The 229,973-nt window shown below is 62.4% G+C and carries 207 protein-coding genes and 1 pseudogene (2 of these 208 cut by a window edge); 134 read left to right on the top strand and 74 right to left on the bottom strand.

The window, feature by feature from the left end; all coding sequences use genetic code 11:
- Nucleotides 1–46, bottom strand: the 5' portion of a protein-coding gene (locus DWV00_RS01275; RefSeq protein ID WP_181885311.1) for a TorF family putative porin. Its footprint begins 638 nt before the window's first position; the window shows 46 of its 684 coding nt (coding positions 1–46); the start codon lies at nt 44–46; its stop codon lies beyond the left edge, outside the window.
- Nucleotides 47–616: 570 nt separating this feature from the next.
- Here DWV00_RS01275 and DWV00_RS01270 point away from each other — a divergent pair.
- Nucleotides 617–1,435: a hypothetical protein gene (locus tag DWV00_RS01270; RefSeq protein ID WP_115531721.1), complete on the top strand. Its 819-nt coding sequence runs from the start codon at nt 617–619 to the stop codon at nt 1,433–1,435.
- A 239-nt stretch (nt 1,436–1,674) separates the two neighbouring features.
- Complete coding sequence (locus tag DWV00_RS01265) at nt 1,675–3,147, top strand: S8 family peptidase (protein ID WP_115531720.1); 1,473 nt, start codon at nt 1,675–1,677, stop codon at nt 3,145–3,147.
- 16 nt (nt 3,148–3,163) lie between these two features.
- Here DWV00_RS01265 and DWV00_RS01260 read toward each other — a convergent pair whose 3' ends face one another.
- The gene (locus tag DWV00_RS01260) at nt 3,164–7,507 is read right to left on the bottom strand and encodes an ankyrin repeat domain-containing protein (RefSeq protein WP_181885310.1); all 4,344 of its coding nucleotides are present in this window, start codon (nt 7,505–7,507) and stop codon (nt 3,164–3,166) included.
- Nucleotides 7,508–8,134: 627 nt separating this feature from the next.
- Between DWV00_RS01260 and DWV00_RS01255 the strand changes: the two genes are divergently transcribed.
- On the top strand, nt 8,135–9,154 hold the full coding sequence (locus DWV00_RS01255) for a hypothetical protein (RefSeq protein ID WP_115531718.1): 1,020 nt from the start codon (nt 8,135–8,137) through the stop codon (nt 9,152–9,154).
- Nucleotides 9,155–9,491: 337 nt separating this feature from the next.
- Here DWV00_RS01255 and DWV00_RS33560 read toward each other — a convergent pair whose 3' ends face one another.
- The 12 genes from DWV00_RS33560 to sctU all read right to left on the bottom strand — a co-directional run bounded on the left by DWV00_RS33560 (nt 9,492) and on the right by sctU (nt 19,036).
- Nucleotides 9,492–9,698 carry a hypothetical protein gene (locus tag DWV00_RS33560; RefSeq protein WP_147297809.1) on the bottom strand — a complete coding sequence of 69 codons (207 nt, stop codon included), beginning with the start codon at nt 9,696–9,698 and terminating at the stop codon, nt 9,492–9,494.
- A gap of 335 nt (nt 9,699–10,033) precedes the next feature.
- Nucleotides 10,034–10,489 (bottom strand): CesT family type III secretion system chaperone, encoded by a 456-nt coding sequence (locus DWV00_RS01250; protein WP_115531717.1) that lies wholly within the window; start codon nt 10,487–10,489, stop codon nt 10,034–10,036.
- A 109-nt stretch (nt 10,490–10,598) separates the two neighbouring features.
- On the bottom strand, nt 10,599–10,805 hold the full coding sequence (locus tag DWV00_RS33555; protein WP_147297809.1) for a hypothetical protein: 207 nt from the start codon (nt 10,803–10,805) through the stop codon (nt 10,599–10,601).
- 178 nt (nt 10,806–10,983) lie between these two features.
- Nucleotides 10,984–11,226, bottom strand: a complete 243-nt coding sequence (locus tag DWV00_RS01245) for a hypothetical protein (protein WP_115531716.1) — start codon at nt 11,224–11,226, stop codon at nt 10,984–10,986.
- Nucleotides 11,227–11,234: 8 nt separating this feature from the next.
- Nucleotides 11,235–12,260 (bottom strand): HrpD5 family protein, encoded by a 1,026-nt coding sequence (gene hrpD5 / locus DWV00_RS01240; protein WP_115531715.1) that lies wholly within the window; start codon nt 12,258–12,260, stop codon nt 11,235–11,237.
- Between the two features lie 43 nt (nt 12,261–12,303).
- A complete protein-coding gene (locus DWV00_RS01235; RefSeq protein WP_115531714.1) occupies nt 12,304–13,071 on the bottom strand; it encodes a hypothetical protein in 768 nt (255 codons plus the stop codon).
- Complete coding sequence (gene sctS, locus DWV00_RS01230; RefSeq protein ID WP_115531713.1) at nt 13,068–13,328, bottom strand: type III secretion system export apparatus subunit SctS; 261 nt, start codon at nt 13,326–13,328, stop codon at nt 13,068–13,070. Before sctS ends, DWV00_RS01235 begins: the two co-directional genes overlap by 4 nt.
- A 27-nt stretch (nt 13,329–13,355) precedes the next feature.
- Nucleotides 13,356–14,003 carry a type III secretion system export apparatus subunit SctR gene (gene sctR, locus DWV00_RS01225; RefSeq protein ID WP_115531712.1) on the bottom strand — a complete coding sequence of 216 codons (648 nt, stop codon included), beginning with the start codon at nt 14,001–14,003 and terminating at the stop codon, nt 13,356–13,358.
- Nucleotides 13,987–15,054 carry a FliM/FliN family flagellar motor switch protein gene (locus DWV00_RS01220; protein WP_115531711.1) on the bottom strand — a complete coding sequence of 356 codons (1,068 nt, stop codon included), beginning with the start codon at nt 15,052–15,054 and terminating at the stop codon, nt 13,987–13,989. Before DWV00_RS01220 ends, sctR begins: the two co-directional genes overlap by 17 nt.
- Before the next feature lie 57 nt (nt 15,055–15,111).
- The gene (gene sctP / locus DWV00_RS01215) at nt 15,112–15,846 is read right to left on the bottom strand and encodes a type III secretion system protein SctP (RefSeq protein ID WP_115531710.1); all 735 of its coding nucleotides are present in this window, start codon (nt 15,844–15,846) and stop codon (nt 15,112–15,114) included.
- A gap of 17 nt (nt 15,847–15,863) precedes the next feature.
- A complete protein-coding gene (sctV, locus tag DWV00_RS01210) occupies nt 15,864–17,924 on the bottom strand; it encodes a type III secretion system export apparatus subunit SctV (protein WP_220274642.1) in 2,061 nt (686 codons plus the stop codon).
- Nucleotides 17,921–19,036, bottom strand: a complete 1,116-nt coding sequence (gene sctU / locus DWV00_RS01205; RefSeq protein ID WP_115531709.1) for a type III secretion system export apparatus subunit SctU — start codon at nt 19,034–19,036, stop codon at nt 17,921–17,923. Before sctU ends, sctV begins: the two co-directional genes overlap by 4 nt.
- A 377-nt stretch (nt 19,037–19,413) precedes the next feature.
- On the opposite strand from sctU, the gene DWV00_RS01200 reads away from it, so the two are divergent.
- The 13 genes from DWV00_RS01200 to DWV00_RS01140 all read left to right on the top strand — a co-directional run bounded on the left by DWV00_RS01200 (nt 19,414) and on the right by DWV00_RS01140 (nt 32,023).
- Entirely contained in the window at nt 19,414–19,893 is a 480-nt protein-coding gene (locus DWV00_RS01200; RefSeq protein WP_115531708.1) for an HrpB1 family type III secretion system apparatus protein, read from the top strand.
- 10 nt (nt 19,894–19,903) lie between these two features.
- On the top strand, nt 19,904–20,329 hold the full coding sequence (locus DWV00_RS01195; RefSeq protein WP_181885309.1) for a hypothetical protein: 426 nt from the start codon (nt 19,904–19,906) through the stop codon (nt 20,327–20,329).
- A gap of 12 nt (nt 20,330–20,341) precedes the next feature.
- Complete coding sequence (sctJ, locus tag DWV00_RS01190) at nt 20,342–21,139, top strand: type III secretion system inner membrane ring lipoprotein SctJ (RefSeq protein WP_115531706.1); 798 nt, start codon at nt 20,342–20,344, stop codon at nt 21,137–21,139.
- A complete protein-coding gene (locus DWV00_RS01185) occupies nt 21,136–21,858 on the top strand; it encodes a type III secretion protein HrpB4 (RefSeq protein ID WP_115531705.1) in 723 nt (240 codons plus the stop codon). Before sctJ ends, DWV00_RS01185 begins: the two co-directional genes overlap by 4 nt.
- A complete protein-coding gene (sctL, locus tag DWV00_RS01180) occupies nt 21,843–22,586 on the top strand; it encodes a type III secretion system stator protein SctL (protein WP_115531704.1) in 744 nt (247 codons plus the stop codon). The genes DWV00_RS01185 and sctL overlap by 16 nt, the downstream gene beginning before the upstream one ends.
- Nucleotide 22,587: 1 nt before the next feature.
- The gene (locus DWV00_RS01175) at nt 22,588–23,922 is read left to right on the top strand and encodes a FliI/YscN family ATPase (RefSeq protein ID WP_115531703.1); all 1,335 of its coding nucleotides are present in this window, start codon (nt 22,588–22,590) and stop codon (nt 23,920–23,922) included.
- A gap of 26 nt (nt 23,923–23,948) precedes the next feature.
- Nucleotides 23,949–24,452 carry a hypothetical protein gene (locus DWV00_RS01170; RefSeq protein WP_115531702.1) on the top strand — a complete coding sequence of 168 codons (504 nt, stop codon included), beginning with the start codon at nt 23,949–23,951 and terminating at the stop codon, nt 24,450–24,452.
- Complete coding sequence (sctT, locus tag DWV00_RS01165) at nt 24,445–25,266, top strand: type III secretion system export apparatus subunit SctT (RefSeq protein WP_115531701.1); 822 nt, start codon at nt 24,445–24,447, stop codon at nt 25,264–25,266. The genes DWV00_RS01170 and sctT overlap by 8 nt, the downstream gene beginning before the upstream one ends.
- A gap of 200 nt (nt 25,267–25,466) precedes the next feature.
- Nucleotides 25,467–26,915 carry a helix-turn-helix transcriptional regulator gene (locus DWV00_RS34430; RefSeq protein WP_115531700.1) on the top strand — a complete coding sequence of 483 codons (1,449 nt, stop codon included), beginning with the start codon at nt 25,467–25,469 and terminating at the stop codon, nt 26,913–26,915.
- A 64-nt stretch (nt 26,916–26,979) separates the two neighbouring features.
- Nucleotides 26,980–28,902 carry a type III secretion system outer membrane ring subunit SctC gene (gene sctC / locus DWV00_RS01155; RefSeq protein WP_245964668.1) on the top strand — a complete coding sequence of 641 codons (1,923 nt, stop codon included), beginning with the start codon at nt 26,980–26,982 and terminating at the stop codon, nt 28,900–28,902.
- A gap of 191 nt (nt 28,903–29,093) precedes the next feature.
- The gene (locus DWV00_RS01150) at nt 29,094–29,918 is read left to right on the top strand and encodes a MipA/OmpV family protein (protein ID WP_245964667.1); all 825 of its coding nucleotides are present in this window, start codon (nt 29,094–29,096) and stop codon (nt 29,916–29,918) included.
- Between the two features lie 9 nt (nt 29,919–29,927).
- On the top strand, nt 29,928–30,602 hold the full coding sequence (locus DWV00_RS01145; protein ID WP_115532203.1) for a response regulator transcription factor: 675 nt from the start codon (nt 29,928–29,930) through the stop codon (nt 30,600–30,602).
- A gap of 56 nt (nt 30,603–30,658) precedes the next feature.
- On the top strand, nt 30,659–32,023 hold the full coding sequence (locus tag DWV00_RS01140) for a sensor histidine kinase (RefSeq protein ID WP_115532202.1): 1,365 nt from the start codon (nt 30,659–30,661) through the stop codon (nt 32,021–32,023).
- A gap of 79 nt (nt 32,024–32,102) precedes the next feature.
- Here the strand turns inward: DWV00_RS01140 and DWV00_RS01135 are convergent, their stop codons facing one another.
- The 3 genes from DWV00_RS01135 to DWV00_RS01110 form a co-directional block, all read right to left on the bottom strand.
- On the bottom strand, nt 32,103–33,602 hold the full coding sequence (locus tag DWV00_RS01135) for a hypothetical protein (protein ID WP_115531698.1): 1,500 nt from the start codon (nt 33,600–33,602) through the stop codon (nt 32,103–32,105).
- A gap of 72 nt (nt 33,603–33,674) precedes the next feature.
- A complete protein-coding gene (locus tag DWV00_RS33860; RefSeq protein ID WP_181885308.1) occupies nt 33,675–34,532 on the bottom strand; it encodes a hypothetical protein in 858 nt (285 codons plus the stop codon).
- A gap of 238 nt (nt 34,533–34,770) precedes the next feature.
- Complete coding sequence (locus DWV00_RS01110; protein WP_147297808.1) at nt 34,771–35,577, bottom strand: response regulator transcription factor; 807 nt, start codon at nt 35,575–35,577, stop codon at nt 34,771–34,773.
- A gap of 311 nt (nt 35,578–35,888) precedes the next feature.
- On the opposite strand from DWV00_RS01110, the gene DWV00_RS01105 reads away from it, so the two are divergent.
- Genes DWV00_RS01105 through DWV00_RS01085 form a run of 5 tightly spaced genes read left to right on the top strand, consistent with a single transcriptional unit; the run spans nt 35,889 to nt 40,671 of the window.
- On the top strand, nt 35,889–36,524 hold the full coding sequence (locus DWV00_RS01105) for an RNA polymerase sigma factor (RefSeq protein WP_245964666.1): 636 nt from the start codon (nt 35,889–35,891) through the stop codon (nt 36,522–36,524).
- Complete coding sequence (locus tag DWV00_RS01100; protein ID WP_115531692.1) at nt 36,521–37,186, top strand: zf-HC2 domain-containing protein; 666 nt, start codon at nt 36,521–36,523, stop codon at nt 37,184–37,186. The genes DWV00_RS01105 and DWV00_RS01100 overlap by 4 nt, the downstream gene beginning before the upstream one ends.
- Nucleotides 37,183–38,079 carry an ABC transporter substrate-binding protein gene (locus DWV00_RS01095; protein ID WP_115531691.1) on the top strand — a complete coding sequence of 299 codons (897 nt, stop codon included), beginning with the start codon at nt 37,183–37,185 and terminating at the stop codon, nt 38,077–38,079. Before DWV00_RS01100 ends, DWV00_RS01095 begins: the two co-directional genes overlap by 4 nt.
- Entirely contained in the window at nt 38,076–40,064 is a 1,989-nt protein-coding gene (locus DWV00_RS01090; protein WP_245964665.1) for a histidine kinase, read from the top strand. Before DWV00_RS01095 ends, DWV00_RS01090 begins: the two co-directional genes overlap by 4 nt.
- On the top strand, nt 40,039–40,671 hold the full coding sequence (locus DWV00_RS01085; RefSeq protein ID WP_115531690.1) for a response regulator: 633 nt from the start codon (nt 40,039–40,041) through the stop codon (nt 40,669–40,671). Before DWV00_RS01090 ends, DWV00_RS01085 begins: the two co-directional genes overlap by 26 nt.
- 57 nt (nt 40,672–40,728) lie before the next feature.
- On the opposite strand, the gene DWV00_RS01080 is transcribed toward DWV00_RS01085, so the two are convergent.
- The 5 genes from DWV00_RS01080 to DWV00_RS34855 form a co-directional block, all read right to left on the bottom strand.
- Entirely contained in the window at nt 40,729–40,953 is a 225-nt protein-coding gene (locus DWV00_RS01080; protein ID WP_245964664.1) for a hypothetical protein, read from the bottom strand.
- 378 nt (nt 40,954–41,331) lie between these two features.
- Nucleotides 41,332–42,069 (bottom strand): metal-dependent hydrolase, encoded by a 738-nt coding sequence (locus DWV00_RS01075; protein ID WP_115531688.1) that lies wholly within the window; start codon nt 42,067–42,069, stop codon nt 41,332–41,334.
- Entirely contained in the window at nt 42,066–42,983 is a 918-nt protein-coding gene (locus DWV00_RS01070) for a fatty acid desaturase family protein (RefSeq protein WP_115531687.1), read from the bottom strand. The genes DWV00_RS01075 and DWV00_RS01070 overlap by 4 nt, the downstream gene beginning before the upstream one ends.
- Nucleotides 42,984–42,994: 11 nt before the next feature.
- Complete coding sequence (locus DWV00_RS01065; protein ID WP_245964663.1) at nt 42,995–43,651, bottom strand: hypothetical protein; 657 nt, start codon at nt 43,649–43,651, stop codon at nt 42,995–42,997.
- A gap of 762 nt (nt 43,652–44,413) precedes the next feature.
- On the bottom strand, nt 44,414–45,946 hold the full coding sequence (locus DWV00_RS34855) for a methyl-accepting chemotaxis protein (protein ID WP_115531685.1): 1,533 nt from the start codon (nt 45,944–45,946) through the stop codon (nt 44,414–44,416).
- A gap of 492 nt (nt 45,947–46,438) precedes the next feature.
- Between DWV00_RS34855 and DWV00_RS01050 the strand changes: the two genes are divergently transcribed.
- The 10 genes from DWV00_RS01050 to DWV00_RS01005 all read left to right on the top strand — a co-directional run bounded on the left by DWV00_RS01050 (nt 46,439) and on the right by DWV00_RS01005 (nt 58,061).
- Entirely contained in the window at nt 46,439–47,410 is a 972-nt protein-coding gene (locus DWV00_RS01050; RefSeq protein ID WP_115532199.1) for an ABC transporter substrate-binding protein, read from the top strand.
- Between the two features lie 19 nt (nt 47,411–47,429).
- Nucleotides 47,430–48,455 (top strand): amidohydrolase family protein, encoded by a 1,026-nt coding sequence (locus tag DWV00_RS01045; RefSeq protein ID WP_115531684.1) that lies wholly within the window; start codon nt 47,430–47,432, stop codon nt 48,453–48,455.
- A gap of 52 nt (nt 48,456–48,507) precedes the next feature.
- Nucleotides 48,508–49,356 (top strand): amidohydrolase family protein, encoded by an 849-nt coding sequence (locus tag DWV00_RS01040; protein ID WP_115532198.1) that lies wholly within the window; start codon nt 48,508–48,510, stop codon nt 49,354–49,356.
- A 14-nt stretch (nt 49,357–49,370) separates the two neighbouring features.
- Nucleotides 49,371–50,228: an HpcH/HpaI aldolase family protein gene (locus tag DWV00_RS01035; protein ID WP_115531683.1), complete on the top strand. Its 858-nt coding sequence runs from the start codon at nt 49,371–49,373 to the stop codon at nt 50,226–50,228.
- Nucleotides 50,229–50,244: 16 nt separating this feature from the next.
- Nucleotides 50,245–51,813 carry an acetolactate synthase large subunit gene (locus tag DWV00_RS01030; RefSeq protein WP_115531682.1) on the top strand — a complete coding sequence of 523 codons (1,569 nt, stop codon included), beginning with the start codon at nt 50,245–50,247 and terminating at the stop codon, nt 51,811–51,813.
- A gap of 70 nt (nt 51,814–51,883) precedes the next feature.
- Entirely contained in the window at nt 51,884–52,777 is an 894-nt protein-coding gene (locus tag DWV00_RS01025) for a substrate-binding domain-containing protein (protein WP_115531681.1), read from the top strand.
- A 159-nt stretch (nt 52,778–52,936) separates the two neighbouring features.
- On the top strand, nt 52,937–54,298 hold the full coding sequence (locus DWV00_RS01020; protein ID WP_245964662.1) for an MFS transporter: 1,362 nt from the start codon (nt 52,937–52,939) through the stop codon (nt 54,296–54,298).
- An 11-nt stretch (nt 54,299–54,309) separates the two neighbouring features.
- Nucleotides 54,310–55,551 carry an MFS transporter gene (locus tag DWV00_RS01015; RefSeq protein ID WP_115531680.1) on the top strand — a complete coding sequence of 414 codons (1,242 nt, stop codon included), beginning with the start codon at nt 54,310–54,312 and terminating at the stop codon, nt 55,549–55,551.
- 153 nt (nt 55,552–55,704) lie between these two features.
- Entirely contained in the window at nt 55,705–56,661 is a 957-nt protein-coding gene (locus DWV00_RS01010; RefSeq protein WP_115532196.1) for a LysR substrate-binding domain-containing protein, read from the top strand.
- Between the two features lie 260 nt (nt 56,662–56,921).
- On the top strand, nt 56,922–58,061 hold the full coding sequence (locus DWV00_RS01005) for a porin (protein ID WP_115532195.1): 1,140 nt from the start codon (nt 56,922–56,924) through the stop codon (nt 58,059–58,061).
- Between the two features lie 203 nt (nt 58,062–58,264).
- On the opposite strand, the gene DWV00_RS01000 is transcribed toward DWV00_RS01005, so the two are convergent.
- On the bottom strand, nt 58,265–59,290 hold the full coding sequence (locus DWV00_RS01000) for an ABC transporter substrate-binding protein (RefSeq protein ID WP_115531679.1): 1,026 nt from the start codon (nt 59,288–59,290) through the stop codon (nt 58,265–58,267).
- A 217-nt stretch (nt 59,291–59,507) separates the two neighbouring features.
- Between DWV00_RS01000 and DWV00_RS00995 the strand changes: the two genes are divergently transcribed.
- The 5 genes from DWV00_RS00995 (at nt 59,508) to DWV00_RS00975 (ending at nt 65,282) form a co-directional block, all read left to right on the top strand.
- Complete coding sequence (locus DWV00_RS00995; RefSeq protein ID WP_115532194.1) at nt 59,508–60,494, top strand: LysR substrate-binding domain-containing protein; 987 nt, start codon at nt 59,508–59,510, stop codon at nt 60,492–60,494.
- Between the two features lie 240 nt (nt 60,495–60,734).
- Nucleotides 60,735–61,775: a Bug family tripartite tricarboxylate transporter substrate binding protein gene (locus tag DWV00_RS00990; RefSeq protein ID WP_115531678.1), complete on the top strand. Its 1,041-nt coding sequence runs from the start codon at nt 60,735–60,737 to the stop codon at nt 61,773–61,775.
- A 40-nt stretch (nt 61,776–61,815) separates the two neighbouring features.
- Nucleotides 61,816–62,667: an amidohydrolase family protein gene (locus DWV00_RS00985; protein ID WP_115531677.1), complete on the top strand. Its 852-nt coding sequence runs from the start codon at nt 61,816–61,818 to the stop codon at nt 62,665–62,667.
- Nucleotides 62,668–62,723: 56 nt separating this feature from the next.
- Nucleotides 62,724–64,730, top strand: a complete 2,007-nt coding sequence (locus tag DWV00_RS00980; RefSeq protein ID WP_115531676.1) for a tripartite tricarboxylate transporter permease — start codon at nt 62,724–62,726, stop codon at nt 64,728–64,730.
- Nucleotides 64,731–64,751: 21 nt separating this feature from the next.
- Nucleotides 64,752–65,282, top strand: coding sequence for a carboxymuconolactone decarboxylase family protein (locus tag DWV00_RS00975; protein ID WP_115531675.1), 531 nt, complete (start codon nt 64,752–64,754; stop codon nt 65,280–65,282).
- 50 nt (nt 65,283–65,332) lie between these two features.
- Here the strand turns inward: DWV00_RS00975 and DWV00_RS00970 are convergent, their stop codons facing one another.
- Entirely contained in the window at nt 65,333–65,875 is a 543-nt protein-coding gene (locus DWV00_RS00970; protein WP_115531674.1) for a response regulator, read from the bottom strand.
- Between the two features lie 737 nt (nt 65,876–66,612).
- On the opposite strand from DWV00_RS00970, the gene DWV00_RS00960 reads away from it, so the two are divergent.
- Nucleotides 66,613–67,938 carry a chloride channel protein gene (locus DWV00_RS00960; RefSeq protein ID WP_115531672.1) on the top strand — a complete coding sequence of 442 codons (1,326 nt, stop codon included), beginning with the start codon at nt 66,613–66,615 and terminating at the stop codon, nt 67,936–67,938.
- 37 nt (nt 67,939–67,975) lie between these two features.
- Here DWV00_RS00960 and DWV00_RS00955 read toward each other — a convergent pair whose 3' ends face one another.
- Nucleotides 67,976–68,887, bottom strand: a complete 912-nt coding sequence (locus DWV00_RS00955) for a LysR substrate-binding domain-containing protein (protein ID WP_115531671.1) — start codon at nt 68,885–68,887, stop codon at nt 67,976–67,978.
- A gap of 122 nt (nt 68,888–69,009) precedes the next feature.
- Between DWV00_RS00955 and DWV00_RS00950 the strand changes: the two genes are divergently transcribed.
- The 13 genes from DWV00_RS00950 to DWV00_RS00890 all read left to right on the top strand — a co-directional run bounded on the left by DWV00_RS00950 (nt 69,010) and on the right by DWV00_RS00890 (nt 82,275).
- The gene (locus DWV00_RS00950; RefSeq protein ID WP_115531670.1) at nt 69,010–70,197 is read left to right on the top strand and encodes an acyl-CoA dehydrogenase; all 1,188 of its coding nucleotides are present in this window, start codon (nt 69,010–69,012) and stop codon (nt 70,195–70,197) included.
- A 20-nt stretch (nt 70,198–70,217) separates the two neighbouring features.
- The gene (locus DWV00_RS00945) at nt 70,218–71,456 is read left to right on the top strand and encodes a CaiB/BaiF CoA transferase family protein (protein WP_115531669.1); all 1,239 of its coding nucleotides are present in this window, start codon (nt 70,218–70,220) and stop codon (nt 71,454–71,456) included.
- Nucleotides 71,457–71,524: 68 nt separating this feature from the next.
- Complete coding sequence (locus DWV00_RS00940; RefSeq protein WP_181885306.1) at nt 71,525–71,818, top strand: hypothetical protein; 294 nt, start codon at nt 71,525–71,527, stop codon at nt 71,816–71,818.
- Between the two features lie 251 nt (nt 71,819–72,069).
- Entirely contained in the window at nt 72,070–72,264 is a 195-nt protein-coding gene (locus DWV00_RS00935) for a hypothetical protein (protein ID WP_115531668.1), read from the top strand.
- Nucleotides 72,265–72,447: 183 nt separating this feature from the next.
- Complete coding sequence (locus DWV00_RS00930) at nt 72,448–73,887, top strand: purine-cytosine permease family protein (RefSeq protein WP_115531667.1); 1,440 nt, start codon at nt 72,448–72,450, stop codon at nt 73,885–73,887.
- A gap of 42 nt (nt 73,888–73,929) precedes the next feature.
- On the top strand, nt 73,930–74,490 hold the full coding sequence (locus DWV00_RS00925) for a VOC family protein (protein ID WP_115531666.1): 561 nt from the start codon (nt 73,930–73,932) through the stop codon (nt 74,488–74,490).
- An 8-nt stretch (nt 74,491–74,498) separates the two neighbouring features.
- Nucleotides 74,499–76,079 (top strand): phytoene desaturase family protein, encoded by a 1,581-nt coding sequence (locus tag DWV00_RS00920; protein WP_115532193.1) that lies wholly within the window; start codon nt 74,499–74,501, stop codon nt 76,077–76,079.
- A 102-nt stretch (nt 76,080–76,181) separates the two neighbouring features.
- On the top strand, nt 76,182–77,204 hold the full coding sequence (locus DWV00_RS00915) for an AraC family transcriptional regulator (RefSeq protein ID WP_115531665.1): 1,023 nt from the start codon (nt 76,182–76,184) through the stop codon (nt 77,202–77,204).
- A gap of 272 nt (nt 77,205–77,476) precedes the next feature.
- Complete coding sequence (locus DWV00_RS00910) at nt 77,477–78,580, top strand: porin (RefSeq protein ID WP_245964661.1); 1,104 nt, start codon at nt 77,477–77,479, stop codon at nt 78,578–78,580.
- 219 nt (nt 78,581–78,799) lie between these two features.
- The gene (locus DWV00_RS00905; protein ID WP_115531664.1) at nt 78,800–79,588 is read left to right on the top strand and encodes an SDR family oxidoreductase; all 789 of its coding nucleotides are present in this window, start codon (nt 78,800–78,802) and stop codon (nt 79,586–79,588) included.
- A gap of 46 nt (nt 79,589–79,634) precedes the next feature.
- Nucleotides 79,635–80,885 carry a styrene monooxygenase/indole monooxygenase family protein gene (locus DWV00_RS00900; protein WP_115531663.1) on the top strand — a complete coding sequence of 417 codons (1,251 nt, stop codon included), beginning with the start codon at nt 79,635–79,637 and terminating at the stop codon, nt 80,883–80,885.
- Nucleotides 80,886–80,896: 11 nt separating this feature from the next.
- On the top strand, nt 80,897–81,442 hold the full coding sequence (locus DWV00_RS00895) for a flavin reductase family protein (protein WP_115531662.1): 546 nt from the start codon (nt 80,897–80,899) through the stop codon (nt 81,440–81,442).
- Between the two features lie 38 nt (nt 81,443–81,480).
- Nucleotides 81,481–82,275 carry a cyclase family protein gene (locus DWV00_RS00890; RefSeq protein WP_115531661.1) on the top strand — a complete coding sequence of 265 codons (795 nt, stop codon included), beginning with the start codon at nt 81,481–81,483 and terminating at the stop codon, nt 82,273–82,275.
- A gap of 45 nt (nt 82,276–82,320) precedes the next feature.
- Here the strand turns inward: DWV00_RS00890 and DWV00_RS00885 are convergent, their stop codons facing one another.
- Nucleotides 82,321–83,337 (bottom strand): AraC family transcriptional regulator, encoded by a 1,017-nt coding sequence (locus DWV00_RS00885; RefSeq protein WP_115531660.1) that lies wholly within the window; start codon nt 83,335–83,337, stop codon nt 82,321–82,323.
- 364 nt (nt 83,338–83,701) lie between these two features.
- Between DWV00_RS00885 and DWV00_RS00880 the strand changes: the two genes are divergently transcribed.
- The 9 genes from DWV00_RS00880 (at nt 83,702) to DWV00_RS00840 (ending at nt 94,953) form a co-directional block, all read left to right on the top strand.
- A complete protein-coding gene (locus DWV00_RS00880; protein WP_115531659.1) occupies nt 83,702–85,984 on the top strand; it encodes a thiamine pyrophosphate-dependent enzyme in 2,283 nt (760 codons plus the stop codon).
- An 89-nt stretch (nt 85,985–86,073) separates the two neighbouring features.
- Complete coding sequence (locus DWV00_RS00875; protein WP_115531658.1) at nt 86,074–87,630, top strand: indolepyruvate oxidoreductase subunit beta family protein; 1,557 nt, start codon at nt 86,074–86,076, stop codon at nt 87,628–87,630.
- On the top strand, nt 87,627–88,052 hold the full coding sequence (locus DWV00_RS00870) for an acyl-CoA thioesterase (RefSeq protein ID WP_115531657.1): 426 nt from the start codon (nt 87,627–87,629) through the stop codon (nt 88,050–88,052). The genes DWV00_RS00875 and DWV00_RS00870 overlap by 4 nt, the downstream gene beginning before the upstream one ends.
- Nucleotides 88,053–88,063: 11 nt before the next feature.
- On the top strand, nt 88,064–90,391 hold the full coding sequence (locus DWV00_RS00865; protein WP_115531656.1) for a bifunctional salicylyl-CoA 5-hydroxylase/oxidoreductase: 2,328 nt from the start codon (nt 88,064–88,066) through the stop codon (nt 90,389–90,391).
- A 52-nt stretch (nt 90,392–90,443) separates the two neighbouring features.
- Nucleotides 90,444–91,568: a cupin domain-containing protein gene (locus DWV00_RS00860; protein ID WP_115531655.1), complete on the top strand. Its 1,125-nt coding sequence runs from the start codon at nt 90,444–90,446 to the stop codon at nt 91,566–91,568.
- 72 nt (nt 91,569–91,640) lie between these two features.
- On the top strand, nt 91,641–92,579 hold the full coding sequence (locus DWV00_RS00855; protein ID WP_115531654.1) for a fumarylacetoacetate hydrolase family protein: 939 nt from the start codon (nt 91,641–91,643) through the stop codon (nt 92,577–92,579).
- A 51-nt stretch (nt 92,580–92,630) separates the two neighbouring features.
- On the top strand, nt 92,631–93,662 hold the full coding sequence (locus tag DWV00_RS00850) for a carbon-nitrogen hydrolase family protein (protein ID WP_115531653.1): 1,032 nt from the start codon (nt 92,631–92,633) through the stop codon (nt 93,660–93,662).
- Nucleotides 93,663–93,715: 53 nt separating this feature from the next.
- A complete protein-coding gene (locus tag DWV00_RS00845; RefSeq protein WP_181885346.1) occupies nt 93,716–94,417 on the top strand; it encodes a maleate cis-trans isomerase family protein in 702 nt (233 codons plus the stop codon).
- Nucleotides 94,418–94,509: 92 nt separating this feature from the next.
- Entirely contained in the window at nt 94,510–94,953 is a 444-nt protein-coding gene (locus tag DWV00_RS00840) for a MarR family winged helix-turn-helix transcriptional regulator (protein WP_115532191.1), read from the top strand.
- Nucleotides 94,954–94,982: 29 nt separating this feature from the next.
- Here the strand turns inward: DWV00_RS00840 and DWV00_RS00835 are convergent, their stop codons facing one another.
- The 3 genes from DWV00_RS00835 to DWV00_RS34850 form a co-directional block, all read right to left on the bottom strand.
- Entirely contained in the window at nt 94,983–96,389 is a 1,407-nt protein-coding gene (locus tag DWV00_RS00835; protein ID WP_147297807.1) for a methyl-accepting chemotaxis protein, read from the bottom strand.
- A gap of 224 nt (nt 96,390–96,613) precedes the next feature.
- On the bottom strand, nt 96,614–98,152 hold the full coding sequence (argH, locus tag DWV00_RS00830; RefSeq protein WP_115531650.1) for an argininosuccinate lyase: 1,539 nt from the start codon (nt 98,150–98,152) through the stop codon (nt 96,614–96,616).
- 77 nt (nt 98,153–98,229) lie between these two features.
- Entirely contained in the window at nt 98,230–98,361 is a 132-nt protein-coding gene (locus DWV00_RS34850; RefSeq protein WP_281272605.1) for a hypothetical protein, read from the bottom strand.
- On the opposite strand from DWV00_RS34850, the gene DWV00_RS00825 reads away from it, so the two are divergent.
- Together DWV00_RS00825 and DWV00_RS00820 are read left to right on the top strand one after the other, a co-directional pair.
- The gene (locus DWV00_RS00825; protein ID WP_245964711.1) at nt 98,306–99,160 is read left to right on the top strand and encodes a LysR substrate-binding domain-containing protein; all 855 of its coding nucleotides are present in this window, start codon (nt 98,306–98,308) and stop codon (nt 99,158–99,160) included. The genes DWV00_RS34850 and DWV00_RS00825 overlap by 56 nt on opposite strands.
- A gap of 138 nt (nt 99,161–99,298) precedes the next feature.
- Nucleotides 99,299–99,967, top strand: coding sequence for an RraA family protein (locus tag DWV00_RS00820; protein WP_115531648.1), 669 nt, complete (start codon nt 99,299–99,301; stop codon nt 99,965–99,967).
- A gap of 143 nt (nt 99,968–100,110) precedes the next feature.
- Here DWV00_RS00820 and DWV00_RS00815 read toward each other — a convergent pair whose 3' ends face one another.
- From DWV00_RS00815 to DWV00_RS00790, 6 genes are all read right to left on the bottom strand, one after another.
- The gene (locus tag DWV00_RS00815; protein ID WP_115531647.1) at nt 100,111–101,145 is read right to left on the bottom strand and encodes an L-idonate 5-dehydrogenase; all 1,035 of its coding nucleotides are present in this window, start codon (nt 101,143–101,145) and stop codon (nt 100,111–100,113) included.
- 151 nt (nt 101,146–101,296) lie between these two features.
- Nucleotides 101,297–102,736, bottom strand: coding sequence for an NAD(P)(+) transhydrogenase (Re/Si-specific) subunit beta (locus DWV00_RS00810; RefSeq protein ID WP_115531646.1), 1,440 nt, complete (start codon nt 102,734–102,736; stop codon nt 101,297–101,299).
- Complete coding sequence (locus DWV00_RS00805) at nt 102,733–103,065, bottom strand: NAD(P) transhydrogenase subunit alpha part 2 (RefSeq protein ID WP_115531645.1); 333 nt, start codon at nt 103,063–103,065, stop codon at nt 102,733–102,735. Before DWV00_RS00805 ends, DWV00_RS00810 begins: the two co-directional genes overlap by 4 nt.
- Nucleotides 103,066–103,088: 23 nt before the next feature.
- Nucleotides 103,089–104,231, bottom strand: coding sequence for a Re/Si-specific NAD(P)(+) transhydrogenase subunit alpha (locus DWV00_RS00800; RefSeq protein ID WP_115531644.1), 1,143 nt, complete (start codon nt 104,229–104,231; stop codon nt 103,089–103,091).
- 188 nt (nt 104,232–104,419) lie between these two features.
- Complete coding sequence (locus tag DWV00_RS00795) at nt 104,420–105,490, bottom strand: porin (RefSeq protein ID WP_115531643.1); 1,071 nt, start codon at nt 105,488–105,490, stop codon at nt 104,420–104,422.
- Nucleotides 105,491–105,651: 161 nt separating this feature from the next.
- Nucleotides 105,652–106,860 (bottom strand): aspartate transaminase, encoded by a 1,209-nt coding sequence (locus DWV00_RS00790; protein ID WP_115531642.1) that lies wholly within the window; start codon nt 106,858–106,860, stop codon nt 105,652–105,654.
- Between the two features lie 313 nt (nt 106,861–107,173).
- On the opposite strand from DWV00_RS00790, the gene nac reads away from it, so the two are divergent.
- From nac to DWV00_RS00720, 14 genes are all read left to right on the top strand, one after another.
- The gene (nac, locus tag DWV00_RS00785; protein WP_115531641.1) at nt 107,174–108,100 is read left to right on the top strand and encodes a nitrogen assimilation transcriptional regulator NAC; all 927 of its coding nucleotides are present in this window, start codon (nt 107,174–107,176) and stop codon (nt 108,098–108,100) included.
- Between the two features lie 88 nt (nt 108,101–108,188).
- The gene (gene accB / locus DWV00_RS00780; RefSeq protein ID WP_115531640.1) at nt 108,189–108,674 is read left to right on the top strand and encodes an acetyl-CoA carboxylase biotin carboxyl carrier protein; all 486 of its coding nucleotides are present in this window, start codon (nt 108,189–108,191) and stop codon (nt 108,672–108,674) included.
- A gap of 6 nt (nt 108,675–108,680) precedes the next feature.
- A complete protein-coding gene (gene accC / locus DWV00_RS00775) occupies nt 108,681–110,033 on the top strand; it encodes an acetyl-CoA carboxylase biotin carboxylase subunit (protein ID WP_115531639.1) in 1,353 nt (450 codons plus the stop codon).
- Between the two features lie 83 nt (nt 110,034–110,116).
- The gene (pxpB, locus tag DWV00_RS00770; protein ID WP_115531638.1) at nt 110,117–110,788 is read left to right on the top strand and encodes a 5-oxoprolinase subunit PxpB; all 672 of its coding nucleotides are present in this window, start codon (nt 110,117–110,119) and stop codon (nt 110,786–110,788) included.
- The gene (locus DWV00_RS00765) at nt 110,785–111,792 is read left to right on the top strand and encodes a 5-oxoprolinase subunit C family protein (protein ID WP_115531637.1); all 1,008 of its coding nucleotides are present in this window, start codon (nt 110,785–110,787) and stop codon (nt 111,790–111,792) included. Before pxpB ends, DWV00_RS00765 begins: the two co-directional genes overlap by 4 nt.
- A gap of 1 nt (nt 111,793) precedes the next feature.
- Nucleotides 111,794–112,270, top strand: a complete 477-nt coding sequence (locus DWV00_RS00760) for an acetyl-CoA carboxylase biotin carboxyl carrier protein (protein ID WP_181885305.1) — start codon at nt 111,794–111,796, stop codon at nt 112,268–112,270.
- A 47-nt stretch (nt 112,271–112,317) separates the two neighbouring features.
- Nucleotides 112,318–113,085 (top strand): LamB/YcsF family protein, encoded by a 768-nt coding sequence (locus DWV00_RS00755; RefSeq protein WP_115531635.1) that lies wholly within the window; start codon nt 112,318–112,320, stop codon nt 113,083–113,085.
- A gap of 167 nt (nt 113,086–113,252) precedes the next feature.
- On the top strand, nt 113,253–113,993 hold the full coding sequence (locus DWV00_RS00750; RefSeq protein WP_115531634.1) for an SDR family oxidoreductase: 741 nt from the start codon (nt 113,253–113,255) through the stop codon (nt 113,991–113,993).
- A 19-nt stretch (nt 113,994–114,012) separates the two neighbouring features.
- Nucleotides 114,013–115,023, top strand: a complete 1,011-nt coding sequence (locus tag DWV00_RS00745; protein WP_115531633.1) for a 2-hydroxyacid dehydrogenase — start codon at nt 114,013–114,015, stop codon at nt 115,021–115,023.
- A 109-nt stretch (nt 115,024–115,132) separates the two neighbouring features.
- The gene (locus DWV00_RS00740; protein ID WP_115531632.1) at nt 115,133–115,837 is read left to right on the top strand and encodes an amino acid ABC transporter permease; all 705 of its coding nucleotides are present in this window, start codon (nt 115,133–115,135) and stop codon (nt 115,835–115,837) included.
- A gap of 2 nt (nt 115,838–115,839) precedes the next feature.
- Nucleotides 115,840–116,589 carry an amino acid ABC transporter permease gene (locus DWV00_RS00735; RefSeq protein ID WP_115531631.1) on the top strand — a complete coding sequence of 250 codons (750 nt, stop codon included), beginning with the start codon at nt 115,840–115,842 and terminating at the stop codon, nt 116,587–116,589.
- A gap of 27 nt (nt 116,590–116,616) precedes the next feature.
- Nucleotides 116,617–117,345: an amino acid ABC transporter ATP-binding protein gene (locus DWV00_RS00730; RefSeq protein ID WP_115531630.1), complete on the top strand. Its 729-nt coding sequence runs from the start codon at nt 116,617–116,619 to the stop codon at nt 117,343–117,345.
- A gap of 95 nt (nt 117,346–117,440) precedes the next feature.
- Entirely contained in the window at nt 117,441–118,289 is an 849-nt protein-coding gene (locus tag DWV00_RS00725; RefSeq protein ID WP_115531629.1) for a transporter substrate-binding domain-containing protein, read from the top strand.
- A 120-nt stretch (nt 118,290–118,409) separates the two neighbouring features.
- A complete protein-coding gene (locus tag DWV00_RS00720; RefSeq protein ID WP_425452689.1) occupies nt 118,410–119,219 on the top strand; it encodes a glucose 1-dehydrogenase in 810 nt (269 codons plus the stop codon).
- A gap of 18 nt (nt 119,220–119,237) precedes the next feature.
- On the opposite strand, the gene DWV00_RS00715 is transcribed toward DWV00_RS00720, so the two are convergent.
- From DWV00_RS00715 to DWV00_RS00705, 3 genes are all read right to left on the bottom strand, one after another.
- A complete protein-coding gene (locus tag DWV00_RS00715) occupies nt 119,238–119,870 on the bottom strand; it encodes an outer membrane lipoprotein (protein ID WP_115531628.1) in 633 nt (210 codons plus the stop codon).
- A gap of 210 nt (nt 119,871–120,080) precedes the next feature.
- Nucleotides 120,081–121,214 (bottom strand): porin, encoded by a 1,134-nt coding sequence (locus tag DWV00_RS00710; protein WP_115531627.1) that lies wholly within the window; start codon nt 121,212–121,214, stop codon nt 120,081–120,083.
- A gap of 173 nt (nt 121,215–121,387) precedes the next feature.
- Nucleotides 121,388–122,290: a LysR family transcriptional regulator gene (locus DWV00_RS00705; protein ID WP_115531626.1), complete on the bottom strand. Its 903-nt coding sequence runs from the start codon at nt 122,288–122,290 to the stop codon at nt 121,388–121,390.
- Nucleotides 122,291–122,425: 135 nt separating this feature from the next.
- Between DWV00_RS00705 and DWV00_RS00700 the strand changes: the two genes are divergently transcribed.
- The 7 genes from DWV00_RS00700 to maiA all read left to right on the top strand — a co-directional run bounded on the left by DWV00_RS00700 (nt 122,426) and on the right by maiA (nt 128,047).
- On the top strand, nt 122,426–123,412 hold the full coding sequence (locus DWV00_RS00700) for a 2Fe-2S iron-sulfur cluster-binding protein (protein WP_115531625.1): 987 nt from the start codon (nt 122,426–122,428) through the stop codon (nt 123,410–123,412).
- A gap of 49 nt (nt 123,413–123,461) precedes the next feature.
- The gene (locus DWV00_RS00695; RefSeq protein ID WP_115531624.1) at nt 123,462–124,718 is read left to right on the top strand and encodes an aromatic ring-hydroxylating dioxygenase subunit alpha; all 1,257 of its coding nucleotides are present in this window, start codon (nt 123,462–123,464) and stop codon (nt 124,716–124,718) included.
- Between the two features lies 1 nt (nt 124,719).
- On the top strand, nt 124,720–125,193 hold the full coding sequence (locus DWV00_RS00690; protein ID WP_115531623.1) for an aromatic-ring-hydroxylating dioxygenase subunit beta: 474 nt from the start codon (nt 124,720–124,722) through the stop codon (nt 125,191–125,193).
- A gap of 8 nt (nt 125,194–125,201) precedes the next feature.
- A complete protein-coding gene (locus tag DWV00_RS00685) occupies nt 125,202–125,513 on the top strand; it encodes a non-heme iron oxygenase ferredoxin subunit (RefSeq protein ID WP_115531622.1) in 312 nt (103 codons plus the stop codon).
- Between the two features lie 10 nt (nt 125,514–125,523).
- Nucleotides 125,524–126,576: a gentisate 1,2-dioxygenase gene (gene gtdA, locus DWV00_RS00680; RefSeq protein ID WP_115531621.1), complete on the top strand. Its 1,053-nt coding sequence runs from the start codon at nt 125,524–125,526 to the stop codon at nt 126,574–126,576.
- 112 nt (nt 126,577–126,688) lie between these two features.
- Entirely contained in the window at nt 126,689–127,387 is a 699-nt protein-coding gene (locus DWV00_RS00675) for a fumarylacetoacetate hydrolase family protein (protein ID WP_115531620.1), read from the top strand.
- A 15-nt stretch (nt 127,388–127,402) separates the two neighbouring features.
- The gene (maiA, locus tag DWV00_RS00670) at nt 127,403–128,047 is read left to right on the top strand and encodes a maleylacetoacetate isomerase (RefSeq protein ID WP_115531619.1); all 645 of its coding nucleotides are present in this window, start codon (nt 127,403–127,405) and stop codon (nt 128,045–128,047) included.
- Nucleotides 128,048–128,148: 101 nt separating this feature from the next.
- Here maiA and DWV00_RS00665 read toward each other — a convergent pair whose 3' ends face one another.
- Nucleotides 128,149–129,228, bottom strand: a complete 1,080-nt coding sequence (locus DWV00_RS00665; protein ID WP_425452705.1) for a porin — start codon at nt 129,226–129,228, stop codon at nt 128,149–128,151.
- Between the two features lie 94 nt (nt 129,229–129,322).
- Complete coding sequence (locus DWV00_RS00660) at nt 129,323–130,564, bottom strand: MFS transporter (RefSeq protein WP_115531617.1); 1,242 nt, start codon at nt 130,562–130,564, stop codon at nt 129,323–129,325.
- 467 nt (nt 130,565–131,031) lie between these two features.
- Between DWV00_RS00660 and DWV00_RS00655 the strand changes: the two genes are divergently transcribed.
- The 3 genes from DWV00_RS00655 to DWV00_RS00645 all read left to right on the top strand — a co-directional run bounded on the left by DWV00_RS00655 (nt 131,032) and on the right by DWV00_RS00645 (nt 135,271).
- Nucleotides 131,032–132,015: a helix-turn-helix domain-containing protein gene (locus tag DWV00_RS00655; protein ID WP_115531616.1), complete on the top strand. Its 984-nt coding sequence runs from the start codon at nt 131,032–131,034 to the stop codon at nt 132,013–132,015.
- Between the two features lie 140 nt (nt 132,016–132,155).
- The gene (locus DWV00_RS00650) at nt 132,156–133,739 is read left to right on the top strand and encodes a GMC family oxidoreductase (protein ID WP_115531615.1); all 1,584 of its coding nucleotides are present in this window, start codon (nt 132,156–132,158) and stop codon (nt 133,737–133,739) included.
- 32 nt (nt 133,740–133,771) lie between these two features.
- Nucleotides 133,772–135,271, top strand: coding sequence for an aldehyde dehydrogenase family protein (locus DWV00_RS00645; protein WP_115531614.1), 1,500 nt, complete (start codon nt 133,772–133,774; stop codon nt 135,269–135,271).
- A 19-nt stretch (nt 135,272–135,290) separates the two neighbouring features.
- Here DWV00_RS00645 and DWV00_RS00640 read toward each other — a convergent pair.
- From DWV00_RS00640 to DWV00_RS00625, 4 genes and pseudogenes are all read right to left on the bottom strand, one after another.
- A pseudogene (locus DWV00_RS00640) lies at nt 135,291–135,651 on the bottom strand (ferredoxin reductase); the annotation flags it as partial.
- A gap of 17 nt (nt 135,652–135,668) precedes the next feature.
- On the bottom strand, nt 135,669–136,751 hold the full coding sequence (locus tag DWV00_RS00635; RefSeq protein ID WP_115531613.1) for a porin: 1,083 nt from the start codon (nt 136,749–136,751) through the stop codon (nt 135,669–135,671).
- Entirely contained in the window at nt 136,748–137,770 is a 1,023-nt protein-coding gene (locus DWV00_RS00630; protein WP_245964710.1) for an aromatic ring-hydroxylating oxygenase subunit alpha, read from the bottom strand. Before DWV00_RS00630 ends, DWV00_RS00635 begins: the two co-directional genes overlap by 4 nt.
- 55 nt (nt 137,771–137,825) lie before the next feature.
- A complete protein-coding gene (locus DWV00_RS00625; protein WP_115531611.1) occupies nt 137,826–138,359 on the bottom strand; it encodes a 2,4'-dihydroxyacetophenone dioxygenase family protein in 534 nt (177 codons plus the stop codon).
- Nucleotides 138,360–138,531: 172 nt separating this feature from the next.
- Here DWV00_RS00625 and DWV00_RS00620 point away from each other — a divergent pair, with 172 nt between their 5' ends.
- From DWV00_RS00620 to DWV00_RS00575, 10 genes are all read left to right on the top strand, one after another.
- Nucleotides 138,532–139,545, top strand: coding sequence for an AraC family transcriptional regulator (locus DWV00_RS00620; protein WP_115531610.1), 1,014 nt, complete (start codon nt 138,532–138,534; stop codon nt 139,543–139,545).
- Nucleotides 139,546–139,679: 134 nt separating this feature from the next.
- Nucleotides 139,680–140,540, top strand: coding sequence for a sugar phosphate isomerase/epimerase family protein (locus tag DWV00_RS00615; RefSeq protein ID WP_115531609.1), 861 nt, complete (start codon nt 139,680–139,682; stop codon nt 140,538–140,540).
- 49 nt (nt 140,541–140,589) lie between these two features.
- On the top strand, nt 140,590–141,645 hold the full coding sequence (locus tag DWV00_RS00610) for a LacI family DNA-binding transcriptional regulator (protein WP_245964660.1): 1,056 nt from the start codon (nt 140,590–140,592) through the stop codon (nt 141,643–141,645).
- A 396-nt stretch (nt 141,646–142,041) separates the two neighbouring features.
- Entirely contained in the window at nt 142,042–142,977 is a 936-nt protein-coding gene (locus DWV00_RS00605) for a sugar ABC transporter substrate-binding protein (RefSeq protein ID WP_115532188.1), read from the top strand.
- A 174-nt stretch (nt 142,978–143,151) separates the two neighbouring features.
- Nucleotides 143,152–144,066 carry a sterol desaturase family protein gene (locus DWV00_RS00600; protein ID WP_245964659.1) on the top strand — a complete coding sequence of 305 codons (915 nt, stop codon included), beginning with the start codon at nt 143,152–143,154 and terminating at the stop codon, nt 144,064–144,066.
- 99 nt (nt 144,067–144,165) lie between these two features.
- Nucleotides 144,166–144,477, top strand: coding sequence for a MocE family 2Fe-2S type ferredoxin (locus DWV00_RS00595; protein ID WP_115532187.1), 312 nt, complete (start codon nt 144,166–144,168; stop codon nt 144,475–144,477).
- Between the two features lie 10 nt (nt 144,478–144,487).
- Complete coding sequence (locus tag DWV00_RS00590) at nt 144,488–145,684, top strand: NAD(P)/FAD-dependent oxidoreductase (protein ID WP_245964709.1); 1,197 nt, start codon at nt 144,488–144,490, stop codon at nt 145,682–145,684.
- A gap of 42 nt (nt 145,685–145,726) precedes the next feature.
- Nucleotides 145,727–147,307 (top strand): sugar ABC transporter ATP-binding protein, encoded by a 1,581-nt coding sequence (locus tag DWV00_RS00585; protein ID WP_115531606.1) that lies wholly within the window; start codon nt 145,727–145,729, stop codon nt 147,305–147,307.
- Nucleotides 147,308–147,371: 64 nt separating this feature from the next.
- A complete protein-coding gene (locus DWV00_RS00580) occupies nt 147,372–148,397 on the top strand; it encodes an ABC transporter permease (protein ID WP_115531605.1) in 1,026 nt (341 codons plus the stop codon).
- A gap of 189 nt (nt 148,398–148,586) precedes the next feature.
- The gene (locus DWV00_RS00575; protein WP_115531604.1) at nt 148,587–149,471 is read left to right on the top strand and encodes a LysR family transcriptional regulator; all 885 of its coding nucleotides are present in this window, start codon (nt 148,587–148,589) and stop codon (nt 149,469–149,471) included.
- A 69-nt stretch (nt 149,472–149,540) separates the two neighbouring features.
- Here the strand turns inward: DWV00_RS00575 and DWV00_RS00570 are convergent, their stop codons facing one another.
- On the bottom strand, nt 149,541–150,428 hold the full coding sequence (locus DWV00_RS00570) for a LysR family transcriptional regulator (RefSeq protein WP_115531603.1): 888 nt from the start codon (nt 150,426–150,428) through the stop codon (nt 149,541–149,543).
- A 110-nt stretch (nt 150,429–150,538) separates the two neighbouring features.
- On the opposite strand from DWV00_RS00570, the gene DWV00_RS00565 reads away from it, so the two are divergent.
- The 3 genes from DWV00_RS00565 to DWV00_RS00555 all read left to right on the top strand — a co-directional run bounded on the left by DWV00_RS00565 (nt 150,539) and on the right by DWV00_RS00555 (nt 154,425).
- Nucleotides 150,539–151,894 carry an FAD-dependent oxidoreductase gene (locus tag DWV00_RS00565; protein WP_115531602.1) on the top strand — a complete coding sequence of 452 codons (1,356 nt, stop codon included), beginning with the start codon at nt 150,539–150,541 and terminating at the stop codon, nt 151,892–151,894.
- 113 nt (nt 151,895–152,007) lie between these two features.
- On the top strand, nt 152,008–153,237 hold the full coding sequence (locus tag DWV00_RS00560; RefSeq protein ID WP_115531601.1) for an MFS transporter: 1,230 nt from the start codon (nt 152,008–152,010) through the stop codon (nt 153,235–153,237).
- Between the two features lie 36 nt (nt 153,238–153,273).
- Nucleotides 153,274–154,425, top strand: coding sequence for a porin (locus DWV00_RS00555; RefSeq protein ID WP_147297806.1), 1,152 nt, complete (start codon nt 153,274–153,276; stop codon nt 154,423–154,425).
- 63 nt (nt 154,426–154,488) lie between these two features.
- Here DWV00_RS00555 and DWV00_RS00550 read toward each other — a convergent pair whose 3' ends face one another.
- From DWV00_RS00550 to DWV00_RS00530, 5 genes are all read right to left on the bottom strand, one after another.
- Nucleotides 154,489–156,486, bottom strand: a complete 1,998-nt coding sequence (locus tag DWV00_RS00550; protein ID WP_115531599.1) for a beta-galactosidase — start codon at nt 156,484–156,486, stop codon at nt 154,489–154,491.
- 94 nt (nt 156,487–156,580) lie between these two features.
- Nucleotides 156,581–157,432 (bottom strand): carbohydrate ABC transporter permease, encoded by an 852-nt coding sequence (locus DWV00_RS00545; RefSeq protein ID WP_115531598.1) that lies wholly within the window; start codon nt 157,430–157,432, stop codon nt 156,581–156,583.
- Between the two features lie 16 nt (nt 157,433–157,448).
- The gene (locus tag DWV00_RS00540; protein WP_115532186.1) at nt 157,449–158,345 is read right to left on the bottom strand and encodes a carbohydrate ABC transporter permease; all 897 of its coding nucleotides are present in this window, start codon (nt 158,343–158,345) and stop codon (nt 157,449–157,451) included.
- Between the two features lie 68 nt (nt 158,346–158,413).
- Nucleotides 158,414–159,649, bottom strand: a complete 1,236-nt coding sequence (locus DWV00_RS00535) for an ABC transporter substrate-binding protein (protein ID WP_115531597.1) — start codon at nt 159,647–159,649, stop codon at nt 158,414–158,416.
- Nucleotides 159,650–159,672: 23 nt separating this feature from the next.
- Nucleotides 159,673–160,827 (bottom strand): ABC transporter ATP-binding protein, encoded by a 1,155-nt coding sequence (locus DWV00_RS00530; protein ID WP_115531596.1) that lies wholly within the window; start codon nt 160,825–160,827, stop codon nt 159,673–159,675.
- 219 nt (nt 160,828–161,046) lie between these two features.
- Here DWV00_RS00530 and DWV00_RS00525 point away from each other — a divergent pair, with 219 nt between their 5' ends.
- Nucleotides 161,047–162,093, top strand: coding sequence for a LacI family DNA-binding transcriptional regulator (locus DWV00_RS00525; RefSeq protein ID WP_115531595.1), 1,047 nt, complete (start codon nt 161,047–161,049; stop codon nt 162,091–162,093).
- A gap of 154 nt (nt 162,094–162,247) precedes the next feature.
- Here DWV00_RS00525 and DWV00_RS00520 read toward each other — a convergent pair whose 3' ends face one another.
- Complete coding sequence (locus DWV00_RS00520) at nt 162,248–162,916, bottom strand: thiamine pyrophosphate-dependent enzyme (RefSeq protein ID WP_245964657.1); 669 nt, start codon at nt 162,914–162,916, stop codon at nt 162,248–162,250.
- Between the two features lie 135 nt (nt 162,917–163,051).
- The gene (gntR, locus tag DWV00_RS00515) at nt 163,052–164,080 is read right to left on the bottom strand and encodes an HTH-type transcriptional regulator GntR (RefSeq protein WP_115531593.1); all 1,029 of its coding nucleotides are present in this window, start codon (nt 164,078–164,080) and stop codon (nt 163,052–163,054) included.
- A gap of 161 nt (nt 164,081–164,241) precedes the next feature.
- On the opposite strand from gntR, the gene DWV00_RS00510 reads away from it, so the two are divergent.
- From DWV00_RS00510 to DWV00_RS00495, 4 genes are all read left to right on the top strand, one after another.
- Nucleotides 164,242–164,856 (top strand): gluconokinase, encoded by a 615-nt coding sequence (locus DWV00_RS00510; RefSeq protein ID WP_115531592.1) that lies wholly within the window; start codon nt 164,242–164,244, stop codon nt 164,854–164,856.
- A 10-nt stretch (nt 164,857–164,866) separates the two neighbouring features.
- Nucleotides 164,867–166,189: an MFS transporter gene (locus DWV00_RS00505; protein ID WP_115531591.1), complete on the top strand. Its 1,323-nt coding sequence runs from the start codon at nt 164,867–164,869 to the stop codon at nt 166,187–166,189.
- Between the two features lie 72 nt (nt 166,190–166,261).
- The gene (locus DWV00_RS00500; RefSeq protein WP_115531590.1) at nt 166,262–166,564 is read left to right on the top strand and encodes a type II toxin-antitoxin system HigB family toxin; all 303 of its coding nucleotides are present in this window, start codon (nt 166,262–166,264) and stop codon (nt 166,562–166,564) included.
- 4 nt (nt 166,565–166,568) lie between these two features.
- On the top strand, nt 166,569–166,931 hold the full coding sequence (locus tag DWV00_RS00495; RefSeq protein ID WP_115531589.1) for a helix-turn-helix domain-containing protein: 363 nt from the start codon (nt 166,569–166,571) through the stop codon (nt 166,929–166,931).
- Between the two features lie 92 nt (nt 166,932–167,023).
- Here DWV00_RS00495 and DWV00_RS00490 read toward each other — a convergent pair whose 3' ends face one another.
- The 4 genes from DWV00_RS00490 to DWV00_RS00475 form a co-directional block, all read right to left on the bottom strand.
- Nucleotides 167,024–168,325 (bottom strand): type II toxin-antitoxin system HipA family toxin, encoded by a 1,302-nt coding sequence (locus DWV00_RS00490; protein WP_115531588.1) that lies wholly within the window; start codon nt 168,323–168,325, stop codon nt 167,024–167,026.
- The gene (locus tag DWV00_RS00485; protein WP_115531587.1) at nt 168,322–168,612 is read right to left on the bottom strand and encodes a helix-turn-helix domain-containing protein; all 291 of its coding nucleotides are present in this window, start codon (nt 168,610–168,612) and stop codon (nt 168,322–168,324) included. Before DWV00_RS00485 ends, DWV00_RS00490 begins: the two co-directional genes overlap by 4 nt.
- Before the next feature lie 203 nt (nt 168,613–168,815).
- Complete coding sequence (locus tag DWV00_RS00480; protein WP_115531586.1) at nt 168,816–169,889, bottom strand: DMT family transporter; 1,074 nt, start codon at nt 169,887–169,889, stop codon at nt 168,816–168,818.
- A gap of 133 nt (nt 169,890–170,022) precedes the next feature.
- Nucleotides 170,023–170,640 carry a LysE family translocator gene (locus DWV00_RS00475; RefSeq protein WP_115531585.1) on the bottom strand — a complete coding sequence of 206 codons (618 nt, stop codon included), beginning with the start codon at nt 170,638–170,640 and terminating at the stop codon, nt 170,023–170,025.
- Between the two features lie 293 nt (nt 170,641–170,933).
- On the opposite strand from DWV00_RS00475, the gene DWV00_RS00470 reads away from it, so the two are divergent.
- Both DWV00_RS00470 and treF read left to right on the top strand, forming a co-directional pair.
- On the top strand, nt 170,934–171,701 hold the full coding sequence (locus DWV00_RS00470; RefSeq protein ID WP_115531584.1) for an SDR family NAD(P)-dependent oxidoreductase: 768 nt from the start codon (nt 170,934–170,936) through the stop codon (nt 171,699–171,701).
- Entirely contained in the window at nt 171,698–173,320 is a 1,623-nt protein-coding gene (gene treF / locus DWV00_RS00465; protein WP_220274641.1) for an alpha,alpha-trehalase TreF, read from the top strand. Before DWV00_RS00470 ends, treF begins: the two co-directional genes overlap by 4 nt.
- Nucleotides 173,321–173,366: 46 nt before the next feature.
- Here treF and DWV00_RS00460 read toward each other — a convergent pair whose 3' ends face one another.
- The 3 genes from DWV00_RS00460 to DWV00_RS00450 all read right to left on the bottom strand — a co-directional run bounded on the left by DWV00_RS00460 (nt 173,367) and on the right by DWV00_RS00450 (nt 177,926).
- Nucleotides 173,367–173,678 (bottom strand): DUF4148 domain-containing protein, encoded by a 312-nt coding sequence (locus tag DWV00_RS00460; RefSeq protein WP_115531583.1) that lies wholly within the window; start codon nt 173,676–173,678, stop codon nt 173,367–173,369.
- 111 nt (nt 173,679–173,789) lie between these two features.
- Nucleotides 173,790–176,852: an efflux RND transporter permease subunit gene (locus tag DWV00_RS00455; protein ID WP_115531582.1), complete on the bottom strand. Its 3,063-nt coding sequence runs from the start codon at nt 176,850–176,852 to the stop codon at nt 173,790–173,792.
- Between the two features lie 3 nt (nt 176,853–176,855).
- Entirely contained in the window at nt 176,856–177,926 is a 1,071-nt protein-coding gene (locus DWV00_RS00450) for an efflux RND transporter periplasmic adaptor subunit (RefSeq protein WP_181885302.1), read from the bottom strand.
- Between the two features lie 336 nt (nt 177,927–178,262).
- Between DWV00_RS00450 and DWV00_RS00445 the strand changes: the two genes are divergently transcribed.
- Entirely contained in the window at nt 178,263–179,288 is a 1,026-nt protein-coding gene (locus DWV00_RS00445; RefSeq protein ID WP_115531580.1) for a sugar-transfer associated ATP-grasp domain-containing protein, read from the top strand.
- A 122-nt stretch (nt 179,289–179,410) separates the two neighbouring features.
- Here the strand turns inward: DWV00_RS00445 and DWV00_RS00440 are convergent, their stop codons facing one another.
- Nucleotides 179,411–180,970 (bottom strand): methyl-accepting chemotaxis protein, encoded by a 1,560-nt coding sequence (locus DWV00_RS00440; RefSeq protein ID WP_115532184.1) that lies wholly within the window; start codon nt 180,968–180,970, stop codon nt 179,411–179,413.
- Nucleotides 180,971–181,249: 279 nt separating this feature from the next.
- Here DWV00_RS00440 and DWV00_RS33855 point away from each other — a divergent pair, with 279 nt between their 5' ends.
- Nucleotides 181,250–181,426: a hypothetical protein gene (locus tag DWV00_RS33855; protein WP_181885301.1), complete on the top strand. Its 177-nt coding sequence runs from the start codon at nt 181,250–181,252 to the stop codon at nt 181,424–181,426.
- Between the two features lie 22 nt (nt 181,427–181,448).
- On the opposite strand, the gene aptA is transcribed toward DWV00_RS33855, so the two are convergent.
- On the bottom strand, nt 181,449–182,813 hold the full coding sequence (aptA, locus tag DWV00_RS00435; protein WP_115531579.1) for an omega-aminotransferase AptA: 1,365 nt from the start codon (nt 182,811–182,813) through the stop codon (nt 181,449–181,451).
- 103 nt (nt 182,814–182,916) lie between these two features.
- Between aptA and DWV00_RS00430 the strand changes: the two genes are divergently transcribed.
- Complete coding sequence (locus DWV00_RS00430; RefSeq protein ID WP_115531578.1) at nt 182,917–183,864, top strand: LysR family transcriptional regulator; 948 nt, start codon at nt 182,917–182,919, stop codon at nt 183,862–183,864.
- A gap of 141 nt (nt 183,865–184,005) precedes the next feature.
- Here DWV00_RS00430 and DWV00_RS00425 read toward each other — a convergent pair whose 3' ends face one another.
- The 5 genes from DWV00_RS00425 to DWV00_RS00405 form a co-directional block, all read right to left on the bottom strand.
- Nucleotides 184,006–185,493 carry an FAD-dependent oxidoreductase gene (locus tag DWV00_RS00425; protein WP_115531577.1) on the bottom strand — a complete coding sequence of 496 codons (1,488 nt, stop codon included), beginning with the start codon at nt 185,491–185,493 and terminating at the stop codon, nt 184,006–184,008.
- Nucleotides 185,494–185,589: 96 nt separating this feature from the next.
- Nucleotides 185,590–186,360 carry an NAD(P)-binding domain-containing protein gene (locus DWV00_RS00420; protein ID WP_115531576.1) on the bottom strand — a complete coding sequence of 257 codons (771 nt, stop codon included), beginning with the start codon at nt 186,358–186,360 and terminating at the stop codon, nt 185,590–185,592.
- A gap of 94 nt (nt 186,361–186,454) precedes the next feature.
- The gene (locus tag DWV00_RS00415; protein WP_115531575.1) at nt 186,455–187,510 is read right to left on the bottom strand and encodes an ABC transporter substrate-binding protein; all 1,056 of its coding nucleotides are present in this window, start codon (nt 187,508–187,510) and stop codon (nt 186,455–186,457) included.
- Nucleotides 187,511–187,796: 286 nt separating this feature from the next.
- Nucleotides 187,797–188,321: a MarR family winged helix-turn-helix transcriptional regulator gene (locus DWV00_RS00410; RefSeq protein WP_115531574.1), complete on the bottom strand. Its 525-nt coding sequence runs from the start codon at nt 188,319–188,321 to the stop codon at nt 187,797–187,799.
- Nucleotides 188,322–188,670: 349 nt separating this feature from the next.
- Nucleotides 188,671–189,279, bottom strand: a complete 609-nt coding sequence (locus tag DWV00_RS00405) for a TetR/AcrR family transcriptional regulator (protein WP_115531573.1) — start codon at nt 189,277–189,279, stop codon at nt 188,671–188,673.
- Between the two features lie 244 nt (nt 189,280–189,523).
- Here DWV00_RS00405 and DWV00_RS00400 point away from each other — a divergent pair, with 244 nt between their 5' ends.
- From DWV00_RS00400 to DWV00_RS00390, 3 genes are read left to right on the top strand one after another with little or no spacing between them, the layout of a single operon-like run.
- Complete coding sequence (locus DWV00_RS00400) at nt 189,524–190,186, top strand: DUF3313 domain-containing protein (RefSeq protein ID WP_115532183.1); 663 nt, start codon at nt 189,524–189,526, stop codon at nt 190,184–190,186.
- A gap of 4 nt (nt 190,187–190,190) precedes the next feature.
- Complete coding sequence (locus DWV00_RS00395) at nt 190,191–191,864, top strand: PqiB family protein (protein WP_115531572.1); 1,674 nt, start codon at nt 190,191–190,193, stop codon at nt 191,862–191,864.
- Nucleotides 191,861–192,574 (top strand): PqiC family protein, encoded by a 714-nt coding sequence (locus DWV00_RS00390; protein ID WP_115531571.1) that lies wholly within the window; start codon nt 191,861–191,863, stop codon nt 192,572–192,574. The genes DWV00_RS00395 and DWV00_RS00390 overlap by 4 nt, the downstream gene beginning before the upstream one ends.
- On the opposite strand, the gene DWV00_RS00385 is transcribed toward DWV00_RS00390, so the two are convergent.
- Nucleotides 192,492–194,921, bottom strand: coding sequence for a putative bifunctional diguanylate cyclase/phosphodiesterase (locus tag DWV00_RS00385; RefSeq protein WP_115531570.1), 2,430 nt, complete (start codon nt 194,919–194,921; stop codon nt 192,492–192,494). The genes DWV00_RS00390 and DWV00_RS00385 overlap by 83 nt on opposite strands.
- Before the next feature lie 704 nt (nt 194,922–195,625).
- Nucleotides 195,626–195,817: a hypothetical protein gene (locus tag DWV00_RS00380; protein WP_115531569.1), complete on the bottom strand. Its 192-nt coding sequence runs from the start codon at nt 195,815–195,817 to the stop codon at nt 195,626–195,628.
- A gap of 306 nt (nt 195,818–196,123) precedes the next feature.
- On the opposite strand from DWV00_RS00380, the gene DWV00_RS00375 reads away from it, so the two are divergent.
- The gene (locus DWV00_RS00375; protein WP_115531568.1) at nt 196,124–196,495 is read left to right on the top strand and encodes a response regulator transcription factor; all 372 of its coding nucleotides are present in this window, start codon (nt 196,124–196,126) and stop codon (nt 196,493–196,495) included.
- On the opposite strand, the gene DWV00_RS00370 is transcribed toward DWV00_RS00375, so the two are convergent.
- Nucleotides 196,470–197,168 carry a response regulator transcription factor gene (locus tag DWV00_RS00370; protein ID WP_115531567.1) on the bottom strand — a complete coding sequence of 233 codons (699 nt, stop codon included), beginning with the start codon at nt 197,166–197,168 and terminating at the stop codon, nt 196,470–196,472. The genes DWV00_RS00375 and DWV00_RS00370 overlap by 26 nt on opposite strands.
- Before the next feature lie 270 nt (nt 197,169–197,438).
- Between DWV00_RS00370 and DWV00_RS00365 the strand changes: the two genes are divergently transcribed.
- The gene (locus tag DWV00_RS00365; RefSeq protein ID WP_425452704.1) at nt 197,439–198,524 is read left to right on the top strand and encodes a substrate-binding domain-containing protein; all 1,086 of its coding nucleotides are present in this window, start codon (nt 197,439–197,441) and stop codon (nt 198,522–198,524) included.
- The gene (locus tag DWV00_RS00360) at nt 198,521–200,605 is read left to right on the top strand and encodes a sensor histidine kinase (protein WP_115531565.1); all 2,085 of its coding nucleotides are present in this window, start codon (nt 198,521–198,523) and stop codon (nt 200,603–200,605) included. The genes DWV00_RS00365 and DWV00_RS00360 overlap by 4 nt, the downstream gene beginning before the upstream one ends.
- Before the next feature lie 26 nt (nt 200,606–200,631).
- Here DWV00_RS00360 and DWV00_RS00355 read toward each other — a convergent pair whose 3' ends face one another.
- From DWV00_RS00355 to DWV00_RS00345, 3 genes are read right to left on the bottom strand one after another with little or no spacing between them, the layout of a single operon-like run.
- Entirely contained in the window at nt 200,632–201,627 is a 996-nt protein-coding gene (locus DWV00_RS00355) for an acyltransferase domain-containing protein (protein ID WP_181885299.1), read from the bottom strand.
- Nucleotides 201,624–202,496 carry a 4'-phosphopantetheinyl transferase family protein gene (locus tag DWV00_RS00350; RefSeq protein WP_181885298.1) on the bottom strand — a complete coding sequence of 291 codons (873 nt, stop codon included), beginning with the start codon at nt 202,494–202,496 and terminating at the stop codon, nt 201,624–201,626. The genes DWV00_RS00355 and DWV00_RS00350 overlap by 4 nt, the downstream gene beginning before the upstream one ends.
- A gap of 33 nt (nt 202,497–202,529) precedes the next feature.
- Nucleotides 202,530–203,975, bottom strand: a complete 1,446-nt coding sequence (locus tag DWV00_RS00345; protein WP_115531562.1) for a class I SAM-dependent methyltransferase — start codon at nt 203,973–203,975, stop codon at nt 202,530–202,532.
- A gap of 508 nt (nt 203,976–204,483) precedes the next feature.
- Between DWV00_RS00345 and DWV00_RS00340 the strand changes: the two genes are divergently transcribed.
- The 14 genes from DWV00_RS00340 to DWV00_RS00275 all read left to right on the top strand — a co-directional run bounded on the left by DWV00_RS00340 (nt 204,484) and on the right by DWV00_RS00275 (nt 221,942).
- Nucleotides 204,484–205,773, top strand: a complete 1,290-nt coding sequence (locus DWV00_RS00340; RefSeq protein WP_115531561.1) for a quaternary amine ABC transporter ATP-binding protein — start codon at nt 204,484–204,486, stop codon at nt 205,771–205,773.
- The gene (locus DWV00_RS00335) at nt 205,770–206,663 is read left to right on the top strand and encodes an ABC transporter permease (RefSeq protein ID WP_115531560.1); all 894 of its coding nucleotides are present in this window, start codon (nt 205,770–205,772) and stop codon (nt 206,661–206,663) included. The genes DWV00_RS00340 and DWV00_RS00335 overlap by 4 nt, the downstream gene beginning before the upstream one ends.
- 180 nt (nt 206,664–206,843) lie before the next feature.
- Nucleotides 206,844–207,725, top strand: coding sequence for a glycine betaine ABC transporter substrate-binding protein (locus DWV00_RS00330; RefSeq protein WP_115531559.1), 882 nt, complete (start codon nt 206,844–206,846; stop codon nt 207,723–207,725).
- 168 nt (nt 207,726–207,893) lie between these two features.
- Nucleotides 207,894–209,189, top strand: coding sequence for a serine hydroxymethyltransferase (glyA, locus tag DWV00_RS00325; RefSeq protein ID WP_115531558.1), 1,296 nt, complete (start codon nt 207,894–207,896; stop codon nt 209,187–209,189).
- Nucleotides 209,190–209,281: 92 nt separating this feature from the next.
- Nucleotides 209,282–210,169: a dihydrodipicolinate synthase family protein gene (locus DWV00_RS00320; RefSeq protein WP_115531557.1), complete on the top strand. Its 888-nt coding sequence runs from the start codon at nt 209,282–209,284 to the stop codon at nt 210,167–210,169.
- An 8-nt stretch (nt 210,170–210,177) separates the two neighbouring features.
- The gene (locus DWV00_RS00315) at nt 210,178–211,509 is read left to right on the top strand and encodes an NAD(P)/FAD-dependent oxidoreductase (protein ID WP_115531556.1); all 1,332 of its coding nucleotides are present in this window, start codon (nt 210,178–210,180) and stop codon (nt 211,507–211,509) included.
- Between the two features lie 17 nt (nt 211,510–211,526).
- On the top strand, nt 211,527–213,020 hold the full coding sequence (locus DWV00_RS00310) for an aldehyde dehydrogenase (RefSeq protein ID WP_115531555.1): 1,494 nt from the start codon (nt 211,527–211,529) through the stop codon (nt 213,018–213,020).
- A gap of 290 nt (nt 213,021–213,310) precedes the next feature.
- A complete protein-coding gene (locus tag DWV00_RS00305) occupies nt 213,311–214,312 on the top strand; it encodes a LysR substrate-binding domain-containing protein (RefSeq protein WP_115531554.1) in 1,002 nt (333 codons plus the stop codon).
- 69 nt (nt 214,313–214,381) lie between these two features.
- Nucleotides 214,382–215,434, top strand: a complete 1,053-nt coding sequence (locus tag DWV00_RS00300; protein ID WP_115531553.1) for a GlxA family transcriptional regulator — start codon at nt 214,382–214,384, stop codon at nt 215,432–215,434.
- Between the two features lie 592 nt (nt 215,435–216,026).
- A complete protein-coding gene (locus DWV00_RS00295; protein WP_115531552.1) occupies nt 216,027–217,178 on the top strand; it encodes a porin in 1,152 nt (383 codons plus the stop codon).
- Between the two features lie 132 nt (nt 217,179–217,310).
- Entirely contained in the window at nt 217,311–218,909 is a 1,599-nt protein-coding gene (locus DWV00_RS00290) for a methyl-accepting chemotaxis protein (protein WP_147297804.1), read from the top strand.
- A 775-nt stretch (nt 218,910–219,684) separates the two neighbouring features.
- Nucleotides 219,685–220,896 carry an RNA-guided endonuclease InsQ/TnpB family protein gene (locus tag DWV00_RS00285; protein WP_115531551.1) on the top strand — a complete coding sequence of 404 codons (1,212 nt, stop codon included), beginning with the start codon at nt 219,685–219,687 and terminating at the stop codon, nt 220,894–220,896.
- Nucleotides 220,897–221,166: 270 nt separating this feature from the next.
- Nucleotides 221,167–221,619 (top strand): helix-turn-helix domain-containing protein, encoded by a 453-nt coding sequence (locus DWV00_RS00280; protein ID WP_181885297.1) that lies wholly within the window; start codon nt 221,167–221,169, stop codon nt 221,617–221,619.
- Nucleotides 221,604–221,942 (top strand): hypothetical protein, encoded by a 339-nt coding sequence (locus tag DWV00_RS00275; RefSeq protein ID WP_115531549.1) that lies wholly within the window; start codon nt 221,604–221,606, stop codon nt 221,940–221,942. The genes DWV00_RS00280 and DWV00_RS00275 overlap by 16 nt, the downstream gene beginning before the upstream one ends.
- Before the next feature lie 94 nt (nt 221,943–222,036).
- On the opposite strand, the gene DWV00_RS00270 is transcribed toward DWV00_RS00275, so the two are convergent.
- A complete protein-coding gene (locus DWV00_RS00270; RefSeq protein ID WP_115531548.1) occupies nt 222,037–222,582 on the bottom strand; it encodes an Mpo1 family 2-hydroxy fatty acid dioxygenase in 546 nt (181 codons plus the stop codon).
- A gap of 233 nt (nt 222,583–222,815) precedes the next feature.
- Between DWV00_RS00270 and DWV00_RS00265 the strand changes: the two genes are divergently transcribed.
- From DWV00_RS00265 to DWV00_RS00250, 4 genes are all read left to right on the top strand, one after another.
- On the top strand, nt 222,816–223,505 hold the full coding sequence (locus DWV00_RS00265) for a Crp/Fnr family transcriptional regulator (protein ID WP_115532181.1): 690 nt from the start codon (nt 222,816–222,818) through the stop codon (nt 223,503–223,505).
- A gap of 233 nt (nt 223,506–223,738) precedes the next feature.
- Complete coding sequence (locus tag DWV00_RS00260; protein ID WP_115532180.1) at nt 223,739–224,371, top strand: LysE family translocator; 633 nt, start codon at nt 223,739–223,741, stop codon at nt 224,369–224,371.
- A gap of 158 nt (nt 224,372–224,529) precedes the next feature.
- Nucleotides 224,530–226,320 (top strand): acyl-CoA dehydrogenase family protein, encoded by a 1,791-nt coding sequence (locus tag DWV00_RS00255; protein WP_115531547.1) that lies wholly within the window; start codon nt 224,530–224,532, stop codon nt 226,318–226,320.
- A gap of 95 nt (nt 226,321–226,415) precedes the next feature.
- The gene (locus DWV00_RS00250; RefSeq protein WP_115532179.1) at nt 226,416–226,907 is read left to right on the top strand and encodes a MarR family winged helix-turn-helix transcriptional regulator; all 492 of its coding nucleotides are present in this window, start codon (nt 226,416–226,418) and stop codon (nt 226,905–226,907) included.
- Nucleotides 226,908–227,014: 107 nt separating this feature from the next.
- On the opposite strand, the gene DWV00_RS00245 is transcribed toward DWV00_RS00250, so the two are convergent.
- Nucleotides 227,015–227,965: an alpha/beta hydrolase gene (locus tag DWV00_RS00245; protein ID WP_115531546.1), complete on the bottom strand. Its 951-nt coding sequence runs from the start codon at nt 227,963–227,965 to the stop codon at nt 227,015–227,017.
- A gap of 190 nt (nt 227,966–228,155) precedes the next feature.
- Here DWV00_RS00245 and DWV00_RS00240 point away from each other — a divergent pair, with 190 nt between their 5' ends.
- Nucleotides 228,156–228,938 (top strand): DeoR/GlpR family DNA-binding transcription regulator, encoded by a 783-nt coding sequence (locus tag DWV00_RS00240; RefSeq protein WP_115531545.1) that lies wholly within the window; start codon nt 228,156–228,158, stop codon nt 228,936–228,938.
- Nucleotides 228,939–228,970: 32 nt separating this feature from the next.
- A protein-coding gene (locus DWV00_RS00235) for an MFS transporter (RefSeq protein WP_115532178.1) crosses the window boundary here: on the top strand, nt 228,971–229,973 show its 5' portion. 134 nt of this gene lie beyond the right edge of the window; the window shows 1,003 of its 1,137 coding nt (coding positions 1–1,003); it begins with the start codon at nt 228,971–228,973; its stop codon lies beyond the right edge, outside the window.

The raw sequence follows: 229,973 nt of genomic DNA, 5'->3' as shown, positions 1-229,973 counted from the left end.
CAGCCCATGCGGACGGCACGATGATCGCGGCTGCCAAGAGTGCCAAGAGTGGAGCCGCGCATCGCAACGCACGCGTCATGCGCGGCCGGACGGCCGAATACGAACGCCATCGCCATCGCGATCTCGTTCCCATCCGAAGCAACGCATCCTTCCAACCCATACTCGTGCCGGTTTCCTATCGATGAAGCCGGGCGCCGAAGTGTGAATCGGCCGTCAATCAGCCAATCGCAACGACCTTCACGGCGGAAGTACCCGAGCGTGAGGATGCTACCCCGGAATTATGGTCAAACGAATTATGGGTAAGCCCGATTGAGGATGTCGCGGTATTCATGCGCGACGTTCGGCGAAAAACCGCCGATCGCAGCGAGGGGTTTTGCGTTACCGACTCACATCTCCGCTTAGGAACCGGTGCCATCACCGGTTATTCGTCGATGGCATTCGGTTTTCGCCGTGAACGCGTAAGCCGCATCACCGTGGCGTTTATCTTCACGCGCAGAGCGACGCTTCTCCCTTGTTCCAGACACATCGGGATATCGGCCTTTTGCGCCGCTCGCGCGGCGGGGCCCTTCGCGCATGGTGTGCAGGGGTCGTCCCACTATTTGAGGAGATCAATACCATGAGCGTGAACGTTTCTACCAACGGCAATGCACAGAGTGCGTCACTCGATCTGAGCGCACCCGACTCGTTTTCTTCGCCCGATAAGGCCGTGGCGAACTACGACGCGATTTACGACTCGGCGCTGAAGTCGATTCAGCAGATGCTGCAGCAGCTTTTCGCGCAGGAAGGCCCGATCGATGCGGGCGGTGCCGATAGCAGCGATCAATCCGGCTCGGGGATGACGGCGCAAAGCGCGTCCGGCGCGCTGGCGTCCTATATGCACGAGAACGGCATCAACACGCTCGATCCGAATCAGCTCTATCAGATGGCGTACAACCCGAAGTCCGGTACGCCGTCGGCCGTCTCCGATGCGGCGAAGTTCATGCTCGAGAATCCCGACACGTTCAACCAGATCGAAACGCACGACGTGGCGGGGGCCGACGGCATCGCGGGCGTCAACGATTTCGACTGGGCGGCGCAGGGCGGATTGAGCAGCGCATCGAACGAGGACGACACGCAGTCCATGGACGATCCGATGGACCTCGACCCAACGGACGATTCGGGGGCGCCGATGGACGCGCAAAGTGCTTCGGGCGCGATGTCGGCATGCATGCGCGATCAGGGCAATTGGACGGTCGATCCGAACAAACTCTATCAAATGGCTTACAACCCCTCGGCAGGCACGACGCCTGAGGATTCGGCCGCCGCGAAGTTCATGCTCTCGCATCCCGACACCTACAATCAGATCGAAACGCACGACGTGGCGGGCGCCGACGGCATCGCCGGCGTCAACGACTTCGATTGGGCGGCGCAAGGCGGCTTGGATCAAAACGCCTGATTGATCTGACGGGTTTGATCGAATACCGGCACGGGCACGTTCGCAGCGTTGTCCCGCGCGCGGCCGGTCGCATTTGATATATTTCGTGCGCTCGGGTAGCAACGTTTTCGGCCGTTGTTGGTACTCACGGGTTGTCTAGCTTTGCTTATCCATCAGTCACCCGGAGACACGAATCCAATGACCCACCCTTTGCCCGGCACACCCTGTGTCGGCCGCGCATCCTCGAACGGGAGGCGGCCATGAGCATCGTCACCCGAGCGCGCTTCGCCGCGTTATCGAACTTATCGGAGCAGGTGAAAACCGCTGCCCGCCGCATCGCATCGGTGCGCGTTGCCGCGCTCGCCGCGGCCGTCCTGCCGCTCGCCGTCGCATGCAGCGACGTGCCGCTCGTTCCGCCGTCCAATGTCGAGATCGACCCGAGCGTGATGCGGCAGATCTACGACGACGGCGAGCGGATGATCGTCGTAGCCGTCGACAATCCGAGCGAGTCCGTGCCCATGCTGGCCGGCACGACGATCGGCGCCTACGATGGAGGACCGGGCTATGCGGCGTCCGACGGCGCACGCGCGACGATCGCCGCCATTGCCAGCGACTACAAACTCGAACAAGTGATGGCTTGGCCGATCGTGCCGCTGCAAGTGCACTGCGCGGTATTCGAGGTGCGCGACAGCCGAACGCGCGCGCAAGTGATCGAGCAGCTTTCGCACGACAAGCGCGTGAAGCTCGTGCAGCCCCTGCAGTCCTTTCGCACGGTCGGATCCGTGAGCAAACCAGGCGGCGAAGCCGGTGCCGGTGCCGCTTCCGCTATGGCCGCCGTCGCGCCCGACCCGAAAGACGCCGCGGCGCACGCTTACGACGCCAACTACGTCGATCTGGAACGCGGGTTGCGCGAGATCGACGCGCTCTCCGCGCAGCGGTACTCGCAAGGCGAGGGGGTGCGCGTGGCCATCATCGACACGGGGATCGATACGTCTCACCCGGGTCTAGCCGGATCGATCGCGATGCGGCGCGACTTCGTCGAGCAAGGCTGGCCGGCCTTCGATCGCGACGTGCACGGCACCGCCGTGGCCGGCGTGATCGCGGCCAATCCGAACGGCGGCCGCGGCATGGTGGGCGTCGCGCCGCGTGCGCGCATCCTAGCGTTCAAAGCCTGCTGGCAAGAGCCGTCGAGCGGCGGCCATGCGAACGGCGGGGCATCGACGTGCAATTCGCTGACGCTCGCGCAGGCATTGGCGGCCGCGATCGAATCGCATGCGAGCATCATCAACTTGAGCTTGAGCGGGCCGCCCGATCCGCTGTTGACGCAGCTCGTCCAATATTCGCTGAAGCACGGGATTGTCGTGGTCGGCGCCGTGCCGCCGAGCGGCGACATGCGTGCATTTCCCGTCGGTATCCCGCACGTCATCGCGGCCGATTACGCGGGCGCGAAGACGACGGCGCCCGTCGTCCGGGCGCCCGGACGAGACGTGCTGAGCTTGACGCCGGGCGGTCACTACGATTTCTTCACCGGTACGTCGTTCTCGACGGCATTCGTCTCGGGCGTGGCCGCGCTGATGCTTGCGGTCGATCCGAAACTCGACGCCGACCAAATCTATACCGCGCTCAAGAACAGCGCTCATGGCGATGCCGCGCGGCAAACCGTCGACGCTTGCAGCGCGCTCTCGGCGGTGTCCGGTGTGGTTTGCGGCGCAGTGGCAAGCCGCTCGCAATGAGCGGCGGTATCTTCGATCAATTCCCTTTGCGTTTGACCACGCGTTCCGCCTGTTTCAGCGCCGTTCGAGTCAAGGCGTAATCGCTCGCTCCACGTGCCGCTTTCGATCGATCGAGCAAATCGCGCACTGTCTCGCCGCGTTGGGGCTTCGCCAACGGGTTGAGGCTCGCGAGAAGCGCACGCTGTTTCCTGCGCCGGACCTCCAAGAGGGGATTGGCGCCCGCCGCGAGCAGCGCGCGAACCGAATCCGTCTTGCCGTCGCGGGCCGCGAGATGGGCTGCGGTTTCACTCGTGCCCGAATGCCGCGCGTCGACATCCGCGCCGTGCCGCACGAGCAATTCGATCATTCGCCGATCGCCGCTTCGGGCCGCCCAGTGAAGCGGCCGAGAGCCTGCCCGGTCCACCATATTGGCGTTGACGCCTGCGCTGAGCAGTTCAGCCGCCGCGGCTGTGTTTCCGTTCTCGCAGGCGAGATGAAGCGGCGTCGACCAGGCGTCGTCGTCGACGTTCGCCGCCACGCCGTGCATGCGCAGCGAACGGATCAGATCGGCATCTCCGGCCGCCGCTGCCACGTGCATCAGGTTCCAGCCGTGAAGCGGGTGCCGCCAGCCGGCATCCAGTGCATCGTGCTCGATGGCCTCGCGCAGTGTCTCGAGAAGCGGTGCCGCCTGTGCGGCGGAGCGCATTGCGCCGACGCCGTCGAGTTGTTTCACGAGTTGCTCTCGTAGCTTGCCGGCCTTGACGTCGACGCTCGGCGACGCAGCCTGCGTCTCGATGCTGGACGTCCCGCCGGTTCGTGGCAGTGAATAGTTCTTCTGCAGATCGATCGAGAAGAGGCTGTCGTCGCCGCTCGAGGAGAACGAAGCGCTAGGCTGCACGGCGCGCAGCGCTTCGAAATGATTCCCGAACTGAACGATGGCGATGGGGTGGGCGTCGGCGTGCTGCTGCTCGCTGCTGTCTCGCGGCGGCACCCGGAATAGCCCGACGTGACGGCCCGTGTCGTCGGGGCCGTCGACGATCTCCGGCATGACGAGGTTCAACGCTAGGCGCTTGCCATGGTCGCGTTGGATCCACTCCAGCAGCCGGACGACTGCGGGTTCGTCGGCGTGGAGCATCTCGGGTGCGCCGTCGTCGCGCATGATCTCGCCGTGTCCGTGCGCGACCAACGCGTCGCGGTAACGGCGCGCCTCGTCGGCCAATGCGCCTTCGTCCTCACGGCCGTAGCGGCCCGTCGCGTGCTGAAGCAGCGAGATGATGAGGCAGTTCAGTCCGTTGCCGCTGTTGTGGACGGCTTCGATGCCGTTTTCCGCGAGCCACGCCCGTGCGGCTCTTTCGCCGCCGCCCTCGCCCAGCGCGCTCAGGTAGGCGTCTGCCGTGGCGCGGCTATCGCGGCGGGGAGGAACGGCTTCGTCGAGAGGCGACAGGCTGTGCGCCTGCTCGCCGAACATGGGGATGCGCCTTACCGCGTCCGCCGCGGCTTGCAATGATGCTTCCCCGCGGTCGGTTTGGGCATCGGAAATGCGCGCAGGTATAGGCACGGGCACGGGCGCGGGCGTAGCCGTAGGCGCTTTCGCTACCAGTGGAGAGGCCGTTCGCGTTTCGTTGGATGCATCCCGATCGATCTCGATTTTGGCGCTACGCTCATTCGCGAGTGCAGTGAGCTTTTCGCGAACCTCGACGCTTTTCTTGTCGCCGAGCCGCGCTGCCTTGCGCGTGCGCGCGAGCGGGATTTGCGCGGCTGCCTGCACGAAGGGCGAAGCGACGGAGATGCCCGCGGCCTTGGCGACCATGCCCGCCTGCCGGCCCGCGAGTGCGGCTTTGGTGCGCAGCGGCGCTTGCTCCTGGCGCCACTTGTAGTACTCGGTGGTGCAGTCGAGCTTGCCCGATGCGATCTTGGCGCCGCCGATCGAGAACGTGATTTCGTCGGCGATGTCGGCTCGCGTTTCGAGTTCTCCAACCAGTCCGTCCAGCGCCTCGTCGAGTTCCTTGAAGTTCAGATTCGGAGTCTCGGCGGAGAACGCTTCGGCATGCGGCACGTCCAGCGCGAGCTTGACCGGATCGCCCTCGCGCGCGAGGACTTTGCGCAGGCCGTTCATTTCGGTTTTCTGGAAGCGGGCGCGCTCACCGGCCGAGTAATGGGCCGTAAACGGCGCGCTGCCTTGCGAGAGGGTCTGGCCGTCCTTTTGATCGCCGAAGTGCTGAGGCGGCAAATGGATGCCGTGGCTTTGCTCCACCACCTTGTCGATATTCAAGCCGAGTCCGGCCAAGGTGCCGGACGTATTGACGAGCGTGGCGAATGCCGTCGCGCCTCCCATCGTCATCGTGTAGCGCTCTTCCTCGCCGACGGTCATCGATTTCGCGAGTTTCGTCGCTTCCACCTGCTGGCGCCCGTCGCCCGAAAACAGCGCCTGCGCGTCGGGATTGCGGATCGCGGCGAGTGCACGCGCGGCCGAGCCGAGCTTGTTTTGCAGCTGCGGATCGTCGTCTTCGAGCTTGGCCGTCTCTTTCAGGCGTGCTTGCGCGGTTTCGAAGTTGATCCAGTCGCGTAGGCACGCCTTCAATTCCTGGCGTCTCCCGGCGACATGCAGCGTGCGTATCGAGGCCTGTCGTCCCAATTCGACCGGGGTGGCCTGCAGCTTCAGCAGCGAGCGCACCGAGGCGCTGACCTTCCCCAGCAACAGGCGGCCCATACTGTCGAAGCGCATTCGGTAGGGTGTCTTCCAGCCGTCGATGACGGTACCGGTATTGAAGAGGGCACCGTGGGCCTGCGTGAATTCGGCGTCTTGCGTTTCCTTACTCGCTTGCAATTGTTGTTGAAGTGCCGCCTCGAGCGCGCCGAGGCTCCGCTGGCTCTGCTCGTCGGCAGGCGCAGCGTCGAGCCGTTGCTGATGATCGTTCTTGATTTGCTCGGCAGATTGGGCCGTGCGCTTTCGATGATCGGCGTACGCCTCCCAGTTCCGCAGCGGCTGGAGATCGTCCTTCGTCGTATCCCCTTGTGCGATCGTCTCTAGCTGTTCCAGGAGCTTGCCGCGCGCTTGCGCACGCGTTTCGGGATCGCGCGAACGGCGTGCGCCGAGATAGGCGCGATAGGCATCGGCCCGCGCCTTTTGTTGCTTGGCGGCATTCCCGCCCAGCATGTCCATCGACTTGGATAGCGCCACGATGGCCCGCTTTGCCTTGGCCTCGCCGTCCTTGCTCGGGCCGCTGCTCAGCTGGTAGCCGGCGTAGACGAGGGCGCCCAGCCCGGCCGCCGCGGCCGTTGCGCCGAGCGTGACGACTGAACTCGGCGCGAAGATGGCGAGCAACGTCGCGGCCAGGGTTGCCGTGCCGTTGGCGTAACTCCCGTACAGCGAGATCTCGTTGCCGCGAAACTCGATCTTGGCGCTCTCCGAGGCCGCTTTATAGGTCGACTTCAACTCGCTGCGCAAGCAGAAGGCGGCGAAGGCAATACTCATGTCTTCGCAGGCGGTGCGAAGCTGCTTGTCGGCCTGCTGCTGCTCGGCGGACCCCTCCGGCGCTTGCGGCCGGTCCTCGGTCGCTTTCTCGAGCGCCGCGAGCGCGGATTCCATTGCGCTCACGTCGTCCTTGATTTTGCCGAGTTGGGTCACCAGCTTCGCCGATGCGCTGATGACGCTCGGCCCCGCCTTCGCGCTGGGCGCCGCATCGGCCCGGCCGAGAGGCATCAGTTCCTCGGTCCCCGAGTTGCGAAACCTCAGCTTCGCCGACGTGAACGCGAGCCGGCTATTGATGGTCGTCAGCAACAGCTGAGCACCATAGAGCGCGAGCTTCGCGTAGGGGTGCGCCGCGACCGCATACTGCAGCGTGCTCGCCGTGCCGTTGATCGTCGAAGCGACGACTGCCCGCTGGCGATGCAACCCGCCGAGTCCCGTTTTCTTGAAGCTTTCGAGTATGTCGCGCAGCTCGTCATCGGAGGCGCCGATCGACCTCAGGAACGACTCGACCATGGCCTCGTAATAGGCGTCCTTTTTCGAGCCCTCCGGCAGCAATCGCTCGGCCTTTCGATCGGCGGGGATGGCCTCGGGATGCGTGCGCTCGAAGTTCAGCGCAAGCAAGCGTGAAAGCTGCGGGATCGATACGTCGCGGACGAGATTCTTGCGCCAGCCTTCGCAAATCTCGAGCGCGGTGCGATCGCTCCAGCCGTCAACCTTGAGTGCCGGCGTCTGAGGAATCTTGCGCATGTTGACCATTTGCTCGAAGCGCTCCTTGACCGTGCCGCGAGCCGGGCGCGCCGAGGCAGGAGGGGCCTGAGTTCGGGCCGTGTTCGAGACGGGGCTGTGCGCTTGCGCGCTCGTGGATTCGTCGACATACGGCAACGGCGCGGTCCGATCGAGGCGCGGCATGGTTCTCTCCGAGGGGGCAGCGGGTGCTTGCTTCAGCGCGTTCGCTCGAGCCATTCGACTCGGTCTTCGCGCATCGAGGCTAGATACAGGTGGCGATGCAGTGCTCCGGATCGTATGGGAGCGGTTCCGCGTGGATGGCCTGACCCAGCGAAATTCGGATGCCCGGCGCGAAGGACGCGCATGACCGTCGCGCATGTCATGTCGCTTCCGGCCGGTGCTCCGAGTGGACCGTAATTGCCCGGCGCAATGCGGGCGAAAGCGTTCGTGCGGTGCCTCGGGTATTCGCCGAAGGCGTCGGTCTCAACGCGAGACGGCTGCATGATTCAAGCGCGGGGAGCCAGAGGCAAATTCATTCGATAGCCGATTCCCTGCCACGCGTGGTCACCGTCGGCTGTTTGAGGGCCGGCGACGCGGCCGGACTTAGGAGAAATCGATGAAAACCCATACTTTCCGCCCCAGGCGTCTATTGCGGGTACTGCTGCTTGCGATCGCATGCCTATTCGTGTTCTTCTCGCACCCGATTCGGTCGGATCGGATAGACCCGCTTGCGCGATGGCGCTACGCCGATCCGTCTACGTCGCACGCAGCCGGATTTGATTGGCATCGACGGGACCAAAGGGAACTGCCATGAACAACAAGATCACTAAGACGTTTGCATCCATCGCTGCCGGATTGACGCGAGGTTTCGGCAAGCCGCCCCCGGGATCGGAAAAGGCCGGCACGTTGCGGCCGACGGCAAATGCGGCATTGCAAGCACTTGGAACGCGCAAGGCCTCTACGGGTGCCGGAGCCGCTTCGCTCGCGAACGGCGCTGCTCGCGTGCGTGTATCGGCTCGCGATTTGCCGCACGCCGCCGCCTCGCCCCGAGCCCGCGCGCAGGCTGCGGCGACGGCGCGCGAGGTGGCGCGCATCAAAGCGTTGCCGAGTCCGGCGCTGCCGCTCGACGTTCAAATGCGATTCGACGCGCTGAAGGCTGGCATGCCCAAGCCCGGCACGGGAGGGAGCGCACTCAAACGTGAGCCGGATGCCGACTCGCCGGAGGGCCTTCAAATGCGATTCGACGCGCTGAAGGCAAGCATGCCCAAGCCTGCAGGCGGTGGCGGCTCGCTCAAGCGCGCATCGACAGCGATCGACGTCGCGAAGCACGACTCGGGTGTGCCGTCGGTATCGGTCAATATCAACGTGTCGATGCCGGTGCATGTCAGTGCGGATTCGGCGACGGACGCCAAAGCTGCGTCCGATACCGAATCGGCGAAACCGCTCGACGGTCCGGTGCCGAACGAGGAGCCGTCCGGTCATGAAGCCGAAGGTGCGAAGGCCGAGGGTGCCAAGGCGGACGGGGCAAAGGCCGACGACGCGAAGACCGAGGATGCCACAGCCGGCGATACGAAGACAGACGGTGGCAAGACCGAGGACGTGAGGACTGAGCCTCAAGAACCGCACGAAGAACTGGCCGGCCTCGCGGGAAAGGTTCAGGACCACGTCGACGGCATGCACCACGCGGTTTCGGCCCATCCGTCGGAGCAAGATCAATTGATGATGCAAGAGATCGCAGCGCTGAACGAGTTGGCGATGTTGATCTCGCAGATTCTGGCGCGCCTCGTGCAGCGCTCAGGCGAAGCGATGCTCGCGATAACGCGAGCATAAGCGAAGGCTGCGCTGAAGGAAGGCGAAAGAAGGGCGGATATTGCATTCCGCGAGGCGGTGTAGGCTCCGACCAAAGTCGGCCTCGCCGCTTTTTTTGCGCCGGTGAAAGCAACGTTTGGACGCGGATTGGCACCCATCGGTGGGGAAATCGTTTTGTGTACTGCGGAAAGTGAATCGAAGGAGGGCGATCTGTGCGATCGATCGTTGCCGCAGCGCGTGGACGCTGACGGAAAGGTGGAGGGTGGAGGGTGCTCGGCGTAGCCGTCTTGCCGTATGTGCGATAAAACGATGAAAGTGGGTGCGTCCCGCGCGGCGCGAAGACGCACCCGAATAACGCTTAGCCTTGCGTCAGGCTCTTGGCGTTCTTCGGACCGGCTTCTTCGAGCTGATCCTTGGCCGCGTCGTTGTTCAACTCGTTTTCCATTTGCGTCGCGGCGTCTTGCAGCGCGATCGAGCTGGCCGTGCTGGCCGACATTTCAGCGATCGTTGCGGTGTTGGAGCCAACGGTTGCGCCGCTCGATGCAGCAGAGGTCTTCGATGCCATTTTCAGTACTCCTAATCATCAAGGTGAAACCCGTTGCCGGGCGGATGGTTTGCCGTGGCCAAGACGGACACGGGTACGACGGAACAGCCGGTGATGCTTACCTACGTGAACCGCTTTACGCTTGCCGTCATCGCTTGCCTTGCGTGTCTTCGTTGACGTCTGCGTTGGACTCTACTTTCCTACATCTGCCGTTTTTCAACCCGCTGCGAAGCGAATTTTCTGGGGCGACGGCGAATCATGTGAATTTGGGTGCGTGACTGATACAATTTCGTCCGCGCGGCGCATGGCCTTGGTTAATCAGACTCCCCGTGCTCAATGCTGAGTTGCTACAACGGCTACGCACGAATCCAAACGTAATTGCCGTCCGCCAGATGGCGAAACATCTCGTCGTCGGCCAGCAGAATGTTTTCGCGCCAATAGCGGCCGTGCTCGACGTAATGCTCGATCATTTCGATGAGCCATTTCCCGTCCGAATTGGCTTCGAGCACGCCGCGCACGATCAATACGACACCGCCTGTCTCGGCCTCGATGCCGAGCTGCGCTTGATCCTGCGCATACACGGATAGGTTCGCTTCGAGCAGCAGCCGGAACACGCGCAGCGTGCGGCCTCCCGAAACGATGCCGAATTGGAAATTGACGTAGATGGCGGCGGAATCTTCTTCGTAGAAATCGACGGCGATGTCGAAATCGTCGATGCTGACGACACCGCGCTCGATGACACCGTCGGCATCGCCGAGGCCGCGCAGATCGCACAGTTCCCGGATCAACTGATTGCGTCGTTCGAGGCTCATAGGAAGGGAGAGTTAGGTGCGCCTCGAGGGACGTGCCCTGGAGGGATGCCTCGAAGCAAATACGATATGGGTGCGTCCCGCGCGGCGCGAGGACGCACCCGAACAACGCTTAGCCTTGCGTCAGGCTCTTGGCGTTCTTCGGACCGGCTTCTTCGAGCTGATCCTTGGCTGCGTCGTTGTTCAACTCGTTTTCCATTTGCGTGGCGGCGTCTTGCAGCGCGATCGAGCTGGCCGTGCTGGCCGACATTTCAGCGATCGTTGCGGTGTTGGAGCCAACCGTTGCGCCGCTCGATGCAGCAGAGGTCTTCGATGCCATTTTAAATACTCCTAATCATCAAGGTGAAACCCGTTGCCGGGCGGATGGTTTGCCGTGGCCTGACGGACACGGGTACGGCGAATTCGTACTTTCGTACGGGTAAGACTTGCTGTTGCTGCCTGATGCCGTCCGGAAAGGCGTTGCCCTTCGAGACGTCAAAACGGTTTGCTGCCGCGCGTTATGCGTCGATCGTCGAGCGGCACAGCTGCGCGGCCGCGGTCAAGCCGTCGGCTACGGTCGTCGCCGACTGCCGGAGCATCGGGTCGGCGAGCTTGACGGCTTGCGACGCGATGTCGGTGGCGAGGCGCTCGAGCCCGAGTGCCGCTTCGCCGAGCTTGCGGCGCTGGTCGGTGGGCTGGTCTGCCAGCGTCTTTACGCTGTCGATCGCATCGATCATTTCAGCGGTCACGGCGTCGTACATGATCGTCCTCAGTTCAGTTGTTGCGCGGCTGCGCGTGAATCGATGAATTGTTTCGTGCCGTCGCCCGCCTCGACGTACTGCAGATCGTCGACGGCAAGCAGTGACTCCACCGCGCTCGGCATTGCCATGCGGTCGTCCGGCGTGACCTGCTGTGCAACGCGCGTGACCATCGGCTCCAGGTCGGCGCTCATTTGCTGCAGCGTCGCTTGCACGGCATTCGTATCCTTTGCTATCCCGGATACGCCGAATTCGCGATGACCGAGGTAATGCACCTTTAGGGCCGGGTCGTGCAGGGATTCCTGCAAGTCCCGAGTAATCTGATCGACGCAGCCAATCCGCCAAACGATCCGGTCAGGCGCGATCGTTTCTAGCGCCGTGCGCACGAGCATTTCGCTCGCACTGTCGGGCACCACGCCGACGACGTCGAAGCGCATACCCTCCGGCGCGACGGTCACGTCGGCTTGATGTAGCCGATCCAGTGCCCGCTGTAACTGATCGACCGTCGGCTGCGGGGCCGCGCCGTGCGGCGAGATCCCCACGCGCGGATGCAGCACCGCGGGCAGCGCGATACCGGCACCGCCGATCGCGAGCAAGGCGACCGCGGCGACACCGACTACGCGTGCGCCGCGGCGATGCCTCGGCGCAGCCGAGGGGGGCGTCGCAGCGGGCGACGCTTCGTCGGCGGCAACGAGACCCGGCACCGGCTCGGGTTGCGGCATCGCGGCGGGCACCAGCAGCGCTTCGAGCAGCTCGATATCGGTCGGCCATTGCGCATCGCTATCGCCGGCGCACAGCACGACGTTGCCGAATCGATGCGGCTTGAAGCTTTCAAGCGCGATTGACTCGCCGTGATGGGCGGCATCCGCGATCGTCAGGCTTCCGTCATCGTGCAGGCTCAGTTGCATCGTGGGCTGATCCCAATCGCTGATCTGGATCTCCGCTTCGTCATCGTTGCCGATGCGCGTCAGCGTTGGATTCAACTTTATGCGAGCGCCTGCGTGGCGCCCCGTCAGCAGACGAATTTCCTTGGTCATGAGCGAACTCCTAGTCATTGCGTTGCGCGTCTCGCGCACGCGTTCAAACGTACGACCGGCGGCGGTCGAGCAGCGAATTGAGCTTGGCGACCGCGAGCGCGCGCTCGGTATCGGTGCGGGCGCGTTCGAGATTGAGCAGCATCAACGGCAGCAGCAAATTGATCGACTGCTGCTGAACAGGCGCGCGTTTCGCCGGCGTGCCGACGGCCTCGATAAGCCGCTGCCGTACCGCCGCGAGCGTGCCGGACGCATGGGCGGCAGCGCTCGGCAACGCGAGGAAGTCGCGCATGGCGGCCAATACCGCATAGGTCGAACTCATCTGCGGATGCGCCTGCGCTTGCGCCTCGCGCGCGTGCAGCAATGCGGATTCCGCGGCTTCGTGCGCCTGCTCGGCGTCATACGCTCCGTCCATGCCGCGCTGGAAGCGTTTGCCGGCCGAAAGGCGCTTCGCCGGGCGCCAGATCGCGCCGTCGTCGTTGTCTCTGCCGTCGCGTCCGTCGCCGCCCGATCCCCCGCGGTCGCCGGGATGGCGCTCGGCAACACGCATGACGAACTCGCTCTGCTTCTGCAGATGCTCGTTGAGCATCATCTGCAGTTCTTCGCTGGCGGCCGATTCGTCCACGCCGTCCGGCGAATCCGCGCCGCGCCGGCGTTTCGAGCGCGAGCGGGCACCGCTCTTTCCGCCTTGATGAACGTGGTGGTGAGGGTGATGATGACCCTGCGGGCCGAACGGCCCTTGCGTGTTCTGCGACGATGCGCTGTCGTCGACAGGCACCGAGCTTAAGCCGATGCCGCGCAGATGCACGCTCACGGGAACACGCTGCGCATGACCGATTGCGCGAAATTCAACACGGCCGACGCGCCCCACGGGGCGGCAACGATGATCACGACCGTGACGATCAGGAATTTGAAGCCGTGCGAGATCGTCGAGTCTTGCAGCGACGTGACCGCTTGCAGGAACGCGATCGCGAGGCCGGCGATCGCCGCCACGCCGACGGCCGGCAGCGACACGAGCAGACACAGCGTCAGCGCGTCCGTCGTCAAGCGAGTGATTGCATCGGCATCCATTGGTTGCTCCTTCGCTCGTTCATTCGTTCACTTGTAGGTCGAAATGAGCCCGTGGATCAGTGTCGACCATCCATCCATCGATACGAACAGCAGCAGCTTGAAGGGGATCGCCACGTTGGTCGGCGTGACCTGCGACAGACCGAGCGCCATCAGAATGTTGGCCACGATCAGATCGATGACGACGAACGCCAAATAGATCAGGAAACCGATCTTGAACGCGGAGGTCAGCTCGGTCAGCGTGAAGGCCGGTGCTAGCACCACGAGATCGTCCGGCTTCAGGCTCGCGGCTTTGTCGGCCGGCCAGATCTGCTGAGCCGAGCGGATGAAGAACGCCTTCTCGCGCTCGTCCGTGTGCTTGATCAGAAATTGGCGAAAGGGCTCGCGCGCGGCGTCGAAGATCGGCATCACCTGACTCGTCGCCGTCTGCTCGCTCGAAAGTTGCGCGCGATGGACCGCTTCCATGCCGACGGGCGCCATGATGAAGCAGCTCACGATCATCGCGATGCCGTTGAGCACGGTGCTCGGCGGCACCTGCTGCACGCCGAGCGCATTGCGCAGCAAGCCCAGCACTACGACGATCTTGGTGTAGGACGTGACGACCATCGCCGCGAACGGCAGCAGGCCGAACGCGAACAGCGCGACGAGCAGCGAGGCGACGTCAAGATTGCCGTTCATCGCCGGCCGCCATGCGGTGAATTTGAACGCCGAGGTTTTCGCCGACGGCGACGAGCGTGCCGAACGCGAGCGTCTGGCCATACGAGACGAGGCGCACTGCGGAGTCGGCCAGCGGCAGCGGGAGATCGAGCACGTAGCCCGGCTGCAGCGAGGCGATCTGAGCGACGCTCAGGTTCACGCTGAGCAACTCGACGTGGACCGGCAGATCGATGGAGGACACGGGAACGAGCGGTTCGGTAGCCGGGTCGCTCGATCCGCCGGCGAGCGGATCGAAGTCGCCGGGCTGGGCGGCGGTGGCGAGAGTCACGGGAGTCTCCAAGGTTACGGTGTGCGTGCCCACGCGCACCCCGGCGCGCAATTGGCGTCCGCGCGGGGCGCCGAGGCGCAATGAAGCGTGTTCGATGGTGTCGCCTTCGACGAATGGCAGACCGGGCTGCCAGCCGAGCAGTACGTCATGGCGGCGCAGCGAAGCGAGCGTCGCCGGCGAGCACAGGCGGCTGCGCAGGCGGATCGCGCCCGGCACGACGATGTCGTTCACGGTGTCGAGCGGCACGTGTACCGGCGGACGCGCCCACGCGCGCTCGTAATCGGCGGCGAGCGCAGCGGGCAGTTCGCCGACGGCGAGCTTCGTCGTCATGCCGCCGGCATCGAGCGCGAGGTGCAGTCCTCGGACGTCGGCCGCATGGGCACCGAGCGAAATCGATTGGACGGACGGCGCGCCGCCTTCGCCCGTATCGAAGCGAGCCAGACAATCGGCGAGCCACATGCCGGCGAGTGCGCTCGCACGTTTCGGTTCGCTGTCGAGCGCAATGCTCAGGAGTGCTGAATGTTCGGCCGCGTCGAGGACGATGAGGACGTCGCCATGAGCGCTGTCGAACGTCAACGTCAGCGGCCGCTCGAAGGCGCGCGGTTCGATGCCGCGCAGTCCCAGCCCATGCGCCGCCGCCGGATACGTCGAATGACGCAAGGCCAGGGCGCGCGTGAGCCGCGCTAGCGCCTCGCTATAGCGTGGCAGCTTGCCTTCGAGCGAAATCGGCGAGGCGTCGGTCATGGTTGGGTTGAACTCCTCATGCAAGGTGGCAAAGGGTGAACGGCGAACGGCGGCCGATCACGCGGCGACGTCGACATCGATCCGGCGGCCTAGCGCGTCGGCGAGGCGTGTACGCAAGGCGTCGGTGTTGTCTGAGATTAATTGCGTCGAGCGCGGATGGGATGTTTCGAAGCGAATACCGATGGACGACGGCGAAAGTTGTAGATGAAGCAGCGTATCCGGCAGCACTGCGGGGTTCATCGGCAGCGTGACAGCCCACGATGCGTCGCCCGACGTGCCCGAGGTCGAGCAGAACCGGGCAATGCGGTCGGCCAGTTCGCGCGTGAACAGTTCGCCGTGCGCGGCCGCCGCGCAGGCTTGGACGATTTGCTTGCCGAGCGCGGCATCTTGCTCGTGCGGCTCGGGTGTTGGCGTTTGTCTGCGTGCTAAAGCGTGTGCGCCTGCAATCGCCGCCCGGGGCGACCCGTCGCGCTGTGCTTCGCCGTGCGACAACGCGGCCGTGGGGCGCTGAGGTTGCGGCTGTTCGCCTGCCGGCGGCGGCGCCGGTATCGCCGTGCCGGATCCCGAGCCCGTCATGTCCCGTGCGTGCGTGTCGGTCTGGCCGGCCGGCTGCTCGCCGAAATCGTCGACCGGCGCAGCCGTCGGCCCGGCTTCCGCCTGGCTGGTGAGCAGCCGAAAAATCTGCACGGCCGTGGCGTTCGACGACGCGCGCGGCGCGGGCGCCGACGAGGAAGCAGGCGCCGCACCCGGCACGATGCGGACGTCGCGGGGATGGCGGACGCGATCGGTCATAGCGGTTTCCGCGCCGGTTAGAACGTGAGACGGCCGACGGGCGTGAGATGCGCGTCCGATCCGAGTTCTTGGAATGAATAGACGGGCAGCCAAGGCAGGCGCTGCTCGACCATGCGCCGCACGTAGCGGCGAATGTCCATCGCAGCAATCACAGCCAGATGCTTGACCGGTTCCGCGCCGCAGATGGCTTCGAGGTTGCCGAGCAGCGTATCGACCGTGGCCGGCTCGAGCGCGAGGAAGTTGCCGGCGGGCGTCGGCTTGATCGCCTGGCGGATCGTCTGCTCGACTTCGGGATCGAGCACGATTGCCGGCAATTCGCCGCTGCCGCCCGTCGCTCGGTGCGCGATGAAGCGGCCGAGGTCGCCGCGCACATACTCGGTCACCATCAGCAGGTCTTTTTCTTTTGGGCCCCAAATCACGAGGCTTTCGAGAATCGCGCGCATGTTGCGGATCGGCACGTGCTCTTCGAGCATTCGCCGCAGCACTTCCGCGATCCGTTGGGCCGGCAGCGCCTTCTGCACTTCGGCCACGAGCCCGGGATACTCGGTGCCCGCGCGCTCGAGCAGCCACTGCGTTTCCTGAAGGCCGATGAAGAGCTTCGCCTCGGAACCCAACTGCGCGATCGCATGCCCGGCGATCAACGCTTCGCGAGTGACGATGTCCTTGCTCGATTCGCTCGGCACGCTCGCCGCGTCGATCCAATAGCTATGAGCGAGCCCAGCGACATCGCGCCGCTCCTCGCATTGCGCGCGCAAGCTATCGGGCACGTCGCGCAGCACGGCCACGCTCGGCGGAAGATCGACCGGCGCCGCCGGCACGTCCTGTACGAGCAGTTGATAGGCGTGGTCTTTCAATTCGTCGGCCACCCACAGCGCGGTGCGCGGAAAGGGCAGGCCGAGGTCGGCTGTGAGCGCCCGGCGTCCCTGTTCGAACGCTTCGTCGAGTTTTTCCGCGTCGATCAGCGCCGCCAGCGCGGGCGATAGGCGAATCGCGAGCGGAACGGCGAACGCGGGCGCCTTCGTCGAAATCGTCGGCGCCCGTTCCTTCGAGCCTTCGCGCGTCAGCGCCGGAAGTTCGGGGCCGGCGGGCTCGTTCGCCTTGCGCTGCTTGCGGTTCAGCATGAAGGCGCCGAAAGTCAGTCCCGCCGCCAAAGCGAGGAAGAGCAGCCACGGAAACCCGGGCACGAGCGCGAAGCCGCACAGCAGCGCGGCGGCGCTGAACAGCGCGCGCGTATTGCCCGAGAGCTGCTCGAGAATTTCGGTGCCGAGCGAACGCGGCTTGCTGTCCTCGTCGGCCACGCGCGTAATCAGCACGCCGGCCGCAACGGAAATGAGCAATGATGGGATCTGCGACACCATCGCATCGCCGATCGACAACACGGAAAAGCGATTCGCCGCTTCGCCGGCCGACATGCCGTGATAGGTCACACCGATGACGATGCCGGCCAGGATGTTGACCATCGTAATGACGAGGCCGGCGATCGCATCGCCCTTCACGAACTTCATCGCGCCGTCCATCCCGCCGTGGAGCTGGCTTTCGATCGCAAGCAGGGCGCGGCGCTTTTGCGCTTGCTCGGCCGTCAGGTTGCCGGCGCGCACGTCGGCGTCAATGCTCATCTGCTTGCCGGGCATGCCGTCGAGCGTGAAGCGCGCGCCGACTTCGGCCACGCGCTCGGATCCCTTTGCAATGACGATGAACTGAACCGTCGTGATGATGAGAAAGACGACGAGGCCGACCACGAGATTGCCGCCGACGACGAGTTCGCCGAAGCTGTCGATGATGTGCCCGGCCTCGGCGTGCAGCAGGATCGACTTCGTCGAAGCGATGTTCAGCGAGAGCCGGAACAGCGTCGTGAACAGCAGCAGCGATGGAAAGGCCGAGAGCGAGGTGGCCTTCGGGATGTACATCGTGACCATCAGCAGCACGACGCTCGTCGTGATGTTCACGCCGAGCAGCATGTCGATCAGGAAGGTGGGCAGTGGCAGAATCATCAGCGCGACGACGGCGACGATGACGCCGGCGATCGCGATTTCTCCGCTGTATTGCGACGCGCTCGACATGGTGGCGCTTTTGGTCATGACGGTAAGCCTCGATGGGGTTGAACGGGCGCGTTCGAGGCCGGATGGATTCGGCCGGGTTCCTCGCCGCGGCGCGCGGCCGCCATGTCCTCGACCCAGGCGAGCACGGCGGCCACGGCTTTGAAACAGGCTTCGGGGATGGCGTCGTCGACCGGCACGAGATAGAGCGCGCGCGCGAGCGGCGGATTGCCGACGATCGGCACGCCGTGGCGTTCGGCCATGCGCCGGATCTCGAGCGCGTCGGCATCGACGCCTTTTGCAACGATGCGCGGGAGGTCGTATTCCTCGGGCATGTAGCGCACGGCGACGGCATAGTGAGTCGGATTCACGATCACGGCCTGCGCACCGGACACGGCCTTTTCCGGGTTGCCTTCGACGATCTCCTTCGCCACTTGCTTGCGCTTTCCCTTCAGATGCGGATCGCCTTCGGCGTCCTTGTGTTCCCGCTTGACGTCTTCCTTGCTCATGCGGTGGTCGCGGATGAAGAGCCACTTCTGAATGCCGTAGTCGGCAACGCCGAGCACGAGATAGAGCACGCCGCTCACGGCGAAGAGGCGGCACAGCGCGGACCACGAAAGCTCGATCAGATCGGGCACGGGCTCGTAGGCGACGCCGACGATCAGGGGGACCAGCGCGATCAGCGTTTTGTAGAGCGCCGCCGCGAGCACGGCCGCTTTGACGAGCATCTTCGCGAGGTCGATGAACGAGCGCAGCGAAAACATCCGCTTCAGGCCCGAGGCCGGGTTGATGGCGTTGAACTTCGGCTCGAGCGGCTTGAACGAAATCGCGACCCCGACTTGCGATGCGACCGCCGCGATGGCGGCGACGACCGCGACGAGCACCGGTATCGACAGCAGCAGCGCCTGCATGCCGATGCGCCCCATGGCGCGGCGCAGGTCGGCGTCCGTCTCGCCCGCGGCATGGACGTCGAGCGCGATGTTCATGAGCGCGCGAAGATGCTCACCCATCGCCGGTCCCGCGAGCGATAGACCCAGTGACGCGGCGATCAGCAGCAACGAAAACGACAGATCGGGGCTCTTGACCGTTTCGCCGTCGCGGCGGGCGTCGCGCAGCTTCTTGTCTGTCGGCTCTTCAGTCTTCTCGTCGGACATCGGCGGCCGCTCCGTCTAAACGCATCGATGGGATCGATCCGGGGTTGATCGGGGGATCTAGGGATCTGGGATTCGCCGCGAGTCTCGCGCGAGCCGGCCGTATGCGGCTCCCCGAGCGACGAAACGGCGCGTCGGCCGGCGAAATCGAGCGGAGCGAAGCTGGGGCGGCGGCCGAGGCGGCCAGAGCGGTTCGCTGGCGGGCGACGGAATTCGCCGCTGGCGGGGAAGCGTCACGGCGCCGCCGGATACGTTATGGCCATCGGCGAGATCGCCCCGGAACGGGGTGTTCCCGAATAGCGGCGGTGCGGCCGACGCCGCTCCCGATCCTGATCTTGGTCCTGATTGATTGACGAATTCGAACTTCGCGAGGCGTAACGATGAATCTCACGACATGCAGCAACCGCTTGGTGTCGGCTCTGGTCGAGCTGTTGACTTGGGCCGCGCGCAAAGGCCACTTGGACGAAGCGGATCGCCTGCTCGCGGCACTGCACGTGATGCGCCCCAATTTCGTCGAACTCAATGCCTACGACGCGTGGCTCCTGATCCGCCGCAATCGCATGGCCGATGCGGCGCAACTGCTGCGGCAGCTGGAAGGCCGCGAGTTGCAGCCCCCGTTCGGCCCCTACGTGACGGCCCTGCTCGCGGTATGCATGTCGTCGCTCGGCGACACGAGCTGGCGCATCTACGCGAACCAGGTGCTCACGCGCGACGAGGATGCCGAATCCGTCGGGCTGATGAACCTGCTGATGGGCAAGCGCGAGAAGAGCGACGCGAACGAAACGAGCGATGCATCGGCTAAGGCCGACGCGGCCGAGCTGCTCAGGCAAGCGATGTCGTTCAGCTATATGCGCGCATGAGGAGGCAGCCATGACCTCGGCAATTGCTTCGATCGCTCCCATCGCCCCGCCGCCTTCGATATCGCCTGCCGATCCCTCGGCAGGCGTGACGGGCGCCGCGCAAGGCGCGTTCGGCACCCAAGCGCCCGGCGGCCTAGGCGCTCGCTTTCAAGAAGCGCTCGCTCAAGCGCGCCTCACGCCGGAACAGGGCGGCCGGATCCAAGGGCCGTCCACCGTTTCGCAGGCGGTGGCGACGCAGGACCAAGCGTTCGATGCCTTGACCCAAAAGATCGATGCGTTCGACGCATCGAGCGGCAACCTGTCGATGCAGCAGGTGCAAGCGCAGTCCCTGCAGATCCAGCGCGAGATCACCGAGGAAATGGTGAAGATCTACACGGGTACCGCCGTCGCACAGGGCGGAAAGAGCACCGTGCAGACGCTGATGAAGAATCAATGACGGGAGAGCGCGATGCGCCGTTTTCCGACTCTATTGCGTGTAATCGCGATTGCCGTGCTCGGCAGCGCATTGCTCGCCGGATGCAGCAAACAGTTGTATGCACAGCTGTCCGAGCAGGATGCGAACGATCTGATGCGCGTATTGATCGAGGCCGGAATCGATGCGAGCAAGTCTTCGCCGGATAGCGGCAAGAGCTGGACCGTGTCGGTCGAGGGCGATACCTTCGCGCGCTCGATGGAAGTACTCCGGGCACACGGATTGCCGCATGAGAAGTACACCTCGCTCGGCGAGTTGTTCAAGAAGGACGGATTGATCTCCACCCCGACCGACGAGCGGGTGCGCTTCATCTACGGCATCTCGCAGCAGCTGTCCGAAACGCTATCGCGCGTGGACGGCGTTGCCTTCGCGCAGGTGCAGATCGTCTTACCGAACAACGACCCGTTGTCGAACGTCGTCAAGCCGTCGTCGGCTGCCGTCTTCATCAAGTATCGGCCGGGTACCGATGTTCAAGCGCTTGTGCCGAGCATCAAGAATCTCGTCGTGCATAGCGTCGAGGGGCTCGTGTACGACAACGTCAGCGTGACGCTCGTGCAAGCCAGCGAGCCGCAGCGGATCGACGCGGCTGCTCCGCCCGGTTTGGGTGCTGGCATGCCGCTGGTGTGGATCGCCGTGGCGGGCGTGCTGGGCATGCTTTTGGGCTCGCTTGCGCTCGGCTTCGCGTTGGCGCCGCGGGCGCTAAAAGAGCGCGCGCCGATTCGTTGGATCAGGCGCATCAAAGCAAAGGCGCCCAAGCCCGCGGGCGCGTCATGAGCCAGACCGATCATCCGTTGATCCGAATGCTGCGCGGTTTCGAAGCGCGCGTGCTCGGGCTGGCGACGGCGCTGGCGGACTCGTCGCGCGCGCCCGACGAGGAGAGCCGAGTGCCGCTACATGAACAAGCGCGAGCGCCGCGCTCGCGCGCGTCGGCGATCAAGGTGGCTGCCGCGCGGCGCATCTGGTTCTCGACGCCGGTGCCGCTCGATGCATTCCTGCAGCCGGGCAACCGCCTCGCGATCCTCGCGCCGGAAGAATTGCGCAGTGTGCTCGCGGCGAGGGCGCTCCTCGGCTGCCAAGACAGTATCCGGCGCTGCATTGACCGCGGGCGCCGCCGCGCGCTTGCGCTGGCCCTTGGAGAACAGGCGCTGCTTCGCCTCCAAGCTCAACTGGCGGCAAGGGCGCTTGGCGAACCGTTGCCTGACGATCTCTGCGCCGATGCGCTCGCCCGGCGTGGCTGGGCCATGATCGCCGATGACGGTGCCTGCCGCAACGCGACGCTGGGCAATATCGTCGATTTGAGCTTGGCCCTCGCCGCAGGCGGCGAGGCGTGGCAGCGGATGCGATCGGCTCGGGCAGACGAGGCGCGCACAGGCGATGAGCCGAGCCTCGACGCGAGGCGGCCGGCGGGATCGGGTGGGGAAGCGGGCGACACGAGCCGCTTTTTTTCCATGGCAGGCGATTTGTTCCCGGAGTTTCAATGGTTATTTGGTTGAAAGCGCAGCCGAAGGTGCTGGCCGTCGATACCGATGTCATTCGCGCAGAGGACGTCGCGCGCATGCTCGAATTGAGCGACGCACTCGCGGCACTCGATGAAGTCGTGCAGGCAACGATGCACGCGGCCACCGAGCGTGCGAGAGAACTGGTCGAAGCGGCACGCCGGGAAGCCGATGCGTTCGTCGACGCGGCAAAGCGCAAGTTCGACAACAGTGCCCGCCTCGGATACGCGGCGGGGCATCGGCGTGCGATTGCCGAGGCGCATGCACGCTTTGCCGAACTCGCACGCGGCGACCGTGAGCAATTGCAGGCGTCGTCCGATCGGCTCGCACGCCTCGTCATGCGCGCGGTCGAGCAGGTCGTGGCGGAAACGGATCGCGATGCGCTGATGCGCCGCGTTGCGCTTGCCGTGGCCCGCTCGATCGACGATTCGGCACGCTTGACCGTGACGGTGGCACCCGGCGACGAGGAGCGGGCGAAGCGTTTATTCGGCGAAATCGTGCAAGACACGACCCCTGCACTCCATCTCGAAGTGCTCGTCGACGACGAGGCGGACGAGGACACCTGCGTCTGCGAGTGGGACTACGGTGTCGTCGAATCGAATCTGCGCACGCAGCTCGCGGGCCTGGAGCGTGCGCTGGCGAACGGTGCGCAGGCCGCCGCCGGGGACGCTCCCGGCAGCAGCGCTCCCGGCGCGCAAGGGCTATTGGATGAACATGAGCACTAGCATGAGGACTAGCACGAGCACGATCGCCCGCGTGGCCGATTCGCTGGAGACGGCGCTGGGTGCGAGCGCCTCGCTCGAATGCTACGGGAAGGTGCTGGAGGCGGTCGGCACGCTGATCAAAGTCAGCGGCCTCGATGCCCAGCTCGGCGAGTTGTGCGAACTGCGGCACGCGGACGGCACCTTGATGCAGCGTGCCGAAGTCGTCGGCATCGCGCGCCAATATGTCCTGCTCGCGCCGTTCGGCAGCATGACGGGAATCTCGCGCAGCACGCGCGTGACGGGCAGCGGGGAGCCGCTCTCGGTGCCGGTCGGGCCGGGGTTGCTCGGCCGCGTGCTCGACGGGCTCGGCGAGCCATCGGACGGACTGGGGCCGGTCGTGGCCGAGCGCCGCGTGCCCGTTTTCGCTCCCGCGCCCGATCCGCTCGAACGACGGATGATCGAGACGCAGCTCGGCACGGGCGTGCGTGTCATCGACGGGCTGATGGCGCTCGGAGAAGGCCAGCGGATGGGCATTTTCGCGCCGGCCGGCGTGGGCAAGAGCACGTTGCTCGGCATGCTCGCGCGCGGCACCGAATGCGACGTCAACGTCATCGTGCTGATTGGCGAGCGCGGTCGAGAGGTGCGCGAATTCATCGAATTGATTCTCGGGGAAGCGGGGATGGCGCGCAGCGTCGTCGTCTGCGCGACGTCCGATCGTTCGTCGATCGAACGCGCGAAGGCGGCCCATGTCGGCACGGCCATCGCCGAGTACTTCCGCGACCGTGGACAACGCGTCCTGCTGATGATGGATTCGCTGACGCGCTTCGCCCGCGCGCAGCGCGAGATCGGACTGTCGGCCGGCGAGCCGCCCACGCGGCGCGGGTTTCCGCCGTCGGTGTTCGCCGAACTGCCGCGCCTGCTCGAACGCGCGGGCATGGGGCGCGAGGGATCGATCACGGCGCTCTACACGGTGCTGGCCGACGACGAGGAGGGCGGCGATCCCGTCAGCGAGGAAGTACGAGGCATTCTCGACGGGCACCTGATCTTGTCGCGCAAGATCGCGGCGCGCAATCGCTATCCCGCCATCGACGTGCTGGGAAGCTTGAGCCGCGTGATGCCGCAGGTCGCCTCGCTGGAGCATTGCGCGGGCGCGTCGCGCGTGCGTCGTCTGATGGCGAAATACGACGAGATCGAAATGCTGCTGCAGATCGGCGAATACAAGAGCGGCTCGGACCCGCTGGCCGACGAGGCGATCAGCATGAACGAAGACATCGAAGGGTTCGTGCGTCAGCGCACCGATGAGCTGGCCGATCTGAACGAGACGCGCGATCTGCTCTGCGGTTTCGGGCAGACGTAGCCCACGGTTACGGTCGATCGCCGAACATGAGCCGGGCCGCCCTGCACGTCTGGAAAATGGTCGTGGCCGCCAAGGCGCGAGCCAAGGACCAGCTCGAACGCGAGTTGGCCGATGCGCGGCGCGAACACGCGGCGCTCGTCGACGCCGTGGAGCACGCCAACGAAGGGCTCGAAGCGGCCCAAGCGAAGCGGACCGCGCATGAATCGCGCATCGAGCGGTTATTCAGCAGTCCTACCGGACTCTCCCCCAGCACTTATCTCGATCACGACCGCTACCGCGGACCGCTCGGCGAGGCCGTGGACGAGGCCCGCACGGCAGTGCGCCGCGCGATCGACGCAGCCGAGGCGCAGCAACGGACGATGGAGCGTCTCGGCCAGGCCGTGCGTCGCGCGGATGCGTCGCTCGAAGCGGCGCGCGAGCAATTGAAGCGCGCCGTCGCGGCTGCCGAGCGGCGGGTCGAGGAACGTAACGACGAAGAAGCGGGCGAAACGGCAGCGGCCCGCCTGCATCGAGGAGCCCGAAATGTCTGAAGGATTGAATGTCGCGCACGCGCTGGCCGATCTGTTTTATGAGTATCAGGGCTTCTTTTTAACCCTCGCACTCAGCGCGGCTCGCATCGCCGTTGCATTCCAGATCTTTCCCCCGACGAGCGGCGACATGCTGCCCGGCACCGCGCGCAACGGCATCCTCTACGTCCTGGCGTTCTTCGTCGCGGCCGCGCAGCCCGCGCATTATTTCGACAGCGTGAATTCGGCGCAACTGCTGATGATCTCGGTCAAGGAGATGTTTCTCGGCGCCGTGCTCGGTTACGCGGCATCGACGGTGTTCTTCATCGCGCAATGCGTCGGCACGCTGATCGACGACTTGGCCGGCTACAACAGCGTGCAGATGAACAACCCGATGCGCGGCGATCAAAGCACGCCGATTTCCAACACGCTGCTGCAGATGGCCGTCGCGCTGTTCTACGTGGGCGGCGGCATGACATTCCTGCTCGGTGCGATCTTCGAATCGTTCAAATGGTGGCCGCTCGTGTCGCTGACGCCCTCGATGGCCGATGTGGCCCAAAGCTTCATCATCGCGCAGACCGATTCGATCATGACGGCCACGGTCAAGCTCGGCACGCCCGTCATGCTTGCGCTGATATTGGTCGACCTCGCCATCGGCATCCTCGCGCGCGCGGCCGAGAAATTGGAGCCCTCTTCGCTGAGCCAGCCGGTGCGTGGCGCGATCGGTTTGCTGATGCTGATCTTCCTGACGGGCGTGTTCTCGCAGCAGGTATTGGGTTCGCTGCACCTCGAGGCGTTCATGCGCGAGGCCGCGGCACTGGCCGGGCCGGGGCATTGAAGCTTCTTATGCGCGCCATCGATTTTTCTGATTGAGAATTGTTGTGGGAAACCACCGAGATTGTTGAAATTGCGAGCGGCCGGGCTGGCTAATATCGTCCTCAGCACTGCACCGCCCCGAACGTTTCGCGGCGATGCCGATGCGCGGCCGGAGCCCGATCGGCCGTCACGAAGTCGGGCGAACACAGCGAGTGTCGAGCTATGTATCCGACGGTCTATTTGGCGATGTTGTCCGGTTTGAAATTTCGCAACAGCCTTCCCCGCTATTGCAGCGCAATCCTCGACGGCGATTTCACGCGTGCGTATTGCGCCGTGGACGACGCGGCGGATTTGAGCGAGCGCGTCCATTCGCAGGCGCGCTCGCGCAGCAACGAGGAGCTGACGGCACTCGCCGACGTGTCGCTCGTGCTCGGCAACTCCGAGGAAGCCGAGGACTACTATCGCCGCGCGCAGAAGATGGTCTGGAAGAACGACGAGCAGCTGCGCGTGCAGTCGTGCCGCAACACGGGCTGGCTCTCGCTGCTGCGCGGCCGCTTGGGTGTCGCGCAGCGCAGCTTCGCGCGAGTGGCCGCCGAGGCTCAGGCCCACGTCGAACAACGGATCGAAGCCTATCTCGGCATGGCGCTTTCCCACCACCAATTGGCGCAGCAACAGGCCGCGGACGACGCCCTCATCGAGGCGGCCGAATTGGCCGATGGTATCGACGAGCCCCGCTATCGTCTCGTCGTCGACTTGCTCGCCCAGGAGTTGGATGTTCGTCTGAAGATTCGCGCCGCGCGCGCGCTCGACGACAACGCATTCTGGCAATCGGCGCTGACCTCGGTTTCGCTGACGGGCGGAGGACGCGCGCGGCTGGAGCCGGCTTGTGTGGTGGCCGTGCGCCCGGCATTGATGTCCCTGCGCATCGAAGACCTGCACTGCATGGAACGTCTTGCCGACGGAGAGCGGGGGATGTCGGCGTCGATGTTCATTGCCCGGTTGGAACGCGGCGCATCGAATCCTCAACTCGTGTTTCGCGGATGCCTCGATATCGTGCTGGCCGCGCTCGCGGGCGGTCTCGACGATTTGGCGGCGGATATGATGAGCCGCCTGCCGACCGCGGTGGAGCAGCCGCACCGCGATTTCGACTACCTCTACTGCATGGCGAAGATCTCGGCCCAGCGCGGAGATCTGGTACGGGCGCTGAAGTTTTATTCGCAGTACACGACCGAAGCACTGCGTTGTTTGCGCAATGAAACCGCGACGGTGCGAAGCGCGGCCACGACGCGTCCGCGCGCGGCCGCAGGCACCGTCAACGACGACGTCGCGGCGCGCTTGCCGGCCAAGTATCGGCGCGCCTACCGCTACATCATCGAAAACATCGACCGCGAGGATCTGACTACGCGCGAAGTCGCGGCCGAGATGAACGTGACGATGCGCACGATTCAACTCGTGTTCAAGCGTGCGCTCGGCGTGACGCCGTGCGGCCTGATTCGATCGCTGCGTCTGGAGGGCATTCGCGAGGCGCTGCTCGATGAAAGCGGCCCCGCGCCGTCGATCTACGATACCGCGGCGAAGTGGGGGCTCAAGAGCCGCTCGACGCTGGCGAAGGGTTACCGCAGGCACTTCAACGAATCGCCTTCCGAGACGATCGTCGCGTACTCGCGCTGATGGTGCGGCCCACCTGCATAGCTCGTATCGTCCGTATCGCCTGAATCGTTCGGAGCACCCTCCTATGAAATTGTCCCGCCGCATGCGGCGCCTGAATGCGCTCGCCTTCGCGATTCTGATCGCTACCGGGCTTGCTAGCCCCGACGCCGAATCCAAGCCGATTCCGTGGAAGTCGAATCACTTTCAATACGTCGCCGATCACAAGGACATCAAGGAAGTCTTGCGCGACCTCGGCGCGAGCGAAAACGTCATGACCTGGATTTCGCCGCAGGTGGACGGTGTCGTGACGGGGCGCTTCGACGAGACGCCGCAGCGGTTTCTCGATCGCTTATCCGATTCGTTCGGGTTCATCTGGTACTACGATGGGTCCGTGCTGCGCGTGTCGGGGCCGAACGAAGCGCGTAGCGCCACGATCGGGCTCGTGCACGCGACGACGGACGATCTGCGGGGCGCCTTGGCGAGGCTCGGCGTGGCCGATCCGCGCTTTCCCGTCCTCTATGACGACCCGATGCGCACCGCGGTGGTTTCCGGGCCGCCGCGCTTGGTCGAACTCGTGACCGACGTTGCGCACCTCATCGATCACGACGTCGAGCGGGGAGATGCGCCCGAGGTCCGCTCGTTCCGTCTTCACTATGCATGGGCAACGGACCGCACGTTGGTGATCAACGGAGATCCCGTCCTCGTGCCCGGCGTCGCTTCGACGTTGCGCAGCCTGTATCCCGACAGCGTCGGTTCGCGTGTTGCCGAAGCACCGGCCGCGCCGGGCGACGACGCCTATCGAATGCGCGACATCGGCGGCACCGGCGCCGCTCCCGCCTTGGCGGCAGGCAATAGTTCGTTTCCGCCGCTGCCTAATTTGTTCGGCGGCAACGGAGCTGCGCGTCCGACTATGAACCCGCCGCTCCCGGCGAGCCTGCGCGGTGCGGACGCAAATTCGAATTCGAATGCCCAGGTGCCGCCGCTGCCCGGCGATGTCGGCAGCTCAAATGCCGATTCCTCATCGAGCGGCGCCCATCCGGACGAGCCGATCATTCGGGCCGACGCGCGCAACAACGCCATTCTCGTTCGCGCTCGCGCCGAGACGATGCCCGCGCTCGAGAAGCTCATCAAATCGCTCGATCGCCGGCCCGGGGTGCTCGAGATCGATGCGAGCATCATCGAGATCACGGAGACGGGGCTGAAAGAGCTTGGCGTCGACTGGCGTTTGCACTCGAGTCACTTCGACGTCGAGACGGGCAACGGCCAGAACACGCAAACGGGCTTTCCCGACTCGGTCAATCCGCAAGGATTTCCGGCAACGGGCAGCGCGGGAACGATCGGGACGTTGTCCTCGACGGCCGCCGGCGCGGTGGGCGGCGCCGTCGCCGCCACGCCGGCCGGCGGGGTGCTGACTGCCGTCATCGGCGGGACCGGGCGTTATTTGCTGAGCCGCATCAGCGCGCTCGAGCAGACCGACAATGCGCGCATCACCGCGAGCCCGAAGGTCGCGACGCTCGACAACATGGAAGCGGTGATGGACAACAAGCAGACGTTCTACGTGCCGGTTCAGGGCTTCGAGTCGGGCAGCTTGTACAGCGTGTCGGCGGGCGTCGCGCTGCGCGTGCTGCCGAGCATCGTTTCGGAACAGGGCAAGCCCGAAATCCGTCTCGATGTGCACATCGAAGACGGCAATCTGACGAGTTCGAACGTCGGCAGCCTGCCCGTCGTGAACAAGAGCACGATCGATACGCAGGCGTTGATCAACCAAGGGCAGAGCCTGCTCATCGCCGGCTACACGGTCGATCAGGACGATCGCAGCGATTCGGGCATCCCGGTGCTGTCGAAGCTGCCTGTCATCGGCGGCCTGTTCCGCTTCAAGCATCATCAGGATCAGAAGTTTCAGCGGCTGTTTCTGCTGACGCCGCGGATCGTATCGGCATCGCCGGACGATGCGGCGCCTTGCGACGGATGTCAGCCGCCGGAATCGTTAGGGATGCGGGCAAAGTAGCGAAGCGAGGGATCGAAGGAACGAAGCAGCAGCGGGGCGGGATCGGTGGGGCCTGCCTGGGTGTCGGGCGGTCCTCCATGCGACGTTGGGGGTAACCGGCGATTTCCCGTTCCTTGGGCCTTTGGGCCGGTAAGTTCGCGGTAAGTCGACCGGTTTTAAAGTCGGCCCGCGTGCTCACCACCCCAAGGAAAATGATCGTGAAGAAGGCTCCCCGCCGCGACCGCCCGCTATTGTTGACCGCTGCTTTGTTTGTCCTTTCCTCGGCTCCCGCTTGGGCGGATGGCGATAACGCCACCACACCCGACACCGACACTTCCGGTTTCACGATCCTGAGCAACGCCACGAACGTGACGCATTGGGGCCTTGGCGCCGGGGTCGGCATCGAAGGATTGCCCTATAAGGGCGACGGCAGCAAGGTATCGCCGATCCCGCTCATTAACTTCGACAACAAATGGGTACATCTCGGCGGCACCGGGATCGATCTGAAAATCGGAAATTGGCGCGGTGTGAGCGTCGCGCTGTGCGGGCAGTTCGCGCTGTTCGACGGATACAAAGGCTCCGACGCGCCGATCCTGAACGGCATGCAGAACCGAAACGGCGCCTTCTGGTATGGCCCGGCGCTCGCATGGAGCAGCGCATTCGGCAAGCTTTCGGGCGACTATCTGCTGGGCGGAAACAAGGGCGAGCGCGCGAAAATCGACTTCGGCAAGCCCTTCGCCTTCGGAAGCTTGACGGTCGAGCCGCACGCGGGTGTGGAATGGCTGAGCGGCAAGTACGTCGATTACTATTACGGCGTGAGGCCATCGGAGGCGCAAGCCGGCCGCGCCGCGTACGACGGGAAGGCGGCCGTCAACGTGTCGGTGGGCAGCCGCGTCGACTATAAGCTCACGAAGCAGCAGTCGGTCATTCTCGATGTCGGCGTGACGCATCTCGGCAGCGGCATTACCGATAGCCCGCTCGTCGGAAGGCGCTTCGTTCCCGCGGCCCGGATCGGCTACCTGTACCAATTCCAGTGAGTGAAGGTCATGCATCGAGTGGCCATTATCGAAGATCACGAACGCCTCGCCGACCTGCTGCGCCAGGCCCTGACGGCGGCCGGCATCGAGGCCGATTTGTTCGGCAACGTCGGCGAGGCTGCCTATGGCATCGGCCGGGCCGACTATGCCGTGCTGATCATCGATCGCGGCCTGCCGGACGGCGACGGCCTGACGTTTCTGCGAACCTTGCGGGCCGCGGGGCGGACGATGCCGTGCTTGATGCTGACGGCGCGCGATGCGCTGCATGACCGGATCGACGGGTTGGAGAGCGGCGCCGACGACTACGTGACCAAGCCGTTCGAGATGAGCGAACTCGTTGCGCGCGTGCGGACGCTGATGCGTCGGCCCGCGACGCTGACCACCCTGATCGCGTCGTTCGCCGATATCGCCGTCGACCCGCAGCAGCATATGATGACCTGCGGCGACCGATCGATTCTCCTTGCGCAGGCCGAACTGCAGATCGTGCTGTGCTTGATCGAGGCGGCGGGCCGGACCGTCCGGCATTCGGCGCTCGAGCATGCGGGCTGGGGCCTCGGCGAGGCCGTGACGCCGAACGCGCTCGAAGTCACCGTGCATCGGCTGCGCAAAAAGCTGACGACGATCGGCGCGACGACGCGGCTCACCAACATTCGCGGGACCGGCTTTGCCCTGCGGCCCGCTTGATCGCAGTTCATCTCGGCAAGCGCGTTATTACCATCGTGCGGAACACGGCCATCATCATGTTTAGTCATTGGATTCGAAGGCTGTCGACGCGGTTATGGGCGATCAACGTCGCGGCGTACGCGGTCAGCCTGATATTGCTGTCGAGCGCTGCAATCTACCTCATCGATCATTTTCCCGATGCGCTCGGCCGACGCCAGCAAATGGAAAGCGTCCGCCACATCGTGGACGGATTGCGCTTCGACGGCACGGGGCAACTTCTTTCGGTGCAGCTTCGCGAGCGTCAGGCGCTGATATTCCGGCTCGCGCCGAATGACGTGAAATACCGCGTGCTGGACGCGACGGGGCGGGAACTGCTGGCCTCGACATCCGCCGATCCGAAAGGGAAAGGCGATTGGCCGTGGCTGACGCAGGATCTCGCGGAAGCGGCGGGTACGATCGCGCCGGCGACGATCGGCGGCAAGGTATTCACCGTCGCCACGCAACGCGTGTCGAGCGGGACGCGCATCGCCTATGTGCAGGTCGCGGAGAGCAAGCAGTTCGTGGAGGCGCTCGTCACCGCGAAGATCGAACCGATCCCGGCTACGGCCGGGTGGGCGCTGTTGATTGCCACGATCATTTTCGGGCTGACGTTGCCGCTCACGATTCGCCACGTGCTGAGGCCGCTGAAGGAGGCCTCGGATGCCGCCGCGAAAATCGATCCGTACAACCTGAAAACAAGGCTCTCCTCGAAGGGCATTCCTAGCGAGATCAAGCCGCTGATCGACGCGTTCAACGGCGCGCTGACCCGGCTCGAAAAGGGCTTTGCCGTCCAGCAGCAGTTTCTTGCCGCGGCCGCGCACGAACTGCAAACGCCGCTGACCTTGCTGCGCGGCCAGATCGAACTGCAACCCGAAATCAAGCAACGGGCGCATTTGCTTCGCGACATCGATTTGATGGCTCGACAGGTCCGGCAGTTGCTGCATTTGGCCGAGGTCAGCGAAGCACAGAACTTCAGCTTCGACGACGTGAATAGCCTCGATGTGGCGCAGGAAGTCGTGGCGTTTTTGGATGGGAAGGCCGACGCCAAGCAAGTGAAGCTCCATATCGAAGCGGGCGAGACGCAGCCTCGAATTCGGGCGGACAAAAGCGCGCTTTTCATTCTTCTCAAGAATTTCGTCGAAAACGCGATCAACGTGTCGCCTGAGAGCGGCGTGGTGCTGCTGACGATCGACGAGGCGTCGATTCGGATCGAGGACGAGGGCCCCGGCATCCGCCAGGATCATCTGCCGTTTCTGTTCGACCGGTTCTGGCGCGCGCCGGATTCGAAGTACGACGGGGCGGGTCTCGGCCTGTCGATTTGCCGGGAGATCGCGTCGGCGCACCAATGGCGATTGGCGGTCGACGTCCTGCCGACGGGAACGCGGTTTAGCGTCTGGCTGTAGGGCGCTTGGCTTCAATGAAGGAGGACCGGCCGTGACGAGTGCCGGTCCTCCTTCGTTCCACTGAGCGAACGTCGATCGTTCAGGCGTCGCCCGTCAGCAAGGCGCGACGCTTCTTCGAGCCGTCCGGGCGGTTCATTCCCGCTTGCAGCATGAACAGGTCGAGCATGTCCTGATCGAGCTGCCCATTGTCGCCGCCGCCTTGGCTAGCCGTATTGTTGGCGGCGTTCTGCGCGTTGTCGGCCTTCTTGCTCTCCTTTTCCTTCTCGTCTTCGGTCTTGCCCGCGGCCGCTTGCTCGTGCTGGACCGTGCGGCCCTTGCCGCCCGAGCGGCCCGTCATCGTGCTGAAGCGTTCGCTGATCTTCATCCGCGACGGTCCGCCCGTCCGTCCGGCCTCGCCTTCCAGCGACGCGTGCGAACGCTTCGATCCGACCGAGAAGCCACCGCTGCCGGCGATGCCCAGCGCGCCGGCTGCCGCAACCCCTGCGTACGAGGAGGCCGATCCCGATCCGCCCTCGGGCGTGACCTTCGCGGCGAGCGAGCCGAGCTTGTCCTGCACCTCGTTGCCGACTTCCATCTCCGAGACGCCCTTGACGACGCCCTTGACCGTTTGCGCGACGTTGCCGTGAATGGCACCGCCGATGGTTTCGTCGAGCTGCTGGCTACCGATATGCGCGTTTTCGAGCATCTGCGTGCCGACGGCCGCCATCGCGCCTTCGGGTGAGAGGTCCGAGGCGACCTCGAGCGTATCCATGCCGACGTTGCCGAGATCGCTGGCCATCGCGCCCCAATGGCCGTGCACGGCATCCTTGCCCGCTTGGACCGTGTCCTTGATCGCGCCTTCGGTGCCGTCGACGACTTCGGCGCCGACCTGATCGACGCTCGACTTCACGTTGTTGCCGAGCGCGTCGTAGCCTTTCTCGACCTTGCCCATCGCCTTGTCCATGCCCTTGCTCAAATGCATGTTCGCGAGCGAATCGACGGTGGCATGGCCGAGCGCGGTGCTCGTATCGTACGCCGCGTTGAAGCCGTCTTGAGCGGTCTTGACCGTATCGTCGAGCGCTTGCTGCCAACGCCCGTGCACGAGGTCGTTGCCCGTTTTGGCGAGGTCCTTGCCGACCGTGCCGGCGTCCTTGCCGAGCTGCGTCGCGACCATGCCGACGCCGGTCTTGATGCCTTGACCGATCTTCTTCATGCCTTGCTCGGCCTTGCCCATCGCCTTGTCCATCTTCTTGCTCAAATGCATGTGGGCGAGCGAATCGACGGTGGCTTGCTCGGTGGCCGAGCCGGCATCGTAGGCGGTCTTGGCCAGGTCTTGCACGGCCTCCTTCGTCTGATTCAAGGCGTTTTTGATTTGACCGTGGACGACATCGTCGAATGCGTCGAGCGTGTGCTGGGCCACCTGCGCGGTGTCGCTGACGAGTGTCTTGCCGACTTCCTCTACGCCCTTGACGACGCCTTCGCCCACTTTGGCGATGTCCTTGCCTGCGGTTTCGAGTCCGTGGCCAACGTCCTTCGCGGCGTGCGCGATGTCATGGCCCACATCCTCCAAGCCATGCTTGATCTTCGAAAAAATGCTCATGGCAATTCCTTCCGAATAGTGCGAGTGAAATGCGAAAAGCCGGTGCGCCGCACCGGCCGTTTTCGTCCGAGATCAGGTGCTCTTGGTGCCCGAAGTTTTCTGCTGCTCCATGATCTTCTGCAGCATTTGCGTGATTTCGCCGAGCATTTGCAGCTGGTTCTGCGTCAGGCCGCCCTGGCCGGCACCGCTGTTGCCGCCGTCGCCGCCGCCGGTTTGGCTGCCTTGCGATTTCAGCTGCTGCAGCATCTGCTTGATTTCGGAGAGCATCGAATCGATCGATTGCGATTGATTTCCGCCGCCCGCGCCGCCGGGGCCGGTCGCGCCATCCGGCCCGCCTGCACCGCCCGTGCCGCCGCCACCGTTGCCCGCGCCACCCGAGCCACCCGCACCGCCGCCCCCTTGGACTTGCTGCTTCAGCATGTCGAGGATTTGGCCGAGCATTTGCATGAGCTGATCGTTGTTGTTCTGCCCGCCGCCTGCTTGGCTGTTCTGGGATTCGAGCTGCTGCAGCATCGAGATGATGTCTTGCAGCGTCGAGTCGAGCGAGGGTTGCTGACCGCCGTCGGTTGCATCCGACGGACCGCCGGCACCCGTGGGGCCGCCTGCATCGGAGGGGCCGCCTGCGCCCGTGGGACCGCCTGCGTCCGAGGGTCCGCCTGCGTTCGAGGGTCCGCCTGCGTCCGAGGGTCCGCCCGTCGACGGTGCACCGCCACCGCCGGCCGGGGTGCCGCCACCGCCGCCGCCGTTCGGATCCATGCCGGTTTGCTGGTTTTGCTGTTGAATCGCTTGTTCCAGCATGTCCTCGATCATCTGCAGCACTTCAGCCTCGATTTGCTCGAGCTGCGTCGCCTTATTGCTCGACTGCGACGGGTTCGAGAAATCGAGCGCGTTCGTGCTCGTGCTGGTTGAATTGTCGATCGATACGCTCATGAGTAGCCTCGTCATCATGAATGGGGATCTGCACTGCCAGCGGGCAGTGCGTGAATGTTTCGCCGCGCGACGAGGCACCCTAACTAAGCCCATTCCGGCTGGAACGCAGCAGCATGGCGCATCGCTCGGTTTCGACGATACGCGGCTGCTGTCGGTCGCGTCCCGCCGGCCGGCGAACTACACGGGACATCGGCGAAACGAATCGAGCGGATCGATCGATCCGAGAGGAGTCGACGTATCAGAATTCGGCGATTTTCATCGCCGACGGTAGCCGGCCGGGCGCAATCGAAATATCGACCGGAGCGGAAGACGGCGCATCGATGGCCGCTTCGGAAGCAGGGGGCTCTTCGTCCTGCGCCGCTTCCTGTGCACAGAGATCGAGCTTATAGCCGAGCGCGTAGACGGTCTTCAGGTTGGCGCTCGCATTGCCCGAGCGGCGCAGCTTCCTGCGTAATTTATAGACGTGCTGCTCGATCGAGCGCCCGGCGATGTCTTCGCACGAACCCCAGACGCTGCTGGCGATCTGCGCGCGGCTCAGGAATTTTCCCGGGCTCGAGAAGAAGAGCCAGGCCATCGCGAACTCGCGCGGCGTCAGCGGAATCTCCTCGCCGTTGATCTCGAGCATGCCCACGTCGCGCCGCAGCGTATAGGCGCCGAGCGATATGACGTCGTCGGCCGGCTCCTGCGTGCAGCGTTGCAGCGCGACATGCACGCGCAAACGCACTTGTTCGAGATCGAAGCGGCTCGCAACGTCCGTTGCACCGGCATTGATCCACCGCAACATCGCCGACCAGTGCGAAAACGGCGTCAGCACGATGACAGGCGTGCACAAGTCGGCGTTGCAATTGCGCCAGGACAGCAGCGAATTGACGAGCATCGAATTGTTCTTCGCGTCGATCAGCACGACGTCGAATGCCGTCGTGCGCATCGCGCGGAACAGCGGCAGTTCCGCGCTGAACGCGTCGAGTTCGATGGCTTCCTCGGCAAAGCAGTCCGCGAGGCTGGCTGTCAGTTGGGGATCCTCGGTAATGAGAGCGAATCGCACTTTGTTCTCCAATCAGCGCGCATCGTCGACGGAGCGTCACGTGCACTGTCCTCTCGTTAGTACCGCCGATATCCGATCAGGATGCGGACGCCGCTGTACCGACAAAACCGTACCCGCCGAAATCCTTACGCGGCAAAATGGTGGCCGCAAAGGATTCCGGCTTCGCCGCGCGGGCGCGAGGTAAGGATCTCCTTACAAGCGATTCCGAGTTTCCCGACACGCCGCCGCTTTCGGGGCTGCAGCAAAGTGAGGCCTGCGATCGAATCGATGCACGATCGTCGCAACTTTTTTCTCGCGGGCGGGTACCTACAGTGAAATATCGAACCGGGCTGATTCAATACCGCATGTTGCCGATCATCGAACCCACTGCAGGGCGCGCGCGGCCGGCCGCCGCGCGCAGCAACGACACGGAAGACGCGGCGTTGCTGCAGCGCATCGCCGCGCGCGACAAGGCTGCACTGGCCGCGCTATACCGCGAATACCATCGCCGCCTCGTGCGTTTTCTCGTCCGCTTCACGCGCCGAGAGGATTTGATCGAGGAGGTCGTCAACGACACGTTCCTCGTCGTCTGGCAGAAGGCTCACGAGTTCAAGGGGCAGGCGCGCGTATCGACCTGGATCATGGGGATCGCCTATCGCGTGACGCTCAAGGCGCTGCGGCAGGGGCAGCTACAGTTCGAGCCGCTGCAGCTCGAACATGACTCGGTCGCGAGCGAGCCGTCGGCCGATCATGAATTGATCGACTGGCTTAGCAAGGGCCTGACGCGGCTGACGCCCGAGCAGCGCCTAGTGATGGAAATGGCCTATGTGATGGGGCATTCGTTGGAAGAAATCGCAGAGATGACGAATTCGCCCGTCAGTACGGTGAAGGCCCGAATGTTTCATGCCCGCGTAAAGTTGCGCAACGTAATGCCGGCATTGGCCGGTTTTGCCGGGGAAGACGAGTGAAGAACGATTCGATCGACAATGGTTGCGAGCGCGCGCATCTGCGCGTGTGGGACATGCTGCCATGGGTCGTCAACGGCACCGCTTCGGAGGCGGAGCGGCACGACGTCGACACGCATCTGAGCGAGTGCGCGTATTGCCGCGAGGAATTCGCCCGTCAGCGGCGTGTGCAGGCGGTCATGAGTGCCGACGCGCAGCCCGAGGTGTCCGTCGAGCGCGGCCTCGAGCGATTGCTCGAGCAGGTGGATGCGCACGAGCAGCAGGCGGCGCGAAATGCGCGAGAGAGCGGGACGGCCGGGAGCCGCCGCTGGGCCTGGGCCGCGTGCGGCTTGGCCGCCATGGTATTGCTCGAGGCAGGCGGCCTCGTCGAGCTGAGCGCCCCGCACCGTAGTAGTGCCACCTATCACACGCTGTCTTCGCCCGATGCGGGATTGCCGCAGGCAGCGATTCGCCTCGTCGTCGATCCGTCGATGACGGCCGGCAAGCTGCAGGCGCTGCTCGTGTCGTTGAAGCTGCAGATCGTCGGCGGCCCGAACGAGGACGGCGTTTATTCGCTCGGCGTGCTCGGCCGAGGCCACGACATCGAGAAGGACATCGCGGCGCTGCGTGCGGCGCCCGGCGTGCGCTTCGTCGAGCCCGCCGATGCTGCTCGCAACGAGCAATGATTCGCGTTTCGCCGTCTGTCGTGAGGTACGTACGAGGCTTCGTCGCGCTCGCGGCGGCGTGCATGCTCGGATTTGCCGCGGCGCCGGCCCAGGCCGAGCACTTCGACATCGTTTATCCGCGCGCCGCGAAGTCCGACGATCCGCGCCCGGTCTTCGCGAAGGCGGTGCTCGATCTCGCGATGCGCGAGGCGCACGCGGACTACACCATTCGCGAGTCGAGCGACGTGATGCAGCGTGAGCGCGCGATGCGCGAGCTGGCGAACGGCAATGCGGTCAACCTCGGCTGGTTCAGCATGTCGGCGAAGGACGAGGCGCGCCTTCGGCCCATTCGCATCCCCATCTATCGCGGTTTGATCGGTTATCGCGTCTTGCTGATCCGCAAGGACCGCCAGCCCGAGTTCGACAAGATCGAGACCCTCGCGCAGCTGAAGGCGCTGACGGGCGGGCAGGGGCTCGGCTGGGTCGATACGGGGATTCTTCGCGATGCGGGATTGGACGTTGAAACGGCGACCTACGATTCGCTGTTTCGGATGACCGAGGCAGGCCGGATCGATTACTTCCCGCGCGGTGTCGTCGAAGCGTGGACGGAATTGCAGGCTCAGCGCGCGGGCAATCCCGATCTCGCTGTCGAGAACCACTTGTTGCTCGTCTACCGCTCCGACACGATCTTTTACACGAGCAAACGCGACGAGCGGCTCGCGCGGACGATCGAGGCCGGGCTGCGCGCGGCGTATCGCGACGGGTCGTACATGCGGCTGTTCGATTCGCAGCACTGCGTCAAGCAGGTGTTCGAGCGGGCGCTGCTCGCTCACCGCACCATCATCTATCTCGACAACCGCTATCTGTCGGAAGCCGATCGTGACATTCCGAGCGAATACTGGATGCCCCGATGATTCGACGCAAGCGTGAGCACGAGCAAGGGGCTTTCCCTGATGCGAACATGAGCCTGACCTCGCTGATGTCCGGGCGGCGCCTGATCGAAAATCTGCGCGGCAGCGTGGTGCTGCGGCTCTTCGTCGTCGTCTTCGTATTCAGTTGCGCCGTCACCGTTGCCCTCACGGCCATGCAGCTGTATCGCGAGTATCGGCATGGTGTCGCTCGCGTGCAGGACCAGCTCGCCGAGGTCGACCGCATTTACCGAGGCTCCCTGGCCGAAGCTTTATGGCGGCTCGATCAAGCACAGGTCACGCTCGAACTCGAGGGGATGCTGCGGCTGTCCGATATCAGCGCGGTACAGGTGCGCGAATCCGGTGGCGATCCGCTTGTTGTATCGGCAGGCCATCCCGCCGGCGGCGCGGCGGTCATCTCCCGCGACTTTCCGATCATGCGCGAAGTGCAGGGCGCTCAACGCATGATCGGCACACTGCACGTCGAGGCGACGCTGAGCGATCTGTATCGCTCGCTTGCGAATACCGCGGCGCTGATACTCGTGAATCAAGCCACCAATACGTTTCTCGTGGCGCTGTTCATCACGTGGCTGCTCAATCGGATCGTGACGCGGCATCTCGCGGCGATCGCCCGAGCGGTCGCGGGCTACGATCATCGGGATTTGCCGATGCCGTTGATCCTCGACCGCCGGGAGCGGCCCGTGCCCGACGAGCTCGACCGCGTCGTGTCCGCCATCAACGCGATGGCGGCGCGCGTCTATCGCGCCTATCTCGACGAGCGCTACGCGAGTGCCGAACGCCAAGCGCGGCACGCGGCCGAAGCCGCGCGCGACGAGCTCGAATTACGCGTGACGCGCCGCACGGAACAACTGGCGCGGGCGAACGACGAGCTGCGCGAACAGATCGCCGAGCGCGAACGCGCGCAAGCACGGCTGGCGCTCAACGAGGCTCGGTTGCGCGAAATCGTCGAAGTGAGTCCGATACCGCTTTCCATCGGCTCGCTGGCCGAGCCTCGCATGCTCTACGCAAACGAGCAATGGCGGGAATTGTTCGGCGTGGCCGAATCCGAGCTGCCCCATATCAGCCTCGATGAGTTCTACGTCGAACAAGACGGGCGGCGCAAGCTGCTCGAGCGGATCGCGCTGGGCGGCAGGGTTACCGATACCGAAGTGCCGGTACGCCGGCGAGACGGAGCGCCGTTCTGGGCGACGATCACGGCGCGGTTGGCTGCGTTTCAGGACGAGCCCGCGATCTACGTCGGGTTCCACGACGTGACGGAGCGTAAGCGCATCGAGCAGGAACTGCTCGAATCGCGCGAGCAGCTGCGGCTGCTGAGCGCCCATATGGAGGCGATTCGCGAGGAAGAGCGCAAACGCATTGCCCTCGAGATTCACGACGAACTGGGCCAATTGCTGACCGCGCTGAAGATGGACGTATCATTGCTCAAGATGAGCTTGGGCGGCCAGCCGGAGCTGTTGAAGAAGGTGATCGCCATGCGCGATCTCGTCGAGCAGACGATGCTCATGGTGCGCAACGTGGCGAATCACTTGCGTCCGGCCGCGCTTAACTTTGGGCTCGTATCGGCGCTGGAGTGGCTGACCGAGGATTTCGGCAAGCGAACGGGCATCGTGTGCAGGCTCGTGTTGAACGCCGACGAACCGGATCTCACCGATGCTCACGCCACGGCCTTGTTTCGTGTCGTGCAAGAGTCCACGACCAACATCGCGCGTCATGCGCGCGCCACGCGCGTGCACGTGACGATGATGCACGACGAGAGCGGGCTCGTCTTGAACGTGAGCGACAATGGCTGCGGCTTCGATCCGGCGGCCTGCAAGCGCGGCTCGTACGGCCTGCTCGGCATGAGCGAGCGCGCGCGGCTGATCGGCGCGTCGTTGCAAATCGACAGCGCGATCGGCTCCGGAACGGTGGTGTCGATTAGTATTCCCGTGGAAAACGGAAGAGAAGATGATCAAGATTCTGATCGCGGATGATCACGCGGTAGTCCGCAGCGGTTTGAAGCAAATTGTGGCGACGGCCGCCGACATGACGGTCATCGACGAAGCCGCGAGCGGCGCCGATGTCTTGAGCAAGCTGCGCGGCATTCAGGTCGATTTGCTGATGCTCGACATCACGATGCCGGGGATCAGCGGTGTCGATCTGATCCGCCGCGTGTATGGCGAATATCCTGAGATGCCGATTCTGATTCTCAGCATTCATAACGAGCCGCAAGTCGTTTCGCGGGCATTGCGCGCGGGCGCGAGCGGCTACGTCACGAAGGACAGCGATCCCGAGGTGTTGCTGGCTGCGATTCGAAAGCTCGTGACGGGCGGCCGATTCATCGATCCGACGCTCGTCGACGCCGTCGTTTTCGAGCGGCATTCTTCCGATTTGCCGCCGCATGAAATATTGTCGGATCGCGAATTCGAAGTGCTGCGTTTGCTGGCGAGCGGCCGCAGCGTCAACGATATCGCAGAGGCATTCGCATTGAGCGCGAAGACGATCAGCACGCACAAGCGGCGTCTGATGCAGAAACTCGGCGTCAGCAACAACGCCGAGCTGTTCCGTTACTCCATTCGCCACGGCCTCGCGGCGCAATGAACGGCTGGCGCGGGGCGGTTTCGAAGCGGCCGGCATGCGTTGCCGGCCGCTTCGATTTCAGTGCAGGGTACCGAATAGGGCATCCACGCCGTCGCCCGGCGTCAGGCCCACTTTGAAATACGCTTCGAGCCGCTCGGCCGTCGGCATATCGAGTTCATACGTCGAGTAGATGTGGCCTTCCGTCACGGCACGGTCATACCAGTCGAGCATCCATTGCCGCAATGCCAGTTCATGCTCCGGCAGCCCCAGCGCATCGGGGTCGAGGATCGAGACGTGCATCATCGAAGTTCTCCTGTTTTCCGATTCATAAGCTGCAATTCCCGCTGCAGGCGGCCTGCGCCTTTGGCGGGGCGAGTTTTACGCTAAGTTTTATGCTACGCGAATACAGAGCCCGGCTCGATAAGAACAAGCGCAAAGTAGCGGTAGGGATGGCTTGTTTTGCTTGTAGGGATTTTCCGACAAATGATAGGCGAGGCGGATGTGTAGCGACAGAGGAATTGCCGTGACGGTTGCGACAGTTTCGATATTGTTACAAATTCGCTGTCCTAACCGATAGGAAGCATCGAAATTTCGCTGGGCGACGTGCGCTGTCGTTCATGTCGGCGGCTTTCCGGGGCATCGTCCTTATGCGATCGGATATCCGGCCTCGTATGCGATGGGCTATCCGTTCGGCGCGCGCCGATAGCGCCACCAGCCGCGCGTCATGCGCAGCAGCGACGGCACGGCGCCGAAGGCGAACCGCACGGCATCGATCAGCATGGCTGTGCGGCCGGCGCCCTGGCGAATATCGCAGCGACAAAGCGCGAACGTGTAGCGCAGAACATCGGTGGCCAGATACGCCGTGGCGAGCAACAGGGCGAGCGTGAGCGAGCGGCGCCGCAGGCCGGCGTGCGCAGCGACATCCATGGCGACATCGCGATGCCCGAGTTCCTCGCGCGCGTGCCAGTGCCACAGCCTGCTCGGGCGCGACGCGTCGTCGGCGATCAAATCAGCGTGCGTGCCGATTTCCTCGGCGAGGACAGTCGTCAAATGCTCGAACGCCGCTACGAACGCGAGTTGCATCGGCAAGCTCAGCTTGGCCAAGTCCTCGGTCACTCGGCTTGCACGCTGCGCTAGGGCCCTTGCCTCCGGTAGTTCAGCCGTGAGCGATTCGTTGTAGCGCTCGTGTGCTTGCCGATGAGCGTTCTCCTCGCGAATGAATCGATCGATTTCGGCATGAAGTATTGTGTCGGGAGGCAGTTCGGAGCGCACGCGCCACTTTTCGAGCGTATCGATGAAGAAGACCTCGCCGGCGGGCAGCAGGAGCGAAAGCGCATCGAAGACGCGGCTGCGCACGCATGTCCGATTCCAATATCGGTGCCGGGCGGGAGGACTGTCTTCGTGGGCACCATCGCTCATGCTTGGCCGCTCGATCGAACCCGGGGGGGAGACGTCGTCCCCGCTTGCGTACCGTGCGCGGTCAACCACAGCCTCGGACCGCCGGCGAACCAGCGGCGAATGAATACGCCATAAGGGATCGGCGCGGCCGTCGCGTCGCTCTCCAAGCGACGCGGCGCCTCGAACCATGGCGAGGCTGGTGCGCGGTGATGAACGCGATGCAGCGTTCGATGCAGCGTCATCCAGCCGAGGCCCGGCGGCAGCACGATGTCATGCGTGAGCGCGCCCGGTTCGCGCCGATTGGATGAAAGCGTGATCGCCACGCCGTAATGCTCAGCCTGCGTGAGGACGAAATCGAACCAGGAAAAGAGGACGAGCGGGATCAGATAGGCGCACACGATCGCCCGCGGCGCGTAGTGCAAACCGGCGACGACAAGGGCGGCGAATGCCGCGGTCGAGACGAGCGTGGCGTTGCGCTGCGTGCGCTTGTTGCGCGGAACCATGGCCCAGCCTGTCCGGCCGATATGCCACGCCACCCAAGGCAGTTCGAGCGGTGCCAGCAGCCAGATCCAGCGCGTGCGCCAACTGCGCGCGTAGAGCTGCCCTTCAGGGTCGGCTACCGTGCAGGCGGCGTGATGATGCGCTAAGTGAAAGTAGCGGTAAGCGACGAAGTTCACGCCGAAGAGTGCCGCGCAGGCGGTGCCGATGGCGTCGTTCAAGTAGCGGTTGCCGATGAACGTTCCGTGTACGCAAAGGTGCTTGGCTTCCTGGCATCCGGCCATCAATATGGCTTGAGGAAGGGCCAGCATGGCGGCGAGCCACGTGCTCGAGGTAACGGAAATGACGATCGTATTGATTAGGACTGCTATGAGAAACAGTACGCTCGGAAGATCGGTGTGTCTTCGGCTAGCGGTTAGGCGGATCGTGGCGGCCATGACGATCGGATTCAAAGTAGGCCGGCGAGCAGCCGCGTGGCGCGCCGTACCGAGGGCAGGGGCAAGGAGGCCCACAGTGGCCGGAGGCCCGATAGGGGGATGGTGCCGCGAAGCAGTACGCCGAAATCGAGCGAGCGGTGATGCGGAAAGTAGTTCGCTTTGACCGCGACGATCTTGGAGAAGCCGCGCGATCCGTAGTAGCGCAATTGCGGATCGAGCGGCAGCCCGGCACGCCGCGCACGGACATAGTCCTCGATGCGTCCTTCGGGGTGTTCGGCTAGCCATTGGCGCAGCCCCGGCACAGGCGAGCCGAGATAGATGTGGCGCCAGCCGCGCTTGAGCGCATGCGGCCAGAAAAATTCGAGCAATGCCGAGACGCCGGTCTTATCACGGCTCGTCAAGCTGATCCCGAACAGCGTCGAACTGTGATGCGGCGCGGGCAATGACGCGTAGTCCTGCCAGGTTTGCGCGCGCCGATGAAAATCGTCGGCGACTGGGCGCATGAACAGCGAGGCGAGCAGACGATCCGATTGCGGGCAGAAGGCGCCGACGGCTAGATCGGGATGCGCTTCGATACGAGCGCGAAGCTGCGCCTCGGACGCGGCCTGAACCTCGTTCCATTTCTCGTGCTCGAGATCGAGCAAGGCCGGCACGTCACGGGAATTCAAAAAACGCGCATAAACGCGCTCGTGCTCATGCGCATGCTCATGCGTAATGGCGCGAGACGGAAAAGGCGTAGCAAAACGAAGAGTGCGATCCATAAACAATTTTTATAGCCGCTATCGAAAAAAATTGGAAGGGCGTGATAAACGGATGGGTCCGTATTTCGCAGAATTCGTATGTCGTGGTCATGACAGGGATGGAGCCATTATTTCGCGGTCGAGCGCGGCGGCTAAACGATATTCCGGCATAAGTACATGAGTCGGGCAGGGGGCGGGAACGCACGGCGGGGCGGTGGCTGTCGATGGCCGGGCGGCGAGTTAACGCAGCGGTTAAGGCATCGGCCTTTAAGTTCAATAGACGACGAAGAAACGTAGCTCGATGATGACGATGCCACCTCGGCCGCCTTGCATGGCGGGCGGTCCGATGCGGCGCGGAATCGCACGAATGGTTTGTGGGTCGGCAGCCATGCGCGGCATGGAGAAGTGTATGAGTGGTGGAAGCAAATCCCTCCGGGGCCTCGTCACCGATTGGTTCGGCAATGGCGAGAATCTTCGTGTGACTCGGCCGGATCGTTCGAGAAAGATGCCGTGGCGAGCGGTGAGAATCGAAGTCGCGCGTTCGTCCGGAATGCTTGCGATCGTCTTCTTCCGGCACGACGACGGCTCTTGGTGTGTCTACCCGCCCTCGACGGTTCAGCCCGCGACGAATTGGGTTCTGACCTAGCCATTCGTGTTTCCGCGGCTGTCGACCTTTCTCGTCTCTCTTCCTCAAAGGCGAAACCGCGCGACGCACTCGATGAGTTGCGCGGATTGTTGTTTAAGGCTTTCGGCCGCGGCGGCGCTCTCCTCGACGAGCGCCGCGTTTTGCTGCGTCGCCTGATCCATTTGATTGACCGCATCGCCCACTTGTTCGACGCCGACGCTTTGCTCGGCGCTGGCCCTGCTGATTTCGTCGACGATGATGCTGACGCGCTGGATGGCGCCGACGATTTGCGTCATCGTCGCGCCGGCGTCGTTCGCATAAGCGCTGCCATGACCGACGCGCTCGACGCTCGACGCGATCAGCGTTCGAATCTCGTGGGCGGCTTGCGCGCTGCGCTGCGCGAGGGCGCGCACTTCGGCCGCGACGACGGCGAAGCCGCGGCCTTGTTCGCCGGCGCGCGCCGCTTCGACAGCGGCGTTCAGCGCGAGGATATTGGTTTGCGCGGCGAGGTCGTTGATGATGCCGACGATATCGCCGATCCTGCGCGAACTCTCGTCGATCCCTTTCATCGTCTCGACGACGGTGCCTACGACGTTGCCGCCTTGCGTGGCGATCGACGAAGCGTCGGCCGCCAGCGCGTTCGCTGCGAGCGCATTTTCGGCATTCTGTTTCACAGCGGCACCGAACTGCTCCATCGACGCAGCCGTTTGCTCGAGTGCGCTCGCCTGCTCCTCGGTTCGCTCGCTCAGGTACGCATTGCCCGATGCGATTTGCGCCGAACTCGTGGCGATCGCATCGCTTGCGCCGCGGACTTGGCCGACGATGCCGCGCAGGGCGGTCACCATGTCCTGCATGGCGGCCATCAGGCTGTCGTCATCGCCGGGCCGCAGCGGCAGATCGACCGTCAGGTTGCCCGTCGCGATCTGTCGAGCCGCCTGGCGCGCGTCGTCGGGCTCGCCGCCGAGTTTGCGCGTGATTGCGCGCGAAAAGGCCAAGGCAAGCGCAATGCCTCCAAGCATGACGGCCGCCATCACACCCAGGCATGCGGCCAATGCACGCTTTTGCCGTGCTTTCGCTACTTCGATGGCGGCGGACGTCCGTTTGACGATCGCGGCACCCGATTCGCGCAGCGTGATCGCGGAATCGCGGTCTAGGCCGCTCATGGCCTGGTCGCCCACGGCGATGTCGAAGCCCGACGCTTTGAATTGCTCGATCGCGTCGCGGATCGATTTTCCCATCGCCTTGTGAAGCACGTTGAACCGCTCGATTTTCGTACGGGCCTCGCCGGGCGGCAATTCACCGGCGAGCTTTTCGGTCACGGTCTGCGCCGCTTCCTCGTATTTCTGAAACTGACTCCAGTATTTATCGAATTGCTTCGGGTCCTTGCCGCGCAGCACGATGTCCTTGCTGTTCTGCACTTGGTTCTTGAATGCGACGAGCGCATCGTCGACCTCGCGCGCTTGGGCATCGTCGACCTTGATGAGTTGCTCGAATGTGCTCGCGGCATTGTTCATCTGGGCCACGCCGAAGAGCCCCGCACCCGACGTGACCAGCAACGCGCAGCCGAGCGCCAGCGGAAGTTGATGCGTGAGTTTCATTGACCACCTTATGAAGCGAAGCGCCCTGAGGGCGGGTTTGTGTCTATGTCCGGATTCACCGATGCCGACGCCGAGGCCGGCGACGGCAGTTCGTCTGGAAATTCTGCCTGCGCGCCGGAGCCTGGCCATTGAAAAAAACGGCGTGGCAGATGAGAAAAGGGTTAACGCGAGCCGGGAGGTAAAGCGAGGAATTTGAACCACTTAGCTGACCACGAATCGTCCCTGAGCGATCCACGCATTGCCGGTGATCTGCCCGTGCCAAGGCGGCGGGCAACGCCTTCGGAGCGGGCGCATACAAGGGATCGACCCTTAAAACGTCATGCCTTTACCGAACGGTTAACACCCCCGCAGGTTAATTCAATAGACGGACGACAGGGGCCGAAAGAAGATGTAGTCAACGAGATCGCCTGTACCGCCGCGCTACGTGTCCCTTTCCCGGCATGGCGCGGCAATGAAAGGCAGGGCGATCGGACCCACCCAAAGGAGATGAAGTTGACCAAGAAAGTCCAGCTCAAGATCGCCATCGCCGAGCATCCGAACACTTCCGCCATCCGCGACGGCTCCATCCCCATCGAAGGGGTGGATGCCGAATTCGTCACCGTCAAGCCGCAGATCGGCGCGTTCCGCCGGATGGTGCGCGACGTCGAGTTCGGCGTCTGCGAACTGGCGCCGACGACCTACATCATCGCCCGCGCCTACGGTGCACCGTTCGTCGGCTTGCCGATTTTCGTCGTGCGGCGCTTTCACCACGCCGGGCTGCTCGTGCGTCCGGACGCGGGGATCAAGACCCCCAAGGACCTCGAAGGCAAGAAGGTGGGCGTGCGCGCCTACTCGGTCACGACGGGCGTATGGACGCGTCAGGTGCTGATCGACGAGTTCGGCCTCGATTCGTCGAAGGTCACGTGGGTGGTCGACGACGAGGAGCACGTCACGCAGCTGCAACTGCCGCCGAACGTGATCCACGCGCCGGCAGGCACGTCGCTCGCGGACATGATGGCGAGCGGCGAGTTGTCGGCGGGCTTCGGCGCCAATGCGGGCATCGGCCGCACCGGCGCGCCGACGGGCGACTGGAAGGAAGTCGAGGCCGATTACCCCGATCTGCTGCCGAACGCGGCCGAACTCGAGGCCGAGTATTACGGCCGCACCGGCGTCTATCCGATGCACGGCACGATCGTCGTCAAGGATTCGGTGCTGGCCGAGCATCCGTGGGTGGCCAAGTCGATCTACGACGCGTTCGACAAGGCGAAGCAGCAATGGCTGGCCAAGCTCGATTCCGGCGAGGCCGCGTCCAAGAGCGACAAGAAGTATCTGGAGCTGCGCAAGATCGTCGGCCATGACCCGCTGCCCTACGGCATCGAGGAAAACCGCAAGACCATCGAGGCGCTCGAAGCCACCGCCTTCAAGCAAGGGCTGACGCCGCGGCGCATGTCCATGAGCGAGCTGTTCGTCGATCCCCTCGTTTGAACTTCGTACGGAACCAAAAATGATCATCGATTGCCACGGTCACTTCACGACCGTCCCGGCCTCCTTCCGCGATTGGCGCGCCAAGCAGATCGCGGCAGCCAACGACCCGGCCAGCGCGCCGCCGCTTTCGGGGGCTCACGTCAGCGACGACGAGATCCGGGAAGGCGTCGGCAACGGCCAGTTGCGCCTGCAAAAGGAGCGCGGCGGCGACCTCACGCTGTTTTCGCCGATCGCCGGCCTGATGAGTCACCACCTCGGCAACGAACGCACGAGCCTCGAATGGGCCGAAGTGTCGAACAACCTGGTGCGCCGGGTGTGCGACCTCTACTCGGACAACTTCGTGCCGGTTTGCCAACTGCCGCAATCGCCGCTGGCGCCGCCCAAGAATTCGGTGGCCGAACTGCGCCGCTGCGTCGAGGAGATGGGCTTCGTCGGCGCCAATCTGAACCCGGACCCGAGCGGCGGCTACTGGACCGGCAAGCCGATGACCGATCGCGAGTGGTACCCGCTCTACGAAGCGCTCTGCGATCTCGACGTGCCGGCGATGATTCACGTCGCGGCCTCGTGCAACCCCTGCCATCACGGCACCGGCGCGCATTACCTGAATGCCGACACGTCGGTGTTCATGCAACTGCTGCAGGGCGATCTGTTCAAGGATTTCCCGACGCTGCGCCTCGTCATCCCGCACGGGGGCGGCGCGGTGCCGTATCACTGGGGACGTTATCGCGGCATGTCGCTCGAGATGGCGAAGCGCCCGCTCGAAGGGCTGCTCGACAACATCTTCTTCGACACCTGCGTCTACCACCACCCGGGCGTCGAATTGCTGACCAAGGTCGTGCCGACGAGCAACGTGCTGTTCGGCTCGGAAATGATCGGTGCCGTGCGCGGCCGCGATCCGAACACCGGCGAGTACTTCGACGACACGAAGCGCTACATCGATGCGTGCTCGGCGCTGAGCGACGCCGATCGGCAAGCGATCTTCGAGGGGAACGCACGGCGCGTCTACCCGCGTCTGGACAAACACCTGAAGGCCAAGGGCCTCTGAGCGAAGTCGTGCCGTGGGCAAACACGAATCCGAACGCGAATACGTAAAACCAATCATGAACATCATCGACATCCATCCGCACATCATCTCGGATGACGAGAAGCGCTATCCTCCCGCGCCGCTGTTCGGCAAGCGCTCCGACTGGTCGCAGGAGCGGCCCAACACGGTCGAGGCGCTGATCGCGGCCATGGACGAGGCCGGCGTCGCGAAGGCCGCTGTCGTGCATTCGTCGACGACTTACGGCTTCGACAACCGCTATGTCGTCGACGGCTGCAACCAGTACAAGGACCGTCTCGCGGCCGTCGGCTCCGTGAACATGCTGGCCGACGACGTGCCGGCCGTGATCAAGGGATGGGCCGACAAGGGCCTGGCCGGCCTGCGCATCTTCACCGGCGGCTCGACCAAGGACTTCGATCCGAGCGAGCTGGACAACCCGAAATCGTTCAAGGCGTGGGAGATGCTCGCCGAGCTGAACTTGCCCATGTGCATCCAGACGGGCCCGATCGGGCTGCCGCAGGTGCGCATGCTGGCGGAGAAATTCCCGAGCGTGAAGATCATCCTCGACCACCTGGGCCGCCCGGACGTGCTCGACGGCGCGCCCTACGCGAACGCTGCCAGCCTGTTCGCGCTGGCCGATTTGCCGAACCTCTACATGAAGCTCACGCCGCGCATTTTCGGCGACGTGAAGAAGGAAAAAGCCAGCGCCGAAACGTTCTTTCCGCGCGTTGTGGAAGCTTTCGGCGCGCAGCGTCTGGCCTGGGGCTCTAACTTCCCGACTTCGACCGGCACGCTCACGGAGATCTTGGCAACGGCCCAGAGGGGGCTCGCATGCCTGAGCGAGGAAGACCGCGTGTGGATCTTCGGCAAGACCGCACTGAAGCTCTACCCCGCATTGAACTGAGAAGAGAGAGTCACATGTCCACCACGCGCTTGAACAGCATCATCCGCGCTTTCGAATCGGGCAAGGCCGCGCATGCCGCCTTCGCCAAGCTCGACAAGCAGACGGCCATCGAGATGAGCGACTCGCCCTATGACGGCCTCGTCTTCGAAATGGAGCACAACCCGTACGACGTGAGCGCCCTCGGCGACGCGCTGCAATACATGCTGAGCCGCAAGCAGATCGCCGAGTCCGGCTCGGTGGCGCCGAAGGTGACGCCGCTGGCGCGCATTCCGGCCAACGGTGCCGAGATGAACCAGAGCTTCGCCAAGCAGGTGCTCGACCGCGGCGTCTACGGCGTGATCTGGCCGCACGTTGCGACCGTCGAGCAAGCGTATAACGCCGTGGCATCGTGCCGCTACGCGCGGCCGAAGAACGCGCCGCTGTACGAGCCGAAAGGCGTGCGCGGCGACGGCCCGGCCAACGCGGCGCGGTACTGGGGCCTCTCGATGGCGGAGTACTACACGAAGGCCGATGTATGGCCGCTCGCTCCGCAGGGAGAAATCTTGGTCGGCTTGATGTGCGAGAGCACGCAGGCGATCGAGAATCTCGACGACATGTTGGCCAACGTGCCCGGTGTCGGCTTCATTCTGATCGGCGAAGGCGACCTTAGCCAGGAACTCGGGCTTCCGCGCCAGTACGATCATCCGGAAGTGGTCGATGCGATGCGCCGGATCGCCGAGACCTGCCATAAGCGCAACGTAGTCGTCGGCAATCCGCACGTCACGGCCAAGAACCATCGCCGCCTGCAGGACGAGGGCTATCGCTTCCTGATGTCGGCGCCGCAGCGGACCTACGGCGTAGTCGGTCTCGCACGCGAAATGGCCGGTTACTGATTCGGAGAACGATCTGATGAACGGCGCCGAAAGTCTCGTCGCGACCCTGGTCGATCAGGGCGTGGATATCTGCTTCGCCAACCCGGGCACCTCGGAGATGCACTTTCTCGCGGCGCTGGGCGGCAACCCGAAGATGCGCAGCGTGCTGTGTCTTTTCGAAGGCGTGGCGACCGGCGCCGCCGACGGCTGGTACCGGATGAAGGAAAAGCCGGCCTCGACGCTGCTGCATCTCGGGCCCGGCTTGGCCAACGGCCTCGCGAACATCCACAATGCCAAGCGTGCTTCGTCGGGGATGGTCAACGTCGTCGGCGAGCATTCGGTGTCGCACCTGAAGTACGACCCGCCGCTGACCTCCGATATCGAGGGCTTGGCGCGGCCGCTGTGCCACTGGGTGCGCCGCGCCGAATCCTCGGACACCATCGCGTGGGACGCTGCTCAGGCGGTGGCGAAGGCCAGCGAGCATCCGGGGCAGATCGCCACCTTGATCTTGCCCGGCGATACCTCCTGGCAGCAGGTGGGCGCCACCTCGGCTGCACCTGAACCTTCATTTACACCTGCGCCGCCTGCCGCGAAGCGCAAGACGCCGAGCGCCGAGCGCATCGAACACGTCGCCCGCGTGCTGCGCTCGGGTGAGCCGACGCTGATTGTATTGGCCAACCGAGCGACGCGCGGCGTGGCGCTCGAGAAGGCCGGACGCGTGGCTGCCGCCACCGGCGCACGGCTGGGCTCGCAATTCTTCACGGCGCGTATCGAACGCGGCGCGGGCCGCGTGCCGATCTCGCGCATTCCGTACGCGGTCGCGCAGGCCACGGCCTTTCTGAAGGATTTCAAGCACATCGTCACGGTCGAGACGAAGGAGCCCGTCGCGTTCTTCGCCTACCCGGACAAGCCGAGTTTGCTGAAGGCCGAGGGCACGCTCGTGCATCCGCTCGTCGAAGACGACGAGGACAGCGAACTGGCCTTCGACATGCTGTTGCAGGCGCTCGGCGCAGCGAACCAAGCACCGCTCCTGCAGCCGCGCATCGAGACGCCGGCGCCGACGGGCGCGCTCAACCCCATGAGCATCGCGCACGCTTTGGCGGCGGCGCTGCCGGAGCATTGCATTGTCGTCGACGAATCGCTGACGACGGGCCGCGAGTCCATGGGCTTGACGATGGGCGCGCAGCCGCACGACCTCATCAACAACATGGGCGGCTCCATCGGCTATGCCACGCCGGTGGCGACGGGCGCGGCGCTAGCCTGCCCCGACCGCCGCGTGTTCTGCATGGTCGGCGACGGCAGCGCGATGTACACGATCCAGTCGCTTTGGACCCAGGCGCGCGAGAACTTGAACGTCACGACGATCATTTTCGCCAACAACAGCTACGCGATTCTGAAGGCCGAGTACGCCAACATGGGTGCCGGCGCTCCTAGCGAACGCGCATTGTCGATGATCGACATCGATCGTCCGCGCATCGACTGGCTCGCGATGGCCAAGAGCATGGGCGTGCCGTCGGTGGCAGTGCAGACGGCCGAGGACTTTCACAAGGCGATGGTGAATTCGACGCGAGAGAGCGGCCCTTGCCTCATCGAGGTCCGCCTTTAGTTCGACACGCACGGCATCAAAAGGCATTCAAAAGGGTATCCATAAGAAATTTGCAAGAGGAGCGGTATTCATGACAACGAATTTGGATGGGGTGCCGACGCTGCGCACCAATCTCGCGGAATACGCGGTGACGAAGGCGATGCGGGACGGACGCGTGAAGTCGGACGTCGTCGCGCTCGATTTCTGTGGGCCGACGCCGGCGCACAACGGCTTCAAGGCGATGGTGCGGGAAAACGAGTTCGACGCGGGCGAACTCGCGATCGTCACGTTCTTGCAGGCGAAGGCCTACGGCAAGCCTTACGTCTTGCTGCCGACGCCGATCTCCGGACGCTTCCAGCATCACTGCGCGGGCTTCAACATCGACTTCGGCCATCTCGATCCGAAAGACATCGAGGGTAAGAAGGTGGGCGTGCGAACCTATACGCAGACAACCGCGCTGTGGATCCGCGGCATTCTGCGCCACGAGTACGGCGTCGATCTCGACAAGGTGACGTGGATGACGCTCGGCGACGGCCACCTCGCCGAATACAGCGATCCGGCCAACTGCCAGCGCTTGCCGAAGGGCTCGTCGATTCCGCAAATGATGCTCGACGGCGAATTGGCCGCGGCATTGCTCGGCGAGGACATGCCGAAGGATGCGCGCGTACGCACGCTGGTGCCCGATGCGCAGAATGCGGCGAAGGACTGGTTCGCCCGCACGGGTGTCGTCCCGATCAACCATATGTTCGCCGTGCACGAGAACGTATCGAAGCAGCGGCCCGACGTCGTTCGCGAACTGTATCGAATGATCGTCGAGAGCCGCTCGCTCGCCGAAGGGGTGCCGGCCGTGTTCCCGCCGATCGGGTTCGAAGCGAACCGCAAGGGCTTGCAGTTGGCGATCGACTGGGCGCTCGATCAGAAGATCATTCCGCGGCGGCTCTCCGTCGACGAGTTGTTCGACGACGTAACCGGCAGCCTGGGGTAAGCGATGTAAGGCCGCGAGGCGCGTTGGCGTCCTCGCTTCGTGATACGTTCCTCGCGGCCGTGGTCGGCGACTGCACGGGCAATTCTGCTCGCCAAGTCGTCGACACAATAAAATGCTCGCATCGAATCGATGCAGAGCATGAGTAGGGACGGAGACAAATTGAACCAAGCCACTCGCCGGACGGGAGAGGAGACCGAGAATCGCTGGGGCATCGTCGTGCTGCTGGCGCTCGGGCTGATGATCGCGTGGATGGACCGATCGAGCATGTCGGCGGCATTTGCCGATCATCGTTTCGTGCACGAATTTGCGCTGACCCATGTCGAGCGCGGCTGGCTCGGCTCCGCCGTGTATTGGTCCTACGGTGTGCTGCAGATCGCCATGGGCTGGCTCGTGGATCGCTATGGCGTGAAATGGCCCTACGCGCTCTGCTTCTTCATCTGGTGTCTCGCCGCTGCCGCTACGGGCATGGCCGGCACGCTTTCCGCGCTGATTCTGATGCGCCTGCTGATCGGCGCCGCCGAGGCGGTCGTGGTGCCCGCGACGTATCGCTACCTGGCGAATCACTTCGACGAGACCCAAAAGGGCACGGCCCTCGGGATTTATTCCATTGGCGGCAAGATGGGGCCGGCGCTCGGCGCGCCGATCGCGGCTTGGCTGATCGTCACGTATTCGTGGAAGGCGATGTTCATCGTGACGGGCCTGCTCGGGCTGCTTTGGCTGCTGCCTTGGCTCCTGATGCTTCGCAACGATTTCCCAACCCCATCCGAACTCGCGGCCGCCAAGCAGCGCGCCGGCACGGTGCCGCTTTCCAATCTCCTAGCGAGCCCGGTGGTGTGGGGCGGCTTGATCACGAATTTCTGCTACAGCTATTTCGCGTTCTACTGCATGACTTGGATGCCCGCTTATCTGGTCGAACAACGCGGCCTGTCGCTGAAGCAGTCGGGCTTGTACACATTTTTTAGCTTCGCGGGCATTGCCATCGTCGCGGCACTGGCCGGCTGGGCCGCGGATCGACTGATCGCGCGGGGCCGCGATGCCGTGACGGTGCGAAAATCCTTTATCGTGGCCGGATTCATCGGCGGCACGACGGTTTTGCTCGGCGCTTATACGCAGTCGCCGGATATGGCCTTGCTTTGGAACGTCGTGTCGCTCTCGCTCTTGGGCTTGACCACCGCGAACAACCTGGCGCTCGTCAAGCTCACGTTGATTCCGAAGCAAGCCGTCGGGTTGAATACAGGCCTGCAGCAAGTGGCAACCAGTCTCGCGGGCGGTGTTTCGGCCAGCCTGTCCGGGTGGCTGCTTCATGTCGGGGGCAGCTACACGTTGCCGATGATGGCGATCTTCGTCTTCCTGATCCTCGGGGCGACGAGCACGATCGTCCTGCTGAGAAGAGAGTGGGCGCCGAAGGTCAATGTCGGCGGATACGACGAGCAGCAGATTCGGGACCTGTTGGTAGGCACTTTGCCATACGCCGATCCGCTGACGTCGAAGGATCGATCGACGCACGACGGCGGGCGATAGGGGCGATCGACATGCCACCCATTCAAACCGGGGACGACCCGACGGATCGCAGCCCGGCGCACTTGCTGCGCCATGCGCCGTTTACCCGCTTTCTCATCGCCCGCGTCGGTTCGGTCGCCGCCCAGCAGATGCTGATGCTGGCGATCAGCTGGCACATGTACGACCTGACTTCGAGCGCGTGGGATCTCGGTCTCGTCGGGCTCTTTCAATTCCTTCCCGGGCTCGCCACGACGTTCGTCGCCGGCCATTTCGCCGATCGCTTGCATCGCGGCCGCATGGTTGCGGTTTGCGTCGCGGCTCAAGGCGCCACCGCGGTGCTGCTTGCCGCGTCGACGACGATGCATTTCGCATCGAGGGATGAACTGCTCTTTCTCTCGCTCGTTCTCGGCGCCATTCGGCCCTTCCAAATGTCCGGGCAGCAGGCGCTGCTGCCCATGCTCGTATCGCCGAGACTGCTGGCCCGTTCGTTGGCGCTGAGTACTTCGACCCAGCAGATGGCCGTGATTGCCGGGCCCGCGCTGGGCGGGCTGCTGTTCTCGATCGGCATCGATGTCGTGTACTTCACTTGCGCGGCATTGTTCCTGGTGAGTGCTGCGCTATACGTCCTCGTGCGCTACGACTATGTCGCGCCGTCGCGGGTGCCCGTCACGGCGGAAACGGTGCTCGCCGGCCTGCGCTTCGTTTGGAGCCGCCCGTTGCTGCTCGGAGCCATCTCCCTCGATCTGTTTGCCGTTCTGTTCGGCGGCGCCACCGCGCTGCTGCCCATCTACGCGAAATCGATTCTACATGTCGGGCCGCAAGGACTGGGATTGATGCGCGCCGCGCCGGCCGTGGGCGCGCTGTGCGTAGGCCTTGCACTCTCGCACCGGTCGATCGGAAAAGGCGTGGGCAAGAAGCTGTTGATCGCCGTGGCCACCTACGGCGCATGCACGGTCGCTTTCGGGTTTTCTCGCTCTTTTCCGGTGTCGCTTGTTTTGCTGGCGATTTCAGGCGGTGCGGACACGATCAGTGTGGTGGTGCGGCAGACGTTGATTCAGCTCGAAACGCCCGATCACATGCGCGGACGCGTCGCCGCGGTCAATACGCTGTTCATCGGCGCGAGCAATCAGCTTGGAGAATTCGAATCCGGGGTGACGGCCGCGGTATTCGGCGCGGTTGGGTCGGTCGTATTGGGCGGCTGCGCGACGATTCTCGTCAGCTTGGCTTGGAGTCGCTTGTTCAAGCCGCTCGCAAGACGAGACGCGTTGCAGTGATTGAACGCGACGGATGGCGGCCATGCCGCCATGCGGAGCTAGACGCCGTCGATCGATTCGAGCACGCCCCCGCCCGCGCTTGATCGTAGTTCGTAGTTCGTAGTTCGAAGCTTGAAGCTTGAAGCAGCAAACCGTATCAATGGAGTACACGACGTGTCAGAACTCGACTGGTATCTACAGATCAACTTGAAAGCGCGGCACTTGCGCTTGCTCGTGACGATCGACACTTATCGCAATCTGACACAAGTGGCCGACGTCACCCATGTGACCGTGCCCGCGGTTTCGAAGTCGTTGGCCGAGCTGGAACGGGGGCTTGGGCTGACGCTGTTCTCGCGCACCGCGCAGGGGGTGCTGCCCACGCCCTATGGAGAGTGCCTGATTCGCCACGCGCGCTCGATATTGTCGGTCCTGCATCAGGCCCGGGACGAGTTGAAGGCGCTGAGTTCGGGCACAGAGGGCAAGGTTCACGTCGGCATGTTGCCGGCTTCCGCCTCCGTGCTGTTGCCGCATGCGCTGAGCATCCTCAAGCAGCGATCGCCGGGTACGAACGTGATGGTGAGCGAAGGCACGACGTCGTCGCTGCTGCCCGAACTGTGGCAAGGCCATTTGGACTTGGTGGTGGGCCGCCTGCCGCCGCCCGATACGCTCGGCAGCTTCGAGGAGAAGGAGCTGCTCGAAGAGCCGGTGATGCTCATGACGGGCCGTCACCATCCGCTGGCACGCAAGAAGACGCTGACGTGGGCCGATCTGCGTTCCTATCCCTGGATACTGCCGCCGCTCGGCTCGATACTGCGCGATCCGTTGGAACGCGCGCTCGAGGCGCATGAGGTGCCGTTGACCAACAACTACATCGAGACGCTCTCGATTCACGTTGCGCGCGCTCACCTGCAGGTCTCGGATTTCATCGCCGTGATGTCCGGTATCCCCGCCAACGACCCGACGCACCCGTTTCACGTGCTGCCGCTGAGCTTGCCTCGGCTGCTGCGTCCGACGGGCGTGCTGTGGAATCGTAACCGAGGACTCACGCCCAGCGCGCGGCTCATGGTGTCGTGCTTGGAAGAGGCTGCCGAGCAGTTGACGATGGGTCACGAGCCCGGCAGCGGCCGTTAGTTTTTCGCATCACTTCCATGTCGTTCATCGCTAGTGGTTTTCCCTCCGCACGATCCGCGATATCGCGCTCGCTCCTATCTGCCGCTTAGCACTTAACCGTTCACTCAAACAAGAGGCCGATTTTTTCAATGGATTACAAGAGGGGCGCAAGCAACCATTAAGTGCGTTCACTCAATACCGAGCGGAAGCAATCCGCCACGATGGAAGTCGCCGACAAGCGCGCCACGATGGCCGAGCATCATCAGGAGACAGGCAGGGCTATGAAAAAGATCGCAGCATGCGCTTTCGCGGCGCTGATTTGTACTGCCCCGGCATGGGGTGGCGAAACGGGGGAGAACACGAGCGCCGGCTACCCAAGCTACCCGAGCGGGAGCGCGGTGACCATTTACGGTTTGATCGATCAAGGCGTGGAGTTCGTCAACAACGTCCCAACCGGTAAAACGACTTCCAACGCCGTGCGTGAAGGGGCGGGGACGGCGACCTCCTACTTCGGAATGCGAGGTAGCGAGGATCTGGGAGGCGGGACACACGCCATCTTCGATTTGCAAGCCGGCTTTGCACCGAACACCGGCAGCTCGCTGCAGGGCGGACGTTTGTTCGGACGGCAGTCGTATGTCGGACTCGATGGCCCCTATGGCCGCCTGACGTTCGGCCGTCAATATACGATGCGGTTCTTCGCGAACCACGAAGGCAATCCGTTCGGCACCGGCGCGCAAGGTCTCACGACTTTGGACAACGGATTTGCCAATGCCCGCGCGGATAATGCCGTCAGCTATCGCGTTCACTTGGGTGGGTTCGAAGCTGGGTTGAATTACAGTTTCGGCCGCGATACGGTTGTCGGCACGACTTCGGTCGCATCGGACTGCCCGGGCGAAACGACTCCCTCGACGGAGTGCCGCGAATACTCGACGCTGCTCAAGTACGAAGGGAAGAACTGGGGCATCACCAACTCCTACGAGCGGCAGTACGGCGGTACTTCGGCAACGTGGGGCGGCCTCACTTCGCCTAAGAAGACGGACAGCCGGTTCATTATCAGCGGTCACGTCGACATCAGTAAAGCCTCGATCGGTGCGGGCTGGATCCGGCGTGACGACGAAGGGATTGCGACGCCGAAGAGCAATCTGTTCTGGCTGTCGAGCAAGGTGCGCGTGATGCCTTCCGTGTCAATCGACAGCATGGTGGCGCAACTGAAATACGACGGCTCGCCCAATAAGGCGTTGGTGCTCGTATTGCGCGGCCAGTACTTCCTTTCGAAGACCACCGCGGTCTACTTGACCGGGGAGCACATCAAGAACGGCGGCAAGCTCGCACTGTCGGCGAGCAATCTCTCGCCGGTTCCCGGTGCGGTGCCCGGCGGCTCGCAGATCTCGATCATCGCGGGGATTCGGCACACGTTCTGATGTTTTGACATCGGTGCGGGAAGCCGCGCACGTGAGCCCGGCGATCGAGTTTTGAAGCTTGATCGCCGGGCTCATTGGTTTGAAGCGTTGAACGGTTGATGCGGCGAAGCGCTGAAGTGCCTGCGGTCGTCGATTGAATCGGAATGTTTCGATTGATTCGGGAATAACAAGGGGGAAGACGCGACTTCCCCGCCGCGATCGAATCAGCCCAGCAACTTTGCCGCGGCTTTGGCCGCCGACATATCGGCTACCTCGTCGATCGGCTGCTTACGCTTCAAGGTGTCCAGGCCGACGTACATGTCCTGCAGATAGCCGATGTCGCCGTCGGTCAACGAAAGGTCTTTGGAGTAGGGCCGTTGCGCTTGATCGAAGGTCCAAATGGCGCGCGCCGAAGCGTCGTCGAATGTCTTCTGCGCGCGCTTGCGTGCTTCGAAGAAGGCGTCGCGAGACGCCGGCGACATCAGGTATTCGTAGAGCGCGCCGTAGGCGGCCATGACCGCAATCAGCCCCTGCTGTTTGTTCGTGAGCGCGTCATCGGAGGCATAGGCGGTTTGGAAGACGCATTTCGGCAGCGCTTGCCACATGTCGCCTTCTTTGATCACGGCGAGCCCATCGTTATCGTTCAGATGCGAGATGCTCGAGCAGCAGGCATCGGCTTCGCCCTTCACCACCGCTTCGTGGCACTGGTCGTTGCTGCCCTTGTCGACGAACGCGATCCGCGATGCGTCGATACCCTTTTCCTTCAATAGCTGCAGCATCAACGAATGCAGCAGTCCTCGGGCCGGACCGACCGCGACCGTCTTGCCTTGTAGATCGGCCAGTGTCGCGATGCCTTCGGGTTTCGCAAAGACGGTCAATGCGACCTTTTTCATCCCGGCGCCGACGATCTTGACGGGCGCGCCTTGCGCGATCCGAGAAAGCACCCCGTCGTAGCCCGACACCATGCAGACGTCCGCTTTTCCGCCGACGATCGCGTCGAACGGTCCAGTGGCGCCGGGGGCTTGAACGATCACCGCGTCGACGCCGAAGCGCTTGAAGTAGCCTTGTTGCTCCATCAGCGCGTTCATCGTGGCGTTTTCCAGCCCCGGATTGCTGACGATCCTGATCCGGGTGGCCTGGGTGGCGGCGGCTCGCGCAACATAGGGTGCCGCGAGCCCACCGGCGGCAACGCTGAGCCCGAGCAGGCCCGCGCTGCGCAAGAATCGGCGGCGGTCGAACGGTTGAGTCATGGGTGTTGTCTCCGTGTCGGGGTCGGAGCCTATCGGCGGCCCGTCGAACCCTGGCTGCGCACATCGGATTCCATGCCAGTGGGAAACGACGGTGGTTGACCCCGTTTTTTGATGGGTGGTTTCCCGAGCATGCCCCGCGGGCAATGACCGAGTCGATTGAATAAAATTGCTGCGTGCTTAACTAGACAGTAAACTCCATACCGTGGAGGTACACACGGTGTCCGAATTCGATTGGTACCTGCAGGTCAATTTAAAAGCCCGTCACCTGCGCTTGCTCGTGACGATCGACACGTATCGCAATCTCACGCAAGTGGCCGACGTCACGCATGTGACCGTCCCTGCAGTGTCCAAGTCGCTGGCCGAGCTCGAACGAGGGCTCGGGCTCACGTTGTTCTCGCGCACGGGCCAAGGGTTGATGCCCACACCCTACGGCGAGTGCTTGATTCGTCACGCGAAATCGATGTTGACGATCCTGCACCAGGCCAGGGACGAGCTGAAAGCCCTTAGCTCCGGAACCGAGGGCAAGATCAATATCGGCATGCTGCCGGCCTCGGCTTCCGTGCTGCTGCCGCATGCGCTCGGCATCCTCAAGCAGCGCTCGCCGGGTACGAACGCCATGGTCAGCGAAGGCACGACAGCGCTGCTGTTGCCTGAACTGTGGCAAGGCCATCTCGACTTGGTGGTGGGCCGCCTGCCTCCGCCCGATACGCTCGGCAGCTTCGAGGAATTGGAGCTTCTCGAAGAACCGGTGGTGCTCGTCACGGGCCGGCATCATCCGCTGGCGCGCAAGAAGTCCCTGACGTGGGACGATCTGCGCTCCTATCCCTGGATACTGCCGCCGCCCGGCTCGATCTTGCGCGACCCGCTCGAGCGCGCACTCGAGGCGCACGAAGTGCCGCTGACCAACAACTACATCGAGACGCTCTCGGTCCACGTCGCGCGCGCGCATCTGCAGGTCTCGGAGTTCATTGCGGTCATGGCCGGCTCGCCTGCCAGCGACGTCACGCAGCCGCTTCATATTCTCCCGTTGAGCTTGCCTCGGCTCCTGCGTCCGACCGGTGTGCTGTGGAATCGCAATCGAGGGCTGACGCCGAGCGCGCGACTCATGGTGTCGTGCCTGGAGGAAGCCGCGCAGCAATTGCAGGCAGGGCCCGGTGCGGTACCGAGCCCGGTTGCCCATCCGGTCAAGACGAAGCGATCTTAAGGGGTTGCCGGCGCCGGCGAAGGCGCGACGGCACGCGAGCTATCCGGCACCCCAACCCGGGCGTTAACCATTTCCTCAAACCCCGGGCCGTTTTTCTCAATAGACCTGCGAGAACGCGCTGGCAGAATGTCAGTGCGTTCATTCAACAAGCAAGCGGAGACACGTGATCCAACGCCCGGACGGTAATCGTCTCCGGCTTGCCATTACCTCGGATCACGGTAAGAGGAGACAGGCACGACCATGAACTTTCGGACCGCCATTCGCGCCTGCATCGCGCTGATCAGCGTTGTCGCGATGACGCTCGCCGCACCCGCGTTCGGTCAGTCCGTCGCGCAGTTCTATCGGGGTAAGACCGTCACGCTGATCGTCAGCGCCGACGCCGGCACGCCGACCGATATTCTCGCGCGTCAGTTCGCGCGTTTCTTCGTCAAATACCTTCCCGGGAAGCCCGATGCGGTCGTCATGAACGTCGTGGGCGCGGGCGGCATGGTGGCGGCGGCATCGCTTCAATCCAGCCAGCCGAACGACGGCACGGTGGTCGGCTTCCTGCAGCGCAACAACCTCTACATTCCGTTGCTCGATACGAGGCAGAACAGCTTCGATCCGAGAAAAGTCAGGTGGCTCGGCAGTCTCGACAAGGTCGACTACTGCTTGGTGGCGATGACCCGGTCGGGCGTCACGACCGCGAACGATCTCTTCAAGAAAAAGCTGTACATCGGCGCGACCGGTTTCTCCAACGAGGATCGCACGCTGCCCGCGCTGCTCAATCGATACCTCGGCACGAAGATGACGATCGTTCCCGGCTACACGGGGCGAGGCGAAGTGTATCTGGCGATGCAGCGCGGCGAGGTGGACGGCTGGGCCTCGACGGTCGACGGGCTGGCCGTCGGCGAGCCGGCGCACATGCTAGCCAACGGCAAATTGAAGGTGCTGTTGGATTTGGGTTGGACGACGTCGCCGAGCCTGCCCGGCGTCCCCAATCTCAGTGCCTACATCACGAACCCCGACGTCAAAGCTTTGTTCGATCTGTTCCTGGCGCCGTTCGCCGCGGGGCGACCGATCGCCGTGCCGCAAGGCGTCCCTCCCGATCGTCTGCAGGCGTTGCGCACGGCCTTCGCGAAGGCGATCGCGGATCCCGAATTTATCGCCGTGATGAAAAAGCAAGGCTTCCCGATCGATCCGATCGACGGGGACGCGGTGGAACAGATCGTGAGCAAGCTGTACGCGACGCCCCAACCCGAGATAGAGGGTGCGCGCAAGCTTATCTTCAGTGCCCAGTAACGACAGCAGCTGAGCAAAATTGAGCAAGAGGTTTTATCCCATGAAGCCAGAAATCATCGACATTCACCCCCATATCATTTCAACCGATACGGTTCGCTATCCCATCGCTCCCCAGCATGGGCATCGCTCGAATTGGTCCGCCACGCGTCCGGTGACGTTCGAGCAGATGATCGCCGAGATGGATGAGGCGGGGGTGGCCAAAGCCGCGATCGTGCATTCCTCGACGACCTACGGTCACAACAATTCGTACGTGGCCGATAGCGTGGCGACGGACCCGAAGCGATTCACCGGCGTCTACTCGTTCGATTTGCTCGCGCCCGATGCGTTGAAGACGTTCGATCATTGGCTGGCCAACGGAATGGGCGGGATTCGCTTGTTCACGGGCGGCGCCACGCATCAAAGCGACGGACGCTGGCTGGTCAATCCAGCAACCTTTCCGATCTGGGAGCGTTGCGCGGACATCGGCATGACGATGGTGGTTCAGACGACAACGGACGGTTTGCCGATGGTGGTCGAACTGGCCGAGCGTTTTCCTACGGTGAACATCGCGCTCGATCACTGCGCGCGTCCCGTGCTCGACGGCGGGGCGCCCTATACGGCCTGCGCCGAATTGTTCGCTCTCGCGAAATACGAGAACGTCTACTTGAAGATCACGCCGCGCACGTTCGATCTCGCGCAGGCGGCGCCGGGCGGCGCGGATGCGTTCTTCCCGCATCTGGTCAAGGTATTCGGCGCGCACCATCTGGCGTTCGGCTCGAACTACCCGGCGTCCGCAGGGCCGTTGAAGAAGCTGATCGACCAAGGGCATGCCTGTTTCGCGAGCTTGAGCGAGGAGGAGAGCGCGTGGGTCTGGGGCCGTACGGCAAAGGTGCTTTACCCCACGCTTGCCTGACCCTATCGCATCGCAGCGTGCGCCCGCTTCGGCCAGCTCGCCAATCAGGATGACTCATGCATTTCTTCGACCACGCAACTCTATCCGCAGCGGGCCATGCGCTGTCGATAATCTTGCAATTCAACCGTTTGGTCTTTCTGTGGTTCGGCGTGCTCGTCGGGCTGGCGATTGGACTGTTGCCCGGGATCGGCGGGCTGACCGGATTCGCGCTGCTGGTGCCGTTCACCTACACGATGGACCCGTACGCGGCCTTCGCGATGCTGCTCGGCATGGCGTCGGTCATCACGACTTCCGACGTGATCCCGGCGGTGCTGTTCGGCGTACCGGGGCACGCCGCTTCGCAGGCGACCGTGCTCGACGGCCTGCCGATGACCCAGCGCGGTGAAGCGTCGCGCGCGCTTAGCGCCTGCTATATGTCGTCGTTGTTCGGCGGGTTGATCGGGGCGGTCATCCTGGGGGTCTCGCTGCCGTTGGTGCGCCCGCTCGTCCTCTCGATCGGCACGCCCGAGATGCTCGCACTGACGATATTCGGCATCTCGATGGTGTCGGCCTTGTCGGGCAACGCGCCCTTGAAGGGCGTCGTCGCGGCCTGCTTCGGCATTCTGGTCGGCATGATCGGCACGAACATCGAGACCGGGCAGTTGCGTTGGACGGGTGGGACGCTCTATCTGCAGGACCGGATTCCGCTGGTGCCGATCATCCTCGGTATCTTCGCGCTGCCGGAACTGTGCGAACTTGCCATTCGACGCACCGCGATCGCCGAGAACGTGCAGTTCAGTTCGCGGGAAGGCATGCGCCAAGGCGTGCTCGACAGTCTGCGCAACTGGTTTCTCGTTCTGCGCTGCGGGGGATTGGGCTCGGTGCTCGGCGCTATCCCGGGCATTACCGGCGCGGTGACCGACTGGATCGCCTATGGCCATGCGATGCAAACCGCGCGCGGCGCCAAGGATACTTTTACGAAGGGCGACGTGCGCGGCGTGATCGCGCCGGAGGCGGCCAATAACGCGAGAGAGGGCGGCAGTCTCGTGCCGATGCTGGCTTTCGGCGTGCCGGGTGGCGCGGCACAGGCGATTCTGCTCGGCGCATTGATGGTGCACGGCTTCATCCCCGGGCCCGACATGCTGACCAAGCATCTCGCGCTGACTTATTCGATGGTCTGGTCGATCGCGCTCGCGAACATCTTCGGGGCCGGCTTGTGCTTCCTGCTCAGCGGGCAGTTCGCGAAGATCTCGACGCTGCGCTATACGCTCATTCTGCCCGTCATCATGCCCATCATTTATGTGGGTGCGTTCCAAGGCTCGCGTAGCTGGGGCGATCTGTTCGTGCTGCTCATTACCGGAGTGATCGGCTGGGCGATGAAGCGCTTGAAATGGGCACGTCCGCCGCTGATTCTCGGCCTGGTCCTCGGCGTGCTGCTGGAGCGCTACATGTCGATTTCCGTGATGCGCTACGGCCTGGATTGGCTGACGCGGCCGGTTGTCCTGGTTCTGCTTTGTCTCTCGGCGGTGGTCTTTTTCAAGCCGTTGTTCAAGCTGTTGCGCAGCGGCGGGCTCATGCGCCTGCGGTTGAGCGGGAAGATCGTGCTCAAGGCCGAAGACCTCGCTTACGTGTTCTTCCTCGGCGTGGGTCTCTACATGCTCGTGAGCTGCCAGGGCTGGCTGCCCATGGCGCGCATGGGCCCCACGGTGGTCGCGAGCATCCTCGTCATCGCGGGCGGCATCAGTCTCGCGTACAAGGTCTTCTTCACGCCGGCACAGGCGGGGGCGGGCGGCAGCGGCGGGATTCACATGGACATCGCCGGCCAGCACGACGTATCGCTGTCGACCAAGACTGTCCTGCTGCGCGCGGCAAGGTTCTTCGGCTGGTTCGTCGCGTTTCTCGTCTGTACGTCGGTGATCGGGATGATCGCGACGGTGCCGCTGATGATCGTGGCGTACATGCGCATCGAAGGGCGCGAGTCCTGGAAACTCAGTTTGATTCTCGCGGCTTGCGTGACCGCGATCGTCTACGGCGTCTTCGACCAGATCATTCATATGCCCTGGCCGAGCAGCCTCATCGGATAATTTGAAGGAATGGGAAATAGCATGGCGGACAATCGACTCCAACGTATCGACCCGGAACACGCCGGCGACGCGCAAAAGAAGGTCATCGCGAAGCTCGGCGAAGGACGGGGACGCATTCCCACGCCGTTCAACATTTGGCTGCACAACCCGAATCTGGCCGAAGGGATGGAAATCATCGGCACCCACGTCGATCGCTCGCCGGTGCTGACCGAGGCGGAGAGCGAAGTGGCGATCCTGTCGACGGCGGTGTTTTGGAATGCAAAGTATGTGATCGCCAATCACCGCCGGCATGCACTGAAGGCCGGCGTTCCCGAGGATGTGGTCGCTGCGATTCTCGATCAGCGGCACTTCGAGGGGGAGAGCGGGCGCTTCGGCGCGGTGTGCGATGCGGTCAACGATATGTTGGCCGGTGGCGTGATCGACGACGCGCGCTTTGCCCGCTACGATGCCGAGCTTGGCCGCGCCGTGATAGCCGAATTGCTAGTCACGATCGGCTATTTCACTTCGGTGTCGCTCGCCATGAGCTTGCACGCGCTCCAGCCGAAGGAGTGACTGGGCGCCGCATTAGGGGATCGATGGCCGTCATGGGCCATCGACCGTAGTTAGCGGTTTCCCGGCGAGCGCGCTGCGCCGCAAAACGCGATGCATGCGGCGTTCGGCTCGCTCTCTTCTTCCTGCGAGTGAGGCATGGAAGCCAAGGCGATCGCTCCCGGCCGGCTTTGGACGAACGCGGCTACGGCCGAGACGAGCCGTTCTGGCGGGACCGGCTTGCGCAGGTACAGGTCGAACAGGGCCGACTGCGTGGATTCGTCCGGCTGCAGCGACGACGCCGCGATGACCGGTAAATGGCGGAATCGCTGGTCCGCGCGGATCGCCAGGCACAGGTCGATGCCACCCAGCAAGGGCATGTCCAGATCGGTGACGACGGCATCCGGACGCGCCATCCGAAGACTTTCGAGCGCGGCCGCGCCGTTGGGCGCGCAGAAAACGAAGTAGCCGATTGGCGCCAGCATCGCCGAAAAGGCGGCCCTCGTGGCCTCGTCGTCGTCGACGAGCAGCACTGTTCCGAAAGAGTCGAGACCGTTACTCAAGCGATTCATAAGGCAGGCGAGCTGTTCGGCTGCCTGCGCAAAGGCGCGGCGCACCGGAAGCTCTCAGTTCGAGTCGCTTTTGGCAGCAGCCAATTTTGTGCCTGCCCGGATGAAAAAGGATTCACCCGGACGGCGCGCATCCATCAAGAGCGCGCGACGAAATCAGGCGCGCCGTCACCCAACGCGCTCAGGGCGATGCTCCCGGCGCCGAATAGCGTGCGCGGCATTATGTAGTGATCGGAAGAGGGGCTCAGTAACTCCCGGTTGTCGTCCGCAAGGGTCTCCGCAGCCCGCCGGCGATCCATTCGTTCCTCACGGTGACTATGCGATGCCACAACCACGCGGCGTGCGCGCTCCCCTGTGCGCCGCTCCGATTTCACCGCGATGGGTGACTCGGAAGGGTTCACCTGAACGGTTTCGTCCAAGATCCGACTCGGGGCCGTGGCGTTCACGTTGCCGCAAAAAGCGGTAACGAAGATGACGACGGCTTTAGTCAGCTCAGCGAAAGGTGGCCGCATCGTTGCCTTCGTATGTACAAGGTTCACCGCCGTGAGATCACCCTGTTATGGGCCGGATCGCGATCAACGGAGTGTCGCGCGCGAGCTACGGGTTACCGTCGTTCAACGCGGCAACCGGATGTCCAATAGTAATACGCATAAGCAGTCGCACGTATCCTCATTTACACGTATCGGCCCCGCGACCAATACGCGGCGAACGCGCACCTGAATCGGCAGGTGGCCGGAGGCAAGACTGGGCCGGTATACTTGCGCTTTCGCGCAAAATCAAAAGTCATGCATCTCCGAGTTCCGACGGACAAGTGGTCCTTTCAGCACGCCTACAAACTTTGGCTTCACTACGGGGTGTTCTGGATCGGCGCCATTGTCGCGGGGTTGATCGCCGTGCTTTATGCCCGCTTGATCGATTTCGGCTACGACCTCTTTCTGCATCGCGTAGCACACAACCGATGGCTGCCGTTGCTCGTGACGCCTGCGATCAGCGCGGCATGTGTCTGGATAACGAGGCGTTTCTTCGACGGTGCGGAAGGTAGCGGCATCCCGCAGGTGATCGCCGCATTGCATGGTCCGAGGGAATTGGGCCAGCGCCTGCTGACGATTCCAATCTTGATCGGCAAGATTTTCGTTTCGTTCCTGGCAATCCTCGGCGGTCTGACGATAGGGCGAGAAGGGCCCACCATTCACGTCGGCGCTTCGCTGATGTTCAGCTTGCGGCGGTTCTACCCGGCGCGTTTCAACGCAATCCACGGCGCTGCGCTCGAGCGCAGGCTCACGCTGGCCGGCGCGGCCGCAGGTCTTTCCGCGGCATTCAACGCGCCCCTCGCGGGCGTCGTGTTCGCCATTGAAGAGCTCACGCGCAGTTTCGAAGCCCGCACGAGCGGTGTCCTCATCACCGCGATCATCTTCGCCGGTGTCGTATCGCTCGGGCTTCAAGGCAATTACGTGTATTTCGGAACGATCGACATCGGTCCGCGCCTTCCGGACCTTCTCGTCGGTGCGGTGCCGTTGATGGGACTGCTTACGGGTATCGCTGGAGGCATCTTTTGCTGGTTGCTGCTCAACACGAAGCGCTGGATGCCGCAGACCGTTTTGCGCATACGGGCACAACGCCCAGTTGTATTCGGTGCCGCGTGCGGATTGCTGATCGCGATAATCGGGATCGCCAGTTCGGGGCATACCTTCGGCAGCGGCTATGCGGAAGCGCGCTCCATGCTGGAAGGCCACGGGCATGTCACCGCGCTCTATCCGGCATTCAAAATGATCACGATGGTGGGGTCGTATCTGCCGGGGGTGCCTGGCGGGTTGTTCGCACCGTCGCTGGCGATCGGCGCGGGTGTCGGCAATGCGTTGCACATGCTGTTTTCACAGATGCAACTGCCGATGCTGATCGCGCTGGGGATGGTCGGCTATCTGGCCGCGGTGACGCAAAGCCCCATCACGGCCTTCGTCATCGTGATCGAGATGATCAACGGGCACGCCCTCGTGATTTCGCTGATGGCGACTGCGCTAATTGCCAGCCGCGTTTCTCGGTTCTTTGCCCCGCCCTTGTACGAAGCGCTGTCCGAGCGCTATGCGCCGCGGCATCATGAGAATGCTCCATAGCAAGCCTCGCGCGCCGCTCGTCGCTCGCAGCCGGAGATCACCCCAGCCCCAACGGCTCGCGATAGCTGCGAGCCTCCTCTTCGATCCATTCGCGAAAAGTGACCAGCGGCGCGCTGTCGGACTTCTGCTCCGGGTAGATGAGGTAGTACGACCGGTCGCTCAGATAGTCATGCTGAACGACGGAGATCAAAGCGCCACGTCTCAGCTCGTCCTCGATCAACAGGCGGGGCAGCAGGGCGATGCCGATTCCCTGAATGGCCGCTTCCGTGTGCATCGAAAACAGCTCGAACCTCGGCCCCGACATATCGCCTTCGACCCGCATGCCGAGCGATGCGAACCAGTCGCGCCACGCATAGGGCCGTGTGCTCTGCTGCAATAGGCGATAGCGAGACCAGTCGGCGGCATTGAGTTTTTTTCGGGGGGCAATCAGGGTGGGACTGCACACGGGGATCAAACTCTCGCGCATCAGGAATCGGCTTCCCGTCCCCGGCCACGTTGCGGGGCCCGCGTAAAGTGCGGCATCGAACTCCGTGTCGCCGAACAGGAACGGACGAGTGCGCGTCGTCAGGTTGATCGTGATGTCCGGGTGGGCCTCCATGAATTGCGGCATGCGCGGGAGCAGCCACTTCGTCGCGAACGTAGGCACCACGGCGACTTCGAGCGTGCCGCCCGTGCCGCCCCGGCCCATCAACTCCACCGTGTCCCGCTCGACATCGTCGAGCCGTGACGCCACCTTGCGGCTATAGGCAACGCCGGCTTCGGTCAGCGCCACCCCTCGCCGATCGCGGCGAAACAGCTTCAGGCCGAGAAAGTCTTCCAACGAGGCGATTTGTCTGCAGATAGCGCTTTGCGTCACCGCCAGTTCATCGGCGGCTTTCGTGAAGCTCTGGTGGCGCGCTGCCGCCTCGAAGGCGGACAGGGCGAGGGTGGACGGAATTTTTCGGCGCATGGCACAAACCCTCGGGCGGCTAACTTGTGCGATTTTCGCACAGGTTGCTGACAAGAAATCGTTTGCTTCGACGCGGAGCAGCCGCTAGATTGACACCACGATCAATACCTTCCGAGTCAGAAATGAGCCAACAGCACAAGTCCTCGCCGTTCCAATGGGATGATCCTTTACTGCTGACGCAGCAGTTGAGCGAAGAGGAGCGGATGGTCGTCGAATCGGCGCGCACCTATTGCCAAGAGCGCCTCGCCCCGCGTGTGCTCGAGGCGTTCCGCCACGAGCAGACGGATCCGGCCATCTTCCGCGAGATGGGCGATCTCGGGCTGCTCGGCGTGACGATTCCCGAGGCTTACGGCGGCGCGGGCCTCAACTATGTCAGCTACGGTCTCGTGGCGCGTGAAGTGGAACGTGTCGATTCGGGCTATCGCTCGATGATGAGCGTTCAGTCCTCGCTCGTGATGGTGCCGATCAACGAGTTCGGCAGCGAAGCCGTCAAACAGAAATACCTGCCGAAGCTCGCGACGGGCGAGTGGATCGGCTGCTTCGGATTGACGGAGCCGAATCACGGTTCGGACCCGGGAAGCATGGTGACGCGCGCACGCAAGGTGGCGGGCGGGTATCAGCTGACGGGCAGCAAGATGTGGATCACGAACAGCCCGATTGCGGATGTGTTCGTCGTTTGGGCGAAGGACGATGAAGGCGCGATCCGCGGCTTCGTGTTGGAAAAGGGTTGGAAGGGACTGTCGGCGCCGGCGATTCACGGGAAGGTCGGATTGCGGGCCTCGATTACGGGCGAGATCGTCATGGACGAAGTCTTCTGTCCGGAAGAAAACGCCTTCGCCGACGTGCGCGGCTTGAAGGGGCCGTTCACTTGCCTGAACAGCGCGCGCTTCGGGATCGCTTGGGGCGCGCTCGGCGCGGCCGAGGATTGCTGGCACCGCGCGCGCCAATACGTGATCGATCGTAAGCAATTCGGTAAACCGCTCGCGGCGAACCAACTCATTCAAAAGAAGCTCGCGGATATGCAGACCGAAATCACGCTCGGTTTGCAAGGCTGCTTGCGGCTCGGCCGCATGAAGGACGAAGGAACGGCTTCCGTCGAGATCACGTCGATCATGAAGCGCAACTCGTGCGGCAAGGCGCTCGACATCGCTCGCATGGCGCGCGACATGCTTGGTGGCAACGGCATCAGCGACGAATTCGGCATTGCCCGTCATCTCGTGAATCTCGAAGTGGTGAACACGTACGAAGGGACGCACGACATTCACGCGCTGATTCTCGGCCGCGCCATGACTGGGATTGCCGCGTTCTAACGTTCTAAATTGCGATCGTCATGAACGATATCTTGCAAGCGGGGGCGCTTGCCGGCGTGCGCGTCCTCGATCTCTCGCGCGTGCTGGCCGGCCCGTGGGCCGGTCAGTTGCTCGCCGATCTCGGCGCCGACGTCGTCAAGGTGGAGCGTCCGGGCGCCGGTGACGATACCCGCGCTTGGGGGCCGCCTTGGTTGAACGATCCCGATGGGAATTCAACGGGCGAGTCGGCCTACTATCTGAGCGCCAACCGCAATAAGCGATCGGTGACGATCGATATCGCGAGCGCGGAGGGGCGGCGCCTCGTACGAGCGTTGGCGAGCAAGGCCGACGTCGTGCTCGAGAACTTCAAGGTGGGCGGACTCGAGCAATACGGGCTCGATTACGCGAGCCTCAAGGCGATCAATCCGCGACTCGTCTATTGCTCGATTACCGGTTTTGGGCAGAGCGGACCTTACTCCACGCGCGCCGGCTACGATTTCCTGATTCAAGGAATGGGCGGTTTGATGAGCCTGACCGGCCGTCCCGACGGTACGGAGGGCGGTGGCCCGATGAAAGTCGGCGTGGCGTTGACGGACATCATGACGGGGCTCTATGCGACGGTTGCTGTGTTGGCCGCATTGAAGCGTAGGGAGCAATCCGGCGAGGGGCAGCATGTCGATCTGGCGCTGCTCGACGTGCAGATCGCATGTCTTGCAAACCAAGCGGCGAATTATTTGGTGGGCGGGATCGTGCCCCGGCGCATGGGCAATGCGCATCCGAACATCGTGCCGTATCAAGAGTTTCCGACTGCCGACGGATACATGATCGTGGCCGTCGGCAACGATAGTCAGTTCGCGAGTTTGTGCAAGACGTTGGGTAACCCGGAATGGTCTAGCGATGAGCGCTTCGTCACCAATCCGCAGCGCGTGAAGCATCGGAGCGAGTTGATCGCGCTGATTCACGGGAAGACGGTGCAACGCACGACCGACGAATGGGTTGCCGCGATGGAAGCGGCAGGCGTGCCGTGTGGGCCGATCAACACGCTCGATCGGGTGTTTGCTGATCCGCATGTGCAGGCCCGCGGCACGCGCATCGAGATGTCGCATCCGCTGGCGAAGGAGGTGCCGCTCGTGGCGAATCCGATTCGGCTCTCCGAGTCTCCCGTGCAGTATCGGAACGCGCCGCCTACGCTCGGCCAGCATACGGAAGAGGTGCTGGCCGATTGGCTCGAAGCGAGCGCGGCGGAGATCGACGCTTTGCGAGCGAAGAAGGCGATATGAATGCGGTGCCGATGGGTGCCGCGGTATTGCTCTTATTCGGCTGAGGCTTCTTGAAGCGAGAGGATCCGATGGACGCCATGCAACGAGTTCGCCTCGCTGCCGCCGCTGAGGCCAATGCGGAAGATGCGGCGGTCTGGCGTTGGTTTTCCGTTTTTCTCGAAGAGCGCCGAATCCGCTGGCGCTACATGTTCGGTAGCTGGGTCGTGCACGTCGATCGGACACATGTCGCGACGGAGCTGACCTTTTACGACGCGATACGCGCGGCGAAGAATGAAACTGAGTCGTTCGGCGTCGAACCGTCCGACAAATGGCCAAGCCGGCGGCGAGCAGATACGTTAGTCGAACTCCGCCGATCGCGGTAATTCGCTCGAAGAGTCGTTACTGCAACGCAACATCGAGCATAAGGCAAACCTCCTTCGAGCTATTTCGGTCGCGCTCGCCGCGGGCTGCGGTCGCTCATAAGCCCATCCCTGCGCCCTCCGAATCCTGCAGCCCCCGGATAGCCACTGCCATCCCCGGATAACGTCCGCCCCTCGCTCCCCTCTATCTTTCTCTTAACGCAACGCCAAATCGCGGCGTTGCGCGATCCGACCAATTCCTAGGGGAGCAGACCATGGACGTCTTGGATCTTGCCCAGCACTGCGGCATGCAGGTGACGCTGGACGCCCGAATCGGACGCGAGGAATACCGGAGCGTCTACGGATCGATCGAAGCGCTTCAGCGTTTCGCCGACGCGCTCCTGGTGTCGATCGCGGCGGCCGCGCCGGCCCAGATGGGACCCGCCACGGCAAAAAAGTCGTTCGCCTAGCCAGCAGGGCCTTGCCGACAAGGCCGGCACACCTTCCTTCGCTCACGGGACGTTCGTTGCCGAAACGGGATCGCCAGTGGATTTGTGGCCCCCGAGGATACGCTCGGGCACGAGGCTGGCCGTGCGCCGACGAGAGACCATTAGCCGCCGCATAGACAACGAGCGTCAAAAGAGGAGTCGAGAATGAAAGAGGAGACATTGAGTGCAACGATGGAAGACCACGCACTCGAGCGAGTCCCGGCGGATGCGCGCCAAGGATGGCTTGCGCTGTCGTGGAATACGGCCGGCGTCGCCACGACACTGGTCCAACTATTCCTGGGTGCGCTCGTCACGTTCGTTGCCGGGCTGAAAATCGCCCTGCTGGCAGGCGTGACGGTTACGGTAGTCGGCGCACTGCTGGGCTGGGCATGCGGCCACGTGGCATACCGGTCAGGGTTTTCCAGTACCGTCATGTCGCGCCATTTCGGGTTCGGCCAGAAAGGCTCGATCATTTCCTCGCTGATTTTCGCGTTCATGATCATCGGCTTTCTCGCACTCGAAAACGCGCTGCTGTACCGAGGATTCATCTTCTACTTCGGCATTGCCGATACGGTGACGACGAGAATCGTCATCTACGGCTTGCTGAGCATTGCCTGGATACTGCTGACGGCCTATGGGTTCTCGCTGGTCGCCCGAGTGTCCTCCATCACGCTCGTGCTGTTCCTGGCCGTACTCGCGTACATCACGCACGTCGTCATTTCCGGTGCCGCTGTTTCGTCCTCCGATCTCTTCTCGTTCGGCTCGCAGTTTCCGGCCAGCGTGCTCGGTTCGATGGGCGCGACCAGCGACGTGCAGAAATTCATCTTCGCGGTCAACGTACTGATCGGCTCCGCCGGCGCGCTCGCGCTGGTCGATGCCGACCTCGGCCGGTTCGCCCGCCGCTCCGCCGACATCGGAATCGCCGCGCTGATCGGCAATCTCATGATGGATGTGCTGATGCTCGGCCTGGGCGGCATCATCATGTACGCCGGCATTCCCGCGCTCGTGGATTTCTATATGCACACGGCCGGCATGACCCACGAGGCCGCGCTGCATGCCTCGCTGCAAAGCCCGGATAGCATCGCGGCTGCGTTCGTGGTGTTCGGCGGCGCGTTGGGTGCCCTCCTTATGGTTTTGGCCCAAAGCAAAGCGCAAGTCATCAACACGTACAGCGCGTCGTTATCGCTTTCCAATCTATTCGATGCGTTCGACTTCAGACCCGGAAGGCTCACGTTCGTTATCGTGGCCAACATCATCGGGCTGATCATGCTCTACGGAAAGATCCTCGCGCTGGTCAACTCGTGGATCACGATCCTCGGTGTGCTGACGACGGCGTTCGCGGGCGTCATCGTGGCGGACTTCTTCATCGTCAGGCGGTTGTCTCGCGAACCGGACATGAACCTCGATCGGCCAGCGGAGATCGTGAATTGGGCCGGAGTCGTGACGTCGATCGCTGCCGTCGTGCTCTCTCACTATGTTCTCGCGCGTGTCGTTCCCGTCGAAGCCATCAGCACGATCGGAATCTGCCTTGTCGTCTATCCGGTTCTGCGCCTCACGATATTTAAACCCGCATACCGCGGCGGCCCCGCGGCAGCCGGCGTTTGAGTCGTAACCGTCAATGCCTGTTCATATAACCGGAGACGCACAATGCAAGGCAAAACGCTGCCGGGTTTGATGCACGTGGACCACGTTGCGCTGACCGTGCCCGATCTGGACGAAGCCGTCGGGTTCTATGGCGGCGTGCTCGGTGCGATCGAACTCTATCGGATGGGGCCTTTCGATGCCGACGAGTTGCCCAAAATGCCCGACGGCACCGATTGGACGCAGGCGCACCTCAATATTGCTAAAGCGCGTCTGCGCTTCGTGATGATGGCGCTCGGCAAGAACCTGATGCTCGAACTGTTCCGCTATGAGCGGCCGAACGATGCCGTGACTACGCCTCCGCGCAATTGCGACGTCGGTGCTAGCCATATCGCGCTGAAGGTGGAGAACTTGGACGCAGCCCTGGAATTCCTGCGAGAGGGCGGCATCCGCGTGATGGCGGGACCCATCGTGATCGACAGCGGGCCGTGCGCCGGGCTGCGCGTGAACTACTTTCTCGACCCATTCGGCAATCAATTGGAATTGGTCGAATACGGACATCTGCCGTTCATGGATGGGACCGATGCGCCGCTCTACGCGCGCGACCGGCTGAGCAATAAACAGTGAGCAATTCGATGAGAGAAGAATCGGACGTCGTCATCGTCGGCAGCGGAATCAATTCGCTCGTCTGCGCCGCGGTGCTGAGCAAGCGCGGCAAGCGTGTGGTCGTAATCGAACGCAATGCCGAGCCGGGAGGCTGCATCCGCAGCCAGGAACTGTTTCCCGGCTATATCCACGACGTGCTTTCGTCTTGGTATCCGCTGTTCGTAGGCAGTCCCGCTTATGCCGATCTCAAGGACGATTTGATCGGCGCGGGGCTCACGTTTGCACAGGGCGAGTACGCCACCGGCATCGTGACGCCCGACGGCCGTGCGATGGCTTTTCGGCAAGATCTAACCGACACGGCGAATCGGCTCGACACCGAGTGTCCGGGCGACGGTGCGGCATTCGCGGCGATGGCGGGCCGCCTGTTCGGCGAAGACGCGCGGTTGACGTTCGGGCTGCTCGGCGAAAACCCGTACGGCTGGAACATGGTCAAGCTGTTGTGGCGCGAGTGGCGCCGCCGCGGCACGGACGGTCTGACGGCCTTCGTCGGCAGCGCGCTCGAGAGTTTTCGGCGATGGGGCAACCGGTCGCTGGGCTCGGATCTCGCGCGCGCCGCCATCGCGCCGTGGGCGCTCCACACGGGCCTCGGTCCCGACGATGCCTGCTCCGCGTTGATCGGCAAGCTGACCTTCGCGGCGGTGATCGCGGGCGGTATGCCGGTCGTCAAAGGGGGCAGCGCCAATATCGTGAAATCCTTCCGAACCGTCATCGAGCAGCGCGGCGGCATCTTCGTGACCGGTACCGACGTCGAGAAGGTCCTGCTGGAGCGAGGGCGTGCCGTTGGTGTGGTCGCCGGCGGCCGCACCTGGCGCGCGCGTGACGCGGTGGTCTGCAATGTGACGCCTCGGCAGTTGTACGGCCGGCTCCTGCCCGATGCCCCCGCGCCATGGCGGGAGCGCGCAGACGCCTACCATTTTGGTCGTGGCGACATGCAAATTCACTTCGCGCTGTCCTCGCCTCCCGACTGGTGCGACGCCGAACTCGGCCGCGTTCCCCTCGTTCACCTGACCGAGAGCATGGAGACGGTTTGCTTGTCGGTGACGCAAGCCAACAACGGCCTGATTCCCGCACAGCCGACGATCGCAATCGGGCAGCCGACCGCTGTCGATCCGAGCCGTGCCCCTGCCGGCGGCGCGATCCTTTGGCTCCAAATGCAAGAGATGCCGTCGCGCTTGCGCGGCGATGCGCTCGGTGAAATTGCCGTACCGGCCGATGGGCGCTGGACCGAGGCCGTTCGAGAGCGCGTTGCCGATCGGATACAGCGCCGATTGGAAACCGTCATGCCGGGGCTCTCCGCAAAGATCGTCGGGCGGCGGGCGTATTCGCCTGCCGATCTGGAAGCGCTCAATTGCAATCTGGTTGGCGGCGACCCGTATTCGGGCGTATGCTCGCCCGATCAGTTTTTCTGGCTGCGTCCGCTTGCGGGAGTCAAGGGACGTCGCGGCCACGATACGCCGTATCGCAATCTGTATCAGATTGGCGCCTCGACGCATCCTGGGCCGGGCCTCGGCGGCGCGTCCGGCTGGATGATCGCGAATCGGCTGAGTTGAGTTGGACAGCTGCCCCGGCCGGGCGTGTAGGCGCGATCACACTTGATCTACGCCGTTTTTTTTACTGCATGATGCTCCTGGCCTTCGCATCGGGGTGAAACCATGGACAATCTTTCTCGGTTCTACGACGGCACGCCGGGCGCGTTTCGTCATTTCAGCGTCGAGTTCGAAGGCAAGGTCGATACGGGGCACGTCATCGACACCGTGGGGCGTGCGTTCAAACCCCACAGCATGTCCATCGCCGGGCGAGCCGGTGAGCTCGATGCGACCTTGCGTTCGCTGAAGATCGGCGGCTTGCAAATTTTCTACCTCCAATATGGCGCGGAAGTCAGCGTCGATCCGGGCGAGTTGAACGGCTTTACGCTCGTCCAGATGCCGGTTCGCGGCGCGGCACGCTATAGCTGCGGAAAGCAGCTGGTGTCGGGCAGCAACGATGTGGCGGCGGTGATATCCCCGCAGGAAGCCACGCGCTTCCAATTCTCGGCCGATCTTAGCCAAGTCATCGTTCGCATCGATCAAGAGGCATTGCATCGCGCCTGCATCGAACATATCGATTTGCTTCCCGAACGAGGCCTGCGTTTCAATCCGGCGCTCGATTTAAACGGCCCGGCCGGCCGCGCGTGGTGCGGTGCGCTCGCCTATGTGCTCGAAGGGAGCGTGGCGTTTCCGGATTTGCTCGGCATGCCGTCCTACGCCGAGCGCTGTGAACGGCTATTGATCGACACGCTGATCCTGGCGCAGGCGAACAACTGTTCGGAGTACTTGAATGGTATGCCCGGGCGCAGGACGGTTAGGCCCGCGTACGTCAAACGGGCGGAAGACTACATGCGCGAGCATCTTGCCGATATCACGTCGGTCGATGAAATCGCGCGCACCGTTGGCGTGAGTTCGCGTGCGCTGTTCCATGCGTTTCGCCAGACCTACGATCGCTCGCCGATGTCCTATCTACGCGAACTTCGTTTGAAAGCCGTCCATGCCGAACTGAAGTCGGGCGATCCGGCATCGGTACGACTCACGGACGTCGCGATGCGCTGGGGGTTCTCGCATTACGGGCACTTCTCGGCCCACTATCGGCGGCGCTTCGGCGTTCGCCCTCAAGACACGCTGAACGCGCCACGCAGCTAGTCATCAGGCTCGGCGCGCACCCGCGCCGCGACCTCGAAGACAACCTCGCAGAAATTCCGCACTCGGGCAACGAGCGTGCGCTGACATGCGCGCCGCTCGCCGAACCGCAACACGCTTCTCTTTCCTCTTTCGGACGAACGCTGCGGGAATCGGATAGCTGGCCGACTTTTGAATTCCGATGATCCTCACGTGCCCGTCGATATCCGATAGCGATATCGAGCGCAGGCGCGCAGGTTCCAAAGTTCAATATGGTCAGCATGAGGAGAGAGGGGATGAAGCGGAAGTATGTGAAGGGCAAGTCGGCGGCGCTTAGCATTGCGGTTGCCATGTCGGGTGTTGGGTATGCGGCTGCTGCGCAGGCCCAGAGCAGCGTCACGATGTACGGGTTGATCGATTCGGGGATCGACTTCGTCACCAACGTGGGCGGCAACCATCAAGTCTCGCTCGGGACCGGCGTGCTGGCGCCGAACTTGTTCGGCTTCCGCGGCAAGGAGGACCTGGGCGGCGGGCTTGCTGCGATCTTCGTTCTCGAAGGGCAGTTCAACGAGGGCACCGGGGCGTCGATCGGCAATTTCTTCGGCCGCCAATCCTACGTGGGATTGAAGGACAACAAGTGGGGCAGCCTGACCGCGGGCAACCAGTACGACTTCATGTTCACGTCGCTGGCCGTGAAGCGCTACGGTCCGGAATTTCCGTTTATCTCTCTCCAGAATCTGCGCCAAGGGCCGTTCAACGGATTGGGTGTTCCCAACCAGCCTAGCGGCGCTTTCGATTTCGATCGAGTAGCCGGTGAACGCATCACGAACTCGGTCAAATACGAGAGCCCCGATTTCAACGGGTTCAGCTTCGGCGCCATGTACGGGCTCGGCGGCGTCGCAGGCGCGTTGGCTCAGGACAGCGCACAAAGCTTTGCGCTCGACTACGGCAACCGGCAATTCAACCTCGACGCCGCATACACCTACGTACGCTACCCGGGCATCAACAACGGCAACTCCGGGATTCGCAACTTCGGCGTGGGCGGTGGTGTCTTCGTCGGACCGGCCTATCTCGACGCGCTCTATACCAACACGAAGAATACGTTCACGGGTGCGAGCGTCGGCGTGTACGAGGTGGGCGGCATGTACCCGTTCAGCCCGTTCCTGCGTCTTGCCGCCGCATACCAGTTCATGGACGGCAACGCGGTGCTGAGTGGAAACAAGGCCCACCAGGTCAACATGACGCTCGACTATTCGCTCTCCAAGCGGACCGATGTCTACACGAGCGTCACGTACCAGCGTGCGAGCGGCAACAACGCACAAGCGCAAATCGTCCTGTTCGGACCGTCCGACGGCCGCAATCAGATGGCCTTGCGGGTGGGCTTGCGGCACCTGTTCTGATCTGATTTCCGGTTCGCTTCAAAACCGGCAGTGTGCGGATAGTCGCTGCACGATGCGGATACCTGCAACCCGATTTGACGATCCATTATGAAGTCAAGCACACAGGTGCGATCGAAGCCCCTCGCAAGAGAACGCATCGCAGGGGAAACGATCGATACGCGCCTGGTGCACCTCTGGCACACAACGGACGCGTCATTTCCCTGAGCAAGGTGAATCCACATGAAAGAGCTTGAAGGCAAGGTTGCCATCGTGACAGGCGGTGCGACGATCATCGGCGCAGCGGTGGTCGAAGCGCTGCGAAACTACGGCGTCAAAGTGGCTGTCTTCGACATCGATGCCGCCGGTGGCGAACGGGTCGCATCGGCCGATCCCGTGCATACGCGTTTTTGGCCCATCGATATTCTCAACGACGAGCAATTGGAATCCGGTATTGCCGAAGTCGCCGCGCATTACGGGCGGGTCGATTTTCTGGTGAATTTGGCCGCGACCTATCTCGACGATGGTGCACGCTCCGGCCGGCGTGATTGGCTGTCGGCACTCGACGTCAATGTGGTCAGCGCCGTGATGGCGGCCCGGGCCGTCCATCCCTACATGGTCAAGGCCGGCGGCGGGGCGATCGTCAATTTCACGAGCATCTCCTCGAAGGTCGCGCAAACGGGACGTTGGCTGTACCCGGTATCGAAGGCGGCGCTCGTGCAGCTCACGCGCAACATGGCGATGGATTTCGCCGCCGACGGCATTCGCGTCAACTCGGTGTCGCCGGGGTGGACGTGGTCGCGCGTCATGGACGAACTCACGCATGGCGATCGCGCGAAAACCGATCGCGTGGCCGCCGATTACCACTTGCTCGGCCGCGTGGCGAATCCGTCGGAGGTGGCCGACGTCGTCGCATTCCTGCTGTCGGGGCACGCATCGTTCGTGACCGGCGCCGATTATGCCGTCGACGGCGGCTATTCGGTCATGGGACCGGAGCAGGCCCAGCCTGCCATTCCCCGGCTCGCCGAGTAAGCGGCTCGCTCTGAGCGCCCCGAACCATTCATCAAGGAGAACATCGATGCGTCGAATCGCAATCGTAGGTGGAGGCCAGGCGGGATTGCCGCTTGCGTTAGGACTGCTGAGCAAGGGCTATGAGGTCACGGTGGTGACCAATCGCACGCCGGACGACATTCATCGCGGCAAGGTCATGTCGAGTCAGTGCATGTTCGATCCTTCGCTGCAGATCGAACGCGATCTGGGCTTGAATCAATGGGAGGCCGCCTGTCCGCCCGTCGAAGGGATCGGCTTCGCCGTCCCCCATCCCGAGTCGAAAGGAGCAAAGCTGATCGATTGGAGCGCGCGGCTCGATCGCCCTGCGCAATCCGTGGATCAGCGCGTGAAGATGCCGGTGTGGCTCGAGCAAGTCGAAGCGCGCGGTGGCCGGGTACTGATCCAGGATGCCGGCGTCGCGGAACTCGAAGCACTGGCCGATAGCCACGATCTCGTGCTTCTCGCCGCGGGCAAAGGGGAAGTCGTTCGGCTGTTCGAACGCGACGCCGCCCGCTCGCCGTTCGATAAGCCGCAGCGCGCGCTGGCATTGACCTACGTGCACGGCTTGGAGAAAACGCCCGAGTATTCGCGTGTGGCGTTCAATCTGATTCCCGGTGTGGGCGAGTACTTCGTGTTTCCCGCGCTGACGCTCTCGGGGCCGTGCGACATCATGGTGTTCGAAGGCGTGCCGGGCGGCCCGCTCGATTTCTGGCGCGATATCCGCACGCCGCAAGAGCATCTTGCCGCGAGCAAGCGCTTTCTCGAAACGTACCTGCCTTGGGAAGCGGACCGCGCGCGCCGCGCCGAACTGACCGACGACAACGGTATTCTCGCCGGCGCGTTTGCACCGACCGTGCGCAAGCCGGTGATGACCTTGCCGTCGGGCAAGCTCGTGTTCGGGCTGGGCGATGCGGTCGTCACGAACGATCCCATCACGGGGCAGGGCGCGAATAACGCGACGAAGGCCTGCAAGGTCTATCTCGACGCGATTCTTGCCCATGGCGAACAGCCTTATACGCGCGGCTGGATGGAGCACACGTTCGAACAGTTCTGGGACTACGCGCGCTGGGTCGTGCAGTGGACTAATTCGCTGCTGACGCCGCCGCCGCCGCACGTGCTGCAGTTGCTCGGCGCCGCGGCCAATCTGCCTTCGCTCGCCGGCGTGGTCGCCAATGGCTTCAATCATCCGCCAAGTTATTTCCCGTGGTGGGCCGATCAAGTCGAATGCGAGCGCTTGATATCCAGCCATCAAGTCGTTTCCGTTTCAGCGGCTGCGTAAGGAGTGCGGACATGTCGCAATGCATCGCTGAGCCGGACGTGAGCCCGGCCGAACAGGCCTCCTGGGGCAGTGTGGATCTTCAGCCGGCCACCCTGCGAAAGCTGCTCGGTGCCTATCCGACGGGCGTTGCGGTCGTCACGACGCGCGCACCCGATGGCCGTCCGGTCGGGCTGACGATCAATTCGTTCGCGTCGCTGTCGCTGGATCCGCCATTGGTGCTCTGGAGTCTCGTCAACCACTCGCCGAGCCTGGAGGTGTTCCGAGACTGCACGCACTTCGCGATCAATATTTTGTCGAGCGGCCATGAGGCGATTGCACGCCGCTTCGCCAGCGCAGCTGTTCCCGACAAATTCGCCGAAGTGGCATGGCACGCGGTACCGGAAGGCGTTCCGGCGATCGAGGAAGCGCTTGCGACGCTGGTATGCGAGCACGACCATTGCCGCGATACGGGCGATCATCTTCTGTTCGTCGGCCGTGTCGTGCGGACGGCAAGCCGTGCGGGCGAGCCGCTCGTTTTTCATGCCGGGCGGTTCACGTCGCTTTCTTCAACCCTATAACAATGTTCCGAAGACGGAAGACACATGGAGCGCTACAGATGATTCCTCAGTCGCATCAAACCCTGCAGGCGATGGCCGAACAACTGGCGGGCGGCGCGATCCGTGTCGTCGACCTGACGCAGACGCTGTCGCCGTCGTTCCCGGCGCTGCAATTGCCGCCTCAGTTCGGTCAGGTCCAAGGTTTCAAGATCGAGCGGATCTCGCACTACGACGAGGCGGGCCCCGGCTGGTATTGGAACAACTTCTCGTGCGGAGAGCACACGGGGACGCATTTCGATGCGCCTGTTCACTGGGTGAGCGGTCGCGATTATCCGAACGGCAGCGTCGACACGATCGAGCCGGCGCACTTTATCGCGCCGGCCGTTGTGCTCGATGCCAGCGCACAAGTGAGAGAAAACGAAGACTGGCTGCTGACCGTCGAGTTTCTAAAAGAATGGGAGCAGCGCAATGGACTCATTCCGAAGCGTTCATGGGTGCTGCTACGGACCGACTGGTCGAAGCGCGTCGAGGATCCGGCGGCGTTCCTCAACATGCGCGAGGACGGCGCCCATACCCCGGGCCCAACGCAGGAAGCGGTCGAATGGCTGATCCGCGAGCGGGATGCACATGGTTTCGGCGTGGAAACGATCAACACCGATGCGGGGCAGTCGTACTCGTGGCCCGTGCCTTATCCGTGCCACACGCTCATGCACGGCTCGAACCGATACGGTCTGCAATGTCTGAAGAATCTCGACCAACTGCCGCCGCGTGGCGCACTTATCGTGGCGGCGCCGCTGAAGATCGAACAGGGATCGGGAAGCCCGCTGCGCGTGCTGGCACTGATCGGCAACTAGTCGATAGCTAGGGCGGCAACGAATCGCCCATCCACTGGCTGGCCGCTATCCGCGGCGCAGCGTTTGGCTCGGGGTTTCGCCGTAGCGAAGTTTGTAGTCGTTGCTGAAACGGCCCAAATGCGCGAAACCCCACCTCAGCGCGACGCCCGACACGTTGCAAGCCTCGCCGCCCATCAATTCGGTCCGCGCGCACTCCATGCGCAGATCTCGCAGATACTGCATCGGGCTGACGCCGAGATATTCCTTGAATCCCGCATAGAGGCTGCGCATGCTGACGCCGGCCGCCTGCGCAAGCTGCTCGGCCGAAACGGGTTCGTGAGCGTGGGCCCGGAGATAGTCCTTCGCGCGCCGGATATGGCGCGGCAGGATGGTGCCGCGGCGCGCGGGCGGATCGTCGCTGTAGCTGTGCCGCTGCGCGGCGAGCAGCGTCGAGGCGACGAGTTGCTCGATCTGGGCAACGACCAGTTTGTGCTGGGTCAAATCGGCACATTGCGCCGAGCATTCGATCATGTAATTCAACAGACACTGCCAAAGCGGGCTTTCCCGCCACCGAAACCCGAGCTCGAAACGCAAGGGACGATCCAGCGGATGGCTGAGCTGGCCCACTAGCGCCCGCTCGATCAGAGACCGGGAAATGCGCACCATCAACGAGTCGTTGTTCGCGGCCCATTGCATGCAGGTGTCGTCGTCGGGGCTCAGAATCGACGCGAGCGCGGGGGAGGATTCGATCCGCTGCGCGCCGCATTCGATGATGGCGCTGCCCGCGAGCGGCATTTGAACCAGAAAGAAGTCCTCCAGCGGGCCGGGGCTGATCTCGACGGAAGAGCCGTATTGAAGCCGGCTCAGCGAGACATCGCCCAGCGCCATGAAATGCATTCGCGCGTCCAAACGCTCCGTGCCGCCGGTAATTTTTAGGCTATGCGGTTTCATCACGCGGCCGACCATCGACCGGACTTCATCGACGTCGTTCGATGCGAACAGCAACTGCCCGGGGCCGCTCTGGCCTCGTTCGAGCGATTTGCCGGGCTCGCCCGTGGACGGGAAGGTGGCGGTGTGCAACATGGCTAATACCTTTGCTCAGGTGGGCCGGCGCATCGAGGCGCCACCGCAACACGTTCATCGAATTCCATGATTTTTCATGCAGTGCCGCGGTTTCGGCCGGTATCCCGGCGTGCTTGCTGTGCACTGCAGCATCGGGCATCGCAGCCTACTTGCTTGTCAAGGATAGTAGTCCGAGGCCATTTGTGCGAGAACGCAGGAAAACCCGTCCTCGAATGGACCGAAATATCCGGTTTCTGCCGTCGATATCCAAGGCCTGCGGAAAGTGGAGGTGCATGATTAATCATGTATTGACGCGAGCGGCGCGGAAAACGAAAGTGAGCCTCATGGGCACGACGTGCCGAAGCAAACACGTGAGAGGAACACGATGGCCGAGAGATCGTTTGTCGAAGAGGTGAAGAAGCTGCGTCTGGGCGCGGGCGAGCTGTTCAGCGGCGAGGGCATTCTCGCGGTGACGAAGGCGCTGCTCGAGTCGGGCGTGGCCTACGTCGCGGGCTATCAAGGCGCGCCCATTTCGCACTTGATGGACGTGCTTGCCGATGCGCAGGACATCCTCGCGGAGTACGGAATCCGTTTCGAGAATAGCGCGAGCGAGGCGACGGCGGCGGCCACGCTGGCCGCATCGGTCAACTACCCGCTGCGCGGTGCCGTGACCTTCAAGGCGACGGTCGGCACCAATGTCGCGTCGGACGCCTTGGCGAATCTGTCATCGGGCGGCGTACTGGGCGGCGCGCTCATCATCGTCGGCGAAGACTACGGCGAAGGCTCGTCGATCATGCAAGAACGCAGCCACGCGTTCGCCATGAAGTCGCAGATGTGGCTGCTCGATCCGCGTCCCAATCTCCCGTGCATCGTGCAGGCGGTGAAGGACGGCTTCGAGTTGTCCGAGGCGAGCAGTACGCCGGTGATGCTGCAGATGCGGATCCGGTCATGCCACGTGCATGGGCAGTTCGTGACTTCCGCGAACCGGCGCCCCGCGTTCACGGTCAAGGATGCGCTTGAAAATCCGACGCGCGACGTGAACCGAATCGTTCTTCCCCCTGCCAGCTTTCTGCACGAGAAAGAGAAGGTGCATGCTCGTTGGCCGGCCGCCATTCGCTTCATTCAGGAACGGCAGCTCAACGAGTTCTTTTCGGAAGACGGGGCCGATATCGGCATTGCGTTGCAAGGTGGCACGTACAACACGCTGATCAGAGCGCTCGAAAAGCTCGGTCTCGCCGATGTCTACGGCGAATCGAAAATCCCGCTGTACGTGATGAACGTCGCTTATCCGCTCGTCGATGCGGAGTTCGAGCGGTTCTGCAAAGACAAGCGTGCCGTGCTCGTCCTCGAAGAGGGGCAGCCGAACTTCGTCGAACAAAATGTCGCGAATATCCTGCGCCAGCTTGGGTTGCCCACGGCGCTTCACGGCAAGGATCTGCTGCCGATGGCCGGGGAATACAACACGGCGACGGTGCTTGCCGGGGTGAGAGCTTTCCTCGAGCGCTATAAGGTTATCGCGCCGAAGCCCGCGCAAGCGCCCGCGAGGCGAGTCATCCCGATCGTCGCGGCACCGGCCGCATCGGCTGCATCGGTCCTCGCATCGAACGTAGGCCAATCGAACGCATCGGCGGCGTTGACCGAGACCGCCACCGACTCCACGATAGACACCGCGATCGATGACGATGGCGGCGGAGACGAAGTGCCGGGCAACCTGGAGCGTGCCGTCCACGCGCGTCCTCCCGGCTTCTGCACGGGCTGCCCGGAGCGGCCGATCTTTACCGCGATGAAGTTGGTCGAGCGGGAACTCGGCCCGCACCATGTGAGCGCCGATATCGGCTGCCATTTGTTTTCCATCCTGCCGCCGTTCAATCTCGGCAATACGACGATGGGATACGGACTTGGCGCTGCCGGTGCCGCGGCGCTGAGCGCGCCCGACGGCAAGCGTGCGATCTCCGTCATGGGCGACGGCGGCTTCTGGCACAACGGCCTGACGAGCGGGATTGCCAATGCCGTGTTCAATCGCAGCGACAACCTGACCGTTATCGTCGACAACAGCTATACCTCGGCAACGGGCGGTCAGGACATCCTATCGTCGACGGCCACCAATCCGACCCGCAGCACCGGGCACGAAATCGAGCAGGCCGTGAAAGGCGTCGGCGTGAAATGGGTGCGAACGATCAAGCGCACCTATGACCTGAAGACGATGACCGCCACGCTGCGCGAGGCACTGACCACCGACGTCAAGGGGCCGAAGGTGCTGATCGCGCAGAGCGAATGCATGCTCAACAAGCAACGGCGCGAGAAGCCGAAGGCGCGCAAGGCGATCGCGGCAGGCGAGCGCGTCGTGCGGGAACGCTTCGGCGTCGATCCCGATACCTGCACCGGCGATCACTCGTGCATCCGCTTGTCGGGTTGTCCGTCGCTGTCGATTCGTCCCAACCCCGATCCGCTGCGCCGGGATCCCGTGGCGACCGTGGTCGATAGTTGCGTCGGATGCGGTCTTTGCGGCGAGGTATCGCATGCGGCTGTCCTCTGCCCGTCGTTCTACCGCGCCGGGATCATCAGTAACCCCACTCGCTGGGATCGTCTGCGCCAACGTGTGCGCGATGCGGTGATCGGCGCTTTGCAGCGCAGCGATGCGCGACGTCGTGCGCGATACGCGTTCTGAACGGGACGAGTTGCCTGCACTTGAGAGAAGGGACGCCGAATAGGCATCCGTCGGGTATCGCTACCCGTTAGCGCTATGAGGAAATCGAAATGAATGCTGAGCCGATCAAGATCGCCATTCTCGCCATGGGCGGCGAGGGCGGTGGTGTGCTCGCCGATTGGATCGTCGGCTTGGGCGAGGCCAACGGCTATTTTGCCCAGACAACGTCGGTGCCCGGTGTCGCGCAGCGTACGGGCGCCACGATCTATTACGTCGAACTGTTCCCGGGTGCTAATGACGGTGCGCATCGTGCACCCGTGCTTGCGCTGATGCCGATGCCCGGCGACGTCGACATCGTCCTTGCCTCCGAACTGATGGAGGCGGGGCGCGCGGTGCAGCGCGGCATCGTCACGGCCGATCGCACGACGCTCATCGCGTCGAGCCACCGTGTCTATTCGATCGCGGAAAAGTCGGCCATGGGCGACGGCCGAGTCGACAGCAGCGTACTCGTTGGGGAAACCGGGCGTGCAGCGAAGCAGTTCGTCCATTTCGACATGGCCGAGGTGGCCGAGCGTACCGGCAGCGTGATCAGCGCGGTGCTGTTCGGGGCGCTCTGCGCGGCCGAGGTCCTGCCGTTCGATCGCGGTCAGTTCGAAGCAACGATCGAACAGGGCGGCATCGGCGTCAAACGGAGCCTGAAAGCGTTCGATGCCGGCTATACGCATGCGAACCAGCGAGTGGCCGAAGCGGCGCCTAAGAAGGCCGCGGGCGAGTCTGCGGCCGTCCATGTCTCGCCGCGCCACCCGGCGGTTGCCTCGCTCGTCGAGCGGGCCCGCCGGTTGCCGGGCGATGCATCGGGTATCGCCATCGAAGGGGTTCGACGAATGATCGACTATCAGGACGTGGCCTACGCCGGCCTATATCTCGATCGCCTCGAAGCCTTGGCCTCCACACCTCGAGCAAACAACGCCGAGTTGCTCGCCGAGACCGCGCGCCACCTGGCGCTTTGGATGTCGTACGAAGACACGATACGCGTAGCGGATCTCAAGACACGCGACAGCCGCTTCGAACGCGTGCAAGGCGAGGTGCGAGCGAAGGCCGATCAGCTGCTCGAGATCAACGAATTCATGCACCCGCGCGTCGAAGAAATTGCCGAGACGTTGCCGGTATCGCTCGGTCGTTGGCTGCTGCGTCCTCATGCCGTGCATCGCTTCGCTGCCCGGCTCTCACGAAACGGGCGAGTGATCCGCACGAGTTCGATCGGCGGGTTCCTGCTGCTCTATTCGTTGGCTCGCTGGCGCCGCTGGCGCCGGGTCACGCTGCGCTATGCGCTGGAAACCGAGCGCATCGAGACGTGGCTGTCGCGCATCCGGAAACTTGCCGCAACCGATATTTCGCTTGCCTTGGAAACCGCGCAATGCCAGCGGCTCGTGAAGGGATACGGAGACACCCACGCGCGCGGGCTGAAAAATTACGAAACGCTCATGTCGGTCGTCGACCGCCACGCGGCTTCGCTGAAACCGGTCACGTTGCGCGAGCTGCGCGACGCGGCGTTGGCCGACGAGCACGGCAACGCGCTGCGCGCGTGCATCGAGCGACACGCACTTTCCGACCAGGAACAAGCACGAGCACAAGCACAGGGACAAGGGCAGGGCCAACCATCATGAATCCACGCAAGCTGACGCAACGACACCGAATTCGCTTCGCCGAATGCGATCCGGCCGGCATCGTGTTCTATCCACAGTACTTCGTGATGTTCAACAACCTCATGGAAGCCTGGATCGACGGTCTGCTTCCGGGGGGATTCGCCGGGTACATCGGCAAGCACCGGTTCGGCTTGCCCACCGTTCGTCTGGAGGCCGACTTCCGTTCGATCAGCCGCATGGGCGACGACGTCGAACTCAGTCTCGAAGTGATTCGTCTTGGCGGGAAGTCGCTGACGCTCTCCCTGTCCTGCATGGGCGGCGACGGAGAGGTTCGGATGAGCGTGACGCAGGTGGTGGTGTCGACATCGCTGGACACGCATCAAGCGATCGACATTCCCGCGATGCTGCGCGAGGCGCTGACTCTAGAATCCATCAACGAATAAAGGAAATTATCGTGAGAATCGTTTGCATAGGGGGCGGCCCGTCCGGGCTTTATTTTGGACTCCTAATGAAATTGCAGGATCCGGACAATGAGGTGATCGTTATCGAGCGGAATCGTCCGTACGATACGTTTGGCTGGGGCGTGGTGTTTTCGGATGCGACGCTGGACAACCTTCGCGAAGCCGATCCGGTTTCGGCGAAGCAGATCGCGGACGAGTTCAGCCGGTGGGATGACATCGACATCCACTTCAAGGATCGCATGATCCGCAGCGGCGGGCACGGATTCATCGGAATCGGTCGCAAGAAACTGTTGAACATCCTGCAGGCGCGATGCGAGGAAGTTGGCGTGCGGTTGGTGTTCGAAACCGAAATCAAGGATGACCAGGCCATAGCCCGCGAGTACGACGCCGATCTCGTCATCGCATCGGACGGGATCAACAGCGCGACGCGCACGCGGTACGAGAACGTATTCCGTCCCGACATCGATCAGCGGAACTGCCGCTTCGTCTGGCTCGGGACGAACAAGATCTTCGATGCCTTCACGTTCATTTTCGTGCAGACGGAGTACGGCTGGTTTCAGGCGCATGCGTATCGCTTCGAGGACGGCCGCTCCACGTTCATCGTCGAGACGACGGACGAAGCGTGGCGTGCCGCCGGAATCGATGCCATGTCTCAAGAGGAAGGCGTCGCCTTTTGCGAGCGGGTGTTTGCCCCCTGGCTGGAAGGCGAGAAGCTTATTTCGAATGCCACGCATCTGCGCGGATCGGCAATCTGGATTCGCTTCCCGCGTGTGATTTGCGGAAAGTGGGTTCACTGGACGAAGCCCGAAGGCGAGACGGGGCGCGACGTGCCCGTCGTGTTGATGGGCGATGCCGCGCATACCGCCCACTTCTCGATCGGATCGGGCACGAAGCTCGCGCTCGAAGATGCCATCGAGCTGACCAACTCGCTGAAGGCGAGGGCGGGCGATCTTCGCGAAGGGCTGGCGCATTACGAAGAGGTTCGCAGCGTCGAGGTGCTGAAGATCCAGAACGCCGCCCGCAATTCGACGGAGTGGTTCGAGAACGTCGCGCGCTACTCGGCGCTAGAGCCCGAACAGTTCGCCTATTCGCTGCTGACCCGCTCGCAGCGTATCTCCCACGAAAACCTCCGATTGCGCGATTCGCAATGGCTGGCGGGCTACGAACGCTGGCTTGCGCAGCGTGCGGGCGTTGAGGAGGAAAGCAACGAGGCGATTCGCCCGCCGCTGCTCACGCCTTATACGGTGCGCGGCGTGACGTTGAAGAATCGCGTTGTCGTATCGCCCACGCTGCTGTATTCGAGCCGAGAAGGCGTGCCCAGCCCGTTCCATCTCGTTCATTTGGGGAGCCGGGCGGTAGGCGGCGCGGGATTGCTGCTGACTGAAGCAACGGCCGTGTCGGCCGACGGACGGATAACGCCGGCATGCCCCGGCTTGTGGAACGACGAACAGGCGCAGGCTTGGCGGCGCGTCACCGATTTCGTCCACGCAAACAGCGGCGCGCGCATCGGCGTGCAATTGAATCACGCGGGCCGTCGCGGTTCTACCCAGCTGGGTTGGGAGTGCCCCGATCATCCGCTCGTCGAGGGCAACTGGCCGCTCGTATCGGCAAGCCCGACGCCATACCTGCCGGGCGTATCGCAGGTTCCGCGGGAAGCGAGCCGTGAGGATCTCGCACGCATTCGGATGCAGTTCGCGGATGCGGCGCGGCGCGCAGCGGCGGCCGGCTTCGATTGGATCGAACTGCAGGCCGCGCATGGCTGCTTGCTGTCGAGCTTCATCTCCCCGTTGACTAACCGACGCGACGATGAATACGGTGGCTCGCTCGACGGCCGCTTGCGATTCCCGTTGGAGGTGTTGGCCGTCGTGCGCGAGGCATGGCCCGCGCATCTACCGATCTCGGTGCGCATTTCGAGCACGGACTGGGCGCAGGGGGGCACGACGGTCGACGAAGCGGTCGAAATCGCAAAGCGTCTGCATCTTGCCGGGGCCGACTTGATCGATGTCTCGTCCGGTGAAGTCACGCCCGACCAGAAACCCATCTACGGACGCATGTACCAGACGCCGATGGCGGACCGCATCCGCAACGAAGCGGGCGTGCCGACGATAGCGGTCGGCGCGATCACCGAGGCCGATCAGGTCAACGGGATCGTTGCATCGGGACGGGCCGACTTGTGCGCATTGTCGCGCCCGTATATGGCCAATCCGGCGTGGCTGCTGCACGAGTGCGCAAAGCAGGGCTGGAGCGATGTCGAATGGCCGCCCGCTTATCTGATGGCCAAGGACCAGATCGAGCGCGGCTTCGCGCGCAATCGGGCGTGACGGCGCGAATGCCGCCAGATTCGAACGATATACGGATACAGGAGATACCGCGATGACAACGACCGCATACGACCAGTATCGGGAGCATACGGCCGGACGCGCCGACGTCGAGGACACGCCCGAACTCGTTGCGTATTACGAGCAGTTGGCCGGCATGAAGACAGGCGCGCTGTGGACGGTCGCCAACAAGATCGAGCCGTGGCAGCCGAAATCGGCATCGGTGCCGGTGCTCTGGCGCTACCGCGACTTGCGAGCGCATGTGCTGCGTTCGGTGGAACTTGTGACACCGGAGAAGGCCGGGCGACGCGTCGTCTACCTCGACAACCCGGGCCGGCGCGACGTGTCGGCCGCCGTGGGCTGGCTCTACTCGGGCCTGCAAGTGATGTATCCCGGGGAAGCCGCTTCCGCGCATGCGCACTCGTCGTCGGCGCTGCGTTTCATCATGGAAGGCCGGGGCGCCTACACGATCGTAGACGGCCACAAGATGACGCTCGGCGCGAACGACTTCGTGCTGACGCCCAACGGTACATGGCATGAACACGGCGTCGAGCAGGACGGTCTGCCGTGCATCTGGCAGGACGGTCTCGACATTCCGCTCGTCAATGCGCTGGAGGCCGGATTCTATGCCGTGCATCCCGATCTGAATCAGGCTGTCGGCTACCCGGTCGACGATGCGGTCGCCCTCTGGGGCGCGCCGGCACTCCGCCCGCAGCAGCAGGGCTGGTCGAAGCCTTACTCGCCGCTCTTCAAGTATCAGTGGGCACCGACGTACGAGGCGCTGCAGCGCTATGCGAAGGCGAGCGAAGGCAGCCCGTTCGACGATGCGCTGATGCACTACACGAATCCGGTGTCGGGCGGACACGTCATGGCGACGATGGGCGCGAGCATGCAGTTGCTTCGGCCCGGCTTCGCCGGTAAGGCCCATCGCCACACCGGCAGTTTTCTCTATCAAGTCGCGAAAGGCAGTGGCTATTCGATCGTGGACGGTCAACGGTTCGATTGGCGCGAGCGCGACATCTTCTGCGTGCCGTCGTGGGCCTGGCACGAGCACGTCAACGGCAGCGCCAGCGAGGACGCCTGCTTGTTCTGCTTCAGCGATCTGCCCGTGATGGAGAAGCTTGGTCTCTATCGCGAGGAAGCGCTGGCCGAAAACGGCGGCCATCAATCGGTCGCGTGAGCGATCGGCATCGGACTTACCGCACCTACCGGACGTTCCTACTCAATATCTTCTGGATCTGGAAACCGCAACATGAAACTCGTTACTTACCGTGCCAATCCGACATCGGCCGCCCGTCTCGGGGCGATCGTCGACGACATGGTCGTCGATCTCGCATCGTTCGGCGCGCACGTCGGCCATGCGTTGCCGGAAAACATGCTCGACTTCATCGATCTCGGTCCGCACGCCGTCGCGGCGACGACAGCGCTGCTCGGCGAGCATGCGAGCAACTGGCCGCTCGGCACGGCCGTGCCGCTTCCCAACGTCAAGCTGCTTGCGCCGATTCCGCGCCCGCGCAAGAACATTTTCGGGATCGGCCTCAATTACGTCGAACACGTGGCTGAGTCGAGCCGCACGCTCGACACGTCGAAGGAGCTGCCGAAGCAGCCGGTGATTTTCAGCAAGCCGCCGACCACCGTGATCGGCCCTGGCGATGCGATCGAGCACAACGAGGCGATCACGAAGCAGCTCGATTGGGAGGTGGAGCTGGCGGTGATCGTGGGCACGCGCGCGAGGCGCGTCAGCGAAGCGGACGCGCTCCGTTACGTGTTCGGCTACAGCCTGCTGATCGACATGAGCGCGCGCGACTGCCGCCGAGCGGGTCAATGGATCTACTCGAAGGGGCAAGACACCTATGCGCCGTTCGGCCCCGTGATCGTCACCGCCGACGAGATCCCGGATCCGCATGCGCTCGATCTGAGCTTGAAGGTCAACGGCGTAACCAAACAGGATTCGAACACGCGCTACATGTTGTTCAAGGTGCCGGCACTGATCGCGGATATCAGTGCGGGCATCACGCTGGAGCCGGGCGACATCATCGCGACGGGCACGCCCGAGGGCGTAGGCGCGGGACGCAATCCGCAGGAATGGGTCTGGCCGGGCGACGTGATCGAAGCGCGGCTCGAGAAGATCGGCGAACTGCGACATCCCGTCGTTGCGGTAGGGCCCGTTGCTCGCGCGCGCAGCGAGTGACTCACATGCGTGCAACGCGTGCTGAAAAACGTGTAACGGAGGAGATAAACGATGCTTGAACTTCCCCGCTTCAAGGCCGCGGCGGTGCAAGCCGCGCCGGTGTTCCTGCAGACGGACGCGACTGTCGACAAGGTCTGCCGCCTCATCGAAGAGGCCGCCGAAAGCGGCGCCCAACTGGTGGCGTTTCCGGAGGTGTTCGTCGCCGGGTACCCGTATTGGAGTTGGATCATGAACCCGGTCGAAGGCAGTCCGTGGTTCGAGAGGCTGGTGCGCTCGGCGATCGAGCTGCCCGGGCCGGAAATCGCGAAGATCGCGCAGGCCGCCGCACGTCATCGGATCAACGTCGTCATCGGGGTGAACGAACGGAGCCGGCATGGCATCGGTACGATCTACAACACGATCGTAACGATCGCCGACGACGGCCGGATCCTCGGCCGCCATCGCAAGCTCGTGCCGACGTGGGCCGAGAAGTTGACGTGGGCACCGGGCGATGCATCGGCCCTGCGCGTCCATGAAACGAGTATCGGGCCGCTCGGCGCGCTCGCTTGCGGCGAGAACACCAATACGCTCGCGCGTTTCGCGTTGCTTGCGCAAGGCGAACTCGTTCATGTTGCGAGCTACATCTCGCTGCCCGTCGCGCCGCCCGACTACGACATGGCCGAAGCGATCAAGGTCCGCTCGGCGGCGCATAGCTTCGAAGGCAAGGTGTTCACGATCGTGTCGTGCTCGACGGTCTCGGAAGAGATCATCGAGGCGATGGCCGCATCGCACCCGCAAGCGCGGGAGACCTTGGCCCGCCGCAACAGTGCCTTTTCCGGCGTGCTCGGCCCCGACGGACGAGTGATCGGAAGCCCGCTGATCGACGAGGAGGGCATCGTCTACGCGGATATCGATCTCGGGCGTTGCATTCAGCCGCGCCAGATGCACGACATCACGGGCCATTACAACCGGTTCGACGTATTCGACCTGCGCGTCAATCGCCGCCCGCTTCAACCCGCCCGCTTCGACGATCCGATCGGAGCCGGCATATCCGAGGCTCCGCAGGAGCCGTCTTTCGAAACCCTTCAGGAGACGCAGTCGTGAGCGACGCACGCACCTATCGTATCGGTCAAATCGTTCCTTCTTCGAACACGACGATGGAAACCGAAATTCCCGCCATCCTGCGTGCGCGCGAGGCGTTGTCGCCGGAACGCTTCACGTTTCATTCGAGCCGCATGCGGATGAAGCATGTGACCAAGGAAGAGCTGGCCGCGATGGACGCCGACAGCGATCGCTGCGCGCTTGAACTGTCCGACGCGCGCGTCGACGTACTCGGCTATGCATGCCTCGTCGCCATCATGAGCATGGGGCGCGGATACCACTGTGTGTCGGAGGAACGCTTGCATGGCCGCACGCGAGAGAACGGCGCGCCTGCCCCGGTCGTGACGAGCGCAGGTGCGCTGGTTGACGGATTGCGTGCGATCGGTGCCAAGAGGGTGTCGATCCTTACGCCCTATATGAAGCCGTTGACGCAACTTGTCATCGACTATATCGAGCATGAGGGCATCGAAGTTGTCGACAGCATTTCGCTTGAAATCCCGGACAACCTGGAAGTCGGGCGTCAGGATTCGCGCGCACCGATCGAGATCACGAAGCGGCTGAACACCGCCGGTGTCGATGCGGTCGTGGCCTCCGCCTGTGTGCAAATGCCGTCGCTCGCGTCGATCCAGCCGATCGAAGATCGCATCGGATTGCCCGTTCTTTCCTCATCGGTTGCGACCACCTACATGATGCTTCGCCGCCTCGGCCTCGATACGCGAGTGCCCGGTTTCGGCGCGCTATTGTCGGGGCGATACTAACGATGTCGGACCACGCCGCCGAGCCGCCGCCGGACGAGACGGGAACGGTAGAATTCCCGCTGTGCCCGGAAGACGAAGGAGCGGTGGCGGGAATGACTAAAACGAAGGCGTTCGTCGACAACTACTTGCCGGCGCTGTTGGGGCAGGCGTGGCATTTGGTGTCGACGGAGTTTCATCAAATCGTCGAGCAGCACGGTCTCTCCGTGCTCGAGTGGCGCGTGCTGTCGACGCTGGCCAGCAACGGCCCGGTGACGATTTCGGCGCTCGCGCAAATGACCGTCAGCAAGCAGCCGACGGTGACCCGGCTGCTGGTGCGGCTCGAAGCGCAAGGATTCGTGGAGCGCGCGACGAGCGCGGACGATCGGCGCTACACGCAGGTGAAGGCGACGCGCAAGGGGCGAGGCCTCGTAACCGGATTGATCGCGCAGGCCGAGGAGCACGAGCGGGCGATCCTTGCGCCGTTCGATGCGCGCGAGATCGACAGCCTGAAAAATATCTTGAGAGCGCTGATCGAGCGGCATCGGCCGCCCGTTTGAGTGACTGTGTTGGAGCACTAGCAGTCGGTTCAGCGGTCGGTTTCGCTTAATCGAAATGCCGCCATCGAGACGTCGAGTGCGTTGCTTTGATCGAGGAGCGCCTCGGCCGCGGTCGCGGCCTGGCCGACCATCGCGGCGGTGTGCGCGACCGCGCCGCTGAGGTCGGAAATGTTTCGACTGACCTCGCTGATAGCGATACCTTGTTGATGGGTCGCGCCGGCAATGGATGCTACGACTTTTTCGAGCCCGATGATCGCTTCCGCAAGTTGCTCGATCGTCTTTTCGTTGGTCAAGACTTGACCGGCCCCAGCTTCGATTTGTGCAACAGTATCGTCCACTAACCCTCGAATGTCTCGCGCCGCAGTGGAACTTCGTTGTGAAAGCGCGCGCACTTCCGCGGCAACCACCGCGAAGCCACGGCCTTCTATCCCTGCTCGCGCGGCTTCGACGCTTGCGTTCAGCGCGAGAATGCTCGTCTGGAATGCGATGGATTCGATCATCGACGAGATCCCGGCAATGCGCGTTGCGCGCTCGGCGGTGGCGGACATCGTTCGCCCGGCTTGCTGTGCGGCGCTCACGCCTTGTGCTGCTAGTGCCGCTGCACTTTGCGTTTTGCCGTGGGCTTGCGTCGTGCCATCGATGATGCTTTGGACGGATCGATCGAGTTGCTCGATTGCAACGGCGGCCTGCTCGAGCGACGCCGATTGCTGCGTAGCGCGGTGAGACAGATTGACTGTCGCGGACGCGATCTCGCTTGCGGCGCTGCGAGTGGCCAAAGTACTGGCGCGCATATCCCGAACCGCACGCACAAAGCCCTTGCGCATCACGTCCAGGCTCTCGATGAGCGGCTTGCGGTTCGACCGTTCGCGGTCATTCGATATGCGGCGAGACAAGTCTCCACCCGACATCAGTCTAATCGTATCGATGGCATCAGCCCTAGCGCTATTTAGCGCCGGCATCATGTCGAGCGCGGAACGCAAAATCCGGCGGCGCCGAACTATTTCGCCGTTGCGCATCCTGTAGCGGATTCGCTTGCCTGACTTCCATTGCGCGAACGCTGTTTCGGCCACGGCGACCTGAGCCGGATCGGCGCGGGTGCGGACGCTGATATAGCCGGCGACGGTCCCATTGCGCAAGTCGGGCGTGACGATCGCCAACGCCCAGAACGCGCTCCCGTCTTTGCGCCGCAGCTTCTGCAAGCCGCTCCAGGTGCGTCCTCGAGCGAGCGTGGCCCATACGTCCGAGCCGACTTGGCTCGGCATGTCGGCGTGATACAGCATCTTCGTGGCCGCGCCGATGAGATCGGACGGAGCATAGCCCGTAGCAGGATACCAACGCCCGTTTACATAGGTAATGATCCCTTGTGCGTCGTTTCGAGTGACCAGATATTCGTCGGGATCTAGCTGATCGCTAGCCTCGCAGGGAACATTTTTCATGAAGGCGCCGCGAACGTAGGTGGAAAGCCATGCAAACGTGGGCAAGGAGACCTACGCGTCGCGATGACGCCATCCAATCGCGTGGCACGCAAGCTCGGACCCACGCCCAATATGGCGGAAGAACGGGGCGGCCGCGATCCGAAAAGTGCACTTGGGAATCGGAAACCGCAGGTTGTTCTGAGCGGCGGGCCTAGTGCTGCAGCTCGCGTTCGGCAATCAGCGTGTTAAACGAAATGCGGCCGCGCCGACGAAGAGGCCGTGACTGGTCGCCGCAGTTCAGCCGCACGCGTGCGAAGCCGATGACCGGCTCGTTCGATCGACGAGCCGATTCTTTTATGTTCTTCACGATCCGCCGCAAGCTTCAGCATCGACTGCTCGATCAGCGATTCCATATCGTGGCTTGACGGGCCGCCGCCGCTTCTTCGGCGCTCGACCGCGGCGCGCGGATCGAGTGCATCCGCAATCTCCTCACTGGTCAGTGACAACATTCGCCCCGTGGTTTCCAGTGCGGCACGCGCTACGAGTTCCGGCGGAATGTCCGCCACGCCGAGCCCCGTATCGATGGCCAACCTGACGACGCGTCCCGTAATGTGATGCGCTTCTTTGAACGACATCCCTTTTTCCCGCACGAGGAAATCGGCCAGGTCGGTCGCCGTCGAGAAATTCGCCCCTGCGAGCTCAGCCATTCTTTCCCGATTCGGCGTTGCCCGATTGATGACTTGGTCCACGACCGGGATCGTATCGACCAACTCGTCGGCGGCTTGCCAAAGCCAATGCAGGCTATCGGCGTTCGAGTCGAGCACGTGCGAGTAAGGTGCCGCGCGGAACGAAGCAAACCCCGTCACGAGCGCGCCCAGTATGTGAGACTGGCGGCCCTTGAGAAACTCGAGCACAGCTTGATTCTTCTTCTGCGGCATGATGCTCGATGTAATAGCCAGCGAATCCGGCAGCGTAAGTGTCGAAAATTCGAACGTCGACATCAGATAGAAGTCTTGGGCGAGGCGTCCGAAGGTGGTCGCGACGAACAACGCCGCACAAAGCAATTCAAGCAGCGGATCCTTGCTGGCCACCGCATCCAGCGCATGTGCGACCGGTGCGGAAAACCCCAGAAGCGCCGAGACGAATTGGCGGTCGATGGGAAAGGTGGTTCCGGCCATCGCGCCGGCGCCTAGCGGACATTGATTCAATCGGTGGAATGCGCCCAGCAGCCGATCGAAGTCGCGCTGCATGCCTTTTTCCACGCCGGCAAGATAAAAGCCGAAGGTGATCGGCTGGGCGTGCTGAAGATGCGTGTAGCCCGGCATCACGCAATCGGTGTATTGGCTCGCCCGATCGAGCAGAGACCGCCGCAACGACAGGTTTCCGGCGATGAGCGACAAGGCAAGGTTGCGTGCCCTCATGCGGTCCAAGGTGGACTGAAGGTCGTTCCGGCTACGCGCGGTGTGCAGGCGGCCGCCGACGTCTTGGCCGAGACGCCGAATGACCTGCGCTTCGTAGTTGAAATAGACGTCTTCGAACGATCCGTCCAATGTGAAGGCAGGCGGTCCTGTGTCGGCGAGTTCGTCGACGACGGCGAGCAGTCTGGATGCCGTATCGGACGTGAGGAGGCCGGTGTCGTGCAGCATCACCACGTGTGCCCGATTGATCTCCGTCAGCAATGGCAGCGACGGTTCGAACGACTGCGCGATCCACGGCAGAAATATCGCCTTTTGCGCCTCGCCGGAAAGCGCTTCGTGCAGGAAACCGCTGACTTTCGATTCCATAAGAAGGTGACTCCATCGGGTGAATGATGGGTATTGGGGCTGTTCACTGGGTATGAGGTCAAGCTACATTTATGACTCTACAAAGTCGGAAACCTCATGATGATCACGTTGAAGCAGATCGATGCTTTTCGAGCGGTGATGCTCGGGAACAGCATGACCGAGGCGGCAAAGATGCTGTTCGTGACGCAGTCCGCGGTGAGCAAGATCATGCGGGAGTTCGAGCAGGAGGTCGGCTTCGAACTTTTCTCGCGCAGGAAGGGAGGCCTGCTGCCGACCGCCGAGGCCAAAGCGCTTTGCGTGGAAGTCGAGCGAGTGTTCGTGGGCTTGGATCAGGTCGTGCGTACCGCCGAGCGCATTCGCCTTGGGCAGCAGGGCCGGCTCAGAATCGTGGCGATGTCGACGGTATCGTGTGGGTTCCTGCAATCCGTGATCGCCGAATTCCGGGAGCAGCATCCAAAGGTCAGCGTCTCGATCGAGACCTACAACTCTCACGAGGTTACCAACCTGGTTGCTTCCGGGCTATTCGATCTGGGCTTCGCAACGAGCCCCGTGGACACCGATCAGGTCGTCGCGGAATCGCTGTGGAAGGTACGATGCGTTTGCATTCTGCCGCCGCAACATCGCCTGGCGAGGCGGCGCACCGTTACGCCGGCGGATCTCAGGGATGAAAATTTCATCTCCCTCGGATCGGGCAACACCACCCGGCTCGCAATTGATAGCGCGTTCCGGTCGGAAAACATCCATCGCACGACGGAAATGGAAGCCGGTTGGTCCATTGCCGTGAGCGCGATGGTATCGAGCGGTCTGGGTGTGTCGGTCATCGATCCCTTCACCGCGCAGGTCGCCAAACAATGCGGGTGCGTAGTGAGGCCGTTCTCCCCGGCGATCGACTATTCGTTCGCGATCCTGCGACCACAGGCCGCGACGGCAAGCGCACTAGTCGACGATTTCATTCAGGCCGTGCGGCGGCGTCTTGCCCAGCTGAAGTTGGTCGATGCGGGCCGCTAAACGCATGAATCGCAGCGGGCGCTCATTCGAGATGTCCATAAGAGTTTCGTATCTCGCCAGAGCAATACAGTCTTGGCGGCGCGACTCGCCGATACGTACTGTTATAGGCGTGACGATCCTTGCGAGACGAACGCCGACATGTACAAAGCCATCAGAAAGAATCCTTCCGCGGCTCAGGCCGCCGACAAACTCGTGATGGCGCTGCGCGACATCCCTGTATCCGCGCTCAGCGACAGCATGCATCGAAACATCGGCACCGTAGGCCTCCAACCCTATCAGCGGCCGGGAAAATCGACGATGGCCGGCACGGCCGTCACGCTGCGCTCGCGCGGTGGCGACAACCTCACATTCCTGCGAGCGTTGGATGTTTGCCGCCCCGGCGATGTGCTCGTGATCGACGCTGGTGGCGACCTCAACAATGCGGTCGTCGGCGGCATCCTGACGTTCTATGCCGCTAGCGTTGGGTTGGCCGGGGTGATCGTCGACGGCGCGATTCGTGACGTAGCCGAAATTCGCAGCCGAGACTTTCCCGTTTATGCAAGCGGTGTCACGCATCGTGGCCCGTACAAGGACGGGCCCGGCGAAATCAACGTACCGGTATCGGTCGGCGGTATGGTGGTAAATCCCGGCGATATCGTCGTCGGCGATCAGGACGGGCTGCTTGCAATACCCCCGGCCGATGCGGAAGATGTCATCGAGAAGGCGCTGGTCGTGCTGACGAAAGAGGCTGAAACGATGCGCGCGATGCGAGAAGGGCGCTGGAGCCGTGCGTTTGTCGACGAACTCGAGGCGCGATGCAATAACTGAAAACAAGAAGCTGGCGCCCATTCCCAAAGAAATGCCGACGTCCACATCCGTGACGTCGGCATTTTTTCGCTTCTTTTCGTGAAAAGCCTTGACTCGCACCGCATCGTCGCTTCAGCGCGCAAGTCTCCTCGCGCGCCTATCGGTCAATCGAACGTCATCAACACTTTCATCGATTTGGAGCGATCGCCGGCCGTCTGAAACGCCTTCAGCGATTCCTGATATGGAAACACACCCGAGATCAGCGGCTTGACGTCGATGAGCCCTTTGTTCAGCAACTCGACAGCCACGGCGAACTCCTCGTGAAAGCGGAACGCGCCGCGCAAATCGAATTCCTTTGTCACGACCGCGTTGATCGGCAACGTAATGTCGCCGCCCAGTCCAACCTGGACCACGATGCCGCGCGGCCGCAGCACGTCGAACGCGCCACGCAGGGCCGCCGGGTTGCCGCTTGCTTCGAACAGCACGTCGAAGCTGCCTTTGTCGGCGGCATACGGCTTCAGCGCATCGGGCGTTTCGGCGACGTTGAAAGCGAGATCCGCGCCCACCTTCTTCGCGCTATCGAGCGGTAGCGCATTGACGTCGGTGGCGACAATCATGGCTGCGCCCGCGCGCCGAGCCGCTGCGACGATCAGCGCGCCGATCGGTCCGCAGCCCGTTACGAGCACGCGCTTGCCGAGCATGGGGCCGGCACGCCGTACCGCGTGCAGCGCCACCGATAGCGGCTCGGCCATGGCCGCTTCGGCGTCGCTCAACGAATCGGCGACGACGTGCGCCTGCGTACGGTCGATCACGATCTCTTGACGAAACGCGCCCTGCACGTGCGGCATGCGCATCGCGCTGCCGTAATAGCGCATGTCGAGGCAGTGATTCTGGAGACCCTGCTGGCAGTACCGACACTGTCCGCACGGGCGGCTCGGGCTGATCGCGATGCGCGTTCCCGTGGGCATGGCGGTGACCCCCGATCCCACGCGCGAGACGACACCCGAAACCTCATGGCCGAGCACCATCGGTTCACGAATGCGGACGGTGCCGAATCCACCGTGATTGAAGTAGTGGAGATCGGAGCCGCAGATGCCGCCGGCGCGAACCCGGATCAACAATTGGTCCGCTTCGGGTTCGGGCGTGGGAACGTCTTCGATGCGCAGATCCAGCGGCGCGTGAATAACAAGTGCATGCATGGTGATTGTCTCTAAAGAGGAAGGCGCAGGACGAGCGATCATTCAAACGATAGCGGCGATTCGGCCCGGGGACAAAGAGCGAAGTCGTATGGGCCGATAGTCATCGCTTATGTTTGGACGCTTGAGCGACACCGCGGTGAGACGGCGGCGGTCAGTCGAGCGCCTTGCTCATGCTTTCAATGACCTTTTTCGCATCGGAGAAAACCATCATCGTTTTATCCATGTAGAAGAGGTCGTTGTCGAGACCGGCATAACCCGACGCCATCGAGCGTTTGTTGACGATCACGGTGCGTGCCTTGTACGCCTCCAGAATCGGCATACCCGCGATCGGGGACTTCGGATCGTTCTTCGCAGCGGGATTGACCACGTCGTTCGCCCCGAGTACGAGCACGACGTCCGTCTGGCCGAACTCCGCGTTGATGTCTTCCATTTCGTAGACCTGGTCGTACGGTACTTCCGCTTCGGCGAGCAGCACGTTCATGTGGCCCGGCATGCGTCCGGCCACGGGGTGAATCGCGTAGCGGACATCGACACCTTTGCTCGTGAGCTTATCGGTCAACTCCTTCAGCGCATGCTGAGCCCGCGCGACGGCGAGACCGTAGCCCGGCACGATCACGACGGATTCGGCGTTGCCGAGCAGGAACGCGGCATCGTCTGCGGAGCCCGATTTGACGGGGCGCTGTTCGCGCTTCGCCGCGCCATCCGCCGAAGCCTCCGTGCCGAAGCCGCCTAGCAAAACGCCGAAGAATGAACGGTTCATCGCACGGCACATGATGTACGAAAGAATCGCGCCGGATGAGCCCACCAGCGAGCCCGCGATGATGAGCATCGAATTGTTGAGCGAAAACCCGATGCCGGCGGCGGCCCAACCCGAGTAAGAATTGAGCATCGAGACGACGACGGGCATGTCCGCGCCGCCGATCGGAATGATGATCAGCACACCCAGCACAAATGCAATCGCCGTGACGACCGCGAACGGGAGCCAAGCCTGCGTGACGACGAAGCCGACGCCGAAGGCTATCGCCGCGATCGCGAGCAGAAGGTTGATCGCGTGCTGCCCCGGATAAACGACAGGCGTGCCTTGGAATAGCCGGAACTCGTACTTGCCCGATAGCTTGCCGAACGCGATGACCGATCCCGAGAACGTGATCGCGCCGATGAACGAGCCGATGAACAGTTCGACGCGGTTGCCGTACGGCAGCGCACCGTCCGTCGAGGCAAGACCGAACGCGGATGGCTCGATGACCACGGCGTAGGCGATGCACACGGCGGCAAGACCGATCAGCGAGTGCATCGCCGCGATCAACTCGGGCATTTTCGTCATTTCGACACGAGCGGCGATCACAGCCCCGATCGCTCCGCCGACAATCAATGCCGCGGCCAGTACCGACAAACCGACGATCAGATCCGAGCCCAGTGCCGGTGCCTGTTTGGCAATGAGCGCTATGGTCGTCACGATTGCGAGCGCCATGCCGGCCATGCCGAAGGCATTTCCGAGCCGCGCGCTTTTCGGGTGTGACAGTCCTTTGAGCGCCTGGATGAAGCACACGGATGCAACGAGGTACAGCAGCGTAACGGCATTCATGCTCATCGCGAAGCTCCGTTGGCCTGGGTTGCAGCGGTCTTGCCGCTGCCCTTCTTCCTGAACATCTCCAGCATGCGGCGCGTGACGAGAAAGCCGCCGAACACATTGACGGCCGCCAGCGCGACAGCGACGGCGCCGAATGCCTTCCCCGCCGTGCCGACGGTTAGCCCCGTTGCAAGCATTGCGCCGACGATGACGATCGCAGAAATCGCGTTCGTGACTGCCATGAGCGGCGTGTGCAGCGCGGGCGTGACGTTCCAGACGACGTGGTACCCGACATAGACGGCAAGCACGAAGGTGATCAGATTGGTCGTGGTGTGAGCGATGAGTTCCATTGTGTTTTCCTTCAGCCCTTGAGCTAAGCCGTTTTCAGCATGGATGTGCCGCGATCCAGCAGCGTTGCGGCGACGATGTCGTCGCGCAGATCGATCTTCGGCTGTCCATCGGCATCGATGATCAGCTTCAGAAAATCGAGCACGTTGCGCGCGTAGAGGGAGGATGCGTCCGTTGCGACCATCGAGGGAAGGTTGGTATAGCCGGCGATGTGCACGCCGTGTCTAACCACGACTTCATCGGCCTGCGTCAGCGTGCAGTTGCCGCCGGCCCGCGCTCCGCTCATCGCTCCCCGGCCCGCCGCCAGATCCACGATCACCGAGCCAGGTTTCATGGCTCGAACCGCGTTTTCATCGAGTAGGGTGGGTGCCGTGCGCCCGGGAATCAGCGCGGTGGTGATAACGATATCGGCTTGAGCCGCCCGCGCATGTACCAATGCGCTTTGCCGTGAGAGCCACGAAGGCGGCATCGGGCGCGCGTAGCCGCCCACACCCTGCGCGGCTTCGCGCTCTTCGTCGGTTTCGTACGGGACATCGAGAAACTTCGCGCCTAGCGATTCGGTTTGCTCTTTGGCGGCAGGCCGGACGTCCGAGGCTTCGATCACCGCTCCCAGACGCTTTGCGGTGGCAATGGCCTGCAGGCCCGCGACGCCCGCGCCAAGCACGAGCACCCGCGCGGCCTTCACGGTGCCCGCCGCCGTCATCAGCATCGGAAAGAACCGCTGATACAGCGTTGCCGCCATCAGCACCGCCTTGTATCCGGCGATGTTCGCTTGCGACGACAGCACGTCCATGCTTTGGGCACGCGTTGTCCTCGGAATCGACTCGAGGGCGAATGCTTGGACTCCCCGAGCGTTGATACGGGCGACGTGATCCGCGTCGAAGGGATCGAGCATGCCGACCAGTAGGCCGCCGCGCCGCAGATGCGCGAGTTCGGCATCGGTGGGTGACTGAACTTTCAGAATGAGGTCCGCGTCCCATGCGCGCACGGTATCGACGAGCGTGGCGCCTGCTTGAGCGTACGCGTCGTCGGGGAAGTGCGCCTGCGCGCCGGCGCCTTGCTCGACGAGCACGGCGTGACCTTTGGAGACGAGCTTTTTGACGGTCTCCGGCGTACCGGCGACACGGGTCTCGCCGGCGCGAATCTCGGCGGGTATGCCGATTTTCATCTGATGTTCTCCTCGAATGGTTGAGCGTGAGTGGCGGGTCGCCCGGCTTCTCGGCCGGAAGCGGGGCGAGCGTCGTCAGGACACCTGGGGTGTCCCGATGCGAATTCGTGGGTGAGGAGTCGGCCGGTGGTCGAGAGGGCGAGCCTCTCGACCACCGGCGAAGCGAGAATTTCGAAGTTGGAACTAACTTAGAACTTATGACGCAGGCCAATGGCCGCTTCGAACAGCGAGTTGTAGCCGAAGAACGGCTGGTTCGATCCGGAGGCCGCCGCGAGCGTCGTCCATGCACCCGTCAGGTGGTTGTAGTCCAAGCCCAGATACACGTCCGTGCGCTTGCTCAGGAAATAGTCGAACGTCGGACCGGACGTGATACGCGTGCCGCTTTGGCCGGCGTGGTGGACGACGTCCAGGTAGACGGGCAGATCGAGTACGAACTCCGGCGTGAAGTAGTACTGGACGGCGGCCGAGAAGGAGTCGTTGCGATAGTCGGCCGGGTAGACATGGCTGAAGATGTACGAGCCGAACACCTTGGCCTTGCCGAAGTTGTACGTTGCGCCCGCCGTAAAGACCTTCTGCGAACTGTCGGGAATCGTCAAGCCGAAGTAGGTGCTGCCGTAAGCCGTCGTCGAGGGATTGAGGCCGCCGATATCGTTGATGATCTGATAGGCCGCCCCTACGCTCAAGGGGCCATTGTCATACGAAATGCTGATGGCCGGCGATGAGTTCTGGTGGAAGTTCCCCGCTGTCTGCCCGAACGTATATGCGCCCTTGAGCGTGAAGCCCGCGAGCGACGGCGAGGTATAGCGGACCGTATTGTCGAGGCGTCCGCCTCCGGTCAAGCCTGCGCCCTGGAATCCGATCGTTCCCGTATAGTTCGCGAAGGCGTAGATGTCGTGGGTCCACCCCGTTTCGTGCACGAGCGTGTATTGGCGCCCCAAGGTCACCGTTCCGTAGGGGCTGTTCAGGCCGACGAGTGCCGTACGGCCGAACAGGCGTGCCGCTCCTGAAGGCGTCGACTGCTGAGTGACACCCGTATTTGGCGTGAAGCCGCCTTCCAATTGAAAAATGGCGGCGAGACCGTTGCCCAGATCTTCCTTGCCCTGCATCCCCCAGCGGCTGCCTTGAATTTCGCCGCCGCTACCCATCGTGAAGAGCTTGCCGCCCGACGCGCTCTGGTGCGTATCGAAACGCACTGCTTCATCGATGATGCCGTAGAGCGTGACGCTCGATTGTGCCCATGCTTGGGCGGAAGAAGCCAATGCCGAGATGCTTAGTAATCCTAATAATAATTTTTTCACGACTACACCCCTTTGCCTGTTAAAAAAGGAAAGCAACAATCCGACCGCCACGTCCTCACGGCGTGGCACGTCTTTCTTCTTAGCGTGCGGCGGATCCCGTACCGGAGTCCGCCGCACCGCTCTCAGTCGAGGGCGGCGACGGCGGCTGCGATCTTTCGGCAGCCTTCGTCGATGATGCCGACGGCGGTCGCGATCGACATGCGGAAGTACGGCGAGACGCCATAGGCGGATCCGGCGACCAGCGCGACGCCGGCTTGCTCTAGCAGATACAGGACCACGTCGGTATCGCCTTCGAGCCGCTTGCCTTGCGGCGTCCTGCGGCCGATCAAGCCACTGCAGTTCACATATAGGTAGAACGCGCCGCCTGGCGTCTTGCAGCTCAGGCCGGGAATGGCATTGATCGCTTCGAGTGCGAAGTCGCGGCGCTGCTTGTAAGTGCGCACCGATTCCTGAACGAAGGTCTGATCGCCGGTGAGCGCGGCGAGCGCCGCAGCTTGGCTGATCGTGCAGGCGTTGCTCGTCGATTGCGATTGAAGCGTGTCGAGCGCGGCGATCAGGTCGGCGGGGCCGGCTGCGTAGCCGATGCGCCAGCCGGTCATGGCGTAGGTCTTGGAAACGCCGTTGATCACCAGCGTGCGCGAAGCCAACTCCGGTTCGATCGTCAGCAGATGTTGTGCGGTATCGCCGTCAAAACGTATGTGCTCGTAGATGTCATCCATCATCACCAGCACGCGCGGGTGGCGCAGCAGCACGTCGGCGATCGCGCGCAGTTCCTCGGGGGTGTAGGTCGCGCCCGTGGGATTGGTCGGAGAATTGACGATCAGCCAGCGCGTGCGCGGCGTGATCGCGTGTTCGAGCACGGCGGGTGTGAGCTTGAAACCGTCCGCTTCGGTACAAGGCGCGATCACCGGCACGCCGTCGCATGCTAGCGCCATGTCGGGATAGGACACCCAGTACGGGGCGGGAATCAGGACTTCGTCGCCGGCCTCGACCGTGATGGCGAGGGCATTGAAGATCGCATGCTTGGCGCCGCAGGTGACGACGATGTGCTTCGGATCGTAGGTAAGCCCGTTCTCGCGCTGCAGCTTGGCCGCGATGGCGGCGCGCAGCGCGGGCGTGCCAGCCGTTTGCGTATAGCGGGTTTCGCCGCGTTCCATCGCATCGAAGGCAGCCTTGCGGATGTGTGCCGGCGTGTCGAAATCGGGTTCGCCCACCACGAGGTTGACGATGCGCTTTCCTTGCCGCTTGAGCTCGGCGGCGCGATCGGCCGCTGCGCTGCTGGGTGACGGCTTGATCCGCTGGACACGGGCGGCGATACGCGATGCACTCACACTGGACTCCTCGACGGCATTTGACGAGGCCTAACATTAAGCGCGCGAAAAAGTTAGGGCCAAGATGACTTTCCGCTGGCGCAATAACATCCGCTTATGATGCGGCGCGAGGTTCACGTTCGTATGAAGCCATGACGAAGCCATGAAGGACCGCCGCTGAGGGCGATGCGGCTTGTGCGGCACCGCGGCGCGCGTTGCGGGGAAGAGGGATGAACGACACGGCATCACGCGGGAATGGGGATTTTGGCGACTGTCCGTCGCGCACTGCTTGCCCTATGATTGTTGCAATTCTTTAACTCCGAGACGCAAAACCGTGAATCTGCGGCGTTTGAAGTATTTCGTAAAGATCGTCGATATCGGCAGCCTGACGCAAGCCGCTGAAGTGCTTCATATCGCCCAGCCCGCGTTGAGCCAGCAGTTGATCACGCTCGAAGACGAGTTCCAGCAACAGCTGCTCGTGCGCACGAAGCGAGGCGTGACGGCCACCGAGGCAGGCGCCACGCTGTATCGCCACGCGCAACTGATCTTGCGTCAATACGAGCAGGCGCAGGCCGACGTAAAGAGTGCCGGCCAGGCGTTGTCGGGGCAGGTATCGGTCGGGCTCGCGCCGGGCACGGGCGCCTCCGCCCTGTCCTTGCCGCTGTTGCGCACGGTGCGCGCGCGGCACCCGAACATCCTGCTTTACATCAACGAGAACTTCGGCACGACGCTGAGCGAACTCATCATGAACGGGCGTATGGACATGGCCGTGCTGTATGGAGAGAAGTCGGTGCACGGCCTGTCGTTTCAGCTGCTGATGAACGAGGAGATGTTTCTCGTCGCGCCCCGCGGCATGGGGATCGTCCGGGAAAAGATCGCGGTGGCCGACCTGCGGAACGTGCCGCTGCTGCTGCCGCGGCCTTACAACTACTTGCGCAAGTACGTCGACGAAGGCTTCGCGAGCGTGCAGATGACGCCGAACGTGATTGCGGAGATCGAATCCGCGTCGACTTTATCCGCGGCCGTGAGTGCGGGGATCGGCGCGACCATTCTGCCCGAATCGACCGCGCGCGTGGTCGCGGCGGCGGGGGACATCGTGCAATCGCGCATCGTGTCGCCCGTCATCAAGATCCCGCTGTCCGTGTGCTTGTCCGACCATCTCCCGCTTTCCGAGCCGGCCGCTGCGGTCAAAGACATCTTGCTGGAACTGGCCGGCGACCTCGCGCTCGGCGTGCGGGCCGCACCGGGCGCCGATACATAAGCGCGCCTTATCGCGACAAAGCCAAACCGTCTTGGCGCAATTTTTCGGCGCCGGATACATTGGGTCCAAACCGGCTACGGACTCAAAGATGGATCTTCAGAAGATAAAGGCGCTGATCGACCTGCTGGCCGATTCGCCGCTCGCCAAGCTCGAAGTGATCGAGGGCGATGAGCGGGTCAAGCTCGTCAAGGCGAAGCGCCGGGGCAAGCGCGGCCGCCACGGTGCGGCGATGGCGCCTGCCGTTGGGAGGCCGGGATCCGATCCGGTGAGCGACGGCACGGAGCACGCTACCGATGCGTCAGCGGCACAGGACACGAAACGGCGCGCCGCGAACGCCGAGCCTCGGTTCGTTTGCGCGCCGATGTTCGGCATCGTTCACCTGACGCCGTCGCCGGGCGAAGCGCCTTTCGTCAAAGTCGGCGATGCGGTGGCCGAAGGTCAGGTGCTATGTACGATCGAGGCGATGAAAATGTTCAACGCGATCGAATGCGATTGCGCGGGCACGGTGTCCGAGGTGCTAGTGACACCCGGCAGCGAAGTGGAGTCGGGGCAGCCGCTGTTCCGCATCGGTTGATCGATCATGTTCGACAAAGTATTGATTGCCAATCGCGGCGAAATCGCGCTTCGTGTCCAGCGCGCGTGCCGCGAGCTGGGGCTCGGAACGGTCGCCGTCTACTCCGAACCCGATGCCGGTGCACGCTATGTCAAGTTGGCCGACGAAGCGCTGTGCATTGGACCCGCGTCGCCTGGTCAGAGCTATCTGAACCAGACTGCGATTCTGTTCGCGGCCCATGTGAGCGGCGCACAGGCGGTCCATCCCGGATACGGCTTCCTTTCCGAAAACGCGGATTTCGCAACGGCTGTCGAAGCGGCCGGATTGACCTTTATCGGCCCGGCGCCGCATTCGATCCGCACGATGGGCGACAAGGTAGCCGCCAAGCGCGCGATGCGCGAAGCCGGCGTTCCTTGCGTGCCGGGCCCGGACGGCAGTCTGCCCGACGATCCGGACGCCGTCGTGGCGATCGCCGAGGAGATCGGCTTTCCCGTCATTGTGAAAGCGGCGGGCGGCGGCGGTGGGCGCGGCATGCGGGTCGTCAGAGCGGCGGGAGAGCTGCTGGAGGCTGTTGCCGTGACGCGCGAAGAAGCGCGCCGCGCGTTCGGCAAGCCGGAACTCTACGTCGAGAAATTCCTCGAGCATCCGCGCCATGTCGAGATCCAGGTTCTATGCGATACGCACGGCACCGCACTATGGCTCGGTTCGCGCGATTGCTCGCTGCAACGCCGGCATCAAAAGGTGTTGGAGGAAGCGCCGGCACCGGGCATCGATCCCGGCCTGATCCGCGATGTGGGGGAGCGTTGCGTAAAGGCATGCCGGCGGATCGGCTATCGCGGCGTGGGTACGTTCGAGTTCCTGTTCGAAGACGGCCGCTTCTACTTCATCGAGATGAACACGCGGCTGCAAGTCGAGCACCCTGTGACCGAAATGACGTCGGGCATCGACATCGTGCGAGAGCAGATTCGCGTCGCACAGGGACACGTGCTGCCCTGGAACCAGAGCGACATCGGCACGCGGGGACACGCCGTGGAGTGCCGAATCAATGCGGAAGACCCGTTCTCGTTCGTGCCGTGTCCGGGGCGGATCGAGGCATGGGAGTTACCGCGCGGGAACGGCGTCAGGGTGGACTCGCACATGAGCAGCGGGTGTGTCGTGCCGCCGTATTACGACTCGCTGATCGCCAAGATCATTGCGCACGGCGATACGCGCGACGAAGCGTTGACACGCATGCGCGTCGCCTTGTCGGAACTCCGCGTCGAAGGCATCCGTACCAATGCGCCGCTGCATCGGGCCATGCTCGGCGACCCAGGCTTTCAGGCAGGCGGCGTCGACATCCATCATCTGGAGCGCTGGCTTGCGAAAAGGAATGAGGCATGACGCCGATTATTGAATCCCCGTCGACGAGGATCGCGTCAGCTCCGAGTGGGCATCAACGGAACGAGAAGGAGAGCGTGGCCGCGATGAAGCGCGACGAATCGGAGCAGCAATTGACCATCAGCATGCTCGGGACGACGGCGATGCTGTTCGAAGCGCCCGGTGCGCTCGATCTGCCCGCGCAACGACGTATCTGGTCGCTTGCCCGCGAGATCGAATCCTGGCCGGGCATTCGCGAGGCCGTACCGGGCGTGACCAATCTGATGCTGACGTTCATCCGCCCGCCCGCCAATCCCGATGCGCTCGCCGATGCGTTGCGCGAGGCATGGGCGAAGGCCGGGGAACTGCGGATCGAAGGCCGGGTGATCGAACTGCCCGTCGTGTATGGCGGCGAGTTCGGGCCGCACCTGCAGGATGTCGTCGACCATACCGGATTGTCCGTCGACGAAGTCGTGCAGTTGCATTGCGCGCCGCTCTATACGGTTTATGCGCTGGGCAGTCACCCCGGCTACTGCTATCTCGGCGGCATGGACGGGCGTATCGCAACGCCGCGCCGCAAGGTGCCGGTGCTGGGCCTGCCCGGCGGGGCCGTTTCGATCGGCGGTGCGCAGACAGGTGTCTCGGCCTCGACGGGGCCAAGCGGATGGAACACGATCGGGCACACGTCGATGATCTTCTTCGACCCGTCGCGGGAGCACCCCGCGACGCTCGCGCCCGGCGACATGATTCGTTTTTGTGTCGAGAGGGTTGCGCGATGATCGAGGTACTGTCTTCATCCGCGCTCGCTACCGTGCAAGACCATGGGCGCGAGGGGTATTTGCGTTACGGCGTCGGGACGGCGGGCGCGATGGATCGGCTGGCGCTCGCGGTCGGCAATCTGCTGCTCGGCAATCCCGACGACGCAGCCGCCATCGAGATTCCGATGTTTCCGTTTCGCATTCGGTTCCTCGACGATCTCGACTTCGCGATTACCGGCGCCGACTGTACAGCGCGTCTGGGCGATAAAGACGTCTTGCCATGGTGGACGACGCACGCGCAAAAGGGCGATGTATTGACCATCGGCGTCCCCGCCAACGGCACCCGCTGCTATCTGTCGCTGGCCGGCGGCGTCGATGTGCCCGTCGTGCTCGGCTCGCGCAGCACGCAATTGCGCGGGCAGTTCGGCGGGTATGAAGGCCGCCAGTTGCACAAGGGCGACGTGCTCAAGGCAATCGGTTTCAAGCCCGGGGGTGGGCGCGATGCGGCCGCGCGTCGCGCGGGGTTCGGCATGGTCCCGCCCGAGCATGCGCTGCCGGCGCCCGTCGCCACGCCATGCGCCGAAGCAGGCGAGACCGTCGTGCGCGTGTTGACCGCGGCCGAGTACGACTGCTATGCACCGAAATCGATAGAAGCGTTCTGGTCCGAGGGATGGAAGGTCACGCCGCAGAGCGATCGATACGGCTACCGGCTCGAGGGCCCTACGCTCACGCCGACGCACCACATCGAGAAGCGCTCGCACGGCATCGTGCCCGGGGTGATCCAGGTGCCGCACAACGGCCAGCCGATCATTCAATTGCGCGACGCGCAGCCATCGGGGGGGTATCCGAAGATCGGCACCGTGATCGAGGCGGACTTGTGGCGGCTCGCGCAGGCGCGTATCGGAACGAAGATTCGCTTCGTGCGAACGACGTATCCGGACGCAGTGGCAGCGCTGGAGGAACTCGATGGCTACCTCGAGCGCGTTCGTCATCTGGTCGACCTCGTGCGCCCATCCAGACACTGACATGACAGAGAAAATCGAAGTCGACCTCGACGAGATTCGACAAATTACATCGTGGCTGGCCGCGAGCGGCATTCGATGTGCCGAGATCGGCCGCCCCGGGTTGACGGTGCGGTTGAACGTGGACGTTGGGCGTCATCACGACGACGAAGACGATGCGTCGTCGGGGATACCGGTCACCCCATCTGCTACCGCAGCCGAGGCAAACGCCGGCATCGTCCCTCGATCCAGCGTACGCGCAGTCAGCGTCACCGCGAGTACGGTCGGCGTCTTTCTCGCGTCGCACCCCGCTCGCGCGAAGCCGCTCGTCGCGCCGGGCTCGCGCGTCGAACCAGGTGACACGATTGGCCTGCTGCAGATTGCACATCTTTGCCTGCCCGTGGCCGCCCCGCTCGGGGGCGTCGTGACGCAGCCGCTCGTCGCGCATGGTGCGACCGTGGGTTACGGCACGCCGTTGTTCGAAATTTCGCCGGCTGCGTGAGCGGGGCCATGGTTCACGGCATCGGATAAGAGAACGGAGAGCAAACGATGGAAATAGATCTCAACGCGGATCTCGGAGAAGGTTTCGGACCATACCGCATGGGCGAAGACGAAGCGATGCTCGAAGTTGTGTCGTCGGCGAACATCGCATGCGGGTTCCATGCCGGCGATCCCGTCATCATGAACCGCACGGTGCGCCTCGCACTCGCGCGCAAGATCGAAGTCGGCGCGCATGTCGGCTTTCCGGATCTGCTCGGCTTCGGCCGCCGCCCGATCCAGGCCGACCCGCTGGAGTTGGCCGATTACGTGTTGTATCAGATGGGCGCACTCGCCGGTATCGCGAAGGCCGCGGGGCACCGCGTGACGCATATGAGCTTTCACGGCGCGCTCGGCAATATGGCCGCTGCGTCGTACGAGTTGGCGGAGCCGCTCGTGCGGGCCGTCGCCGAATTCGATCGCGACATGATCATCAGCGTATCGACCGATACCGAGATCGAACGCGCGGCGGATCGAATCGGCATCCGAACGGCGAACACGTTTCTTGCCGATCGAGCTTACGACGATCGGGGCGCGCTCGTCTCGCGCAAGCTCGACGGTGCGGTCATCAAGGACCGCGCAGCCGTGATGGCTCGCGTCCAAGCGTTGCTCGAAAACGGGACGATCACCACGATCACGGGCAACAAGCTCAAGGTGAAGGTGCAGTCGATCCTGCTGCATGGCGACACACCTGGAGCGGTCGAGCTGGCACGGGCGGTTCGGGGCGCGATCGAATCCGCGGGCGGCCGTGTGACGCCCTTGTCGAAGCTGGTCCGGTAGCGCGTAGGCAATCTCGCGGTAATGCAGACGAAAGGGGAGTCATAAGCGAGCCTTATTGCCACAAAGCCATTTCGTCTTGGCCGAGCTTTTTTTCGACGTATACATTGATCACAGAGGTACCGCTCGGCTCGCTGCGCGGTACACGGAACTTGAGACAGAGGACATTCATGCCGTTTTCAGACTATAAAACCGCGCTCGTGACGGGTGCCTCCACGGGCATGGGCGCGGCGATCGTCGAGCGCTTTTGCCGTGAAGGGCTGGAAGTGCACGCGCTCGCACGCAGCGCGGATCGTTTGAATGACCTTGCGAAGCGCACTGGCTGCATTCCCCATGCGATCGACGTCAGCGATCTCGCTGCCGTGACGAAGCTGACTCAGGATGTCCCGTTCGACATCGTCGTCAACAACGCCGGCGTGTCGCGCAAGGGTTCGATTCTCGATGCGGGTGTCGAGGACATCGACGTGCAGGTGGAAGTGAATCTGCAGGCCGTGCTGCATATCGTTAGGCTGACGATGCCCGGCATGGTGGCGCGCGATCGTGGCCATATCGTCAATATCAGTTCCATTGCGGCGATCTACAACTTCAACGGGAACACGATCTATCACGCAACGAAGGCCGCGATTCATGCGCTGTCGCGTCAATTGCGCGTCGATGCCACGGGCAAGCGCGTGCGCGTGACCGAGATCTGCCCGGGGCGCGTCGCGACCGATATCTTCGGCCACGTGCACGGCAATATCGAAGAGGCGCGCAAGCAGTTCATCGAAGGCTTCGAATTGCCGACGCCGGACGATATTGCCGATGCGATCGCGTTCGCCATCGCCGCGCCGCTCGCGGTCAACATCAGCAACATGGAAATTCTCCCGACGCTTCAAGTGCCGGGCGGCCTCACGACGGTCAAACGCGACTGACAAGGAGAAGGAGATTTCCATGCGTACACCGATACTCGTGACTCGCGCCTCGTATCCCGACATCGTCGATCGCCTGCGCGCGCAGTTCGACGTCACCGACAATCCCGATGACACGATCTGGACGCAGCCGGAGCTGATCGCGCGTTTGCAAGGCAAGGTGGGCGCGATGACGGCGGGCAGCGATCGCATTGATGCGACGCTGCTCGATGCGTGTCCGCAACTGAAGGCGGTATGCAATATCGGCGTCGGCTACAACAACATCGATGTGGGCGCGTGTACCGACCGCGGCGTCATCGTAACGAATACCCCCGACGTGCTGACCGAGACGACGGCGGACTTCGGCTTCGCGCTGATGATGGCTGCGGCGCGGCGCATTGCCGAGTCCGAGCATTATCTGCGCGGTGGCTTGTGGACCAAGACGGGCCGCTACGATATGTTCGTCGGCGGCGATGTCCATGGCGCAACGCTGGGGATTCTCGGTATGGGCCGCATCGGGCAAGCCGTCGCGCGCCGCGGGGCATTCGGGTTCGACATGAGGGTGATCTATCACAACCGATCGCCGCTTTCGCGCGAGACGGAGGAGCGTTGCCGCGCGCGCTATGTCGATAGAGAAACGCTGCTGCGCGAGTCCGATCATTTGATCGTCGTGGTGCCGTATTCCGCAAGTTCTCATCATGCGATCGGCGCGGCCGAACTCAGGCAGATGAAGTCGTCGGCGACGTTGACCAATATCGCCCGCGGCGGCGTCGTGGACGATGCCGCGCTTGCCGTGGCGCTGAGCGAAGGCGCCATTGCGGCGGCCGGCCTGGACGTGTTCGAGGGCGAGCCCGCCGTATGCCCCGCGTTGCTGGCACAGAAGAACGTCGTGCTGACGCCGCACATCGGCAGCGCCTCGGTTGCCACACGGCGCGCGATGGCCTCGCTGTGCGTGGACAACCTGATTGCCGCGCTTGGACGCGGCCCTGTGGCAGGCAAGCCGCCGACACCCGTGAATCCGCAGGTCTTGGCCAGCACCCTCGAGGGGCGATAAAGCACATGCGGTGAGGCTAGGGTAGGCGGCGCACTCGGACGACGAGCGTGCATACGAAACGACGAACGACGGGGCGCCAAAGCTGCGCTTTGCATCGGAGACACATCTAATGCCGAAACTTCATTTTGACCTCGGAACCGTGCTGCAGGGCGAGTATGGCGCCTTGTTTCTGCACGGAATCGAGCTCACGCTCGCGATGGCGGCGCTGGCGTGGGTATTCTCGATGATCGTCGGCATCGCGCTGACGCTGATACGCATGACCCACTTCCGCCCCGCAACGGCGTTCGTCGCGAGTTTCGTGGCCTATCACCGCAACGTCCCGATGCTCGTGCAGATTCTGTTCTGGTACTTCGGCATTTCGAACGTTCTGCCGCAGTCGCTGCAAACGCTGCTGAACAATTACAACGGCCAGTTCATCTTCGCGGTCATTGCGATCGGCCTGTGCAGCGCGGCTTACCTATCCGAGGATATTCGCAGCGGATTGCGCGCCATTCCGTACGGCCAATTCGAGGCGTCGCGAGCGCTGGGCCTGAATTTCCTCCAAGCGATGCGCCACGTGATCCTGCCTCAAGCGCTGCGCAAGGCGATGCCGCCGATGATCAATCACACGGTCTTGCTCTTCAAGAACACCAGTCTCGCGATGGCGATCGGCGCGGCGGAGCTCACCTACGTGACGCGGCAGGTCGAGAACGAGACATTCCTTTCGTTTGAATCGTACTTCGTCGCGACGGTGGTCTACCTCGGCATCTCGCTCGTCATCATGCTGTGCGGGGCGCGCATTGCCGCGCACTACCGTATTCCGGGAGCCCGGTGATCATGTTGAACATCTTGCGCGACAACTGGGCGCTCCTGCTGATCGGACAGTACCCTCACGGCCCGCTGGGCGGGATCGTGCTGACCGTCTTGCTGTCGCTTTCGGCACTCGCCATCGCATTTCCGCTCGGAATCCTGATTGCGCTGGCTCGGATCAGCCCGTTCGCGATCCTGCGCGCGCCCGCCACCGGGCTCGTGTATGCGGTGCGTGGCGTGCCGCTCCTGATGGTGATCTTCTGGGTGTATTTCCTCGTGCCCGTGCTGACGGGCTATCCCGTCACCGGCTTCGTCACGATGCTGTGCGCGCTTGTGGTCTATGACTCCGCTTATCTTGGAGAAATCGTTCGCGCGGGCATTGAAGGTCTACCGCGCGGGCAGATGGAAGCATCGCGCGCGCTGGGGCTCAGCTATCTGAAGACGATGCGCTCCGTGATTCTGCCGCAAGCGCTTTACAACGTCGTGCCGAGCATGATTACGCAGTTCGTTTCCACGATCAAAGAGACGTCGCTCGGCTACATCATCAACGTGCAGGAAATTTCGTTTGCGGCCGATCAGATCAACAACCGGCTGCTGACCAAACCCTTTCCGGTCTATCTGATTCTCGCGCTGAGCTACTTCGCTTTGTGCTATGCGCTGACGCAGGTCGCGCAATATCTGGAGCGCCGTGTCACGCGCAAGCGGGCGGGCACGCCCGCCGTGAGCAGGAAGGCGAGCGCGGTCGCGCTGGCCGATCCGCTGCCGACCAAGAACTAGGTGGTCATTCAATTCGAGGTATGTCGCATGATCAAATTCTCCGGCGTCGACAAATGGTACGGCGAGTATCACGCGCTAGTGGACGTGAGCGCCGAAGTGCGCAAGGGCGAAGTGGTCGTCGTGTGCGGGCCGTCGGGATCGGGCAAATCGACGTTGATCCGTACCGTCAACCGGCTCGAGGAAATCAACCGCGGGCAGATCTTCTTCGATGGACAGAACATCCACGACAAGAAACTTCGCATCAATGCGTATCGCAGCCGTATCGGCTTCGTGTTCCAGCAGTTCAATTTGTTTCCGCACTTGTCCGTGCTCGAAAACATCACCCTCTCGCCGATGAGCGTGAACGGGCTCAAGCGGGCGGAAGCGGAGCGCAAGGCAGCCGAACTGTTGTCGCGCGTCGGTTTATCGAGCAAGGCGAATGCTTACCCGGCGCAATTGTCGGGTGGCCAGCAGCAGCGCGTCGCGATCGCGCGCGCCTTGGCAATGGACCCGCCCGCGATGCTGTTCGACGAGCCGACGAGCGCGCTGGACCCCGAAATGGTGGGCGAAGTGCTGAGCGTCATGAAGAGCCTGGCCCAGGAGGGCATGACGATGATGTGCGTGACGCACGAAATGGGTTTTGCGCGCGAGGTCGCGGATCGCGTGTGGTTCATGGATGCCGGCCAGATACTCGAAACGGCGTCGCCGGAAGAATTTTTTTCGCGCCCGAAGCATGCGCGGGCGCAACGGTTCCTGTCGGATCTTCGCACGCATTGAGCGAGACCACAGGCTATTGAGGAGCGGGGCGGGCATAGCCCGATCGCCAGAATGGCTGGCGTTTCATCGAATTACATCGACATGAGGAGCACGCAATGCAGGTAAAGAGAATTTATGCCGGGATGCTGATCGCGTTCGGCGCGCTCGCGTGGGTCGTTCCCGCGTGCGCGGATCAACTCTCGGACGTCAAGAGCCGCGGTGAACTGACCTGCGGCGTGTACTCGAACGTCCAGCCGTTCTCCTATCCCGATGCGCAGACGCGCCAATTGGAAGGCATGGATGTGGATTTGTGCAATGCGGTGGCGAAGCACATCGGCGTCAAGGCGAAGCTCGAACCGCTGGCCGTGGAAGCGCGCATTCCGCAACTGAAGCTCGGCCGCGTCGATATCGTGGTGGCGAATTTGGCGTATACCAAGACGCGCGCGACGCAGATCGATTTCAGCGACTCGTACTATTCGACCAAGGAAGTGCTCGTCGTGAAGAAGGCCGACGCGGACAAGAAGCTCGCCGATTTCACGGGACAGAAGATCAGCGCGGCGGACGGCTCCACGTCGGCGCAGTCGATCCCGCTCTCGATCAAGGACGGTCAGGCCGTGACGTTCCATGACACGAGCTCGGCGTTCCTGGCACTCGAGCAGAACAAGGTGAAGGGCTTCGTCACGAATCAGATGACGGCTACGGAGATCGTCAAGCATGTAGCGGGCACGGACGGTGCGGTCGCGATCGCAACGGAGCCGATGCTGATCGAGCCCATCGCCGTCGGCTTGCGCAAGAACGAGCCGGCGATGTTGGACGTCGTCAACAAGTCGCTCAATGCAATGGAGCAGAGCGGCGAAATGAGCAGCATCTTCGACAAATGGCTGGGGCCGAAGACGCAGTACGGTCTGACGCGCACGGAGAAGGTAACGCCGATCGATAAGCTCAAGTTTACGCCGCTGTCTTGATGCGGCTCGAAGCGGCGCCGGGCGTAAACTGTATGCGATGAAATAGCCGGCTGGGAAGGATCGCGCGCCGTCTCCTCCCGCGGGGCGCGAGGCGGAATGCAACGTCGCCGAAGCCATTCGATGGATCGGCGCCCAAGGAATGAAACAGGAGTCGAATTGAAAAGCAATCTGCAAATGTTCGACCTTACGGGCCGCCGTGCGCTCGTTACGGGGTCGAGTATGGGAATCGGTTTTGCGCTCGCGAAAGGGCTGGCGGGCGCGGGTGCCGAAATCGTGCTGAACGCGCGCAACGAGGCCCGGTTAGCGGAAGCCGTCGCACGCTTGCACGACGAAGGCGCGACGGTGCATGCGGCGAAATTCGATGCAACCTTGCCGGAGGACGTCGAGATCGCGATTGCGCGCATCGAACGGGAGATCGGCGCGATCGACATTCTGGTCAACAATGCGGGCATGCAGCGGCGCGCGCCGCTCGAACAATTTTCTCACGAGCAGTGGGAAGAACTGATGAAGACCAACGTCGAAAGCGTGTTCCTGGTGGGGCAAGCTGTCGCGCGATACATGATCGCGCGCAAGCGCGGCAAGATCGTCAATATCTGCTCGGTACAGAGCGAGCTGGGGCGCCCGAGCATCGCGGCCTATACCGCAAGCAAAGGCGCGGTCAAGATGCTGACCAAGGGCATGGCTATCGACTGGGGCCAGCACGGCATCCAGGTGAACGGGCTCGGCCCCGGGTACTTCAAGACCGAGCTGACGGACGCGTTGGTGAAGGACGAAAAGTTCAGTAGCTGGTTGATCGGGCGTACGCCGTCGCGTCGCTGGGGCGATGTCGAGGATCTCGTTGGTGCCGCGGTGTTTCTGTCGAGCGACGCATCGAACTTCGTCAACGGCCACATCCTCTATGTCGACGGCGGCGTGACGGCGACGCTTTGAACTTCTAGCCCTTTTTTCTCAATACCGCGAGATCTGATTCCCGTCGATGCGTACGCGATCGCCCGGACGCAGATCGCCCGGCGATTGCATGTCGAGCGAGCGCATCGTGCCGTCGCTCAATTGAATGTCGACGCGATAGCCGGCGGGCTGGCCCATGCTTTGGCCGATCTGATTGCCTGCCACCGCACCGCCGACGGCACCGACTACCGTTGCGGCATCGCGTCCGTGTCCGCGGCCGAATTGATTGCCGATTACTCCACCGACAAGTGCGCCGACGAGCGTGCCTGCTACACCCGAGGGACTCGTTGCTCCACCGATCGGGCGAATGCCGGCGATGGTGCCGTATTGTTCGCCGTAGCCGCCCTGCGGCTGAGCATACGTGGGCGCGGGTGCCGGGGGCGGAGGCGGCGGCGCATAGGCGGGCTGCTGGTCGTCCGGCTGAGCATATTGCGGCTGGGGATACTGGGGTTGCGCGTACTGCGGCTGCGCCGGCTGAGCGTATTGTGGCTGACCGTAGGCCGGCTGCGCGTACTGAGGCTGGGAACCATAGGCTCCGTACGGATTCGGCGCAACGCACGCGGTGAGCGATAACGCCGAGGCCGCGACGAGCGGAACGAGGAGGGCGGTCTTGGTCAGCGTGAGGCGTTTCATCGGATTTCTCTGTATCGATCGCGCGCTCGAAAAGCGCAAATGAATGGGTTGCGGATCGGAGTATAGGGAAAGCCGGATTGGCTGTGAGGGGGCGCGGCGTAACAGTGTGTAAGGTCTGTTGCCGCGCGCAGGTTGGAGGGTTCGGTTAGCGATGCCAAGCGCCTTACGCGCCACGGCCGCGCCAAGTGCGGCCGTGGCGGGCAGGTCCCGTCAAAACATGTGCCGTATGCCCGCCATCACGCCCAACTGGCCATTACCGGCGGCGGGCGTCGTACCGCCGCCTCCCGAGCTCAAGCTGTAATGCGCTTTCGCGCTATTGCACAAATACGAGGTCTGGAGATAAACGGCCGTGGCTTTCGACAAGAAGTAGGTGCCTCTCAACGTGGTCATCGTTGCGCGAGTGTCTTGCTCGCTATCGACGATGCGGAACGCTTCGCCATCGAGTAGAACGGTGGGCGTGACGAGATACGACGCCCCGGCAAAGAACAAATTCGAACGCACGTCGGGCACTGCGGGCGAAACGGTCTCCACGTGGCGCCCGATCCAGCCGGCGCCCAGCTTGACTGGACCAAGCATCCCATATGCGCTGACCTGCGTCCGGCTATCCTTGTCTCCCTCGTTGGTCAACGCGAACGGTGCGACGCCGTTGAAGAAATTTGCCGCGGCGCCCGTGCCCCCACGTTGCTCGTCATAGGCGGCGGACACACCGAATGCCTTCATGTCGTACTTCGCCATTGCGCTCCATTGACGGCACTGGCTGGCATGCCCGGCGACCTGGCCCGCGCAGGTGCCTTGGCCTGGCGAGTTGCCGGTTCCGGCCGAGTCGCGGCCGAAAGAGTACGTCGCGCCGAGCGTCAAACCATGAAACGTCCCCTTGTAAGCCACCGTGTTATCGCTGCGTGCATTGGGGATATAGGCGTCGAGCGACGCGCTGCCGTAAATGTCCGGACCCAGGATGTCGGAATCCGCGAGCCCCCAGAACGTCATCGTGTACTGTCGCCCGAACGACACGGTGCCCCAGGGGCCTTGCAATCCGACCCAAGCCTGGCGCCCGAACAGCCGGCCGCCTTGCCCCATGTCGCCGGCTTTGGGATTGAAGCCGCTTTCGAGTTGGAATACGGTCTTCAGTCCGCCGCCGAGATCCTCGACGCCTCGCAGTCCCCACCGTGAGGGCAATTCGCCGGTGACGCCAGGCATGCGTAGCACGTTGTCGCCGGCGGCATCGGCATGTGAAACATATTCGATCCCGGTGTCGATCACCCCGTACAACGTGACGCCGCTTTGGGCGAATGCCGATGCGCTGAATGCGGCGAGCCCCGTGACAAACCATGTCGATAACTTCATTTCGTCTCCGTGACTATGTTTGTTTCTTTTAAGTGTCACGAAGGTTGCCGAGTCGTCGTAGGCGCGTCTACGCGAGTGCGTGAATGAGCGACATTCACAACCGTTATTTTGATGCGGCCCGGCCCCCGGTCTGCGCCCGCCGGGACGGGTGGATGGTTGGCGTAGGGAAAGTCCTAAATCGAAAACTCATCGAACACCAGTTGCCTTAGCCATTGATTGCCGGGCTCGCGATGATTGCGCGCATGCCACAGCACGTTGATCGTGATGTCGGGGATCTTCAGCGGGCACGGCGCACTGACGAGGTCGAACGGCGCGAGCGTGCGGACCGCATAGGCTTCGGGCACGACGGCAACGAGATCGGTTGTCTGCAGGATGTGGCCGACCGCGACGAAGTGCGGTACGCGCAGGTGGACGTTGCGCTGATGGCCGGCCCGCTGAATCGCGGCATCGACCATGCCGTGCCCCGTGCCTTCGGCCACGATAGAGACGTGCTCGGAATCCAAGAACGCTTTCGTCGTCATGCCGGTTTTGGCGAGCGGATGTCCCTTCCGGAACAGACACACATATTTCTGACGAAAGAGACGCCGCTGGAAGAAGCCCGACTTCAGATCGGGCAGGAAGCCGATCGCGAGATCCACATTGCCGCGCTCCATCTCGTCGCGCAGCGCGTCCGACTGATTGCGCACCGTGCTGATCGACACGCCAGGCGCGACCTTGGCCAGGTGCTTCATGAGGCCGGGCAGAAAGTAAATCTCGCCGATATCGGTCATCGCAACGGTAAACGCACGCGTGCTGGTGCTCGGATCGAAGCCCGATTTCACATTCAGCGCATCGTGCAGCGTCCCAAGCGCATACCCGACCGACTCGGCAAGTGTTTCCGCGAACGGCGTCGGCGTCATTCCCTTCGACGTGCGCAGAAACAGTTCGTCGCCGAGCACTTTTCTGAGCCGGTTCAGCGCGTTGCTGATCGCGGGCTGCGAAATGCCGAGGGTGGCGGCGACGGCCGATACACGCCGCTGCCGCAGCAACTCGTTGAATACGACGAGCAGGTTCAGGTCGATGTCCTTGAGTTCCATCTTTGGTCTCCTTCCTTCGCTTCGATCGCATTATCACTGTCAGTGATGTGTCTTATCAACGTATTTCTATTTATCAATAGCGGAGGCGAGCGCATCATGCGCCCCATAGGTTGAACGATTCGGAGACGCAGGCCCATGGAAGTATCTATCTTGCCGCTGCAGAGAACGCTCGATGTTCGTTCAGGCGACAATCTGCTGGAGGCGCTACGCAATCATCAGGTCCCGATCTCGTACAGCTGCACGGCGGGGCGATGCGGCACGTGCCGATGCCGAATCGTATCGGGCAACGTGCTGGTAACAGGGGCAGCCGAGACGAACCGCCCGGCAACCGACGGAGAATTGGTGCTCGCTTGCCAGGCGACGCTCGTCGAAGACTGCGTGATAGAGATTCCCGAGGTCGACGAGATCGTCGTCCATCCGTCGAAGATCATCAAGACGACAGTTGTCGGCATCGAGGATCTGACGCACGACATCAAGCGCGTGCGGCTGGCACTGTCCAAGCCGTTCGCGTTTTCTCCGGGGCAGTACGCATCGCTGCAATTCTCGCCGGAGCTTGTCCGGCCGTATTCGATGGCGGTTGCCGCGGGCGGCGACGAAGCGGAGTTTCACATTCGCGTCGTGCCGGGCGGGCGCGTCACCTCGTATGTCGCTACGCAATTGAAGGTGGGAGACGCCGTTCGGTTGAGCGGGCCGCTCGGTACCGCCTATCTGCGAACGAAGACGTCCGATCCGATCATCTGCATTGCCGGCGGCACGGGCCTCGCGCCGATCTTGTCGATCGTTCGCGGGATGGCCGATCGCGGGTTGACGCACCCGGTGGATCTCTACTTCGGCGTTCGCTCGCCGCGAGACATCTATGGCATGGCGTGGCTCGACGAACTCAAGGCAAGGTTGCCGAGCTTGACCGTTCACGTCGTCGTGACGTCGTCGAACGAGCCGGGGCCGTATCGAACGGGCGTCGTGACCGATGCGGTCAAACACGATTGGGACAGCCTGAAAAGCTGGCGGGCGTACATCGCCGGTGCGCCGGCGATGGTCGATGCCTCGACGATCCTGCTCCGTCAAAAGGGCGTCCTGGCAGAACACGTGTACGCCGATGCATTTTATGCGAGCGGCGTTTGACATCCGTCATTTGCAACGCTTTTAAAGTTTTCAAATCAGGAGACGAATCATGAGTGAGGCGCCCGTTACCTTCGCGCGGCCGAGCTGGAAGGAGGAGGGTTCGAGTCGTATTCCGTTCTGGGCGTACACGGACGAGCAAACCTATCGACGCGAACTCGATCGCTTCTTCTATGCGAATCACTGGTGCTACGTTGGCCTCGAAGCCGAAATCCCGAATCCGGGCGATTTCAAGCGCACGGTTGTCGGCGAGCGCTCGGTGATCGTCACGCGTACTCAAGACGGAGAAGTTGCCGTCGTCGAAAACGTCTGCGCGCATCGCGGCGTGCGCTTTTGCCGCGAGAAATTCGGCAACCGGAAGGATTTCACCTGCCCGTACCATCAATGGAATTACGACCTGAAGGGGAACCTCGTCGGCGTTCCGTTCCGCCGAGGCGTAAAGGCCGATGGGAAAGTGAACGGCGGCATGCCGGCCGATTTCGATCCGACGCAGCACGGACTGACGAAGCTCAACGTCGCCTGCCGAAACGGCGTGATCTTTGCATCGTTCGACTATGAGCTTCCGTCGCTCGAGACCTACCTCGGACCGACCATCCTCGAATATTTCGACCGTGTATTCGACGGCCGCAAGCTGAAGATCCTCGGCTATAACCGGCAACGCATTCCCGGCAACTGGAAGCTGATGCAGGAGAACATCAAGGATCCCTATCATCCGGGGCTGCTCCACACCTGGTTCGTCACGTTCGGCCTTTGGCGCGCAGACAACAAGTCGGAACTGAAGATGGACGATCAATTTCGCCACGCGGCGATGATCTCGACGCGCGGCACCGGCGGAAAGGGCGAAGTCACGAGCGGCGTCACGAGCTTCAAGGATCGCATGACGCTGAACGACGATCGGTTCTTGGATGTCGTGCACGAGCCGTGGTGGGGTGATCCGACCGCCGTGATGATGACGATTTTCCCGAGCGTGATCGTTCAGCAGCAGGTCAACTCGGTGTCGACGCGCCATATTCAGCCGAACGGGAACGGTTCGTTCGACTTCGTTTGGACGCATTTCGGATTCGAGGACGATACCGATGAAATGACGCGCCGGCGTTTGCGTCAAGCGAATCTGTTCGGGCCCGCGGGTTTCGTTTCTGCCGATGACGGTGAAGTCATCGAATTCTCGCAGGAAGGTTTCGAACAGAAACCGTTCCATCGAACGATCGCTGAATTGGGCGGGCGCGAGGTTGCCAATACCGACCACATGGTGACGGAAACGCTGATACGCGGCATGTACGACTACTGGCGTCGCGTGATGGAGGTCTGAGATGCTCGATTTCGAAACCTATCAAGAAGTACTTTCACTCTACGCGGATTACGCGTCGGTCGTCGACACCAACGACTGGGACAAGTGGCCCGAATTCTTTACGGACGAATGCACGTACAAGATCCAGCCTCGCGAGAACTTCGATCGCGGGCTGCCGCTTGCCACGCTCGCGTTCGAAAGCAAGGGCATGTTGAAAGACCGCGTGTATGGCATTACCGAAACGATCTTTCACGATCCGTACTATCAGCGCCACGTAATCGGTGTGCCGCGCATCTTGTGCGCTGAAGAAGGGCGAATCGATACGGAAGCCAACTACGCCGTGTTTCGGACCAAGCCCGATGAACTGCCCACGGTATTCAACGTAGGACGTTACCTCGACACGATTCGCCGCACGGCGGCCGGCCTCAAGTTCGAATCGAAGGTTTGCGTCTTCGACAGCGAAATGATCGCGAACTCGATCATCTATCCCCTCTGAGGTGAGTCATGGAAAAGCAGTGGATGAAAGTGATCGCGTTGTCGGCGGTTCCGGTGGACGACGTGACCGCGGTGAATGCGGGTGGCCAGGAGTTGGCGATCTACGGTGTCGGGGGCGAGGTGTTTGCGACGGACAACATCTGCACTCATGGGCACGCTCGCTTGTGCGACGGGTTTCTCGATGGGCACGAGATCGAGTGCCCATTGCATCAGGGCAAGTTTGACGTGCGGTCCGGCAAGGCAATGTGCGAGCCTTTGACGTCGGATATTCGCACGTATCCCGTGAAGGTCGAGGACGGCTGCGTCTTCGTCGAACTATAAGGATCACGAGATGTCCATCACTGCCACGACCCTGAGCGAGCAGCGCGCCGCCTACTATCGACAACTGGAAGCGCAGGGGTTGTCGCCGCTTTGGGAATCGCTGCACAGCCTTGTTCCGAAGGAGCCAAGGCCTCAGGCCGTTGCCGCGATCTGGAAGTACGCGGATATCCGTGATCTCGTGATGGAAGCCGGGTCGCTGATCAGTGCCGAGGAAGCGGTGCGGCGCGTCCTCGTGCTGGAAAACCCCGGGTTGCCGGGGAAATCGAGCATCACGTCGACGTTGTATGCCGGTTTGCAGTTGATCTTGCCCGGCGAGCTTGCACCGAGCCATCGGCATACGCAATCCGCGCTGCGATTCATCGTCGAGGGGCACGGTGCGTGGACGGCCGTCGACGGTGAGCGAACCACCATGCATCCGGGAGATTTCATCATTACGCCGTCGTGGACTTGGCACGACCACGGGAATCCGGCCATTGAGGCCGGTGGCGAGCCGGTGGTTTGGCTCGACGGCCTCGATATTCCTTTGGTCGGCCATCTCGATGCGGGTTTTGCCGAAACCTATCCGGAGCTCACGCAGCCGGTGCTCCGGCCCGAGGGCGACAGCTTTGCGCGGTTCGGACACAACATGGCGCCGGTTCGCCATCGTGTCACGGATCCGACTTCGCCGATATTCAGCTATCCCTACGAGCGCAGCCGGGAAGCGCTCGACGCGCTCTATCGGAATGGGGATCTCGATGAATACGACGGCGTGAAGCTTCGGTACGTCAATCCGATGACAGGAGGCTGGCCGATGCCCACGATTGCCACGTTCATGCAGTTCCTGCCGGCCGGCTTTGCAGGGAAGACGTACCGCAGCACCGATGCAACGATCTACTGCGCGGTCGAAGGAAGCGGTGTTGCGCGAATCGGCGGGAAAGCGTTTGGTTTCGATGCGCACGACGTATTCGTCGCGCCGTCATGGCAACCGGTCAGCCTCAGTGCAAGTAGCGATTGCGTGTTGTTCAGCTACTCCGATCGCCCTGTGTTAGCGGCATTGAATTTGTTGCGCGAGGCGCGGCTGTAACCGCCGACGGGCATCGGGCCGTCGACCCGGTCGCCGCATGTTCTGCACAAAATTTATTTCAATCTACCTGAGCAATACTCACGTAACTCATTCAAGCAAGGAACCTCTCATCATGGCGTTTGTATTCCCTCCCGAGGCGCCCGTCGCCATCCCCGTTGCCGGTAGCGACACGACGATCGCCGTGCGTCGCGTGTATTGCGTCGGCCGAAACTACGCGGCGCATGCGCGCGAGATGGGATTCGATCCCGACCGCGAGCCGCCATTCTTCTTCTGCAAGCCCACCGACGCGGTGGTGCCCGTAGCCGAAGGCGAAACGCTCGAGTTGGCGTATCCGTCGCAGACGGCCAATTATCACTACGAGGCGGAGCTTGTCGCGGTGATCGGCCAGTCGGGATCCGACATCCAGGTGGAGAAAGCGCTCGAGCATGTGTACGGCTACGCCATCGGCCTCGACATGACGCGTCGCGATCTGCAGATGAAGATGCGAGAGATGGGGCGCCCGTGGGAGATCGGCAAGGCGTTCGACCGTTCGGCGCCGATCGGGCCGGTCTACCGCGCGAGCGACGTCGGGCACTTTGAAAGCGCGCCGATATGGCTGACCTTGAATGGGGAAACGAAGCAGAAGAGCGACGTGTCGCATTTGATCTGGTCGGTTGCCGAAACCATCGCCGATCTATCGAGGTTCTTCCGGCTCGAACCCGGCGATCTGATTTACACGGGAACGCCCGAAGGCGTGGGGGCAGTCAGGGCCGGCGATCTCATGGTTGTGGGCATCGAGCGGCTGGGCGAGTTGCGGGCACGGGTAGTGTGATCGAGAAGACAGGCCATGCAACTTCACAGTTTCTTCAACAGCTCGACGTCGTATCGCACGCGCATCGCGCTGGCGCTCAAAGGCGTGCCGTTCGACTATGTGCCGGTGAATATCCGGACCGGGGAACATCGCGATGCCGGCTACGTGGATCGGACCAACCCCTCCGCGGCCGTGCCGGCACTGGTCGATGGTGATTTCAGCCTCGGGCAGTCGTTAGCGATCATCGACTGGCTCGATGTGCGTTTTCCCAGCCCAAAGTTGATTCCTGACGATCTCGATCGGCGCGCCCGTGTTCTGGAACTGTCGTACCTGATTTCGTGCGATATGCATCCAATCAACAATCTTCGTGTACTTCGGTACCTCGATCAGGAGTTGAGGGTCACGCCGGAGCAAAAGAGCGCGTGGTACAGGCATTGGATTGACGAGGGCATGGCCGCGGCGGAGCGGCTGCTCGCCAAATATGGCAGCCGCCCATGGTGCTTCGGCGACACACCGACGCTAGCGGATTGCTGTCTCGTGCCGCAGATGGCGAATGCGCTGAGAATGGGCTGCGAGCTGGATGAGTATCCGCTGAGTCAGGCCGTGTTTCGGCATGCGAGCGAGCATCCGGCGTTTGCGGCGGCACAGCCGAGCTTACAGCCGGACTTTGTTTCGCCATAACAAGACGAATGGGTGGGCCGAGATCGTGCCGCCGCCGATGGTCGAAATCGGTGGCGGATTGGCGTTGATTTCAAGTTGATGCTGAACCGCCCCCGGCCACATCAGAACACATGACGAATACCGATGTCCGCGCCAACGGTCGTGCCCGCGGGCGCATGCAGCGAGGTAGGAGCATCGCCAACCTCTAGCCCGAGGTCCGACGAGCCATGATTGTCTGCCGCTCCGACTTGCGCATAGAGTGTCGTCGCCTTCGACAGGAAGTACGATGCGCCGAATGCGCCCATCAGCGCATGGGTCGATCGATCGTTGCGATTGCTCGTGTACCAGACGCCTCCGTCCAGGTCGAGGTCCGGGGTCAAAGCGTAGTCCAGCCCGCCTCCATAAACGTCGTTGTTCACCCCGCTGCCCGCAACCTTGTAGTTCGTGTAGGAAGCCTTCGCGGTGAGCTTGGCGTATCGATAGACGGCCCCGACCATGCGGCCTTCGAAGCCGAGCGTGGAGGGCGGATTCGTCTGGACGGTGCCGCCGGGGTTGCCGTCGTAAAACGCCGCCTCGATACTCAAGCCGCGCCATTGGTATGACAGGCTCGCCGAATATTGGCGTCCCGCCGCAAAATTCCCCGCTTGCCCCCCGAGCGCATACATGAGGCTGCCTTGAAAGCCGGCAATCCGCGGGCTCGAATATGACAGCGAATTGGCATTGAAGACACCGGTCGCCGCGGCGTAGTTCAAATAAATCGGCAAGCTGCTGCCGAACTGCGAGAGCGCGCGCGGATCGAGGTCGAACAGCGTGTTGAAGAAGGGCGAGAATTGCAGGCCGGCCTTGACTTCGCCAAATGGGCCCTTCAATCCGACATTGGCCTCCCGTCCAAAGAAATTCCCATTCGAGTCGTTGTAGCCGCCGTTGCCGATGTCGATGCCGCTTTCGAGCTTGAACTCGGCCGTAAGGCCCCCGCCCAAGTCCTCGGTACCCGTTAGCCCGAACTGTGAAGGTACTTGCCCACTGTCGGTGAAACCGGTCAGCTTGCCGCCATTGCTGCCCGATGCATTCTGCGTCTTGCTGAGAAAGAGCATGCCGCCGTCGACGATGCCGAAGAGCGTGACGCTGCCTTGGGCGTGAGCGCCAATCGCGAACATCGAACCCGATACGACGATCGATGCATTAACCAATCCATTCTTGATACACACGCTTTGTCTCCGAAATTATTCGATTCTTAGTGGTGGTGTCTCGGCCCGGCTGCAGGCCGTGGTCCAACTGCTTCGCGCAAGTTGCAATTCATTCGACGCCGGCCATGGAGCGCACATTGGCGGTGCCGACGCGGGCGGGTGCGGTTTCTCGCAGGAAAACGGAGAGGAAGGCAGGCACGATCGCGCCGGCCGACGCGATCCACATCACGACAGGCATGCCGTAGTGATCGGCCGCGAAGCCCGCGATGGTGGGCGAGAGGAATCCGCCGGTCAGTTCTCCGACCCCCATGATCAAACCCAGCGCGGTAGCGATCGCGCGCGGGTCGGTGCTTTCCGCGGGAATCGTCGCCATGAACAGCGTGAAGCAGCCCAGGCCGGTGTAGGTCACGAGCACGAGCGGCGCCATCGTTCCGGCGTCGGGCACATAGATCATCAAGATCGGACAGACCGCCGCGATCGCAGAAAAGATCACCATGGCCGGCTTGCGCCCGATGCGGTCGGAGATGGCCGGCACGATGAAGCTCCAGCCAACCCAAGCGAAGCCGAGCATGCTCATGATGTAGCCCATCGTCTGCGCCGGGAAATGGTGGTACTGAACGAGGAACGTGGGGGCAAACGAGACGATGATGACGAACCAAGTCAGATAGCAGCACGCGATCAACACGCACAGCACGACGTTGCGGTTTTTCAGCAGCGCCGCCCAGTCCGTGTGGGCCCGCTCGTGCGTCGTCCTAGCGGCATCGCGGTTGTTGTTCGTGCGCGAATCTTTCACATACAGCGCGATCAGCGCCGCGATGACGATGCCGGGCACGATCGATACGAGAAACGCCGTGCGCCAGCCATGCGTCGTCGCGAGCCAGATCAGCACGGGCGGGCCCAAGACCGCGCCGAGCAAGCCCGGCGCCGAACCGTTGACGATACCCATGTTGAGTCCGCGGCGAGCGGGTGTGGACGCCTCCGCGAGGAGCGATTGAGAAACCGGCAGCACGGGGCCTTCGGCGATTCCCATCAGCGCTCGGAACAGCAGCAGCGACAGAAATCCGGTGACGAATCCCGACAGCGAAGACAGCACGGAAAACGCGATGACCGCGACGATCAATACGGGTTTTCGTGACGCGCGCTTATCCGACCATGCACCGAGAGTCGCGCCCGATAGCGCCCAAGTCAGGGAGAGCACGGAAGAGAGCATGCCCAAATGAGCATTGGTCAGATGCAGTTCGTTCGATATGAACGGGAACAGGAACGACAAAGCCAGCCTGTCGAAGAATACGAAACCGAAGCTCAGAGACAGGATGGCAAGCAGTTTGTTTTCATAGCCGGCGCGCATCATGCCTTCTCCTCGAGATGACGAATGCTCGCGGCCCGATGTGTGCGGCTCGGGTGTCGTAGGGGCGGCATGAAGCACATGAAGTCTTTGCGGGTCACAGGGTGTCTCCTCGTGGATCGTGGATTCCGGCGTCGCGAATTGCCGGGCGGCAAATCGGTCGATACGGGTCGTCGTCCGCGCTGCGTGGCGCGGATCGCTTAGTGGGCTCCACGATAGAGAAACAAAAACGCTCGGCTTTGCTTAGCCGGGACGCGTCGCTTGACTCGCCGAGACGCCGATTGAAGGGAGTGCTTGTTGAGAAATTCGAATTCGGCGCCCGAATGACGCCACGTGCGAGGCACCGAGGGGCGGTTTGCGGGTTGACCAGTATTTTTCCGCTTTTTCCGCCTTTGCTACACTGGGCCACCTTTTGCGAGCGGCGGTTAGAGGCAAGCTCGCCGTGCCGTAATTGAATGCTCGGAGTCACGGCCATGTCGGCAGTCGGTCAACAAGACATCACGATTTCCACCCACACGCTGCATTGCGATGAGCGCGTCGACTTCTGGATCGACGGCGTGGCGCGCGCGCTCGTCCATCTCGAGTGCAACGGCTCGGCGCTCGACGGCATCGACGCGAGTCTGACCAAGCGCGGCTTCTCGCTGTTCAACGCGTGCGAGATTGCGGCGAGCCGGCACGCGATCGTGCGCTCATCGCACAGCATCCGGGCTGACCAGCGCGATGCTGTATTCGTTTGCGTCATGACCGAGGGAAACGGCTATACGTTCCAGGGCGTGGATTGTGTGATGCACAAACCCGGCGACGTCGTGATCTACGATACGGCGAGTCCCTATGGCCACGGCTTCCCGGGGGACATGTCGATGACCGTGCTCGATATTCCTCGTCACATATTCGAAACGCGCGTGCGCCCATGGCGCTATCGAGATCTGATCAAGATCGATCATGCGGATGGTGTGACGGGTTGGGCCGTGAAGGAGATTCGCAAGCTGCTGCTCAGGCCGTCCGTTTCGTCGCACGAACGCGAAGATCAGGCGGCGCGCGTGCTCGAACTATTGCAATCGGCGTTGCTGATTCGCGACGGCGACACGCCGGCATCGAGGTCGACGATTCATACGCTGCAGCGAGCCAAGGCGTTTATCGACGAGCATTTGAGCGACGAAGCGCTCGACTGCGATTCGATCAGCCGGGCGATGAAGCTCTCGCCGCGGCAACTGGCTCGCGTGTTCGAAATCGAAGGCGTACCGATCACGCGCTTCATCTGGGCGCGGCGCTTGGAGCGATGCCGCGCCGATCTGCGCAACCCGTCGCTGAAGCATCTCTCCGTCAGCGAGATCGCGTTCCGCTGGGGCTTCAACAATAGCGCGCACTTTAGCCGCAGCTATCGCGCCCGCTACGGTGTAACGCCGACGCAGGCACGTATCGAGGCCTTGGACGCCGGCGGTTTTCCGCACAACTGACGCAACCGCCCGCAGCGAACGGCAATCGTAGTCAACGCCGGCGTCCCGACTAGTCAAATCTCCCAGTCGACCCATCGCTATTCTGCTCGATCAGGGCAGCACGACGATCGTGCTGCCTTGCCACGAGGAGAACGAACAGAATGGAGACGTACGACTACATCGTCGTCGGCGGCGGGTCGTCGGGCTGTGTCATCACGCATCGCCTAATCAAAGCCGGCAAGAGCGTGCTGCTGCTCGAGGATGGTCCGCCGGACGACAGCATCTACATCCACATGCCGGCGACGTTCATTCGTGTGCTGGGTACCGAGCGCACGACCGTTTTCAAGAGCGAACCGCAGGCCGCCGCGGCTGGCCGGCCGACTTTCGTGCCGCAAGGGCGGACGCTCGGCGGCGGCAGTTCGGTCAACGCAATGGTGTACATCCGCGGCACATCACGCGACTACGACGACTGGGCCGCGCTCGGCTGCGCGGGTTGGGGCTGGAACGAAGTGCTGCCCGTCTTCAAACGCGCCGAGAACCATATGCGATTGTCCGAGCCGTTTCATGGCACGCGGGGACCGCTGAAGGTGAGCGACACGCGCTACCGGCATCCGCTTAGTCTCGCTTTCGTGCGCGCCGCGCAGGAAGCGGGGTTGGCCTACAACGACGATTTCAACGGGCAGAGCCAAGGCGGGTGTGGGTTTTATCATACGACGACGTTCGACGGACAAAGAGGCAGCACGGCCGCGACCTATCTGGCCGAGGTCAAGGGCGCATCGAATCTGACGGTGCGGACCGGACAGCGTGTCACGCGCGTGCTGTTCGACGGGCAGCGAGCAAGCGGCGTGCAGTGGCGCGCGCAAAGCGGCGAAACCGGCGCGGCGTCCGCACGCGCGGAGGTGATTCTCGCGGCGGGTGCCCTGTCGACACCGAAGCTGTTGATGCTGTCGGGCATCGGTCCTGGCGAGCATCTGCGAGCGCACGGCATTTCAGTCTTGCACGACAGTCCCGAAGTCGGCCAAAACTATCAGGATCACCTCGAAGTGTCGATCTATGGCCGTGCGAAGGAGCCGATTAGCCTGCTCGGCAATGACCGGGGCTTGAAGGCGCTTCGCCATGGCGTGCAGTGGAAGTTATTTCGCTCGGGGTTGCTCACGTCGAACGTGGTCGAATCGGGTGGATTCGTCGACACCACGGGCGGCGATCGCCCGGACATCCAATTCCATGTGCTGCCGACGCTAGTGGGCGACGTCGATCGCGAACCGCTGCCCGGACACGGAATCTCGATCAACCCGTGCATCCTGCGGCCGAACTCGCGCGGGTCGGTCCGGCTGCGCGAGCCCGATCCCGCCGCGCCGATCCTATTCGACAGCGGTGCGCTTGCCGATCCGTCCGACGTCGAGGTCCTCGCGCGAGGGGTAAAGCTCGCGCGCCGCATCTTGCGTGAGCCTTCTCTCGCGCATGTGGTCAGCGAAGAGATCGCGCCATCGCGCGAGATCGAGGTTTCGCGGGAGGCGTTGGCCGAGTACGTCCGCAGTCACGCGAAGACGGTTTACCACCCTGCCGGCACCTGCCGGATGGGCAACGACTCGAATGCGGTCGTCTCGCCGACGCTGCGCGTGAACGGTGTGGACGGCTTGCGCATATGCGACGCGTCGGTCATGCCGAGAATCGTCTCGGGCAATACCAACGCGCCGACCATCATGATTGCGGAACGCTGCGCGGATTTCGCGCTGTCCGCTTAACCATTTAACTGCTGAACGAGAAGGGGAGCACGATGTCGCAAGATTTCGTATCCGTACTGCCGGAAGTCGACGATTTCCTTCAACGCCGCCACGGCATGTTCATCGACGGCAATCGTGTTGCCCCGCAAGCGGGGCGCTATTTCGACGTGTTCGATCCGGCTACCGGCAACGTATTGTCGCAGGTGGCGGATGGCGACGCGAACGACGCCGAGCGGGCAGTACTGAGCGCGCACCGGGCATTTGCGTCCGGGGTGTGGTCGGGACTGCGGCCGGCCGACCGCGAGCGAATTTTGCTGCGTCTGGTGGCGCTCATCGAGCAGCATGCCGAAGCGCTTGCGCAACTCGAGACCCTGAACCAAGGCAAGTCGATTCATCTCTCGCGTGCGATCGAAGTGGGGGCATCGATCGAGTACGCGCGCTATATGGCGGGTTGGTCGACCAAGCTCACCGGCGAAACGCTCGATGTCTCCATTCCGGTCCCCCCTGGCGCGCGCTATACCGCCTATACGCGCCGCGAGCCGATCGGAGTCGTCGCCGCGATCGTCCCTTGGAATTTCCCCTTGATGATCGCGGTTTGGAAGGTCATGCCAGCCCTGGCGGCCGGTTGCACGATCGTGCTCAAGCCCGCCCCGGAGACGCCCCTCACTGCGCTGCGGCTTGCCGAACTCGCGCTCGAGGCCGGCGTTCCGCCGGGCGTATTCAACGTTGTGACCGGTTCCGGTCCGGCGGTGGGGCAGGCGCTGGTCGGCTCGCCCCTGGTCGGCAAGGTGTCGTTCACGGGGTCGACTGCGGTCGGCAAACAGGTCGGGCACGCGGCAATGGACAACATGACGCGCGTCACGCTCGAGCTTGGCGGCAAGAATCCGATGATCGTGCTGGACGATGCCGACCTCGACAAGACCATCGAGGGGGCGATGATGGGCGCGTTCCTGAATCAAGGCCAGGTGTGCGCGGCTGCGTCGCGTCTGTACATCCAGCGCGGGCGATTCGATGCCGTGGTGGATGGCGTGGAGGCAGCGATGAGGCAATTGAGACTGGGGCCTGGGATGGATCTCGCGGCACAGGTCAATCCGCTGGTGTCCGAGCGGCATCGGCGAGCCGTGTCGCAATCCATTGCGGGCGGACAGCGGCAGGGCGCCGAGTTGATCCTCGGCGGAAATATTCCCGATAGACCGGGCTACTTTATCGAACCCGCGTTGTTCGTTGCCCCATCGCCCGAATCCGCGCTGATTCGCGAGGAAATCTTCGGCCCCGTACTCGTGGCGATCCCGTTCGACGACATCGACACCGCGATCGAACTCGCGAACGATACGCCGTACGGTCTCGCGGCGAGCGTCTGGACCAATGATTTGTCGATGGCGATGAATGCGGTGCCGCGTATCCAGGCCGGCACGGTTTGGGTCAACAGTCATGTGCCGGTCGACCCGAACCTGCCGTTCGGCGGCTATAAACAGTCGGGGGTCGGGCGCGAGTTCGGACGTCATGCTGTGGAAGGTTTCACGGAACTCAAGTCCATTTGTATCGCGCACTGAGGTTTTTTACATCGGCCGCGAGGCCGATTCCGCCTGCCAGCAGCAGATGATGTCGAGCGTCGGGTGCGATCGGGAAATGATTCTTCGGTGGGCTGATTCGCACGACGTCTCCCTGCTGAACCGCGTCATGAATCGCTCTCGATCCGCCTCTGCCGGATGCGTCGCGCAAGACGGCGATCTGATAACTGTCGCGTGCGGCGGGACCGTTGCACAACGAATATTGCCTGACCAGCCCCCCCGGGCAAATGAACGTCGATGTGGGAGCCGGCACTGAAATTCGGCAGCAGAGAGCCATCTTCGCTCTTGAACTCGATGCCGCAAATGTCGCGTGCTTCGACCCATTTGCGTGAGACCTTTACGGTCAATGTCGTGGTGTTCATGAAGACTTCCAGGAATATCAGAACCGCGTCGTCAGTCCGATGCGCGCGATCGCTTGCGTTGGCGTGCTGGATGGCACGAGGTCGCCGTTGATCTGTGCATTGCCGCCTCGACTGGCTCGTTGGTAGACAACCGCCGCGTAAACGCCGGTGCGCTTGGACAACAAGTACTCCAGCATCGCGCTCAGCTGGTGTGCATGATTGTCGTCGACGGAAGCATTTCCCTTCATGTAGCTGTACGCGCCGCTGAGCCACCAGAAGCTGTCGATCATCCAGAGGCCGCCGACTTCCGCTTGCCAGACCGCGGCGCCATTCGTGTTGTTTCGAACGGTCGTGAATAGCGCGGTGCCCGTTACGGGGCCTACGGTATAGTGCGAACCCGCCCCCCAGTTGCGGACGCTGACCTGTCCGGTTGGCGTTACGCTTTTCTCGAGCGTATAGGCCGCGTTTGCACCGAACGCGCCATTCGAATAGTTGATGCTGAAGCTCGACGCGTTGCCGGTGCCGACGGAGCCGGCAACATTTCCGAAGCCGTACATCAGGCCACCCGAGAATCCATGAAAGACTGGACTTACATACTTGACCGAATTCGCAATGCGCTCGCCCGCCAAGCGATCCCAATCGAATGCCCCGGTTGGATTGTTGGGTAGGGCGAGCTTGTCGAACGGCCCGTTCCGGAATTGATAAAGACCCGCGGAGTAGATCGCGGCGTCGTCGAGTCCGCCGAACAACGCGTCGGGCATGAAATCGTATTGATTTCCCAACGTAAGGCGGCCGAGCCGATCGTCGTCGAGACCGACATAGGCCGTTCTACCGAAGAGGCTCTGCCCTGGCACGAACGAACCGCTTCCAAGCTCGAACTGATTCGTTAGGTTGAAAACCGCGCGCGTGCCGCCGCCCAGATCCTCTTTCCCGCTCAACGTCAATAAATTCGGTACGAAGATGCCGTCGTCGAATTTGATGTTGCGGCTCCCGCCTTCGTTGCTGACGTAGGACACGCCGGCATCGATCAGCCCGCTCAACGTGACGCTGCTCTGCGCGAAGCTGCTTCCGACAGGCGCAATGACGGCTAGCGCCCCCATCCAATAGAAACGCTTTTTCATCGCTCACCCGCGCACTCGGCCTCGATCAACTGTTTCAGCACGCGTCGCGAACGTAGCGCCCCCGCATCCGGCTGCAACAAGACAGGATTCATTTTGTCGAACGGGATCCCACCCATCATCGTTTGCACGCCTTCGATCATCGGAACGTCTTCCTCGACGAATGCCTGATGGATCGCCGTCGAAAGGTTCGAATCCAGCGCGGTGTCGTGGATTTTGAATGTCCGGCTCGCCGTCCAGAAGTAGTGCGTCGTCGTTTCGGTTTCGGGGGTAAGAAAGTGACAGAAGTATCCCGAGACGCCGTCGGCGCGCGGCGCCCCCACCGGGGTCACGCCGACATCGAGGCAAAGCAGAGCGGGAGGATCCCATCGCATGTCCAGCCAATGGTCCACGGGCTTTCCGTAGTTGTCGAACAGCGCATCCCAGACGGGCGGCGCCATTCCGTCGGGACACCAGCGGTTCGAATGGACGGTGTTGGTGTTTTGAATGACTTCCGTCTCGCCTCGCTTGATTGCCTCGCTTCCGAGCCCGCCCGCGTGCAGGTATTCGACGTGCGACAGGTCCATGAGATTGTCGACGATCAGTTCGTAGTTCGCGCGGACGCCAATCAAGCCGCTCAACGTACGAAACTTGGTATCGGTGAGGAAGTGAAAGTCGGGGATCTTGTCGGTGTCGGCTGCTTCGGGCTCGCCGAGCCACACCCAGACAAGGCCGTGACGTTCCTCGATGGGGTAGGTCGCCACACAGGCCGCCTTGGAAATCTTCCCGTCTCCGTGGGGGTTGTGAACGCAGTTGCCGGACTGCACGTCGAATTGCAGCCCGTGATAAGGACATTCGACGACGCCGTCGCCGACCAGTCTGCCTTTGTCCAAGGGGGCGAATCGATGTGGGCAGCGATTCGAAGAGGCGACGCAATCGCCGTTCTCTTTCCTGAATAGCAAGACCGACCGTCCGCATATCGTTCTCGAGAAAAGCTCGTTCTTGATCTCATCGGCGCTTGCCGCGACGTACCACGTGTTCATCAGAAAGGGCATCGCTGTCTCCTGGAATTTATTGGATTGAATTGCCGTCGGCCTGCTATCGCATCAGTGCCTTGATCCGATCGGCGCCCAGTCCAACTGCTTCGTAGTGCGCCTCGGCCATTGCGATGTAGTCGTGCACGTCGAAGTAGCCGTTCGACTTTCCATCGGCGTCCAGCCAGATCAGCGGGCCGTGAACGATAAAGAAGACGCGCATCGGCTCGGCGTCCTCGAAGGCAACGAGCGTGTGCCCTTCTCCGGGCGTCTCGTAGACAAAATCGCCCTTGGTCGCCGTCCAGTCGTGTTCGAGGTATCCCCATTTGCCCGAGATGGTGTACGCGAACACTTCGTGCGGGTGATAGTGCCGATTAACGAGGCCGGCTTCCTTGGCCATCAGGATGTCGCACCATTTGTTCTCGTTCGGCGAAATCCAAAGGGGGCGCGAGGAGACCGTTTCGGTGATCGGCACATACAATCGCAAATCGTCCGATGGCGCATCGTGGATGTACGCCTCGGGTAAAGCGTGGGGTTTAAATACGTTCTTAATCGGTTCGATATCTTTCCAGAACTCGCTTTTCGCCTTTTCGACCATCGTCTCTCTCCAGTGAATGCTTGCGTCAACTGTACTGTGCGAGTCGCAATGAACGGTTGACTCAACTGGACGAGCGTTTTGACTTAAATGGACATGGCGCTCGCGCGGCCGCTACCCGCGCTTGCTTTAGCGTGGTAACTTGCCATGCAAGGACAACAGTGCGCCGTCGTCAATGAAACGAAGGCGAGGATGGGAGACAACCATGGGCGGGAGCACGATTCCTGCGATCATTCGGGCATCGACCGAAAGCGTCGACTCGTCTGATCGTCTGGCGTTTTGGGATAGCTACAGTTCGGAGGAGTTGATCGGACTGCGCACGTCCGCGTCGCTCGACGGCGATTTCGCCGCTCGGCTCGCGGGCTGTGCGCTCGGCGAACTCAAAGTCTTCGAGATCGAAGGGAGCGTTCACTGCGTCGAACGGAATCACGAATGCGTCGAAAGATTTCCAAAGGGCTCCGTGTTTCTATGTCATTTGATCAGCGGCAGCGCGTATTTCATTCAAAAGGGGAAGGTGTTTCAGCTGGAAGCGGGGGATGCCATTGTGTACGACGCCGGCAAGCCTTTCACCTATGGCTTTGCAACCCCTATGCATCAGTTTCTGATCGATCTGCCCGTGGATTTGGCGGATCGGAGATGGGGCGTCGATCCCGACGCGCTTCCCCTGAAGCTGGCGCCAAGCGGAGCGCTTGACTTCGCGGTGCGCGCAGAGCTGTCTAGGAGCTGCTCGAGAGTGTTGCGTGCGCCGACGCCCGAGTTCGTTTCATCGTTTTCGGATCAAACGAACTTTGTTTTGAGGTCGATCATTGCCTCCGAGACGGGGGGGCGATCGAATTTGAATCGGTCGATCTTCTACTTGATCGACGCCAAGCGATACATTGCGCAAAATTTGTCTTGCGCGGACCTGAATCCAACATCCGTTGCCGAAAAGTTGGGGTTGTCTTCTCGTCACTTGAACCGGTTGTTCGGTGCTGAGGGCGGCTCCGTTTCGGATTACATTTGGGAAAAACGTGCCGAGAAGGCATGGCGCGATTTGAGGGACGGCGCGATGTCCCATTTGACGATTTCCGAAATTTCATTTCGCTGCGGATACGCGAGTCCGGCGCATTTCACGCGCACGATGGTCGAGCGCTACGGCATGAGGCCTTCCGACATCAGGAAGGCTGCAAGGACCCGAGTGGTGTCGTGATCCTTGCCCCGCCTATCGAGGCATACCCTAGCTGGCCTGGAATTTGAGGATTTTTCCTCAAGATACCGTTTGAGTGGCCGACTTCCGTCAACTACATTCGAGACGTCAAAACTAGACGTGATCGAGGAGACGCGATGGGTCAAAGCCTGGTTGTGTTCCAGTCGTTGTGGTCGATGGAGCGCCGGCATACGGACGGCTGGGAGCGTTCGCTAGAAGAGAACGTGCAAATGATCGCGGCTGCGGGCTTCGACGGCGTCAGCGCGCATTACACGAACAGGCAGGATGTGCGGAGACTGGCTCAATTGCGGTCGCAGTTCGGGCTCGATGCGGAGGGGCAGTGTTTTCCCCGCACGGTAGACGATCTCAAACCCGTGCTGGAGAACGCCACGGAGTTCGGGCTTCATCACCTCGATATTCAGGCGGATGTTCGCCCTCGAACCGTCAAGGAATGCGTCGAGTTGCTTGACGGCTGGCAGCGGCTGATCGAGCAAGTGGATTTCCCCGTGTACCTCGAAACCCATCGAGACCGGATGACCACCGATCTTTATTTCACGCTCGACCTGCTCGATGCGCGGCCCAACCTGAAACTGCTCGGCGACGTGTCGCATTATTTGGTCGGACGAGAGTTCGCCTGGCCCGTTTCGGCGGAGAACCATGCGCTGATGCATCGCGTCCTCGACAACTCTTGGGCGTTCCATGGCCGAGTCGCAAGCCGCGAGCAGGTGCAAATCGAGTTATCGTTCGAACCGCATCGAATGTGGGTCGATCTGTTTCTCGACTGGTGGCGATACGGTTTTGCCTCGTGGCGGAAACGTGCGGGAGAAAACGACTCGCTGGCTTTCGTCTGCGAACTTGGGCCGAAGCCGTATGCCATCGTCGGCCGCGACGGTAACGATACGACCGACCGCTGGGCGGAATCGTTGATGTTGCGAGATTGGGCAAGGCAGCTATGGCACGAAACGACTGACGACCAACGAGTAACGAACAATGAGTAACGCGTAGCGCTTCCACGTCAGCCGGATGACTCATTCCGAGCGCGCGGGGATGAAGCTGGAAAACTCGGGGGTGACCATGAACGACAGAAGAAAACCGACGATGGAAGACGTGGCCAGCGCTTCCGGAGTCAGCTATTCCACCGTCGAGCGCGTGCTGAACGGGCGCGGCGGCGTGTCTCGCGAGAAGGAGGCTCGTGTCCTCGAATGGGCGCGCAAGCTGAAGATCAATCGCGTACTCGACGAGTTGTCCGTGCGATGGTTACGGATTGCGATCGTGACGCAAAACACCAGCGCCCCGTACTACATTGCGTTGCGACAAGGCTTCGAACTCGCGCAGAAAACGTTCGAGACGCACCGCGTAACCTGCCACCTGACGTTCTTCGAAGATCTGGATCCGCGCTCGCTGACCTCGGTCATCCAACGCGCTTCGGAAAAAGCCGATGCGTTGATCGTCGTGGCCTACGAGCATCCTCGGGTCGTCGACGCCATTGCGCGAATCGCCAATCGAATCCCCGTAGTCACGGTGGCGAGCGATCTGCCCGACACCGGGCGGCTGGCCTACGTCGGGATCGACAACCGATGTGCCGGGCGTATCGCGGGTGAACTGATGGGCCGGTTTCTCGGCCGCGAAGGCGGCCAAGCGATCGTCATCGCCGGATTGCGAACCTATCTTGGGCACGAAGAGCGGGACGGGGCTTTTCGCTCCGTGCTGCGTCGCCGCTTCCCCGCCTGCGAGGTCGTGGCGACCGTGGAGAATCATGAGGATGCGGGATCCAGCGAGACGCTCGTGCGCGAGGCCTTCGGTCGTTTCCCCGACCTGCGGGGAATCTATAGCATTTCGGTTGGGGACGATGGCATTGCACGGGCCCTGAGGGCCATGAAGCGGGAACACTCCACGATCTTTATCGGCCATGAACTCAGCGACATCAGCAGGTCGCTGCTCGTGGAAGGTGTGATGGATGCCGTGATCGACCAGAGCCCTTTTGTGGAGGCTGTCAGAGCCGTCGAGGTCATCCTCAACCATTACAACCGAGGCACGGCCTCGGAGCTGCCTCTGCAAACACCGATCTCGATCTACCTGCAGGAGAATCTTCCGCCCGTATGACGCCCCGGGCCAGGTGCGGGCCGGGGTGGGCGAACTCCGCTTGCTGGCTTGTCGGCTTGCCGACTAGGCAAAAACCCTTGAGTGCCGCTCTTTTGAGGAATTCTCTTCAGAAATTCGTTTGAGCGAGTGAATTCGATCAACTAGTATCAAACGCACTAGGACATCGTATTCGAGGTTGAAAGCACCGCAGTAAATCCGAGTAATTGTGAAATTGGATATTGGCTTTCTTGCGAACGAATGATCGATGTGTGGATTTTTAATTCACCGCATAACAGGTCGCATTTTTCGATTTTTCCGTTGTGAACGTTGAACCCTACCGATACCGGCGTGGGCTGGACGAGCACGGCCACGTTTTATTCGATCGTCGCTCGATTTATATATATCAAGGAGACTTTGATGAAACGCCTGACGAAACTTGCTTGTTCGCTTGCTTTGGTGTCTTTGTCGGCAACTGCAATATCCGCTTCGGCGGCGACGATCGGCGTGACGATGAATCGATTCAACGACACGTTCGCGGCGCTATTGCGCAACAGCATGAAACAGGAGGGCGCGGCGAAGGGGGCCAACGTCGAATTCGAGGACGCTCAGCAAGACATCGGGCGCCAGATTTCTCAGATTCAAAACTTCATTGCACAAAAGGTGGACGCGATCGTGGTCGCTCTCGTCGATACCGACGTGAGTCCGAAGATCACCAAGATGGCGACGGCCGCCGGCATTCCGCTCGTCTACGTGAATCTGAAACCGGCCGACCCCACGCTGCCGCCGAAGGTGACGTTCGTCGGCTCGAAGGAATCCGAAGCCGGAAAGCTGGAGATGAGCGAAGTGTGTCGTCTGCTGGGAGGCAAGGGGGACGTTGTGATCTTGATGGGGGACCTGTCCCATGAAGCCACGCGCGAGCGGACGCAAAGCGCTGAAGACGTGACCAAGACACCGGCGTGTCAAGGCATCAAGGTGGTCGACAAGCAAAGTGCGAAGTGGTCGAGAACGGCTGCGCAGGACTTGATGACGAACTGGCTCAGCAGCGGCACGCAATTCAATGCGGTCGTCGCCAATAACGACGAAATGGCCTTGGGTGCCATTCAAGCACTCAAGGCGGCGAAGCGCCTGAACGGCACCGTGGTAGCCGGGATCGATGCGACCAGCGACGCGCTGGCCGCGATGAAGGCGGGGGAGCTGAAAGCAACGGTGTTCCAGGATGCAAGTGGACAAGGGAAAGGCGCGATCGATGCCGCTTTGAGCCTGGCCCACGGTGAAAACGTGCCGTCCGTGACCTACCTGCCGTTCCAACTGGTCACGCCGGCGAATCGGCAGCAGTTCGCCGGACGCAACTGAGGCCATCGGCGTGCCGAATCGGTGGCGGCGAACCGGCCGCTGCCGATCGTGCGACTCGAGGGCGCTGAACGAAGAGTGGAGACTATGGACGATCTGAAGTTTGGTACGCGCAATAAACGTGGGGATTGGGCGCCTGCGCAAGACTTGGATGTCGCGCCATTCTGGAAATGGCCGGTGAGCCTCCCGAAGATGTTCGACTACGTCGTTGGCTATGTTTGGCCGTGGAATCTGTTCATCATGGCCACGACGGTGCTTTGGTGGTACTTCGTCGTGCCGGACATGGCCACGATGAAGACGATCGGCTGGGCATGGATCCTCAAGCTTCTGGCGGCAAATTGGATCGGTAATTTCCTGTTTTACGGATTCATCGAACTGCGCTACTACCGGGCGCGAGTGCAAGAGCGGCGGTTCAAATACAACGGCAAATTTCCGGCCGAACAGCCGTCGGACGTGTTCTTGTTCCGCAGCCAGAATATCGACAACTTCCTTCGCAGCTTCTTCGTGTCGATACCGATCGGCACCGCCATCGAGGTGGGTCTGCTCTGGGCTTTCGCGAACGGGCTGACACCGATGGTCACCTGGCAAGCTCACCCGGTCTACCTGATCGTGCTGACGCTGCTCGCTCCGATCGCGCACGAGGTGCATTTCTTCTTCATCCATCGCGCGATCCACTGGGGGCCGCTTTATAAGTGGGTGCATTCGGTGCACCACAACTCGGTCAATCCGTCGCCGTGGTCGTCGATGTCGATGCATCCGGTCGAGTCCACGCTTTATTTTGGCGTTGCTTTTTGGGTCCTGGCCGTCCCGTCGCATCCGTTCATTGCCGTTTATTTCTTCCACTTGGCTGCCTTCGGCGCCGTGGTCGGTCATATCGGATTCGACCGGCTCGAGGTGACAGGCGACGTTGCCCAACCGAGTCACGCTTATGCGCACTACCTGCATCACAAATATTTCGAGGTGAACTACTGCGACAACGGATTCTTCCCGCTCGACAAGTGGTTCGGCACTTGGCACGACGGCTCGTCCGAAGGCGATCGCCGGATGCAAGAACGCTTTGCCAAGAAGAAGGCCCGCCTGAACGTCGGTTGAGTGCTGGCTGCGCGCAGCGTGTTCATTTGACAAACCTCTCGGTGCATGAAGCGCATGAAGCATGCACTGGGCGAATTTCGGAGACAAGGAGCAATCATCATGGCTCAATGGGTCAATGCCTGCGCGGCGGAGGATATCGAAGCGGAAGGGGTGATTCGGTTCGATCACGCGGGTAGAACGTTTGCGATCTTCCGCAGCCCCGCCGATGAATACTTCTGCACGGATGGCCTCTGCACGCACGAGTCCGTGCATTTGGCGGACGGTTTGGTCATGGACTACGTGATCGAGTGCCCGAAGCACAGCGGCGAGTTCGACTATCGGTCGGGCGAGGCCGTGCGTGCGCCCGCTTGCCGGAACCTGAAGACCTATCCGGCGAAATTCGAAGACGGCCGCGTTCTCGTCGAGGTGTGACGTGAACGCCATGGTCATCATCGGTGCGGGCGAGTGCGGGGCGCGGGCCGCATTTGCACTGCGCGAGTCGGGTTGGAGTGGCCGTATCGTTTTGATCGGCAACGAACCGGGCATGCCGTACGAACGCCCGCCGCTATCCAAGCCCACGGAGACGGGTGTTTGTCATCGTCCCGTTTGCGACGAAGCGAGCCTTCGCGATGCGCAAATCGACTACCTAGCAGGCGTCGAAGTGAAGTCGCTGGACCGCGTGAGCAAACGCGCCTATTTGAGCGACGGCCGCGACATGGCGTTCGAGAAGCTGCTGTTCGCCACCGGCGCGCGTGCACGGCCGCTCAGTTGCCCAGGCGGCGAGCGCGCCTTGTCGTTTCGCACGCTGATTGATGCGCAGCGCTTGTACGGCGCTATCGCGGGCGTCCGTCACGTCGCGGTGGTGGGTGCGGGTTTGATCGGCATGGAGCTGGCCGCGACGCTGCGTACTGCGGAGATCGACGTGACCGTGATCGAAGCCGGTCCGCGTCCACTCGGACGTGCAGTGCCTGCCATGCTCGCGGAGCGATTGCTCGCGCGGCATCGTCAGGAAGGCGTGCGGTTCGTGTTCGGCACGGGCGTATCGTCGGTCGACGACCAGGCAGTCGTTCTGTCGGATGGAACGGTCATCCAAGCGGACGTCGTTGTGGCCGCGATCGGCGTCATCCCGGAGACCGCCTTGGCGGAGCGGGAGGGGCTCGTTGTCGACAACGGCATTGTCGTCGATACGCAATTGACGACGTCGGACTCGAATCTGTTCGCCGCCGGTGACTGCGCCCGCGCGCCGTGCCGGCACTCGAACGGCGTTCCCGTACGGCTCGAAAGCTGGCGCAATGCGCGAGACCAAGGCGAGCACGCGGCTAAGAGCATGTTGGGCGAAGCGACGTCGTTCGATGCGGTGCCTTGGTTCTGGTCCGATCAGTACGACCTCGGCCTGCAGATCGCGGGAATCCCCGATCCGGTGCGGCCCAGCATCGAGCGCCGCCTGTCGGACGACGCGCACGTCCTGTTTCAGTTCGGCGACGACGGCCATCTCGCATCGGCAAGCGGCTTGGGCAAAGGCAATGGCATTGCCAAGGAAATCAAACTGGCCGAGATGTTGATCGCTCGGCGCGCAAGCCCATCGCCGGCGTCGTTGCAGGATCCTGCAATCAATCTGAAAAGCCTGCTTCGCGCATGACCGCGGCGAACGCCGACTACGAATCCCCTTGAAGGAGCGTATATGTTGACTGCCAAGATGGCTCCGACCGCATCCGGTTCCGCGGCTCCGTTCGAGTTGGCCGCAACGCTCGAGCACGAGAGCGAGCGCGAACACCAACACGATTGTCTGCTCGAAGTCCGGGGCGTGGGCAAATCCTTTCCGGGCGTCGTCGCACTGGACGGCGTCGAGTTTCGCGTGCGGCGCGGCACCGTGCATGCGTTGATGGGCGAGAACGGCGCCGGCAAGTCGACGCTGATGAAGATCATCGCCGGCATTTATATGCCGGACAAGGGCGAGATCCGCTTGAAAGGCGAGCCGGTCAAACTGCAAGGTCCGCTCGACGCGCTCAACCGCGGCATCGCGATGATTCATCAGGAATTGAATCTGATGCCGTACATGACGGTGGCGGAAAACATCTGGATACGCCGGGAGCCGCAAAACCGCTTCGGCTTCGTCGACCATGCTCAATTGCGGCAGCGTACGCAGGATCTCTTCGACCGTTTGTCGATCGACATCGATCCCGAAGTCGAGGTGCGTACGCTCAGCGTCGCGAGCCGCCAGATGGTCGAGATCGCGAAAGCCGTCTCGTTCGATTCCGACGTGCTGATCATGGACGAGCCAACGTCCGCGCTGACGGAAAGCGAAGTCGTGCATCTGTTCCGGATCATCCGTCAACTGCGTGAGCAAGGGAAAGGCATCGTCTACATCACGCACAAAATGAATGAGCTGTTCGAGATCGCCGACGAATTCTCGGTGTTTCGCGACGGCAAGTACATCGGGACTCACGCATCGAGCGACGTCACGCGCGAGGACATCATCCGAATGATGGTGGGGCGCGAGATCACGCAGATGTTTCCCAAGGAGGAGGTGCCGATCGGCGATGTCGTGCTGTCGGTCAAGAACCTAACGCTAGATGGCGTGTTCCGCGACGTGAGTTTCGAATTGCGTGCGGGAGAGATTCTCGGTGTCGCCGGGCTTGTCGGCTCCGGGCGCTCCAACGTCGCGGAAGCGCTGTTCGGCGTAGTGCCGGCGACCTCCGGTGAGATTCGTCTCGACGGACAACCGGTGAAGATCGATACGCCCGCAAGAGCGATGAAGCTCGGGATGGCCTTCCTGACCGAGGATCGTAAAGACACCGGCTGCTTCCTGAACCTCGATCTGCTGTCGAACATGGAAGCCGCTGTGCTCAAGACGCGCTACGTGAAGTTCAACTTCATCCAGCAGGCGGCGCTCAAGCGCGATTGCGAGGAGATGAGCCGCATGTTGCGCGTGAAGGCGCCGGGTTTGCACGAGGAGATCCAGAACTTGTCGGGCGGCAACCAGCAGAAGGTGCTGATCGGCCGCTGGCTTTTGACGAAGCCTCGGATTCTGATTCTCGACGAGCCGACGCGCGGTATCGACGTAGGCGCGAAAGCCGAAATTCACCGTCTGGTGACGAAACTCGCCGGGCAAGGCGTCGCGGTGCTGATGATTTCGTCCGAGATGCCGGAGGTGCTGGGGATGAGCGACCGGGTGATGGTCATGCATGAAGGACGGATGACCGGGATCGTCGAGCGTAAGGACGCCGATCAGGTTCGCATCATGGATCTGGCTTCGCGCTGATGCGGACGCTGATCCTAATCCCCATCCTTATCCTCGAGCGAAAAAAACGTTTGGAGACACCATTATGAGCAATTTGAATTCGGCTGCGAACGCGCAAGTCCTGCCAGTCAAGTCGCGGCGCTTTCGGTGGCCGCCGGAATTGAGCATACTTCTGGTTCTCGTCGGCATCAGCTTGGTCTTTGAGGCCTTGGGCTGGATCGTCGTCGGGCAGAGTTTCATTTTCAACGCGCAGCGGTTGGAAATCATCATTTTGCAGATGGCGGTGATCGGCATCATCGCGGTCGGCGCGAATCTCGTGATCATCACGAGCGGCATCGACTTGTCGCCCGGATCGGTCGTGGCGGCGGCGGCCGTTGTGTCGGCCAGCCTCGCCCAGGTATCGGACTATGCCGGCGCCGTGTTTCCGCACTTGACGGATCTGCCGGTTCTCTGGCCGGTGCTCGCGGGTGTGGTCACCGGCTTGCTGGTGGGCCTGCTCAACGGCACGCTGATCTCCTGGACCGGCATTCCGCCGTTCATCGCGACGCTCGGCACGATGGTCGCCGCGCGCGGCTTCGCGAAGTGGTTCACGAACGGCATGCCTGTGTCGATGCTGACCGATCGATTCGCCGCGATCGGCGCGGGCATCAATCCGGTTTTAATTTTCCTTGCGATCGCCGTGCTGTTTCACGTCGTGCTGCGCTATACGCGTTTCGGCAAAGTGACTTACGCGATCGGCGCGAATCGCCAGGCCGCTGTCGTGTCCGGTATCAACGTCACGCGCCATTTGATTTGGATTTATGCGATTGCCGGTGCGCTTTCCGGCATTGCAGGGACCGTGACGGCGGCGCGCGCGATCTCCGGCCAGTCCGGCATGGGCATGATGTACGAACTCGACGCGATCGCGGCAGTCGTGATCGGTGGTACATCGCTGAACGGCGGGATGGGGCGTATCACCGGGACGGTGATCGGCGTGCTCATTCTCGGCGTGATGACGTCGGGCTTCACGTTCCTGCATATCGATGCGTACTACCAGGAGATGGTGAAGGGGGCGATCATCGTCGCCGCTGTGGTGGCCGACCAGTACCGGAATCGGAAGAAGCGTCGGTGAAGAGTTGCGCGTCGTCCTGAATGCGAGTACTCGGGGCCTATGCCGAATACCATCGATATGCCGCGGAGTAGTCGGCGCGAGCGGCGAGGCCAAAAAAAGCATGGATCGCCGGGAAGGCTATACTCCGACCGCTAACGTTTCACTTGGCCCCGCATGACGCGCAATTCCTTCGCATGACGTGAAACGGACATGGATCAGATACTCAGCTTGCGAGCCTTTGTCGCGACCGCCGAGCACGGCTCGTTTTCCGCTGCCGCGCGCGAGCTGGCCGTTGTCCCATCGGTAATCACGAAACGGATCAACGAACTCGAAGCGGCTATCGGGGCGCCGTTGTTCAACCGCACCACCCGGTCGGTCGCGACGACATCGCTGGGTGCCGATCATCTCGAGCAGGCCAGGCAACTGCTTCGAGAATTAGACGAGCTCATCGGCGGTCCGTCGGCCCGGCCCGAAGATATCGAGGGGCGTCTTCGGGTGAAGGTGCCCACCGCGCTTGCGACGATCCGGCTTAGGCCCGCATTCGGCCGATTTCAACAGATGTATCCGAAGATCGACCTGGAGATCGCGTTGATCGATCGTTACATCAGTCCCATAGAGGATGGCTACGATCTGGCAATAGGCGTCGTTCAACTTCATCCTGGAGGCGCCGTCGAAGAGGTGCTTTGCCCGCTGCGCAGAGTGGTGTGCGCCTCGCCCGAGTATCTTTCACATAAAGGCGTACCGGCCCATCCTCGCGCGCTGTCGGATCACGACTGCATGACTTTTTTCCCGACCCAATCCGAATGGGTCTTCGAGAAGGAGGGGACGGTGGTCCGTCTAGCTTTGCGTCCGAAATTTACTTCGAATAACTGGCTCCTGCTCCGGACTGCCGCACTGCAAGGAAACGGCTTGACGCTGATGCCCGATTACGTTGCCGGCGATGCGCTGAAGACGGGCGAACTCGTGCGAGTATTGGCGGATTGGACCGTACCTCCCGGCGAGATTAGAGCCGTTATTCCCAAGCATCGTGCTTCGGATCTTGCGTTGCGCGCATTGCTCGACGTCTTGAAGGAAGAGTTGGCGGACATCGGTTGATGAATCGGCTCGCGATCGGGCGGTAGGGCTAGGACGTGATCGTACGTCCTCCTGTGTCCCGCGCCCGGCTCAATGGCCGTCGCCGGTAGGTGTCGCTTTCAGCCAGTCGATCAGGCTGTGAATCCGCGGGACGCCCATTTTGGCGTCGGGTACGAGTGCCGTAACCCAAGTCTCGACCGGTGTGTATTCCTTCATCAGCGGTTCGAGCGTACCCGCCGTGAGCGCTTGCTCGACAAGATATTCCGGCAATAGGGCGATTCCCCAGCCATTCATCACCGCATCGAGGACGCTTTGCGCATCTCCTGTGACCAGTCGTGGAGCTACGTCGACAGTCAGCGTGCGGTCATGGCCACGAAATGCCCACTTTTTCCCGACCGATTCCAGCACCAGCGTCTGATGTCTTTGCAATTCACGCGGATGCAACGGCGCCTCTTTCCGGGCCAAATAGGCCGGTGCCGCACACAGCACGAAGCGGCAAACGAACATGGGTATTTCCGTGACGTGCGGGTACGCCAGCGACCGGACATCGATGGCGATGTCGAACCCCTCCACGGCCGGATTCACCGCCCGTTCCAGAAGTACAACTTCGATGCGCAAGCCGACATGTTCCCTCAAAAAGGAGCCTAGCCTCGCACCTAAACCGGAAGCCGAAAGTCCGGGCGACACCATGACCCGAATGGTTCCCGTGGTTGCCGGACTTTCCTGGCGGAGGGACGCCATCAATTCGTCGAAATCGTGCACCAGTGTCTGCAGGCTCGGCACGATTCGCTGACCGGCATCGGTCAACGCCACACTGCGGGTAGTCCGCTTCAGCGCCTGTGTCTTGAGGTGCCACTCGGCTGCGTTCACACGTTTGATCATCACAGAAGGCGACGTGCCGACTCTGCGCGCGGCGATCGAGAAGCTTTCGTATTGAGCGACTAGCACCAACGCCCGGAGACTTTCAAGCAGATCCATGATTGTTCGCGAGTTGGAATAAGTGTCCGTCTAAATTACCTAATTGTAGGCAGTTCGGTGCGAAGCTACCATCGAGACAGTGAAATGCCAAGCCAAGGTTAGGAACCCATATGCTGTCGTTCAAAACTGCTCAGACGATCGTCGAGCCAGCTCACTCCACCCCGGTCGTCGGCGAATTCGACGTGATCGTCCTCGGCGGTGGCCCAGCAGGCATTGCGGCGGCTGTGTCCGCCGCACGCTTAGGCCGAACCGTATTGCTGATCGAAAGATATGGCTTTCTTGGCGGCATGGGCACCGCGGCCGGGGTCACTAACTTCTGCGGCCTGTATGCGAATGTCTTCGGCGAAATACGGCAGGTTGTGCATGGGGTAGCAGACGAGATCCTCGCGGGAATCGACAAGCTCGGCGGCCTGAATGCCCCTCACCTGATATTCAAGAAGACGTACGGCCGCGCTTACGATACTTCGGCCTTCAAGATCGCGGCCGATGAATTGTTGCTGTCCGCCGGCGTCGAGATCGTTTTTCACGCGCTTGCTGTCGGCGTCGTCATGAAAGACGACGAAACGATTCGAGGTGTCGTTTTCGAAACGAAATCCGGACGCGGTATCGCATTGGCCCATATGTTCATCGACTGTTCGGGAGACGGCGATCTTGCCGCGTGGGCGGGTGCTAGCTACGAGACGGGCGATGCGACCGGCAACACGCTGTATCCGTCGACCATGTTTCGGCTCAATGGCGTCGATCGCGATCGAGCAACGGATGCATCGCGCGAGATAGGCGAGAGGATGGCCGCTGCGGAAAAGGAAGGATTTCGGTTTCCTCGCAAAACTCCGATTATCAAGCCGCAGAAGAATGGGAGCGAGTGGCGAGCCAACGTGACGCAACTCGCGAACGCGGACGGCTCTGCCGTCAACGGCACCGATGCGCTTCAACTGAGCGCCGGAGAGGTCGAGGGGCGTCGACAGATTGCGAGCGTGTTCCGCTTTCTCAAGACCGTTCCGGGATTCGAGCAATCTTATATCGTCGATATTCCTCCGCAAGTGGGTGTTCGCGAAACAAGGCGGATCATCGGCGGTTATCAGTTGACCGAGGCCGACGTGATCGATTGCGCCAGTTTCGACGACACCATCGGTGTCAACGGTTGGCCGCTGGAGTTGCATGAAGCGGGCGACGTGACATTCCGCTGGCAATCGATACCCGATTCCCGGGGTTTCAATCATCTGCCGTATCGCATGCTGGTTCCCAGCCGGATCGACAACCTCCTCGTCGCGGGCCGATGCGCATCGATGACGCATGAAGGCCAGTCGGCCGCCCGCGTTTCGGGGGGCTGCTTCGTCATGGGGCAAGCAGCTGGAACCGCGGCGGCGCTCGCTATTGCGTCCCATTGCGCCCCTCGAGACATCGAGGTGCCCGCGTTGCAAGCAAGGCTGGAGAGGGACGGTGCGTACCTCGGACCCACCGCCTGACGGTGTGCGGCAAAGCACAAAGAAATAAGCGTGCGGAAAAGTCGTACCGGTCGATTGGCGAGAAAAAAGAAACTCGATTGCGCCGGAAATTTCGCCCATGGAAGGAGACAACGATGGAAGCACTCGATACGAGCATGCGGAATGAAGCCGCATCCAATCAGCCGGTGGTCAAGACAACCGCTTATCGCTGGCTGGTTCTCGCCTTTGCGTGGGGCGCGTTGCTATTGACGTTCGTCGACCGGCTGGCATGGGGAAACCTTGCCGTCCCGGTCGGCCACGCACTGGGTATGTCGCTGGGCGCACTGGGGATCTTCGTCACAGCCTTTTATGTCGGATACGTGGTTTCGAACGTCGCCGGCGGCATTGGCACTGACCTGCTCGGCCCGCGCCGAACGCTCGCACTGTCCCTGGTGCCGCTCGGGATTGGCTGTCTCTTCTTCGGGCACGTCAGCTCGCTGCTCGCCGGCATTGTGGTTCAAATCCTGATGGGGCTCGCCGCCGGCTGCGACTATTCGGCGTGCGTCAAGCTCACAACGACATGGTTCGATGTAAAGGCGCGAGGGCGCGCGATCGGCTTATTGATGACGGCGACATCGCTCGCGGTGGTACTGACCAACGCCATCGTCCCCAAGCTGCTCCAAGCTCAGTCCTGGACCCGAGTCTACGAACAGCTGGGCCTCGTCACCGCTCTGTTCGGGCTCTGCTGTTTTTTCGTGGTACGCGATGGGCCGCTGCTAAAGAAAGCGTCTGTCGGAAAGCTAGACCTTCGTTCGCTGGTCAGGAATCGGGACCTTTTGCTTCTTGCGTTCGCGGGCTTCGGATCGATGTGGGGCACGTGGGGATTCGCGTTCTGGGCCAATGCGTTGATGATGAAAGGATATGGTTTGTCGGGCGTGACCGCGGGCACGATTACCGTTCTGTTCGGCATCGGCGCGATCGTCTCGAAGCCGCTGATTGGTCTGGTGTCCGACTGGCTTGGCGGCAGATGCAAGCTTCTCGTGATGATTTGCCTATTCGGCTTTGCCGCGTCGCTGCTGACGTTTGGCCGGCTGCATACGGTCGAGCAATTCCGATTGATCGCGCCACTGCTCGGTGTTTTTGCATTCGCTTACAGTCCGCTGTTGGCGGTGATGGTTGCGCAAGCCGCGGGGCCGTCTTTGGCCGGTTCGGCTACCGGGGGTACCAATGCGTTCTGGCAACTCGGCAGTGTGGTGGTTCCCCTGGCGGTTGGCGCGGTGTTCGCGTCGACCCACTCGTTTTTCGTCGCATTCCTTGCACTCTCCGCCGGGCCCGCGAGCGCCTTTCTTTGCATGATCCCGATCCACGATACAAACCGCCGCTGATGTCTCGATCGAATCAGTATCGAGGCGCAACTCGAAGTGGACTGGACGTACGAGCGGTTGATTGGGAATTTTATTTCTTCAAATTATTTAGGAGACCTAATGAATAAGATGATCGCGGCCGCGATTGGCCTTTCAGTAGCTGGACCGGCTATGGCGCAGAGCGGCGTCACGCTGTACGGCGTGCTCAATACCGGGATAAGTTACATTTCGAACCAGGGCGGTAGCAGCAACGTGCGCATGGATAGCGGGACGCTGATGATGTCGCGCTTCGGATTGAAAGGCAGCGAGGATCTTGGCGGCGGGACGAAGGCGATTTTCGAGCTCGAGCAAGGATTCAGCGGAACGACGGGAGCCGTCGCCGGCTGTCTGAGCAGTAGCTGCGCATTCAGCCGGAACGCCTACGTCGGACTCGATAGCCAACGATACGGCGCTGCGACGGCAGGTCTTCAAACCACCACGTACGCGGACATCCTGGGAAGTTATATGGGTGCCGATCTACTCGAATCGACGTACTGGTCGGTTCATCCGGGCGACTACGACCAGGTTTTTCGGGCCGGTCTCGGCAACTCGATCAAATATCAGTCGTCTAGCTTCGCCGGCCTGAAGCTCAGTGGAACCTATAACTTCGGCGGCGTCCCGGGTTCGATCGTAGCCAGCTCCCAATGGAGCGTCGGGCTGAACTATACCGCTGGAGCCCTCAGCGCGGGTGCGAGCTATTTGCGTAACCATGGCGCATTCGAGCCCACCGGAATCTTCCTCTCGAGCACGTCGAATCCCATTGGCCCGAAGGGGACGGCAGGAGAGTCGGAATCGTTCGGTGCCGGTCTCGGTTACCAGTTTTCAACATCGACACTGCATTTGCTTGCGACTCAAACGGACTTCACGACGGCGGGTGCGATCGCGAGAACGTATGAGATCGGCTATAGCAACAAGATCTCGTCCAGCCTCACGCTGAATCTCGACTACCAATACACCGATGTGCTTCATCGCGCGGGCATCCATTTGCCTGTTGCGATGCTGGATTATTTCCTGTCGAAGCGGACGGATCTCTATGGCGTTGTCGCGTACGAGCAGGCTCGCGGAAAGAGCTACACCGGTGCACCCATAGCAGCGTCGATCTTCACCGTGGGCGATTCGTCGACCGGCAGGCAATTGGCGGTCGGTGTCGGCATCCGTCATTTCTTCTAGCAATCCAAGGCACGCGTCGTATGCCGCGCAAGGCTGAACCGAGCGCGGCGCCCCTTCCTTCGGTCAATCGACAAGGATCTCGACGCCTCCCGGTGCCAGCTCGAGATTCCCGCCACGCGAATGCACGCCGGTAAGCGCGCTCTTCCATTCGCGGCAATCCAACGCGATGGATTTCGGCTCCTTCGTCAGGTTCAATAGGAATCGCAGGCGTGTAGCAGAAGATCTTCGTACAGCCGTTTCAACACCCTCCGGCAGATTCGGCATGTAATCGAGGTGCAGGTCTTCCGCAACTCGGCCGAACAACGCCTTGTTCGCAGCATCATCCAAGATCGTGCCGATGTAGTAAACGGTGCCCGCACCGCACGTGTTCTTCGTGACGGCGGCGCGGCCTGCGAAATACTCGCTCGAATAAGTCGCCACCGTGTGCGCCGTGCCTGGCGAGAGGATGTCGCACCATTGGCTGCATTCGAACCCGCCGCTACCCTCGGACTCGAGCGATTCGAACTTGATACGCTGCCGATCTTTGCCGACCGGATCGTATTCATCGACGATCGCGCCGGTCAGGTCGCTCAGCAGATTGGGCAAGCGACCCGGCAGACAAACGTTGTCCATGTTCTTGACGCCCGATCGCGTGGTCAGCACTAGCGTGCCGCCTTGCTCGACGTAGGCGCGCAGGTTTGCCGCCATGTCTTGGTCGATGAGATAGAGCATCGGTGCGACGACGAGCTTGTACTTGGCGAAATCATCCCGCCAATTGATGACATCGGTGCCGACACCGATCCGCAACAACGCGGAATGCAGTCTTTTAAAATTGCCGAGGTAATCGAAGCCGTCCGCCTGCGGCTGAATCTGCAGCGCATTGAGTTGTTCGTGCGAAAAGAGCATCGCCGCTTCATGCTCCAATGTCGTGCCTTCCAACAGCGGAGCAAGGCGGTTCACTTCGCTACTGAATTGCACGAACTCGTCGAACCGTCGGCCCGGCACGCCATGATGATCGAGCAGCCCATGCCAGAACTGCTCGGCGCCGATCCTGGCCGAACGCCACCGGAATTGAACGACGGCATCGGCCCCGCGCGACACGCTTTGCCACGCATAGGCGCGAATCATTCCCGGAAATGGCGTGCGCGACATCGGATACCAGCATCCGGGCGTTCCGCTCAGTTGCTCCATCACCCAGAAGTTCTTGCGCTTGACGCCGCGCGTCAGATCGAGCGTGAGCGCACCGTGGTACATCTTCGACTTCGAATCGTCGACGAGGTCGGTCGCCGGGTAGTAGTCGACCGATGCGAAGTCCATGCTCTCGAACATGTCGTAGTAGTCGGCCGTCACCGGGTAGCCCCACAGGTTGTGAGTTACGAACTTCCCGGGGCTGTTACGGCGAATGATCTCGGCCTGGAAGCGATTGAAGGCGGCAACCGAGTCCGAAGAGAAGCGGCGGAAGTCCAGCAGAAACGACGGATTCAGATGAGGCGAGCCGCCTAGCGGAGTATGCACCTGCATCCAGTCGCTGTACTCGCCGCTCCATACCACCGTGCCCCATTCTCGATTGAGATTGTCGAGTGTTTCGTACTTGGTCTTCAGCCATGACCGAAAGCCGCGCGTGCAGTATTCGCAGTGACAATCGTTGGCGGCGAGTTCGTTGTCGGTTTGCCAGCCGATGACGGCAGGGTTCGAACCATAGCGCCGAGTCAGTCGGTCGATGATCCTCTCGCCGTATAGCCGCAGCGACGGGCTGTTATAGCACCGATGCAACCGGACGCCCGGATAGTGCGCGTGCTCTTTGTTGTCGACGGGCAGGACGTCAGGATAGCTGTGCGTGAGCCAGACGGGCGGCGTGGCGGTGGGCGTACCGAGGACTACACCGATCCCATGGCGTGCGAAGACCGAGATTGCCTGATCGAGCCAATCGAAATCAAAATTACCTTCGGTGGGCTCGAGTCTCGACCAAGCGAATTCGGCGAGGCGCACGATCGTGATTCCAGCCTCATGCATCCGCTGAGCGTCTTGCTCCCACAACGCGCGGTCCCAGTGCTCCGGATAGTAGTCGACTCCGACCTTCATGAATTCTTTCCTTTTTATGGAATGGATTGGGCGAGAGCGGACCGCACCTGAAATGAGGTGCCGGTATCCGGCCGCCGCCCGGCAAAGAGGTCTCTTAACCTTTCGTTGCGCCGAAGGTCAGTCCGGCCACGAAGTGCTTTTGCATCGCGAAGAACAACACGACGGATGGCAGCGCGGCCAGGAGCGATCCGGCGGAGACGAGGTTCCAGGCCGTTGTCCATTGCCCCTTGAGTGCGGCAACGCCGACTGTGACTGGCGCGGCATCGTCACCCTGCGTGAGGCAGAGCGCCCAAAAGTAGTCGTTCCATACGAACGTGAAGACGAGGATTGCAAGTGCAGCAAGCGCAGGCGCAATCAGCGGCAGGATGATTCGATAGAACAGCTGCCATTCGTTCGCGCCTTCGATCCGTGCCGCTTCGACGAGTTCGTAGGGCAACTCCTTGATGAAGTTGCGCAGGAACAGCGTGCAGAAGCCGGTCTGAAACGAAACGTGAAAGAGAACGAGCCCCCAGACCGTGTTGTAGAGATGCAGATGCAAGGTCAACTGACGCACGGGAATCATCAAGACCTGGATCGGCACGAAGTTGCCCGCGACGAAGGTCCCCAGAATGGCGTGGTTTCCTTTGAACGGATAGGTTGCGAGCGCGAAACCGGCCATTGCCGCCAACGCGATGGCGCCGATCACGGATGGAAACGTAATGAGGCAGCTATTGAGGAAGTAGTGAAGCATCGGCGACCCGAACAGCGCCGTCCGATAGTTCTCTATCAGGGCGAAGTGCTTCGGCCAGCCCCAATAATTGCCGTTCATCAATTCGCTCGACGAGCGCACGGACGTCACGAGCACGGCAATGAGCGGCATCAGCCAGACGAAAAGCGCGACGGGTAGGGACGCCTTATAGAGGGCGCGCCCGGTGGGGCTCCATCGTTCAATGGGCGTGGGATACATGGCGGGTATTCCTTCGTTACCGTTCCGTATGGAGGAGGCGGCGCAGCTGATAGACGATGAAAACGAGCATGATGAGGAACAGCACCACGGCAATGGCCGCCGAGTAGCCGTACCGGAAGTACTTGATGGCCTGGTCGTACATGAAGTAGGCCAGCACGGTCGAACTGTCGAACGGCCCGCCGCCCGTCATGACGGCGATTAGATCGAAACTGCGAAGTGCCCCGATGATTGTCAGCACGACGGACAGGAAAGTGGCCGGCCTCAATTGCGGCAAAACGACATGCCATAGCAGCGGCCAGCCCGTTGCACCCTCGATGCGGCCCGCTTCGACGATCTCCGGATTGATGCTAGTGAGATTGGTCAGATAGAGCAGCATGCAAAACGGAACTTGCGGCCACAACGCGGCGAAGATGACGCCGAACGTCGCATAGCGCTCGTCGCCGAGGACGGGAATGCCGTGGCCGACGATCAGCTTCAGGAGGCCGAATGCCGGGTCATAGAACCAGCTGAAGACGAGACCGACGACCACGCCCGAAAGCACGAACGGCGCGAAGAACAACGACTTGACGAGCCGAATGCTGCGCACCTTTTGGTTCAGATACAGCGCGAAGGTGAGGCCGACCGGCGGCGCGAGAAGAAAGAACACGAGCCACAGCAGGTTATTCTTCAGTGCCGTGTAGAACGTATCCGTGTGCAGCAACTCCTGATAGTTCGCCAGGCCCACGAACACCTTGTCGCTCATTCCATCCCAGCTGTAAAAGCTGAGCACGATGCTGCTGATGATCGGATAGATCACGTAGATGCTGAACATCGTGCAGGCGGGCAGCAAGAACAGGATGGCGGCCCGCTTGCGCCGGCTTGCGAGCGGCGACGAGCGGGCGACAGTCGCCGAGCGACGTGGTGATTGCGACATTTGCACTGCGGAGCCGTCGTCGACGGACGTTCTCGTTTCGGCGGAAGTCATGGTTCGATCTCGCGCGGTTACGACACGTGGTAGATGCGTTTGCGCGTCTGCTCGAGGTGCTCGAGGATGTCGTCGAGCTTAGAGGGGTCCGTGATGAACCGCTGCATGCCCTTCATCCCTTCATCGGCCATTTCCTTCGTCATGTCGCGGTCATAGAACTGCGCGACGCCGCCGGTCGTGTTCGACAGAATCTGAAAGCCGACCTTCGCGATCGGATCTTCGGGCATCGTCGCCTTGTTATTGGCCGGCAGCGTGCCGATACCTTTTGCGAGTTGCCCGTCGATGTCGGGGCGGCCGATAAAGGCGAGGAATTTCTGAGCGTCCGCTTTATTGGCGGCGCGAGTAGGAATGTTCAGACACTCGGCCGATCCGTCTTCCGCCGCGGGAATCCTCGCGTCGATCGTCGGGAAACGGAAGAAGCCCGTTTCGGCCTTTGTGGCGGCAGGCAGGCCAGGAGACAGGAACGTCCCGATCAGCATCATCGCTGCCTGGCCCTGGATGTAGAGCGGTTGGACCGAATCGAGGCTATACGAGAGCGGATTGTCGATGAAGTACTTGTCGTCGATCAGCGTCTTCCATGCTTCGTAGACGTTCTTCACGCGAGCATCGGTGTACGGCACCTCGCCGTTCATGAGATGCATGTGGAATGCGTAGCCGTTGATGCGAAGATCGAGATAGTCGAACCATGCCGCGAGCGTCCACGAGTCGCGGCCGCCCACCGCGATCGGCGCAATGCCGGCGGCCTTGAGTTTGCGGCAGTCTTCGAGGAATTCATCCCAGGTGGTCGGTTCGCTCGCGATGCCGGCTTTCGCGAACAGATCCTTCCGATAGAACAATCCCCACGCGAAATATTGCGTCGGCATCGCGTATTGCTTTCCTTGGTAAGAGGAGGGCGTCTTCAGCGAAGCGAACTGCGTGTTCCACCCCTCCTTTTGCCAGTCCGTGGACAGATCTTCGAGCAATCCGCGCTTCGCGTAATACGCCATGCGCTCGCCTTCGTGCCAATTGATGACGTCGGGCGAGACCGACGTCAGCCAGCTGGGAAGTTGGACCTTGTAGGTTTCCTCCTCGACGAACGACACCTTCGCCGTGACGCCGGGCGTGGCCTTCTCGAATTGCTGAATCAATTGCTCCCATACGGCTCGCTGCTCGGCACCCTTGAAGGCGATATTGAGCTGAAGCGTGCCGGCCTGGACGGCGGTCGCAAAAGAAAGGGCCGCACCCACGGCCGCTAGCAAGGGCAGTCGTTTCATGAATGTCTCCAGATGTCGTTGGTTTATTGAAGTCTCGGCACTGCGCGGCCGTCGGCGGTGAAGAGATGGCACGAGCGCGACGAGAACGCGAGTTCGACGAGCGCGCCCGATGCGTGATCGGCGTCGCCGGGCTGCTTGGCCACCAGCGTCGTTCCCCCCGGCTCGTTCAGGTGGAGATAGCTGTGCTCGCCAAGACGTTCGACGAGGGCGACCTCGCGGCGCAGAACCCGCATCGCATCGGATGCCTTGGTGGGCGATGAAGCATGAGCCGTTGCGACACCGTCGAAATGCTCGGGACGAATGCCGACTGTGACGCGCTGTCCGCTTTCCAAGCGAGAGCCGGAGAATGGCAGAACGATCCTGTCGTCCGAATTCGTCCATTTCACGCTCACACCGTCGGCCGACACGGATTCGACGGAGGCCGACATGAAATTCATTTTCGGACTGCCGATGAACTCCGCGACGAACCGGCTATTGGGTCGATGGTAGAGATCCAACGGCGTACCGATCTGCGCGATGCTGCCGTGCCGTTCGGCATCGGCCCCGGAGCGAAGCAACACGATCTTGTCGCCGAGCGTCATCGCTTCGATCTGATCGTGCGTCACGTAGACGGTGCTGGCCTGGGCGAATTGGCGATGAAGGCGGGCGATTTCCACGCGCGTCTGCCCGCGAAGCATGGCGTCCAGGTTCGAAAGCGGTTCGTCGAAGAGAAACACGCCGGGTTCGCGCACCATGGCCCGCCCGATCGCGACGCGCTGACGCTGTCCGCCCGAGAGCGCCGAGGGCTTTCGGTGAAGCAGCGTGTCCAACTGAAGAATCTTCGCGGCCTTCTTGACCCTTTGCTCGATCTCAACCAAAGGCAAGCGGGCCAGCTTGAGGCCAAACCCCATGTTCTGCTCGACGGTCATGTGCGGGAACAGGGCATAGCTCTGAAACACCATCGCCACGCCGCGCTTGGAGGGCGGAACCGCATTGACGAGTTGGCCTCCGATGTGGACCTCTCCCGACGTGGCATCTTCGAGCCCCGCGATGATTCGGAGCAGCGTCGACTTGCCGCATCCCGATGGTCCAAGGAACACGCAGAACTCGTTCTCCGCGATGTCGAGGTCGATCCCGCGCAATACGGGCGCGTGCTCTCCATACGCCTTCGTCACGCCTTTCAGTGTGATGGCTGCCATGTCTCCGTCCACTTGGTTTAACGTTATATCATTCGGTTTTAAAAAAAGGCCGAATGGCCTGACCGCGAGCAACGCTGCTTGCATTTGCGCTAGACTCTACGCCCGCGAGGCGACGCGCGCAAGGGGTTTTCAAAAAGGGGTTGAGCGAGCGCGGCGTAGCCCGGAAGATCGCATGACAGACAAAAGACGTGGTGTAGTCCATCGACGGGTGTGCTTCGGATGAGCAGCAAACCATTCAATCCTGCCGCGACCATCAAGGACGTGGCGGCTCAGGCGGGCGTTTCGGTGATGACCGTCTCGAACGTGCTGCGCGGCCGCGGGCGCGTGAGCGAAGAGACGCGCAAGCGCGTGCTCGAGACGGCGGAGCGCCAGGGGTATCGGCCGAACCTCACGGCGCGCGCGCTCGTGGAAGGGAAGGCGCCGACGCTCGCCTTGATGCTCAGTTGCATCACGAACCCGTTCTATCCGGAATTCGCGTTGGCTGCGAACTTGGAGGCGTTGAGGCACGAGCGCCATTTGCTCGTGTGCAATACCGATCACGAACCGGACGGCGGGTCAGGGTTTCTCGAACAGGTTGCCGGCTCGCTGTCGGATGGCGTGCTCGTGGCAAACAACGGGGACCTGCCGATGGATGAACTGCTCCGGCTGCAAGAGCGCGGCATTCCCGTGGTCATCAGCGTGTGGGAGCTACCCGACGATCTGCCCGACATTCCCTGCGTGACGTTCGATTCGAAAGCCGCGGGGAAACTTGCCGTCGAGCATTTGGTGGAGCTGGGCCATCGGCGCATCGGGGCGATCATCGGCAGTCCTAAGCATGGCATTCATGGCGGGCGATATGCGGGGTTCCGCGATGTCATGCGAGCGGCGAAGATCAAACCATCGGCGGCCGACGAGCGCTTTACCAAGGACTCGTTCGAGCACGGTTACGAGGCGGGGAAGGATCTGCTTTCCGCGCGCCCCGATCTGACCGCGATCTTCGTTTCCAACGATCTGCCCGCGCTGGGCGTCATGAACGCCGCGAGCGACCTCGGTTACTCGGTGCCCGACGATCTATCGATCGTGAGCATCACCGATATCATTCCGGCCCGCCAATCGCGCCCCGGGTTGACGACGGTCGCGATCCCCACCGCCGAAATGGCGGAGAAAGGGGTGAGCCTTCTGGTCGAACTGATGGCGGGACGCGCTACAGAATCGACGGTCGTTCACACCTCGCCGCCGACGCTCGTCGTTCGCGGCTCGACGGCTGCGCCTGCAGCGTCTCGCTGAATCTGCTCGCGATGCGAGAACAGCCAATTGCGCCGTTCACAACCGCCGACTGTGCACCGTAGTGCCGCTGTTTGCGACAACGCCCGTCAGTTTGCCTTTGGTAGAATCCACGGGACCGGCGTCGCCATCGATGGCCGCCGATTCGCCCCTTCGATCAAAAATTCTCTCGCAGCATCTCGAGCACATCCGCGCCGCGTCCGTTCAGAAACGCCCGAGTCGAATACAGCGCCATCCCTACGACCGGTTTGGCCTCGATGAACGGCGGTTTGACGAGTTCCAGCGGATTGACGATGACGTTGAGCAGCGCGGGTCCCGGCTGCGCGAGCCACTCGCTCACTGAGCTTTCGAGCTCCGATGCTTTGCGCACGGTCTTTCCCCAAAGACCGATTGCATCCGCCACCCTGCCGAAATCGGGGTTCTTGAGCTTGGTGAACGTATCCAGCATGCCTTCCGATTTTTGCTCGATTTCGACGAAGCCGAGCTTGCCGTTGTCGTAGACGGCAATCTTGACAGGGATGTTTTCTTGGACGACGGTCAAGAGCTCGCCGAACAGCATCGCCAGTCCGCCGTCGCCGCACAGCGCGATGACCTGCCGGTCGGGGGCGGCCTTCTTCAGACCCATCGCACTCGGAAGCGCCGTCGCCATGGTGCCGTGCAGGAGAGAGCCGAACACGCGCCGCTTGCCGTTGGTATTGACGAATCGATGGGCCCAGACAACCGGTGTGCCGTCATCCCCGGCGATCAGCGCGTCGTCGTCGGCATGGCGGTCGATCACGGACGTTAGATAAGAACCGGGGACCGTATCCGATACAAGGTAGGTCAAGGCGGCTGAAATTTAACCGATCATATTTGATCGGTTAAAGCCATTTGCAGTACAAATATGATCGATAAGGTGGATACATCGCCTACGTATCAGCGCGTTCGGGACCCACGTCACGCGTAGAGAACGCGTTGCCCCTCACGCGCTCTCCCGAACCACAAGCTCGAACCCAAGATCGATCATCGGCGTAGGCACGCTTTCCTGCCGCATGATCGACAGCAGCAGATGCGCAGCCGTGCGCCCCATCTCCGCGCGTGGCGTGCGCACGGTCGTCAGCCTCGGCACGCAATCCGCAGCACCGGCCAGATCGTTGAAGCCGACGATCGCGACGTCCTCCGGCACGCGGATGTTCATTCGGCGCGCTTCGAACAGCGCCCCCTGCGCGAGGTCGTCGTTCCCGAGGAAGATGCCGTCCACATCGGGCCGGCGCGTCATGATCTGCCGGAACAACTCGCACCCGAGCCCGATCGACGACGGCGCCGGCGTCAGAATCTCCAAATCAGGCTCATGCATACCCGCACGCTGCAGCGCGCGGCGAAATCCTTCCCCCCGCTGCAACATCCGCTGGTCGAGTTGTGCGGCAATGAACGCATTGTGGTGGCAGCCGCGCGCAATCAAATGCTTGGCGACGGCATCACCCGCCTCATGCTGCGAGAAGCCGACGCAATAGACGTTTTCCGCTTTGGCAAGCTCCATCATGTACACGCACGGCACGCCGCTTGCATCGATCAGGCGCCGCGCGGCCTCGGTCCGGTCGAAACCCGTCACCATCATCCCCATCGGCGGCGATGCCAGGTAATGACGAACCAGATCCTCCTCCGCATCGCGCGAGTAGTGCGAGTTGCCGATGAGAATCTCTATGCCGTGCGGCCGCAATACCGTATGAATGGCCTCGATTGCGTCGGTGAACACGTTGTTCGTCAGCGAAGGAACGAGCACCGCCACCGTGTCGCTCTGCGCGCGGGCGAGCGCCCGGGCGGCCGAGTTGGCGACATAGTTCAGTTCTCGCGCCGCCTCTCGCACCCGATCGACGTACTCCGCCCCGACCGAGCTGAGGCCGCGCAGCGCCCGCGAGGCCGTGATGGTGCTCACGCCGGCGCGGCGGGCGACTTCCTCGAGTGTCGGGCGGCCGGTGCCGCGGGTTTTCCTGGGTGTCGGGGTTGTCATGGTTCAACTAGGATAGCGCTGTCTCAACCGTCGCTCAAACGCTCGCTATTGTATGCGAATCGTAGGCGAAAGAGGGGCGGATGAGCGGGCAAGGCGGTCGCGGGCCGCCTTTCTCTGAATTAAGCGAGACAGCGCTGTCTCAACGTAAGGAGCTGAAACCGATGAACCGGACAGCATCAGCGATCGTCGTCATGGGCGTCGCCGGCTGCGGAAAATCGAGCGTCGCTCACGCCGTGGCTGCGCGCCTGGGCGGACGCTTCATCGAGGGCGACGCGTTTCATTGCGCCGCCAACGTCGACAAAATGCGGCGCGGCACCGGGCTCGTCGACGCCGATCGCTGGCCCTGGCTCGAGCGTCTGGCGGCCGAATTGAAAGGCGCGAGCGAGCGGGGCGAACCGGTTGTGCTTGCCTGCTCGGCTCTCAAGCGCCGGTATCGTGATCGTCTGCGGCTGGGCAGCCCGTCGGTCGGCTTCGTCTTCTTGGATTTGCCGCCGAATGAAGCGGCCAAACGCGTCGGCAGCCGCAGCGGCCATTTCATGCCCGACTCGCTCATCGCTAGCCAGTTCGCCGATTTGGAAGTACCCGTCGACGAAAGCATGACGTTGACAGTGGATGCGACGCGTCCGCTCGACGCCATTGTCGACGAGGCGATCGACTGGCATGCGCGCACTTCGCGAGATGCCGGGTATGGGCCGGTTGCTCAAGATAGCGTTGTCTTAACCGTGGGCGCAACTCGGCGCATTTCACCGATCCACCAAACCAATTCCAATTCTTGAGGGGACGACAATGTCATCGACTACAGGGCAACGTGTCGCGAAGCGGCGCTGGGTAATGGGGGTGTTGCTGGGCGTGGGTGTGCTCATCAACTACTTCGACCGCATCAACTTGTCCGTGGCGGCGCCGCAGTTGAAGGCGGCATTCGATCTTTCGCCGGGCGAGATGGGCCTGTTGTTCAGCGCGTTCTTCTGGCCTTATGCGCTGCTGCAGGTGCCGGCCGGCATCGTGCTCGACCGGTTCGGCGTTACCCGTCTGGGCCGCTGGGGCGCGTTCCTGTGGGCGGCCGCGTCGACGGTCACGGCTTTCGCGAGCGGCTTCGGCGGCATCTTCGCGGCGCGCGCGATGCTCGGCATCGCGGAGGCGCCGGGCTTCCCCGTCAGTTCGAAGGCAACCGGGTATTGGTTCCCGCGCCAGGAGCGCGCGCTTGCCACGGCGATCTTCGACGCCGCAGCTAAATTCTCGAATGTGATCGGTGTGCCGCTCGTCGCGGTGGTTGTGGTCGGGATGGGCTGGCGCTGGGGCTTTGGCGTGACGGCGTTTCTGAGCTTTGCGTACTTCGTCGCGTTCTTTTTCATCTACCGCGATCCGAGCCGGGATCCGAAGCTTTCCGAAGCCGAGCGACGCTACATCGTCGAGGGCGGCGCGACGCCTGAAGGCGCGTCGGGCGCAAGCGTGTTCGCGATGCTCGGCTACTTGCTGAAGAAGTCGAAAGTCTGGGGGCTGACGATCGGGTTTGCCGCGTACGGCTATTCGTTCTATCTGTTCCTCACGTGGCTGCCGGGCTATCTCGTGCAGACGATGCACATGAGCATCCTGAAGTCCGCCGGGTTCGCCGCGATTCCTTGGGCGGTTGCGACGGTTGCCGATCTCGTTGTGGGCGGCTGGCTGATCGACCATCTGATTGCCCGCGGCGGCGACGAAACACGGGTGCGCAAAGCAGTGCTCGTTTGCGGCATGGTGCTCGGCCTCGCCGTATTCGGCGCCACGCTGACGACGAACCCCATGTGGGCGATCGTCTGGATCTCGATTGCGCTGGGCGGGCTGGCGGCGGCCGCGCCCGTCGGCTGGTCGCTGCCGTCGCTGATCGCGCCGAAGGGCGGCGTCGGTACGGTCGGCGGCATCATGAACTTCGTCAACAACCTGATGGGCGTCGCGGCGCCCGTCGTGACCGGCTTCATCGTCGGTGCGACCAACTCGTTCACCAACGCATTCCTGATCGCGGGCGTCATCCTCGTGATCGGCATCATCTCGTTCGTGTTCGTGATGGGGCGTATCGAGCCGATCGCCGAACCGGGAGAGGGGGTGAGGGAGAGCCGGGCGTCAATGGCTTGATGCGTCAATTGCTCGCTGCCTATTCGTAGGCAGTTGTTGCATGGGTCCCAAATTGGGACTAAGATGTGTGGGATGCGAATCGTTGCCAAAAGAACCTTGCTTGATTTCATCGCGCGTCATGCGCAAGCCGAGCAGCCGTTGTTGGCGTGGCACGTGGAAGCGTCAAAGGCCAAATGGAAGACTCCGCAGAACATCAAGGACCAGTACGCCAGCGCGAGCTTCGTCGGTCGGAACCGCGTGGTCTTTAACATCAAGGGCAACGACTTCCGGTTGATCGTCGCGGTGGCCTACCAGATCGGCGTGGTGTATGTGAAGTTTGTCGGCACGCACGCGGAATACGACAAGGTCGATGCGGCAACCGTAGAAATGGAGTAACGAGATGGACATTCACCCGATTCGAACCGAGGCCGATTACGAGGCTGCCCTGATGGCGGTGTCCGAGCTCGTCGACATGGATCCCGCTCCGAGCACGCAGGAAGGCGACAAACTGGAGATTCTGGCGATCCTCGTCGAGAAGTATGAGGCAGAGCACTTCCCGATGGTGGCGCCGAACCCGATCGACGCGATCAGATTTCGGATGGAACAGGCGGGCCTGTCGGTTCCCGACATGCAGCCGTATATCGGAAACAGCAACCGCGTGTATGAGGTGCTGGCCGGCCGCCGCGCGTTGAGTCTTGCCATGATCCGCAAGCTGCACGATGGGCTGCATATTCCCGCCGACGTGCTGATCGGCACCGCGTAAGTCAGGGACGAAAGGCCGCAACGGGTCGGCTGCGAAAGATCGTGGCCGAGTCGAGAAGGTCGATTGTTTTTAATTCTCAATCGAACAGCCCCTCAGAGTGACGCCAACGGCAACGTGTCAAGGCGATCAAGGATCACCTCCTTCATGCCCTGCGGCGTCGGAAGCTCGTCGAGCATTTTCGGCCATGTGTCCCGAGCGGCGGATACCGCTGTTTTCACCGCGGCGGTCGCGATACGCTGAGCAATGCCTGCGGCCTTAGCTAGTTCCGTGTAGGTATCGAGCGTTTGAGCGCGCTGCATGCGATCGATGGCGACGTTCGTCCCGAATGTGGAGAACCCCGGCAACGCGGAGACGCACACAATGTCGTAGGCTGGGCTCAACTCCGGGTGAACCTTGTCCGTGTAGAGGACGGAAAAATTCTTGAGGTGCGCATCGCTGTTGCCGATAAGCGTGTTGACCGTTTGCCGCACGAAGAATTGACGGACATCCCTAACGCCCCGCGGACTCAGGGCGTTGAGCAAACCCAGCAGCAGACGGAACTGCTCCTCTTTCCCATACTTAGCGGCTGGCATGCGTCCCAGCATCTGGCAAGCGTCTTCCGCGTGGATGCGCTCGTTGCCCTGTCGATCGTAGCGCTCGACTGCGAGGAACGACGTCGCTGCGCCTGCAATGGACTGAAGCCCGTCGATTTCGATGGCCGAGAGATTCATCGTCTCGCACGACGCGACGTTGACACCGGCCGCTTTGGCAAGTTGCATGGCGACGTACTCGTTGAAGATCTGCGAGTCGTCGTTTTTGGCCGGAAGCTTGGCGATGACATCGGAAAGCTTCCCGTGTCCCGGCATCGTGTACCGCTTGCCTTTGTTCACGGTCGAAAGCGCGAGCTTGTTCTGCACGCCGGAGATGGAGGCAGCGCCCTCGGCAGCCCCTTCCGTTACGCTCATTTCGAGATCGTCGGCGGCGCCGGTGACACCGAACGTTCGCGCATACTCCGGAATGCTGTGCGCGTCGGCGGGCGGCTGAACGACAACTGAGCCTGGCAGATCTTCACCGGCGGCAGCCAGTACGCCGAAGTCATCTCGGTCTTCCGGATTGTGGCGAGTCGCTTCCAGCCGCTTGCGCAGATCGCTCTCTGGGAGGAGCCCCGCAAAGAATGGCGGAAGCTTGCCGCCTGTGTTGTAGAGCGCGGGGTGGAAAGCGTTTGAAAAGATGTCGGCCGCGATTGCGGGCGTGCCTGGGATCGCCATCGATAGGGTGAGCGTCGGCGCGCCATTGGCAGCCTTGAACGATTCGGACGGCACGAAGCGGCAGTTTCCGGCAAATTCGCAGAGGTAGCCACAGACCTCGCCGTAAAGCCGCACCTCCAGGTAGCGCGGATGGATTGCGTCGGTCATTGGCGCCCCTTCAGAAACATTTCCGCTGCGCTCGGCGCCTGGAGATCAGGCCCAGTACCCTTCCCAGCCAGGACCTGGCGGACCGCTGCGAGGTGCTCCTTTGGCACGAGCACCCATTGCGCGTCCAAACCTGCCGCGAGCGCATCCAGCGTGTTGCCCCGAGCATCGTGCCTGCCCGCCAAGGTCGCGGACAAATTGGGGCGAGCGATGCCCGTCAGGTCGCCCAATTCGGTGACGGACACGCCGCGGCGCGAAAGAAGCGTCCTAACTTGATCAACGAATGACATTTCATACTCTGAATGGGAGAGTTATGAAAAATTATACGCCGCCACCCGATGGTTTCAAGATTGAGTATGAAATATCATGCTTTATTATAAATTTGTATGACATAGCATACGTCGGAATTACGATGACTTCATACCTATTGCGTGGCGCTACCTTCGTTCAGTTACCACCGTGGGTCAACGAGCATCGACGGTCTACCCACGCGCTAATGCGAATGCGAATGCGAGTGCCGGTGGTGAATATCCGGAAAGTGCGCATGTGTATGCGTGATCGGCACGTGGCGGTGCGGGTGCGTATGCGGCTCCGCGCCGTCCCATTCGAAGTCATGCTCGTGCTGATGATGCTCATCGTGCCGGTGCTTGTGCGTGTGCTGCAGCGGCTCGTGCGTATGCGGATGTTCGTGACGCTCGCGCAGATGCAGCCAGATGCCGATCGCCATTAGCGCTGCCGCACACCAGAAGAGCGGTGGCGGCATCGCCGGCCACAACGCGAGCGACAGTACCACGCCGAACAGCGGCGCCACCGAGAAATACGCCCCCGTTCGCGCCGAGCCCAGGTTGCGAAGCGCGACGACGAACAGCACGAGGCTCACGCCGTAGCCGGCGAATCCCGTTGCCATCGCCGCTGCCACGTGGCCTGCCGCAGGCATCGAAGCGCCGAGCCAGTGGGCGATGACGAGATTGACGGGGCCGGCGACGAGCCCCTTCAGGCAAGCGATCACCATCGCGTCGTTCGTGGATACCTTGCGCGTTAAATTGTTGTCGATCGCCCAGCATGCGCAGGCGCCGGCAATCAGCAACGCGCCGATGGGAAAACCGACGGTGCCGCCCGTCCACGACAGCAAAACCCCGCCCGCGACGATCGCCACCATGCCGAGGAAGATCTGCAGATCGACGTTCTCGCGGAAGACCACCCACGCGATGACCGCCGTAAATACCCCTTCGAGATTGAGCAGCAGCGAACCGGTCGCGGCCGGCGTGCTGCCGAGCCCGAGCATCAGCAGCGCGGGACCGGCGACGCCGCCGGCCGCGATCGCGCCGGCAAGCCAAGGAATCTCGGATTGGTGAATTTGGGCGTCGTGCTCTTGCGCCTGACCGGAACGGACGGTGCGCCGCACGAGTATCGCCAGCCCAAGCCCTACGCCGCTGCCCAGATAAAAGAGCCCCGCCAGCATGAAAGGCGAAAGCGTGCCGAGCAGCAGCTTGGCGACGGGCGTGGTCGCACCGAACAGTGCGGCGGCGAGCAGCGCGGTCAGCGCGGCGTTCAATCGGACAGGCATCAAGGTATTAGGTATTCCGTGGAATCGAATCTATAGCGACATAGCGAATCACGGAATAGCTTAACGCATCGACCGATTGCGCCGCGTCCACGGCACATCGTGTCTGTCCTTGCTTGTGGCGCTTCTTGTAGGCTTATATCGATCCGTGCGAAAACATCGGCACGATCGAAGCGACCAGCAAGGCGGCCATGCTCCAATTGAACGCTCGCAGCATCGCCGGGCCTGTCAAGAATCGTCTCATCCCGAGGCCGAATGCGGCCCAGACCGTAATGCTCGGCAAATTGACGATCGCGAACGCCGCGGCCAGCAAAAGCGCGTTGATCAACAGGTTGTCGTGCAGATGGAACGCCGTCGCGCCTGTCACCGCCATCATCCACGCCTTCGGGTTGACCCATTGAAACGCGGCGGCTTGCAGAAACGTCAACGGCCGCTCGTTGGCCGCGCCGATCGACAGCTTGCCTGAGGAAGCGATCTTCCACGCGAGATAGAGCAGATACGCCGCGCTGACGATCTCCATCACCGAATACAAACGCGGAAAGCGCGTGAAGATCTGGCCGAGCCCCAACGCGATCGCGATCATCATGACCATGCAGCCGCATGTAATGCCGAGCATGTGCGGCACCGTGCGGCGCAATCCGAAGTTCACGCCGGAAGCGAGCAGCATCGTGTTGTTCGGACCCGGCGTGATCGACATCACCAACGCGAAGGTCATTGCGGCGGAAAGCGCGGCATAGGGGAGAGAAAGCGGCATCGTGTCGGACCTGCTGCGGAATGTGGCGTGATGGGCGTCGGGACAGTCTACGATTAGGCCACCGAACAGTACCGGTACAGATTGAGGGATAGCTGGCGGTACGGATTGGCTGCGTGTCCGCGACTTCCGGGATGGCCGATCGCCGCCGATGTAAGCGAAATCGAAGGCTTTGAAGTCAATTACCGAGATCCGCGCGTTCCGCGAGTCCGAATTCGCTAGGCCCATGTTTTGCTTTGGAAACGTTTCAGGTTTCTACGGAGTCGTAAGGAGCAAGAGCAAGCATGGAGAACGCTATGAGAATGCAAGGCAAGATCGCGCTCGTGACGGGCGCGGGGCAAGGGATCGGCCGGGCCGTGGCGGTGCGTCTGGCGCAGGAGGGCGCGAAGCTCATCATCAACGACCTCCACGACGACAGCCGCTCCGAACAAACGCTGTCCGACGTGCGCGCGGCGGGCAGCGACGGCTGCATCGTGGCGGGCGACATCAGCGTCACGGAATCCAGCCGCCAACTCGTTGCGGAAGGGATCCAGAAGATGGGCCGGATCGACGTGCTCGTCAACAACGCCGGCGTCGAGCACAACGCAGGGTTCCTCGACGTGACCGAAGCAGACTACGACCGCGTCCTCGACATCAATCTGAAAGGCGCATTCTTTATCACGCAAGCCTTCGTCAGCCACTTGCGCGACACGCAGCGCGGCGGCCGCATCGTCAACATCAGCTCGGTCCATGAGGAATTGCCGTTTCCTCACTTCACGAGCTATTGCGCGAGCAAGGGCGGCATGAAGATGATGATGCGCAATCTCGCGATCGAGCTCGCGCCACTGGGCATTACCGTCAATAACGTTGCACCGGGTGCCGTCGGCACGTCGATCAACGATCGTTTGCTGCACAATGCGACTGAACTCAATGCACTGCTCGCCAATATCCCGCTCAAGCGGCTAGGCAATCCGCTCGACGTCGCCAATGCGGTGTTGTTCCTGGCGTCGGACGAAGCGGATTACGTCACGGGGTCGACGCTTTACGTCGATGGCGGCTTACTATGGAATTACTCTGAACAATGAGCATGACGATCGCCGCGGACACAATGCTGGCAGCCGGCGGCGCTGCACCGGATGTCGGGCACGTCGCCCCGGCGGACGTGCTGACGCCGGCCGATCGCTATCAGGAGCTGTTCGTCGCCGTGCAATCGGGACGCGTATTCGACGATAGCAAGTCGTTCGTCGATTGCGTGCCGCTCATCGATCCCGAAGAGATCATGCGGCGTTACCGCGCCGATCATGTGTTGCCGGGCTTCGATCTGAAGGGCTTCGTGAAGACGCATTTCGCGCACGAGCCGATGCCGACGGAGCCCTATGTGGCCGACCCGCGGCAGACGCTCGCGGCGCACATCGACGGGTTATGGACGGTTTTGAGCCGTCAGCCGAGACAGCATCCGGCCATGAGTTCGCTGTTGCCGCTGCCGCACGACTACGTCGTGCCCGGAGGCCGCTTCAGCGAGATGTATTACTGGGACTCGTACTTCACGATGCTCGGTCTCGCGCAAAGCGGCCGGCACGATCTGCTGCGCAGCATGGCGGATAACTTCTCGTTTCTGATCGACCATTACGGACACATCCCGAACGGCAATCGCACGTATTACTTGAGCCGCTCGCAGCCGCCCGTGTTCGCGCTGATGGTCGACTTGTTCGAGCAGCACGGCGTCAAGCGGGCCGTCCGGTATCTGCCGCAGTTGAAGCGCGAGCACGCCTACTGGATGGACGGCGCCGAAGGTCTTTCACCGGGCAACGCGGCGCGGCATGTGGTGCGGCTGCCCGATGGCAGCCTGCTGAACCGCTACTGGGACGAGCGCGACACGCCGCGCGACGAAGGCTACCTCGAGGACGTCGCCACGGCAGCGGGCAGCGCGCGTCCGGCCGGCGAGGTCTATCGCGACCTGCGCGCGGGAGCGGAGTCGGGCTGGGACTTCAGTTCGCGTTGGCTGGCCGATCCGAACGATTTGTCGACGATACGCACAACGTCGATCTTGCCCGTCGATCTCAACAGCTTCCTCTACAAACTCGAGACGCAGATCGAGAAGCTGGCGCGCGCCGAAGGGGATACGGGCACAGCCGAGTTGTTTCACGGACATGCAGCCGCGCGGCGCGGCGCCATCGATCGGTATCTGTGGAACGAAAAGGATGGCGCATTCGTCGATTACGACTGGCAGCTCGGCGCGCAGCGAAGCGGGGTGAGCGCGGCGCTTGCCGTGCCGTTGTATGTGGGGCTCGCCACGCATGAACAAGCGCACCATGCCGCGCGTGCCCTCGAGTTTCGATTGCTGACGGCCGGCGGCGTGAGGACGACCGAGCAAGAAAGCCCGCAGCAATGGGATCGATCCAACGGATGGGCGCCGCTGCAATGGATGGCCGTGCGCGGGTTGATTCGTTACGGCGAACGCGCGCTAGGGCTCGATATCGCGCACCGCTGGCTCGCGACCGTCGCGGCGGTTTACGAACGCGAGTGCAAGCTCGTCGAGAAATACGCCCTGCATCACGACCTCGATGCGATGCAAGGCGGGGGCGGCGGCGAGTATCCGTTGCAGGACGGTTTCGGCTGGACCAACGGGGTGGTGCGCAAGCTGCTCGAGGATCATCCCGATCATCACGCGCATCGCTCTCGCGCGGGCGAGCCGCGCCGGTGAATCGACACGGCGCCGAGCTTGCGCGGCACCGTCCGTATCACTCCTGTCAGGTTTGCGGGCACTCCATCCGGTACCAGCGATCGACCTGAATCTGCGCCGTCTGCAGATCCTCCGGGTAGTATGGATCCCAGAACAAGGACGGGCGATAACCCGCTTCTTCCAGCGCGGACAATTCGCTCGAGTTGCGCTCACGCGTGAGAGGCTCGTGGTGTCTCAGCGCGGTGAGGTCGGTGCATTGCGTCGGGCTCAGGTGCGTCCGCGCGCCTTCCTGCATTCCGCCCGGCGTACCCATGGCGCAGCCCGCGAGCAATAAGGCCGACGCGAACGATATCAGTAGAAATTTCGGCCGATACTTCATGATGGTTCTCCTTGCAGTGAGGCAATGCTTATGATGCCTCGGATGTTCCCTGTCTGCTCTGCGCCGTTACCGTGGCCGCGACCGCGCTTGCCCCGATCGCTTCCTCGACTTCTATCTCTGCTGCGCGATGCGTGCGAGCTGCCGGCGCCGCCAGTGCAGATAGAGAGCGGGAATTAAGTTCGTGCTGCGCACGGCGCTCCAGACCACGCCGCCGAAAATCACGACCGCGAGCCCTTGTTCGGGCGCCGCGCCTTGGCCGAGTCCAAGCGCGGTAGGCAGCATCCCGAGCATCGCTGTGACGGCGGTCAACACGATCGGCCGGAAGCGTACATGAATGGCTTCGCGTACCGCATCTTCGACCGCCATCCCTGCCGCTTCGTTGTGCCGCACACGGTCGAGCAGCACGATGCTGTGGCTCAGACCGATGCCGATCAGCGTGAGGAACCCGATCATCCCCGTCGCGTTCAGGCCCACGCCGCTGATGACGAGCGCGACCGTGCCGCCCGTCAGCGCGAGGGGAATCTCGAGCAGCAGGATGGCGGGAATCAGGAATCCGTCGAATTGCAGCAGCAAAATGCCGATCATGATGGCGAAGGCGGCGAGCGTCGCCAAGGCCAGGCCGAGCGCCGCACGTTCGATTTCCGCGGCCAAGCCGCCGAATTCGATCCGATAGCCTGCTGGCAAATGCAGGTCGGACAACGCCGCTCGCGCGGCCGCATCGGTGCTGCCGAGTGCCCCATTGGGTGTGGCGAGGATGTCTAGCGCGCGCGCTCCCGCGACGTGCTCCATTTGATTAGGCGTGCTGACCAGTGTAATGCGCGCGAGCTGCGAGAGCGGTGTCCAGCCGGACGGGGTCCGTATCGGGAGGGCATCGAGCTGCGCGACGCTTTGCTGCGATGCGTCCGCAAGGCGCAAATAAAGACTGAGCGGGACGTTGCCTTCGGGCACGCGCGTGACCACCTCTCCGTTCACGAGCGCGTTGAGTTGCGCATAGAGCGACGCCGGTGTCATGCCGTCGACACCGAGCGCTTGAGCATCGGGTGCGATCTGCAATTGCGTGACGGGATAGCCGTCGTTGTTGAAGACGTCGCTCAGCGCCGAAATGCGTCGCAGCCGGGCCGCGATCTGCTCGGACAGTGTTCGCAATTCGGCGACGCTGCTCCCGAACACATGGATCACGAACGGTTGCGGCAAGCCGGACAAGCTTTCGCCGACGCGTTCGATCGTGGGCGTATCCACCGCGAACTGCACGCCCGGCAGCTTGGATTCTTGCTGAATGCGCTCGCCGATCGCGTCGAGCGCGTTGACGCTGACGCCGGACTTGAGCACGACTTCGATTTCGCCGGCATAGGCCGGCTCGGTGTACGACGTCGATTCGGACGATCCGATTCGAGCGTACACGTGCGCGACGGAACCGTCCCGCAGCAAACGCTGCGTAATCGTGCCGACGGCCTGCCGCGCGTCGAGCAGCGAACTGCCGGGCGGCAGCGTGAACGATTCGAGGAGCACGCCTTCGTTCGGCAGCGGCAGAAAGTTGATCGGGACGAGGACGAGGCCGGCAAGGCTCAGGATCAAGACCGCGAACGTGATGGCCAGACTCATGCGCGGCGCGCGCGATACCCAATCGAAGAGCTTGTCGTTCCATCCGCGCAGATGCTCCAGCGCGCGGTGTCCGCTGCGCGTGCCGGAAGCCGGCTTCGCGTTCAGAAAGCCGAGGCCGAGCGGTGTCAGCGTAAGCGAGACGATCAGCGACGCCAGCAGCGCCAGGATCATGGCGAGCGAAAACGGAATGAAGAAGAGTCCGACCAACCCGCCGACGAACACCAGCGGCACGTAGATCGCGATGTTCGTGAGCGTGCCCGTGATGTCGGGAATGGCGATGGTTTTCAGCCCGTTCCACACGCCTGCCCAATGCGCGTCCCCGCTCTCCCAGCGGTGATAGATGCTTTCGAGCACGATGATCGCGTCGTCGGCGAGCAGGCCGACCGCGACCGTCAGCGCGCCGAGTGTCATCAGGTTCAGGTCCTGTCCGAACACATGCAGCCCTGCGATCCCGAGCGCGAGCGAAAGCGGGATGCTCAGCGCGAGCGTCACGATTCCGCGTCCCGCGCCTAGCACCCAGAACAGCACGAGCACGGCGAGCACCGCGCCGATCAGCAGGTTGCGCCCGAGGTCGGCGCCCACGATGCTGACGAGGTGCCCCTGACTGTATGTCTGTACCCAGCGCACGCCTGACGGTAGCTGCGCCTGGCTTGCGTTGAGCGTTGCTTGCACGGCGCGCGTGACGTCGAGCGTGGACGCGCCCGGCTGCTTGATGACGGTCAGCGCGACGCTCGGGCGTCCGTCGAGCGCGACCGCGTTGTGCGTGGGCATCGCCGAGCGCACGATTTTCGCGAGCGCGCGGAGCGGGACGGGGCCGTTCGGCGTGGCCACTGGAATTTGCTCGAGCTGCGCGATATGCACGGGAAGGTTGCGCGCTTCGATCAGTACGTCGTTATGGCCCAGCGTGACGAATCCGGCCGGCTCGAGCAGAACCTGCGCCTTGACGGCCTCCGCGAGCGCTGTAACCGGTACACCATAGCGCTGCATCGCGCCGAGGTCCGGTTGGATCCAAAGCGCTTCGTCACCCGCGCCGAAAACATGGACGAATTGCACGCCGGGGATCGCACGGAGTGCCGGAGCGATATTCGCCGTCACGGCGCGCTGCACCTCGGCGGGCGCAACGGCGGCGGGAATTCGAGCGCTGTAGTCCGCCACTTCGTTGATCGCGTTGCCCATGATCTGCGCCACCGGATCGACCTGCGCGGGCAGATCGGTGCGCGCGCGATCGACCGCGCCGTTGACGGCCTGCAGGTCGATCTGCGCGTTGCTGCCTTCGCGGAAGCGGACGTCGATCTCGACCGTGCCGTTGCCCATGACCGAGCGCACGCTGCCGATGTTAGTGAGCGTCAGAATCTGGCTCTCGAGGGGATTGACGACGAGCCGTTCGAGTTCGGTGGCGGTTGTGCCGGGCAGGTGCGCCGTGACGCTGATTTGAGGGAAGTCGAATTGCGGCAGCACCTCGACCGGCGTTCGGACGAACGCATACGCGGCGTAGAGCAGCACGGCGCCTAGGAGAAGTATCCAAAGCACCGGACGCCGCAATACGCGCGGGACGGAGACATTGCGGTCCATGCGTTAGTCGGGTGGTTGGTAGGTCTGAGCGATGCCGCGGTGATATTCGAGGAAGGCGTCTTGCGCGACGACCTGCTCGCCCGGTTGCAGTCCGGAGACGATGCCCGTTTGCCATCCGCGCGCCGGGCCTGGAACGACGAGCCTCGGCTCGTCGCCCTTGGGCGTATGCACGAGCACCCACCATTGGCCGCGATCGAGGATCAGCGAGGCGGTCGGCACCATCACGAACGGCGTCGACGGGCCGTCGAGCGTGACGGTGCCCCATTGTCCGCTGATCCAATGCGCGTCCGATGTTGCGATCAAGCCGACTTGCAAACCGCCGTCCGTGCCGAGGGCGGGTGCGATCGTCGCGACTTTGACGGGGATGGGGGCGCTGCTTCCGGCCGGTGCAAAACGTCCCGTCATGCCGATACGAAGCGCCGGCGTATCGTCGCCGTAGTACTTCGCGCGGACCCACAGCGGGCCACGAGGCTGGATCGTCAGCAGCGCTTGCCCCGCGTGAGCTTGTTCGCCGTCGGCAGCCTGCACGGCCACGACGGTGCCCGCGATAGGCGCTTTGACCACGCCTAGATCGTGTGTCTCCGCCAACTGCGCCTGAGCGGTCTGTACGCTGGCGTTCGCGGCGGCGAGTTCGCTTGCGGCTGCGTCGACGGCCTGCTGCGTCGTCAAATGGGTGGCGAGCTGGCTGCGCGCGGCAGCCAGTGCATTCGTGGCCGCTTCGAGACGGGCTTGCGCGCTTTGCAGCGTGGTCTCGCGTTGAGTCAGCAGCGAGTGCATCTGCGGACCGCTCAAGCGTGCGAGTACTTGGCCTGCCGAGACGACGCTGCCGGGCAGCACGTGCAGATCGCTCACCGTGCCCGAATCGACGACGCTTACGTTGACGATCGAGGTGGGCTCGACCTGACCGTAGGCGGAGAACTGCACCGAAAGCGTCTGCTGCTTCGCGGCGACCGTCGACGCCGCGCGAGCAGGGCCACTCGCGCCATCGGCATGGGCGGGCTGCGCGAACGCGCAAATCAGCCAGGGTAGCGTGGCGATGGCGGCTACGAGGCGTCGGCGATGTCGATAAGGCATGTCGGCCTTTGACGGCGGTGATCGATGTCCAGCCGGCCAGCGTAAACGTTCGAACGTTAACGCAACCTTAAGGAAGCGGCGAGCGTTATCCATGGTGTTTTCCCCGTCTGGACTGTCGGCCAAAATACGCACTTTTTGCGCCATCGAGCCTCTTCCAACGCAGCTCTTTAGTTCTCCTTATCTTTACGCGCGCTACACTCGAAAGCACCATAAGAAACCGCCACGGCGGCACGAGAAAGGGAGGGTGTCGTGAAGATAGATACGGAGTCTTTTGCAAAAAATATCCTGCGTCGAGCGGCGGATTGGCAGCTTCACCGTTATCACCGCGCGCAAGCCATGTCCATTCATAAGACGCTCGAAAGATCGTTAGGCAAGACGAATCGCGTGGACCTCGATCGTGCCGACGAGTACGCCCGCGAGGTACTCGGGCACGCGTGCTACGCGCCCTGGCTGTACGTCTACACGGCGATCGCCGGGTGCTTCAAGGAAGGGTGGATCCCGGACAATTACTACGCCCGGATCGTCGTGCCGAAGCTCAAGGGCGGCTATGGACGGGCGTCGAATTTGAAGTCGCTGCAGCATGCGATTTTCAATAGCGACGCGTTCCCCGACGTTGCCTACTTCGCGAACGGGCTGTTCTTCACGCCGGACGACACGGTCATCTCGCCCGATTCGGTTGTTAGCCGCTTGTTCGATCGGTGCGATGCTGTCGTCTTCAAGGTCGACGAATCGTTCCAAGGTAAGGGCATCTTCTTTTTCGACCGAAACAACTTCGATGTAGAGAGGATCAAGGCCCTCGGCAATGGCGTGTTTCAAACGAAGATCGTTCAGCACGAGGCACTAGGCCGCTTTGCACCTCGCTCGGTCGCGACACTGCGATTGACGACGGTCGTGAACGACGAAGGCGTCATTTCGGTCCGCGCTTGCTATCTGCGTCTTGGACGCGATACCGATACACACGTTAAATCGGGTACGAATGTTCGGATTCCCGTCGATTGCGCGACAGGGGAGCTGGCCGAAGGCGGCTATCTGACCGATTGGACCGTCGTTCGCGAACATCCGGATACGAAGATTCGATTCGCGGGCGTCACGGTCCCGGCGTTCGCCGCTTGCCTCGCGACGGTGCTCGAGCATCACAGAAAGGTGCCGTTCGCTCGCTGCGTGGGGTGGGACCTGGCGATCGCCGACGACGGCCGCGTCGAGCTGATGGAGTGGAACGGGATGCACAACGACATCAAGTTCAGCGAAGCGACGCAAGGCCCGTGCTTCGCCGACTTGGGATGGGAAAGATTGGCGGTCAAAGCGGCCCTTCGACCCGCAGCGGCAACTTCGCGCATGCCCGAGGCCAGCCGAGTTTTGTGAGCCTTATTGAGCCCTTGTGAGCCGGAACCGCCCGGCCGGGGGCGGTGGCGGTGGGGCTTCTTCGATCGCCTATTCGATGATCGCTTAGGACACCCACAGCGACAGCAACAATGACAGCGACGTCACGACAGCGTCTTGAATACCGCCACCGCCTCCGACAACCTGCGAGCCTGCTCCTCCAGCGACCCGGCCGCGGCGGCCGCTTGCTCGACGAGTGCCGCGTTCTGCTGCGTGACCTGATCCATCTGCGCGACCGCGCGATTGACCTGGTCGATCCCCGTGGTCTGCTCGTCGGCCGCTTGAGCGATTTCGCTCATGATCGAACTCACGCGTGAGATCGAATCGACGATCTCGGTCATCGTCGTGCCCGAGCGCTCGACGAGCTGCGCGCCCGATTCGATGCGCACCGTCGATTCGTCGATGAGGCCTTTGATCTCCTTGGCCGCCGCCGCGCTGCGCTGGGCGAGCGAACGCACTTCGGACGCCACCACGGCGAAACCCCGGCCTTGTTCGCCGGCACGCGCCGCTTCGACGGCCGCGTTCAGCGCGAGAATGTTCGTTTGAAACGCGATGCCTTCGATGACGCCGACGATTTCGCCGACGCGCCGCGAATCGCCGACGATCCGCTGCATCGTATCGACAACCTGCCGATTGAGTTCGCCACCTTCGGTCGCGAGTCCCGATGCGCCGTGCGCGAGCGTGCTCGCATGCTTGACGTTGTCGGTCGTCTGTTTGACCGTCGACGTCAGTTGCTCCATGCTCGCCGCCGTTTCCTGCAGCGACGCCGCTTGCTCTTCGGTACGTTGCGAGAGGTCGGTATTGCCGGCGGCAATCTCGCTGACGCCCGTATCGATTGCCGACGTGCCTCGGCGCACGCCGTCGACCGTCGCGATCAAGGCATCTTGCATTTTGCGCAAGGCGGCGGCGAGCTGCCCCATTTCGTTGGTGCTCGTGACGTCGACGCGTTTCGTCAAATCGCCGCCTGCAATGCGCTCGAACTGCACGATCGCCTCGTTCACGGGATGCACGATCGCACGCATCAATGCCACGCGCGCGAGCCACGACATCAAGAGTGCGAAGGCCATCCCGGCCGCCACGGCGATCGCGACGGCCGTGAAGCGATGCTCGGCCTCGGTGTAGCGCTGCGCGCCATCGTCGACGTGCAGCTTCTCCAGCGCGAGCATGGCCTTTTCGTAGCCGTTGAAGAGCGAGGGAAGCTTGTGCGACTGCAGTTCCGCGAACGCGTTTTTATCGCCGGACTTCAATGCGGCCTTTGCCGGCTCGATGCCTTGGCGCAGTAACTCATCGCGCTTCTCGTTCATTTGATCGAGCAGGCGCTTCGCATCCTCGTTGTCGCCGACGATGCTGACGTAATGCGTGATGAGATCGTTGGATTTCTTCAGGTAATTGTCGAAGCGCGTCATAACGGCAGCGGCTCCGCTCGTATCGTTCAAATCGGTCAGCGAGGCATAGGTCGCCAATGCGAGGCGCAAGCGCAGCAATTGTTCCGCGCTGCCCTCCAGATCCGCGACCGCGGGCGTGTCCACCTGATACATCTGCTCGAGCGATGCATTGCTCGCACGCAGCGACAGCAGTCCCGCCGCGGCACCGACAAGCAAAACGAAAGCAAAGAACAGGACGAACGATGTGAGCGATGCCCGAATCGACAACTTCTTCAACATAAAAAGGTCCCCGTAGACCGTTGGGCAGGCGGCATGGTGCCGCTGCATTGGCTGCGTCGATGGTTATCGAGTTAACGGCGAGCGAATGCAGTAATTGAGCGAATGCAGTAATTAATATTATTGAATTTTGAATGCAAAACTTTAACGCACAGCGAGCCGGGAAGGAAGTAGAGATGAGATCATGGTAAACCCTATGCTTTGTCTGATGATGGGATATCAGAGCTGAGGTGCGGTCGGCACCGCCGTAAAGCTTCGGGTATCTGTCGTTGATAAGTTTGCATGCAAAATGCGAACATGCGGCGCTTCTGCTGGGCTTCGTCGCGCTGGGTGCGGTGCGGTGTTTGGCCGGGCGAGGCGCCGCACGCGCACTCGAGCACCGCCGGCCGGATCTATCTGCCCGGCCTGAACGGGATTCTGATGATCGGCGCGATCGCCGTGGTGCTGGACCGCGCCTGATCGTCGCCCGAGACGATGGGCGTCAATCGACTTCGTTCAGCGCATCGGACAGCGCGTTGACGAGGTTGTCGATTTCATGCCGCTCGGTGATGAACGGCGGCGCGAGTTGGATCGTGTCGCCGCCGAAGCGCACGTAAAAGCCCTTCTTCCAGCAGCTCATCGCGATCTGGAACGGGCGCAGCGCGGGCTCGCCCGGCTTGTGTTCGATCGTGATGCCTGCCGCCAGGCCGCAGTTGCGGATGTCGGCGATATGGCGCTGGCCCTTGAGCCCGTGCACCGCGGCTTCGAAATGAGGCGCCAGGTCCCGCACGCGGCTCACGCCGGCCTCCTTCTCGAGCAGATCGAGCGCCGCCACGCCGGCCGCGCATGCCACCGGATGTGCCGAGTACGTATAGCCGTGCGGGAATTCGACTAGGTACTCGGGCCCGCCGGCGGCCATGAACGTATCGTAGATTTCCTTCTTCGCTACGACCGTGCCCAGCGGTTGCGCGCCATTCGTGACTTGTTTCGCGAAATTCATGATGTCGGGCGTGACACCGAAGAATTCCGCACCGGTCATGGCACCCGTGCGGCCGAAGCCCGTGATCACTTCGTCGAAGATCAGCAGGATGTCGTGCGCGGTGCAAATATCGCGCAGGCGCTGCAGATAGCCCTTCGGCGGGACGACCACGCCCGCCGAGCCGGAGAACGGTTCGACGATGACGGCCGCGATGTTCGAGGCATCGTGCAGCGCAATGAGATCGAGCAGGCGGTCCGCCAATTCGGCGCCCTGCTCGGGCAAGCCGCGCGAGAACTTGTTTTGCGCGAGTTGCGTGTGAGGCAGGAAATCGGCGTCGATGCCTTGCCCGAACAGCTTGCGGTTCGGGCCGATGCCGCCCACCGAAATGCCGCCGAAGTTGACACCGTGGTAGCCCTTCTCGCGGCCGATCAGGCGCGTTTTCGTTCCCTTGCCCTTGGCGCGCCAATAGGCGCGGGCCATTTTGAGCGACGTGTCGGCCGACTCGGAGCCCGAGCCCGTGAAGAAGACGTAGTCGAGCCCCTCGGGCGTCAGCGCCTTGATCTTGTTGGCGAGTTCGAACGACTTCGGGTGGCCGAACTGGAACGCCGGCGCGTAGTCGAGCTGCGCCGCCTGGCGGCTGATCGCCTCCGTGATTTCGGTGCGGCCGTGGCCGAGGCCGCAGCACCAGAGCCCCGACAGGCCGTCAAAGATCTTCCGGCCGTCGGCATCGGTGTAGTAGGCGTCCTTGGCCCCGACGATGATGCGCGGATCGGCCTTGAACTGGCGGTTCGCGGTGAACGGCATCCAATGGGCATCGAGCCATGCCGCGTCGGTGCGAACGCCTTCCGCGTGCTGCTGTGCGTGCTTGATGTCGGTCAAATCGGTCATGTCGGTCGGCGCGCCGCGCCCCTCCTGAGTCAGTATGTTGCGTATTGTTAGCCAGCCGATTAGTCTCTTCGATATCGCAATATCAATCTTTACTTTCCAGTTCATGCAAGTAAAAAAGGCGAAGAGCCGCGCGCTGCTCGGACAGCTCAGCGACATGGATCTGCGGCTGCTGCGGGTGTTCAAGGCCGTTGTGCAATGCGGCGGCATGGCGGCGGCGGAGCTCGATCTGAACATCGGCATCTCGACGATCAGCCGGCACGTGAAGGATCTGGAAACGCGTCTCGGTCTCGTGCTGTGCCGGCGCGGCCGGGCAGGGTTCACGCTGACGCCGGAGGGCAAGACGGTGTACGAGGAGACGCTCGTGCTGCTCTCGTCGATCGAGGCCTTTCGCAGCCGGATCGACGGCATCCATGACCGGATGGGGGGCGAGCTGCACATTGCGGTGTTCGACAAGACCGCCACGAATCCGCGGGCACGGATTGGCGATGCGATCCGGCAATTCGCGGACGATGCGCCGGACGTCGCTTTGAACTTCCATGTCGCGTCGATCAACGAAGTCGAGCGCGGGGTCATCGACGGCAGCTATCACGTCGGCATCATTCCGGCGCATCGCACGTCCAAGAGCCTCGCTTATACGAACCTATTCGACGAGCAGATGCTGCTTTACTGCGGCGCGCAGCATCCGCTTTACGACGCGCCGCACACGCGCTTGACTTGGGCGGCGATCCGCAAGCATGCGTTTGCCGGGCTTGGCTTTCATTCGCCGAATATGGAAATGACGCACCGCGCCAAGCTCACGCGCCATGCCACGGCGTTCGATCAGGAAGCGATTGCGACCTTGGTGTTGTCGGGGCGGTTCTTGGGCTTTCTGCCCGACCATTACGCCGAGAGCTTTCAGCAGAAGGGATTGATGCGCGCGGTTGCGCCGAAGCGCTTCCACTATGAGTGCAGTTACGTGGGGCTGACGCGCCGTTCGCCTCGTCCGTCACGCGCGGCGCTGCTGTTTCAGGCTTGCCTCGAGGCGGCGCATGCGGAGGGGCGATCGGTTTAGCGGTTACGGAATCGCCATCGACTCCAGCATGTTCTGCTTCATGTAGTCGAGGAACCGCCGCTGAAGCTACGAGAATATTAAATACCGGCGAAAGCGCGTCGAGTCGTGCGCGTCAGCCAACGTCGCCGACGCCGGGGAAATTTACAAGCGTTGATAGACCGTAGCGGTGTCCTTCAAAAAATGCTGAAGCTCGTCCTGCCGGCGCGATTCGGACCATCCCAGAACCCGAGCGGCAATGCGGGACAGAGCTTCAGCGCGGTCAAGGCCCAATGAAGGATCTAAACCGTCGGGCAGCCGGCGGCGAATGAAATCGGCCAGGCGCACAACGTGTTCCTCCCTCAGAATCCTTTCAAGATCTTTGGCCTCGGCCGAACCACCCGACCGATACAGCATTCCTTTGGGCCGCTTCCCACGCGCACCGAGAAATGTCTCGACCGACTTCGCGGCCAGACGGCCGGCGTGGCGGTGCATCATGATGTATGAGCCCGTAACCGTTACGAGGCCCGGTGTTTTCGGGTCTGTGATTGCACGCACGGGGAGGCTGACCGTTTGGCCGTCGAGTGTCGACATGGGGCGCACGCCGCACCAGCAATGCTGAACATCCCTACGGGTCAGCCTGAGCTCAGGGAATAGCAGATTGGCTTCGCCGAGGATGTAGTCGATTTCGGATTCGAGCACACGGACATCATCCGGGTTCTCGCTGACGACGGTTTCGGTCGGCCCGATAAAGTGAAAATCGCCCCATGGGAACACATAGAATGTTTCGCCTTTGCTGGAAAATGCTTCGAGTCCCTGACCGCGCCAGGCATCGGGCAGGCGCACCATCACGTTCACGCCTTTCTTCCCTATCACGCGCTTCCCTTCACTGCCGCCGCCTCCGGACACTCGGTCAACCCACGGACCTGCGGCATTCACAACCGTCCGGGCTTTGACGATGGCCCGGCCATCCAATTCGGGGGCCTGTTCATCCAGCGTTACTTCCCAGACCGAGTTTCGCCTTTCGATTGCAGTCACCGTCGAATAAGTGCGAATCGTGGCTCCGCGTTGTTCCGCATCCAAGGCTGTATCGACACAAATGCGCTCAGGCCACGCATACATGTATTCCTCGAACACTCCAACGCTGGACAGGGGACCGCCCAAGCACGCGACCAGTTCGCTTTCGTTGGCAGCCTGCATAGGAGAAATCTTTCGATATGCCAGGGGTACGTTGCGGCTGGCGACGGTCTCCATCAAATGAAATCCGAAGCCTACGAGCCAATGAGGATAACGGTCCCCCTCCCGAAACGGATAGTGAAAGCGGTGTTTGGTGAGTCTGTGCGGCAGATCGGCAACCAACTCAGCACGACAGTGCATGATATTGCGAGCGTAGAGGAACCGCCGCATCATCTCAACAGGGCGGAATGGAATTTGCCATAACGGGAAGCCGGGCGCCATGTAGCCTACGCCAGAATAAAGCATTCGGCTGGAGCGTGACGAGGTACCCGTACCGATATCACCGCGGTCCACCAGCAGGGTCTTGAACCCCCGCCCGGCCAGTTCACGCGCAGCGGCGCAACCCACTGCGCCAGCGCCAACTACCACGACATCCCACATTTCTCGGGCGAGGGAATGCAAAAGCGAGCGCGTCATGTAAAACCTTTCCTCAAAACAGTTGCAAAATCGCAGTCCTTTCTCAACCTATTGAACCGCCGAAGCATCAGGCCATTTTTCGCATATGCCGGCACTTCAACCCTGCTTTGACATTAGAAGCCTGAATACATGATCGCTTGCCGCCCTCCAGGCCACGTTGGCGCCGAGCCTGTGTAGGACCTCCAACCCTTCGGCTGTGAATGTCCCTGGTATGGCGATCGATTCACCAATTTGTCTGGGCGTAGCGGACATCTTGTAACGGGAGTAGGCCACGCAATCTTCGACACTACTCAGCGTCAGATCTTTCGCACGTTGTGCTGATAGACCTTGCTGTACGAACCATTGCTGCAGTTCATCAGCAAGAAAGTAGAACCAGCCGTTCATGCACGCCGCCACCGTTGCCAGCTCGAACTCGCGCTCCGTGACCAAAGGAATGACATTCCCCAACGGTGCAAGCAGTTGCGCTGCTATCGATTCGGCAGGAAAGAACACGACGGTCGAGTGATTGATCTCGGATGCAGCGGACAACATGGCCCGGCAACAGTCCCTGGTTCCGAATAGCTTCTGCAATTCGGCCAGCGACACACCCATGACGACAGAAATGAGTGGCTGGTCGGGCCGTAGCTTGACTTCTTGTGCGAGATCCAGAAGATGGGTGGGCCTTACGCCGATGATGATGACGTCCGCCTCATCAGCCACGGCCTGATTCGTTTCCATCATCACGCAAGCGAGGTCTCTTGAAAGCATTCCGCCTCTCTCGTGATTCCTGGGGGAAAGAAGCACGTGCAACTCGCTTCCGTGACGATATAGCCCGCGAACCATCTTTTCGGTCAGGTCACCTACGCCAAGCACGCCGAGTTTGAGCATCGCAATGCCTCTCCCATCTGGGTATAACGAAGAAGGCTGCTGCTCGGCGTCTTCGCCGAGCAGAACTCATTCAGGTGGTACCGCTCGATGACGACTAGTTGCGCGCCAGCCACGTCGCAAAACGCTGATTGAGGTCGTCGCTGTGGTCCGCCCACCAATCGAAGTCCACATCTAGCGCGGTCTTTGCGTTGTCCGGAGCGGTCGGCAGATACGGCTTTGCCGTGTCACTGACCAACGGCACCGCGGATTCGCGCAGAGGACCGAATGCCACTGCCGACACAAGATTGGCCAAGATATCCGGCTTCGTCGCAAATCGGACGAACTGACGCGCTTCTTCGAGGTGCGGGGTTCCTTTGACAATCACGTAGCCCTCGAGATACCTGAGCTGACCATCCCACATAAAGGCAAACGGCTGCTTGTCTTTAACTATCGCGTCGTAGATTCGCGAATTGTATGCGGCGGCCATGGTGACTTCTCCGTCAGCCAGCAATTGCGGAGCCTGTGCTCCGGTTTCCCACCAGACGATCGAACTCTTGATCGTGTCCAGCTTCTTGAACGCCCTATCTACGCCTTGCGGCGTCGATAGGGTTTTGTAGACGTCCGCTCGCGGCACGCCGTCTGCCATCAATGCCCACTCAAGCGCCCCTTCGGGAGATTTGTGCATCGCCCGCTTACCGGGGAAACGCTTCAAATCGAAGAAGTCTGCAATGGTCTTCGGCTGGCTCCCTTTGAACTTGCTCTTGTTGTAGACAACCACGAGCGACCAGATTTCGTTACCGGCCATGCAGCTGTTGAGGCCCTTCGCCATGTAGTCTTTTGCTGCGGGCGTTCCGTCTTTTGCTGGAGCCAAGTCCGCGGGATTGATTTTTTCGAGCAGGCCCTCGTCGCACGCACGTATTGCGTCGGATAACTGCATGTCCACCACGTCCCAGGTCACGTTCTTGGTTTCAACCTGGGCACGCACCTGTGCGACACCGCCGCTGTAGTTGTCGACCTTCACGTTGATCCCGCTTGCCTTCTGGAAGGGACTGATCGTGGTCGCTACCTGTGAGTCTTCATAGGAGCCACCCCAAGACACCACGGTAAGACTCTTGGCATATCCCATCTGTGCCGCGCAGAGGAGCGCACACGACAACATGATTCGCTTCATCTAATTCCCCTTGACGTGTCCAACCAAAAGTGAAAATTGCTAACTGGATGTGCTTTTGTGAAATTGAAGCTAGATACTCGATAGATCTGATTTCGCGAAGGTTCCAGGAGGAGCGTTCGGCAGCGATATCCGTTCATGCGTGCTCACATCGGCGAGCAACGCTGAAAATAAATTGAGGCTTCAATTCAAGTTCGAGGCAGCGGTGTCGCGCCGATGTCACGCCACTACTTCCCATTCAGGCAATCGCTTCCTGGCAGTTGTCAGCTTGTCATCGGCCGGCAATTCTTCACCATTCGTGTTTGGCGCTCATCAACTTCTCGAGGATCCTGTCCAACTCGCGTCTATCCTTGTCGTTCAACGCCTTTAGCATCAGGGTTTGGCGGGCAACAGCGACCGGCAACACCCGCTCGTAAAGTCGCAGGCCGCTTTCGTTGAGAACCAGCGGACTTTCGCGGCGATCGTAAGCGTTGGTCTTTCTTTTGATCATTTTTCGCTCGACGAGACTGTTGACCGCTCGGCTAATACTATTCTTCGGCCGTCCGGTCACTTCACAGACGTTTTTTGCGAGCAACGAACCGCAGGACGCGAGCGAATAGAGTACGTTGAACTCATCGCGCGTAACATCGAAATTCTCTGCTAGTTCAGCGAAAATCGGTTCGCAATAGAAGTTCCCCCATAGTGTCAGGCGCCACATGTCGGTAAGTGGCCCCTGCCTCACGATCCGATCGAAGACGTCGTCGTCGGCCGGCCGCGATGCCGCATCCCGCTCCGCAATCCTTGCTGCCTTGACCACCTTTGAGTTGTTTTCCATGCGGTATCCCTTTCTTCGTCTGTACTATCAGGCAGTCAACTCATTTAGTACCATTTGGAACTAATCGTTGAATTTAGACTAGTCCCGGGTGGAACCAACTGTCAACTGGCCAACAAACGGTGTTTACCCCCACCCACGAGAAGGGCGCTCACGCCCGGTGTTCTGAACGAGTGGGGTAAGGCCGGACGGCCCTTGGGGAGGAGGTAGGTGTCTTTGGGAGCGATGGAACCGAGCGTATCGCCATCGGGGAGATGGCGGATCGGCAGGGGCGTGCTATCCGCCGGAGAGTAAGCATGGGAGGAATCGAGCCGCGCAGGTGCGGCGCTCAGCTCCAGTTTCGATGCTAGTGCTAGCTTTGGGTGTTCGTGCGCTTCTTCTTGGCCGGCTTGGCCGCCACGCCTTCCCAAGCCTGCTCGTCGAGCAGTCGGGCGTACAACCGGTCCCGATCCTTGCGCGTCAGCGACGAGATCCCGAGCAGCGTCGCAAAGGCGAGCCCGCTGGCGGCGAGCGATCGAATCAGCGCAAGGTCAAGGTCGGGTGACTCCTCTTCGACCTGCTTCAGCGCTTGCGCATCCTGCGCCCGAAATTTTTCGAGCAGTTCCGGGTTCGGGTTCGCAATGAGCGTAGCCAGGACGGCCCGGGCCACCGAGTGCGGCTGGTTGGCCGATTCGCGATAAATCGCGATTCGGGACGCGACCGTCGGCTCCGTTTTCGATGCGCCTTCCTTGGCCAGATAGTCCCGGGCAACCCGTTCGAAGTGCTGGCTTTGATATTCGGCCAACGCGTCCAGCACCCCATTCTTGGTTCGGAACTGATGCAGCAGGCCGCCTTTGCTGACGCCGCTTTCGCGCGCCAGCGCATCGAAGGTCAGGCCGCTCACACCGTCGCGCTCGAGGATGACGAGCGCGGCTTCGATGGCCTTGTTGCGTGTGAGCTCCGAGCGGGTTTGGTTGTCCATTGTCGATAAAAAGTGATCGGTGCGACGATCGGCATCATCGCATACGGTGTTTCGGCTTTCCTGCCCCATGGTGTCGCGGCGCAAGCGGCGCCGCCGCATTTTATGTCATCTCAGTGTCAACTTACAAACCGTCTGGACGGTTTACATGGTCGCTTGACCGTGATACTTTTCGGCCTCCCGCTGGGGCTTGGCGATCCTGACCGATTGCTCGGGCTCGGAACGAAACGATTTGAAGGAGAGCGCGATGTACCTGAACAAGAAGGTCGGTTTTTTCATGATGTGCGCCGCGGTGTCGGCCTTTACGGGCTGCGCGAGCGAGAAGCCGGTGGCGTACTCCGGCATTGCGTCCGCGTCCTACTTGCAGACGAACGTCGACGACAAGACGGGCCGCATCCCGTACACGTACTCGCGCCAAGTCAATTGGCGCAGCTATACGGGCGTCATCGTCGACCCGGTCGAGATCTATCGGGGGAGCGACAACCAATTCGGCGATATGAAGGACGAGGACAAGCTCGACTTGGCGAACGACATGCAAAAGACGTTCGCCGAGCGGCTTGGAAAACGCTTCGCCGCCTCGAACCAACCGGGGCGCGGTACGCTGCGCGTCAAACTGATCCTGACCGGCGCCGAGACGACGACGCCCTTTCTCGGCCAGTTCGTTCACTTCGACATCGGGGGCAACGTCTATAACGGCGTGGCAGCGGCCGCCGGCGGCAAGAGCGCGTTCGGCGGCTCGGTCAGCTTCGCCGTGGAGGTCTATGACAGCGCGAGCGGACAACTGCTGAACGCCTATGTGTCGAAGCAGTATCCGAATGCGATGAACCTCGCGGCGAGCTTCGGCTCGCTAGGCGCCGCCCGCACGGGTATCGACAAGGGCGCCGACGCGCTCTTGGCGCGGCTTCAGTGATGCGATGACGCAGACCGACCCGCAAGGCGATCCCACCGCCCGGCCGATCCTCGAGCCCGTCTTCGACGAGCGCCGATGGAGTGTATCGCCGGTCTGGCTCGTTCCCGCGATCGCGGCCGCCGTCGGTCTGTGGCTGCTCTTTCACGCATGGGCGGCGAAGGGCCCGGAGATCACGATTCGCTTTCGAACGGCCGAGGGGATGATTGCCGGAAAGACGCTCGTCAAGTACAAGGACGTCGTCGTCGGCAAGGTATCGTCGGTCGAACTCACGGAGGACGGCGCAGGTGTCGTGGCTGACGTCGCGCTGTCTAGCAACGCGAAAACCCTCGCCACGGCGGGCACGCGATTTTGGGTCGTGCGTCCGCGCCTGGGCGTGGGCGGGCTGTCGGGCGTCGATACGATTCTTTCCGGCGCGTACATCGCCGCCGACAGAGGTGCCGGACGGGAATCCGAGCGAACGTTCATCGGTCTGGAAACGCCGCCCACCGTGATCAACGGCACGCCGGGCCATACCTTCGTGCTGCACGCCGAGGATCTCGGTTCGCTCGACGTGAATTCACCCGTTTATTTCCGGCGTGTTCAGGTGGGGCGCATTGCATCCTACGCGCTCGACGACGACGGCAAAGGCGTGACGTTGCAAGTGTTCGTCGACGCACCCTATGACCGCTTCGTCACCCCCGATACGCGCTTTTGGAATGCGAGCGGCGTCGACATCGCACTGGGCGCGACGGGGATCAAGGTCAATACGCAATCGCTTGCCACCGTCGTCGCGGGAGGCATCGCCTTTGCCAACCCGGCGAGCGATGCCGCGTCAACCTCTTCGCAGCAGGTGCATTACGTTCTGGCGAACGATCGGCAGACGGCGATGAATCCGCCTAAAGGGCCGTCGCTGCGCTTCGAATTGCGCTTCGCCGAGTCGCTGCGCGGGCTGTCGCTGGGCGCGCCTGTTTATTTTGCCGGTGTCGAGGTGGGCAGCGTTGCCTCGGTCTCGTTGGCCTACGACCCGGCGACGCATCGCTTTCCGACGGTCGTGATGGCGGACGTGTTTCCGTCGGCGATGGGCAACGTACTGCAAACGCTACCGAAGGCGCGCGGGACGGTCGACGAACAAGCCGCGGCGTTTCTCGGCGTGCTCGTCGCGAACGGCCTGCGCGCTCAGGCTCGCACCGGCAATCTCCTGACGGGGCAGCTCTACGTGTCGCTCGACTTCGTGCCCAACGCGGCACCGGTGCGCTTCGATGCATCTCGCCGGCCCGTGTGGATTCCGACGACCTCGGGCGGTTTCGATCACATCGAAGACCAGGTGGCATCGATCTTGGGCAAGCTCGACAAGATGCCGTTGGCGCAGATCGGACAGCACTTGGACACCACCCTCGTGAACCTCGACCAAACAATCGCGCAAGTGAACCATGCGGTGTTGCCGCAAGCGACCAAGACGCTTGCGCAGGCGCAGTCGACATTCGAGCAGGCGCAAAACGCCGTTTCGAGCGATGGGCCGCTGCAGCAGAGGCTGATGCGGACGCTGGATCAATTGAGCGACTCCGCCCGCTCGCTGCGAACGTTGACTGATCTTCTGAGCCGACACCCTGAAGCGCTCGTTCGAGGTTTGAAGCCGAGCCCGGACTTGCCGTCTTCCTATGACCTACACGGACCGTCTTCGCGGGAACCGTCGAAATGAAACGAAACGCTTTATTCGCCGTCACGTGCCTAGCGTGCGCGGCCCTGTTCGCGGGATGCGGCGCGTCGCCGGTTCACTACCACACGCTGGCTTCGTCGCAGCCATTCGAGCATGCCGCTCGAACTCGCGCCGATTTCGCGATCGACGTGATGCCGGTCCGCATGCCGCCAAGTCTGGATCAAGCGTACCTCGCGATCAGAACGGGTCAAACGGAGGTCGAGTTCGTGGACGACGAACGTTGGGCGTCTCCGCTCGGGAACGAGATCAGGGCCGCGCTCTCCAGGAGGCTGGCGTCTCGCTTGGATACGGACGATGTGGGCGATGTGGACGGTCTGGGCGATACGTCGTCGCCGTCCGATATCAATGCCGATTCCGGTTTCAGTTCCAATTCGAATTACAACAAGCCGGTCGCGACGATCGAGGTGGAGATTCGGCAGCTCGATGTCTGGCCCGGGAGCCGCGTGCAGCTCACGGCCGGCTGGAAAGCCCGCTTATCCGATCGCAAGGCAGGGGGCCTAAGCTGCGTGACGCAACTGCAAGCACCGGTCGCGGCGCGGGACTACGGCAGCGTTGTGCAGGCCCAGCAAGCGGCGATTCTGGAACTGGCCGACATCATCGGCGCCGATGTCATATCGCTCGAGAAGTCTGCTCCGGCGCAGCGGTCTTGTTCGAGTGCCGAGCATGCTCCAGCGATAGCTTCGACAGATTAGCGACGCAGCGCGGAATTTGCTCGGCCGGCAACGCCGCGGAGAACAGGAAGCCTTGCACGACCGGGCAGCCGTATTGGGTTAGGAATGCCAACTGATCTCCCCGTTCGACGCCTTCCGCCACGATCTGAAAGCCCAAGCTGCGCGCGAGCGCCAGGATCGCCCGGATGATCGCTTCGTCCGCCCGGCTCGCACCGATGCCGCGCACGAACGACATGTCGATCTTGAGCCGGTCCGCATGGAAGGTGCGCAGGTACGACAGGCTCGAGTAGCCCGTGCCGAAATCGTCGATCGCGATCGAGACGCCGATCTCGCCCAGTGCGCGCAGCGTCGGCAGCGCGCCCGGCGCGACGAGGGCGCCTTCGGTGATCTCCAGTTCGAGCAGGTTCGGGGCAAGCTCGGACGAGGCGAGCGCGCGGCGTACCGTGTCGGCGAAATCGGGGCGCGCGAGCTGGCGCGGCGACACGTTGACCGACATCCGCATGCCGGGAAGATCTCGCTCCCACTGTCTTGCTTGCGCGCAGGCGGTGCGCAGCACCCATTCGCCCATCGGCCCGATCATGCCGTTTTCCTCGGCAATCGGGATGAAGGTGGCGGGACTGACCGAGCCGAACTCCGGATCCCGCCAGCGGATCAGCGCCTCGACGCCGCTCACGCGGTGGCTTCGCACGTCGACTTGCGGCTGGTATGCGAGTTCGAAGGCATGGTGCTCCACGGCGTCGCGCAATCGCCGCGACAGCGCGATGCGTTGATCGGCCGCCGATGCCAGGGTCTGCTTGAAGCGCTCGACGCCGTTGCGTCCGCGCGTCTTGACTTGATACATCGCGAGGTCCGCGTGCTTCAGCAAGGCCTCGGCGTCGGCCCCGTCCTCGGGGTAGCACACGACGCCGATACTCATCTGGACGCGCAGCTGCATGTCGTCGATTTGCACGGGGGTCTCGAAGGCATGACCGATGTGCCCGAGCAAGGCGGTGAGCCGTCCGTCTTGATGGGGGCGCGTCAACATCGCCACGAACTCGTCGCCGCCATAGCGTGTGACCGTCCCTCCCGCGCTGACGCAGCGCGAAAGGCGCTGCGCGGCTTCGCGCAGCAGCCGGTCTCCGGCGCCGTGCCCCAGGCTGTCGTTGACGTCCTTGAAGTGATCGATGTCCATGAACAGCAGCGCGAACTCGCGCTGGTCTCTGATCGCCTGATCGACCAGCTCGTGTAGGGTCACGCGGTTCGGCAGGCCGGTCAGATCGTCGCGTCGAGCCTGCGCGAGCAGCCGCTTGCGCGCTTCGATCTTTTCCGTGACGTCGATCGCGGTGATGAAGCACGCTTCGCGCCGCGCGTAGGTGAGCAGGTGATACGACAGATCCACGTAGAGCGTGCTGCCGTTGTCGCGCCGATGCCGGCACACGCCGGCGGCCCCGCTAAGGGTGCCGGCTTCGCGCAGGCTGCGCAGGTCATGCAGGAATGCCGGCACGTCGGCCGGCGCATAGAGCGAGGGCATGTCCCGCGCGCAAAGCTCGTTGCGGCTGTAGCCGTACTGCGGTTCGGCGGCGAGATTCGCCGTGATGATCTCGAGCGTGTCGATATCGAAGATCAGCATCGGCAGCGGGTGATTGTCGAAGTACTCGCGGAACCGGCGTTCGTTCTCGGCCTCGATCAGATGCACCCGCTGCCGCGCAAGCCCTGCCCGGTAGTGGGCGAGAAACGCGTAGCCGAGCAGCACGCACGCGGCCATCCCGGTCAGCGCGAGCACGATGCCTTCGATCGCCATGTGCTGGTTGGCGCTGTCGGATTCGGACCGCAATATTTCGGTCTGCACCTGACGGCGGTCGTCCAGTTGAGTGGCGATCTGCGCGAGCAATCGGTTCGCTTCGAGGAGTTTGACGCTGTCGACGGAGGCGCGGCCGCCGGCAAGGCGGGCGTTGACGGCGATTTGCGCGAGCTGCCATGACCAGCGCGCGGTTTCGTCCCGCAGCAGTTGGATGGCGGCCGTGCCTTCGGGATCGTTCGCGTACTTTGCCTGCAGCCGGCGGAAGCATCGGACTGCCGCTCCGACGCGCGGCACCGGCCATGCGTACGATGCCACGCGGGCGGTGCCGAGTCCTTCCAGGAAGTCGGCGTTGGCGCTCAGATACAGGGCCTGCAGGTTGTCGATGTCGTTGCGGGTTCGGAGGGCGTGGATGCGTTGCGCGTTCGAGTGCGCGCGCCATGTGACGGTGTATCCGACCCCGGATGCGAGCATAGCCAGCCCGGCGACCACCATCAAGGTCGTGATGGGAAGTCGACGGTCGATGCCGAGGTAGTGCTGCCGCCACCGCCCAACGGTGCGCGCGAGGCCGGTATAGAGAGCCGGTATCATCGAATAGTATTGCGGCGGAATATACGAAAATGAAGTAGCACGCTTTACGCCGGCGCCGGTCGGCTGGATACGGTTCCAGACCGCCGAGCGCGGGGCCGCGCTTGGGTCTCCTTATTGGTTATCGGTGCGAGCCGCGAAAACTTCAGTGCGGTAGTGGAGGTTCTCGGCTGATGGGAGTTTCAGCGCCTCGTTATCCCGGTGGCGCTGAAACGATGCCGTGCCGCAGGCATGGCGGGGGAAGGGGAAGGAAGGGAAAGCCGAGGGCGGGCCTCTTTTCCGAAGCGCCGGCGCTCGTCACTGAATGCAAATGTTGCTCAGATCGACCGTCCTGCGAAAGATGCTCCGGTTCAACCACGGCACGAACGTGTACTCGTAATAGGCGTGCGTGGAAACATGAATCCAATGACTCAAAACGTTCGGCATGGCCTTACCCGTCGATCGACTCGCCTCACCGCCTGTGAGCTGCTTTGGGCCACGGAGGTTCGAACCGATCCGCACTGCGCAAAACCATCATTCCCACGTCGAGGCATCTTCTCGTCGCACGCGTGGCGTTCGTCGCGTGCGGCATGGCCGCGCATCGGCCATGGGTAAAAGGTAAGACTGTTTTGCATCGACGGCCATTCTACGAATGGTTCGCCGTGCTCGCGCCTTGGCATGCCGCGCTCATACGCGCGTATATCCGTGTAGACCCGAGGTGCGCGGCTTCAACCCTTCGGCAGTGAGATGCGATCGGCGGCGCGCCCGTTGCAGAGCATGCACATCAGCGGGATATGTGCGACAGGCGTTATCCGCCGCGTGAGGGAATCGGGCCGGCCGCGGCCGTGCAGGACGGCGAACGGGGCGCGCCGCCGGCTTCGATAATGGCGGGCGCTGCCGCGCTGAGCTTTGGTCGACATGGCGCGTCTCGATAAAAAGTATCAAATACGTCTTGCAAATCAGGGGCAGACGATTGGATGCCGGCTTTTTTTTGTTTTCGTATCGAGGCTTCGCCAGTCGCGCGGGACAGTGACATCTCCACGATATAAAAGCGGCACGCAACGCGCAAACCTACGAAGGGCTGATCGGCCTTCAACGCGGGGATGAGCCGATCATCCTTCCGTATAGTGGCGCTCCCTAGCGGGCGTCCTAGACTCTCATGATGAATACGTGCCGGATCTAGACCTGATCAACGCTGCCTTGTTCGACGCAGCGAGGAGTTCCGTATGGGTGCGGGGCGAACCGTTTCGATCGTCGACGATGACGAGGCCGTCCGTCTGGCCGTTGCGAGCCTGGTTCGCTCATTGGGCTGGGAGGCGCGTTTGTTCGCGTCGGCCGAAGATTTTCTGGCTTCCGGGCAAATCGGCGACACCACATGCTTGATTTCCGACGATCGCATGTCGGGCATGCCGGGCGCGGCCATGTACGACCGCCTCCTGCAACTCGGCTACGCCACGCCCGTCATTTTCATCACCGCGTTTCCGACTCCCGAATTACGCGCGAAGCTCGGCGCGAGCGGGGTTCTGGCCGTCGTCGAAAAGCCGTTCGACGCACACACGATCGAGCATTGGCTCAACGTTGCTTCGAGGCGTCCATGAAGTGGGGCTTGGACAACTGCGGCTTGGCGCGCAACGCCTCCGCTTTTCTGACGAGATCGGCCACCGAGCGGGCGCCCATCTTTCTCATGACCTGGCCGCGATGAATCTTCACGGTGATTTCGCTGAGATTGAGTTCCGACGCAATCTGCTTGTTCAGCATGCCGGTCACCACGAACTCCATCACCTCCCGTTCGCGCGGTGTCAGTAAATCGTAGGCGGCACAGAGAGAAGCGATCGATTGCTCGGCGGCGAGCCGCTCGGCGTCCCGCGTCAATGCGTTCGATACCGCGTCGATCATGTCCTGATCGCGAAAGGGCTTGGCGAGGAAGTCGACGGCGCCCGCTTTCATCGCCTTCACGGTCATCGCGATGTCGCCATGGCCCGTGATGAAGACGATCGGCATGCGCAAGCAGCTTCGCGCCAGCTCTTCCTGAAACGCAAGCCCGCTTTCGCCGCGCAATCGCACATCGAGCACGAGGCAGCTCGGCGTTTCGCCTTTCGGAAACGACAAGAACGTCTGTGACGATTCGAACGTTTCGACATGCAGCCCGATCGAGCGGAACAGGCTGCTCAGCGCCAGCCGCATCGATTCGTCGTCGTCCAAGACATAGACGATCGGCCGCCGCTCCTGCGCCGCGCCGCCGGCCGGTGTTTGATCGGAAACCAGACTCATCCCTTGCCCCTTCCCAATGCTTCCCTCTGAGGTTTACGCGCGCGTCAGCTGTCAGCATTGCAAAAATCCATTTTACGCGCAAGAAATGTGGGGCAGCGGTGTATTAGGGTACGTCCGCTGCGCTAGTATGTGACTCCAGGCTCATCCTGCGAGCCGTTTGGATTCGTCTTCGATGCGGGTAAATCGACCCCGGCTGGGCCATAGGGGAGCGGCATGAGGGGCAGCCTTTTGGCATGCCTCTGGTTTTTTGCATGCATGTCGCCGAACGCCATGGCGCACGATCCGGAGCAAGCCACCGTGCAGCGCGTGACGGCCTTAGCCTCGCCGCGCGAACTGGCCGAGGCTCAGCGCGTCGTCGACGCCGCGGAGCAACCCGCGGCCCCCTGGAGTGGGCCGCGTACCGGGCCGCGGGCGCAACCGGGAAAGCATATCGCGGTCTTCGCCGAGGATCTGCGCAACGGCGGCATCCTTGGCGTCGTCGACGGTGTGCTGGAGGCGGCGAAGGTCACCGGCTGGAGCGTGAAGATATTCGACGACGTCGGCGCGCCCGACCTGCGGCTGAAGCTGCTGGCCAGCGCGCTGGCGGGGAATCCGGACGGGCTCGTCATCGTCGGCAGCGATGCGCACTCGCTGCTGCCCGGGCTGGAGCCGTTCGCCGCGCGCGGCATTCCGATCGTCGGCTGGCATGTTGCCGCGAAGGCCGGGGCGGTGCCGGGGACGCCGGTGGCGATGAACGTGTCGACCGATCCGCTCGAAGTGGCTCGGGTGACGGCGCTGGCGGCCATCGTGCAATCCGGCGGGCACGCGGGCGTCGTCATTTTCACCGACTCGAGGTATCGCGTCGCGCAAGGCAAAGCCGACGAAATGGCCGCGGTCATACGCGCATGCAGCGGCTGCACGCTGCTCGAGATGCGCGACGTGGCGATCTCGCGGAGCGAGGAAACGATGCCGCGCACGACACGCGCGTTGCTCGCGCAGTACGGTAAGCGCTGGACCTACGCGCTGGCGATCAACGACATCTACTTCGACTACGCGGTCCCGGTTCTGACGCAGGCCGGCACGCCGAACGGCGCCCTCTCCATGCTCTCCGCCGGAGACGGCAGCGAGTCCGCCTTTCTGCGCATCCGCACCGGCACCTTCCAGACCGCCACGGTTGCCGAGCCGCTGAATCTGCATGGCTGGCAGCTGATCGACGAGATGAACCGGCTCTTCGCCGGACAGCCGGTCACGGACTATGTGTTTCCCGTCCACCTCGTCACCGCCGGCAATGTCGGCGCGGACGGCGGCGATCGCCTGCTTTACGATCCCGCCAACGGCTACCGCGATATTTATCGCCACATCTGGCAACGTCCGTGAAACTATCGCTTCCCCAGTCGCTCACCGCACAATTCTCGCTCGGCGCATTCGGTGTGGCCGCGTTGGCGGTCGTGCTCGGCGCCACGACGATCTACTCGCTGACCGGCTCGGCCCACGCGCTGCGCCAGTTGGCCGAAGACCGGCTCGCGCGGCTGCAGGACGCCCAGGATTTGGCGCAGCAAACGCTGACGATCGAACGCCTGGCGCTGCAGTTCTCGAGCGACACGACCGTCGCCGCCGTGCGGGGCACGCAACGGCAGGTCATCGATCACCTGGCGTCGTTCGACCGCTTGGTCGACGCGTTGGCCTCGACGACGCCGACGCGCGAAGATATCGGCGTCGATACGCTAGCGCTGCATCGATCGAGTCAGTGTTTCCGCAATACGATCAACATCGAGGCGCAACTGCGCGAGACGGCGCTGGCCGTGGGCAGCATGGCGCGGCCGGATGCGGGGTTATCGAACTTGGACGACGATCTGCATCGGCAGGCCAATGCGCTCGCCGTGGCGGCCCGCCAGCAATCCGAGCATTTGACCGCCGAGTACCGCAAGGCCGTTCAAAACCTGGCCAACCGGTCGGACCGCACGCGTGCGTGGGTCGTGGGGGAAGTGGCCGTGTGCCTGCTGCTGGCCTGGCTGATCGCCCAGGTGTTCTTCGGCCGCCATGTCGTGGGGCGGCTGCGCCGCGTCAGCCTCGCCTTGCGCTACGGCGATGCGGACGACCGGGCCAGCGTGCCGGTGCGCGGCCGCGACGAGATCGCCGATATGGCGCGCGCGGTCGAGCAGTTCCTCGAGGATCGGCGCCAGCGCAAGCAAGCCGAGGAGGCGCTCAAGACCCTGAACGCCGAACTCGAGGAGCGCGTCGCGCAGCGCACGGCCGAACTGAGCACGGCGCTCGCGGGCCGCACGGCGGAGATCGCCATCCGGCAGCAGGCCGAAGAAATCGCGCGGGCGAGCGAGCACTTTCTGAACAGCATCATCGAAAGCATCCCGGACACGATTTTCGTCAAGGATGCGGCCACCCTGCGCTTCGTGCGCTTCAACAAGGCGGGGGAGCAACTGCTCGGCTACCGCAGGGAGGAACTGCTCGGCAAATCGGTCTATGATCTGTTTCCCGCGCAGGAAGCTGAATTCTTTGCCGTCAAGGATCGCGACGTGCTCGAGTCGCGGCAGATGGTCAACATTCCGGAGGAGTCGGTTCTTACCCGTCATGGGCCCCGGTGGGTGCATACGATGAAGATCCCGATCCTCGACGTGCGCGGCGAGCCGCAGTTTCTGCTCGGCATCTCGCGCGACATCACGGACCGCAAGCGCGAGCAGGCCGAGCTGCGCGAGAGCGAGCGGCGCTACCGGGAGGTTCAAACCGCGCTTGCGCATGCGAACCGCGTGACGACGATGGGGCAGCTCATGGCCTCGATCAGCCACGAGATCAAGCAGCCGATCGCGGCGAGCACCACCAACGCTCAGGCGGGACAGCTTTGGCTGCGGGCCCAGCCCCCCAATCTCGACGAAGTTCGGCAGGCATTGAAGCGTATCGACAAGGACATGAAGCGCGCCAGCGACGTCATCAATCGCATTCACGGCCTCGTCAAAAAATCTCCGCCGGTCATGCAGCGGCTGCAGATCAACGAGGCGATCGGCGAGATCGTCGTACTCATGCGCAGCGAGATCGTGAGAAACGGCGTCTGCGTCAAAATGCGGCTCGCGCAGGATCTGCCTTTCGTCGAAGGCGATCGTGTCGCGCTCCAGCAGGTGATGCTGAATCTGATCCTCAATGCGGTCGAGGCGATGGGCGCGGGCGAGGAGCACGCGCGCGATATGACCATCGGCACGGGCAAGCATGGCGAGGATGGAGTTGCCGTTTCCGTGTGCGACTCGGGGCCGGGGGTGGCGGCCGACGACGTGGAGCAGCTGTTCGAGCCGTTTTACACGTCGAAGGCGAGCGGGATGGGCATGGGGTTGTCGATTTGCCGGTCGATCGTCGAGGCGCATGGAGGAAAGCTGTGGGTGAGCCCCAACACGCCTCGCGGCGCCGTGTTTCAATTCACGGTGCCGGTTCGCGGAAGCGGCGTAGCCGCGTGAAAGCAACGCGTGTCCCCGGGGTGCGTCTACGTAATTTCTCCGCGCATGTTTTGCTCGCCGCGCCCATTGGGCTGCAACTGCTCCACGACCGATGCGAGCCATTCCGTTGCGCGGCCGAACGGCACCATGGCGCTGAATGCGCGAGAGTCGGCCTGCTTGGGCAGCAAGTATTTCAAGAAGGTGCTCAGCGTGCCCGAAGGGCTGCAATCGACGTAATCGACCGGACAGGAAGCCTCCATCGCGGCAATGACGCGCGAGAAGGCCACCTCCTTTCGTGCCACTTGCCACAGGTAATCGTCGGGTATCGCCTCGAGCGCGCCGCCTTGCGCGCAGCAGTACACGGGGATGCCCGACAGCCGCGGCCGCGTGCCCGCGCTCGCTTCGAGCAGCGCCGCGCGCAACGGATCGATCCAAGGCCCATGGAACGGGTAGGGCGCCGGTATGCGCAGGAACGGCACCTCGGCCTGAAACAGAAAGCCTTCGATATCCGCGAGATGCTCGTGCGGTGCCGAAAGCACGAAGTGCGAGGCGAAATTGCGGCCGCCGATGACCGAACGCGCTTGAAGATAGGGCGATGCCTCATACAATGCCGGCTTCGCGAGCACGGCGATCATGCCGCCCGGCGGGCCGTGGCGTTCGATGGCGAGCGCTTGCCGGACGACGGCCGCGAGCGCTTCCTCCATCGGGCAGCAATGTGCGACGGTCAACGCGGCGAAGGTGCCGAGGCTCGCGCCCAGCGTGCAGTCGGGCTCGACGCCGAGTGCGATCAGCGTCCGCGCGAGCGCGAACTCGACCATGAAGATCGCCGGATGCGTGAAGCGGATGTCGGTGAAGGGCTCGGCCTTGCCGTTGGGACCGTAGAGCACCGCTATGACGGAAGTGCCGAGCTGTGCCTGCACGAGCCTGTCCATGTGCTCCATGTTCATTCGGAACGTCGGATTCGATTCGTACAGTTCCCGGCCCATCTGGTAGTACTGCGAGCCTTGTCCCGCGAACATGAACGCGATCTTGCGCTTCGTCACGCCGATCTCCGCAGTACGTCGAAGGCCATCTCCTGTTCGCGCACGAAAGGCACGACGCGCCGAACCGCGATGCGCGTCGAGAGGGTGGGCCGGTTCTCGACGCATAGCGCGGCCACGCTGTCCGCGCAGGGGCGCCATTGCCGGAACGACCAGTTTTCGGGCGCGTCGTTAAGCCTGGGGTCGAAATGAACGCGCAGCGGCGCCTCGCCCCTGAAGTCGAAGCCGAACTGATCGAGCGGCAGCGAAAGTCCCTTGCCGCATGCCTTGATGTAGCTCTCCTTCAAGGTCCAGAAATCGAGGAAGCGTGCCGGCTGCAAGTGCGCCGGCAGCGATTGCAGCTGTTGCACCTCGATCGCCGAGAAAAAGCGGTCCGCGACGTCGAGCGGCATCTCGCGGTCGATGTCCTCGACGTCGATGCCGAGCCTGCGTTCGCGTGTCACGCCGAGGACGACGACGCGATCGGAGTGCGAAATGTTGAACGTGAAGCCCGAAACGCCGGGGTGCGCATTGGCGATGACGGGGCGGCCGAACGCCGTCGCCTCGAAGCGCCAATCGGCCGGTGCGATCGGCATATAGCGCGACAGAACGTATCGCACGAGCGAGCGCGTGACGAGATAGCGGCGCCGGTCTTTCTCGAAGAGAAACTTCGCGTGCTTCTTGCGTTCTTCTTCGATCAGGACCTCATCGAATTGGACTGAGAGCTCGGCGTCGGGCGCATCGGCGACGATGGCGACCCAGATATCGACGTCGCCCGGGGCGAGCGTCATTAAATCGAGCATTCGTGGGTCGAGCGCGTGCCATCCGCGCTCAACCGCGGCGGCTGCCGGATCGCCGCCGATCGTGTCGATCGTGCCGATTTTCGTTTGCATGCTTGGGTGCGTCATCACGGCGTACCGGTCCGTTCACGTGCCTTGCAGCACGCCTAGCCGCGCGAGCCGGAGCGGCGGCTGCATGGCCTCGCCGGCGATCCAACGCAGCGCTTGCGCGGCTTCCTCGGCACCGACCGCGAGACCGGTCCCGAGCAGTTCGGAGGGCACGAAAGCAGGCGTTGTTGCATCGTCGGCACTATCCGCGAGCGCGGCGGCCGCCGCGGGGCTGGCCGCGCGGCGCGGGCCGGTCGCGCTGTAGCCGCCCGTCTGCGCGAACGGCGACAAGACGCCGCTCGCGACGAGGAACAGCAGGTTTTGCAAAATCTCCCGCCGGTTGCGGTTGTCGCCGCCGAGATGCGCGACGATGTCGCCGATGCGCACCGCGCCTTGCTGCATCGACGCGCGCAAGTCGGTGATGAAATCCGCCTGAAAACTCATTGCGCCGCGCGGGATCGTGACGCGCGTGTCGATGCGCTCGACCTCGGCGACGCAGCCGATCGCGAGCCCTTCGAGATGACGGAGCGCATCGGCGGGCGGTTGGCCGGCGCGCGTACCTCGTGTACCGCGTGTATCGCGTACGAACACGTCGCGGCGAAACCGCCGATTGACGGCGAAGTCTTCCGCGAGATGCCGCAGGCGCGCATTCGGCAGCGCGGCGATCGCCTCGGCTGCCTGGCGGTCGAGCAGCAGCGTCGGATGATTGTCCGCGAGCGTCGCGCTGCCGGCGTACGAGAGGCCGGCCTCCGCCATCTGGTCGATGACGTCCACCGAGTAGTGGACTGCCCAGGCGCGGTTCAGAAACTCGTGCGCGACGTAGTCGGGCGGACTTTTCGCGAGCGCAGCGAGTGCGTCCGCGACGTTCGGGTTATCGCGGAAATAGCGAAAGCTCGGGTTGCCGAGCGCTTGCATGGCGGCGATCGCACTGCTCGCGCGAGATTCGGTACTGCCCCGCGCCGCCTGCGCCAATTCGAGCATCAGCTTGCGCAGCGGCGCCTCGGAGGACCAGCCCGGCTCACAGTTGTAGCTGACGTAGACGAGCCCTTCGTCGGCGAGCCGTCGCGCCAGCAGTTGGCTCACCGCGCGCCGCACGTCGGCATCGACCCAGCTGTAGACGCCGTGCATGACGATGAAGTCGAACGGCGGCAGATCTTGTTCGAGCAGCGCCTCGAAGCTTGCCTCATGGAATACGACGTTTCCCACCCCTAGTCGCGCCGCGCGCTGCCTAGCGGCCGCGATATGAGCCGGATTGAGGTCGCAGGCGTGAAATTGCCCATGAGGAAACGCCGCCGCATTGACGACGGTCGAATGCGCGAAGCCGCAGCCGAGGTCGAGGTAGCGGAACGGTCCGCCGAGGTCCTTCGGACGGGCTCCGCCCAGCACGCTTGCGTAATTGAGCCACGCGGGGGACAGCTCTTTGTGGAAGCGGTCCGGGAACGTCACGTCGCTCACATAGCCGGAGAAAGGATCGGAAGCTTGCATGGGATCGAAATTGGCCGCGCGAGACTAGCATGGTGCCACACGGATCAGTAAATTCCCTATGTCGGCGCCCCTCCCGCGCCAAGCCCGATCCCGCCGCCACGCCCTCCCGTCGCCGCGAAACCCGCGCCGCCAAAGGCTTTCCCCGAATCGCGCCTCGCCATTTGTTTTTCAACGAACGCTCCATAACCTGGGCTCATAACCGGAGGTATTGGAAAGGGCGCAGAAAATGTATCGGGATGCGTCGAATTGCCTTGGTACGCTTCAATCCATGCAATAGACATCGATTAGCGATTGGCCACCAGCGGAAACCGCGTACCTGGGCACGGCGATCGACGACTGACGCGACTGGCGCGTCGGCATGGTCGCCGCACGACACAGGCAGCGCAAACAACCGTCAATACCCGCCCGGTGGATTAGAAAAACAGACGAGACCAAGGATGGTCGCTTCGACCGAGGGCTACCTAATCGCGGCCTTCGATTTCTTGAACTTGCCAGTTGGGAAGAAAGCATGCCCCCGAATCTGACATTCGCCCCGCAGGACGTCGTTCCGTCCGGCGCGATCAATGCGAAAGCCGTCTCGCCGGTTGCAAACGCGGCCGCAGCTTCCGGGACCGAAATTCTCACGGTCCGGAATCTGTCGAAAATCTTCGGCCCGAAACCCGAGCGCGCCGCCGAGTTGGTCAAGCAAGGCCTCGGCCGCGACGAAGTCTTCAAGCGCACGGGCAATATGGTTGCCGTCAACGACGTCAGCCTCAGCGTCAAGGCGGGTGAGATTTTCGTCATCATGGGGCTGTCCGGTTCCGGCAAGTCGACGCTCGTGCGGTTGCTCAACCGGCTGATCGAGCCGACGTCCGGCCAGGTCGTGCTCGAAGGCCGCGACATCGCGCCGATGTCCACGGTGGAACTGCGCGACGTGCGCCGCAAGAAGATGGCGATGGTGTTCCAATCGTTCGCGCTGCTGCCCAATCGCACGGTGATCGACAACATTTCGTACGGGCTCGAAGTCGGCGGCATGAAGAAGGCCGAGCGTTACGAGATCGCTCGCGCCGCGCTCACTCGGGTCGGCCTCGGGTCATACGAAAAGCTTCTGCCCGGCGAGCTGTCGGGCGGCATGCAGCAGCGTGTGGGTTTGGCGCGCGCGCTCGCGGTGAATCCTTCCGTGCTGTTGATGGACGAAGCGTTTTCGGCGCTGGATCCGCTGATCCGGCACGAGATGCAAACCGAACTGCTGCGTCTGCAGAAGCAAGAGCAGCGCACGATCGTCTTCATTTCGCACGACATCGAAGAGGCGATCAAGATCGGCGGCCGTATCGGCATCATGAAGGACGGCTGCCTGATTCAAGTCGGCACGCCGGCCGAACTGATTCAATCGCCGGCCGACGATTATGTCCGGGACTTCTTCCGCCACGTCGACGTCTCGCGCTTCCTCAAGGCCGAGGGCCTGCTGGCCAAAGTCGAGCGAGGCGTGATTTCCGCCGACGTCGGTGCGCCGGCCGAGCACTACGTCAATCAACTGATCGACAGCGGCGTGGAGTGCGGCTACGTTTGCGACCCATCCGGCCGGTACCAGGGCTGCGTCACGCCGGCATCGCTCCATAAGACGGGGGCTCGCCCTCTGCGCGAAGCCTTGCTGAAGGATTTGAAGACGGTTTCGCCCGATTCCGACTTGCACGAACTCGCCGCCATTGCCCTGAGCCAAGAGCACGACGTGCCGGTTCTCGATGCGAGCGGGATGCTGGCGGGTGTCGTGTCGTGCAGAACGATACTGAAGCAGGTTATGGAGCGGAGAGCAGCATGAATTCGTCATCGTCGATCGTCGGCCAGTTTGCGGAAAACTTCGTCAACTTTCTTTTTCTTCACTTTCAGGGCGGCTTCAACGCGTTTTCGGCCGGACTCGGGGCCGTCGTCAAATTGCTCGAGGACGGCATCGGCGCCATTCCATTCGTCGTCATGCTCGTCGTGCTGGTGGCCTTCGCGTTGTGGCGCCGCGGCGTCCTCTTTGCGATTTTCGTCGGCCTTTCGCTGCTGCTGATCAATTACATGCACTTGTGGCCGCAAACGGCCTCGACGCTGGCGCTCGTCATCGCCGCGACGGTCTTTAGCCTGATCATCGGCGTGCCGCTCGGCATCTGGGGCGCGCGCAACAAGCGGGTCGAAGTGATTCTGCGTTCGCTGCTCGATTTCATGCAGACGATGCCGGCATTCGTCTACTTGATTCCCGCCGTGATTCTGTTCGGGTTGGGCCGCGTGCCGGCCGTGATCGCCACGGTGGTGTTCGCGATGCCGCCGGTCGTCCGCCTCACGACGCTCGGCATTCGGCAAGTGCGCGAAGAACTGCTCGAAGCAGGCCGCGCATTCGGCAGCACGGATTCGCAACTGCTCTGGAAAATCCAGTTGCCGAACGCGATGCCGTCGATCATGGCCGGCGTCAACCAGACGATCATGATGTCGCTCTCGATGGTCGTCATCGCATCGATGATCGGCGCGGGCGGGCTTGGCGAATATGTGTTGAGCGGCATCCAGCGCCTGGACATCGGCATTGGCTTCGAAGGCGGCCTCGGCGTCGTGCTGCTTGCGATCGTGCTCGATCGCTTGACCGAAACGTTCGGCAAATCGAAAAAGAAGAAGGCGAGATCCGTTGCCAAGGCTGCGAAGTCGGGAGCGAACGACGCGGCGGCAAGTACGTGAGGCGTTGACGATCGACCCGGCGTCGTCGATGCGGCAAGCAGGTACCGAATCGAGTGAGACGGACAGCTGTCGCAGCCTCGCGGTTGGATAGCCGGGGAAGGAGAAGAGGCGGGGAGACTGCATATAAGTGGCAGCACCTGTGACATGGTTCAAAACGACAAAGTAGATTAGGAGTCCTAAATGAACTGCAATGTTTTCAAAGCGCTGGTGACTAAAGTCGCTATCTCGGCGGTTGCGGCTGTGAGTCTCGGCGTAGGGTCTGCCTCGGCTGCGGAGCCGATCAAGTTGGCGGTGACCGACTGGGCGGACGTGCTGGCCACGGCGAACGTAGCGAAGTACGTGCTCGAGACCAAGCTCAATCAGCCGGTCAAGTTCGTCAACGCGGATATCGGTATTCAGTATGAGGGCGTTGCTCGCGGCGATCTCGACATCATGGTGGGCGGCTGGCTGCCCGTCACGCATGCCGTCTACTACGCGAAGTACAAGAACGACATGGACGACGTCGGCATCATCTATACGGGCGGCAAGAACGGCTGGGCCGTGCCGGCCTACGTCCCCGAGTCGGAAGTTTCGTCGATCGCCGATCTGAACAAGCCCGACGTCAAGAGCAAGTTCGGCGACACGATCCAGGGCATCGGCCCCGGCGCCGGCCTGATGCAGGCTTCTGAAAAGACGGTTCAGGCCTATGGCCTGTCCGACTATCACCTGCAATCGTCGAGCGAGGCCGGGATGCTCGCGTCGATTCAGCGCGCTTATCAGACGAAGCAATGGGTCGTCGCCACGGTCTGGAGCCCGCACTGGCTCTGGCAGAAGTGGAAGATGCGCTACCTGACCGACCCGAAGGGGACGTTGGGCGGCGAGGAGCAGATTCACGCATTCGCGTCGAAGCAGTTCGCCGGCAAGTTCCCGCGCGCCGACGTGTTCTTCAAGCACTTCAAGATGAAGCTGTCCGATGTCGAAGCCATCGAATTCGCGGGCAACGCCTCGAACGACTATGCAACGGCCGCGAAGAAATTCGTCGATTCGCATCCGGACGAGCTGAAGGCCTGGCTGCAGCAGTAAATCGAAAGCCGCGTTCCGTGAGCAGACGCCTGGCGGCAGACGACGTTACGGATGTTCACGGACGCTTCTTCGATCGGTATTTTGGCGGGCGCGACCCAGTGCCCGCCGATTCAATGAGGGCCGCAGTCCTGTAGGGCTGCGTCACACCAACACTTTCGGGAGTGACCAGTGAACGAAAACTCGCGCTTTTTCTCGGAAACGCTCCAAAGCCGAGACCCCGTCATCGCATCGGAAATCGCGCTCGAGTTGCGCCGCCAGCAAACTCAGATCGAGCTGATCGCTTCCGAGAACATCGTCTCGGCTGCCGTGATGGAGGCGCAAGGGACGGTATTGACCAACAAGTACGCGGAAGGCTATCCCGCGAAGCGCTATTACGGCGGCTGCGAGCACGTCGACCGGATCGAGGCGCTGGCCATCGATCGCGTGAAGGCGCTGTTCGAGGCCGAATATGCGAACGTCCAGCCGCACTCGGGCGCGCAAGCGAACGGCGCCGTCATGCTGGCGCTCGTGAAGCCCGGCGAAACCGTCATGGGCATGTCGCTCGACGCCGGCGGACATCTGACGCACGGCGCGCGTCCGGCGCTGTCGGGCAAGTGGTTCAACGCGGTGCAGTACGGCGTGAGCCCGGAAACGTACCGTATCGATTACGACAAGCTGCGCGCACTCGCGCAGGAACACCGCCCGAAGCTGATCATCGCGGGCTATTCGGCCTATCCGCGCGCGCTCGACTTCGCTGCGTTCCGCGACATCGCGGACAGCGTCGGCGCGCTGCTGATGGTGGACATGGCGCACATCGCCGGCATCGTTGCCGCCGGGCGGCATGAGAACCCGGTCCGCTTCGCCGACGTGGTGACCTCGACGACGCACAAGACGCTGCGCGGGCCGCGCGGCGGCTTCATCCTCACGAACAACGGCGACATCGCCAAGAAAATCAACTCGGCGGTGTTTCCCGGATTGCAGGGCGGCCCGCTCATGCACGTCATCGCCGGCAAGGCGGTGGCATTCGGCGAAGCGCTTCGCCCCGACTTCACGGCCTACATCGATCAGGTCCTGCGCAACGCGCAGGCGCTCGGCAACGTATTGGCGGCGGGTGGTTTGAGCCTGGTCACGGGCGGCACCGACAACCATCTGCAGCTGGTCGATCTGCGGCCGAAGGGCCTCACGGGCACGCAGGCTGAGAAGGCGCTCGAACGCGCCGGCATCACGTGCAACAAGAACGGCATTCCGTTCGATACGCAAAACCCGACGGTGACCTCGGGCATTCGGCTCGGCACGCCGGCCGGGACGACGCGCGGTTTCGGCACCGCGCAATTCGAGCAGGTCGGCGAAATGATTCTGGAAGTCTTGTCGGCGCTGGAGCGCGATGCCAACGGCGACGAGCAGGTGGAGCGCGCGGTGCGTGGGCGCGTGAGAGATCTGTGCGGTCAGTTTCCGATTTACGCGCACGCGGTGGACGTCGTATGACCCGCGATCGGGCCTGATCGAACTGGATCGGGCTCGATCGCCGGCCACGATGTCCGGATGACCTATTTGACGATTATTGAAGAGAGAGTGACATGAGCTTCGAGGGCGTACATACCCCGCTGGTGACCCCGTTCAAAGCGGATGGCGAGATCGATCACGACTTGCTCGGCAAGCACGCCGCGAACCTGGCCGGCCGTGTGTCCGGGCTGGGCGTGGGCGGAACGACGGGCGAATACTACGCGTTGAGTTTCGAAGAACGCGTGGCGACGTTCGACACGGTTGCGCAAGCGGCAGGCGGCAAGACGTATCTGACGGCGGGCATCAATGCGACGACGACGCGCGAAGTGCTGCGGCTCGGCCAGGAAGCGAAGCGCGCGGGCTTGCAGGCCTTGCTGGTCGCCGCGCCGTATTACGCGCAGCCGACGCAGGACGAGTTGCTCGCCCACCTGCTGAAGGTGGACGACGCGCTCGACATGCCGATCATGCTCTACAACTTCCCGGCTCGCACGGGTACGGAAATCAGCGACGGCGTGCTCGAAAAGCTGCTCGAGCGGCCGAACTTCCAGGCCATGAAGGAAAGCACGGGCGACGTCGCGCACCTGCACCACCTGGCCACGCACTTCAAGGACCGCCTGATGTTCAGCTGCGGCATGGACGATCAAGCGCTCGAATTCTTCGCGTGGGGTGCGAAGAGCTGGGTGGCCGGCGCTTCGAACTTCCTGCCGGAAGCGCACATGGCGCTGCTCGATGCCTGCGCGAACAAGGGCGATTTCACGCTGGGCCGCAAGCTGATGGCGCAACTGCTGCCCGTGCTCGAATTGCTCGAGCGCAGCGGCAAGTTCATCCAGTACGTTCGCTACGGCTGCGAATTGGCGGGCCTGCCGGTCGGCGTGGCACGCGCACCGCTCGGTGGCCTTTCCGAAGAAGAACGCGGCGCATTCGCGCAGCTCGTCAAACCGATGTTGGGCAACGCTCGATAAACACTCGTATGACCTCGAAACTGGAATTCGCGCGGTTTCCCGCTCCCGACGGCGTGAATGGATGGTGGGAGTGTCTGCCTCCGGCGGCGCCGCCGGAAACGGTCACGTCCGAGCAGCGATTCGACTGGGTCGTCATCGGAGGCGGCATTACGGGGTTGTGCGCGGCACGCCGTTTGGCGGAGCTGGCTCCCGACGCCTCGATTGCCCTGGTGGAGGCGGATCGCATCGGACGCACGACCGCCGGGCGCAATTCCGGTTTCTTCGTCGATCTGCCGCACGACATCAGCAGCGAAAGCTACTCGCGCAGCGTGGAAGCGGACAAGGCCGACGTGCGGTTCCAACGGCACGGCATCGATTATGTCCGCTCGATCGTGCGCGAGCACCATATCGATTGCGATTGGCGGGACGACGGCAAGTTTCATGCGTCGGTCAACAAGAAGGGGCATGCGGCGCTATCGCACTTCGCGCAAGGGCTGTCCCGCATCGACGAGCCTTTTCAATGGCTCGACGAAGCCGCGATCGGCAAGGTGACGGGTACCGGTTTCTATCACGGTGCGCTGTTCACGCCCGGTTGCAGCACGGTGCAGCCGGCGGCGCTGATGCGCGGCCTAGCGGCGACGTTGCCGGCGAACGTGAAGGTCTTCGAAATGAGCGCCGTTAAGGATATCGACGATCGCCGCGATGCGAAGGTGTTGACCTTCGCTCGCGGAAAGATCACGGCGAAGCGGGTCATTCTTTGTACGAATGCCTATGCGGCAAGGTTCGGTGGGCATCCGAACGGACTATTGCCCGTCTACACGTTCGCTTCGATGACGCGTGCGATGACGGAAGGCGAGATCGCCAAACTCGGCGGCATGCCCTCATGGGCGCTCATTCCCGCGGACCCGATGGGTACGACCGTGCGACGCCTCGGCAGCAATCGCATTTGCATTCGCAATCACTTCGCGTTCAGGCCAGGCCTCGAAGTCTCTCAAGCCGATCTCGCGAAGTCGAGGAGCCTGCACCAACGCTCGTTCGACCGGCGCTTTCCGATGCTCGAGAGCCTGGAGCTCGAACATACGTGGGGCGGACCGCTGTGCCTGTCCGCCAACAACGGTGCGCTGTTCGGGCAGCGAAGCGAGGGCATCTTCGAAGCGATCGGATGCAACGGCCTCGGCCTGAGCCGCGGGTCGGCATCGGGCAAGCTCATCGCGGAGTATGCGCTCGGGCAATCGAACGATCTGGTTCGTCAACTTCTGAATCAACCCCATCCGCGCTCGCTGCCCGCCCGTCCCATCGCGGACGTGGCCGTATCGGCGACGATCTGGGTCAAGGAATTCACGGCAGGCGCCGAGCTATAACTTCAAAGGACGAGACAATGGCCACTTATCAGGAATGGAAGCAAAGGGCTCAGGCGTTGCGGCTCGACGGCCGGGCATTCATCGCCGGACAACGCTGCTCCGCGGCTTCGAACGAGACGTTCGACACGCTCAATCCGTCGACCGGGAAGGCCTTGGCCGATATCGCAAAGTGCGACGCGAAGGATGTGGATCGCGCCGTCGTGGCAGCGCGGGATGCATTCGAAAGCGGCGTGTGGTCGAAGGCGACGCCGGCCGCGCGCAAAGCGGTGCTGCTGCGCTTGGCCCAGTTGATCGACGACAACGCCGAAGAACTGGCGCTGCTCGAAGCGCTCGAAGCGGGCAAGCCGATCAGTGAGTGCCTGGGGCTCGACATCCCCGAATCGGCAGCCTGTATCCGCTGGCATGCGGAGGCCACCGACAAGCGCTACGACGCGCTGTCGCCTTCCGGCCCGAGCGTCGTCAGCATGATCACGCGCGAGCCGATCGGCGTCGTCGGCGCCGTGCTGCCGTGGAATTTTCCGGCGCTCATGCTGGCATGGAAGATCGGCCCCGCGCTCTCCGTCGGCAATAGCGTCATCGTCAAACCGGCCGAGCAAACTTCGCTGTCCACGCTGCGCATCGCCGATCTCGCGTTGGAGGCGGGCGTGCCCGCCGGTGTCTTCAGCGTCGTGACGGGCTTCGGCGAAGGGGCGGGACAGGCAATCGGACAGCACGCCGATATCGATCTCGTCGCGTTCACGGGTTCGACCGAAACGGGCAAGCGCTTCCTGCGCTACTCCGCCGACACGAACCTCAAGCGCGTGGTATTGGAGTGCGGCGGCAAGAATCCTCAGGTGGTGCTGCCCGACGTCGCCAATCTCGATGCGGTTGCCGAGAACGCGGTTGCCGCCGCGTTCTGGAACATGGGCGAGAACTGCAGCGCGGGATCGCGGATTCTCGTGCCTTCTTCGTCGAAGGCCGAACTGCTGCAAAAGGTCCAGGCCGTGCTGGAGGGCTGGAAGACGGGCGATCCGCTCGACCCGGAGGTGAAGCTCGGTTCGTTGATCGAGCGCCCGCACTATGACAAGGTGCTCGCTCACATCGAAAAGGCGAAGGCCGAGGGTGCGCGCTTGGTGTGCGGCGGCAAGGCGACGCTCACCGAGAGCGGCGGATGGTTCGTCGAGCCGGCGATCTTCGACAACGTGACGCCGGACATGTCGATTGCGCGCGAAGAAGTGTTCGGTCCCGTACTGTGCTTCATCGAGTACGGCGACGTCGAAGAGGCCGTCCAAATCGCCAACGACACCTGCTACGGGCTGGCGGCGTCGCTGTGGACGGACAATGTCAATCAAGCGCACAAGATCGCGGCGCGCATTCGCGCGGGCACGGTCACCGTGAACTGCTTCGGCGAGGGGGATTTGTCCACGCCGTTCGGCGGCTTCAAGCAATCGGGCTTCGGCGGCCGCGACAAATCGATCTATGCTCACGATCAGTACTGCGAACTGAAGACGACCTGGCTGAAGCTCGATTAACCGGGTATTCGGCTGACTCGCGGCCCGGCATGAACGGCTGGGCAGGCGATCTTGCGGCGCGGCGGGAATCGATCCCGTCGCGCCATTGCCGTTTGTACCGGCGACGCATAGCGGGGGCCGCGACACCGGGGGTAGACCTCCCTTGCCAGCAAGTGGGGCCGATAGCAAACTATTATGTCTGAGGTGTTCGCAATTTCGCCGTGTATCAGACGAATTGCGACATGGCCGCGCGATCGCTTTCGGCCGTCCGACCCTTGGACCGCTCGGGTGTCCGCATAAAGGTGACAGCAATGCAAAAAAAGCAGTTATTTGCCGACAGACTTCTCGCACAGATGCCGTCGCTGCGGGCGTTGAGGTGCTTCGTCACGGCCGCCCGCTACGAAAGCTTCACGCAGGCCGCCGAGGTGCTGTGCGTGACGCAAGCCGCGATCAGCCGGCAAATCAAGGAACTCGAGGATTCGCTCGACGTGCCGCTGTTCGAGCGCACGGGGCGGCACATCTCGCTGACGGACGCCGGCCGCATTCTGTACAACGCGTCGTATCTGTCGATCATGAACATCGCGGAAGCGGCCGAGGCGGTGCGCCGGTCCGACAAACATGCGTTGACGATTTGCGTCTCGCACACGTTTTCCGCGCTATGGCTGTCGTTCCGGCTGCCTCAATTCCGGAAGCGGTACCCGGAACTCAAACTGCACGTGATGGTCACCGAGCACTTCATGGAGCTCGACGGGCTCATGGAGCCGGACGTCATCATCACGAAAATTCCGCCGCGCGATGCGGAGTACGAGGTCGAGCCGCTCTTTCACGATGTGGTCTATCCGGTATGCAGCCCGTCGTTTCACGAGCGCCGCTTTCATGGCAGGTCGCTCAAGCCGCTGGATCTGCTGTCGCACCCCACGTTGAATCTTTCCTTGCTGGGGCGCGCGCAAGTGTGCGAGCACGTCGACTGGCGCGTCTGGCGCAACTGGTTTCAGCATAGCGACGGCACGGACATGCTCGTGGAAAACGATCATCTGGAAAGCAACGACTATCGGCTGCTCGTCGCGCAGGCCGAAGCGGGCGAGGGCACGCTGCTGGGCTGGCATCATCTGGTGCATCGCCAAGTCGAACTGGGGCAACTGGTCCGGCCGGTTCAGGATGCGCTCGTATTCAACGATCGCCATCACTATCTGATCACGCACAAGAACGCCAAGCTTCGCCCGGAGTATCTGCAGTTTCGGGAATGGCTCACGGAGGAAGTCGACGCGATGATGCGCGAGTGGCATGGCGCCGAAGCCGGGATCGTCAAGTAGCGAGTTGGCCGATCGGCGACTCAGCGCATTAGCCCGAGCCCGCGCAAACCTCGCATCGCAGGCAGCCCCATGCTCAATCAATCCACCCCGCCCCAAACCGAATCGCCTCCGAGGATTCGCTTTGGGATCGTCCTGTTGCCGAACTTCACGTTGACGGCCTTTTCAGGTTTCGTCGATCTACTCAGGCTCGCCAGCGACGAAGGTGACATGAGCCGGCCGGTCCGCTGTTCCTGGTCCATCGTCGGCGAATCGCTCGTCCCGGTCAGAGCCAGTTGCGGCATCCAAGTCACACCGTGGGCGACGTTCGACGAGGCCGGCCCGTTCGATTACGTCGTCATCGTCGGGGGCTTGCTTCATTCGGGGCCGTCGTCGGCCAGCGACGCGACGCTCAAATTCATTCGCGCGGCGGCCCAGTCGCCCGCGACGCTCGTTGGCATCTGCACGGGGGTGTTCGCATTGATGCGAGCCGGCGTCATGGACGGGTATCGCCTGTGCGTGAGCTGGTTTCACTATTGGGACTTCGTCGAACGCTTTCCGCAAGCAGATGAGAGCAAGCTCGTTGCGGACAGGCTGTTCGTCATCGACGGGCGGCGTATCACATGCTCTGGAGGACGAGCGTCGATCGACGTGGCGGCGGCTATCTTGCTGCGGCACGTGGAAGCGACGATCGTGCGCAAGGCGCTGCGCATTTTGCTCGTCGACGATGCGCAGAAAGGGCACGCGCCACAGCCTTATCCGCCCGGACTGGAGCCCGCGACGCATCCGAAGGTGCGGCGGGCGATTCTTCTGATGGAGCAGCATATCGGGCAACCGCTGAGTTTGGTGGAGCTTGCCCACAGGCTCGACATATCGGCGCGGCAGCTCGAACGGCTTTTTACGACCGAGACGGGGAAGTCGCCGCATGCGTATGGGCGGCAGATTCGCATTCGGATGGCGTCATGGCTGTTGACGAGTTCCGATCGAACGGTTGCGGATATCGCTACCTCCTGCGGCTTTTCCGACGCGTCGCATCTCGGGCGCGAGTTCAGGAAGGAATTCGGCGAATCGCCGCATGCGTTTCGTACCGCGCGGATGCAAAGTCATGCGCCGGCGCTGGAGGCTGCATCCGAGGACAGCGAATAGACGCATCACGCGTATGCGGGTTGTCGCGTTCGCGCACGTGCCCGCTTCATCGCCGCGTGGGCCGACTCGTCAATATTCAATTCTCAATCGTCAATAGCGCTGTTGTTTCTTAAGGGTGGTTCCTAATTCCAATTGAATCGGCGAATGGGCAGGCCGGGAGAGATTTTCCCATTCTTCTTTTCAGCGAACGCTGTGTAACCGCTCCCATTACCAAAGGTATGGCATAGCGTACAGAAAATGTATCGAGGCCGGAGAAATTGGCTTGATACGCTGCGATTGATGCTTTTGTGACTGAAGGGCCTTTTTCGCCAGCCGTCGGTTCCGATGATCAGGCGCTGGGCGCATAGCCGTCTCAGCGGTCGGTTATCGATTAGGACTACTAAATGAATGATTAATTGCCGCCCGGATCGCCATCGGGCGACGATCGACGCTGCCTACGCGGCCGGCATGAACGAATCGAGCAATAAACCTCCGGCGAGTGCATGCCGGAGAAGGTGGTGAAGCGCCAGCCGTCGGCACGGTCCACGTGTCATCGCGGCCGGCGGATGGATGTCAATCAGAAACTAGATATTCCGTTTTGGGGATTTGTCACATGAAAAAGATGAAGCTGTTGTTGCCGGCATTGGCGGTGGCGTTTGCCGTACCGGCTTTCGCGCAGAATTCCGTCACGCTTTATGGCGTGATCGACGAGGGCATTGACTACACCAATAACGCCGGCGGCCATGCAGCCTACGATCTTCAGTCCGGCTATGTGCAGGGCAGCCGCTGGGGGCTGAAGGGTACCGAGGATCTCGGCGGCGGTTTGAAGGCCGTGTTTCAGTTGGAAAACGGCTTCAACCTGAGCAACGGCAACCTGGGTCAAGGCCAGCGCATGTTCGGCCGCCAGGCATACGTGGGCCTGTCCAGCGACAAATTCGGTACGGTCACGTTGGGCCGCCAGTATGACAGCCTGGTCGACTATCTCGCACAGACGACGGCCAACGGCAACTGGGCCGGTTATCTGTTCTCGCATCCGTACGACAACGACAACACGGACAACTCGTTCCGTGTCGACAACACGGTGAAGTATGCGAGCCCGACGTATGCCGGCTTGCAGTTCGGCGGCACGTATAGCTTCAGCAACGCCACGAACTTCGCCGCGAACCGCCAATACAGCTTCGGCGGCCAGTATGCCAACGGCGGGCTGCTGGTGGCCGCGGCCTACTTGCAGGCGAACAACCCGGGCGCGGGGACGGGCGGTGCGATCAGCAGCACGGGCGACTCGAACTTCCCGGCGGCGCTACTGCGCATCTTCGGCGCCGGCGTGAACTACACGTTCGGCCCGGCGACGCTCGGCTTCTCGTACACGAACAGCTACATGAAGCAGCCGACCGGCACGGAATACCTGGGCGGAACGATCCTGCCGGCAGTGGGCGCGTTGTCGAACCTGCGTTTCCAGAACTTCGAGCTGAACGGCAAGTACCAGATCTCGCCGGCGTTGTTCCTGGGCGCGATGTACGACTACACGCGTGCGAACTTCAACGCGACGACGGGCAAGCTTAGCCCGGTGTATCACACGGTCGGCTTGATGGCGGACTACAACCTGTCGAAGCGCACGGACGTGTATGTCCAAGGCGCGTATCAGCACGTGGCCGGCGACAAGACGGGTACCGCGCTGGACAACGCCAACGTTCTGGGCGCGAACAACACGTCGTCGAACGGCAATCAACTGGTGGCGCGTGTGGCCATCCGTCACAAGTTCTAACGTACGGCAGCGTGTGCACGCTGTGAGCAGTTAAGAAAAGAAGGGAGCCGCGCACTCATACCGATAAGCGTATGAGTGCGCGTTTTGCCGTCCGGCCGCCGAAGTCGATGTTCGACGGAAATCGGATGGCGGATGGCGCATCCCTATTCCGGGGAGGGGATCGTGAAGCGTTTCGTGCAAAGCGTCAGATTCAAGATTTTCGTCGCGTTCGGCGTGTTCGTCATGCTGATGGCAGCCGTCGAAATTTTCGGCGCGGTGGGGCTATCGAGGGTGAATGCGAACATGCGTGGCTCCTATACCGGGAGCACTGTTCCGATCGCGGATCTGTCCGACATCCGGGCCGCGTTGCTCGATATCCGGCTGCAGCTTCACTTGATCGAGGTGTATCGCGACGCGGGGCGGACGAAGACCGGCCTCGAACGCATTCATACGGATCAGACGAGCATCGACCGAGCATGGAAGCGCTACGTTCAGCAGGGCGCACGGAGCGAGAAGGAACATGCGCTCGTCGATCAAATCAAGAAGGTGATGCCGCAGTTCAACACGTTGACGGCGCAATTGGTGGGCGAGCTCGGTAGCGGCAGCTACTTCAGCGCGGTGCCCGACATCGATAGCCATGAGGAGATCGCGCAATCGTTCGGCAAGCTCATCGAAGATGCCGTGTCGTTGCATAACGTTCAAGCGCGGGAATTCGCGGACGATAGCGATGCGACGTATCGGCATGTTCTGTCGACTTCTCTCGCGTTGGCGAGCCTTTCCATCGTCGCGGGAACGGCCTTGGCTTTCTACCTTTCGGGCGCCGTGGTGCGGCCGTTGAAAGGAGCCGTTTGGGTGGCGAATCGAATTGCGGGCGGCACGTTGGGCAACCCCTTCGACGAAAAGCGTTCTCAGGACGAATTCGGACAGCTGTTGCTGGCATTGCAGACGATGGACCGGCAACTCGGCGAAACGGTGGGCGGCATCAAGGCGAGCAGCGAATCGGTCAACGTCGCGGCGCGCGAGATCGCGAGCGGCAACGCCGATCTTTCGATGCGCACCGAAGAACAGGCGGCGTCGTTGGGCGAGACGGCGTCGAGCATGACGCAATTGACGGAGACGGTTCGGCAGAACGCGGAAAACGCGCGCCAGGCCAACATGCTGGCCACTCGTGCGAGCGAAGTGGCGGATGCCGGAAACGGCGCGATGCAGGAGATGGTCAAAACGATCGAAGCGATCAGCGGCAGTTCGACGAGGATTTCGGAGATTACCGCGGTGATCGAGTCGATCGCCTTTCAGACGAATATCCTTGCTTTGAACGCGGCGGTCGAAGCCGCGCGCGCGGGGGAGCAAGGACGCGGGTTTGCTGTCGTGGCGAGCGAAGTGCGCGGGCTTGCGCAGCGCTCGGCGGATGCCGCGAAGGAAATCAAGGCGTTGCTCGGCTCGTCGGTCGAGACGATCCGTTTCGGCGCGAAGCAGGCGGCCGAGGTGGGCTCGACGATCGGCGAGGTGGTGGTGGCGATCAAGCGGGTATCGGATATCGTCGGCGAGATTGCCTCGGCTTCGGAGGAGCAAAGCCGGGGAATCGATCAGGTGCAGCAGGCTGTCTTGAAAATGGATGAGGTGACGCAGCAAAACGCGGCCCTCGTGGAGCAAGCCGCCGCGGCGGCGGAGTCGCTCGAGGAGCAGGCGGTGACGCTGGAGCGGGCGGTGTCGGTTTTTAAGGTTTTGGATGAAGGGGCGAGGGCTGGCTGACGGCGGCTGAGCCCGTCGACGGTCTCCTGCGCGCAATCACGAGCGATGATTAATTGTCGCGGAACGAATGAGTAGAACTTGACATCCGTGGAAGCGCTTGTTTACAATCACCTTAACAACTAATCCCCGATACCGATATGGCTTGTCCGTTTGGTGCGAGGAAGGAAAAGCCGGCGCAAGCCGGCTTTTTCATTTGTGCGAGTAGATAAGCACGTTAGGGAGCGATATGCGATTTAGACTTATTTAGTCACCGGCCAGAGCGGCGAGTTGATTTGCGTATGTCCCGCTTTCGTCTTGAGAGCCAACCGCACTGCGGCGGATGCTGGGGGCCGCTCAGCGGTGGCCCGCACGTCTGTCTTTTCGACATCTGTTGTTCCCACCGAGATTTGAGATAAATAAAATAAGGGGCTTCGTGTCGCTGGCGCTGCTTAGCGCATATCGGCAGAACGTTGCGCTGCCCTATCAACCGCGCGAGGAAATCTTGATTGAAATGCACGTCAAACCTCGTCCTTCAGGGCGAGGAAGGATAGTGCGGATGCCGCAGGCGTCCTTCTGAGGCGTTGGTGCGGGCGCTGCTGGTCGATGCGCTGACGCACGATCTTAATCGGTGCCCCGCGCCGCAGCCACCCGAGAAATGGGAGGAGGACCGTGGTGTGCCTCCCCATCGGTTTTCTGGATGCTCGGGTAGGTCTTCTTTCTGACAAGTAGGCTCGGCACGCATTTTCAGAACTGTCCTAGCCGTCAATGTAGCCACATCGGCGGACAATACGACCCTATGCAACGACTGCAAGCCTTCCGATTCGAACTGAAGCCGAGCGGCGAACATGCGCGCAAGATGCGTCAGTTCGCGGGCATGTGCCGCTTCGTCTATAACAAGGCGCTGGCTTTGCAGAAGGAAACCCACGAAGCGGGTGGAAAGTTCATCGGCTATGTGCCGATGGCAAAGCGTTTGACGGCATGGCGCCATTCGCTGGAAACGCCATGGCTGAAGGATGCACCGGTTCACACTTCGCAATGCGCGCTCAGGGACTTGGATCGCGCCTTCGTCAATTTCTTCGAGAAGCGCACGGCCTTCCCCCGCTTCAAACGTAAGGGCATGGGCGATAGTTTTCGCTATCCTGACGCGAAGCAAATTAAGCTTGACCGGAGAAACGGCCGTATCGCGCTGCCCAAGCTCGGCTGGCTGCGTTATCGCAATAGCCGTATGGTACTGGGTGAGGTGCGCAGCGCGACTGTATCGCTTCGCGCAGGCAAGTGGTACGTATCCATTCTCACGGCGCGCCAGGTCGAGCAGCCGGTTCCACATGGCCCGGCGGTGGGTATCGATGTAGGTGTCGTACGTTTCGCGACGCTGAGCGACGGTACGTTTATCGCGCCACTGAGCAGCTTCAAGAAACACGAACAGCGCCTCGCGAAGTATCAGCGTCGCATGGCGAGCAAGGTGAAGGGCTCGGCGAACTGGAAGAAGGCTAAGGTCAGAATTCAACGCATTCACGCGCGCATCGCAAACGCACGCTCGGATTTTCTGCATAAGGCATCGAACGCGATCTGTAAAAGCCACGCAATGATCGCCGTCGAAAACCTTCAAGTGCGCAACATGACGCGCTCGGCCAGAGGGACGGTCAAAGCGCCGGGCCACAACGTTCGAGCAAAAGGCGGGCTGAACAAGTCGATCCTCGATCAGGGATGGGGCGAGTTCCGTCGCCAACTCGAGTACAAGGCGGCGTGGCACGGAGGCCTATTCATCGCCGTTGCGCCGCGGAACACGAGTCGCACGTGTCCGTGCTGCGGTCATATATCGGCCGACAACCGTAAGACGCAAGCCCTATTCGCGTGCGTCAAGTGCGGGCACGAGGCACACGCCGATCACGTCGGCGCGATCAACGTTTTAGCGGCGGGACACGCCGCGATGGCCTGTGGAGGGACGATGCTGTCAGGTCGCCCGGTGAAGCAGGAACCCACTGAAGCGCAAGCTATCGTGGCTTAAGCGCAGTAGGAATTTCCGCCCTTTAGGGCGGTGAGGATGTCAAGCCGTGATCGCTCACGATATTGCATCGGGGGAATTTCCGGTACAGCCGCTTTTCGTCCCGAATGGGCAGGGGCTTTACGAGCGTTGTGCGCCCCAAATGTTTGGCGTGTTTGCTATCGCTCAGTCGCCGGTGTCCGGCGAACTGCCAGTGTTCAAGCTCTTAGCCGTGGACACCACTGCAATAGCCGCACGAGCCATGGCTACCACACGTGTTTGAAGGAGAGGATTATGGGCAAGCTGACTGAACTCCGTAACGAACTCATGCAAGACCCGTTGTTCAAGGCTGGGTACGAGGAGCGGGGCCAATTGGTCCGATTTGGGCGGATGGTACGTGCAGCCCGGGAAAGTCAGGGGCTGACCCAAGCCGGACTTGCCCAGCGGCTCTCTATAAACCAGTCGGAAATCAGCCGCTTGGAAAAGGGCGAAGGCGTGAACGGGCCGACTTTCGATCGGATCGTGCAGTTCGCACACGCGCTCGGCATGAAGCTCGTGATGGGCTTCGCCAACGAAGCGACCGTGTCTGGATCGACCAACCGTCCCGGTGAGGGCGTAACAGTGGCGGAGCGTAAGGGAGCGTTGGTTCGATTCGCCAATGTGAAGGGTCAGAGGCGCGGGCGAATCCGGAGTGTCGCGGATACTGCGGCCGCAGATGAATTCGAACCGCTGTGGAGCGCGTTTTGACCCGGGAATACCTGGCCGATTGCTTTGAGATTCTTGCCGAAGTGTTCGCGCTCGGCAGCATCGGGCTCGCCTGGATTCCGGCCTTCAAGGTGAGCCGCTCATTGCGAACCGCCGACGATATGGATGTTCTTGCGCGAACGACGAGTTCCCGTAACATCGCTCAGGTTGCGCGCGAACTGAGCGCGGATGCGCGGCGTGCTCCCATCGAGTTCAGCGCGACTGATCACGCGTTACTGAAGGCCGGACTAATCAGCGGCGCGCTGTCGTCGGCGATCAAGCTGTTTATTCTGATTCCCGCGTCCCGCGATTGGATATCGCTTTAGTGATGATGGACATGCGCGAGTGGATCTGAGTGGATATTCAAGAGCGCAGCGTGAGATCGATGGAGCTAAGGACCGGAACGATGCTGTTCCTCGTTTAACTCCTCGGCTTAGCCACCTGCCCGCGCGGCGGATTGATCCGCGTGGAGCCTACTTTCGCCTCGATAGCCTCCCGCAGCGACGGACGCCACCCGATACCGAACAGCGCCTCCGCCAGCACGAACAGCGGCCCGATGAGAAGCCCCGTCACATCGTCGAAAAAGGCCGGCTTGCGATGCTCCCAAACTGAGTGGCCGACGAACTGAAAGATCCAGCCGACGACGAACAAGCCGATTCCGATGCCGACCGAGGTCGCCGTGCCGTACTGTCCGAGCCACGCACCAAACGCTACGCATGCGGCGCTAACGACCACCATCATCAAACCGAGCGGAACATCCAATACGAGGTAGTACAGCGTTGCTGCGCCGAACAGAAGCCACGCAGGAGAAATCGGCAGCGCGCCCACCGTCACGATCACAGGACGCGAAAGCAATACCGCCAACGCCAGCACGATCAGCGGAATGCCGACAAAATGCGTGGCGACGTTGCGCCGATCGCGATGGTAGGCAGCATACTGAGTCAGTTGCTCGGTTAGATTTTTCATGGCTGCCTCGCTGTCCCCAAAAGCGATATGATCACCGGGGCAAGGGGCGGCAGACATTCGGCTAGCCGACAATTCGCCCAGATTTCCCCCATTTTAGTTCGATGATCGTTCCTCAGCCACGAGCGCGCGGCCGCGCGCTGCGGTTGGTCTAATGTGAAGCGCCCATGACTTCTCGCCTCACCAAGCCCGCGACGTCGCAACATCGACCGCTCGAAACCGCTGCCGCGCACGCGATGCTCGAGCGCAGCGCCTGGTTTCGCGGCGTGCCCGGGACGTTGCGCGATGCGCTGCGCGAGCACGGCCACACACGTGCGTTGAATGCGAGCGAATGCCTGTTCATGCGCGGTCAAGCCTACGACGGCCTGTACTGCGTGCTCGAAGGCGCTGTGCGACTGGGCGCTGTCACCGCGGATGGACGCGAGACATTGCTCGCCGTGGTCAGCATCGGACATTGGTTCGGCGAAATCGCGCTGTTCGATCGCGGCGCTCGCACGCACGACGCGCATGCCGTGCGGGACTCCACGCTGTTTCATGTTCCGCGCGCGGCGCTGGACGCGCTGCTCGAAGCCGAGCCGGCTTATTGGCAAGTGTTCGGCCTGCTCATGACACATAAGCTTCGTCTCGCGTTCGAAGCGATCGAGGAGGCTGCCTTGCTGCCGGCACCGGCGCGTGTCGCGCGACGTTTGTTGCTGCTGGCCGATGAATATGGCGAAGCGGCGGGCCTGAACGATACGCCCAGCCGGTCGCGGGTGATCAATACGCCGCAGGAAGATCTTGCGTTGATGCTGGCGCTCTCTCGCCAAACCGTGAACCAGATTCTTCGTCAGTTCGAACGTGATGGGCTTGTGGCATTGCGCTACGGAGAAATCGAGATCGTCGACGCACGGGGGCTCGCGGCTCAGGTGCATTTACGCGCAGTTTGAGTATCCGCTCGGCGCGGTTATCCGAGCATGCCCGATCGCACGAAACACGGCTGATCGATCCCAAGGCAAACTGGCATGTTCGAGCGTGACATCGACGTGCGGTGCCTGCGCCCTCCTGCGCCTGCGCACGGGCCGCCAAGCCTGAGTCGCGTTTCTCGCCGATGATCGATAGCGCAGCACTATACTTGGCGGCCATGGGGTCCGTCCCATCCTTGACCACGGAGAAGAGCGCCATGAGTGAAAGCACGTTGCTAATCTTTGCCGCTGTAGCCTTTGTAGGTATTGCAACGCCTGGACCGACGGTTCTACTGGCGTTGACCAATGGCTCCAGTTATGGCCTTCGTCGTGCTGCTTATGGGTTTGCCGGAGCGATCGCATCCGATTTCGTTTTGATTTTCGCTGTGGCGTTGGGTCTCGGTGCGCTGCTGGCAGCGTCGGCGTTCTGGTTCGCCGTCGTCAAATGGGTCGGCGTGGTCTACCTTGCGTACATTGGTGTCAGGCTGTTGATGTCGAAAGGGACATTGAACGTCGCGAGTACGCATGGTGAAACAAGTCGCGAGAGCAACTCGGCGATTTTCCTGAAAAGTTTCCTCACCGCGGTCACAAACCCGAAAGGGTATCTGTTCTTCTCCGCATTTTTGCCCCAGTTCATCGCACCATCCGCGCCACTTGCGCCGCAGTACACGGCACTTGCCATAACGTTCGCGATGCTGGATTGCTCGATCATGTTCGGCTATTCGCTACTCGGTGCGCGAGCAATGCGTCTTCTGAAGGCGTCGGGAGCGCTATGGCTGGAACGGTCCTGTGGGGCTGTCCTCGTTGCGCTAGCGGGGTCGCTAGCTCTATATCGGCGTCACACCGCTTAAAGGATTCTCGGTCCCACTTCGACCGGCTTCATGCTTTTCATCGTCTCCGAAACACCGAGTGTCTTCATGACCCGGTCGGGGTTTTCACCGGTCTCCTCTCGTCTTGCATGTTGAATCAGGTTACCTGATAATGAATTCAAGCTGACGAGGAAGATCCGATGAGCGTGCCCTACGACGTGCCGTTGCAAGACATGTGTTTCGTGATTGAACGATGGCTGGATGCCCCGGCATTTTGGCGCGAGGTTCCGCAATGGACCGACCTCGACCTGGCGATGGCTCGGCAGGTGTTGGAGGAAGCGGGGCGGTTCGTCTCCGAACGCATCGCGCCGCTGAACGGCCGCGGCGATTGGGAAGGATGCCGTTTCGACGGCGGCGACGTGAGGATGCCGGCGGGTTTTCGCGAGGCATATCGCGAGTATGTGGACGCCGGCTGGCCCACGCTGTCTCTCGACGTCAGGCACGGCGGCCAAGGCCTGCCGCATTTGCTCGACGTCGCGCTGCAGGAAATGCTGGCCGCGGCGAATCACGCGTGGCTAATGTCGCCGGGGCTGACACACGGTGCGACCGCGTGCTTGGGCACGCACGGATCGCCGTGGATTCGGCAGACACTGTTGCCGAAGGTGGCGACGGGCGAATGGCTCGCCACGATGTGCCTGACCGAACCTCAGGCGGGCAGCGATCTTGCGCTGCTGCGCACGCGCGCTGTGCCGGACGCCTCGGGAGAGTCCTATCGAATCAGCGGTGAAAAAATCTTCGTGACGGGCGGCGAGCACGATCTGACCGATAACATCGTGCATTTGGTGCTGGCTCGATTGCCGGATGCGCCGCCCGGGACAAAGGGGCTGTCGCTGTTCGTCGTGCCGAAATGGCTCGACGCGCCAGCGGGGCGCGCGCGCAACCCCGTCCATTGCGAAGGCATCGAAAAAAAGATGGGGCTCAAGGCGAGCCCGACTTGCACGATGCGCTTCGATGACGCCGTCGGTTGGCTAGTGGGCGAGCCCCACGGCGGGCTGGCATCGATGTTCGTCATGATGAATGCCGCGCGGCTGCAGGTCGCGATGCAGGGAGTCGGTCACGCGCAGCGCGCGTGGCACAGCGCATCGTCGTACGCGTTCGAACGTATGCAGGGACAAGCGGTTGCACGAGAGGCGCACGGCGGAGCCGGTATCGCGACCGTACCGATTGCGCGGCACCCGGCAATCCACCGTCAACTGGCACAGGGGCGAGCGATCGTCGAAGCCGAGCGGGCGATCGGCTACTGGGCCGGCTACTGGCTCGACGTGGCGGAGCACCACCCGCAAGCTGCGCAACGGCAAACCGCCGCTACCTTGGCCTCGTTGCTGACGCCGATAGTCAAAGCATTCTTCACGGCCAACGGCTTCGCGGCGGCATCGAATGCGCTGCAAGTGTTCGGCGGCTACGGCTACATCCACGAGTTCGGAATCGAGCAGACCCTGCGCGACAGCCGTGTGGCCATGCTGTACGAAGGGACGAACGAGATTCAAGCCATCGACTTGCTCAAGCGCAAGGTGTTGGCGGATCGCGGGGCGGGCTTGCAATTGCTGGTGTCCGAGCTGTCGGCGGAGGCGACGCGCTGCGAGGAGAGCCGCGATACCGCGGCGCAGGCCGCCGGAGTGCGTCTTGCCGCGATGTGCGCCAATATCGTTCGTGTGACCGAGGATGTCACCCGCGGCGGTGCCAGCGATCCAGAATTGCCGTACCGGATCGCCGATGACTATCTAGCGCTGCTCGGGTGGGCGCTGCTGGCCTTTGCGTGGGCACGCACGCTGCGGATCGTGGCGCGGCAATCGGGCAACGATCCGTTCGACGCCGACAAACGCGCGCTCGGGACATATTTCTTCGCGGATCCCGTCACGGCGTTCGATGATCGTTGCACTCGGATCGAGGCGGGGTGTCGAGCGACATTGCCGAGCCTGGTCGAGTCATAGACGGCGCGTGCGGGAAGGCGCGGCTGTCGCCCAATGTGTCGTGGGCATTCGGACGGTAGGGTAAGATGGCCCGCGATCAGCCTTCCCACACCGACATGAGTGCGCCTCCCGCCAAACCATCAAGTCAAAAGTCCGCCGCGCGTTCGGACAGCGAACCGACAGACGCCCGCTCGCAGCGGCGTCTCATCTACTTGGTCGCTCATTTGGACCGGCTCTTGCGGCGTCGTATGAGCGGTGCGCTTGCACCGCTCGAGATCACGCTGGCTCAATACACGGCGCTTTCCGTGCTGGAAGCGCGCGGTGCGTTGTCGAACGCGCAACTCGCCGAACGCTCGTTCATTACGCCGCAATCGGCCAATGAAGTGATGAGCGCCATGGTGAGCCGCGGCTATGTTGCGCGCGAGGCGGCGCCTAGCCACGGCCGCATCATTTTGCTGCGTTTGACGGATGAAGGCGCCGCGGCCCTCAGAGAGTGCGAACGAGCGCTGCGACCCGTGGAGCGGGCGATGGCGGGAGACTTGACGGCGGCCGACGCCGCGCAGCTTCGTCATACATTGACAAGCTTCGTGCATAACCTCAGCGATTGAATTTCGCCGCGTTTAGTCCACCGCGCGTTCAGCACGCCGGCCGGTAAGTCATGCGCGGCGGCACGTGCTGTGCGCGGGGTTTCAACTCATGCACGGCACGCGGCCGATCAACCTGCCTGATGGTGCCTGAGCGCGGTATGCAGCGCTTGGGCCAATTGCAGCTGGGCAAGACGGGCCGCGGGAACGGTACCTCCCATGCTGATGAACCCGTGAGCAAGGCCATGGTATTCGACGACCATGACGTCGTTTCCTGCTTGGCGCAATCGCGCGCCGTAGGCCAGCGCCTCATCGCGCAGTGGATCGTGGGTCGCGACCTGTAATAGCGCTGGCGGCAGGCGAGAGCAATCATCGGCCAGCAGAGGCGCAGCCAACTCGCTTGCCGGTGGCTGTGTCGAGCCGAAGTAGCAACGATTGAAGAAATCGACCGTGCGCATCGTCAGTGTCGGACCATCCGCATATCGTCGACGCGAGTCGGACTCTCCAAAGTGCCCGGCGCCCGCGGCCGGATAGACGAGCCCCTGATAGACAATCGCCGGCCCATGCCGGTCGCGCGCAAGCAGGCAGACGACCGTCGCGAGCACGGCGCCTGCGCTATCGCCCGCCACTGCAATCGGCGCACGTTCTCCGGCCAGCATTCCTGCGTGAGCCGCTGCCCACTCGAGCGCCGTCCAGGCATCGTCGACGGCTGCAGGAAACGGGTGCTCGGGCGCCAGACGATAGTCGACCGACACAATCGTCGCCTGGCTGTCGGCGCAAAGTTGACGGCATACGCTGTCGTAGCCGTCCAGGTCGCCCAGTACGTACCCACCGCCATGGTAATAAACGATGACTCCTGCCGATGCGCCCTGCCGCGGACGATAGATGCGCACGGGCACCGAGCCGCTCGTTCCGGCGGCAATTTCGTCGGAGACCGCCACGGCCGCCGGCCGAACGTCGTTGGCCGCCAAGATCTGCCGGTACACCCCCCGGGCCGCGGGCGGGGGAAGATCGGCGAAATCCGGGACGCCTGCTTCGCGAGCTTGAGTGAGGATAGCTTCAAGGGCTTGGTCGAGTTGCATGGTCGGAGCGTTTGATTAGCGTGGGAAAGGATATGTCGCAAAATGATTATTAAATATAACTATATTGGCGCGCAATCGAAATGCAGGCGATGTAGGGAAAACCTGGTGGTAGGGATCCGTCACCTATTCCAATGCAATGTGCACGTTTATGCACGTTTACATTCTTGTTTGTGCACGATAACATGCGTGTATGAACGATGATCTTCCCCTCGCCCGACGCGACGAAATCGCCTATCGGCTGGCACAAGGCCAGCCGGTCGTAGCGGCCACGCTCGCGGTTGAATTCAATGTTTCCGAAGATGCCATCCGCCGCGACCTGCGCGCGTTGGCGGCCGAAGGCCGCTGCCGCAGGGTCTACGGCGGCGCATTGCCGATCACGCCTGCTTCCGCGCCGATGGCGGCTCGAATGGACGAAGGTCGCGAGCAAAAGGCGGCGTTGGCTCGCGCAGCCATTCCCCTGATCCAGCGAGGCGAACTGCTGTTCCTCGATAGCGGCAGCACCAATCTCGCGCTGGTCGATCTGTTGCCGGAGGAAAACGACCTTACGGTGGCAACCAACGCCATCGACATCGCCGCCGCCGTACTTCGCCGAACGGATCTGCAACTGATCATGATCGGAGGCGCTGTCGATCCCGCGGTGGGCGGCTGCGTCGATGCCACCGCCTTGCAGGGTGTCGAGCAGTTGAATATCGATCGATGCTTCATAGGCGCGTGCGCCATCTCGCCGAAGAGCGGCATCAGCGCATTCGGTCTCGCCGACGCCACGTTCAAACGCGCGCTCCTCGCCGCCAGCGAGCACAGCGTGGTGTTGGCCACCAACGACAAATTCACCGCGCGCGCACCGCATCGCGTCGCGGCGATCAAGTCCATCGAATGCGTGATCGTCGAGCATGACTTACCGCGCGCGGAGCACGCAGCCCTATCGAAAGCGGGCCCGTCGATCTTGAAGGCCGAACCCTCGATCAGCCTATGAACATGCAGCCCATTTCCGCACAAGCCGATGCAATGGCTTCCGACCAGCCTGCCGCGCGGCTTGCCACGCGCCTTGCCTTTCTTGTCGCCGGCTTCGGCGTTGCGTGCTGGGCGCCGCTCGTGCCGTTTGCGAAGCAGCGGCTCGGCGTCGACGATGCCGTGCTAGGCATGCTGCTGCTGTGCATCGGACTCGGATCGGTGATCGCCATGGTGATCACGGGTGCGGTCAGCGCGCGCTATGGCAGCAAGCCCGTCATCGTTGCCGGCGGAATCGGGTTGGCCGTGATCCTGCCGCTATTGGCCATCGTCAGTACGCCGGTCTCGCTCGGCATCGCTTTGCTGGCGTTCGGCGCTTCGCTCGGTTCGCTCGACGTGGCGATGAATATCCACGGCGTGGAAGTCGAGCGGGTGGAACAGAGGCCGTTGATGTCGGGCTTTCACGCGCTGTTCAGTGTCGGCGGATTTGCCGGTTCTGCCTTGATGACGTTTCTGTTGTCGGTGCAAACTGGAATACACGCCAGCACCTTGCTGTGTGCCGTATTGATGCTCGGTGCGATCGCGCTCGCAAGGCCGCGTCTGATGGCTACGGCCCAGGATGACGACAGCCCGCTGTTCGTCACGCCGCGCGGCATCGTATTGGTACTCGCCGCTCTCACCGCGATCACGTTTCTCGTCGAAGGGGCGTTGCTCGACTGGAGCGCGCTGCTCATCACGCGCAAGGGGCTCGTCGCGGCCGCGCAAGGCGGGCTTGGCTATATGCTGTTTTCCATCGCGATGACCGTGGGGCGACTGGGCGGCGATGCGATAACCGCACGCGTCGGAGATCGATCCGTCGTGTTCTGGGGAGGCCTGCTCGCAACGGCGGGGTTCGTCGTACTGCTGACCGCACCGATCGCGGCGCTTGCGATGCTCGGCTTCCTGCTGATCGGCTTCGGCGCATCCAACGTCGTGCCGGTACTGTTCCGCAAGGCGGGCTCGCAACGTGCGATGCCGTCTACGCTGGCGGTCGCGGCGATCACGACGACCGGTTATGCCG

The sequence above is a fragment of the Trinickia dinghuensis genome, assembly GCF_003367175.1.
Lineage (GTDB): Bacteria > Pseudomonadota > Gammaproteobacteria > Burkholderiales > Burkholderiaceae > Trinickia > Trinickia dinghuensis.
Note: the sequence above shows the minus strand (reverse complement) of the source record. Positions and strands in the feature narration are given on the sequence as shown.

Excerpts from the sequence above, each read along its gene's own strand:
- DWV00_RS01270 (WP_115531721.1), top strand. The coding sequence starts at position 617 with ATGAGCGTGAACGTTTCTACCAACGGCAATGCACAGAGTGCGTCACTC.
- DWV00_RS01265 (WP_115531720.1), top strand. The coding sequence starts at position 1,675 with ATGAGCATCGTCACCCGAGCGCGCTTCGCCGCGTTATCGAACTTATCG.
- DWV00_RS01260 (WP_181885310.1), bottom strand. The coding sequence starts at position 7,507 with ATGCCGCGCCTCGATCGGACCGCGCCGTTGCCGTATGTCGACGAATCC.
- DWV00_RS01255 (WP_115531718.1), top strand. The coding sequence starts at position 8,135 with ATGAACAACAAGATCACTAAGACGTTTGCATCCATCGCTGCCGGATTG.
- DWV00_RS33560 (WP_147297809.1), bottom strand. The coding sequence starts at position 9,698 with ATGGCATCGAAGACCTCTGCTGCATCGAGCGGCGCAACCGTTGGCTCC.
- DWV00_RS01250 (WP_115531717.1), bottom strand. The coding sequence starts at position 10,489 with ATGAGCCTCGAACGACGCAATCAGTTGATCCGGGAACTGTGCGATCTG.
- DWV00_RS33555 (WP_147297809.1), bottom strand. The coding sequence starts at position 10,805 with ATGGCATCGAAGACCTCTGCTGCATCGAGCGGCGCAACGGTTGGCTCC.
- DWV00_RS01245 (WP_115531716.1), bottom strand. The coding sequence starts at position 11,226 with ATGTACGACGCCGTGACCGCTGAAATGATCGATGCGATCGACAGCGTA.
- hrpD5 (WP_115531715.1), bottom strand. The coding sequence starts at position 12,260 with ATGACCAAGGAAATTCGTCTGCTGACGGGGCGCCACGCAGGCGCTCGC.
- sctS (WP_115531713.1), bottom strand. The coding sequence starts at position 13,328 with ATGGATGCCGATGCAATCACTCGCTTGACGACGGACGCGCTGACGCTG.
- sctR (WP_115531712.1), bottom strand. The coding sequence starts at position 14,003 with ATGAACGGCAATCTTGACGTCGCCTCGCTGCTCGTCGCGCTGTTCGCG.
- DWV00_RS01220 (WP_115531711.1), bottom strand. The coding sequence starts at position 15,054 with ATGACCGACGCCTCGCCGATTTCGCTCGAAGGCAAGCTGCCACGCTAT.
- sctP (WP_115531710.1), bottom strand. The coding sequence starts at position 15,846 with ATGACCGATCGCGTCCGCCATCCCCGCGACGTCCGCATCGTGCCGGGT.
- sctV (WP_220274642.1), bottom strand. The coding sequence starts at position 17,924 with ATGACCAAAAGCGCCACCATGTCGAGCGCGTCGCAATACAGCGGAGAA.
- sctU (WP_115531709.1), bottom strand. The coding sequence starts at position 19,036 with ATGTCCGACGAGAAGACTGAAGAGCCGACAGACAAGAAGCTGCGCGAC.
- DWV00_RS01200 (WP_115531708.1), top strand. The coding sequence starts at position 19,414 with ATGAATCTCACGACATGCAGCAACCGCTTGGTGTCGGCTCTGGTCGAG.
- DWV00_RS01195 (WP_181885309.1), top strand. The coding sequence starts at position 19,904 with ATGACCTCGGCAATTGCTTCGATCGCTCCCATCGCCCCGCCGCCTTCG.
- sctJ (WP_115531706.1), top strand. The coding sequence starts at position 20,342 with ATGCGCCGTTTTCCGACTCTATTGCGTGTAATCGCGATTGCCGTGCTC.
- DWV00_RS01185 (WP_115531705.1), top strand. The coding sequence starts at position 21,136 with ATGAGCCAGACCGATCATCCGTTGATCCGAATGCTGCGCGGTTTCGAA.
- sctL (WP_115531704.1), top strand. The coding sequence starts at position 21,843 with ATGGTTATTTGGTTGAAAGCGCAGCCGAAGGTGCTGGCCGTCGATACC.
- DWV00_RS01175 (WP_115531703.1), top strand. The coding sequence starts at position 22,588 with ATGAGGACTAGCACGAGCACGATCGCCCGCGTGGCCGATTCGCTGGAG.
- DWV00_RS01170 (WP_115531702.1), top strand. The coding sequence starts at position 23,949 with ATGAGCCGGGCCGCCCTGCACGTCTGGAAAATGGTCGTGGCCGCCAAG.
- sctT (WP_115531701.1), top strand. The coding sequence starts at position 24,445 with ATGTCTGAAGGATTGAATGTCGCGCACGCGCTGGCCGATCTGTTTTAT.
- DWV00_RS34430 (WP_115531700.1), top strand. The coding sequence starts at position 25,467 with ATGTATCCGACGGTCTATTTGGCGATGTTGTCCGGTTTGAAATTTCGC.
- sctC (WP_245964668.1), top strand. The coding sequence starts at position 26,980 with ATGAAATTGTCCCGCCGCATGCGGCGCCTGAATGCGCTCGCCTTCGCG.
- DWV00_RS01150 (WP_245964667.1), top strand. The coding sequence starts at position 29,094 with ATGATCGTGAAGAAGGCTCCCCGCCGCGACCGCCCGCTATTGTTGACC.
- DWV00_RS01145 (WP_115532203.1), top strand. The coding sequence starts at position 29,928 with ATGCATCGAGTGGCCATTATCGAAGATCACGAACGCCTCGCCGACCTG.
- DWV00_RS01140 (WP_115532202.1), top strand. The coding sequence starts at position 30,659 with ATGTTTAGTCATTGGATTCGAAGGCTGTCGACGCGGTTATGGGCGATC.
- DWV00_RS01135 (WP_115531698.1), bottom strand. The coding sequence starts at position 33,602 with ATGAGCATTTTTTCGAAGATCAAGCATGGCTTGGAGGATGTGGGCCAT.
- DWV00_RS33860 (WP_181885308.1), bottom strand. The coding sequence starts at position 34,532 with ATGAGCGTATCGATCGACAATTCAACCAGCACGAGCACGAACGCGCTC.
- DWV00_RS01095 (WP_115531691.1), top strand. The coding sequence starts at position 37,183 with ATGATTCGCGTTTCGCCGTCTGTCGTGAGGTACGTACGAGGCTTCGTC.
- DWV00_RS01090 (WP_245964665.1), top strand. The coding sequence starts at position 38,076 with ATGATTCGACGCAAGCGTGAGCACGAGCAAGGGGCTTTCCCTGATGCG.
- DWV00_RS01085 (WP_115531690.1), top strand. The coding sequence starts at position 40,039 with ATGATCAAGATTCTGATCGCGGATGATCACGCGGTAGTCCGCAGCGGT.
- DWV00_RS01080 (WP_245964664.1), bottom strand. The coding sequence starts at position 40,953 with ATGATGCACGTCTCGATCCTCGACCCCGATGCGCTGGGGCTGCCGGAG.
- DWV00_RS01075 (WP_115531688.1), bottom strand. The coding sequence starts at position 42,069 with ATGAGCGATGGTGCCCACGAAGACAGTCCTCCCGCCCGGCACCGATAT.
- DWV00_RS01070 (WP_115531687.1), bottom strand. The coding sequence starts at position 42,983 with ATGGCCGCCACGATCCGCCTAACCGCTAGCCGAAGACACACCGATCTT.
- DWV00_RS34855 (WP_115531685.1), bottom strand. The coding sequence starts at position 45,946 with ATGAAACTCACGCATCAACTTCCGCTGGCGCTCGGCTGCGCGTTGCTG.
- DWV00_RS01045 (WP_115531684.1), top strand. The coding sequence starts at position 47,430 with ATGATCATCGATTGCCACGGTCACTTCACGACCGTCCCGGCCTCCTTC.
- DWV00_RS01035 (WP_115531683.1), top strand. The coding sequence starts at position 49,371 with ATGTCCACCACGCGCTTGAACAGCATCATCCGCGCTTTCGAATCGGGC.
- DWV00_RS01030 (WP_115531682.1), top strand. The coding sequence starts at position 50,245 with ATGAACGGCGCCGAAAGTCTCGTCGCGACCCTGGTCGATCAGGGCGTG.
- DWV00_RS01025 (WP_115531681.1), top strand. The coding sequence starts at position 51,884 with ATGACAACGAATTTGGATGGGGTGCCGACGCTGCGCACCAATCTCGCG.
- DWV00_RS01015 (WP_115531680.1), top strand. The coding sequence starts at position 54,310 with ATGCCACCCATTCAAACCGGGGACGACCCGACGGATCGCAGCCCGGCG.
- DWV00_RS01005 (WP_115532195.1), top strand. The coding sequence starts at position 56,922 with ATGAAAAAGATCGCAGCATGCGCTTTCGCGGCGCTGATTTGTACTGCC.
- DWV00_RS01000 (WP_115531679.1), bottom strand. The coding sequence starts at position 59,290 with ATGACTCAACCGTTCGACCGCCGCCGATTCTTGCGCAGCGCGGGCCTG.
- DWV00_RS00990 (WP_115531678.1), top strand. The coding sequence starts at position 60,735 with ATGAACTTTCGGACCGCCATTCGCGCCTGCATCGCGCTGATCAGCGTT.
- DWV00_RS00985 (WP_115531677.1), top strand. The coding sequence starts at position 61,816 with ATGAAGCCAGAAATCATCGACATTCACCCCCATATCATTTCAACCGAT.
- DWV00_RS00980 (WP_115531676.1), top strand. The coding sequence starts at position 62,724 with ATGCATTTCTTCGACCACGCAACTCTATCCGCAGCGGGCCATGCGCTG.
- DWV00_RS00975 (WP_115531675.1), top strand. The coding sequence starts at position 64,752 with ATGGCGGACAATCGACTCCAACGTATCGACCCGGAACACGCCGGCGAC.
- DWV00_RS00960 (WP_115531672.1), top strand. The coding sequence starts at position 66,613 with ATGCATCTCCGAGTTCCGACGGACAAGTGGTCCTTTCAGCACGCCTAC.
- DWV00_RS00955 (WP_115531671.1), bottom strand. The coding sequence starts at position 68,887 with ATGCGCCGAAAAATTCCGTCCACCCTCGCCCTGTCCGCCTTCGAGGCG.
- DWV00_RS00950 (WP_115531670.1), top strand. The coding sequence starts at position 69,010 with ATGAGCCAACAGCACAAGTCCTCGCCGTTCCAATGGGATGATCCTTTA.
- DWV00_RS00945 (WP_115531669.1), top strand. The coding sequence starts at position 70,218 with ATGAACGATATCTTGCAAGCGGGGGCGCTTGCCGGCGTGCGCGTCCTC.
- DWV00_RS00940 (WP_181885306.1), top strand. The coding sequence starts at position 71,525 with ATGGACGCCATGCAACGAGTTCGCCTCGCTGCCGCCGCTGAGGCCAAT.
- DWV00_RS00935 (WP_115531668.1), top strand. The coding sequence starts at position 72,070 with ATGGACGTCTTGGATCTTGCCCAGCACTGCGGCATGCAGGTGACGCTG.
- DWV00_RS00930 (WP_115531667.1), top strand. The coding sequence starts at position 72,448 with ATGAAAGAGGAGACATTGAGTGCAACGATGGAAGACCACGCACTCGAG.
- DWV00_RS00925 (WP_115531666.1), top strand. The coding sequence starts at position 73,930 with ATGCAAGGCAAAACGCTGCCGGGTTTGATGCACGTGGACCACGTTGCG.
- DWV00_RS00920 (WP_115532193.1), top strand. The coding sequence starts at position 74,499 with ATGAGAGAAGAATCGGACGTCGTCATCGTCGGCAGCGGAATCAATTCG.
- DWV00_RS00915 (WP_115531665.1), top strand. The coding sequence starts at position 76,182 with ATGGACAATCTTTCTCGGTTCTACGACGGCACGCCGGGCGCGTTTCGT.
- DWV00_RS00910 (WP_245964661.1), top strand. The coding sequence starts at position 77,477 with ATGAAGCGGAAGTATGTGAAGGGCAAGTCGGCGGCGCTTAGCATTGCG.
- DWV00_RS00905 (WP_115531664.1), top strand. The coding sequence starts at position 78,800 with ATGAAAGAGCTTGAAGGCAAGGTTGCCATCGTGACAGGCGGTGCGACG.
- DWV00_RS00900 (WP_115531663.1), top strand. The coding sequence starts at position 79,635 with ATGCGTCGAATCGCAATCGTAGGTGGAGGCCAGGCGGGATTGCCGCTT.
- DWV00_RS00895 (WP_115531662.1), top strand. The coding sequence starts at position 80,897 with ATGTCGCAATGCATCGCTGAGCCGGACGTGAGCCCGGCCGAACAGGCC.
- DWV00_RS00890 (WP_115531661.1), top strand. The coding sequence starts at position 81,481 with ATGATTCCTCAGTCGCATCAAACCCTGCAGGCGATGGCCGAACAACTG.
- DWV00_RS00885 (WP_115531660.1), bottom strand. The coding sequence starts at position 83,337 with ATGTTGCACACCGCCACCTTCCCGTCCACGGGCGAGCCCGGCAAATCG.
- DWV00_RS00880 (WP_115531659.1), top strand. The coding sequence starts at position 83,702 with ATGGCCGAGAGATCGTTTGTCGAAGAGGTGAAGAAGCTGCGTCTGGGC.
- DWV00_RS00875 (WP_115531658.1), top strand. The coding sequence starts at position 86,074 with ATGAATGCTGAGCCGATCAAGATCGCCATTCTCGCCATGGGCGGCGAG.
- DWV00_RS00870 (WP_115531657.1), top strand. The coding sequence starts at position 87,627 with ATGAATCCACGCAAGCTGACGCAACGACACCGAATTCGCTTCGCCGAA.
- DWV00_RS00860 (WP_115531655.1), top strand. The coding sequence starts at position 90,444 with ATGACAACGACCGCATACGACCAGTATCGGGAGCATACGGCCGGACGC.
- DWV00_RS00855 (WP_115531654.1), top strand. The coding sequence starts at position 91,641 with ATGAAACTCGTTACTTACCGTGCCAATCCGACATCGGCCGCCCGTCTC.
- DWV00_RS00850 (WP_115531653.1), top strand. The coding sequence starts at position 92,631 with ATGCTTGAACTTCCCCGCTTCAAGGCCGCGGCGGTGCAAGCCGCGCCG.
- DWV00_RS00845 (WP_181885346.1), top strand. The coding sequence starts at position 93,716 with ATGGAAACCGAAATTCCCGCCATCCTGCGTGCGCGCGAGGCGTTGTCG.
- DWV00_RS00840 (WP_115532191.1), top strand. The coding sequence starts at position 94,510 with ATGACTAAAACGAAGGCGTTCGTCGACAACTACTTGCCGGCGCTGTTG.
- DWV00_RS00835 (WP_147297807.1), bottom strand. The coding sequence starts at position 96,389 with ATGAAAAATGTTCCCTGCGAGGCTAGCGATCAGCTAGATCCCGACGAA.
- argH (WP_115531650.1), bottom strand. The coding sequence starts at position 98,152 with ATGGAATCGAAAGTCAGCGGTTTCCTGCACGAAGCGCTTTCCGGCGAG.
- DWV00_RS00825 (WP_245964711.1), top strand. The coding sequence starts at position 98,306 with ATGACCGAGGCGGCAAAGATGCTGTTCGTGACGCAGTCCGCGGTGAGC.
- DWV00_RS34850 (WP_281272605.1), bottom strand. The coding sequence starts at position 98,361 with ATGATCTTGCTCACCGCGGACTGCGTCACGAACAGCATCTTTGCCGCC.
- DWV00_RS00820 (WP_115531648.1), top strand. The coding sequence starts at position 99,299 with ATGTACAAAGCCATCAGAAAGAATCCTTCCGCGGCTCAGGCCGCCGAC.
- DWV00_RS00815 (WP_115531647.1), bottom strand. The coding sequence starts at position 101,145 with ATGCATGCACTTGTTATTCACGCGCCGCTGGATCTGCGCATCGAAGAC.
- DWV00_RS00810 (WP_115531646.1), bottom strand. The coding sequence starts at position 102,736 with ATGAGCATGAATGCCGTTACGCTGCTGTACCTCGTTGCATCCGTGTGC.
- DWV00_RS00805 (WP_115531645.1), bottom strand. The coding sequence starts at position 103,065 with ATGGAACTCATCGCTCACACCACGACCAATCTGATCACCTTCGTGCTT.
- DWV00_RS00800 (WP_115531644.1), bottom strand. The coding sequence starts at position 104,231 with ATGAAAATCGGCATACCCGCCGAGATTCGCGCCGGCGAGACCCGTGTC.
- accB (WP_115531640.1), top strand. The coding sequence starts at position 108,189 with ATGGATCTTCAGAAGATAAAGGCGCTGATCGACCTGCTGGCCGATTCG.
- accC (WP_115531639.1), top strand. The coding sequence starts at position 108,681 with ATGTTCGACAAAGTATTGATTGCCAATCGCGGCGAAATCGCGCTTCGT.
- pxpB (WP_115531638.1), top strand. The coding sequence starts at position 110,117 with ATGAAGCGCGACGAATCGGAGCAGCAATTGACCATCAGCATGCTCGGG.
- DWV00_RS00765 (WP_115531637.1), top strand. The coding sequence starts at position 110,785 with ATGATCGAGGTACTGTCTTCATCCGCGCTCGCTACCGTGCAAGACCAT.
- DWV00_RS00760 (WP_181885305.1), top strand. The coding sequence starts at position 111,794 with ATGACAGAGAAAATCGAAGTCGACCTCGACGAGATTCGACAAATTACA.
- DWV00_RS00755 (WP_115531635.1), top strand. The coding sequence starts at position 112,318 with ATGGAAATAGATCTCAACGCGGATCTCGGAGAAGGTTTCGGACCATAC.
- DWV00_RS00750 (WP_115531634.1), top strand. The coding sequence starts at position 113,253 with ATGCCGTTTTCAGACTATAAAACCGCGCTCGTGACGGGTGCCTCCACG.
- DWV00_RS00745 (WP_115531633.1), top strand. The coding sequence starts at position 114,013 with ATGCGTACACCGATACTCGTGACTCGCGCCTCGTATCCCGACATCGTC.
- DWV00_RS00740 (WP_115531632.1), top strand. The coding sequence starts at position 115,133 with ATGCCGAAACTTCATTTTGACCTCGGAACCGTGCTGCAGGGCGAGTAT.
- DWV00_RS00735 (WP_115531631.1), top strand. The coding sequence starts at position 115,840 with ATGTTGAACATCTTGCGCGACAACTGGGCGCTCCTGCTGATCGGACAG.
- DWV00_RS00730 (WP_115531630.1), top strand. The coding sequence starts at position 116,617 with ATGATCAAATTCTCCGGCGTCGACAAATGGTACGGCGAGTATCACGCG.
- DWV00_RS00725 (WP_115531629.1), top strand. The coding sequence starts at position 117,441 with ATGCAGGTAAAGAGAATTTATGCCGGGATGCTGATCGCGTTCGGCGCG.
- DWV00_RS00720 (WP_425452689.1), top strand. The coding sequence starts at position 118,410 with ATGGATCGGCGCCCAAGGAATGAAACAGGAGTCGAATTGAAAAGCAAT.
- DWV00_RS00715 (WP_115531628.1), bottom strand. The coding sequence starts at position 119,870 with ATGAAACGCCTCACGCTGACCAAGACCGCCCTCCTCGTTCCGCTCGTC.
- DWV00_RS00710 (WP_115531627.1), bottom strand. The coding sequence starts at position 121,214 with ATGAAGTTATCGACATGGTTTGTCACGGGGCTCGCCGCATTCAGCGCA.
- DWV00_RS00705 (WP_115531626.1), bottom strand. The coding sequence starts at position 122,290 with ATGGAACTCAAGGACATCGACCTGAACCTGCTCGTCGTATTCAACGAG.
- DWV00_RS00700 (WP_115531625.1), top strand. The coding sequence starts at position 122,426 with ATGGAAGTATCTATCTTGCCGCTGCAGAGAACGCTCGATGTTCGTTCA.
- DWV00_RS00695 (WP_115531624.1), top strand. The coding sequence starts at position 123,462 with ATGAGTGAGGCGCCCGTTACCTTCGCGCGGCCGAGCTGGAAGGAGGAG.
- DWV00_RS00690 (WP_115531623.1), top strand. The coding sequence starts at position 124,720 with ATGCTCGATTTCGAAACCTATCAAGAAGTACTTTCACTCTACGCGGAT.
- DWV00_RS00685 (WP_115531622.1), top strand. The coding sequence starts at position 125,202 with ATGGAAAAGCAGTGGATGAAAGTGATCGCGTTGTCGGCGGTTCCGGTG.
- gtdA (WP_115531621.1), top strand. The coding sequence starts at position 125,524 with ATGTCCATCACTGCCACGACCCTGAGCGAGCAGCGCGCCGCCTACTAT.
- DWV00_RS00675 (WP_115531620.1), top strand. The coding sequence starts at position 126,689 with ATGGCGTTTGTATTCCCTCCCGAGGCGCCCGTCGCCATCCCCGTTGCC.
- maiA (WP_115531619.1), top strand. The coding sequence starts at position 127,403 with ATGCAACTTCACAGTTTCTTCAACAGCTCGACGTCGTATCGCACGCGC.
- DWV00_RS00660 (WP_115531617.1), bottom strand. The coding sequence starts at position 130,564 with ATGATGCGCGCCGGCTATGAAAACAAACTGCTTGCCATCCTGTCTCTG.
- DWV00_RS00655 (WP_115531616.1), top strand. The coding sequence starts at position 131,032 with ATGTCGGCAGTCGGTCAACAAGACATCACGATTTCCACCCACACGCTG.
- DWV00_RS00650 (WP_115531615.1), top strand. The coding sequence starts at position 132,156 with ATGGAGACGTACGACTACATCGTCGTCGGCGGCGGGTCGTCGGGCTGT.
- DWV00_RS00645 (WP_115531614.1), top strand. The coding sequence starts at position 133,772 with ATGTCGCAAGATTTCGTATCCGTACTGCCGGAAGTCGACGATTTCCTT.
- DWV00_RS00635 (WP_115531613.1), bottom strand. The coding sequence starts at position 136,751 with ATGAAAAAGCGTTTCTATTGGATGGGGGCGCTAGCCGTCATTGCGCCT.
- DWV00_RS00630 (WP_245964710.1), bottom strand. The coding sequence starts at position 137,770 with ATGAACACGTGGTACGTCGCGGCAAGCGCCGATGAGATCAAGAACGAG.
- DWV00_RS00625 (WP_115531611.1), bottom strand. The coding sequence starts at position 138,359 with ATGGTCGAAAAGGCGAAAAGCGAGTTCTGGAAAGATATCGAACCGATT.
- DWV00_RS00620 (WP_115531610.1), top strand. The coding sequence starts at position 138,532 with ATGAAACGAAGGCGAGGATGGGAGACAACCATGGGCGGGAGCACGATT.
- DWV00_RS00615 (WP_115531609.1), top strand. The coding sequence starts at position 139,680 with ATGGGTCAAAGCCTGGTTGTGTTCCAGTCGTTGTGGTCGATGGAGCGC.
- DWV00_RS00610 (WP_245964660.1), top strand. The coding sequence starts at position 140,590 with ATGAAGCTGGAAAACTCGGGGGTGACCATGAACGACAGAAGAAAACCG.
- DWV00_RS00605 (WP_115532188.1), top strand. The coding sequence starts at position 142,042 with ATGAAACGCCTGACGAAACTTGCTTGTTCGCTTGCTTTGGTGTCTTTG.
- DWV00_RS00595 (WP_115532187.1), top strand. The coding sequence starts at position 144,166 with ATGGCTCAATGGGTCAATGCCTGCGCGGCGGAGGATATCGAAGCGGAA.
- DWV00_RS00590 (WP_245964709.1), top strand. The coding sequence starts at position 144,488 with ATGGTCATCATCGGTGCGGGCGAGTGCGGGGCGCGGGCCGCATTTGCA.
- DWV00_RS00585 (WP_115531606.1), top strand. The coding sequence starts at position 145,727 with ATGTTGACTGCCAAGATGGCTCCGACCGCATCCGGTTCCGCGGCTCCG.
- DWV00_RS00580 (WP_115531605.1), top strand. The coding sequence starts at position 147,372 with ATGAGCAATTTGAATTCGGCTGCGAACGCGCAAGTCCTGCCAGTCAAG.
- DWV00_RS00575 (WP_115531604.1), top strand. The coding sequence starts at position 148,587 with ATGGATCAGATACTCAGCTTGCGAGCCTTTGTCGCGACCGCCGAGCAC.
- DWV00_RS00570 (WP_115531603.1), bottom strand. The coding sequence starts at position 150,428 with ATGGATCTGCTTGAAAGTCTCCGGGCGTTGGTGCTAGTCGCTCAATAC.
- DWV00_RS00565 (WP_115531602.1), top strand. The coding sequence starts at position 150,539 with ATGCTGTCGTTCAAAACTGCTCAGACGATCGTCGAGCCAGCTCACTCC.
- DWV00_RS00560 (WP_115531601.1), top strand. The coding sequence starts at position 152,008 with ATGGAAGCACTCGATACGAGCATGCGGAATGAAGCCGCATCCAATCAG.
- DWV00_RS00550 (WP_115531599.1), bottom strand. The coding sequence starts at position 156,486 with ATGAAGGTCGGAGTCGACTACTATCCGGAGCACTGGGACCGCGCGTTG.
- DWV00_RS00545 (WP_115531598.1), bottom strand. The coding sequence starts at position 157,432 with ATGTATCCCACGCCCATTGAACGATGGAGCCCCACCGGGCGCGCCCTC.
- DWV00_RS00540 (WP_115532186.1), bottom strand. The coding sequence starts at position 158,345 with ATGTCGCAATCACCACGTCGCTCGGCGACTGTCGCCCGCTCGTCGCCG.
- DWV00_RS00535 (WP_115531597.1), bottom strand. The coding sequence starts at position 159,649 with ATGAAACGACTGCCCTTGCTAGCGGCCGTGGGTGCGGCCCTTTCTTTT.
- DWV00_RS00530 (WP_115531596.1), bottom strand. The coding sequence starts at position 160,827 with ATGGCAGCCATCACACTGAAAGGCGTGACGAAGGCGTATGGAGAGCAC.
- DWV00_RS00525 (WP_115531595.1), top strand. The coding sequence starts at position 161,047 with ATGAGCAGCAAACCATTCAATCCTGCCGCGACCATCAAGGACGTGGCG.
- gntR (WP_115531593.1), bottom strand. The coding sequence starts at position 164,080 with ATGACAACCCCGACACCCAGGAAAACCCGCGGCACCGGCCGCCCGACA.
- DWV00_RS00510 (WP_115531592.1), top strand. The coding sequence starts at position 164,242 with ATGAACCGGACAGCATCAGCGATCGTCGTCATGGGCGTCGCCGGCTGC.
- DWV00_RS00505 (WP_115531591.1), top strand. The coding sequence starts at position 164,867 with ATGTCATCGACTACAGGGCAACGTGTCGCGAAGCGGCGCTGGGTAATG.
- DWV00_RS00500 (WP_115531590.1), top strand. The coding sequence starts at position 166,262 with ATGCGAATCGTTGCCAAAAGAACCTTGCTTGATTTCATCGCGCGTCAT.
- DWV00_RS00495 (WP_115531589.1), top strand. The coding sequence starts at position 166,569 with ATGGACATTCACCCGATTCGAACCGAGGCCGATTACGAGGCTGCCCTG.
- DWV00_RS00490 (WP_115531588.1), bottom strand. The coding sequence starts at position 168,325 with ATGACCGACGCAATCCATCCGCGCTACCTGGAGGTGCGGCTTTACGGC.
- DWV00_RS00485 (WP_115531587.1), bottom strand. The coding sequence starts at position 168,612 with ATGTCATTCGTTGATCAAGTTAGGACGCTTCTTTCGCGCCGCGGCGTG.
- DWV00_RS00480 (WP_115531586.1), bottom strand. The coding sequence starts at position 169,889 with ATGCCTGTCCGATTGAACGCCGCGCTGACCGCGCTGCTCGCCGCCGCA.
- DWV00_RS00475 (WP_115531585.1), bottom strand. The coding sequence starts at position 170,640 with ATGCCGCTTTCTCTCCCCTATGCCGCGCTTTCCGCCGCAATGACCTTC.
- DWV00_RS00470 (WP_115531584.1), top strand. The coding sequence starts at position 170,934 with ATGAGAATGCAAGGCAAGATCGCGCTCGTGACGGGCGCGGGGCAAGGG.
- treF (WP_220274641.1), top strand. The coding sequence starts at position 171,698 with ATGAGCATGACGATCGCCGCGGACACAATGCTGGCAGCCGGCGGCGCT.
- DWV00_RS00460 (WP_115531583.1), bottom strand. The coding sequence starts at position 173,678 with ATGAAGTATCGGCCGAAATTTCTACTGATATCGTTCGCGTCGGCCTTA.
- DWV00_RS00455 (WP_115531582.1), bottom strand. The coding sequence starts at position 176,852 with ATGGACCGCAATGTCTCCGTCCCGCGCGTATTGCGGCGTCCGGTGCTT.
- DWV00_RS00450 (WP_181885302.1), bottom strand. The coding sequence starts at position 177,926 with ATGCCTTATCGACATCGCCGACGCCTCGTAGCCGCCATCGCCACGCTA.
- DWV00_RS00445 (WP_115531580.1), top strand. The coding sequence starts at position 178,263 with ATGTCCATTCATAAGACGCTCGAAAGATCGTTAGGCAAGACGAATCGC.
- DWV00_RS00440 (WP_115532184.1), bottom strand. The coding sequence starts at position 180,970 with ATGTTGAAGAAGTTGTCGATTCGGGCATCGCTCACATCGTTCGTCCTG.
- DWV00_RS33855 (WP_181885301.1), top strand. The coding sequence starts at position 181,250 with ATGCAAAATGCGAACATGCGGCGCTTCTGCTGGGCTTCGTCGCGCTGG.
- aptA (WP_115531579.1), bottom strand. The coding sequence starts at position 182,813 with ATGACCGATTTGACCGACATCAAGCACGCACAGCAGCACGCGGAAGGC.
- DWV00_RS00430 (WP_115531578.1), top strand. The coding sequence starts at position 182,917 with ATGCAAGTAAAAAAGGCGAAGAGCCGCGCGCTGCTCGGACAGCTCAGC.
- DWV00_RS00425 (WP_115531577.1), bottom strand. The coding sequence starts at position 185,493 with ATGACGCGCTCGCTTTTGCATTCCCTCGCCCGAGAAATGTGGGATGTC.
- DWV00_RS00420 (WP_115531576.1), bottom strand. The coding sequence starts at position 186,360 with ATGCTCAAACTCGGCGTGCTTGGCGTAGGTGACCTGACCGAAAAGATG.
- DWV00_RS00415 (WP_115531575.1), bottom strand. The coding sequence starts at position 187,510 with ATGAAGCGAATCATGTTGTCGTGTGCGCTCCTCTGCGCGGCACAGATG.
- DWV00_RS00410 (WP_115531574.1), bottom strand. The coding sequence starts at position 188,321 with ATGGAAAACAACTCAAAGGTGGTCAAGGCAGCAAGGATTGCGGAGCGG.
- DWV00_RS00405 (WP_115531573.1), bottom strand. The coding sequence starts at position 189,279 with ATGGACAACCAAACCCGCTCGGAGCTCACACGCAACAAGGCCATCGAA.
- DWV00_RS00400 (WP_115532183.1), top strand. The coding sequence starts at position 189,524 with ATGTACCTGAACAAGAAGGTCGGTTTTTTCATGATGTGCGCCGCGGTG.
- DWV00_RS00395 (WP_115531572.1), top strand. The coding sequence starts at position 190,191 with ATGACGCAGACCGACCCGCAAGGCGATCCCACCGCCCGGCCGATCCTC.
- DWV00_RS00390 (WP_115531571.1), top strand. The coding sequence starts at position 191,861 with ATGAAACGAAACGCTTTATTCGCCGTCACGTGCCTAGCGTGCGCGGCC.
- DWV00_RS00385 (WP_115531570.1), bottom strand. The coding sequence starts at position 194,921 with ATGATACCGGCTCTCTATACCGGCCTCGCGCGCACCGTTGGGCGGTGG.
- DWV00_RS00380 (WP_115531569.1), bottom strand. The coding sequence starts at position 195,817 with ATGTCGACCAAAGCTCAGCGCGGCAGCGCCCGCCATTATCGAAGCCGG.
- DWV00_RS00375 (WP_115531568.1), top strand. The coding sequence starts at position 196,124 with ATGGGTGCGGGGCGAACCGTTTCGATCGTCGACGATGACGAGGCCGTC.
- DWV00_RS00370 (WP_115531567.1), bottom strand. The coding sequence starts at position 197,168 with ATGAGTCTGGTTTCCGATCAAACACCGGCCGGCGGCGCGGCGCAGGAG.
- DWV00_RS00365 (WP_425452704.1), top strand. The coding sequence starts at position 197,439 with ATGGCGCACGATCCGGAGCAAGCCACCGTGCAGCGCGTGACGGCCTTA.
- DWV00_RS00350 (WP_181885298.1), bottom strand. The coding sequence starts at position 202,496 with ATGCAAACGAAAATCGGCACGATCGACACGATCGGCGGCGATCCGGCA.
- DWV00_RS00345 (WP_115531562.1), bottom strand. The coding sequence starts at position 203,975 with ATGCAAGCTTCCGATCCTTTCTCCGGCTATGTGAGCGACGTGACGTTC.
- DWV00_RS00340 (WP_115531561.1), top strand. The coding sequence starts at position 204,484 with ATGCCCCCGAATCTGACATTCGCCCCGCAGGACGTCGTTCCGTCCGGC.
- DWV00_RS00335 (WP_115531560.1), top strand. The coding sequence starts at position 205,770 with ATGAATTCGTCATCGTCGATCGTCGGCCAGTTTGCGGAAAACTTCGTC.
- DWV00_RS00330 (WP_115531559.1), top strand. The coding sequence starts at position 206,844 with ATGAACTGCAATGTTTTCAAAGCGCTGGTGACTAAAGTCGCTATCTCG.
- DWV00_RS00320 (WP_115531557.1), top strand. The coding sequence starts at position 209,282 with ATGAGCTTCGAGGGCGTACATACCCCGCTGGTGACCCCGTTCAAAGCG.
- DWV00_RS00315 (WP_115531556.1), top strand. The coding sequence starts at position 210,178 with ATGACCTCGAAACTGGAATTCGCGCGGTTTCCCGCTCCCGACGGCGTG.
- DWV00_RS00310 (WP_115531555.1), top strand. The coding sequence starts at position 211,527 with ATGGCCACTTATCAGGAATGGAAGCAAAGGGCTCAGGCGTTGCGGCTC.
- DWV00_RS00305 (WP_115531554.1), top strand. The coding sequence starts at position 213,311 with ATGCAAAAAAAGCAGTTATTTGCCGACAGACTTCTCGCACAGATGCCG.
- DWV00_RS00300 (WP_115531553.1), top strand. The coding sequence starts at position 214,382 with ATGCTCAATCAATCCACCCCGCCCCAAACCGAATCGCCTCCGAGGATT.
- DWV00_RS00295 (WP_115531552.1), top strand. The coding sequence starts at position 216,027 with ATGAAAAAGATGAAGCTGTTGTTGCCGGCATTGGCGGTGGCGTTTGCC.
- DWV00_RS00290 (WP_147297804.1), top strand. The coding sequence starts at position 217,311 with ATGGCGCATCCCTATTCCGGGGAGGGGATCGTGAAGCGTTTCGTGCAA.
- DWV00_RS00285 (WP_115531551.1), top strand. The coding sequence starts at position 219,685 with ATGCAACGACTGCAAGCCTTCCGATTCGAACTGAAGCCGAGCGGCGAA.
- DWV00_RS00280 (WP_181885297.1), top strand. The coding sequence starts at position 221,167 with ATGGGCAAGCTGACTGAACTCCGTAACGAACTCATGCAAGACCCGTTG.
- DWV00_RS00270 (WP_115531548.1), bottom strand. The coding sequence starts at position 222,582 with ATGAAAAATCTAACCGAGCAACTGACTCAGTATGCTGCCTACCATCGC.
- DWV00_RS00265 (WP_115532181.1), top strand. The coding sequence starts at position 222,816 with ATGCTCGAGCGCAGCGCCTGGTTTCGCGGCGTGCCCGGGACGTTGCGC.
- DWV00_RS00260 (WP_115532180.1), top strand. The coding sequence starts at position 223,739 with ATGAGTGAAAGCACGTTGCTAATCTTTGCCGCTGTAGCCTTTGTAGGT.
- DWV00_RS00255 (WP_115531547.1), top strand. The coding sequence starts at position 224,530 with ATGAGCGTGCCCTACGACGTGCCGTTGCAAGACATGTGTTTCGTGATT.
- DWV00_RS00250 (WP_115532179.1), top strand. The coding sequence starts at position 226,416 with ATGAGTGCGCCTCCCGCCAAACCATCAAGTCAAAAGTCCGCCGCGCGT.
- DWV00_RS00245 (WP_115531546.1), bottom strand. The coding sequence starts at position 227,965 with ATGCAACTCGACCAAGCCCTTGAAGCTATCCTCACTCAAGCTCGCGAA.
- DWV00_RS00240 (WP_115531545.1), top strand. The coding sequence starts at position 228,156 with ATGAACGATGATCTTCCCCTCGCCCGACGCGACGAAATCGCCTATCGG.